Below are 227,804 nucleotides of genomic sequence, written 5' to 3'. Positions count from 1 at the left end.
ATCGCGCCGCCTGAACCGGCCTGGTCACAGGTACGGCCCGTGGCCCTCGCCTCGTTCGGGCGGCGTCGGCGCCGCGGGCAGGTCCTCCGGCCGCAGCAGCCGCACCTCGGCCGGGGTGACGGCGCCCGGGTCCTCGTCCGCGGCCGCCGCGATGCGCTGCCCCTGGCGCGAGATCGCGTCCTCCAGAACGTTGCGGACGAGCCGCGCGTTGCCGAACGAGGCGTCGCGCGGCGCGGCCGCCAGCAACCGCCGGACACCGGCCAGCACGCCGTCCGCGAGCGTGAACCCCTGCTCGGCCGACATGTACTCGAAGATGGTGATCAGCTCGTCGTCGCTGTAGTCGGGGAAGCGCAGCACCTTGGGGAACCGTGAGGCCAGGCCCGGGTTGGACTTGAGGAACAGCTCCATCTCGCCCTCGTACCCGGCGACGATCACCACCAGGTCGGACCGGTGCTCCTCCATCAGCTTGATGAGCTCGGCGACGGCCTCGTGCCCGAAGTCGCGCTGGTCGGCGCCCGCCGGGGCCAGCGAGTACGCCTCGTCCACGAAGAGCACCCCGCCGAGCGCGCTGTCGACCGCCGCCCGTACGCGCGGCGCGGTCTGGCCCACGTACTCGCCGACGAGACCGGCTCGGGTGACCTCGACCAGATGCCCCGACGACAGCAGCCCTAGCTGGGCGTAGGCCGCGGCGATGAGCCGGGCCATCGTCGTCTTCGCGGTGCCCGGGTTGCCGGTGAAGACCATGTGCCGGGTGGGCGACAGCGGCGGCTGTCCCGCCTCGCGGCGCAGCCCGTCGGTGCGGGCCTCGGCCACCAGCCTGGCGACCTCCTCCTTGACCGGCGCCAGCCCGATCAGCCGTTCGATCTCGGCGAGCGGATCACCGGCGCCGCGGCCCCGGTCGGGGGCGAGGCTGTCGGGCACGTCGACCAGCAGGATCTCGTCGAGCGACTCGTGCTCGTCGACGACGCCGTCGGCGAGCACCCGGCGGCCCTGCATCGCCACCGCCCATTCGAGCAGGTTGACCACGAGACCCGCGTTGGCGAAACCACGCTCGCGCGGCGCCGCCCGCACCAGGCCGCGGACCTTGTCGAGCACGCCGTCGGCCAGCGCGAGGCCCTCCTCGGCCGCCAGCCGCGCGAAGACCCGCACGAGCTCGTCGTCGGTGAGATCGGGGAAGCGGATGGTCTTGGGGAAGTGCGCGGCGAGGTCCTGGTTGGCCTTGAGCAGCCCGTTCAGCTCGGCCTCCGGCCCCGACAGCACGACGATGAGGTCCTCGGGATGCGCCTCCACCGCGGTGAGCAGGACCTCGACCGCCTCCCTGCCGCGCGTGGAGTCGGCCGGGTTGAACGTGTGCGCGTCGCGGACGAAGAGCACGCCGCCCAGGGCACGCTCCACGACCCGGCGCACCTTCAGCGTGCTCTCCCCCGGATAGTCGCCCACGACGTCCGCCCGGTCGACCTCGACGAGATGCCCGGAGGTGAGCAGGCCGAGTTCGGTGTAGATGCGCGCGAGGCAGCGCGCGACCGTGGCCTTGCCCGTTCCCGGGTTGCCCATGAAGACCATGTGGCGGGGCCGTACACCGGTCGGCATGCCCGCCTCGCGGCGCAGATGCGCCGCCTTGGCCTCGGCGACCAGCGCGTCGACCTCACGCTTGACCGGTTCGATGCCCGCGCAGGCGGCGAGCTCGGCGAACGGGTCGGCCGTGGCGGCGCCGTCCGCGATGAGGCGCTGCGGAAGGTCGGCCTCAGTGACCTCGACGACCGGCCCCCCGTCACCCGCTCCTTCACCAGCCACGGTCTCTCCACCAGACACGGCCTTCGCGGCGGCGGGCGTGTCGGTGAAGGCGGCGTCGGCGCGGGCCAGGGCGGCGGCGCAGGCCTGGTCGGCGAGGTGCTCGACGAGCCTTGCGCCGCGCAGGTTGAGCAGCGGGGCGGTGCGCGTGAGCAGCGTCCCGGCGGCGGCGGCCACCGGCGGCGCGGTCGTGGCGCCGCGGCGCTCGACGGCGCGGCGGAACAGCTCGCTGAAGTCGTCCGCGCCGAACTCGCGGGTCCGGGTGACCTCGAAGGCGCCGACCAGTGCCGGGTTCACCTCGAACAGCCGCCGGTCGCCGCCGGGGCGGCAGAGCGCGATGACGTCCAGCGCCGGGGACCGTGCCATCAGCCGCCGCAGTTCCTCGGCCGCGGCCGGGCCGCACCGGTCGTACCCGGCGAGTCTCTCCAGGTCGTCGACGACCAGCAGTAGGCGGCCCTCCAGGCAGTCGCGGACCCGGGCCTGCAGCCAGAGCACCGCGTCGCTCCCGCTCAGCGCGGAGAACACCTGGTCGGAGATCCAGAGCGAGTCGCGGATCGCGCCGCGCCCGGTCAGCACGCGCTCGGCGACCTCGGCGGCGGTGCCCTTGCCGGTGCCCTCCGGCCCGCTGATCAGCAGCCGCACCGGCCGCTCCCCCGCGAGCCGGGCGGCGATGGCCTCGTGCAGCGTGGCGACCAGCTCGGGCTGGCCCACGATGGAGCTCTCGGCAGCCTTCCCGGCGTCCGGTGCGGGTTCGCCGGGATCGGCCGCCGAGGTGGTGGTGGCGGTCGCGGCGGCCGCCAGGCGCCGGGTGAGCGGGTTCACGACGCGGCGGACCTTGAAGAGCCGCCGCAGGTCGAGGTTGAACGCACGGAACGGCAGCCTGCAGCGCGGCGTCGTGGCCGCCTCGGGCAGGCCCTGCACCGCGCCCGTGACGCGCATCGCCATGTCAAGCCAGGCACGGCAGGCGTCGGCCTCGCCGGCGACGAGGCCGCGCGCCAGCCAGGTGCGCAGTTCGAGCTGCCAGGGCTCCACGGCGAAGTCGGCGCGCAGCGCGCGCAACCGGTCATCGACCGAGGCGTACCGGGCCGTGCCGACCGCGGGCGCGAGCTCGGCCGGAGCCACGGTGACCTCCGCCGCCAGCAGCAATCGGGCCAGGGCGACGTCGAACGTGTCGCTCTCGCCGACGGTGCCCGCGAGCCGTTCGTGCGCGGCGGCGAGGCCCGCAGACGCCCAGGTGAGGTAGCCGACCGGCCCGGCGCACTCGGGCAGCACGGCCAGGGCCTCGGCGGACAGGCCGGAGGTCCACGACTCTTCGAGCCGGTCGAGCGGCGTGGTCAGGTCCTGTTCGCGCAGCGCGGGGTCGTTCGCCCGCCCGTCATAGAGCTCGACGAGGGCCCGCCGCCGTTCCTCGACGGGTTCGAGCCCCTCGAAGACGTCGAGCCCGGCGCGGGCGAGCGCGAACATCACCGTGCGGCGCTCCCGGTCGTCCCCGGCGGGCTCGGGGAGCCACAGCCCCGGCGGGCGCCACCGGCCGCCCTGGGAGAACCAGGCCAGCGGGTCGCGGACGGCCGGTTCCGGCGAGGCGAGGAAGCTCGACAGCAGTTCGTAGTCGACGTCGCCGCGCGAGCCGCCGCGGAGCGCGGAGGCTCCCAGCAGGAACGTCAGCAACGACCACTGCTCGGCGCCCGCCGCCGACGTGCCCGGCCCGTAGAAGTCGCTGAGCTGCCGGGACAGCACCACCGCGCGGGGATCGCGGTTGTAGTCCACGGCACGCTGCCGGAGCTCCTCGTACAGGCCGTCCGGCACCCGCCATGGTCCGTGGGCGTACACGTCCAGGACGGGCTCGTCGGTCAGCAGCAGTTCGAGGTGTTCCGGGAGACGGGGGGCGTTCACACGTGCACCCTACGGCGCAAGGCGATCAGACACATCCCCTCCGGCCCGCCGCTGGTTCGGTCAGGGGACAACGCCGAGGTCATCGGCTTGGCACCGGGGCGTGAGTCCGCGATAGTTGACCGATGAAGAGCATTTGCCGGGACACCGGCGAACGCGCGCCGACCGGGAGGAGGAATCCCCCGTGCAGCCACTGCAAGTGACCGCCGAGCCGCATGACGGGCTGACCATCGTGCGCCTGCGAGGCGAGCTGGATATCGCCAACGCCGACGACCTGCGCCAGGCGTTGAGCTCCGCGCGCCGCGAACACGGCGACATCGTGATCCTCGATCTGACGGGCCTGGAGTTCATGGACTCGCACGGCTTGTCCGTCATCATCGGGTGCTACAAGGCGGCGACCGCCGCGGGCGGCGGGGTGAGCCTCGCCGCGCCCCGGTCGATCGTGCGCCGGACGCTGGAGGTCACCGGTCTCACCGGCAGGCTGACCGTGTTCGACAGCCTGGAGGAGGCCGTCGCCGTACGCCTCGCCGAACGCGCCGCCGGCGACGAACCGGCCACCGCGCCGGCGAACGTCCAGACCGCGTCAACGGCCGCCGAATCCACCTGACCGCGGCCGTCACCGATCCGATACGGCACCCCCGGCGCCCGCGGGCCCCGGGGGTGCCGTGATCCGGTTCACGCCTGCTGCAGCGGCGAGGGCGTCGGGCGCTTGGGGCCGCGCCCGTCCCCGGAGGAACGGCCGGTCGCCCGGCGTCCGATCCAGGGCAGCAGATAGGTCCTGGCCCAGTAGATGTCCTCGCGGCGCATCGTCAGCCAGTCGGCCGCCGTCTCGGGCACCGGCCAGGGTTCGCGCCAGTCGCCCGGCACCGGCAGGCCGAGCGCCTCGGCGACCCGGAGCGCCATCCGGCGGTGGCCCTCGGGCGACAGGTGCAGGCGGTCCTCGTACCAGGCCCTGGGGTCGTTGAAGACGCTCATCATCGGCCACAGGTCGACGACCACGCAGTCGCGCCGGTCGGCGATCGCGCGCAGGTGCATGTTGTAGATCGCGGCCTTGCCGCGGATGCGGCCGCCTGAGCGGAGCCCGCGCGGGTCGAACCCGGTGAAGACCAGGACGCGCGCGCCCGTCGCGCGGAGCCGCCGCACCGCGCCGTCGAACTCCACCGCCAGCGCGTCCGGGTCGGCGCCCGGACGGATCATGTCGTTGCCGCCCGCGCAGAACGTCACGAGGTCGGGCCGCAGGTCGATGGCCCGCGGTACCTGCTCTTCGACGATCTGGCGCAGCAGCTTGCCGCGGATCGCCAGGTTGGCATAGCGCAGGCCGGGATTGTGCCCGGCCAGTTGCTCCGCGAGGCGGTCGGCCCAGCCGCGGAACCGGTCGGGCCCGGCGGCGGGGTCCGGATCGTTCAAACCTTCGGTAAAGCTGTCCCCGATGGCGACGAAGGTTCCGATCTGCCGCTGATCTCCCATCGCATCCCCACGAACGGTCTCAATTTCGCTCACGTGGATTAATCATGCATCTTGCACACATCCTTACGCGACCGTAATAAACGGGCCGGGCCGCCACGACGGCGGCCCGGCCCGTGAAGCACCGGGGAACGGACTACGCCATGCCCTGGGAACCTCGATGCCAGGCGAGCACACGGCGTTCGACCAGCACGAACAGCGCGTTCAGTACCAGTCCGAGCACGCCGAGCAGGACGATCCCCGCCCACATCTGCGGGACGTCGAAGTCGCGCTGCGCACGCAGCAGCTGGTATCCGATGCCGTTGGTGCTGCCGACCAGCTCCGAGAGCACCATGAGGATCAGCGACAGCGACAGGCTGAGGCGCAGCCCCGCGAAGATCTTCGGCGCGGCGGCGGGCAGGATCACGTAGCGCAGCACCATCCACCGCGACATCCCGAACACCAGGGCGGTGTCGAGCTTGACCCGGTCGGCGCTGCGCGCCCCGTCGATCGAGTTGAGCAGCACCGGCCAGATCACCCCGAAGATGATCGTAGCCAGCTGCATCTGGGTGCCGATCTTGAAGACCGAGATGAAGAACGGCACCAGCGCGGGCGGCGGCATCGCGCGGCCGAACTGCAGCAGCGGGTCGAGGTAGTCCGACACCCGCTGCGACCGGCCGAGCGCCACGCCGAGGATGATGCCGAGCACGCCGGCGACCACCCAGCCGGTGAACATGCGGCCGAGGCTGGCGAACCAGTTGCTGGTGGCCTCCTCGTTCATCCACAGGTGGCTCGCCGGTCCGGTGAACCACGCCGCCCGCATCCGCTCCCAGATCACCAGGGGCTCGGGGAAGAACGGCTCCTGCTTGGCGGCGGTGACCTTCTGCCACACGACCACGGTGACGACGGGCAGCCAGACGACCGAGAGCACCCGTACCACCCAGGACAACAGTGTGCGCGGCTTCACAGCGCCGCCTCCGTCCTGACCGTGTGCCAGCGGAACATCGTGCGTTCGAGCTGGATCAGCGCCTGGTTGACCACGAGCCCGATGGCTCCCGCCCACACGGCCGCCGCCAGCACCTCGTCGAGGGTGTCGATGCCGCTGGACTGCCTGAGGATGAACACGCCGATGCCGTGCGATCCGCCGGCCAGCAGCTCGGCGCTGACGGCCAGGATGAGCCCGACCGACGCCGCCAGCCGTACGCCGGTGGCGATGAACGGGGTGGCGCTGGGCAGCGCGACCCGGCGCAGGACCGCGAGCCGCCCGAAGCCGTAGCTGCGCAGCGTCTCCTTGGCGAGCGGGTCGACCTCCTGCATGCCGTACATCGTGTTGATCAGTACGGGCCACAGGGAGGCGTACACGATGACCGTCGTCTTCATGCCGAGGTCGGACTGGGCGATGACGATCGCCAGCGGCACGAGCGCCACCGACGGGATCGGCCGCAGGAACTCCACGATGCCCTTGGCCGCGCGGTTGACCGCCGGGAGGGAGCCGAGCAGCACCCCGAGCGGCACGCCGACCGCGACCGTGATGACCATGCCGAACGCCCACACGTAGAGGGTCGCCCAGACGTCGCGCAGGAACTCCGAGTCCGCGGTGAGCAGCACCGCCTGCCGCACGACCGCCGACATCGGCGGCAGCACGCTGGACTTGATGATTTCGAGCCGCGTGGCGGCCTCGGCGAGCGCGAGGAACACGAGCACGCCGAGACCGCCACGGATCAAACGTTGTCTCATCGGGTCAGAGCATCGTCTTGATGTCGAACTTCTTGTCGAGGAAGCCGTACTGGAACATCAGGTCGGCCACCCGCTGCAACCGCGTCTCGCTGGTCGAGGTGACGAACGGCCCGATCACGATGGACGAGGCCGTGCTCTTGTCGATCTTGGCGTAGCTCGGCAGGATGTTGACGACCGCGTTCCGGTCGGTCGCGGCCAGCTGCTGCGCCTTGGCGATGGCCCGCTTGAACGCCGCCACCGTGTTCGGGTTCTTGCGTACGAAGGCGTCGGTCGCGACGTAGCCGTCCAGCGGCAGTTCCTTGGTGGCGCCGGTCAGCGAGTCGAGCACCGGGCGGGCGCCGAGCTTCTTCTGCGCGTCGGTGAGGAACGGCTCGGCCACCCAGATGGCGTCGACCGACTTCTTCTCCAGGGCCTGCACCATTGACGGGAAGGGCATCTCGGTGAACTTGACGTTGTCCTTCTTGACGTCGACGCCGGCGGTCGCGAGCGCCGAGGTGACGGTCAGCTCGCCGAGGTTCCGCAGGGTGTTGAGCGCGATCGTCTTGCCCTTGAGGTCGGCGGGCGAGTGGATAGGCGAGTCCTTGGCCACCAGGACCGGCAGTTCCTTCTCCACGCCGAGGTCGATCTCGGCGAGGATGCGCATCTTCTGGCCCTTGGCGGTGGCGGAGATCGCGCTCATGTGGTTGCTGACCATCATGTCGATCTGGCCGCCGAGGAGCTTCGGCAGCGCGGCGGCGCCACCGGGGAAGACCTCGGTCTTGACGGTGAGGCCCTCGGCCTTGAAGAAGCCCTTCTGCTCAGCCAGGTAAACGGGCGCCGCGTACGGAATGGGCAGCGTGCCCATGTTGATGGTGCTCTTTTCGAGCCCGCCGTCCTCGCCGGGGTCATCGGAATCGCCACATCCTGCGAACAGACCGGCGGCGAGGATGCCCACCAGGCCGACGCTCGCGGCACGCCGGAGTCGACCGAACTTCATTGTTACTCCTTCGAAACGAGCCACCGGCCGCTCCAGTCATCTGCGGGGGAAGACGGATGGTGAGCGGGCGGCCGAATCGCTACACGGGGGGTTCTACCAGCGATGGCCGTTGGCCAGCGCGATGAGACTAGCGCACGATGATCAACTTGTGTTCGAAATCAACCCGATGACCGATAGGGCATCACCGCACACCTCTCTCGCCTTTGAGTGGTAGTTCGTCCTTTTCGGGTCAGCGCTTCCTGACCATCGGAAGGACTTCGGAAGCCATGCGTTCGGCCGTCTCGGCGAGCAGTTCCGGATCGGCGTCACGGGAATGGCCGGCGATGATGAGCCGGTCCAGCCCGACGTCGAAGAGCTCGCGCAGCCGTTCCACGCAGTACGAGCTCGGGCCGACGACGGCGAACCGGTCCACGAACGCGTCGTCGATCGCCGCCGCGTGCTCGGCGTCCCGCATGGCGTGGCGGCGCACCGAGTAGTCGCGTGCCAGCGCGGTCAGCGCCGAGCGTTCCGACGCGGTGGTGGACGCCTGCGAACCGGCGTCCGACATGCCGCCGAACCGGACCAGCGTGCTGAAACTGCCCCGCACCACCTCGCGGGCGACGCTCCGGTCGGGATGCGCCACCGCGTTGACGTAGGCGCCGAAGGACAGCCCGGCTGGATCGAGCCCGGCCTCCTCGCGCGCCCGGCGGGCCGTCTCGATCGCCCAGCGCAGCCGGGCCGGGTCGGCGCCGACCGTGACCGCGATCCGGTCGGCGGTACGGGCGGCGGCCGCGAGCACCTTGGGGCCGGTCGCGGCGACCTCGACCGGGACCTTCGGCAGCTCGGCGCCGGGCAGCCATTCCAGGCGGCTCGGGAACCCGGAACGGTCGACGGTCTCACCGCGCAGGTAGGTCTGCACGTCGCGCAGGTAGTCCTCGAACTCCGCGACCGGCGCGGGCTTCTTCCCGAGGTAGGCGACCGCGGAGTCGCCGCGGCCGATGCCCAGGACCGCCCGGCCGCCGGAGAACTGCTGCACGGTGGCGATCCCGCACGCGGTGACGGCCGGGTCGCGGGTCACGCTGTTGGTGACGCCGGGCGCCAGCATGATGCGCCCGGTGGCGGCCGCGGCCGCGGTCAGCGTCGCGTACACGTCACCGGTGAGGTTCTGGCTGTCGGCGATGAGGACGCCGTCCCAGCCCTGCCGCTCGGCCGCCGCGGCCACCTCGGGACCGCGACCGGCCGGCGGGAAGGTCAGCGTCCAGACCTCGCGGGGCGCCTCGCCCGTGCCGGTCGTCATGGCCCGCCCGGCCCGGCGGACGCCATGTGCACCGACATGGCGTGCTGGACGAGGGTGATGAGCACCTGCTTGGTGGACTCCCGGCTGCGCGCGTCGCACTGGACGATGGGGACGTGCGCGCTGATCGACAGCGCCTCGCGGATGTCCTCGACGCCGTACTGGAACTCGCCGTGGAACCCGTTGACGCCGACCACGAACGGCAGCCCGAGCTCCTCGAAGTAGTCCACCGCGGCGAAGCAGTCGGCCAGGCGCCTGGTGTCGACCAGCACGACGGCGCCGATGGCGCCCTTGACCAGGTCGTCCCACATGAACCAGAACCGGTGCTGGCCGGGCGTGCCGAACAGGTAGAGGATCAGCTCGCTGTCCAGTGACACACGGCCGAAGTCCATCGCGACGGTGGTGGTGGTCTTGTCGGGTACCGCCGAGAGGTCGTCGACGTCCGCGCTGGCGGCGGTCATGACCGCCTCGGTGGTCAGCGGCATGATCTCCGAGACCGAGCCGACGAACGTCGTCTTGCCGACGCCGAAGCCGCCGCCCACGACGATCTTGACCGAGACCAGGTCGGTCTCGGGACCGCCCGGGCCGCCGGGTCCACCGGGACCACCAAGGCCACCGGGACCGCCAAGGCCACCGGGACCGCGCGGGCCGACCGGACCGCCGGGGCCACCAGGGCCACCAGGGCCACCGGGACCGGCGGGGCCGCCGGGACCGACCGGGCGGCCACCCGGACCACCCGGATCACCGGGACCGAGCGGGCCGCCCGGACCACCCGGGCCGCCCCGGCGGGCCGGCGGCGGCCCACCGGCCGGTCCCCGATCAGAGCTTGCGAAGTCCACTGAGCACCCTTTCCAGCAGGCGGAGGTCCGGCTGCGTCCCGGCGGGGCGCGACTGGTGCAGCCGCAGAAGTCCTTCGAGGGCCATGTCGGCCACCAGCACGCGGGCCACGCCGAGGGGGAGCCTCAGCAGCGCCGAGACCTCGGCCACCGAACGCGCCGACCGGCACAGGTCCATGATCGCCCGGTACTCGGGCGTCAGCATGGAGACGTCGCGCGGCGGGTAGGGCGCCGCGGTGACCAGCGCCTCGATCGCCAGGTCGTACCGCGGCTTGACCCGCCCGCCGGTGACCGCGTACGGGCGCACCAGCGAGCTGGAGTCCGGCTGGTCCTGAGACGGCCGTCCCCGCGCTGGGTCCTCCCACCGCGGGGGGCCGCCGGGGCCAGCACCGTAGTATCCGCCTCGATCCATCACGCCGACCTTCCGCCAGAGTTGATCAAGGTCAGTAACGGGCCGGGCCGGCGCCCATCTCGGGCACCTGGGGCGCCTGATGGGGCGGCTGATCGCCGGCGCTGCGCAGCGCCGGGGTCAGCGCCCGGCCGACCCGCTCCACCAGCAGCGTCATCTCGTACGCGACCAGGCCGAGGTCGCAGTCCGGCGCCGCCAGCACCGCGAACACCGAGCCGTTGGTGATGGACATGACGAACAGCAGTCCGCGGTCCATCTCGACGACGGTCTGGCTCACGCCGCCCGCGTCGAAGATCTTCGCCGCCCCCTGGGTGAGGCTCATCAGCCCGGAGGCGATGGCCGACAGCTGATCGGCCCGCTCCGGCGGGAAGCCGGCCGAGTAGGCCATCGGCAGCCCGTCCGAGGAGACCACGACGGCGTGGGCGACCTTCGGGACCCGGTCCGCGAAATTCGTCACCAACCAGCTGAGATCCTGCCCGCTCACCGGGTGCCTCCTGTCTCTCCGCCGCCCTGCGACGGACTTTCACCTGTGCTCTCGCCCGGCTCGCCGAACTGCGTTCGCGTGCGCCCTCGGTGGACGCCGCGCTGCAGGCTGGCGAAACGATTCCGGACGACGTCGGCCGACTGGCTCGGCCGCGGCGCCGGCGGCTGTTCCGCCGGACCGGTCTCGGCCGTGGCCCCGGCTCCGGGCGACGCGACCGCGCCGGGGACCCGGTTCTTGCCGGGCACCCGCTTGGGCAGCCCGGCGGAGGTCGTCTTGCCCGCCACGGGTTCGCGCACCGCCTCGGCGGCCTGGAAGCCCGCGTCCGCGGGCGACTCCCAGCCCTTCACCGGATCCTTGCCTCCCCCACCCTCGGACCTGCGCTGGAACCACTCCGACTGCATGGCGTCGAAGATCGGTGACCGCTCCGGGGTGCGTCGCGCCGGCTCGGGCCGCGCGACCGGTTCGGGAGCGGGCGGCTCAAGGACCGGCTCCTCAAGCGTGAACGGCACGGACCTCGGGGATCCGCCCTGTCCGGGCACGTGCGGCGCCGGGTCGCTCCAGGCGGCGCCGGACCCGTGGCCGGACCCCGGGCCGTGACCGGATCCCAGGCCGTGACCGGCCCCTGGGCCGGGTTCGCCGCGGCCGGGTTCGCCGCCGGATCCGCCGAAGCTCTGGACGGCGGGCTGCGGGCCGGTCTCCCACGAGACCTGCCGCTGATTGGGCTCGGGCCGGGCCTGCGGTTCCGGTATGCGCGGCTGCGCCTCCGGCACGGCGGGCAGCGGCCCCGTCTGGTTCGGGGGCTCGCCGCGTCCGGGCAGTTGCGCGCCCGGCTGCCGTACGGGCAGCGGTCCCGTGCGCAGGTCGGCCGACTCCATGGGCGACACGATCTGCTGCGGGCCTGTGCCCTGGATGCGCGGCAGCGGGCCGGTGTTCGAAACGCGTGGCTGCGAGCCGGTGTCCTGGTAGGAGGGGCGCGGGCCGGTGTCCTGGTACGTCGGGCGGGGCCCGGTGTCCTGGTACGACGGCGGCCCGGTGTCCTGGTACGTGGGGCGCGGGCCGGAGTCCTGGTACGTCGGGCGGGGCCCGGTGTCCTGGTACGACGGCGGCCCGGCGTCCTGGTACGACGGCCGTGGCCCGGAGTCCTGCAAGGACGGCATGGCGCCGCTGTCGTGAAGCGAGGGCACGGGCCCGGTGTCGCGGAAGCCGGGCAACGGTGCGCCGCGTTCGTCCGAGCCGGTCTGCTGGAAGGCGCCGGCCGAGCCGACCGACGGCGCGGACAGCGCCATCGGGGCGGGCGAGCCGGCGGACAGCGCCGGTGCCTGCCCGTCGAGCTCCCGGCCGCCGAAGTTGCGCGTGCCCACCCCGCCCGACTCGCCGCCGCTGACGACCGCTTCGGGGAGCACGACGAACGCGGTGAGGCCGCCGCCCTGCGCGGCGCGCAGCTCGACCCGGATGCCGTGCCGGACGGCCAGGCGGCCGACCACGAACAGGCCCATGCGGCGCGCCGCGGAGAAGTCGATGACCGGTGGGTTGGCGAGCCGCCAGTTGGCCTGCTCCAGCTCCTCGACCGACATGCCCACGCCGTTGTCGGTGATCTGCAGCATCGCGCCGCCGCCGCTCAGCAGCTGCCCCGACACCGTGACCTTGGTGCTCTCCGGGGAGAACACCGTGGCGTTCTCCACGAGCTCGGCCAGCAGGTGCACCAGGTCGTTCACCATGGGCCCGGCGACCGTCATCTCGCCCTGGACGCGCAGGGCGACGCGCTCGTACTGCTCGACCTCCGACAGCGAGGCCCGCACCACGTCGATGAGGGGCACCGGCCTGTTCCACCGGCGCGCCTGCTCCTGGCCGCCGAGGACCAGCAGGTTCTCACAGTTGCGGCGCATGCGGGTGGCCAGGTGGTCGAGCCGGAACAGGTTCGCCAGCTGCTCCTCGTCGCGCTCGCTCTGCTCCAGCTCCTCGATCAGCCGCAGCTGGCGTTCGATGAGGGACTGGCTGCGCCGCGAGAGGTTGACGAACATCGCATTGATGTTGCCGCGCAGGACCGCTTCGTCGGCGGCCAGCCGGACCGCCTCGCGGTGGACCTCGTCGAAGGCCCGGGCGACCTGGCCGATCTCGTCGGTGGAGGCGATGTCGATCGGGTCGACCTCGATGCCGCCGGCGGCGGCCTCCGGATCCCGGAGCCGGTCCACCAGTCCCGGCAGCCGGGTGCCGGCCACCTCCAGCGCGCCGTCGCGCAGCCGGTACAGCGGACGCACCAGCGAACGGGCGACGATGATGGTTCCGACGAGGACGATCGCGATGACCAGGAACAGGATCACGCCGTCGCGGATGGCGGCGGTGACGGCCTCCTCGCGCAGGGCGACGGTGCGCGCGGTGAGCGACCGTGCCAGCGAGGTCTCCACCGTGCGCGTCCGGTCCATCTTGGCCGTCATGTCGCGGCCCCAGCGGCGCGCGTCGTCGACGTCGAGCGGCCGTACCCGGAGCTCGGCCGAGCCGCGCGCCAGCGTCAGCGTCTGCAGCCGGGTGTGCTCGGCCCGGTCGATCTCGGGGCCGGTCACGGTGTCCTCGTAGAGCTGGCGCTGCGCGCCGGTCGCCGTCGAACGGAAGGTGGCGACCCGGCTCTCGTACTCGGCGGTGGTGGATTCGAGCGCCTTCAGGTCGGCCAGCTCGAACCGGCCCACCCACAGGCCCGCGGCGACCAGCGCGCGTTCCTGCGACGCCGCGTCCTTGGCCCTGCTCAGTGCCGAGAGCGCCAGCGCGTTCTGGGCGAGGTCGGGCTTCGGCGCGCCCTGCGCGAGCTGGATGTGGAAGTCGTTGACGTCGGTGATGACCCCGGAGTACTTGTCCACGACCGCGCTGGCCGGCAGCTGGTCGGCCAGCTTGCGGAGGGCGGGGAGCACGTCGATGCGCGTGAGGACGGTGCGGACGGTCAGGTCGAGGCCGGGCGAGCCGCCGGTGTCCACCTGGCGGGCCGCTCCGCGCACGCGGCCGGCGGCCTCGTCGACCGCGGCCTCTTTGGTGCGGAGCACCTCGGCGCTGACCCCGCTGTAGCGGCCGCCCGCGATCCGGTCGATCCGGATGTCGCGTTCGCCTTCGAGCTCGTGGGAGAACGCGGCCAGCCGCTCGCCGAGCGTGGCCAGCCGCTCCAGCCGCCGGTAGTCCGAGGCGTCGTCCAGCGAGACCGACACGCGGTAACCCGCCAGCAGGGCGGCGACGAAGGTCGGCACCGCGATGAGCGCGAACAGCCGGACCGGCACCCGCCAGTTGCGGAGCCGGAACCGGCCCAGCCCGCGCCGGCCCCCGTCGGCTGCGGGCGCGGCGGCCAAGGGAAGCTCGCGCGCGGACGCGGGGGGAGCTTCCCGACTCTCATCGCCCGATTGCATACGCACTTGGCGTTGACACCCTCTCACTCACAGTGCCGTTTTCCGGCGGTCGAGGGCTGCGCGATCGATATGCACGACATGCCCGCTGTTCCTTCACTGCGCCCGACATTGGAGCACATTAGAAGACACGCCGCAAAGGTGTCAGCGATCTTCGCAGATCCACACAGAACGGGAATACTTTCATCCCTGTTTGTCCGCTTTGCACCGTTTGGGCATGCAACTCTCCACAGTGATCGCCCAGCCAGTGCCACGCCAGGTAATGCGACTGCGACGTACCGCATTCCCCGTTGCGAAAATGTTGCCGACCATCGCCGAAGACCGTCATCCGACTGGTATTGGACTGCAATCTGATTACCGTTGGGCCGGAGATTCGGGCACCGGCCGGGCGGCGGGACGGACCACAGGACCGGTCACGCAGCCGGGCGCGGGCCGCCGATCGGCCGGTCCCGGCCCGCCTCCGCGCACGTCAGCGGCGGCGCCAACACCCCGCCGGCTTCCCTACTGATGAGTATTCCCGTATCATGATCATTCGCACGGAAGCTCCCGTTACGGCCGGTCCGAGCGGAACGATCCCGCACTACGGTATTGTCCCGCTGCCGCGACCCTCCGGACACGCCCAGCCGCCGCCCCCAGGGCGTCACGGTCGGCTTGGCCTCCGCGACCGCATTTAAGTTTCGCGCGCGTTAAGGAGCGTCATGCGCCGGACATGATCGGGTAACACGCCGGACATCCGGATCTTCCGCATATCAGCGAAAGAACACACAATTAACAAGCGGCGGAAGTATCCCCTGCTGTGCCGCCGGGCGGCCCGGGCCGGACGACCCCTCTCGCGCTCGGCGGAGTCCTGGGCCACGATGGTCCCCATCCGCCGGACGCGCCCGACGCCACGCAGGGCGCCACGGTCTATCACGAGGTTGCTGAAGTGCTCGAGATCGAAAACCTGGGTCACCGCTACAACGACCACCTGGCGTTGGAGGGCGTGAACCTGACCGTCGCCGAGGGCGAGCTGGTGAGCATCGTCGGTCCGTCGGGTTGCGGCAAGTCCACGCTGCTGCGCTGCATCGCCGGGCTGATCAGGCCCACCACCGGCAAGGTGGTGCTCAACGACACCGCCATCGACGGCGTGCCCGACAACATGGCGGTGGTCTTCCAGGACTACAGCCGCTCCCTGTTCCCCTGGCTGAGCGTGCGCGACAACGTGGCGCTGCCACTGCGCCGCCGCGGCATGGGCAAGCAGGAACGCCGCGCGGCCGCGCAGGAGGCCCTGAAGTCGGTCGACCTGGCCGACGCCGGCGGCAAGTACCCCTGGCAGCTGTCGGGCGGCATGCAGCAGCGCGTGTCGATCGCCCGCGCGCTGGCGTACCGGCCCGCCCTGATGCTCATGGACGAGCCGTTCGGATCGGTCGACGCGCAGACCCGCGAGGACCTGGAAGACCTGGTCCTCAACGTTCGCGGCACCGACGGGATGACGATCCTGCTGGTCACCCACGACATCGACGAGAGCGTGTACGTCGGCGACCGCGTCATCGTGCTCGGCCGCAACCCCGGTCACGTCCGCGCCGACATCCCCGTCGAGCTGCCCGGCCCGCGCGACCAGATCACGACCCGCGCCGAGCCCGAGTTCGTGCGCCTGCGCGCCGAGGTCGGCCGGCTGGTCCGCGGCGGCGGGAAGACCGCGGGCTCCGCCACCCCGCACGAGCCCAAGGTGAACGTCGACACCACGTCCTGAGAGGGACGCCATGCGCGTTCTCATCGCCGGAGCGGGCATCGGCGGGCTCACCGCCGCGCTGAGCCTGCACGCCGCGGGGATCGAGGCGCTCGTGGCCGAGTCGGCCGCGAAGCTGGCCCCGTCCGGCGTGGGCATCAACCTGCTGCCGCACGCCGTACGGGAGCTCACCGAGCTCGGGCTGGGCGACGAGCTCGCGGCGACCGCGATCCCCACGGGCGAGATGGTGCACTTCGACCGGCACGGGGGCCGGATCTGGGGCGAGCCCCGCGGCACGCGGCTCGGCTACCGCTGGCCGCAGTACTCGGTCCACCGCGGCGAGCTGCAGATGATCCTGCTGGCGGCCGTCCGGTCCCGGCTCGGTGACGGCGCCGTCCGTGAGGGCACGCCGCTGGAGTCGTTCGACGAGAGTCCCACCGGGGTGCGCGCACGGCTGCGCGGCGACGACACCGTCACGGCCGACGTCCTCGTGGGCGCCGACGGGCTGCATTCCCGCGTCCGGGCCCGGCTGCATCCCGGCGAGCCGCCACCGCTGTGGAACGGCATCCGGATGTGGCGCGGCCTGACCGAGGCCGAGCCGTTCCTCACCGGCAGGACGCTGGCCGTCGCGGGCAGCAACAGCCGCGCCAAGTTCGTCGTCTACCCCGTCTCCGAGAGGAACGGCCGCGCCCTCCTCAACTGGGTCGCCGAAGTGCGCCTCCCCGATGGCTCGCCGGGCCCGGCAGATTGGGACCGCACCGGAAACCTCGGCGAGGTGCTCCCCCACTTCGCGGACTGGCGCTTCGACTGGCTGGACGTGCCCGCGCTCCTCAAGAGCACCGGCCAGATCCTCCAGTACCCGATGGTCGACCGCGACCCGCTGCCGTTCTGGAGCCGCGGCCGGGTGACCCTGCTCGGCGACGCCGCGCACCCGATGTATCCGATCGGCTCGAACGGCGGCAGCCAGGCGATCCTGGACGCACGGGTCCTCGCGTACGAGCTGGCCCGGGCCGCCTCCCCCGCCGAGGGTCTGGCCGCGTACGACCGGGCGCGCCGCGAGACCGTCAACGCGATCGTGCTCGCCAACCGCCGGATGCCCGCCGACCGCGTCCTGCACATGGTCGGCGAACGCGCGCCCCACGGCTTCGCACGCATCGAGGACGTGCTGACCGCCGAGGAACTGGCCGCCATCACCGGCGCCTACCGCCAGACCTCCTTCGCCGACGCGGAAGCCCTCAACGCCCGCCCTTCCTGGGGCGGCGGCTCATGAGCCTGCGGCGTTGCCGCGGGTAGCCCTCCGACCAGGCGAAGAACGGCTCGGTGAGAGCGGCGGGCGCGATGTGCAGCACGCGCTGGGACACGTCGAACTCCTCGTAGAGGCCGGTGCTCGTCAACGCGCGGCAGACCGCCTCGTCGAGCGATGTGAGGGCGCGGAGCGGGTCGTCGTCGTGCGGTGTGCCCCGCACGACCAGGACGTTGCCGGGCCGGAGCTCCAGCGTCGGCCCGGCCTTGGCGAGCGCGGCGTCCGCGGTGAGCGACGCGGCGAGCAGCCGCCGGGCCTCGGCCAGCTCGTCGGTCTGCCCGCCCAGGTAAGCGATCTCGATGTGCGCCACGTAGGCCACCATGCCTGAATTGTGCCCTGCTATTTGGCGTCGGCGTAACGGTCGACGACGGCGATCTCCATGGGGAAGACGACCGGGGTCTGGCCGAAGAGCAGGCGGCGGGCCTCGTCGGCCGCCGCGTGGACCGCCTCCGAGACCTGACCGGCGAGCTCCTCGGGCGTGTGGACGATGACCTCGTCGTGCTGGAAGAAGACCAGGTGCGGCGGGCCGAGAGCGGTGAGGCGGCGGCGGAGCGAGCCGAGCAGCGCGAGGGCCCAGTCGGCGGCGGTCGCCTGCACGACGAAGTTGCGGGTGAAGCGGCCCCTGCTGCGCAGTGCCTGCCCCGCGCCGGCGTCGTCGCCCGTCGATGTCAGCTCGCGCCAGACCGCTGAAGGCGGCGGGCAGGTGCGGCCGAGCCGCGATCGCACGAGCCGCCCCTGCTCACCGGCGCGCGCCGCGGACTCGACATAGTCGAACGCGGCGGGGAAGCGGTTCTTCAGGACCGCGAGAAACCGCACCGCCTCGGTCGTGCCGCCGCCGTACATCGCCGACAGCAGTGCGATCTTCGCCTTCTCGCGGGCGCCCTCGGTGCCGCCGAACGCGTCGGACAGCGCGGTGTAGAGATCGCCCTGCGCGGCGGCCGCGGCGAAGGCGCGGTCACCGGCGAGGGCCGCGAGCACGCGCGGCTCCAGCTGGGCGGCGTCCGCGACCACCAGTGACCAGCCGGGATCGGCGACGACGGCCTTGCGCAGCACGCGCGGGATCTGCAGGGCCCCGCCGCCGTTGGTGGCCCAGCGGCCGGAGACCACGCCGCCGACCACGTACTCCGGCCGGAAGCGCCCGCCGGCGACCCAGGCGTCGAGCCACGCCCAGCCATGGGCGGTGTGCAGCCGGGACAGCTCCTTGTATTCGAGCAGGAACGGCACCGCGGGATGGTCGAGCCGCTTGAGGACGTGGGCGCGCGTCGAGGTGATGGTCAGGCCCGCCGCCGCGAAGGCCTTGACGATCTGACCCGGCGAGTCGGGGTTGACGTGCGCGCGCCCGCCGAACGCGGCGCTGATCTGGTCGGCCAGGGCCTGGAGTCTGCGCGGGCGCAGACCGCCCGACGGCCGCGGGCCGAGAAGGTCGGTCAGCAGGGCGTCGTGCTCCTCGGCCGACCAGGGCAGGCCGTCGTGGTTCATCTCCGCCGCGACCAGCGAGCCCGCCGACTCGGCCGCGGCGAGCAGTGTGAAGCCCTCCAGCCCGGTCATCCGCCGCTGCTGGTCGGCGTGCACCGCGACGATCTGCTCCAGATCGTCGCGCTCGGCGGGGACGGCGTCGTCGAAGAGCGAGGCCTGGGGTGACGGCCCCTCAGGCGGCACTTGATCCGCCGGTACGGGCTCACCGCGTAGCCGTGCCCATGCCGCCCGTACGGAACGCGGCTCGCCGTAGCGGCCCGCGTGCCCGAGCAGCAGGCTCTCGACGAGCTCCAGATCGTGGCAGCGCGCGACGCGCACCCCGGCGCGCACCAGCCGCGGGTAGAGCCGCGCGGTGGAGGGCCATACCCAGCGCGGCGCGGCGGCGGACTCCCGTTCGGCGATGGCCGCGACGAGGTCGGCGACCGGCTCGCCGGGACCGGCGGGCGTGCCGTCATCGGCGAGGGGCCGCAGCTCTCCCCCGCCGTCCGGCTTGGCGGCCACCGCGATCCTCACCAGCTCATTCTGCCGCCGGGCACCGACAGAACGAGAAACCCCCGTGCCCGGTGGGGGCACGGGGGCTCGGCGCGGTTCTCAGGCGACCAGGGACACCTGCTGGCCGGGAGGGGTGTCGCCGTAGCGGTCGACGACCTTGTTGAGCTGGATCTGGTAGTACAGCACGCCGAAGCCGAGGATCCCGAGGAGGAAGCCCATGCCGCCGCTGCAGCTGGCGGGCAGGCCGGCGGCCTTCTGCGCCTGCGCGATGCGGCCGCCGAGCTTGCACCACATCACCAGCGGCCAGATGCCGAGCGTGATGGCGCCGAAGAGCATCGACAGCAGGGCGTTGACGGAGGAGTCGCCGACGCGGCGGTCGTAGTCGAAGAGCTCCTTGTGCACCTTGAAGAACCAGACCAGGCCGTAGATGCCGAAGGTGACGATCGGCAATCCGAGCCAGGCGCCGGCCGGGTTGCGGCGCTTCATGTTGAGACCGGCGGCGCGCGCGACGGGCGCCTGCTGGTGGGCCGGGGCCGGCGCGTAGCCGCCCTGCTGCGGCTGCTGCTGCTGCTGATACGGCTGCTGCTGACCCTGCTGGGGGTAGCTCATACTTGCACTCCTGGTGGACGGGTCGTGTTCGGTCGACCGTCCGCTGTATTCGGTCATCCGGGGGTGAGATCAGACTGTACGGCAGTGAAGACGATCAAGAGGGGTACATCGCGAAGATAGTCGGGTTATCGTGCGAAATTTTCATATTTGAGGGAACGATCGCCCCGGCTAGCGCAGCGGGATCGTCACCTCGTCCTCGCACGGCGGATCGGTCTCGTGCTCCAGGCAGCCGCTCGCCGCGAAGCAGCGGAGCCGGAGCTCGTCCTCGGTGACGTCGATCCGCAGGAAGCTCTTGAAGAACGGCGGCCGGTCCCAGTCGGCGAGCTCGGACCTGAACCGCTGCGGCAGTTTCCGCACCGGCAGCCGCGTCAGCCTGGTCCTGCGCCACCCGCCGTGCGGCACTCCGAGCACCGCGGCGACGAAACGCGCGCGCAGCGACGGCGGGGCACCGTCGTACCCGCGTCCCGGCTCGATGCCGAGCCGGTGCTTGACCGCCGCCGTGGCCTCCTCGGGAGTGAGCGAGAACAGCCGGGGCAGCCGCAGCCACCTGCCGTACATCTGGCTGTAGTGCGACAGCGAGTCGCCGCGCAGCGGGTAGAGGCGGAACCGCGACTCGTCGACCACCCGCGTCTTGGGGATGACGTGGGTGGCGTGCATGAACGCGCCGCCGCCGCCCGCCACGACGTACTGGATCGTGCGGCCGCCCCGCGTCTCGATCGGGTAGCGCTGGTAGTTGTGGATGTCACCGCCGATCGCCGCGACGTAGTTGTGCGCGGGGTCGCGCACGATGTCGTCGATCGTGCCGCCACCCTCGATCCGGCCCGGCCTGTGCCGGTCGTCGACGTACAGCGGCTTGCCGGTCACGAGCAGCTTGGGCTTGGGCCCCGCCGACATCTCCCGCAGCCACTCCCCCTGGTCGCGGTCGATGCCGCCGGTGATGCCGGTGTCGATGCCCACGATGCGCAGCGCCGGGGTGTCGATCGCCCAGTACGGGCCGGGCTGCACCGCGCGCTGGCCCGGCGCGCCCCGGTACTTGGCCCGGGCCGCCGCGAGCGTCTCCTCGTCGACCTGTCCCGATTTGCGCCACAGGAGGCGGGGCAGCAGCCGGAGCGCGCCGTTCCACGGCTCCGGATCGCACCGCATGTCGAGGTCGCAGAACACGCGCAGGAACCCGCGCAACCCGTCGTACCAGTCGTGGTTGCCGGGCACGGCGTAGATCGGCCCGCGAAAGTCCTGGTAGGGCCGGAAGTACTTGGTCTCGTAGTGCTCGGCCTCGCCGGACGGGTACACGACGTCGCTGGCGATGACCATGAAGTCCGCGTCGCCGCCCGCCGCGAGCGCGGGCGGCACCACGGCGTACTGCGAACGGTCACCCTCGCCCGTGTCGCCCATGAGCAGGAACGAGAACTCCGGGCTCGTCCGGTGCAGGGTGAACGCGGCCGGGGTGCCTCGTTCGGTCAGCGCGGCGACGCAACGGCGGCGGATGCCGTCGGACGGGTCGCCGAACAGCCGCGCGATCACATCGTTGCGCGAACGCCAGAGCACCGTCGGCCGGCGCCAGGAGAAGCCGGGCGACCGGTCGTCCGGCATGAGCTCGGTGAACGTGCCCGGCCGGTCACACGTCCAGCCGGCGCCCGCCTCCGACGTGCGCGAACTGGGCCGGGGCCCGGGCGCCGCCGACTCCTCGGCACGCACAGAACACCTCCGGGGGGTGAGGGGTCAACCACACCCTGTCCCGGAGGCGATCTGCGCGTCAAGCCGTTCGCGTAGGCCGGAAGCCCTTAGTGCGCGCCTGTTCCGGTCAGCGCGCGGACTTCGAGCTCGGCGTAGAGCCCGTCGTCCTCGGGCCGGCGGCCGGCGGTGATCGTGCCCAGCGCGGCGGCGAGGAAGCCGACCGGGATGGAGACCAGGCCCGGGTTCTCCAGCGGGAACGGCGCCTTGGTCGTGCACGAGAACAGCGCGTCGGGGTTGCCGACCGCCTTGGAGTCGGCCGCGACTCCGCAGTCGGCGGCCTTGTCGGCGGTGAGCTTGACGCCCGGCTTGGTCTCCGAGGCGCCGCCCCACGCGACCGGCGACAGCAGCACCAGGACGACGGCCGAGATGAGACCGCCGTAGATGCCCCAGACGGCGCCGCGCGTGTTGAACCTCTTCCAGAAGAGCGAGAACAGCAGCGTCGGCAGGTTGGCCGAGGCGGCGACCGCGAACGCGAGCGCCACCAGGAACGCCACGTTCAGACCGCGCGCGAAGATGGAGAGCACGATCGCGATGGCGCCGATGACCAGCGCCGCGATCCGCGCCATCCGCACCTCGTCCCGCTCGGTCGCCTTGCCGCGCTTGAACACGTTCGCGAACAGGTCGTGCGCGAACGAGGACGACGACGCCAGTGTCAGCCCCGCGACCACGGCGAGGATCGTCGCGAACGCCACCGCCGCGATGATCGCCAGGAAGACCGCGCCGCCGGTCGAGCCGGCCCCGCCGCCGAGTTCCTCGGCCAGCTGCGGTGCCGCGGTGTTGCCGCCGGGATTGGCCTTCTTGATCGCGTCACTGCCCACCAGCGCCGCGGCGCCGAAGCCGATGACCAGCGTCATCAGGTAGAACGCGCCGATGATGCCGATGGCCCAGTTGACCGACTTGCGGGCGGCCTGGGCGGTCGGCACCGTGTAGAAGCGGATGAGGATGTGCGGCAGGCCGGCGGTGCCCAACACCAGGGCCAGGCCGAGCGACAGCAGGTCGAGCTTGGACCACACGTCGGTCGCGCCGTACTTCAGGCCGGGCTGCAGGAACGCCTCGCCCTTGCCGCTCTTGTCGGCCGCCGCGTCGAGCAGCGTGGAGAGGTTGAAGCTGTACTTCGACAGCACCCAGACCGTCATCACCAGCGCGCCGGTCATCAGCATGACGGCCTTGACGATCTGCACCCACGTGGTGCCCTTCATGCCGCCGACCGTGACATAGAAGATCATCAGCGCGCCGACGACCACGATCGTCCAGACCTTGGCGGCCTCGCCCTCGGTGCCGAGCAGCAGCGAGACCAGGGCGCCCGCACCGACCATCTGCGCGAGCAGGTAGAAGATGCTCACGACGATGGTGGAGATCCCGGCGGCGGCGCGGACCGGCCGCTGCCGCATCCGGAAGGCCAGCACGTCGGCCATGGTGAACCGGCCGGAGTTGCGCAGCATCTCCGCGACGAGCAGCAGCGCCACCAGCCACGCGACCAGGAAGCCGATCGAGTAGAGGAAGCCGTCGTAGCCCGACAGCGCGAACAGGCCCGCGATGCCGAGGAACGAGGCGGCCGACATGTAGTCGCCGCCGATCGCCAGGCCGTTCTGGAAGGCGGAGAACGAGCGCCCGCCCGCGTAGTAGTCGGCGGCGGTCTTGTTCTGCCGGCTCGCCCAGATCGTGATGTAGAGCGTGAGGGCCACGAACAACGCGAAGAGGATCAGCGAGAACGTGCGGTGCTCGTTGTCGGCGCCCTGCGCCAGTACCGGCGCGGCGAGAAACTCCCTCACTTGCCCTCCTCCTCGTCCTTCGCCGGCTTGTCCTTCGAGGGTTCCGCCGCGGGCTTCCCTGCGGAAGGCTCGTCAGCCGAGGTCTCCTCGGTGGACGACTCGTCAGCAGACGGCTCCTCGGAGGACGGCTCCTCGGCGGACGGCTCCTCGGCCGGAGGCTCCTCAACGGCCGGAGCCGCGGGTGCCCCGGCTCCGACGAGCGCGGCGCTCGGCGCCGTCTCCCGGACCGCGTCGGCCAGCGGCTCCAGCTTTCCGCTGGCGTACCGCTCGTACGCCCAGGCGATCAGGAAGGTGGAGAGGAACTGCAGCAGGCCGAAGACCAGCGCGATGTTGATCTCGCCGACCACCTTGGTGCTCATGAAGTCGCGCGCGTACGCCGAGAGCACGACATAGAGCAGGTACCAGACCAGGAACGCCGCCGTCATCGGGAACACGAAGCGGCGGAAGGCGAGCCGGAGCCGCCTGAACTCCGGGCTCTCACTCAGCTGTAGATAGACCCCGTTCTCGATGGGGCCGTTGCCGGCGCCCGTCGGACCAGGGCCTGGCGTATCCGCTGTCACGCACACCTCCGGGGAAGGGACTCCTTGCCAATCTCACCAGGGAGCATGATCGTGTTGCGGCCCCCGGCGTGGCCGGTGCGTGCCATTTGACCAAGAACTTGATTGGCCGCTGAAGGTCGGAGACCCGGTCGATGCGGGCTCGATGCAGGACCGAGACCTGCATCACACAAACAGAGGCGATCCGGGCCGTCACGTTCCGGACCCGCGTTACTCGACCACGAAGGTGCGCGTGTCGCCGGTGGGCACGATCTCGCGGCCGAGCGGCAGCAGCGCGACCGGCACCAGCTTGAAGTTGGCGATGCCGAACGGGATGCCGATGATCGTGATGCACAGCAGGACGCCGGTGACGAGATGGCTGAGCGCCAGCCACCAGCCGGCGACGATCACCCAGAGCACGTTGCCGACGCAGGAGCCCGCCCCGGCGTCCGAGCGGCGCACGACGGTGTTGCCGAACGGCCAGAGCGCGAACAGCGCGATCCGGAACGAGGCGATGCCGAACGGGATGGTGATGATCAGGATGACGCAGATGACGCCGGCGACCGCGTAACCGACGGCCAGCCAGAACCCCGACAGCACGAGCCAGATGATGTTCAGCAGTGTCCGCACAGGAACACTCTAAGGCTGAGGCGGAGGCGGAAACCGTGCTGCGGTACGGATACGGCGTCTGCGGGCATCATGAGTCCCCCCAGAACGGCGACTCGCGCCTCCCATGATGCCTGCGCAGACGGCCGAAGGTCCCAGAAGCGGGACATACGACAACGTTATCCAGTCGTCCGTAATGCTCGCGTAAACCGACCAAAACACGTCGGCCAAATCTGCCGCACGGCGAAGCCGCTCAGGGCGCGAGGACCCGGAGGGCGCCCGGCATGATCCTGGCGGTGACCGGGAGCTCGCCGGGCAGCTCGCCGTCCGCGCCGTACGGCAGGACCCGGCCCGGCGTGGTCAGCTCGATCCGGACCTCGCGGCCGCGCACCACCTCGACCTGGTCGCGGCGGACGTGCGACCCGTCCGCCAGCTCGCGCATCACCGTGAAGAACAGCGGCTTCGGGCCGTGCTTGATCATCACGACGTCCAGCAGCCCGTCGTCCACCGCGGCGTCCGGGGCGATGTGCCGCCCGAACCCGTAGTAGCCGGAGTTGGCGGCGATCACCGAATAGCCCCGCCACTCGTGCACCCGGCCGTCCACCGTGATCCGGTAGTCGGCGGGCCGCCAGGTCAGGATCGCGCGCAGGGCGCCGACGTAGTACGCGGCCGAGCCGCGCAGCAGCCGGGTCTTGTTGGCGTTGTCGTTGGCCACGGCGTCAACGCCCGCGTAGACGCTGCCCAGCACGGCCACGCCGTTGGCCTCGATCGTGTCGACGGCGCGCGGCTCGCCCTCCAGCAGCAGCGCGGCCAGCGCGGCCGGATCTCCGGGAATCCCGAGCTGGCGGGCGAAGTCGTTGCCGCGCCCGGCCGGGACGATGCCGAAGACGGCGTCCGTACCGGCGAGTGCGCCGCCGACGCAGCCGACCATGCCGTCACCGCCCACGCCCAGCACGACGTGCCCGGCCGCGGCCGCGCCGCGGGCCAGCGCGGTGGCGTGCTCCAGGCCGCGGCTGTATTCGACCGCCACCTCGGCTCCGGCCTCCCGCAGCAGCCTGGCCAGGGGGATCAGCGTCGCCGCCGAGGCGGATCCGCCCGCGGTGGGGTTGACCACGGCGGTGAAGGCACGGGAGCTCATGGCTACTCCTGACCGGCCGGCGGGACGAGGACGCCCGGGTTGAGGATGCCGGCCGGGTCGAGCCGGTCCTTGATCGCACGCAGCACGCCGGTGCCGAGCGGGCCGATCTCCCACGCGTACCAGTCACGGTGGTCGGTGCCGACCCCGTGGTGGTGGCTGATCGTACCGCCGGCCGAGATGATCGCGTTGTTGGCGGCGTGCTTGGCCTTCGCCCAGTGCTCCCGCGCGCCGCCCTCTCCCTGCGCGGACACGACGGTGAAGTAGAGCGAGGCGCCCGTCGCGTAGACGTGCGAGATGTGGCACATCACGAGCGGCGGCGTGCCCGCCTCTGTGAGCGTTGTGGTGAGCGCGCTCTTGACGGCCGCGTACAGGGCGGGGATGCCCGACCAGAACGTCGCGGTCTCCAGCGTCTCGACGAAGGCCCCGGCGTCCAGCAGCGAGTCGCGCAGGTAGGGGGCGTTGAAGCGGCCGTGTTCCCACTTCTCCCCCGGCCCGGCGCCGAGGGCCTCGCCGCCCGCCTCGGTCAGGACGTCGTGCACCGTGGCCCGCCGTTCGGCGATCTCGTCCGCGGTGCCCTCGAAGCCCACGACGGCCAGGCACCCGGCGGCGTCCGGCAGGCCCCCGCCGATGGCGCCCGGGTCGGCGAGGCCGACCATGGTCTCGGCCTCGTCCGACAGGCGCAGCACGACCGGCATCGGCCCGTCCTGGGCGAGCCGCCGCAGCGCCGCGGTGCCCGTCTCGAACGAGGCGAACCGCCAGCCCTCGTACGCGGCGGACTCCGGAACCGGGTGGATCCTCACCGTGACCGACGTGATGACCCCGAACGCGCCCTCCGACCCGAGCACCAGCTGGCGCAGGTCGGGCCCGGCCGCCGACCGGGGCGCCCGGCCGAGGTCGAGCATGCCCTCGGGGGTGGCGACGGTCAGGCCCACCACCATCTCGTCGAAGCGCCCGTAGCCCGCCGATGCCTGCCCGCTCGAACGGGCGGCCGCGAAGCCCCCGATCGACGCCCATTCGTACGACTGCGGGAAATGGCCGAGCGTGTAGCCGCGCTCGCGGAGCAGCGCCTCCGCCTGTGGCGCGCGCAGGCCCGGCTGCAGGACCGCCGTGCGCGACACCTCGTCCACCGACACGAGCGCGTCCATGCGGCGCAGGTCGAGCGCCACGAACGCGTCCACGCCCTGCGGCGCGAGCCCGCCCACCACCGAGGTGCCGCCGCCGAACGGGACGACCGCGATCCGGCGCCGCGCGCAGACCTTCAGCACGTCCAGCACCTGGTCATGGGTGCCGGGCAGCACGACCGCGTCGGGGGCGTCGTCGACGTCGCCGTTCCGTATGCGCAGCAGGTCGGGGGTGGACTTGCCGCGCGTGTGCCGCACCCGCGACTCGTCGTCGAGCCGGACGTGCGCGGCGCCCACCGCCGCGCGCAGCGCGTCCAGCGCGGCGTCGTCGAGCCGGGAGTCCCGGACCTTGATCTCGCCGAGCGGCACCGGCGCGGCCGCGCCCGCGTCCCGGGGGGTCTTCACTCCGAGCAGATCGCGCAGCAGTCCCACCACCGGGTCCGGCAGCGGCGCGGCCTTGGCCGGGTCTCCCCAGCCGCTCCACAGCATGTCCATGGCTTACACTGTGACATATGACGTCGAATCGTCACAACAAAACGGCGGACGACACGGTCCTGGACGCGGCCCGCGACTGCGTGCTCGCCGTCGGCGTACGCCGCACGACGCTGACCGACATCGCCCGCCGCGCCGGGGTCTCCCGGATGACCCTCTACCGGCGCTGGCCCGATGTGCGGACGATCGTGGCCGACCTCATGACGCGCGAATGGGTCGAGATCGCCGCCGCGGTCCGCCCGCCGGAGGACGGCGGCCCGGTGCGCGACCGCCTGGTCGGCAGCCTGGTCGAGGGCGTGCGGACGTTCCGCGCCCATCCGCTGCTGCGCAAGATCGTGGAGGTCGATCCCGAGCTGCTGCTGCCGTACGTGCTCGACCGCCGCGGCGCCAGCCAGCGGGCCTTCCTGGAGATCTTCGAGACCGCGCTGAAGGCCGGGCACGAGGACGGCACCATCCGCGCCGGCCATCCGGCGCGGCAGGCGCGGGCGCTCCTGCTCGTCGTCCAGTCGTTCGCGCTGTCGGCCCCCACCATGACCGAGGCCGGCGACCCCGAGCTGGGCCCCGGGGCGTTCGACGCCGAACTCCGCCACATCCTGGAGAGGACCCTCATGCCATGACCATCCCCGAGAGGGCTCCTTCGGAACCCGGCCCGCCTCCCCCGACCGGCTCCTCCCTCAACGCCGCGCGGCGTGCCCGCGAGCTGGCCCCCGTCCCGGACGAGGTGGTGGACCTGCTGGTCGTGGGCCTCGGCGCCACCGGGGCCGGCGTGGCTTTGGACGCCGCCGCCCGAGGGCTGTCGGTCGTGGCGATCGACGCCCACGACCTCGCGTTCGGCACGTCCCGGTGGAGCTCGAAGCTCATCCACGGCGGCCTGCGCTACCTGGCGTCCGGGCAGGTCGACGTCGCGCACGAGAGCGCGGTCGAACGAGGCGTCCTCATGGAGCGCACCGCGCCGCACCTCGTCCGCGCCATGCCGTTCGTGCTGCCGCTGACCCCGATGGTGTCGCGCGCCCAGACGGCGGTCACCCGTGTCGGACTCCACGCGGGCGACGTCCTGCGCCTCTCCGCCCGCACCTCACGGCGCACCCTCCCCGGACCGCGCCGGCTCTCCACGGTCGAGACGCTCCGTCTGGCCCCCGCGCTGCGCCCGTACGGCCTGCGCGGCGGCCTGCTCTCCTGGGACGGCCAGCTGGCGGACGACGCCCGCCTGGTCACGGCCATCGCCCGCACCGCCGCCGCCCACGGCGCCAAGATCCTCACCCGCTGCCGCGCCCTGACCCTCACCGGCGACGGCGCCGAGGTCCGCGACGAGCTCACCGGCCGGACGTTCGGCATCCGCGCCCGCGGCGTCGTCAACGCCACCGGCGTCTGGGCGGGCGGCCTGGTGGAGGGCGTCCGCCTGCGGCCCTCCCGCGGCACGCACCTGGTCGTACGGGCCGAGAGCCTGCGCGGCCTCACCGCCGGGATGCACGTCCCGATCCCCGGTGAGCGCGCCCGGTTCATCCTGGTGATCCCGCAGGGGGACGGCCGGGTCTACGTCGGCCTGACCGACGAGCCCGCCGACGAGCCGATCCCCGACGTGCCCACGCCCACCGAGGCCGAGATCGGCTTCCTCCTGGACATCCTCGACTCGGCGCTCGACGTGCCCGTCCGCCGCGACGAGGTGATCGGCTCGTTCGCCGGGCTGCGCCCGCTGCTGGACGACCACCCGGCGCGCGACGGCGGGAGCGGCGGCACGGCCGACATCTCCCGGCGGCACGCCGTGCTGACCTCCCCGGACGGCGTCGTCACGATCGTCGGCGGCAAGCTCACCACCTACCGGCGCATGGCGCAGGACGCGGTCGACGCCGTCCTCGCGGCCAAGCCGCGGCTGGCCGCGGGCCCCTCCCGGACCGCCCGGCTTCCCCTCGTCGGCGCGGCGCCGCCCGGCGCCCTGGCCGCCCTGGACGCGCCCCGCCGCCTCGTCCAGCGGTACGGCACCGAGGCGCCGCTGCTGGCGGCGCTGGCCCGTGCCGACGCCGCTCTCCTCGAACCCGTGATCCCCGGACTGCCCGTGCTCAACGCCGAGCTCGTCTGGGCCGTGCTGCACGAGGGCGCCCTCGACGCGGCCGACCTGCTCGACCGGCGCACCCGGATCGGCCTGGTCCCGGCCGATCGCGCGGCGGCCCTGCCCGTCGCCGAGTCGTTCGTCACCGCACCGGCCGGAGTCGCGTGATCAACGCCGCCCGGAGTCACGTGATCAACGCCGCGCGGTGGGTATGGGGTGTGTCACTTGCCCTGGGCGGGGAACATGGGGTTAGGTTAGCCTGACCTAATTCCGCTCGCGTCCGACGGGGGACCCTGTGCCGCGCCCGAACAGCTGCGACCATTGCCCGGGGAGTCACACCGGCGAACGGTCATGCCTGGCGAGCGCCACGACCAAGGCCCGCAGCTGGCTGCTGATCGAGCACCCCGGCCCCTGGCCCGAGCGCGTCGAATGGCTCGACGGCCCGCTGGGCGACGTCGTACGGGCCGCCGAGGAGGCCGGCGTCCGGCCCCAGTTGATCCGGCGGGCGGGCAGGAGGCGGGCCACGCCCCCTTTTCAGGTCTACGCGGGGTTCTCCGCCGGTGACGACGTGTGGCTCGAAAGCCGTGAACTGGCCGACCCGGCGGAGCTGGGCGAGCTCGATCTGGCGGCCGTGGCCGCGGGCCGCCGGCCCCGGTTCGGCGAGGTCCACTCCGATCCGGTGCTGCTGGTCTGCACCCACGGGCGGCGGAACGCCTGCTGCGCCCGGACGGGTGCCCCGCTGGCCCGGGATCTCACGGCGCGTTTCGACCCCCATGTATGGGAAACGACCCATGTGGGCGGTGACCGCTACGCGGCGAACCTTGTATGTCTTCCACATGGGATCTACTACGGCGACCTCGGTGGAACCGAGGCCGCGCAGGCCGTGGAGGCCTATTTCCAGGGCGCGGTCGTCCTGGACCGGCTCCGTGGCCGGGCCGGGCTGCCGGAGCCCGCGCAGGCCGCGGAACACTTCGTCCGTGCCCAGGTAGGGGCGCTTGGAGTGGACGAGGTCGGCGTGGTGTCGCTGACGGGAACAGATCCCTACGAAGCGGTTGTTCAAGTACAGGGGAGCCGTTACCGGGTGATCGTCGAGAGCACGGTGGCGGCGCATCCCTGCGGCCCGGACTGCCAAGAGAACGTCGGAACCTACATTGTTAGGGACCTCACCCTTCTCAACGAGGCAGCCCTCGTGTAATCTCTCGGAGGCCCCATTGTTGGGTCTCCCTGCCGCATGACCCCAGTTCCCGGAGAACCGGGCGGGGGAACAGAGCGGCAACTCCAGACGTTGGACCTTTCGGCGCTTCTGCAGCGATCGAGCGTCCATGTCCGAAATTGCTCAGTAAACAACCAAGGTGGGTGTTCCATGGCTCAGGTACGTCGGCAGGCAAACCTCCCTCGTCCCAGCTGGGGCTGGCAGGACGCCGCGGCGTGCCGGGGGGAAGACCTTGTGCTCTTCTTCGGTCCGGACGGCGAGCGTCAGCCCGAGCGCGAGATTCGTGAGCGCAAGGCCAAGCAGATCTGTATGGGCTGCCCCGTGCGCGCGGAATGCCTGGACTACGCGGTGTCCAGGCCCGAGAAGTACGGCACGTGGGGCGGGCTGAACGAGGACGAGCGGGCCTCCGAGCGCCGCCGCCGGATGCGTCGCGCCAACGCCGCCTAAGGCACGCCGCAAAGGTCCCCTCGCGGTTTCCCATCGCGCACCCCGGCACGCCACCGGAACAAACGTCACGGCCCCGCTCACGCGGGGCCGTTTGCGTGCCCGGTTCCTTGCCCGTTCGTCTCCCCGGTTCGTTCCCGTAGCGTGCCCGGCTCGTTCGCGGCACGAAGTAACCGGTTACATGTGCGTCACAGCTGTGTCACGAGAGGACTCGGCATTCGGGTCGAAGCATTCGTGCCCGCTTTTACCGGATCGGATGACGTTCCGGCGGCTATTTCGGCAAATTCGCGCAGAACCATTCCGCGCTGAGCCGGGCCACCTCGCGGAGCGCCCCCGGTTCCTCGAACAGATGTCCCGCCTCCGGGACCACGTCGAGGCGGTGCCCGCCCGCGGGATCCATCCGTTCCAGCGCCTGCTCGTTCAGCGCCAGCACGTCGGTGTCGCGCCCGCCGACGATCAGCAGGGTCGGCGCCCGGACCGCGCCGAGCGCGTGGGCCGCCAGGTCGGGACGGCCGCCCCGGGAGACCACGGCGCCCACGTCCTCGGGGCTCTGCGCCGCCGCCACCAGTGCCGCCGCGGCCCCCGTGCTGGCCCCGAAGAGCCCCACGGGCCGCCCGGCGAGCGCGCCGGCCTCCTCCGACCGCACCCACGCCACCACCCGGCTGAGCCGCCCGGCCAGCAACGGCACGTTGAACCGCAGATGCGACGTGGTCAGGTCCTCGATCTCCTCTTCGGGCGTGAGCAGGTCGAACAGCAACGTGGCGAGGCCCCGCCTGGTGAGCGCGGCGGCCACCTCGCGGTTGCGCGGGCTGCGCCGCCCGCTGCCGCTGCCGTGCGCGAAGACGACCACGCCGCGCACGGCGCCGCCGGGAGCCTCCGCGGGCTCGGAGATCTCCGCCTCCAGCCGGACGTCGCCCGCGGGCACCTGCAGCGTGCTCATGACGCGGGCCTCCCGGACGCCCGTTCCAGCCACGACAGGACGTCGGCGTCGGTGAGCTGGTCGAAGGTCCGGTACCACTGCCCGACCGCGCGGAACGACCATGGCGCCGCCAGCACCACCACGTCGTCCGCCTCGGGCTCCATCGCCCGCACGGTCTCGGCGGCTCCCACCGGCACGGCGAGCACGAGCCGCGACGGGCCCTTAGCCCGTACGGCCCGGAGCGCGGCACGCGCGGTACCACCGGTGGCCAGGCCGTCGTCGACGATGACGACCGCACGGCCGGCCACCGGCGGCAGCGGCCGGTCGCCCCGGTAGGCGCGGACCCGCCGGGCCAGCTCGTCGCGCTCGGCCGCCACGGTGGCGTCGAGGTCCTCCTCGACGAGGCCGAGCCGTTGCATGAGTCCATGGTCGAAGACGGGCTCGCCGCCCTCGGCGATCGCGCCCACTCCCAGCTCGGGCTGCCGCGGATATCCGATCTTGCGGGTCACCAGGATGTCCAGGGGCGCCGACGACCGCCGGGCGACCTCGTACCCGACGGGCACGCCGCCGCGCGGCAACGCGAGCACCACCGGATCGTCGAGGCCGAGCGGCACCAGCCGGGCGGCGAGCACCCGGCCGGCCTCGGCACGGTCGGCGAACGGCAGCCGCACGGTCTCCGAGCCGGGTGCCGTGTCGCGGACGGGCCTGTTCCTGGGCATGGGCGCCACCCCCTTCTGGGGTCGCGAAAGAGCGCCTAACCCTGCCCTACCCAGTTTCGGCCGCGATCTTGCCCCTCACCGGCGTTCGCCCCGTTTCACCACAAATCAGACAAACGAACGAGCGGTCAGATCCCCGCACGGGCGGCGGGACGGGTCAGGTGGAGGGGGCGCTGAGGAGCCAGCGGAGGGGGTTGTCGTGGGTGATCATGCGGACGGTGGCGTCGTCCGCGCCGGCGGCGCGCAGCGCGGGGAGGAAGGTCTCGAAGAGGTAGCCGTAGCCGGTGCCGCCGTACCGCTGGACCTGCCGCATGCGGGCGATGCCGGTGCTGAGCAGTACGCGTTCGCCGTGTCCCGCTTCGAGCAGCTCCATGACCGCCCGCACCCGGGTGCCCAGCGCCGCGGCGTCGTCGCCCGCCAGGGCGAGGGAACCGAACGAGACGTAGGCGCCCAGCTCGGCGAGCTTGCGGTGGGCGGCGAGCTCGTCGACCAGGTCCTGCTGGCCGACCGCCACCCGGGCCGGGTCGAGCCCGGCGCCGGTCAGGATCTCCAGCTGGGAGACGCCGGCGCGGCCGTAGGTCGCCACCGGCAGGCCGGAGTAGCGGGCGGCGCGGGCGGCGGCGCGCAGGCAGCGCTCCTCGGCCTCGGTGGGCGCCTCGCCCCACGTGCCGATCTCACCGATCACGCCGGGCAGCGAGTTGGTGCCGTCCATCCCGAAGCCGACCTCGGCGAGGATGCGCTCGGCGAGCTTCTCGACGTCGGCCTCGGCGACGAAGGCGGGGTGGAACGGTTCGGTGAAGAAGCCGGTGCCCGCCACCACGGCCACCCGGGAGCCCGCGCTGATCCGCGACAGCGCGGCCGCGTTGCGGCCCATCGCGCCGCAGGTGAGGTCGATGACCAGGCTCAGCCCGTGCTCGGCGCGCAGGGCCGCGAGCTCGCCGGTGACCGCCTTCTCCTCGTCCAGCCAGCGGCCCGGGTCGGAGTCCAGCTGGGCCGGATGCGCGGGCCACCGCAGGTCGAGCTGGAGATGCTCGTGCGGCAGTACCGCCCCGGTGATCACAGACGCGGAGATCGTGCCGGTCACGGTACGGAGCCGGCGTTCGTCCGGGGAGGTGGCCTCAGGGGGGGTCATGTCAGGCGAGGTTACGACATGTTTGACCTTTTCAGGGCCGGTTTCGGCATAGTTTTTACCCGGGGCCGTTATTCGGCGCGCTGCTCCGTCTGCTCCTCGGAGGTCTCCGCCGCGGCGCGGATGGCGCGGGCCCGCGCGGTGCCCGCGCTGGGCCACCGCCGGTCGATCTCGGCGTTCAGGGCGGCCCCGATGAGCACGGCCAGCGCCGCCACGTACAGCCAGGCCAGCATCGCGATCGCCGCGGCCAGCGAGCCGTACACCGACACCCCGGCCAGCGAACCCGCCAGGTAGAGCCGGAGCGTGACGCTGCCGATGATCCACATGATCAGCGCCACCACCGCGCCGGGCACCTCGCGCCACCAGGACGTCCGCACCGGCACGCTCATGTGGTAGAGCATCGCCAGGAAGAGGATCGACAGGGTCACCACGACCGGCCAGTAGAAGAGCTGGACGAACCCGGCGCTCTCCGGCAGCGCCTCCCGGACCAGCGTGGGCCCCGCCACCAGCAGCGGGATGACGATCAGCATCACCAGCAGCCCGACCAGATAGAGCACGAACGCGCGCAGCCGGGTACGGATCACCCCGCGCACGCCCGACAGTCCGTAGGCGATGGTGATCGTGTCGACATAGACGTTCGTCGCCCGCGACCCCGCCCAGAGCGAGATCAGGAAGCTGACCGACACGATGTCCGGGCTGCCTCCCTTGATCACGTCATCGACCAGTGGCTTCACGACCGAGTCGACCGCCGGTCCCGTCAGCACGGTCTGCGCCTGCGTGATCACCCACAGCCGGACCTCGGCCACGGCGTCCGAGCCCATCACGCCGCGGAAGTGGCCCATCGTGCCGATGAGCCCGATGACCAGGGGCGGCAGGGACAGCAGCGCGAAGAAGGCCGCCTCGGCGGCCAGCCCCGTCACCCGGTAGCGGAACGCCGCGACCGCCGTGTCGCGGACGAGACCCCAGACGACGGCGCCCACCCTCCGGTGGACGCCGGGCCGCGGCCCGGCGTCGGAGCCGGAGCCGGAGCCGTCCGCCGGACTGCGCGTGGCGCCCTCGGCTGCCTCGGCTGCCTCGGCACCCTTGGCGCCCTTGGCGCCCTTGGCGGCCATAGCGGCCTTGGCGCCTGCGGCGCCCGCGGCATCGGCGGCGTCCGCGGTGTCCGAAACGGTGGTCACACCGACCCACCGTAAAGCGTTGCCCGCCCGGAACATGCCTGATCGCCCATTTCAGTGATCCGTTCCGCGCGTCGCACGGCCGGTTTTCCGCTCATACCCACTCTGACGCGCATGAGCCCACGACGGCCCCGAGATCGGGCGACCGGGCGCCGGGGCGCATGCATCGGCGCCGATCGGTGACAATGAGTGGGTGATCTGCCAAGCGTGCCGGGAACGCCACCACGACGACTGTCGTGGCGGTTCGTGGTGCGCCTGCCAGCACCGGCAGGGTCCGGCCACGCCGGAGCGGCGGGACCGGCCGGAGACCGCCCGGAGCGGCCCGGCGGGCCAGGCCGGCGAGCCCGCGGTCAACTGGAAGCGCCAGGGATGATGACGGATCTCACCCGTCCGCATGCCGGACGCAACTGGACAGCCCGCAAGACGCCGGGTGAGAATGCACGTATGACTGCTGCGGACCCCTTGCTGGTAATGCGCCGGCACGTGGACTTTCTGCGCGTCCGCAGCGCGATCTGTCTGTGACGCCCCGACCACGCACCCGTTGATCATCTACGGAAGCGTGGCGCATCGGCGTCACCTTTAACCGTTCCCGCTCATCGTCGAGCCGGCCGCCTGAGGCTGTCCCGTTGCGCTGCGCGTCCCCTCCGTACGACATGGATTGGACGCTCACCGTGCCACCAGCGACCAAGCGCAAGAGAGGCGAGGGCCAGTGGGCCCTCGGCTACCGCGAACCTCTCAACAAGAACGAAGAGAACAAGAAGAACGACGACGGGCTCAACGTCCGCCGCCGGATCATCGACGTCTACTCCAAGGCGGGGTTCGACTCGATCGACCCGGCCGACCTGCGCGGCCGGTTCCGCTGGTTCGGGCTCTACACCCAGCGCAAGCCCGGGATCGACGGCGGCAAGACCGGCAGCCTGCCCGACGAGGAGCTCGACGACCGCTACTTCATGATGCGGGTGCGCATCGACGGCGGGCAGCTCAGCGCCGAGCAGCTGCGGGTGATCGCCGACATCTCCACCAGGTACGCGCGCGGCACCGCCGACATCACCGACCGGCAGAACGTGCAGTACCACTGGATCGCGATCGAGGACGTCCCGGCGATCTGGGAGGCGCTGGAGTCGGTCGGGCTGTCCACCATGGAGGCCTGCGGCGACACGCCGCGCGTCATCATCGGCTGTCCGCTCGCCGGGATCGACGCCGACGAGGTGCTCGACGGCCGCCCGCAGATCGGCCAGATCCACGACCTCTACATCGGCTCGCCGGAGTTCTCCAACCTGCCGCGCAAGTTCAAGACCGCGGTCTCGGGCTGCGCCGCGCACTGCACCGTCCACGAGATCAACGACGTGGCGCTGGTCGGCACGGTCAACGACGAGGGCGAGGCCGGCTACCAGGTCTACGTCGGCGGCGGCCTGTCCACCAACCCGATGTTCGCCAAGAGCCTCGGGGTCTTCGTCAAGCCCGAGCAGGCGCACGAGGCGTGGAAGGGCATCATCTCGATCTTCCGTGACTACGGCTACCGGCGGCTGCGGCACCGCGCGCGGATCAAGTTCCTGGTGAACGACTGGGGCGCGGAGAAGTTCCGCGAGGTGCTGGAGAAGGAGTACCTCGGATACGCGCTGCCCGACGGCCCCGACCCGGCGCCACCCGTCCGCCAGCGTGATCACGTGGGCGTCCACCCGCAGAAGGACGGCGACTTCTACGTCGGCTTCGCGCCCAAGGTCGGCCGGGTGAACGGCCCGCTGCTCAGCGCGATCGCCGATCTGGCCGAGCGCTACGGCTCGGGCCGGGTGGCCACCACGGTCGAGCAGAAGATGGTCATCCTGGACGTGCCCGAGGCCAACGTCGAGGCGCTCTCCGCCGCGCTGGCCGAGCACGACCTGCAGGTGAAGCCGTCCACGTTCCGCCGCCAGACCATGGCCTGCACCGGCATCGAGTACTGCAAGCTCGCGATCGTCGAGACCAAGCAGCGCGCGATGGACCTCATGGACGAGCTGGAGAAGCGGCTTCCGGACTTCGACCAGCCGCTGACCATCAACGTCAACGGCTGCCCCAACGCGTGCGCCCGCATCCAGGTCGCCGACATCGGGCTCAAGGGCCAGCTGGTCGTCGACGACAACGGCGACCAGGTCGAGGGCTTCCAGATCCACCTCGGCGGGCAGCTCGGCGCCTCGTTCGGCAAGAAGGTCCGCGGGCTGAAGACCACCTCGGCCGGGCTGACCGACTACGTCGAGCGGGTCGTGCGCAACTTCGACGCGCAGCGCACGGAGGGCGAGACCTTCGCCGCCTGGGTGCAGCGCGCCGACGACGCCGATCTCAAGTAACGGACAGCCGGAAATGAGCGAACGTGCCGCGCCGTTCTACTGCCCGTACTGCGGAGAAGAGCACCTGGAGCCCTACGCGGAGGACGGGACCTGGTTCTGCCGGGACTGCGTCCGCGCCTTCAGGCTCAAGTTCCTCGGTGTTGGAGCCCCCCAGACGCACAAGGAGATTCCCCGGTGACTCTGCTGGAGACTGACAGACCGACACTCGACCTTGAGGACATCGTCGAGTCCGCCGCGACCGCGCTGGAGGGTGCCCCGACCCTCGAGGTGATCCGGTGGGCGGCGGCGACCTTCGGAGACCGCATCTGTCTGACCTCCTCCATGTCCGACGCCGCGCTGATCCATCTGGTGTCGAAGGTGAAGCCGGGGATCGACGTGCTGTTCGTCGACACCGGCTACCACTTCGCCGAGACCATCGGCACCCGCGACGCGGTGGAGGCCGTCTATCCCGTCAACGTCATCAACGTGACGCCCACTCGCACGGTCGAGGAGCAGGAGGCCGCGCTCGGCCCCCGCCTCAACGGCCGCAACCCGGACCTGTGCTGCCACCTGCGCAAGGTGGAGCCGCTGGGCAAGGCGCTGGAGGGCTACATGGCCTGGTTCAGCGGCATCCGCCGCGAGGAGACCGCCAGCCGCCGCAACCGCCGCGTGGTCGAGTGGGACCGCAAGCGCGGGATGGTCAAGGTCAACCCGATCCTCGGCTGGACCCAGCAGCAGATGGACGACTACATCGAGGACAACGGGGTGCTGGTCAACCCGCTGCACTACGACGGCTACCCGTCGATCGGCTGCGAGCCCTGCACCCGTCCCGTCGCCCCGGGCGAGGACCCGCGCAGCGGACGCTGGGCGGGGATGGGAAAGACCGAATGCGGCATACACCTGTGACGCCGCCTACGCCTGTGACCCTGCGTTCGCCGGCGACCATGCGTTCGCCGGCGACCGTGCGTTCGCCCATGCCCGCGTCGTCGCCCGTGGCCGTGTCATTGTCTGCCGCCCCGCCGATGGTCGCGGTCGCGCACGGGAGCAAGGACCCGCGTGCCGCCGCGACCGTCGCGGAACTGCTGACGGCCGTCCGGGCGCGCCGTCCCGGCCTGCCGGTGCTGACGTCCTTCCTGGACCACGCGCCGCCGAGCCCGGTAGGCGTTCTGGACGGCCTCGCGCAGCGCGGCGCCGACGAGGCGATCGTGCTGCCGCTGCTGCTGACCGCCGCCTACCACAGCAAGTCCGACATCCCGGGGGTTCTGAACGAGGTCCGCACGCTGCGTCCCAGGCTGGCGCTGCGCACCGCGGGCACGCTCGGACCGCATCCGCTGCTGATGGCCGCGCTGGAACGGCGGCTCACCGAGGCGGGCGTGGAGATCGGCGACCCAGGCACGGCCGTCGTGCTGGTGTCGGCCGGGTCGAGTGACCCGGCGGCCAACGCGACGATCTGGGGCATGGCGCGCGAGTGGCGCGCCCGCGGCTGGCGCGGCGTGGTCCCCGCGTTCGCCTCCGCGGCGCGGCCCACCCCCGCCGGCGCGGTGTCCGCGCTGCTCGACGCGGGCGCGCCGCGCGTCGTGGTGGCGTCCTACTTCCTCGCGCCCGGTCACTTCGCCGACAAGGTACGGCGCGAGTCGCTGGCCGCCGGGGCCGCGGCCGTCTCGCCGGTGCTCGGCGCGGCGCCCGAGCTGGCCGACCTCGTCCTGCACCGCTACGACGAGGTCCGCGCCGAGGTGCGCAGGGCCGCCGCGGTCTGACGCCGGTTCAGCAGTCGCCCGCGCAGGTGCCGCTGTAGACGGCCACGGTCCACGGGCTCGTCCCGGGCCTGTGGCTGGCGAGGTAGTCGGTGAGGCTGACCTGACCGCTGCCGCCGACGGTGGCCGACTCGCCCTCGTCCATGTACTCGATCACGTTGCTCTTGACCGTCCCCTTGGGCAGCACGACCACCTCCAGGACGTGCCGCTCGCCCTCCTTGAGGGTGGCGGGGTGCAGGTCGGAGCTGTCGACGGACTCGGGCGGCTCGCTCTCACAGTCACCGAACGAGCCGTAGCCGCCGTCCCCGTCGGTCTGCTCGATCACCTCGTAGCCCGGCCGGCACTGGATGATGTACGCGGTGTCGGGCCCGACCGGGGTGAACTCCACGCGCATCATCTTGCCCGTCTCGGTGAAGCTCTTCATCGCGATGCGCGTCATGCCCTGGTAGGCGGCCGGCGGCGGCCGGCCGTCGCCCGGATGCGACGGGCGGTGCGGTGCCTCCAGCGCCTGCGTCGGCTCCTGTCCGGTGCCCGGCAGGACGTAGACGCCGCCGACCGCCAGCGCCGCCGCCGTCACGCCGAGCGCCGCCCCCGTCGTGACCCGGCGCCGGCGTCTGCGGAGGATGCGCCTGTGCACCTGGGCCATCCGGTCGGCGTTGCGCGGCGCCCCCTCGCTCTCGTGGTCGAGGATCGCGCGGAGGTCGTTGATGGAACGCGTCATGACAGTCCCTCCACGGGGATCGGCGAGACGATCTCGGGATCGACGCGCAACTTGGCCAGCGCCTTGCTGGTCTGGCTCTTCACGGTGCCGACCGAGCAGTTCAGGATGTCGGCGACCGCCGCCTCCGAGAGGTCCTCGAAGAAGCGCAGGACCACCACGGACCGTTGCCGCGGCGGCAACCGCCCCAGCGCCGCCCAGATGGCCGCGCGTTCGTCGGCCGCGCCCATCGGATCGGCAGGGTCGGCCGCGTCCGGCGGTTCCGCGGAGGGGATCTCCCCCCGCCAGCGGCGTTTCCACCAGGACGCGTGCGTGTTGACCAGCACGCGGTAGACGTAGGGGTCCGGGTCGCCGCCGATCCGCCCCCAGGCACTCCACACCTTCGACAGCGAGGTCTGCAGCAGGTCCTCGGCGAGGGCCCAGTCACGGCAGAGCAGGAACGCAGTTCTCAGCAACCTCGGTGACCGCTCCGCGACGTACGCGGTGAAGTCCTCCCGATCCCGCATGGACCCCGCCTCCCCAGACACCCCTGTCCCTACTACCGACTGGAGATCCAGAACGGTTGCCCGCGTTCCGTGGCCGATCGGGGCGATCAGGCGTCGGCGGCGGACAGGGTCGCCAGGAGACTAGCGCCAAGCCAAGGCCCCACGGCACTCGCCGATCGCCCGCGTCCCGGGCCGCGGATGACGGGCGAGCGGGCCGGTCACCGGGGGGGCGGGTGGACGCCGGTCACCGGGGGGCGGGTGGCCGGGGAGCGGGGTCGAGGTCGAGGTCGAGGTCGAGGAGCAGGCGGATCAGGTCGGTCAGCGCGTGCGGTGACAGGGACGGATCGACGGCGCGGCGGAGGCCCAGGCCTATGCCGAGGCTGAGCAGGGTGTCGGCCAGCTCGCCCGCCGGGAGGGGCAGCGTGAGATCGCGGCGGCGGGCCTCCTCCTCCAGCACCATGCGCAGGGCGCCGACCCAGGCGCGGCCGCCGCCGGCGACCTTGTCGCGGAGCGCCGGGTCGCGGCGCGTGGCGTGGATGGCGAACTCGGCCTCCAGAAGGGTCCAGCCCGGATCGCCGATCGTGCGTTCCGCCCAGGCGTCGAACACGGCGAGGCGGTCCTCGTCGGAGCCGTCGCCGCGGAAGGCCTCCATGATGGCGTGGACCTGTTCGGCGCGGACGGCGTCGATGACGGTCTGGCAGAGCTCGTCCTTGGTGCCGAAATTGGAGTAGACGGCGCCCTTGGAAAAGCCCGCGGCCTCCGCGACCTTCTCCAGCGAGGTGGCGTGATAACCGTCACGCAGGAAGAGCTGCCGGGCCGTGGCGATCAGCAGCTCGCGCGTGCGCGCCTGGCTCTCCACCCTGGTCAGTCGCACCATTCCGCCATCCCGGAAGTCGTCAGAATCCAGATACCCAAGGTATCTCATGCGGCTGACGTCTTATATTGGTGCATATTGACATCTCGTCCAAATGCCAAATACCTTCGGTATCTCGATTCAGGGCCGGCAGAGGAGCGAACGGTGGAACCGGACCACGAGGTGGCCGTCGTCGGCGCCGGGTTCTCCGGCCTGTGCGTCGGCATCAGGTTGCGGCAGAAGGGCGTCCGCGACTTCGTGATCGTGGACGCGGCACCGAGCGTCGGCGGCGTGTGGCGGCACAACACCTATCCAGGCGTGGCCGTGGACATCCCCTCCGCCACCTACTGCTACTCGTTCGAGCCCAACCCGTCCTGGTCGCGTTCGTTCGCGCCCGGCGCGGAGGTGCGCGCGTACGCCGAGCACTGCGCCGACAAGTACCGGCTGCGGCCGCATCTGCGCCTCGGCACCAAGGTCGAGAAGGCCGTCTTCGACGAGGACGCCGACCTGTGGCGCGTGCACACCGGTCAGGGCGTGTTCACCGCGAGGTTCCTGGTGGCCGCCGTGGGGCCGCTGGACCAGCCCAAGAACCCGGACATCCCCGGCATCGCCGCGTTCACCGGGAAGGTGATCCACACCGCCCGCTGGGACCACGACCACGACCTGCGCGGCGAGCGCGTCGCCGTCATCGGCACCGGCGCGTCCGGCCTGCAGGTGATCCCCGAGATCGCGGCGGTGGCCGAACGGCTCGACGTCTACCAGCGCACGCCGATCTGGGTGCTGCCGAAGGTCGACTTCGCCATCCCGCCCGCGGTGCGGGCGCTGTTCCGCGCGGCGCCCCCGGTGCAGCGGCTCGTCCGCTTCCTCACCACGGTCGCCTCCGAGATCATCATGGTGCTGGGCATCGTGCACTACAGCAAGGTGCCGTTCCTCGTCCGCGCGACCGAGGCCGTCTGCCGCGCCCACCTGCGCCGCCAGGTGCCGGATCGACGGCTGCGGCGCCGGCTGACCCCCGAGTACGGCTTCGGCTGCAAGCGGCCGTCGTTCTCCAACCGCTACTTCCCCACGTTCCTGCGCGACAACGTCGAGCTCGTCACCAGCGGGATCGAGCGGATCACCGAGAACGGGATCGTCACCGCCGACGGCACCGAACGGAAGATCGACACGCTGGTGCTGGCGACCGGGTTCAAGATCCTGGAGCTGGGGGCGATGCCGGCGTTCCCGGTGGTCGGCCTGGGCGGCGTGGAGCTGGGCGCGTACTGGGACGAGAACCGGTACCAGACCTACGAGGGCGTCGCCGCGCCGCAGGCGCCCAACTTCTGGCTGATGAACGGCCCGTACACGGTCACCGGGGCGTCGTGGTTCTCCATCATCGAGGCCGGCGGCACGCACATCGTCCGCTGCATCGCCGAGGCGCGGCGGCGCCGGGCGGTGCGCATCGTCGTCAAGCGCCGCCCGCACGACGCGTTCACCGCCGACATGCGCCGCCGGATGAAGGGCACGATCCTCGCCCAGCCGAGCTGCGCGCGCTCCAACTCCTACTACTTCGACCGGCACGGCGACACCCCGTACGTCCGGCCGCAGTCAGGCTTGTACGTTTGGCGGCGAAGCCGAAGCTTTGACCTGGACGACTACGAGTACGCCATCCCGCAGCCCCCACCCAACTAACAGGCCCCGCCTACTGCCATCGTGCGCCTGGTATTCAGCAGCTGAAAGGAAACCTTCCATGGCCCTTCTTCGTACCGCCGGAATCGCCCTGGCCGCCACCGGCGCCGCTCACTTCGCCGCTCCGAAGGCGTTCAAGCCCGTCTCCAAGCTGGCGTTCCCGAACGACACCGACGCGTGGATCAAGCGAAACGGCGCCACCGAGGTCGCCCTCGGCCTCGCCCTGACCACCCAGAAGACCCGCAAGGCCGGGCTGGTGGGCACCGCCGTCTACACCGCCTGGCTCGGCGCGCGTACCGCCTACAACCGCAGGTCCTCGCACTGAGGGACTACTTGTGCGGGTCCTTGCGACCTTCCCACCAGTTCGCGAGGGCCCGCCGCACGGGCGCGTTGTGCTCGTCGTCCACGATCTTCACATCGCCCATGATCGCCTGAGCCCGGACCCGGACCACCGGCACCCGCGGCCCCGGCGCCGCCTCGCGCACCTGCACCTTGCGATCACCCATGAACGCGTAGCCGCTCAGGTCGACCATCACCCCGTCCGGCACGATGACCTTCACGTCGCCCATCACCGCGGTGGCCACGACGGTGACCTCGCCCGTCGGGACCTGCGCGCCGCGCAGGTCGAGCACCACGTCGCCCATCACCGCGAGCGCGGTGAGCTCGGCGTCGATGCGCCCCGAGATCCGCTCCTTGCAGTCGCCCATCACCGCGCTGAACCGGCGCTGGACCTGCAGCGGCGCGGGCGCGGCGCCCGGCGCCCCCATGCCGGGCAGATCCGCGGTGATCGTCTCCAGGTCTCCCCTGGTCACGGCCGTGTAGGCGGCCTCTGTCCGCGCCGTCAGCTCCTCGAACGTCAGCCGTCCCTCCACCGAGGCCACCCGCAACCGCTCGACCACCGCCTCGCGTTCGGCGTCGGAGGCACGCACGGACTCGGGCGCGACGCGAGGGCGTGCCGTCGCGGGATCCGCCGGACCCTGCGAGGTGAGCCGGGACGGTTTTCCCGGCTGCGGACTGGGCTGACTCATGACTTCGAAGGTATGCCCCCCGCATGGCCGGGCAATCCGACCCGCGAACGAGATCACCCCGGGTCTTCAGGAGGATGCTCCGTATCCCCTCGGCGCTACACTTTTCCCTCAGCTGATAAGAATCTGTAAGATGCGATGCCATGACGCACGAGGTGTTCAACCAGGTTCCCCCGCTCGTCGACTATGACGTCGCGGACGAACCCGCGCTCCTGGACGCCCTCCAGCGCGAGGGCGCGGGCTGGGCGGCGGCGGAGGTCCACGAGCTCGGCCGCCTCGCCGGCACCCACGAAGCCCAGGAATGGGGCCGCCTGGCCAACGAGCACAAGCCCGTCCTGCGCACCCACGACCGTTACGGGCACCGCATCGACGAGGTCGAGTTCCACCCGGCCTGGCACGAGCTGATGAACGTGGCCGTCACCCATGGTCTGCACGGCGCGCCCTGGGCGTCCTCCCGCCCCGGCGCCCATGTCGCACGCGCCGCCAAGTTCTACGCCTGGCGGGTAGACGCCGGCCACGGCTGCCCCATCTCGATGACGTACGCGGCCGTACCGGCGCTCCGCCAGAACCCCGACCTGGCCGCCCAGTACGAACCTCTCCTCACCACGCAGGCCTACGACCCGGGCCTCCGCGCGCCTCTCACCAAGACCGCCCTTCTCGCGGGCATGTCGATGACCGAGAAGCAGGGCGGCAGCGACGTCCGCGCCAACACGACCCAGGCCACCCCCACCTCCGACGGCACCTACCGTCTCGTCGGCCACAAGTGGTTCACGAGCGCGCCCATGTGCGACGTCTTCCTGACCCTCGCCCAGACGTCCAACGGCCTGACCTGCTTCCTCGTCCCCCGCGTCCTGCCCGACGGCACCCTCAACCCGCTCCGGCTGATGCGCCTGAAGGACAAGCTCGGCAACCACTCCAACGCCTCGTCCGAGATCGAGTACGAGAACGCCGTCGCCTACCGCGTGGGCGACGAGGGCCGCGGCGTCCGCACCATCATCGAGATGGTCAACATGACCCGTCTCGACTGCGTGATCGGCGCCGCCGCCGGGATGCGCCACGGCCTCGTCATCGCGACGCACCACGCCACCCACCGCCAGGCGTTCGGCAGGTACCTCGTCGACCAGCCGCTCATGCGCAACGTCCTCGCCGACCTCGCCATCGAGTCCGAGGCCGCCACCACCGTCATGATGCGCCTGGCGGGCGCCACCGACCGCTCCGTACGCGGCGACGAGGCGGAGACGGCCTTCAAGCGCCTGGGCCTGGCGGTCACCAAGTACTGGGTCTGCAAACGCTGGCCCGCCCACGCCGCCGAAGCCCTCGAATGCCTGGGCGGCAACGGCTACGTGGAAGAGTCCGGCATGCCCCGCCTCTTCCGCGAATCTCCCTTGAATGGCATCTGGGAGGGTTCGGGCAATGTCGCCGCCCTCGACACCCTTCGCGCCATGGCGAAGGAGCCCCAGACAGTCGATGCCTTCTTCGCCGAACTCGACCAGGCCACCGGCGCGGACCCCCGCCTGGACGCCGCCGTCCAGGCGGCCAAGGACTCCCTGACCGACCTGGAAACGATCGAACACCGAGCCCGCCGGGTCGTCGAGCACCTGGCCGTCACCCTCCAGGCATCACTCCTGATCCGCCACGGCCACCCCGCCGTCGCCGAAGCGTTCTGCGCCACCCGCCTGGCCGGTGACTGGGGCCACGCCTACGGCACCCTCCCACCCGGCCTCGACCTCTCCCCCATCATCGACCGAGCCACCCCCAAGACCACCTGACCTCCCCCAGGACGTGCGGCCGGGGCCTTCGATGGGGCTTCATGGACCCGGGCAACGTCGTCTGGTTCGAGATCAGCACCGCCGACGCCGAGGCGGTGAAGGCCTTCTATGGCGACCTGCTGGGGTGGAGTTTCGCGGCCGCCCCGGACTCCTCGGTGGGCGGGGCCACCTACACCCGCGTCATGGCGCCGGGGATCCCCGACGTCACCGTCTTCGCCCGGCTCACCGACCCGCGCGGCAACCGGTTCGGCCTGGGCGCCATGCCCGTCCAGAACGCCTGAGCCCGCCAACAACGCCAAAGTGTGGCCACGACGACTCCGCCGCGCAACGAACGAGCTGGAGAAGACATGAAGATCGCTCTGCTGGGGACCAACTTCGGCCAGGCGCACGCCGCCGTCTACGCCGCCCGGGACGACGTCGAGGTGGTGATGTTCGGCCGCGACCCGGACAAGACCGCCCAGACGGCCGGCAAGTTCGGGTTCGCCGCCTCCACCGACACCGATACCGCCTTCGAGGGCGACTTCGACCTGGTCGACATCTGCCTGCCGATCAAGCTGCACGCGCCGTACGTGCTGCGGGCGCTGGAGGCGGGCAAGCACGCGCTGGTGGAGCTTCCGCTCGCGGACAACCTCGACGACGCCCGCCGCGTGGTGCAGGCCGCCGAGCGCTCAGACCGGCAGGTGTTCGTGGACATGTTCGAACGGTTCATCCCGAGCAGCCAGGCGCTGGTGGACGCCGTCCGCGACGGCACCTACGGCCGCCTGGAACAGCTGGTCATGTGGAACCAGACCGCCCACCTGTGGCCGGGCGCCTCGCTCGGCCTGAAGACGCTGCCGCTGGAGGCCATGCACAGCGACATGGACATCGTCGCGCGCACCCTCGGCATGCCCGACCAGGTCAACGTCACCACCGTGGCCCGCGACGACGACTCGGCCGCGATCGACGCGGTGCTGAGCTTCGACGGCGCTTTCGCCCGCGACTCGGTCTCGTCGCTGATGCCGATGTCCTGGGGTGCGCGGGGCGGCTACACGGCCTCGTTCGAGAACGGCGTGCTGGACGCTTCCTCGGCGATGGGCTTCGACGGCAAGCCGACCGGCGGCGTCACCGCCTACACCGCCGACGGCGCCCGCGAACTGGAGCTGCCGCCCGCCGACCAGTACACCGCGATGATCGACCACGTGCTGGCCGTGCTGCGCGGCGAGGCCGACAACCAGATCGGCCCGGCCAGTGCGCTGGACGCTCTGACCCTCACGCTCGACATCGACGCCAAGGTCAACGGCCGATAGCCGGACATGCCACCGATCAGGCTTTGGTCGCCTGCTCGTGCCCGTCGTGCGGCGGGCCAGGAGGTCCTTTCTCGGCCGCCGCGACCACGCCACCAGCGAGCCGAACCAGGAGAAGCTGAAGACCAGCAGATGGCCGGCGGGCCCCGGGAGGTACGCCAACACCGCCCGAATCCATCGACCTGCAAACCAGGAAGGAAGACCCGTGGACATCATCCACGACGCTCCACCCGCCGCCCCTGAACAGGCGAAATGCGTGTTCTGCGAGATCATCGCCGGGCGCGCACCGGCCTCGGTCGTCCGTGAGTGGCCCGAGATCATCGCGATCCGGCCGCGCCACCCCGTCACTCCCGGGCACGTGCTGGTCATCCCGCACACCCACGTCAGCGACGTCGGCGTCGATCCGGACGTCTCCGCCCGCACCATGGCGGCCGCCGCCCAGCTCGCCGGCGAGCTGGACGCCGCGAACGTCATCACCAGCCGAGGCGCCGCCGCGACCCAGACAATCCGCCACCTGCACCTGCACGTGGTTCCCCGCCAGCACGGCGACGGCCTGCCGCTGCCCTGGACCCCCCAGCACCCCGCTCGAACCTCCGGAGGCGCCCGATGACCGGCCCCTTGACCATCGTCTGGGCCCGCCAGCCCATCCCCCCGGGCGGGCCCAGCGTGTTCCTGGCCGGCCCCACCCCGCGCCACGGCGAAGTCCCGTCCTGGCGGCCCGCCGCCATCGAGGCCCTGGCCGCCCAGTGGACCGGGCCCGAACCGCTGACCGTGCTCACCCCCGAATCCCGGGACGGCATCCGCGCCGCGCACTACGACGACCAGGTCGACTGGGAGACCGAGGCCCGCGGCGCGGCCTCGGTGATCCTGTTCTGGATCCCGCGCGACCTGCGCACCATGCCGGGCTTCACCACCAACGTCGAGTTCGGCCTCGACGTCACCACCGGCCGCGCCGTCCTCGGCTGCCCGCCCGACTGCCCCGACCCCGAGCGCAACCGCTACCTGATCTACGTCGCCCGACGCCACGGCGTCCCCGTCTGCGACACGTTGCCCGGCACCGTGGGCGCGGCACTCGCCCTCGCCACTGGCCACCATCGTCGCGGGTAGTCGCCCGGGCCGCGATCGCGCGCGGCGGAGCGTCGAGCTTGCAGGTCAGGGGCGGGTTGGGACAGCTCCTACGATGCGGTGTTGACCTGGCCCCGCGGGGCCGGGTTTACGGTCGGTCGCGTGCGATGGAGCGAACATGCGGGCTAGTGAGGCGGCCAGGGCCGCAGGTGTCACGAGGAAGGCCTTGCGGTACTACGAGGCGGCCGGGCTGCTCACGCCCAGCCGTCTGGCCAACGGCTACCGGGAGTACTCACCGACCGACGTCCGGCTCGCGGCCGAAATCCGCAGCCTGACGGCGATCGGGCTCACCCCCAAGGAGACCAGACCGTTCCTGGACTGCCTGCGCGGTGGGCACGACAGCGGTGACGACTGCCCGGAGTCGCTGGCGGCCTACAACCAGAAGATCCGCGCACTCGACCGCCTGATCGCCCGCCTCGCCCACACACGCCAACAGCTGGCCCAGCAGTTGCGCGCCGCGGCCGGCCGACCCATGACCGACGACCAGGAGGACCCTGTGCTGCCCCCAGCCGACCCGCTACCGGACAACCTGCCCGCACCGGCCGACGACGGAGCCGCCGATCACCTGCCCGGCCGGCAGCTGCCGCCGCTGACGTTCGTCGCGACCGACGGCTCCCAGATCCGCCTCGACGCGGCCTGCGCCGGACGGTGGATCCTGTTCGTCTACCCGCTCACGGGCGACCCGGCGGCCGACATCCCGCAGGGATGGAATGAGATTCCCGGCGCGCGCGGATGCAGCCAGGAGGCGTGCAGTTTCCGCGACAACCTCGCCGAGCTGCGCGAGTGCGGCATCGACCGGGTCATCGCGCTGTCGTCCGACCGCGCGGAGTATCAGCAGGCGCTCGTGCGGCGGCTGCACCTGCCCTACCCGCTGCTGTCGGATCCCGACCACTACCTGAGCCGGACCCTGGACCTGCCGACGTTCGAGGCGAACGGCACAACGCTCTACAAGAGGATCACCCTGGTCATGCGCGGCGCGACGATCGAGCACGCGTTCTACCCGATCTTCCCGCCGGACACCCACGCGCAAGAGGTCGTGAAATGGCTGCGCGAGCGGCCATGAGCGGCCCGCGCCGAACGAGGTCGAACGGGCGCTCGGCGACACCAGTTGCGCCCACCTCGTGGAAAGTCCGCACATCTCGGTCACTCATCAGGAGTTCGGCGAGGACGTGCGGGACGGACGGGGCCGGGGTGGTGTGACGTCTAGGCCAGAACGTCGGTGAGCCAGTCGTAGACCAGCGCGGACGTCAGGGCGATATTGCTGAGCCCGCAGTGGCTGTCGGCGCCGTGTTCGGTCGCCAGGCGGTGGAACGCCTTGGCCGGGACGGTGAGTTGCTCGTGGAACCGGCGGGCCTGGCGGCGGGCGACGGCGTTCTCGCCGTCGGAGGACAGGGTCAGCGTGGGGCAGGTGATCTGGGGCACCAGTCCGTCGAGGGCGAAGGATCGGGCGAGCCGGTGGAAGTCGGCGAAGCTCTGGGCCCCGGTGGTCCAGAGCATGTAGTTGTCCATGGTGGCGTGCAGGGCCCAGTCGGTGCCGCCTACCTGCTGGTAGAGGTCGTTCCAGAATGCGGCGGGGGCGTCGCTGGACGCCGGGACGGGCAGTGCCGAGGCGAGCGCATCGAAGATCAGGGCGTGGAAGTCGGTGATCGGCGCGTTGGCCACCAGGGCGGCGACGCGCGTGTCGCAGGCGGCGGCGCGGGGGGCGAGGTAGCCGCCGAAGCTCAGCCCGTACAGCGCCAGCGCGTCGGCCCGTACCTCAGGCCGGGCGGCCGCGTAGTCCAGCACGGCTGCGAACGGCACCTCGGAGTCGGCCCGGAAGACCTGGGCGGGGTGGTGGTGCAGCACGCCGCGCTGGCCCGGACCGTGGAACAGCACGACGTTGAGCCCGCGGGCCAGCGCGTACGGGACACCGGCCAGGAAGTACAGCTCTTCGCCGTGGCCGTCGCCGCCGCCGGAGATGATGACGGTGGGACGCGGCGTGCCCGAGTCGTCGGCGGCGAAGAAGTAGCCGGGCAGGTCAACGCCGTCCTGGTACGGGATGGCGATGCGTTCGGCGGGGGTGTCGAGCAGCCGCAGCGCCCGGTCGAAGTGGGAGACGCTCTCGTCGTAGAGGGCGGTGAACTCTTCGGTCTGGTGGCGATCGAAGTAGAACTCGGCGGTGCGCAGGTAGTTGTAAGCGCGATGCAGGAACGTACGTGCCGTACGTGGACGACGGGCGGCCAGCGCGTCATCGGCCATGCCGGCCGCGAGGCGGCCCTGCTGCGTCCAGGCTTCGACGAATGCCTCGCGTCCCCCGCCCTGTCGGGCGATCTTCCGGGCGACGTGCACGACCTCGCCGGCGGAGGCGGCCTCGAAGTCGGCGTAGGCGAGGGTGCGCAGATAGGCGAAGTCCTGCATCTCGCTGTCGGCGAATCCGAGCCGGTTGATCGTCATAATGCTGTCGGTGGCCATGAAAGCTCTCCTGTATCGATCGGCCGTTGCCCGATCCAGCGTCGGGCCGCCGATCGCCCGCCTGCCACCCGCAACTGGGCGGAGATGTTGCGGGAGGCGACACGGGAGGGTGAATGTCGCATCGCGAGGGCGGGCTTCAGCGGGCGCGCACCCGCCGGCTCATCCGCCAGGCGTTCATCGAGCTGGTGGAGGAGAAGGGCTTCGGCGATGTCACCGTGGGCGACATCGCCGGCCGCGCCCTCATCAACCGCGCGACGTTCTACCGCTACTACCAGGACAAGTACGCGCTGGTGGAGGAGATCTTCCAGGACGTCATCTCCGAGCTGCCCTCCGGGCTGGGTCCGGCCGGCCGCCTGTCGGTGCAGGACCGGATCGCCGGCTGGGCGCAGTTGTTCGATCATGTGGATCGGCATCACCGGCTGTACGCGGCGCTGCTCGGGCGGCGCGGAGACCCCTGGTTCGCGGCGCGGTTGCGGGAACGCTGCGTGGAGCTGGCCCGCGACCGGCTCCACGGCGTCCGCGATGACATCTCAGCGGACGCCGGGCAGCTTGAGCTGGTGCTGGCCGCCGGCCTGACCCTCGGCGCGATCACGTGGTGGCTGGAGCACGATCGCCCCCTGCCCGCCCGCCAGATGGCCGAGGCGGTCGTGCGCTTCGCCACTCAGGGCTACTTCGGCGCCCTGGGCCTCGACGTTTTCCCGCCCGGTGCTTGATGGACGTCCTGGCCGCCGCCGACGCCCGAGGCCGTTCACGACCTCTACCGGGGCAGATCCTCAGGCTTCGGTTGATGTCAAGATCGCAGAGCCACGACGTTGCCATCGTTTATCGATGACGAAGGCGACAAAACCGGCCAAGGGATCGCAGTAGCATCTCAGCGATCATCACGCCGCCCCCCGATCCCGGAGAGAGCCTCATGTTCCCCAGGGCACGTTCCGGTCGGTGGGCCGGGTTCCTGTGCGCGGTAGTCGCGACCGTCACCTTCTCTGCGATCCCGGCCGAAGCCGCTTCCCCCGCGAAGCCGCCGGCGCCCGTACCGACTCCGGGTCGTGTCCTGGAGCCGGCGCCCAAACCTGACGGGTCCGCGCCGGCTTCGGTCCGGGCCGCCGCCGGTGTGCCGGTCACGCCGTACAGCAGCCTCAACACCCTGTTCCAGAACTACGGCAACAGCTCAGGTCAGTGGAGCGGCGGTGACGGGACGCAGGCGCAGCGGCTTTCCGACGGCCGCGTGGTCTGGTTCTTCAACGACAGCTGGTACGGAACGGTCGAGTCCAACGGCACGCGCAAGCCGTTCACGACGGTGATGCCGCGCAACATGCTCGTCATCCAGAACGGCACCACGCTGACCTCGGTCGCGGGCAGCGGCGGCGACAAGACCATGGTGGCGCCTTCGACCAACGGCGATTGGCTGTGGGGCGGCGACAACATGGTGGTGGGCGGCACGGTCTACAAGTTCTACCAGCGGTTCAAGGCGTCCGGCGGCGGCGCGTTCGGCTTCTACCCGACCGGCGTCGAGATGGTGGCGATGCCGGTCTCCTCGCTCACGAACCCCGCCACGTTCACCAAGGTCTCGATCCCGGCGGCACGATGCGATGCCAGCCCCAACGTCGGCTCCAGCTGCCTGCTGTGGGGTACGGCGCTCCACAGCACCTCGTCCCACACGTACATCTACGGCACCGAAACGGTCGTCACCAGCGGCTCACCGCAGAAATACCTGCACATCGCCCGGGTGCCGCTTGGCCAGTTCACCGCCGCCTGGGAGTACTGGAACGGCTCTGGCTGGTCGAGCAGTCAGGCCGATTCCAAGCGGATGATGAACGGTGTCGCCGAGGGATTCTCGGTCACCTACAGCGGCGGCCGGTACGTGCTGCTGACCCAAGGTCTGGAAGGCGGCCTGGCAGGCAACATGGTCGCCTACTACTCCAGCACGCCGACCGGCTTCACCGGCGCCGGCAAGTCGGTTCTCCACATGACGCCGGAGACCACGACGGACTGGGGCGACTGGACGTACGAATACCGGATCATCCCGCACCTGAGCAGCGGCTCCACGGTAGTGGCCAGCTACAACGTCAACTCCCAGTACAAGGACGGCGCCTGCATGGGCCGTAACTACTACACCGCGTCGGTCTATCGCCCCCGCTTCATCCAGTTCACGTTGCCGTCCTCTCCGGTCGGGGGCGCCACCATCGCGCCGACCAAGGCCCCTCTCGGCTCGCCTTGGACGCTCAACCCACCGTCGTACTGCAACGACCCCAGCCAGCCCGGCCCCTCACCGAGCGGGCTGACGGCCACGGCGAGCCCCGGCGCCGTCATCACCATGAAGTGGAACGCCCCCAGCCCGGCGGGCAAGTACTCCTACGACGTCCAGTGGCGCGACGCGACCGCCGGCGAGGCCTGGACCGGCTTCCCGCTGTTCGCGCCCGACAGTCTGAGCGTGCCCTTCAACCAGCTGGCCCACGGCCACCGGTACGAGTTCCGGATCAGGGCGATGACCTGGAACGGCAACGCCAGCCCCTGGTCGGCGACGGTCTCCGCGACCGCGTACCTGAACGCACCGGCCAACGTGACGGCACTCCGCTGGGACAGCGACGAATGCTTCGCCGAGTGGCAGGACAACCAGCCCAACGTGCTGTGGCGCGTCTACTGGCGCGAACTCCCCTCCGGCCCATGGACGCGCGCCACATATCCGACCAGCGAGAAGGGCCTCAGCGTTCACGCACTCAACTCGACCAAGCGCTACGGATTCCAGGTCGCCGCAGAGAACAGCAAGGGCGAAGGCCCCCGCTCCGCAGAGGCAATCTGCGGCCTGCCCTAACCCAACCGGCACCCAATCCACCATGATGGCGATGGCCCGGTTGATCATCACCCTCGAGGAGGGGTCGGCATGACCACGGTCGTGGACATCGATGCCCGCGGTATGCAGCACTGCGAGACGACGGCGCTGGGGGTGCTGCTGCGGCACCAGGGGCTCGATCTGTCCGAGCCCATGCTTTTCGGCCTCGGCTCCGGCCTGTCGTTCATCTACTGGGACAGCAAGAACCTGGGCTTTCCGTTCCTCGGAGGACGGGTCAAGCCGTTCGAGCTCACCAGAAACCTGGCCGCCACACTCCAGCTGGAGCTCCTGGTCCAGGAGACCACCTCGCCCCGCAAGGCGTGGGAGAACGTGGCGGCCTCCATCGACGCCGGCCGGCCCGTCGGATTGCAGCTCGACAGCTACTACCTGGACTACTTCAGCTCGAAGGTTCACTTCGGCGGCCATGTCGTCGCCATGTACGGATATGACGACCACGACGCGTACGTGGTGGACACCGAACAGCAAGGCGGAGCGCTGTCCACCAGCCTGACCGGCCTCGCCCAGGCCAGGGCCGCGCGCGGCCCGATGACAGCCAGGCACCGGTCGTTCACCCTCACCACTGCGGGAAGCCCGCCCTCCCCGCAGGAACAGATCGTTCCCGCCATCACCGCCTGCGCCGACGCCTTCCTCAACCCGCCCATCGCCAACCTCGGCCACCGCGGCATCGAGAAGGCCGGCAAGCTGGTACGCACCTGGCTCCAGCGCACCGACGACCCGCGGCGGGATCTGCCGCAGGCCGCCCTCCTGATGGAGAAGGCCGGCACCGGCGGCGCCCTGTTCCGCAACCTCTACCGCGACTTCCTCGCCGAATGCGGCCAGCTGCTCGACAGCGGCCATCTGCGTACCGGCCACGGGCTGTACGTCGAGGCGGCCCTGCTGTGGACGGAGGTCGCGGCGCTGATCGCCAAAGCCGGTGAATCAGGTGATGAGCAGTGTCTCGTGCAGGCGGGCGGCATCCTCGGCGATCTTTCCCGGATCGAACGCGAGGCCATGCAGGCACTACTCCGCCTGGGGAGGCACCGCACGCCCTGAAGACCGCGCTGGGGTGGCCGCCGAGAGGATGGTGCGCGAGCTGCCGGCCGCGGCGATGCAGCTACGGATTGCCCAGCTCCTGGTGACCGAGGCCGGCTACCGCGATCGACTTCCACCGGTGCGCCTTCGGCGCCGAGGCGAAACCACACAAAATGGGAGAACAGCACATGCCCGACGACGACGTGCTGGAGTCACAACTGCGCTACTACTTTGACGCCAAACCCGACTCCATGGCGATCTTCCGCACGCTTCGAGACCTCATCGAAGAGCAGGGCGAGTCAGAGATGACGGTCGGGGCGCAGATCTCGTTCGGCGTGCGACGCAAGTTCGCCTGGATCTGGCTGTACAACATCACCGGCGCCAATCCACAGGGAACCGTGCAGCTCATGCTGGCTCTGCGCGAACCCGTCGACGAGCCACCCGTGTACCGCACCACCCAGATCGGGAAGACGCGGTGGAACCACCTCGTGGTCGTGCACTCCATGGAAGAGGCCCGCGACCCCCGGCTCCACCCGCTGGTACGCGCCGCCTACGAGTACGGCGCGGCGTGACACCAGCGAGCGTTCTGCCCGCTTCCAGGTGAGCACCGGTCAGGTGACGGATGCGGTGCCCATTGCCGGTGCTGCAGGCTGATGAACGAAGCTAGAAACCACCTAGAGCAGGGGCAACATGATGAATACCGACACTCGCGGCATTCCTGACCGCTACGGATATGCCGCCATCGCACACATCATGGTCGACGGCGCCGACGCGGCGATCTCATTCTATGCCGAGGCCTTCGGCGCACAGGAGCTCTTCCGGATCGCTCGCCCCGACGGGAGCATCCTGCACGCCGAGATCAGCATCGGCGGCTCGGTCGTCATGGTGGGCGATGCGGAGGGGCCTTTCCAAAGCCCTGCCCGAGCGCATGGCACGACGGTCGGCCTGCATGTCTTCGTTGAGGACGTCGATGCGTTCCACGCGCGGGCGCTCGATGCCGGGGCCGAGTCCCTCCAGGCTCCTGCGGATATGTTCTATGGAGCCAGGCAGGCCATGATCAGGGATCCCTTCGGGCACGTGTGGGCGTTCCTCACCCAGCAGGAGGACATCCCGCCGAAAGAGATCGTTCGCCGTGGAACCGAGCTCCTGAGTCCCGCAGGCTAGCGCCTGCCCCAGCCACCTGTATCGCTGACTGAGCGGTTGGCAGACGTTGTTGTTTTTCTGCGTCGCACAGGGGTTGCCCGGTGTCCCGTGCCTCTATACGTTGCCAGAAAACACTGGGAGCTTTGGAGGTCACGGTGCGTGGAGTGACGCGGATCCTGCTGGCGGTCGTGCTCGTGGCCGGCGCCGTCGCGGTGCCGATGCCCGCCCGGGCCGCGCCGCCGGACGGCTGGCGGGAGGCCGAGCTGCCGTTCCTGTGGCCGCGGCGGACCCTGGAGTTCGTCGAAGCGGCCGGGCCCGGGGACGTGTGGGTCGCCGGGGCGCAGGGGAAGGTCGCGATTCCGCAGCCGACCGGCGGGTACTTCTGGACGCTCGGCAACCCCGTCGTCCGCCGCCTGAAGGACGGCCGCTGGCACGAGTACCCGCTCGACGGCTGGCCCGGTTTCAGCGTGCTGACCGGCCTCTCGCAGCACGGCGGCGACGTGTTCGTCACCGGCGCGCCCGACCTGCCGTACGTCGCCAGGTTCGACGGGGCGAGGTTCCGGCCCGTCTCACTGCCCGCCGGTGTGCGGAGGGTGGAGGTGCGGACCGGGCCCGGCGGCACCTGGGCGGTCGCGGGCAAATGGCACGATCGGGCCCTCCTGCGGCTGGTCGGCGAGTCCTTCCAGAAGGTGGAACTCCCCGCCGGCCACCTGCTGCACGACGTCGTGGCCGTCGGGCCGTCCGACGTGTGGGCGGTCGGCCGCCGCGACAAGGGCGACGAGACGGTACCGGCGGCGGTGCACTGGAACGGCAAGACGTGGACCTCGGTCCCCGTCCCCGAACTCTGGCTCTCCGACTCGCTCTACCAGGTCACCGTCACCACGTCCGGCGAGCTGTGGGCGACCGACGCGGGCCGTTCCCTCACCGACGCCGTCCACAACCTGCTGCGCTGGACGGGCTCCACCTGGACCAAGGTGACGCCGCCGAACGGCGGGCGCGGCACGCTCACCTCCGACGGGACCGGCCGGCTCGTGATCGCCGGCGAGGCCTACTCCGACCCCTCCGGCCCGGGCACCGCCGCCGTGTTCCGCCGGACCGGATCCGGCTGGGAGACCATCCAGTTCCCTTCGTCTCCCGAGACCCGCTTCTGGGACGTCGACGGCGCGCCCGGCACCTCCGCCCTGTGGACAGTCGCGCATCGGGACCTGACACCCGTCGTGCTGACGAACACTCCGTAGGCCGTCACACCTGGAGGCCTTGCCGCCAGGTGGGGTGTGCCGGGTGCCAGCCCAGTTCGCGCTTGGCCTTGGCGTTGGACGCGCCGCGCAGTTCGGTCATGAGCACGACCCCGGCCTGTCCGGCGGCCAGCCGTCCGACGAACCGCGGTACGCGCATCGGCTTCTTGGCGCCCAGCATCGCCGCCAGTTCCGGCAGCCATTCGGCGACCGGGGCGGGATCGTCATCGACGATGTTGTAGACACCGGGGCCGCCGTTCTCCACGGCCGCGACCGTGGCCTCGGCGGCGTCGGCGATGTGGACGAACGACCACACGCCTCCGCCGTCGCCGACGACCGGGAATTTGCGTTTGCGGATCATCTCCAGCTGCTCGGAGCCTGGCGCCATGGAGGTGCCGGGTCCGTAGAACGCGCCGTAGCGCAGCACGATCCCTTCCGTCCAGGCGGCGCCCAGCACGGCCTTCTCCAAGTGCCCGATCGCGGCGATCATGGAGGACATCTGGTCGACCGGCGAGGGATCCAGGGGTTCTTCTTCGGTCTTGACCGGCCCGCCGGTCCGGGCGTAGGTGAACGCGCCGTTGCTCTGGGCGACGAACCGTCGTACTCCTGTGGCGCGTGCGGCGGCCAGCAGGTTGTCGGTGCCCTCGATCCGCAGCCGGTCGGTGGCGGCGAAGCTGCGTTCGAAATGGCGGGTGTCGATGTGCCCGATGGCGGTCAGCTGGTGAACGATCACCTCCGGGGCCGCCTGGCGCACGGCCGCCTCGACCTGGGCTCGATCGAGCGCGTCGGCGATGACCGGTACCGCGCCCAGCTGTGACACCCCGGCCTTGTCGGACTCTTTGCGGATCATGGCGAACACCTCGTGTCCCGCGTCGACCAGACGCGGCACCAGCTGCTTGCCCATCGCTCCGGTCGCTCCTGCCACCAGGACTCTCATCGTCGGCTCCCTTGCGCTCCGGTTCGGATTCGTCACTTGAACCGGACGGCCCGCCGTTTCCTGACAGGAGTCGGATGTGATCCGCGTCACAACACGAGCAGAGGCTCTCCACGGTCGGCCGCCGCCCATTGCTCGGTCGCGCGTTCGAGCTTGTCGGGGTTGGCCTGGGTACGGCACGCAGTGATGCCCTCGGCGGTGACCTCCAGGCACATGACGGCGACGACCCGGCCTTTCACGACCGCCACGACGGCGGGTTCGCCATTGGCCGCCCAGGCGTAGATTTCGGGCGAGCCGCCGACGATGGCGCGCTTGGCCTCGGCGGGCTTGAACATTCCCCATACGAACTTCGCGACCGCGGCGGCTCCCTCGAACGCTTTTGTGCGTGCCGGAGCCTTCCCTCCGCCGTCGCCGATGGAGATGGCGTCCTTGGTGAGCAGGCGTACGAGCTCATCGGTCTGGCCACTGGCGGCGGCCGCGAGGAACTCCTCGACGATCCGCCGGGCCTCGGCCTCGTCGATGTCGGCGCGGGCCTTGCCGTACGCGACATGCTTCCTGGCACGGTGAAAGGTCTGCTGGCTGGCGGCCTCGGTGATGTCGAGGATCTCGGCGATCTCCCGGTGCGGGTAGTCGAAGGCCTCCCGCAGCACGTACACGGCCCGTTCGTTGGGAGACAGGCGCTCCATGAGGGTGAGGACCGCGTACGAGACCGATTCGCGCTGCTCGGCGGTGTCGGCCGGGCCGAGCATCGGGTCCCCGGCGAGCAGCGGCTCGGGGAGCCATCGGCCCACGTAGGTCTCGCGGCGTGCCCGCGCGGAGGTGAGCTGGTTGAGGCACAGGTTGGTGAGCACCTTGGTCAGCCAGGCCTCGGGGACCTCGATGCGGTCGACGTCGGCGGCCTGCCAGCGCAGGAACGTCTCCTGCACGACGTCCTCCGCCTCGTACGCGGAGCCGAGGAGACGGTAGGCGATGGCCTCCAGACGGGGCCTCGACAGCTCGAACCGGTCGACGTCGTCCACCGTCAAGGGCATGACGTGATCGTATCGGCCGCGGACTCAGCGTGCAGCGTGTGATCGAGCACGACAGGACCCGCCGGCGACAGCTCGTCCAGCGGCCAGCAAGGCCGTGCTGACCTGCGGCTTCATCGAACGGCTGCCCTAACCTGAGGACATGGGGGGACATCGGAGGCTGCCGCGCGCCGACCATGGGGGCGAATTACTGGAGTGGTTCGTTCTCGCCGGGATCAGCACCGTCCTGCTGACCCGGGGCTACCTGGAGGCGACGGGCTACCCGCAGATCGGCGGGAGTGGGCTGCACATCTCCCACGTGCTGTGGGGCGGCCTGCTGATGCTGGTCGCGCTGGTGCTGACGCTGCTGTACGACGGTCGCCGCGCCCGCCGCTGGGTGGCGTTGCTCGGCGGCATCGGCTACGGGCTGTTCGTGGACGAGGTCGGCAAGTTCATCACCAGCGACAACGACTACTTCTACCAACCCGCCGGAGCGATCATCTACCTGTCGTTCGTGGTGCTGGCGCTGCTACGGCTGCTGGTGGCCCGTCACTCCGGCGATGCCCCGTCCCCCTCGCACCACGAGATCACCGCGCCGGTGCGGTGGGCCCGCCGCGCCACCGACGCCGCGGCCCGCCAGCTCCAGCGCCGCTGGGTGGTGGTACTGGTGGCGATGGCGTTCGTCGGGCAGGCCGTTCCCGGCGTCACCGTCGTGGTGTCCTACCTGGGGCGTATCACCGACCCGCCCGAGTTGATCGCCTCGCTGGACACCGTCTCGGAGATCACCACGATCGGCACCGCGGTGTCGGCACTGGTGTCGGCGGGCTTCGCGGCCGCGGCCGCGGCCGCACCGCGCGGCCTGCCGCCGGTGCTGCTGGACCGGCTGCGCTGGGCGGTGCTGGTGGACCTTGTGATCACCCGGATGTTCGGCTTCTCCTACGGGCAGTTCGCCTCGACGGCCTGGCTGGCGTTCGACCTCGTGCTGTACGGCATGGTCGCCCGCGAACTGCGACGCGCGCCCAACCACGGCTCCGCATAGCACCGAACGCTCTGCGGACCCACGCCCCCAAGCCGGGGCGTCCGGAACAGGCCAGCGGACCATTGTGACCGTCTTTCGGGTGCTCTCATGGGGGGACGTGCGAATCCGGGACGGGGATGGCGCCGATGATCGACCGGCAGCTCGCAAAAGCGATCATGGAATCGGTGACGCAGATTCCCCGGCGCGCGGAGCAACATGACCAGCGTGAACTGGGCGCGACCTTCGTGGACATCGGACCGTTGTTCGCGGGATTGAAACGTCCCGAGCACCAGGTCATGTACGGGCGGCGCGGCACGGGAAAGACCCACGCTCTCGGAAAGCTGCAGAACCACCTCGCCGACCAGGGTGTGTGCGTCTGCTACCTCGATATGCGCACGGTGGGTTCCGCCGGCGGAATCTACAGCGACCCCTGGAGTTCCCTGGCGGAAAGGGCGACGCCTCTTCTCGTCGACGTGGTGGAGGCGCTGCACAACAGCCTGACCGACTACGCGCTGGAGCTCCTTTCCACGGACCAGGACGTCACCGCGCTCTTCAGCGCCCTCGACAATCTCGGTGACGCCGCGACCGAGGTGGAGGTCGTCGGCAGTACCGAGGTCGAGGAGACCCGGCAGAACTCCGAACAGACGAAGGGCTCCAAGAAGCTCAAGCTCTCTCCGCTGCGACCGTCGCTGGACCTTGAGCTGGGCTCGACCAGCGACAAGAGCAGGTCACGTTCGGCCAGGTTCAAGGTTTCCGGAGACGTGCGGTTCACCGTCAAGTTCGGGCCGCTCGCGAAGGCGATGGCGCGAGTGGTGCGGGCGATCCCCGGAAGAAGGATATGGCTGCTGCTGGACGAGTGGAGCGCACTGCCCATCGAACTCCAGCCGTTCCTCGCCGACCTGCTGCGCAGAGCGCTGTTCCCGGTTCAAGGGGTCGTCGTGAAGATAGCGGCCGTCGAACGACGGTCCGCCTTCTGTATCCGGGGAGAGCAGCGTGACTACCTCGGCATCGAACTCGGCGCGGACGTCTCGCAGGACATCAACCTGGACGATTATCTGGTCTTCTCCCAGGGTGACTCGCGTGCCACGGAGTTCTTCGGAGACCTCTTTCTGCGGCACGCCGCCGCGATATCCGAGGACGTCGCGGAGGCCTTTCCCCTGGACGCCAACGGGCGCCGCAAATTCATCTGGGCGCTCTTCGCTTCGACCTCCGCCTTCGAGGAGGCCATCCAGGCCGCTGAGGGAGTGCCCAGGGACGGGATCAACATCGTGTCCCTGGCTCTCCAACGAGCCTCGTCGCAAACGGGGATCGAGATCGATGACATCAGATACGCCGCCCGGGCATGGTTCCTCCGGGACAAGGAAGGCGCCATCCGTTCGGACAAGATGGCCTCGCGCGCGCTCATGCACATCGTCAAGTTCGCGGCCGAGCGCCGCAAGAGGTTCTTTCTCATCGAGCGCGGGCACGACTCGAACCACGAGGTGATCCAAGCCCTCTACGACGCCAGGGTGATTCACCTCATCAACAGCTCCGTGGGCGCGGGCGGCGCGTATGACCTCTTCGCGCTCGACTACGGAGGGTATGTGAATCTGCTGTCGTTTCACGAAGCCTCCACCGCTTGGCGCGACGAATGGGCGGAGAACTGGGTGGACTACGACCCGGCTCGTTCAGCGACGGTTCGCGAAGCGATCCTCCGGGTGTCCGACCTCAGGGAAAAGCCGCAGATATCCGCGGACGAGCCGCTGTGAGCTCAACGAGACACGGCGTTCAGTTCATGGAGTCTCCGGGCGGCCTCCTCCCGGAAGTACCCGCCCAGAGCGGCGTCTCCGGACACGGCTCTGAGGGCGGCGGCGGTCCGGGGATCACCGAGTCCGGCCAGGTGCCGTACGGCCCAGATCCGCTGGAAGCCCTGGACCGCGGGGTCGGTGGCGATCCGTACCAGGAGATCCGCCGCGACGGGCGCGCCGAGCCGTAGCAGCTCGCGCGTGGCCTTGACCCGCTGCGTTCCGTCGAGTGTGGCGTCTCCGGCCAGGTCGCTCAGGGCCGGGATGGAACGGGTGTCGCCGAGGCGGGCGAGCCGTCGCGCCGCCCGTCCTCGGAGCCGCCGGTCGAACGTGTCGTTCACCATGAGCTCGGCAAGCAAGTCCGTTCCGTCCGGGTTGCCCGACCGGGCGAGCCCGTCCGCCGCCTCTATCCGGAGGAAGGGTTCCAGCCCTTCGTCACGGGCGAACGCGGCGAGCTCCGCACCGCGGCCGACGCGAAGGTGTGCGCGCGCGAGAGCCACACGGAACGACGGGTCGTCCTGAGATCCCGCGCTGAACGGCGGGAGCAGGGCGTAGAGATCCTCCGCGCGCCGGTCGCCCGTCTTGGCCAGTTCCTGGGCCGCGTCGTGGCGGACGTGGGTTCCGAGCGTGCCGTCAACGGCGATCTCGAACAACCTGTCCGCCGCCGGGCTCTCGGCGAACCGGCCGAGCTGCCGCGCCGCCTCCAGGCGAAGATGGCCTTCGAGAGCAGGGTCACCCGCCAGGCCGTCCAGCGTCAGGTGGATGGACGTCAACGTGTGGCCGTTGCGCATGAAGGCGGCCAGCTCTCGGATACCGCTGACGCGCTGGTGGCCCTCCAACTCTCCTCGGCGGATCAACGCGATGAGAGGTTCCACGGCCCGGGCGTCGCCCAGCCTGGCGAGCCGTCGCGCCGCCCGGCCCCGTAGACGATCGTCGATCGTGGCGTCGCGCACCCACTCGGCGAGGACCTCCTGGGCCTTCTGGATGTCATAGAGCGCCAGGACAGCGGTGGCTTCCCAGCGGAGCGAGTCGTCGAGATCGGAATCGCGGGCGAGCCGGGCCAAGGACGGTTGTCCGGCGGGGTGGTGCGACATCGCCATTCGCCGGGCCGCCTCAAGCCGGACAAAGCCCGCGAGCCCCGCGTCCACCGCGAGCTCACCCAGCAGATCGCCCTGACGCGCCAGTGCGTCGATCGCGCCGATACGGGCCGACCGGTCGAGAGCGCGATCGCGGACGAAGGCGGCCAGCAAGGACGTCGCTCCGTCCTCCTCGGTGAGCCTGATCATCTCTCGGGCGGCCTCCACCCGCAGCAGTCCGTCCACCGCGGGATCACGGGCCAGCACGGTCAGCCTCTCGATGTCGGGGCCGTCTCCCAGCCGCCCCAGCACGCGGATCGCCTCGGCACCGGGGTAGTCGCGGGTCACCCACCGGGGAGCGCGCGCGGCGAGTCCTGCCGCCGAGGAGACGGCGTGGACGATATCGATCAGCAACCCCGGCGCCCGCGGATCATCGAGCCGTACCAGCTCCCGCGCCGCCTCGGTCCTCAGCGCGGCATCGAGCGACGAGGAGCGACCGAGGTCGAACAGGTGCTGAACCGCGCGGGGACCGCCCAGCCGCCCCAGTTCCCAGATGGCCTCGGCCGGATGCGATTCCGGATCCGGCTTGCCGACGGCACCCGCGAGCGTGTCGGCGGCCGCGTCGAGGATCTGCGCGGGGATCAGGGTTCCCAGTCGAACCTGGTGGGCGATGAACTGGCAGCCTTCGAGGCCCTCTCCGGTGGCGAGCCGCCGGAGGAGACCGTTCGCCTGTTCCCCGGCTCCGTCCAGTACGAACCCGGTGAATGAATGCGGTCCGGCCTCGACGTCGACCGGGTCCCAATTGCCCGGCCACGCCTTCGCGATGTGCCCGATGGTCGTGCGGCGGGTCTTTCGGTCACGGGTGGAGTGCAGCGCCGCCCCGTACTCCAGGATCGTGTGGTGCAGGAAAGCGAGGCCGCCGGAACGCTCGGCCAGCAATCCGCTGCGCACCAGGAGCGCACGCAGGTACTGCCGCCATTCCTGCTCCGGTATTCCCGGGCATTCCGCGCCGGGCAGACCTGCGAGGAAATCGACCGCCGGCATCTGATTCCCGGCCCACCGCTCCGCGGCCAGCTCAGCGATCATCTCGGGCAGCCGGTTCAGAACGTGTTCTGCTTTGTTGAGAGCCTTGCTCGGCCAGCGCTCCAGGGCGACCCGGGTTTGGGGACGTACCCCCGACAACCCCTCCGCGTGCAGACGTTCGTACAGCAGATCGAGGAAGCGCCGATAGATCTGTCCCCGCCCGACCGGCAACGGCCGATCGGGATCGTGCGCGTGCAACTGGCACAACATGCTCGCCATCAACGGCGTCCGAGCGAGATCCGCGATGCCGAGGCGGGCCAGGGCCGCCAGGAACCCGGCGGTGGCGCGTTCCGGATCGGGAACGCCGAGAGCCGCGAACCAGCGTCCCGCCAGAACACCCAGGTCCTCAGCGGCGAACGGCTGCAGTACGAAGTGCGGAACCTCCGCCCCGAAGGCCCGGAGCTCACCGAGCGAGAGCGGACGCGTGGTCACCACGAAGCGATGAGCCGACCCCTGTTCGGCGGCAGACCGAAGAGCCTGAAGGAGCCTCCTGCGCGCTTCGGAGGCCGCGATCTCATCCAGGCCGTCGACCATCACCGTCCAGGGAACCCCTGGATGCGGCTCGGCGGCGAAGAAGGCCGGAGGCAGTTCCTCAAGCAACCCGCTGTCGCTGAGCGCCCGGTTCGCGCTCGCCGCCAGCAACGTCGGCAGCGGCCTGCGATCAACCAGGTCAGCGGCGGGCACGATCAGCGGAACGGCTCCCGCCGTGCTCGGCCAGAGCTCAGCGGACGTGGCGAGATACCTGCGCAACAGACTGGACTTGCCCCCGCCGGGCCCGCCCAGGATCACGCACGTGCCGCAGCTCGTCAGCAGGTCCAGCCCCAGGACGGCCTGATCGTCTTGGCCCTGATCGACGTACTGGCGCAGATAGATGTCCGCCAGGGGCGGGACGGTACCGGGAATGACGCCGGGATACGGGTGCGCATGCGCCGCTCGTTTGGCGGCCACCAGATAGCGCGCCAACATCGGCGACGGCCCGCCGCCTCCGGCCTCCCGCACAGGCTGGGCACGCTCGACCAGGTCGCGCCAGTACCGTTCGTCGGGCCTGCCGGCTCCCGCCAGGTCGCTCAGCACCCGCACCAGCGCCCATACCTTCTCCGCGTCACGCGGCACCCGGGCACGGGCGGGATCGTCCGGAATCCACTCGCTGATCCGCTGGCCGCTCAACCGGACGCCGTCACGCCGCAGCGCTCTTTCGATCTCCCGTTGGGAAGCCCGCTCCCCGGCGACCTGCTTGGCCCGCGCGAACAGACTCCGCAGCTCGTCGTACAGCCGCCGAGCGTCCCTCGCTCCCACCGGCCCTCCCGCAATGCCCTGCCCGAGGCGGGCGATCCCGACGCGGCTCCGACCAGCAGCGTAAGACGAATCCGCCCGCCTCGCCCGCAATGCGCACACTCCGGCCACCACTGATCCCAACCTGGAGGGGACCGCTCAACAGAAAGGCCCAGCCATGAATGACAAGACCACCACTCGCCGGCTTCGCGACGCGGCCCTCTTCGGACTCGTCCGCGGCCTGGGCTCTGCCGCCGGCGCCGCCCTGGTAACCGGATTCAGTTGGTGGCTCCGCAACGTCTGAGCTTCCCCTTGACGTGATTGAGGCCCATCTGCGGATCGATTGAGGTCCTAGGGCCCTGGTCCGGAATGTTCTTGATCGGCAATCTGAGCCGCGTCCACTCACCATCGGCACGGAGGATTGATGACCAGACTCGCTCGTACGACCGGGTGCCTTGTGATCGGGGCGGCCGTGCTCATGCCGGCCGTCGAAGTGGCGGCCGCGACGACCCCGGCCACCACGACGGCGACGACGACTGCGGCGACAGCGGCGGGCAAGCCGCGACTACGCCATGTGACGCTCAAGCAGAAGAATCAAATGTCGCCGAAGGGACAGCGCACCACCCGGCGGACCACGGTCTTCCTTGAGATCGTCGCCATCAGGCCGAGGACGGTACCGGAGGCCCGGCTCGTCACCTGCGGCGCCAAGCCGAAGCGGTTCCCATGGCGGCGGCTTCCCCTCAACAATCAGCGCATCAAGTTCGTCATGGGCGGTCTGAAGAAGAAGGACTGCTTCGGGATCGAGTGGGGACGGCTCCGGCCCCCCCAGCTCAAGACCGTTCAGGTCAGATACCGCCTGTACTACTGATCCTCAGGTGTGCCGGCCCTCGGCGAGTTCGCGCATGGACTGGTGGAGGTCCACCAGGACGAGCGTGATCTCGATGATCTCGTCGAGGGTGGCATCCAGGTGGCCCAGAACGTGGTCGGTCATGAGCTCGTCGCCGTCCATACCGCGGTAACGGCGTTTGTTAACGGATTTCGGACTCGTCACCGGTTTTTCGTCCTCAGCTGTGTGGGCTCCTCGATCGCCATCTGAGACATTGACGTTCCGCATGTCGGAAACGTTCCCGTCTCCACTGTGGCCGAGGAGGAGCTCGTGAAGATCAAGAGCGTGCTCGCCGCCCTGAGTCTAGGTGCGGCGACACTGACCGCCCCGGTCCCCTGGGCAGGTGCGGCGGCCGCCGATCCGGCGGGCTGCGACGCCGGCGAGGCGGACATCTACCGGCCGCCGGCGTCGGTGTCGGGCAATCCCGGCGACATCCTGGCCTGCCGTCCGACGACCTTGCGGTACGTGCCGAACCTCAAGCCGTACAAGGCGTGGAAGGTCCAGTACGTCACGACGGACGCCAAGGGCGCCAACGTCGCCACGTCCGGCACGGTCGCGATCCCGACCGGCGCCTGGACCAAGGGCGGCTCGCGGCCGACCCTGGCGTACGCGCCGTTCACCCACGGGTCGGGCTCGGCCTGCTCGCTGTCCAAGCAGATGACCGTCGGCTTCCAGGACCAGTTCGAGGCGCCGAACCTGTCCGGTTACCTCAACGAGGGCTGGGCGCTGGCGGCGGCCGACGGCGTCGGCTACCTCGACGGCCAGGTCCACCCCTACGTCAACGGCCTGTCCAACGGCCCGGCCACGCTCGACCTCGCCCGCGCCGCCAAGAAGATCCCCGGCGGCACCCTGACCGCCGACAGCAAGGTCGGCGTCTCCGGCTACTCCGAGGGCGGCAACACCGCCGGCTGGGCGGCCCAGCTCGCCGCGTCCTACGCCCCCGACCTCAACGTCGTCGGCGTCGCCGCGGGCGGCATCCCGGCCGACCTCAAGGCCGCCGCCAAGCAGCTCAACGGCAGCCTCTTCGCCGGGTTCCTGGCCGACACCCTGATCGGACTGAAGTACCAGTACCCCGAGATGCCCTTCGACGAGCTCATGAACGACGCCGGCCGCAAGGCCGAGAAGGACGTCAAGAGCCACTGCCTGATCATGACGCTCCTGGTGTTCCTGGGCGCCAAGGTGGAGAACTTCAGCACCCAGAAGCTGACCCTGGAGCAGCTGTACGCGATCAAGGGTCCGGACGGGCGCACCTGGGGCGAGATAGCCGACAGCGTCAACCTCGGCGGCCCGAAGGTCGGCGGCCCGGACTCCTCCGCCCAGTACAAGATCGGTTTCCCGGTCTTCCTCTACCGCGGCTGGCTGGAGGAGATCCTCCCGCACGAGCCGATGGGCCGGCTCCACAAGGACTACTGCCAGTCCGGCGTGAAGTCGCAGTACAAGTACTCCTACCCCACCGAACACGCCACCACGATGTTCGGCGCCGCCGGTGACGTCCTGAACTTCTTCCGGGACCGCTTCGCCGGCAAACCGTTCACGGGCAACTGCTGACCCGCGCTCGGTCCGGGGGCTCCGGGCGCGGCCTCTCCGCCCGGAGCCCCTCCAGCACGCCACCGAGCCTCCTCGACCATGACACGACTCCGGGCCCCGGACGCACGGCACCTCCGTGTCCGGGGCCGGTCCACACCGAGCTGGAGTGATCTCCGTGCCCCTGACCTCCCAAGCCGCCACGCCCCGGTCGACCGCGCCCGCGCGCGCCGGAACGAGCGGCGCGCATCTGTCCGAAGCAGAACTCGAAAAGCTCGGGAACGAACTGGACGCGCTCCGGCAGGAGGTGATGACCGACCTGGGAGAGGCGGACGCCCGCTATATCCGGCGGGTGATCGCGCTACAGCGCGGTCTGGAGGTGACAGGCCGGCTGGTGCTGTTCGGAGCGTCGCGGCGGTGGGCCTGGTGGACCGGAACGGCATGCCTGACGGTGGCCAAGGCGCTGGAGAACATGGAAATCGGCCACAACGTCATGCACGGCCAATGGGACTGGATGCACGACCCGAAGATCCACTCGACCACCTGGGAATGGGATAACGCCTGCCCTTCCGACCAGTGGAAACACGCCCACAACGTCCTCCACCACACCTACACCAACGTCCTGGGCAAAGACCGTGACATCGGCTACACCATCCTGCGCGTCAACCCCGCCCAGGACTGGCATCCGGTCTATCTGGCCCAGCCGCTCTACAACCTGCTGTTCGCCGCCACCTTCGAACTCGGAAACGCGGTCTACGATCTGGGCGCCCAAATCGACTCGGGCGAAAAGACCGAGGCGGAGCTCAAGGCGGGACTGGCTGACATCGGCCGCAAGCTCGCCCGGCAGGCATTCAAGGACTACGTGGCGTTCCCGCTGCTGGCCGGCCGCAACGCCCGGCACGTGCTGACCGCCAACCTGGCCGCCAACACCCTGCGCAACATCTGGGTCCACACCATCATCTTCTGCGGCCACTTCCCCGGCGACGTGGAAGTCTTCGACGAAGAAATCCTCAACGACGAAACGCGCGGCGAATGGTACGTGCGCCAATTGCTCGGCTCGGCCGACATCACCGGCGGCAAGCTCCTGCACCTGCTCACCGGCAATCTGTCCCACCAGATCGAACACCATCTGTACCCGGACATGCCCAGCATCCGGCTGGCCCGCATCGCCCCGCGCATCCGTGAGGTCTGCGACCGCTACGGCCTGCCGTACCACTCCGCCTCCCTCCCCCGCCAAGTCGCCCGGCACTGGGGAAAGGTGATCCGCCTCGCCTTCCCCGGGGGCCGCTGAGAGCGATGCACGTCTTCATCACGGGTGCCAACGGCTTCGGCGGCTCAGGTTTCGGGTGGTTCGTCCAGGCCGGCGGCGATCGGGTCGAGGTAGGACGGGCCCGGGATGCCCTTCTTGCGCAGGGCCAGACCGGCGAGGCATTCGAAGATCGCCTTGCGGGCGTTCATCGCGGTGGTGTTGCCGGGGTCGAGATGGGGAGCCACCTCGACCACCTCGATGCCGACCACGGGCGTCTCATGGCAGATGCGGCGCAGCGCGGGCAGCAGCTCGCGCGTGGTCAGGCCGGGCGGTTCGGGGGTACCGGTGCCGGGAGCGTAAGCCGGGTCCAGGACGTCGATGTCGATGGACAGATACAGGTACTCGGGTCCGTCCAGGGCTTGCGCGATGGCCTTGTCCAGCACCGCGGCGAACCCGATCCGATCGATCTCGGCCATGAAGTGCGACCGCATCCCCTGCCGGCGCATCCACGCCAGCAGCTCGTCATCGGGCATGAGGACCGAACGCAGCCCCACCTGGACGAAGTTGCGGCCCGGGACGTGCTCGCCCTCGATCAGCCGCCGGATCGGCGTGGCGTGGGAGGCCAGGTGGCCCTCGAAGGTCTCGGCGCAGTCGGCGTGCGCGTCGAAGTGCACCACGCCCACGTTGCCGGCGCCGTAGACGTCGGCCAGCGCCGCGGCGTCCGGCCACAGGATGGAGTGGTCCCCGCCCAGCACCACGGGCACGGCCCCGGCCTCGACGATCTCCCGCACCACGCTGCGGATGGGCTCCATGGAGTTGTCCACGCTCATCGAATCGACCGCCGCGTCACCGTAGTCCACGACCGTCAGCTCGTTGAACGGGTTGATCCTGGTGTCGGACTCCATCAGGGCCGACGGCGTGTGCGCCATGATCCAGTCGCTGGAGCGGATCGCCCGCGGCCCGAACGCCGCGCCGCGGTGCCCGGACCCCATGTCGACCGGCGCCCCCACCACGGCGACCTCGACGCCGCCGGCCCTCAGGTCCTCCGGGGTGAGACACAGGGGCAGGCCCAGGAAGGTCGCGATGCCGGCGTAGGCGGGGACATGCTGGTAACGCTGCACGTTGATCGGCCCGGGCTCGCGGTGCGGGAACCCTGACGGATCGACCCGGTCATGCCGGCCGTTCGGTGGTCCAGTACCCATCTCAGCCTCCCGTACGAACGTCACTACCCGCAGTAATCAGGACTAATCGGGCAGAAGGGATTGGGCGGCAGCGGGTCGGCCGTCACCGACCGGCTCGCCTGGGCGGCGGGGCTGGCCTGGAGCGTCGCGGCGCTCTGCGGCCAGTATGGTCTGCTCTCTACCGTGGCCGGAGTGCTGGTGGCGCTGTGGCTCCTCCCATCTCGCGACACGGAACGCGCCCGCAGACTGGCGGCCATCAGCCGTGCCTCGCACGCTCGGCTGATGCGGCTGGAGGCACAGCGGCGCGTGCTGCATTCGGCGGCGCGGATACTGCGCCGCGACGCTCGCGCCCTGCTCTCCGCAGGTGACCTGAGCGCCAAGGAACTGGCCGCGCGGATGCACCGGTTGGAGGCGAACGGACGGCCACGCCGCAGCCCTGCCTTCATCGACCTGGGCGATGCCGCGTTCGGCTCCGCCGGTGGCTTCGCTCCCTGGCAGTCCGAGGGGCCGAGCTCAGTCTTGGCTCGGCCCCTCGGCGGACAGGCGCATTTCGACCTGGGCGTCGTCGTCGGCGTGCACGTTCACGGTCGCGTGGGCCGCTCTGCCGTCATCGGTCTGGCTCTGGACCGTGTAGTCGCCAGAGGACGGCGCGGTGAGTATGAACGCCCCATGCTCGTCGGTGACCGCCGCCATGTCGGGGAACGAGCCTGGACCGGCGGTGAAGAAGACACGCGCCTCCGGCACCGGACGCCCGGCGCGGTCCCGGACCACTCCCTTGATGAGCAACGTCCTGATCCGCCCTCCGTTACGCTTTCCAGGCCACGAGATTATTGTAGACGGCCTGGATGATTCTCGTTCCGGAATTCGTCGTCGCTCCGCCATAGGCGTGCACGCCGAATCCATAGCGGCCGCCGTTGTAGAAGTGATAGACCGCGCTTCCGCTCTGGCCGCCCGCCGTGTCTATGTCGTAATGGACCTTGCGGGTGTTGACCGAGGCGATACCGCGAGCGTCGTACCACATTGTGGCTCCGGGCTTGTCGCCTGGATATCCGGAGATGTTGCCGGTGGCCTTGAGCAGGTCGCTGTCGGGCCAGACCCCGATGCCGAACCACCCGGTGGTGGAGCCGAGCTCGGTGGGAAGGATGATCGCCCCGTAGTCGTAGTTCTCGTCCCCGGAGCCGGTCCAGCCGGTCACCGAACGGAAACTGGTGGAGGTGACGGACCCGTAGGGGAGGTTGGTCCCGTTCCGGCCCGGCATCACGCTGATGGACTTGACCCATCCGTCGCGGCCGGGGACGCCGCTGTTCTTGATGTGGACGACGTGGCCGGCGGTCACCACGGTGTGCGGGCCGATGAACCAGCCCGTACCGCGCCACTGGCTGTTGTCGGCGGCCGTGATCTGCAGGTAGCAGTGGACACGCCACGGGTACACCGACGTGTTGGTGATCTGCACACGGTCGTCCGGACCGTGCACGATCTCGGCCAGCGGCGGCGGCCGTCCGAAGGACGCCTCGCCGATCTCGGGCGGCTCGACCGCCGGCATCACCCAGGCCATGGCGGCCGCGTCCTCGGGGCGGCGGTAGCCCTCGACCTGCTCGATATCGCTGGTCGACGGGCCCGCGGCGGGCGCCCCTGACCCCTCCGACGGCTCCTGGACGACGGGTGACTCCTCGGCCTGCGCTGCGCGCGGCTCCTCTTCGGGAAGGTTGGACACGGGAGTGTGCATGTCTTGGGGCATGAGGCACCTCATTCATCGATCACGGATGAACAACGGAAATGACCCAGTGGATGGGCATGCGCCTAACGCGGCCAAAAGCCGTGCGGCGCTTCCGCGTTTTCCGCCGGGAACTCCCGCGGCGGGCGGGTGTCGGAATCCGGTATTGTCCGGCCCTTCCGGTCTACACCCGCTTCTAGCTGCTGTCCATAACGCAGGTTGTCCGGATCGGGACGCACAGTGAATAGTCGATCTATATAAGCGCCGAACCGCCGCCGAAGGTGCTGATCGTGGATATTGAAAAAGGCCCTCAAGGCACGAATGAGGGGAAGGGGGTTCACGGGCAGGATGAGGCGTGACGAGGACACCCCGTGCCGAGCGACTCCAGCCGCGTTCCCTCTGCCTGGTCGGGACGGCGGGTCAGGCGAGGGCGCCGCCGACGCTGTCGCCTATGCCGAGGTGGGTGCGGAACATGGGATGGATCTGGAAACGCTGGACCGCGGCCAGGTTGAGGTGCTGGACCTGATGTTTGCCGAAGTAGGCGTCATCCGCGTTCAGCTGGGCCGAGAGCAGGCCCGTCTGCCAGAGGATGCCGATGAGCTCGTTGGGCTCGCAGTTCGGCAGCCATGACTCGGTGCCGCTCGTGGGGATCTCTCCCGTGGCGAGTTCGAGGCACAGCAGTTCCAGGTCCTGCCGGGAGAACGTGCACGGCCTGCCGCGGAACACCTCGAAGACGCCCAGCAGCCCCGGGTACTGGAAGCGGTACTCGGCTGCGATGTCCTTGGCCCGTTCCTCCGAATAGCCGTACTCGGCGCGCTCGATCGCGGTGTGGGGCACGGGCAGCTGCCCGGCGCGGCCCCGGGCCTGCTCCAGGGCTTCCGAACAGAACTGGATGATCTCCCTCGGCCGGTACAGCGTCCGGTCGATCATGTAGCGGAACGAGCCCTGCCCAGGACCGGAGAACACCGCGGACCAGCACGCCGCGTCCCCGGCCCGTTCCAGCGCCTCGACGTCGAAACCCTTCTCGCGCGCGGAGTAGCGGATGCGCTTGCCGATGAGTTCGAGCAGGGACTCCTCCGACCAATGGATCCGCTCCAGCAGGTCGCGGTGCTTCTGCGCGTCCTCGTACAGGGCGGGGATGTCGTCGTAGAGCTCCTGCCGCAGTGAGACGTAGACCCTCAGATTGGGGTGCTGCTCGTTGATCGACACACAGGCCTGGAAGAGCCCCGACACGAACGCCTTGGCGTCCTCGGAGGAGTCCCACCCTCGGTCGAGCTCGTCGACCAGCACCACCACCCGCTGCCCGTCCAGGACCTTGCGCAACGCGGGCAGCAGTTCGTGGATCTCCTCCAGCTTGTAGAGCCGGTCCAGCTCGTGGGCCTTGAGCCCGGCGGCCACCGGGCCGATCTTGATGCCCTCCAGGCGCTTCAGATAGGAGATCAGAAGCGACAGGGTGCCGAGCTGGCTCGTGGCGTGGTTGTCCCGGATGTAGTTGTGGATCTCACGCCCCCCGCCCTTGGCGAGCCGCATGCCCTTCTTCGCCAGTACCTTCATGATCAGGATGTAGATCAGGTACTTCCAGGCGGCGGCGTACGCGCCCTGTTTGGCCCAGGAGCCCGCGTTCTCGGCCGCCATCGTCGAGCTGAGCAGCTCGTACGAGTAGTCCTCCGGAGACAGCTCGATGACGTGCGAACCGGCGGCGCGCTCCCGCTTGGCGAGCATCTTGAAGATGGCGCTCTTCCCGGCGCCGCGGTTGCCCATGACGATGGTCTTGGCGCCCGAGCGAACGCGCTGGTAGGCGGCCGACTCGACGAAGCACTCCTCCAGACCGCGACTGATGTCGCGCTCAGCGGACGGCGTCCCGAAGTCGAGAACGTCGAAGAACTTGGGCGACAGGGTCACACTCATATCAACGCTCCGAAGGCCGAGGTCCAGTCGCCTGAAGTCTCACCCGGGCCCAGAGCTCGATCAAGACCGTTCGCCCGCACGCCTCTGCGGGGCCCGGCGGTCACCCTGAGAGCGGAGCCGGGGATGCCCCCGGTCGTTCCCTGAGATCGTCTCCGCGGCCTGTCGCGGTGATCGCCCGTGCCGTCAGCATCGGTGGACCATCCCCGCGATGAAGAGGTCCCATGAGCGCGTTCACTTCTGACCCGACACGTCGATCGGTCCTGACCTCGGCCGGGACGGCGGCACTGCTGCTGGCCGCCACCGGGACGGCTGCGGCGGGCCGCCCGCCGGCGACCGCCAGAGGCGGGATCCGGCTGGCCTTGCCGCGGCCGACCGGCCCGTACCCGGTGGGGACGACGTCACTGCATCTGATCGACCGGTCCCGCCAAGATCCGTGGATGGTGCCGGCCACTCCGCGCGAACTGATGATCAGTCTGTGGTACCCGGCCCGGGTCGGCGGCGGACACCGCGTCGCTCCCTGGCTCCCGCCGGCAACGCTGGCGTTGTACAGGCAGCAGACCGCCCGCAGCCTTCAAACGTCGCTGGACAACGTCGACTTCCCCCAGACGCACGCCCGCCACGACGCCCCCTTCAAAACGCGCCGACAGGGTCACCCGCTGGTGCTCTTCTCCCCCGGCTATCGGGCGATGCGCGAACTCGGCAGTTCGCTGGTCGAGGATCTGGCGAGCCACGGCTATGTGGTCGTCACCATCGGCCACACGCACGAAGCGCAGATCGTTGAGTTCCCCGGAGGCCGGATCGAGCTGGGCCATCTACCGGCAAGGCCGACCGATGACGACGCCGCGCTGGCGCTCCGGGTGCGCCAGGACGACACCCGGTTCGTGCTGGACACACTCTCGGCGAAACGCGGCCGGTTGCCCCATGGCTCGCTCGACATGTCCAAGGTCGGCATGTTCGGGCATTCGCTCGGCGGTGCCACGGCCGCCGAGGCCATGGCCCACGACCCTCGAATCCTCGCCGGCGCCAACCTGGACGGCAGCATCATCGGCCCCGTCGCCGAAACCGGCCTCGACCGTCCCTTCCTGCTGATGGCCAGCACCGGGCACGGACGCGACAACGACCCCTCCTGGGCGCAGTTCTGGTCACACCTGCGCGGCTGGCACCGCCATCTGCTCCTACGCGACTCCGGACACCAGACCTACACCGATCTCGCGCCGCTGGCCCGACAACTGATCAACAAACTCCCGATCCCGCCACAGGTGGTCACCGCCCTGACCAACGACATCGGCACGATCAACGCCTCCCGGGCCATCACCGCCCAACGGGCCTACCTGGGCGCCTACTTCGACCTCCACCTACGCCACCGCGACGGCCATCTCTTCTCCAAGCCGTCCTCGCGATACCCCGAGATCGAATTCATCCCCTAAACGACAAGCGACCTCAGCGAGTCACGACGACCGTGCGCAGCCATTCGTCCAGGGTGCGGTAGTCGGCTTCGGTTATGCCGTGGATTGGGTTGACGCGGTGGAGGAGAGCCAGCCCAGGGTGATGTGCGGACACCCAGGCGCGGTCTTTGTTGGTGATCTCGTCGTCGAGCCAGACGAAGGGGCGTCCGGCTGCCCAGACGACAAGGGTGCGGGTCTTCCAGTGCAGGCCGTCACGTTCGTCCTGCTGTTCGGTCTCGGGCGCGTCCGGCCAGGTCACCAGCGGCAGCTGGGGCAGCCCGATCCGCGGTGCGATGCACTCGTTCGCCTCGTCCATCCAGCTGGTGGCCCAGACCAGCTCGCAGGGGAGCCTCATCAATCGGCTTCCGTGCTCGGGATCGATCCTTGCCAGAAGCGGATTCGCCTCGGCTTGCGGCGATGAGAGCGCCTGGCCGTTCGGATACCGCTGTGACGCGCCGCCGAAGGGGATGAGTGGTCCGTCGACGTCGAGGAAGAGCAGCGGACGCTGTGCGGATTCGGTCACGGCGGCACATTATCGACAGACGGCGCGGCTCTGGCGGGTCGTCCTGCGGTCTGGCGGAGCCGGCACCTGTCGGCCGTGGCGAGGCCTACGGCAGCGGCGAAGAACGAGGCGAGGCGAACGTACGTGGGACCGGTCCCGGACGGTCCGTGTCACGGTGCTCACACGCAGGGGAGATTCCCCGATTGGCGCTTCGGGAGGTGCCGTGATGGGTGCGACGGACGGCCCGTTTCCCATTCCCCGGGAGCCGTCCTATCAGTTTCCGGGCTATCGGCTCGTCCGCCAGATATCCGAGACGACGATGAGTTCGGTCTACCTGGCCGAGGACATCGATCTCCGCCGCCACGTCGTGCTGAAGCTCCTCAGCCGCCGGCCGGCCGCCGAGCGCTTCAAGCGCGAGGTGGTGATGGCGGCCAGGCTCGACCATCCCAACATCGTCCCGGTCTACGCGAGCGGAGAGATCGGTGGGCGGCTCTACCTCGTGCTCCGCCACGTGCCCGGGGGTGATCTCGGCGCGCTGCTGAGGACGCGAGCGAGCCAGCAGTCGCGGTCGGCCCGGCCAGGGCGGCTGGACCTGCACCAGACCACGGGGATCATCGGCCAGGCCGCCGCGGCGCTCGACGCGGCCCATCGGGTAGGCATGGTGCACCGCGGCGTCAAGCCCGGCAACATCCTGGTGGACGCGCATTCGGGCCACGTCTACCTCGCGGATTTCGGGATCGCGAGGGCCGAATCCGCTGAGCCCGGTCGGTTTCCCGGAGACTACGCGGCACCAGAACAGGTCATCGGCGGGCCGGTCGATCGGCGAGCCGACGTCTACGCGCTGGGCGCCGTTCTCTACGAATGCCTCACCGGCAGCAAGCCGTACGGCGGGAAGGGGCTCACCGCGGTGCTCTGGAGCCCTCCGCCGCGTGTCACCGATCACTGTCCTGAGCTCGACCCTCGCATTGACACGATCGTCGCGACGGCGCTGGCGAAGCGACCGGAAGATCGCTTCGCCACGTGCGGGGAAGTGGCCACGGCCGTGGCCGCCCTGAACGGAGTCGCCCGGCACGGGCACGCGACGCGGCGCCATCTTCCTGCCTCGCTCGGAACGCGAGGTGCTCCGGACGCGACAGCGAACACCGCTGCCGGGCGCCTGCTCTGCTTCACTCAGGGATCGGCGTCATCCCTCGTCTGGATCGATGGCGCCGGTCCGCTCGGACCGCCTGAAAGGAAGAGGTGAACACATGATCTCGAACGCGTCGCCGGTAAGTCTCCTGCCGCCCTCCGTGGGCAGCCTCGCCGCAGGGGTACCGCCTGCCCCGGCGGGGACGCTCTTCGTGCTGGCCGCCACGGGAGGCATCTCGGCCACTCCGCGCAGAGACTTCGCGGTGCTCTTCGGGCGTAACGAGGCCGACGTCCACGTGTGCGTCGGGTACGGCGATCCGCACATCAGCCGCTGTCACGGCCGCCTGTTGTGCGACGGCGCCGCCTGGTGGATCCGTAATGAGGGCCGGCTGCCCATCCGGATGCCCCGATCCACTCTTCTGCTGTCGGGCGAGGAGATGCCGCTCACCGAGGGCTACAGCCCCTTGCTCATCCGAAGCTCGCCGCGCCGGGAACACCTGTTGGAGATCCGGATCGTCGGCGCCGCCTCCCGCGAGCTCACCGCCGGACCCGAGGACGGAACGCTTCCGCCGAAGCCGTGGGATCTGAGCACGACCGAACGGCTCGTTCTCACCGCACTCGCGCAGCGTTACCTGCGGCAGGAGTCCTGCCCTCAGCCACAGTCATGGAAGCAGGTGGCCCAGGAACTGAACGAGCTGGCCGGTGCCCAGGAGTGGAACGCGCATCGCGCCGCCAACGTGGTCGGCGACGTCCGGGGCAGGCTCTCGGCCGCGGGAGTCAAAGGCCTCACCCGCGACGAAGTCGGCGAGCCGGTGGGGAACGCTCTGAACGACCACCTGATCCGCGAACTCCTCGAAACCACGACGCTCATCCCGCCGGATCTGCGATTGCTGGGCGACCCCGGCGACTGAGCACCCTTCACCGGCCACGCTGTGCTCGGTCACACGACACAGACGCGAGCGTGGGTCTGGGCGCCCCATTTGCCATCGGGGAAGTAGACCAATCCCCAGAAGCAGTCATTGGAGAAGCCGTCCCATTGCGCTCCCTCGATCGTCCTCGGCCGGCTGATGGCCTGCCGTCCCCACAGCGGAACGTCGAACTTGGTGCCCAGGACGGCCACCCGGATCGGGAAGGTGAGCGGGGTCTCGTTCTCGAACCACACCGTGGTCGGCACCCGCACTCCGGTGGAGACGCACAACCGCGTGCCGCTCGGATCGTGTTGCGAACACGCCGTACGGCGGTTCTTGGTGGGAGGCGCCTTGGTCACCCGCTTCCATACCCCACGCTGTGGAGAGTTGCCGGGTTTGTCATGGACGATGACCGTGTGGCCCTGCTGTAACGGCGCACCGGACTGCCCACCCCCGAGCGCGGCCGGGGATCGCACAGCCGACGGGCTCCGGGACGCGCCGGCCGCAGGGGAACGTCCATCGTCCGGTATCTCCTCAAGGCCATAAGCCGCTACGGCCGCGACGAGAACGACGCCGGCCCCGATCAGTAGCGGCCTCCGACGGCGTTTCAGCGACGGTCCCCACCGGGCCGGCCGACGCGAGGTGCCCGGCGGTGAGCCCTGATCCGTGATCGGAGCACGCAAGAGGTCACGGCGCGCGCCGTGACCCTTGTCGCGGACCGCGCCCAGCTCCGCGAGCGCGGCGGCCAGCCGGCCGCACGTGGCGTAGCGGTCCTCAGGCCGCTTGGCCATGGCCTTGGCGATGATCGCATCGATGCGGGGATCCAGATCGGGGCGCAGCGGCGTCACCCGGGGCGGCGGCTCGTTGAGATGTCCCCACAGAACGGACGGCACCTCTCCCCCGCCGAAGGCCTTCTCCCCTGTCAGGCACTGGTAGACGACGCATCCCAAGGCGTAGACATCGGTCCGGCGGTCGACGGGCTCCGACTTGATCTGTTCGGGGGCCGCGTAGGCCGCGGTCCCCAGGAACCTCCCGGTCGCGGTGACCGTCTCCGCCGACGTGACCTTCACGATCCCGAAATCGGTGAGATAGACATGGCCCGAGAGGGTGTCCACCAGGATGTTGCCGGGCTTGACGTCCCGGTGGACCAGCCCCGCCGCGTGCGCGGCGTCCAGGGCCGCGGCCACCTGGATCACCACGTCGATCGTCCGGTCCAGATCGAGCCGGCCGGGTCCCGCCGCCAGCAGCCCACCGAGATCGCCTCCGGAGACGTACCTGAGAACCAGGTACAGGCGTCCGTCCACCTCGCCGCTCGCATAGATGGGCACGATGTTGGGGTGGTCCATCTGCGCGGCGGCCACCATCTCGCGCTGGAACCGCTCACGGAAACTCTTCTCTTCCGCGAACTGCCGCCCCAGGATCTTCAGCACGACCCGTCGCCCCAGTCCGGCCTCCTCGGCGAGATACACCGAGCTCAACGGGCTTTCGGAGATCAGGCGCACGAGACGATATCTGGAAAGCCGAAGCGGCGGCTCCCCTGGGATCGGATACGGCTCGGCCGTCGGATCCACGCAGTCACCTCCCGGTTGTTCCGCGAGCACGTTACATCGAGCCGGCCGGCAATCGGCATGCACGATTTCACACAACGCAGAACGAGGCGACGTCCGTTCCGGCCGCGGGGACGGTTCCACACCTCCTCTGGGACCGGTCCCAGCCGGCTGATGCCACATTGGTCATCGGTTTTCGCGCGATTCGGAATTCGAGCGCGACGGACTTCATGACAGGAGTCAAAGTGGGTTTCATCGGTGATGCGTACTGGCCGGGACTTGACCCCGCTGACAAGGGGTTCGAGATCGACCGGGAGGAGGTCCGCAGGATCGTGGGCGTCCTGCGGAAGGACATCGAGAGCTACGGCAGCGGAGCGGGATGCCCGCAGCACCTGTCGCAGTGGAGTGACCTGCCTCCCGACGCGCTGGGAGACATCCCGGGCAGCCAGGGAGGCTTTCCGGCCGCCCAGGTGCTGGCGGGCTCGGCGCGCAACGCCCACGCCCACATCGCGACCCAGTATCAGAGGTTCGTCGACAGCTACCGCGCCGTCGCGGACGCGATCGCCAAGGCGGTCGACAACCTGGACGACATGGAGGGGACGAACGCCTCCACGGCCAATGCCGCCGCGACCGGCACCGACACCAGGCCGGGGATCTGAGATGACCGAAACACCGGCGGGACCGCCCAAGAAGATCCAGGACACTCGCGGCCGGCCCGAGGAATGGCACGGTGGCTTCCCGCAGATGCAGGACATTATGCGAGCCTGTGATCCGGGGCGGGTCCGCGACACCGGCGAGGCCTACCTGCAAGCGGCCCAGAGGCTGGAGCAGACCGCCGACCTGATCAGGCGGCATGCCGTCCTGCTCGCCCAAGCCTGGAAAGGCGAGGACTCCATCGCGGCGCAACGACAACTGAAGCGCCTGTTCCAAACGAGCAACAACTGGTCGGCCGGGTCGCAAAAGGTCGGCCAGGCACTGCAGGCCTATTCGGAGAAGCTGACCTGGTACAAGGCCAACCCTCCCGCCGACGACAACAGAATCATCAACGGCACCGTGAAGTTCGACGGATGGACGCGGGAGCACTTCCACAAGGTCTTCGGAAGCGCTGCGCTCGGCGACGAGGCGTTCAAGGAGGCACAGAAGGAAGCGGCTGACCGGCACATCAACTACCTGGGCTCGGCCGCCGTCGACATCAACGCCACGCTGATGCCCAAAGAGGTCGTTCACGACCTCCCCGCCCCCGGCAGCGGCCAGAACCCTCCCCCACAGTCCGGTATCCCCTCCGGCGGCAGCGGCGGGACACCCACGGGCGGCAAGGTTCCCGGCGCCGGCAGTGGTGGTTTCCCGGGCGTCGGCACTGGCAGCGTTCCTGTATCGGCTCCCAGCGCCTCCCCGTTCGGGGGCGGCACCGGCAGCGGCGGTGGAGCCGACCTGGCCGGGCTCGGGCAGCCCGGTCCCGGCGGCGGTGCGCCGGGCGGCAGCGACCCGTTCGGCCGCGGGAACCCCGCCCCAGGAGTCGGCGGCGGTCCAGGCGGCGGGGGTGCGGCCGCGGGTGCCCCGCCCGGTGGCCTCGGTGGCGGCGCGGTGCCCTCGGCAGGGAGCGGCCGGGGCACCGGCGCCGGCGCCGGCGCCGCACGGCCCGGCGCGGGCCCGGCGAGCGGGCGCCAGGGCGGCGGCCCGGCGACGAGCGGTGGCCGAACGAGCCGGAGCGGGATGATGGGAGGTGCTCCCCTTGGAGGTCCAGCAGGCAACAAGGAGGAGCACGAGGCCGAACGTACGACGTGGCTAAGCGAGGATCCGGAGGTCTGGACCGGCGCGGAGGACGACGAGGCGGCCCCACCGGTCATCACCTGACTCGCCGGCCGGGGGCGTCAGTTCGATCGCTGGGCGGCTTTGATGACGTCGGGGCGGAAGAGGGTGGTGAGGCGGTTCCACGGCAGTTTCGTCCAGGCGAAGCCTTGGCAGTCGCTGGGGACTTCTTCGTCGTCGGCGCCGAAGACGAACTCGGCTCCGGCACGGGTCAGGAGCGTGCGGCCTACGACGGCTTGGACGTCGCGGCGGTTGGCGTCGGCGGAGACGTAAAGCACCTTGCTGTACGGACGGCAGTGGGCTTCGTAGGTACGCAACTCGGCCGGGACGGGCACCTGGTCGAACCGGGTCCGGCCGGTCGCTGAGAGCAGTGCGGGCGGGAACAAGTCGGCGGCGTTCAGCGCCTTGCCGGTGGTCAGGTCGACCGTGGTCGTGGTGTGCCTGCGGTGGAATCCGCTTCCGGCGGCGTAGGGGCGGTCCATCTCGTACGCGACCGAAACGTAGCGGGGACCCCGCAATCCGATCCGGGTGCGGAACCGGCCTTCGCGGCTTTGGTTCTCCTGGCGCTGGAACCGGCGGGAAGCGCTGGGCAAGCCCTGGTATTGGGAACGCTGGAAGGTCAGGAAGTCGTCCATGGGACGGCGTAGCTCGGTGTTGATACGGGCCTGCAGTGCGGTGTCCGCCAGGCCGCTGATCGTGGGCACGCTCGCGTTGGGCACGGTCAGGCCGGTCGTGGTGTCACGGACGGGGGCCGATGCCAGCGCCACGGTGACGTTGACGGGCCGGGTGCGCGGCGCGGCGGCCGGGCGCCGCTCTGGCTCGGGTTTGAGCGCCTGGTAGGCCCCCACCCCTCCTCCGGTGGCCACCACCACTCCGGCGGCGACGCCCGCGATGACCTTCGTGCCGCCGATGGCCGCCAGCACGCCTCCGGAGGACTGTGCTCCCACACCCAGCCCCACGGCGGCGGCCGACCCGCCGCCGAGCCCGGCCGCCGCCAAGGGCAGCAGTGCGGCCAGCGCGGCGGCGGCACCGGCCAGAGCGTGCACGCCGCGACGTTCCCAGTCCGGGCCGTACGCGGCCAGCGCGGCCTCCTCCAGGACGGTGACGAACTCCGCGGCCGAGGACGGGCGCTGCTCGGGCCGTTTGGCCAGGCCGCTGACGACCAGCGGCCGCAGCGGCTCGGGCACCCCGTCGACGGGCGGACTGTCGTGCAGATGGGCGCGCATCAGTGCCGCGGTGGATTCACCGGTGAACGGCGTGCGCCCAGTGGTGCACTGAAAGAAGACGCAGGTCGCCGCGTACACATCGGCAGCCGGCCCAATGGGTTGGCTCTGCCACTGCTCGGGGGCCATGTAGCGGGGAGTGCCCGCGGTACCGCTGTGCCCGATGGACGCGGCGACGCCGAAGTCGGCCAGTTTGCTCAGCCCGTCGGGCCGGACGAGGATGTTGGCAGGCTTGTAGTCGCGATGTACCACGCCGACCTGGTGAGCGGCGTGCAGTCCCAGCAGCGAACCCTTCAGCACCACCAGGCAGGCCTCAGGGGACAACCGGTGGTGCTCGTCCAGAACGCGGGCCAGCGACACACCGTCAACCGCCTCCATGACGAGGGCGGCCTGCCCCTCGGGACCGATGATGAACCGGTACAACCGCACCACGTACGGACTGGACACCCGTCCCAGCGACACCGCCTCGTCACGCAGCCGCGCAAGACCGGCCGCGTCACCGCCGTGCAGATACTTGATCGCGACGACATGACCGGTCTCGTCCCGCCGCGCCAGCACCACCCGCCCGAACGCACCAGCACCCAGCTCACCGACCTCGGTGAAACCGCTGACCCGCCACCGGCTCGTCACACCGCACTCCCCACTCGGTCGAAAGACATCGATGTCGAGCACGACGGACAGTCTCACCGCCAGTGAGCATCACCCTGCTCCTGTCAGCGGGAATCACCCTGCTCGCGGTGCTCTCCAGAATGTCGGCTCAGAGTTAACCCTTGGCGGCGCGGAATATCCAGAATGCGCCCTGCTTATGGATGTCGGGCACGAGGGCGTACCCATGGTCGGTGACGGCGACCGGGGCGGTGGGCAGCTCCCTTGCCAGGATCTTGCCGTCGGCGACACCGAGAGCCAGGGTCGGAGGCTTGCGCCCGCCCGGTGCGAGTGGTGGTGCGGTCTTGTGGGTGTCACCGTAGACGGCACCGCCAATGATCAGGGCGGGGGTGAAGCCCTCCTGGGCCGCCGGCTGCTGCCACAGCAGTTGCCCGGTACTGATCCTCATCGCGGCGCTTCCGAGATTGGTGCTCGCGGGTCCCAGCCGCAGGACGGCGACGTCGGAAGGGGTGCCGACGGCTTTGACGATCTCTGAGCCGGGGTCGATTCTGACGTTCTTGGCGATCGGCTGGGAGGTGGCCACCACCGCTCCGGAGCGTAGATCGTGAACTGCGACGAGCACCTGTCGCGGCCCGGCGGGCCAGACCATGCCCAGCCGGTCGCCGGACACGAACGCCACGTTCGGCAGGTCGCCGGTGGACCCACGGGGACGGATCATGTCCGACCGCCATACCGGACGGCCGGTGGCGGCAAGGTCGTAGGCCGCGAAGAACTCGGTGAGGCCGCCCCCGTCACGCCTGGCCCTCCGTTTGATCACCGCGACACCGTCGATGATCGTGTGCACCTCGGGAGGCCGGGACATGACATGACCGGGGTCGGCGGGCAAGCGGAGTCTCGGCGTCCCGTCCGGAGCGTAGATCGTCAGATCGTTACGGCTGATCAGCCCTCTGGTGTGGGTCGCCGACCAGCCGGTTACGGCGTCCCGCAGGTCGTCTTCCTTCCAGCTGGTGTCCACGAGCTTTCGACCGGACGTGTCGAAGCCGATCTGGTGCGTCCGCCGGGTGGGCTGGTTGAGGCCGTCGGACGCGCTTTGCTTCACCCCGTGCAGGAAGACCGCGGCGGCTCCGTTGAGGTTGCCGACCTGCCACGAGGGTTCAGCCTTGAACGGCGCGTTTACGCTGACCCGCTTGTGCCCTGTCGCGGCATCGTAGAAATCGACCGTTGTGCTCTCGTCCAGGCCGCCACTACCGAGCTTTGTTTGGATGTTCGCAAAAGCGTCCCCGACTGCCACCGGATAGCTGAGACCCTGCAAATGTGCCACCGGCCGTGGTTCCAGCCCCGGCAGCACCGGCCCGTTGTACGCCGGCAGACCCGAACCGACGCTGCCCCTGCCACCTGAGGGGCGGCTTTCTTTGGCCTTGGGCCGGTCACTTTCACCGCACCCTGTCAGACTCACCGCCAGCCCCACAGCCAGCATCATCGCTCTCCAAGCGACCACGGCGTACGTCCTTTCATGGCAATGACGAGGCGAGCGGCAGGGTTGACGCCGCGTGGCCCGGCGAAAGTATCGAGCCCGCCGTGCGACAGCACAAGATCTCCGCCCGTTCATCGGCGTCCACGAACGTTCACGTACAGGCGGCAGCGGCAATGACCAGCGGAAATCGCCGAACACCACCGCCGCCCGCGCAGCCGCCCGCGCAGCCGTCGAGCCGGCTCTGGAGTGATTTCTTTGTCGGCCGCACCGAACCACGCCGGTCCGGCGGGCATCGCATACAACGCCGATCAACAGCGACGGATAAGGCCCGGAGGTCACGGCAGTGGACGACCAGCTCATTCCAGATCCATCCCAGGCGGGCACGGCGGCTGAATTCGTCGCCATGTTGCGGCAGCTCAAGGAAGGGGCCGGCCGCTCATTCAGGGAATTGGAACGCGCGGCCAAGGCCAACGGGGACTCGCTGCCGGCCAGCTCGGCGGCCGCCGCACTCGGCCGCACCACTTTGCCGCGCCGCGAACTGGTGGCCGTGCTGGTGCGCGCCTGCGGCGGCGATGACGACGACGTCGCGAACTGGGTCAGCCACTGCAAGCGACTCGCCGTCCAGCAGGCCACGGGCGAGTCCGAGTCCCACGGCGGGCAGCGGATTTCCCGTGGCGATGTCGAGCCATCGGTCGCGCCGTTGCCATCCGACGTAACGCCACATCCGTCCCCAGCTCACGACCGCCTGCCGCGCCGCCTGGCGTCCCGCCTGCTGGTCTCCACCATTCCCGCGCTCGCGGTGGTGGGCGTCTTGGTGCTCACGCTGAATCTCACCGGGTGGCATGTGGCCTTCTCCATCGGCGACCCGCCCGGCCCCGGCGCAGAGCCACGACCGTCCGCGCCCGCGACGCGGACGACCGGCGCCACGCCGAAGACCCACGGCAACGCCATCCCGTCAGACACCACCACAGCACCACGGTCACGGCGCGCCGAAAAGACCCCGCTTCCCGCCGATCGAAACCCCCGGACTCCCCGCCCGAGCACCCCGCCGACCGGCCGGACGCAACCGCCGCCCGACCCGCCCAGCAGCTGTGACAGCTGCAATGTGGCAAAGCCCCGCAAGCCCTGATCGGCGTCTCGTGGTCATTCGGCGTCCGGGAGTTCCACGGACTGGCGGTGGCGGAAGACGTTCAAGGGGTCCCACCGCCTCTTGATCTGCTGCAGCCTCGGGTACTTGTCGCCGAAGTACAGCGTCGACCAGGGCACACCGGAGGTGTTCCAGGCGGGGTCGCTCAGGTCGACGTCGGGGTAGTTGATGAAACACCCGTCGGTGACGTCGCCCGGGACCGGGACGCCGCCGGGGTACATGTTCCGGTAGAGCTCCCGGATCCACCTCAGGTGGTCGTCGCCGGGCTCCGTCTCCGGCCAGTAGACCTGGTGCTGCAGTTTGAGGATCGAGTCGCGCTGGGCGACGGCGGTGTCGGTGCCGATCGAGTTGACCTTGGAACCGTAGGAGTCGATCTGCACCACCGCGTCGCGGACGTTGTGCCGGTCACCGATGAGCCCGTTCCAGAGCGCGTCGACCTGCGACTCGGGCAGCGGGGTGCGCATGTAGGCGGACTTGTGCTTGCCTGCGCGCGGGTTGGGTGCGTGTCCCAGGATCCGCTCGACGACCGGCCAGGGCAGTTCGAGGGGTCCCTGCAGATCGGCCAGCGCGGGGTATTCGCCGACCGCTTCGGAGAGGGCGGCCATCTCCGGCCGGACCCCCTCGTTCATCTGGTCGAGGAAGTCGGCCATCAGCCGCGCCGAGTCCGGCACCGCGGAGTCGAGCTGCGCGATGAGGCCGACCTTCTCCTTGCTCGGATGGGTGAGGAGCAAGATCGCGAACAGGTCGGCGTACGGGTCGTCCGGTCCGCCCTGGTGTTCGGCGAAGAACTCGCCGAAGTTGGCCACGATCCGCCGGAAGCCGTTCTCGTCGAGCTCGGACCAGTTCCACCCGCCCGAGGTGAACAACGCCGTCCGCGGCGCCTCCGGCAGATCCCGGAACCAGAACCGGGTGGCGATCCCGAAGCTGCCCCCGCCGCCTCCGGTGTGCGCCCACCACAGGTCGCGTACGTCGCGATCGCGGTCGTCGGCCGTGGCCTTGACCAGCTTGGCCCTGCCGTGCCGGTCGACGACGGCGACCTCCACCGCGTACAGGTAGTCGACGGTGAGGCCGTACTGACGCGACAGCAAGCCGAACCCACCGCCGGGGATATGGCCGCCGGCGCCGACGCCGGGACACGAACCACCCGGCACGATCTTGCGGGTCGGCAGGTACAGGCTCTTGTAGTGCTGCCCGATCGTGGCCCCCGCCTCGATGCACACGGCGTCCATGTCCGCGTCGTGATAGATGCCGTCCATCAGGGTGAGATCGAAGATGACTCGTACGTCGTCCGACGAGACGAAGTTCTCGTAGCAGTGGCCGCCCGAGCGCACCGTGATACGTGACCGTTCCCCGGAGGCGTTCTCGTCGACGGCCTCCTGCAGCGCGGACCTGACCTCCCTGCCGGTGCGGGGCAGCCGGATGTAGTCGGGCCGGGCGGTCCAGCGGGGATTGAAACCGCGGCACAGCGGCGCGTAGCGGGGATCTTCGGGACCGATCTTGATAGCGGCCGAACCGCTCGTCTCCACTGCCATCGCGCCTTCCTCCTGGGAGCGTGCTCTTGAGCCTGGCGGGGATGCGGAAGCCCCATTGTGACTCTCCACCGCCGCGCCGGGCCGACGGCGCCTCAGTTGGCCCTGACCACTGGTGGCCCGGTAAAAGAAAGCCCAAGGAGAGAGCGTGACCCGGGAAGCACCGAACCGGCGGGGAAGGTCAGCGCATTGGCGTGTGTGATGCCCTGGGCCTGGTGGACGTTTCGATCCGGGCAGGCCCAGGGCGCCATGGGCATCGCTAGTAGTTGACGCAGGTGTTCCCGAAGGTGGGGTTCAGGAGCCCCACGATGTTGATGGTGTTGCCGCAGGCGTTGACCGGTACCTGCACCGGCACCTGGACGACGTTGCCGGACGCGATGCCCGGAGAGTTCACCGCCGCGCCTTGAGCGCCGGGAGCGCGATGCGCCGCCGCGCGCCGGCCGCTGTGATCGTTGTCGAAGGTGGGGTTGAGCGCTCCGATGACGTTGGCGCTGTTCCCGGTGGCGTTGACCGGAACGTGCACCGGGGCCTGGACCAGATTGCCGGAGCCGATCCCGGGCGACTTCGTCGCTTTGCCGTCCGCGTCGGGGCGTTGGCTCTGCGCGTTGGCCGGGGTGGTTCCCATTCCCAGGGTGATCGCGCCGACGATGAGCGTGGTTTTGACGAGCGTTCGCATGCCTGCTGGTTCTCCGTTCGAAGGGGGACGACCAAGCAATGGTCATGCGTAAGCAAATCACTACCGAGAGTCACGGTGACCGGATTTGCGACCACTGGTACACCGCCCCAGCGGAGACGAGTGAGGTTATGGCGAACTGTCCCGTTCTGTGTCGCCGAGACCGTGAGACAGGCCCTCGTACGCGCACGAGGGCCTGTCCGCCGTACGGACCGGATCAGGCGCGGTCCGCCTCGCGTGGTGCCCGGTCATTCGTCATGGACAGATAGACCAGCACGATGCCGATGTAGGTGCACAGGCGCACCGCGTCGGGGATTCCGTTCCAGGTCTCGTTCATCCACATGCCGAACCATTCACCGGCCACGGCCTGGAAGCCGAAGAACCACAGGAACAGGCCGATCGTGCAGCCTGCCAGGCCCCAGCGCTTGGCCTTCCGGTACGTGGCGTCGGACGCGCGCAGCGTGCGGGCCTGCCGCCAGGCCGACGCCAGGCAGGTCACCATGATCAACGCCTCGGTCAGGATGACGCCGATGTAGCCGACGTGGTGAAACCAGCTCCAGGAGATCGCACGGTAGTTGATGTTGCTGACCTCTTGCAGGGCGGGCTTCTGCGCGTCCATCGAGAAGACGTGGGAGACGAAGTTGAAGTTCGTCCAGTAGTCGGTCACGTTGCCGAACACGACGAAGAAGGCGAAACCGCCGACTGTGAACGTGAGCAGCGCCTTGCTCGCGCGGATGAACCACGTGGTGTCGAAGCGCTCGACGGCGGGTGCCGGAGAAGCCATCAGACTCGTCCTTGTCGATCGGGGGACTGTGCGATGGCCCCTCGATCGAATGCAAGAACACGGTCTCGGGGCCTGGTGCCGCCCGACCTTGCGTACGGTTCCCCGGCGGGACAACCGTGTCGAGCGTGGTCCACTGGCTCCGTCGCAGGCTGCGACGTCGCGGGCCCCGGTGGCCTGAGGTGTGACCTGCGATGCCCATCATAGGTGATGAAAGCAGTGAAACCGGACACACCTCGGCCGTCCGCCCGACGTCGCCAGTTATCTCCGGCCGACACCGTATCCGCCGCCCCCGGAGGCGTTTATCGTGCGTCCATGGGTGCCGTTCTTCCTATCCCGTCACCGGACGCGGTGCATGCGGCGCGGGCTCATCTGGCGCGCCGTTTCGGAAAGGGAGTGGAGGCGCTGCTGTGGGAGGCGCACGAGCATCCGCTGCCCGACGTCGACGCGGTCGGCAAGACGATCGCGGCGATCCGCGCCGCCCAGGACGGCGAGCCGGAGCAGATCACGTCCCAGGACCTGGGCGCCGCCTTGCTGGTGCTGCAGGCCGCGCGGCTCGACCTCGATCGCCTGGAGGTGGAGCTGATCGAGGCCGTCCGGGACGCCGGGCTGGACTGGGCCGCCATCGCCGCCGTCCTGGGACTGCCTGACGCGGGCGCCGCCGAGCAGCGGTACGAGGCGCTGCGGCCGCGCACCGAGGCGCCGACCGATCACGTTCTGCCCCTGGACCTCGGCCGGTCACCGCCCGCCACGCCCGCCCGCCGGCCCCCGGAGGGTGCCTGATGCGGGCGCAGCCGGACCGGCCGGATGAGGAGGCAGGGGTTCCGCCTGCGGATCTGCTGGCCGCGGCGCGCGCCGGTGACAAGGAGGCTTTCGGCCTGCTCGTCGGTCCGTTGCGGGAGGAACTGCGTGCGCACTGCTATCGGATGCTGGGTTCCGTCCATGACGCGGACGACGCGGTGCAGGACACTCTGGACCGGGCCTGGCGCGGGCTGGGCCGGTTCGAGGACCGCGGGTCGATCCGGCCGTGGCTGTACAAGATTGCGACGAACAGGTCGCTGACGCTTGCCGAGCGGCGTGGCCGGCGGGAGCTGCCCACCGACCTGTCCCCGGGAAACGCGCCGCTGACCGAGTCGGCCTGGCTGGAGCCGTATCCAGAACGGCTGATGAACTGGACGGCCAGGCTCACCCCGGAGGACCGGGCAGTGGCGCGAGAGAGCGTGGAGCTCGCGTTCGTCGCCGCGCTGCAGCACCTGTCGCCCTCGCAGCGAGCCGTCCTGATCCTGCGCGACGTGCTCGGCTACTCCGCCCGTGAGACGGCCGACCTGCTCGACAGTACGGTCACAGCGGCCAACAGCAGCCTCCAGCGGGCCCGTAAGGCGGTGGCCGGTCTCCTACCCGACGCTACGCAGACCCAGACCGTTGCCACATTGGGCGACGAGACGGTTCGGGACCTCGCCCAGCGCTATGTCACCGCGTGGGAGGCCGGGGACGTGAATTCCATCGTGGCGATGCTGACGCAGGACGCGAAGTACTCGATGCCGCCGCTGACCGAATGGTACGCAGGCCGGGACGACATCCGCGGCTTCCTGGTCGAGGGGCCTTTGAGACATCGCTGGCGCTTCCTGCCGACGCGCGCCAGCGGACACCTCGCCTTCGGCACGTACATGTGGGACGACGACAGGGCCGTGTACGCCCCGGCAGGCCTGGATCTGCTGGTTCTGCGCGGCGGGCACGTCGCCGAGGTGGTCTCGTTCCTGGAGGTCGACTTCCCGGCGTTCGGGCTGCCCGCCGAACTGACCTGAACGAGGCGATGATTTCCGGGGACCGCGCGGGTTGTAGTCCTGACAGTGCTTCAACTCAACGGACGGAGCCCGCGGTGCCCACGAACGAAGAACAGATCCGTACCTTGATCGAGAAGTGGGCCGAGGCGGCCCACTCCGGCGACCTGACGGGTGTCGCCGCCGACCACGCCACCGACATCGTGATGTTCGACGTGCCGCCGCCCCACGACGGCGTGCGCGGCATCGACGCCTACCGCGAGACCTGGCCGCCGTTCTTCCGATGGCAGGCGCAAGGCGCTCGCTTCGACCTTGAATCCCTCGACATCACCGCCGGTGACGACGTCGCCTTCGCGTACGCCCTGCTGCGGTGCGGCACTCCGGAGGAGCTCACCGCCAATCCGGCGAACCGCCTGCGGCTGACGCTCGGCCTTCGCAAGGAGGGCGGCCGGTGGGTCGTCGTGCACGAGCACCATTCGTTCCCACTCGACGACCCGGCTCCCGCCGCGGACACGGCCCAGGATGACGCCACCGGCCGGGAGGAGGTACGGCTGTTGCACGAAGAGTGGTTCGCCGCCACCGCGACGAAGGATCTTGACGCCATGATGGCCACCATCGCCGATGACGTCGTCTCCTACGAGCACGACGAACCCCTTCAGCACCTCGGCGTCCACGCCGTGCGGAAGGTCTGCGCACGCGGCCTCGACGCGGCCGCGGACGCCTCGATCAGCTGGCAGGTCCCCGAGATGACGATCCTGGTCCGCCAGGACCTCGCCGTCGCCTGGGGCCTCAACCAGGTCCGGGTCGACCAGCCCGATGGCCGGCCCGTCGACACCTGGTCACGCGGGACCCGCGTGTTCGAGCGGAGGAACGGCGGCTGGGTGATGACCCACCAGCACCTGTCCTTTCCCTACGACCCGGCCACCGGAGAAGCGAAGACCTCCCTGACCCCCGCATGACCTCGTCGATCAACTTCCGCACGCGGCGGCCGGTGAGCCCGCGGCAAGCGCCCCGCCTAACGAGCGCTTCGCCTCAGCCACCGGCCGCTGGCCAGATCCTTGCAGATATTGGCGATCAGGCCGCTTTTGGCGCTGTGCCCCGGCCGGACAGGCTGACCGCATGACGACGACACTCATGCGAGCGATCAGCCAGGACGTCCTGGGCGGCCCGGAGGTGCTGAAGGAGGTCCTGCTCCCCCGGCCCGAGCCCGGGCCGACCGAGGTGCTGGTCCGCGTGCACGCGGCCGGGCTCAACCCGACCGACTGGAAGAACCGGGCGGCCGGTTACACCGTAGGCGAGCCGCCGTTCGTACTGGGCTGGGACGTGTCGGGCGTGGTGGAGAAGGTCGGCCTAGGGGTCGCCCTCCTCAAGCCGGGCGACGAGGTCTTCGGCATGCTGAAGTACCCGGAGGGCCACGGCTCCCATGCCGAGTACGTCGCGGCGCCTTCCCGCTACTTCGCCCGCAAGCCCGCCAACATCGACCATGTGCGGGCCGCCGCCATCCCGTTGGCCGCCCTCACCGCCTGGCAGTGCCTCGTCGACGTCGCCGGCGTCGAGGCGGGCCGGCGCGTGCTGGTCCACGCGGCGGCCGGAGGCGTGGGCCATCTGGCCGTTCAGATCGCCAAGGCCCGCGGCGCGTACGTGATCGGCACGGCCAGCGCCGCCAAGCACGACTTCCTCCGGTCGCTGGGAGTGGATGAGCCGATCGACTACCGCACGACCGACTTCGCCGAAGCGGTACGCGACGTGGACGTCGTCCTGGAGACCATCGGCGGCGACTACGGGGCCCGTTCGGTCAAGGTCCTCAAGCCCGGCGGCGTCCTCGTCTCCATCGCGCTCGGCAAGATGGAGGACTTCGACACCACCGGCATCCGCGCGGAGACGCTGCTGGTCGAGCCCGACCACCACGCCATGAAGGAGATCGCCGCCCTCGTCGAGTCGGGCCGGCTGCGCGTCGAGATCGACACCGTGGTGCCGCTCGCGGAGGCCGCCAAGGCGCACGAACGAGGCGAGACCGACCGCGCCACGGGCAAGATCGTGCTCGTGGTCGCCGACGCGGCCTCGCCGACGACCGTGGGCGTCGCGTCCGAGGATTCGGCTCAGGCGCGGTAGGCGGCGAGAAAGACCCGGACGGCGGCGTCGGCGTAGTGGTCGAGTTCGCTCGACGGGAAACGGACGTCGTCGCCGCAGAACATGGCCTTGTTGACCGGGATGGACGTGACGAGCCACGTGAAGTGGTTGGCGGCCAGGAGGGGTTCGTCGGCGCGGAGCAGTCCCCGCTCGGTGAGGCGTTCCAGGGCGGAGGCCAGCGCGACGTGCACACGTTCGGGACCTGCCTGGAAGTAGGCGTGGCCGAGTTTGGGGAAGCGGCCGGCCTCGGCTATGACGAGGCGGCGTACGCGCAGGTGTGACTGCCGCGTGAGGGCGTGGACGAACTTGCGGGCGACCGCCCGCAGGGTGGGCTCGACGTCGTCGGTGGTCGCCAGTTCGCCCATGGCGTCCTGGAAGAGCTGGTCGATGCCGCCGAGGCGGTCGAGCACGATGTGCTCGAACAGGGACTCCTTGCGCCCGAAGTACTTGTAGATCGTCTGCTTCGACGCCCCCGCCGCGGCGGCGATCTCGTCGGTCTTGGCGCCGACGTAGCCGTCGCGGACGAACACCTCCAGCGCCGCGTCCATGATCCGGCGTCGCACCTGCGCGGCCTGTCCGGTCCGGGGCTCGACTACCGCCATGTCCGATCCTCGTTTCAGGGTGAGACGACCGTTGACTCTTCTCGAAGTGTACCGTACCGTACGGTTCACCTAGCAGTACCGTACTGTACGGTACAGAGGAATCGAGGAATCATGCGCACTGTCACGTCCAAGGACGGCACCACGATCGCGTTCGAGGCCTGGGGCGACGGGCAACCGCTGATCATCATCGACGGCGCGACCGCCCACCGCGCCGTCAACCCGATCAACGCCGAGGTCGGCGCGCTGCTGGCCGGCGACTTCCGGGTGTACGCCTACGACCGCCGCGGGCGCGGTGACAGCACCGACACCGCGCCGTACGCGGTCGAGCGGGAGATCGAGGACCTCGCCGCGCTCATCGACCACGCCGGAGCACCCGCCACGGTCTTCGGCTGGTCCTCCGGCGCGGTCCTGGCCCTGCACGCCGCGGCGGCCGGCCTGCCGATCACCCGGCTCGCGCTGTGGGAGCCCCCGTTCGTCGTCGACGGCAGCCGCCCGCCCCTGCCGCCGGACTACGTGGAACGGCTCGACGCCTGTGTCGCCGGCGGACGCCCGGGCGACGCGGTGGAACTGTTCATGACCGCCGCGGCCGGCGTGTCCGCCGACGACGTCGCCGGAATGCGGCAGGCCCCGTTCTGGCCCGTCCTGGAGGCGATCGCGCACACCATCGCCTACGACGGACGCATCATGGGCGACACGATGTCGGGCGCCCCCCTCCCCCGCGACCGCTGGTCCGCGGTCACCGTGCCCGTCAAGGTCATGCACGGCACGGACACCTTTCCGTGGATGATCACTGGGGCGCGGGCCCTGGCCGAGCTCCTGCCGACCGCGGCCCTGGAGGCGCTCCCGGGTGAGCAGCACGGCACCACGGCGGACGTGCTCGCCCCCGCGCTGCGTCAGTTCGTCCAATCCGGCCAGGCGCACGCGGGCACCCGGTAACGAGGAGGCCGGAAGATGGGAAGGATCGTTGTCACCGAGTTCATCTCGCTCGACGGCGTGGTCGAGGCCCCCGGCGGCGAGGACTTCAAACACCCCGACTGGAGCTTCGCGTTCGACCGCGGCCAGGACGGCGACGAGTTCAAGCTGGAGGAGGCGCTCGGGGCCGAGGCGCTGCTGATCGGCCGCAGGACCTACGAGTCGTTCGCCGGCGCGTGGCCCGGATACGAGGGGCCGCTGGCCGACAAGTACAACAGCATGCCCAAGTACGTGGTCTCCGGCACGCTGCGCGACCCCGCGTGGAACAACACCCAGGTGATCTCCGGCGACGTGGTCGCGGAGGTGGCCGCGCTGAAACGGCGGCTGAGCGGCGAGATCCAGGTACCCGGCAGTATCAGGCTCGCCCAGGAACTGATCGACCACGACCTCGTCGACGAGATCCGCCTCATGACCTTCCCCGTCGTCCTCGGCACCGGCAGGCGCCTGTTCGGCGAGACCGCCGACAAGTCGACATGGAGGCTCGCCGAATCGAGGACGGTCGGCGAGGGCATTCTGATCACCGTCCACCGGCGCGCCGACCGGTGAATCCCCCCGCCGGGCCGCCGGTGAGGCGCCAGCCTTGTCCGGTCGTCCTCGCGTGCCAGAGCCTGGCGTAGGCACCGCCGGCGGCGAGGAGGGAGTGGTGTGTTCCGGTCTCGGCCACACGACCGTCGTGAACGACCACGATCTGGTCGGCGTCGACGACGTTGTCGAGCCGGTGCGCGATGAGCAGCACGGTGCTGTGCCGGGCGAGCCGGCGGAAGGAGCGCCGCAGGTAGCGTTCGTTCTCCGGGTCGAGCGCGGCGGTGGCCTCGTCCAGCAGGACGATCGGCGCCCGCTTGAGCAGGGCCCGCGCGATCGAGACGCGCTGGCGCTCGCCGCCCGACAGGGCCACCCCGCCTTCGCCGACCTGGGTCAGCCAGCCGTGCGGGAGACGGGCGACGATCTCGTCGACCCCGGCGAGCCGGGCCGCTTCGGCCAGTTCCGTGCCGGTGGCCTCCGGCTGGCCGAGCCGGATGTTGGCCTCCAGGGTGTCGTCGAACAGGTAGACGTCCTGGAAGACCAGGGCGAGCTGGCGGATCAGGTCCTCGGTGCGCAGGTCGCGCACGTCGGCACCGCCGACCCGGACGGCACCGTGCTGAACGTCCCAGAACCGGCTGACCAGCCGGATGACCGTCGTCTTGCCGGAACCCGACGGCCCGACCAGCGCCGTGACCGAGCCGGGCGGCACGGTGAGCGAGAAGTCGCGCAGGACCGGCGTCTCCGGCCGGTAGCCGAAGGTGACGTGGTCGAGTTCGAGCCGCCCCGGCCGGTGCGGCGGCGCGGACACCTCCGGCTCCGGCATGGCCTGTTCCCGCAGCACGTCGGTGAGGCGGCGGAGGTCGGCCGCGGCGATGCGGATCGCGCCGGCGTACTCGCTGACGTCGGCGAGCGGCCCGGCGAAGCGGAACGCGAGCGCGAGCAGCGCGACGGCGGCCGCGGGTGCGATGGCCCCGTCGAGCGTCAGCCGGACCAGCACCAGCACGAGCACGGTCACCGCGAGCTGCACCGCGAGCCCGCTCATGCTCAGGCCCACGACGGCCTGTCCGAGGGTGCGGCGCCGGGTTCGCCGTTGCCCCTCGATGGCGCCCTCCAGCGGCCGGTAACCGTGAACGCTCCGGCCGAACGCGCGCAGCACCCGCTGGTGCCTGCCGAACTCGATGACCCGGCTGCCGGCCTCCACGTCGGCGGCGTGGTTGTGCGCCTCCCCGCGGGCCAGGCTCCTGCCGGCGAAGCGGAACGCCAGCGCGAGAACGGGAACGCACAACGCGGTGGCCAGCCCGAGGCGCCAGTCGTACCAGAACAGCGCGATCGTGACGGTGACCGGCGCCGTGACGGCGATGACCAGGGGCGCCAGCAGATGCGCGAAGATGCCGGTGATCATCATGGTGCCGTCGGTGGCCACGCGGGTCAGCCGTCCGGTGCGGTCGGAGTCGAACCAGCCGAGCGGGAGGCTCACCAGGTGGTCGCCGAGCCGTTGGTGCATCGACGACAGCGTCTCCAGCGCCGCGGCGGAGCCGCGCATGGTCTGCGCGTACCGCACGACGGCGGCGGCCAGGGTCACGACCGCCAGGGTCAGCAGGTGCGTGCCGATGCCGTCCCGTTCCCCGGACGCGAGGTCCTCGACGACCGGCACGAGCAGGGCGGCGGCGACACCGCTGAGCACCCCGTAGACGGCGGTCCAGGCCACGTAGGCGGTCAGGATGTGCGCTCTGGACGGGCCGAGCAGCAGCCGCAGGTCGGTGATCATGCCGGAACCTCCTCGTACGCCGCCCACATGCGCGCGTAGTGCCCGCGCGCGTCGAGCAGTTCGGTGTGGGTGCCGGTCTCGACGACGCGTCCGCGGTCGAGAACGACGATCCGGTCGGCGCCGGTGATGGTGGAGAGCCGGTGTGCGATCACCAGTACCGTGCGCCCGCCGGCCAGCCGGGACAGCGCGTCCTGGATCGCGGCCTCCGACTCCGGGTCGGCGAACGCGGTGGCCTCGTCGAGCACCAGGACGGGCGTGTCGGCGAGCAGTGCCCGGGCGATGCCGACCCGCTGCGCCTCACCGCCGGAGAGGAGGGCGTCCTGCCCGGCGACCGAGTCGTAGCCACGCGGGAGAGCCATGATCCGGTCGTGGATCTGTGCCGCCCGGCACGCCTCGTGGATCTCGGCATCGGTCGCCTCCGGGCGGCCGAGCGCTACGTTCCCCCGGATGGAGTCGTTCAGCAGTTGCACGTCCTGCAGCACGAATCCGATGTGGCGGTAGAGCTCGGCGGGATCGATGTGCCGGACGTCGACGCCGCCCACGCGGATCGCGCCGGCGGTCACGTCGTGGAACCTCGGCAGCAGGGTGGCCAGCGTCGACTTCCCGGAACCGGACGGCCCCACCAGTGCCGTGACCGCCCCCGGCTCGCAGGCGAAGCTCACCCCGTGCAGAACGTCGTGGCCGTCATAGGCGAAACGGACGTCGTCGTAGTCGACCCGGTGTCCCGCCGGCCGCCGCGGCGACACCGGCACCGGCAGCGGCGCGACGTCCAGCAGCCGCTGGATCCGCACCGCGGCGGCCGCGGCGGCGCGCCGGTTCAGCACGCCGAAGCCGACCGGCTCGATCGCGACCGGGATCACGCACGCCAGCAGCACACCGGCCAGCGCCTCACCGGGGGTGACCCAGCCCCGGTCGACGAACCACGCGCCGCCGGCGATGGTGACCAGGCCGACGACGGGCGCGGACACCACCAGTCCGGCAAGCGCCTCGACACGGGTCATCGGCCGGACCCAGTCGGCGAAGAAGTCGGTGTACTCGGCGGCGGCCTGCCGGTAGGCGGCGTGCGCCTTGCGTGCCTGGCCGAAGGCCTTCACCACCGCGATGCCCGAGACGAACTCGACCACGGCGGCGCCCAGCCGCGCGCTGCTCTCGTCCATTTTGCCCAGGGCCTCGTTGGAGCCGCGTTCCATCCAGGCGTAGGCGCCCGCGTACAGCGGGAGCGTCGCCACCGCGAGCAGGGCCAGGCGCCAGTCCAGAATCAGCAGGTAGGTCAGCGCGCCGAGCGGCGTCACGACCGCCGCGGTCAGCTCGACCGCCTGATGGGCCACCAGCTGGTGCAGGGCGTCGACGTCGCCCATCGCGGTCTTGCGCAACCGTCCGGAGGAGTTCCGTGCGAACCAGCCGAGCGGGACCCGCCCCAGGTGCGCGATCATCCGGCGGCGCAGGATCGCCTGCAGCCGCACGTCCGCCACATGGGTGATCGTCAGTGCCGCGCTCATGAACGCGCCGCGCAGCAGCAGCCCGAGGACGATCAGCACCGCCACCAGGGTCACCCGGTCCCGGTCCGGCGGCGTCGCCAGCAGTGCGTCCGCCAGCTCGGCCAGGCCCGCGAACGGCGCGAGCCCGGCCAGCGCCCCCAGCGCGCTCAGCACGCACGCCAGCCGGATGCGGCCCGCGACGGGACTGCGGACGCGCCTGAGCGCCCGCGCCGCCTCCCGCTGGTCGCCGTCGCCGGCGGTCGGCCCGGTCATGAGGTCAGCTGCCATCGGTCGTGAACCATGTCCACGACCCTGGCGCGGCTCACCCCACGGCGTCTTGAACGAATGTTCCGCCGGCGTAGCCGGCCTCATGCCAGGCGCGGTACAGCGCCGCGGGGGTGAACCCCGCCAGTTCACGCAGGTCGCGCGTGAGATGTGACTGGTCGGCGTACCCGAAGCGCGCCGCCACGTCGACGGCGGCCGTCCCCGCCATGATGGCCTCGATCGCGGCGGACAGGCGCACGATCATCGCCGCCCGCTTGGGGCTGACCCCGATCTGGGCGGTGAACCGCGTCCACAGGCGCTTGCGGCTCCACCCCGTCTCGGCCGCCAGGTCACCGGTCCGGCGCCGTCCGCCGCTGGTCACGAGCCCGCGCCAGACGAAGGCCACCTCCGGGTCGACGGAACGGTTCGCGTGAAGCCGGTCGGCGAGCGCCGCCCGGATCTCGCCGAACCGCTCGTCCCATCGGCCGGCTCCCTCGACCGCCGCACGGAGCCGGCGGGCCTCGGCGCCCCACAGATCTTCGAGGCCGACCACCGTGCCGGCCAGCTCGGCGCCCGCCCCGCCGAGGACGGAGTACGCCGCGAGGGGCGACAGGTGGACGTCAACGCAGGCCACGTCCTGGCCGCGCACCCGTACCGAGTTGACGCCCACCCCGCTCACGATGCCGGCCGCCACCGGGTCCGTCCGTTCGATCCGCAGCTCACCGTCGAGGACCAGCACGATCGTCAGGCCCGGCTCGGGCAGCACCCGCATGTCCAGGCCGTGCCCGGCACGGTCGTGGTAGCCCACCAGTTCCACGCCGTCGTATTCAGGCCGTCCGGCCGGCCGGACGACCTCCCAGCCGCCGCCCTGTTCGGCCTGCAAAGTCATGGTCGCGACATTATCCGCCGACGGACTCGATCGAGCCGCGAGTACCAGCCGAGGTGGTCTTGTCGACCACGTGTCCGCGGGTCACTTGGGCCTTGCCGGGCGCATTCGGGCATGCCACGATCGCGCCAATTCTTAGGAAACTTTCCTAAGAATGATCCATGGAGGAAGTGATCGCATGCGACGGATCACGGTACTGGCCGCGGCTCTCACGTTGCTGGCGGGCCTGCTCCCGGCGGTCCTGCCGGCGGTGGCGAACGCGGCCCCGCCCGGGCTCGGCGCGTTCGTGGTCAGCCAGGCCCAATTCGACCAGATGTTCCCGAGCCGCCGACCGTTCTACACCTACAACGGACTGACCTCGGCGATGGGCGCCTTCCCCGCGTTCGCCAATACGGGCAGCGACACCGTCAGGAAGCAGGAGGCCGCCGCCTTCCTGGCCAACGTCAACCATGAGACCGGCGGCCTCGTCCACATCGTCGAGCAGAACACCTCCAACTACCCGCACTACTGCGATCGCAGCCAGCCCTACGGCTGCCCCGCTGGCCAGGCCGCCTACTACGGGCGCGGACCCATCCAGCTCAGCTGGAACTTCAACTACAAGGCGGCGGGCGACGCCCTCGGCCTCAACCTGCTGAACAACCCCTGGCTCGTCGAACGGGACGCGGCGGTCTCGTGGAAGACAGCCCTCTGGTACTGGATGACGCAGAGCGGTCCCGGCACCATGAGCGGCCACAGCGCGATCGTCAACGGGCGCGGTTTCGGCGAGACGATCCGCAGCATCAACGGCGCCCTGGAGTGCGACGGCAGGAATCCGGCCACCGTGCAGAGCCGGGTCAACGCCTACCAGCGCTTCACGCAGATCCTGGGCGTGCCCCCGGGAGGCGACCTCTACTGCTGACGGTCAGCCGTCGAGGCGCATTTCCCGCGGGCTCATCCCGTAGCGGTGCCGGAAGCCGTTGCTGAGCGCGCTGACCGACGAGAAACCCGACGCGTGCGCCAACTCGGTGATGCTCATGTGCCGGTACGCGGGATTCTGCAGCCGGTCGCGCGCCAGGCGGAGCCGCTCCTCCCTGATCAGCTCACGAGGCGTGGTGCCCGCCCGCTGCAGGGCCAGCTGCACCTGCCGCAACGACCACCCCAGCTCCCTGGCCATCGTGATGCCGTTGAGGCCGGGGTCGGCCGCGTGGGCGCGCACGTACCGGCGGGCCAGCGCCTCGACTTCGACCAGATGCCCCGGCGCGTCCGGGCGGTCGTCCCCGGCCACCAGCATGCAGAGCAGCTCCACGATCCGGTCGCTCAGCGCGTCGAACTGCACGCGCCCGAGGCCGCCGCGTTCGCGGGCGGCGCCCGCCACCATGTCGGCCACCACGCGCCCCAGGCCCGCGGACAGGTCGAGTCCCGCGCTGAGCGGGGCCGACAGGTTGAGCGGGCTGTTCACCTCCCGGGCCGGAATCGTCATGATGAACGCCCGCGTGGACGCCTCGTGCAGCAGCTCGGACGGCGCGCTCAAAGTGATCAGGCCCCCGGTGCCCGGCGTCAGCCGCACCTCCCGATCGTCCTGGCGCACCACCAGTGCCCCGGTGATCGGGACCAGCAGGCGGTAGTCCTCGTCGGGGTCCGCCCGCACCAGACCCGCGGTCCGCGCGTACCTGACCTGGTCGGACCAGAACTCGACGAGCTGATAGGCCTCGGTGCGCTGCCGGACCGTCCCCGCCTGGAAGTCCTCACGGTGCGGGTAACGGTAGTCGAGCCGGCCCTGATAGCCGGTGACGTGCTCGCTCCAGCAGTCGGCACGCTCGTGCGGCGGCACCTCCGCGGTCCGGAACGATTCCACCGAATAGGTCGCTTCGGCCACCGCAGACACCTTCCACCGCAGCCACCGGCACCGGCCGGTGAAGGCTCGCAAAAATCACATCACGATGGTTGCGCACCGCACACGGCGATTTACGCACCGCCATCATAATGCGACTATCTCGCCCTGTGCCAGGCAAACACGACGACAGTCACGCACGTCACGCGCACCCCTCCGAAACGGCACCGCGACGGCACCGCGCACGCTGCGTCCAGCACCAACTCCCCTGCGCGTTCGCGCAAGCACACCGCCGCCGCGCCGATCTACGCTCTCGACATCGGGCACGCACCAGATCAGCCGGTACGGCTGACGGATCAGGCTGCCCGGACACGCCCGTGGAGGAGGAAAATCGGTGGACCGGGGCCGGTGGCCAAGCGGGCTGGAACACAGTTGCCCGATGCGAGCACAGTGGCCGGAGACTCCCGCGGGGTCTCCGGAACTCGAACGGCTGGTGCTCGCTCCCACGGCCGCGTCCGTGCGCCGCGCCCGCGACTTCACGCACAAACGCCTCGCGGACTGGGGACTGGAAGAGCTGCTCGACGACACGGTGATCGTCATGTCCGAGCTGCTCTCCAACGCCCTCACGCACGCCCTGACGCGCACTTCGACCACGCCGGCCCTGCAGCTGGTCCTGATCCGGCATCCCCGTTCGCTGGTGGTCGTGGTGACCGACCCGGCGAGCGCCCCTCCGCTGCCGGTCGTCCAGCCCGACGAGTTCGCCACGTCCGGCCGCGGTCTGCACATCGTCGACACGTTGAGCAGCCGGTGGGGGTGGGTGCCCCTGAGCACCCGCGGCAAGGCCGTCTGGGCGGTCCTCGATGAGATGTGAAACGGTCCAGGGCGCGAAGTAAACCGTTTTGGCCATGGGGACGCCCGCTGGCAGGGTCGTGATCCTATGGACAACAGACCCGTCATCTCCGAGGTACCGGCCGGGCCGGTGCCCGTTCCCGGCGTCGTCGCGGCGCTGGCCGGCGGCGCCGCCGTCACTCCGGTGTGGCGCAACGAACTGGGCGGCCTGACCTTCCGCCTCGACGGCGAGACGACCAGATACGTCAAGTGGGTGGCCGCCGGCACCCCCGAGATCGACCTGCCCGGCGAGGCCGAACGCCTGGCCTGGGCACAGCGGTGGGCACGCGTCCCGCGGGTCCTGGACCACGGCACCGACGCCGAGGGGGCGTGGCTGGTCACCGCGGCCGTCCCCGGCCGGTCGGCGGTGGATCCCCGCTGGCAGGCCGAGCCCGCCACGGCCTCGGCCGCGATCGGCCATGGCCTGCGCCTGCTCCACGACGCCCTGCCGGTCGACCGCTGCCCGTTCGACTGGAGCGTCGAACGGCGGCTCGCCCGTGCCGACGAGCGCGTCGCCGACGGCGAAGGCCCGGCCGACTGGGCTCCCGAGCACCGGCACCTCGACCTCGCGGAGGCTCGCGCACGGCTGGCCGAACCGCCCGCGATCGACCGGCTGGTGGTCTGCCACGGGGACGCGTGCGTCCCCAACACCCTGCTGCACGACGACGGCCGCTTCGCCGCGCACGTCGATCTGGGCACGCTCGGGCTCGCCGACCGGTGGGCCGACCTGGCGGTCGCGACGTGGAGCCTGGAATGGGACTACGGCCCCGGCTTCGACGGCATCCTGTACGACGCGTACGAGATCGCCCCCGATGCCGAGCGCGTCGCCTACTACCGCCTGCTCTACGACCTGGCCTGAAGCCCGCTCCGGATACCCCGTGACCCGGGCGCCGGACATCGGACAAGGACCCTGTCGCCGGTCAGGCGGAGCGGCGGAGTGCGGTGAGTCCCTCCTCGGTGGTGGAGTAGACGTCGAGGGCGGCGTTCAGGCCGGTGATGTCAAGGGCACGTGCGGCGCGCGGCTGCACCGCGCTCAGCGCCATGCGGCCCCCGGCCTCCTGGATCTGGCGGAGCACGTGGATGAGCACGCGCAATCCCATCGAGTCCATGAAGCCCACCCCGGCGAGATCCAGCAGAAGGTCACATCGACCTTCCTCGATCGCGGCGCGCACCAGCTCGCTCAGCCGGTCGCGGGCCTCCTCGGCGGTCGCGAACTCCAGGTCCCCGGTCAGCGTCACCACCGTGACGGTGCCCTCGACCTGTTCAACGACCCGCATCTGAGTCATCGTGCCGTACCTCCACTGGTCCATCTGAGGCAACCGCAAGATCGTTGCATACCGGTCGATATCGTCGAGATCCGGCCACAATCCGCCATCCCGTCCGGGTGTATTGATCGGTGGCGCGGCCGGGGGGAGACTGCAAGGGCTGGGGAGGGCCAGGGTTTCCTCACAAGACCGGCCCCCGCCAGGCAAGGCCTCGGTCGCGCCATGCCCCCGTTGGCACGGCCGGGGCCTTGTCGTGTTCCTGACCATTCCCGAGGGTGAAATCGTGATAGCGGTGGGTAAACGGAGGCAATGGCCGTACGACACCATTACTTCGCCGCACCGCGAGAGGCCGTGTGGGCCGCCCTGGCGGACGGGGCACGCTATGCCGACTGGGTGGTCGGCACCCGGGAGATCCTCCGCGAGGACCCCGCCTGGCCCGCCGTGGGGTCGCAGATCGAGTTCGCCGTCGGCTGGGGGCCGCTGAAGTACCGCAACCGGACGGTGGTGCGGATCTGCGAGCCGCTGGACCGCCTGGAGCTGGAGATCAAGATGGGGCTCCTCGGTGCCGTGCGGGTCGCCTTCCAGCTGCTCCCGTGGGGCGAGGGCGCCGTGCTCATCGTGGACGAGCATCCGCTGCGCGGTATCAGCGCGGGCCTGCACGGACCGCCCGGCGAAGTGGTCCTCAGCCTGCGCAACCGGCTGATGTTGCGCAACCTCACGGCCATCGTGGCGGAGAAGAAGCGCGAAGGCGCCGGTGAGCCGGCCGCCTCACGCGTGCCGGGCTAGAGACGCGGGCGCATCAGGGTGCGCTGGAGAGCGGCCAAGGGGCGCCGCAGCGGCCCGTGGGCCCGCAAAGCCGCCTGTGCGGCGTTGGCTCCGCAGGCCCCGTGCACTCCGCCGCCCGGATGGGCCGACGCGGACGCCAGGTAGAGACCGGCTACCGGGGTCTCGGGCCGCCCGGTTCCGGGGGTGGGGCGGAAGACGAGTTGCTGGTGGATGGCCGACGTTCCACCGTTCAGAGCGCCGTTCACCAGGTTGGCGTCATGGCTCTGCAGGGTGTGCGGTGAGAGGACGCGGCGCGCCACGATGCGGTCGCCGAAGCCGGGTGCGTACCGTTCGACCAGGGCCTCCACCCGGGCGGCCATCGCCGTCCGCTCGCGCTCGTCCCACGCACCGGTGATCTGGTCGGGACCGGCGTCGCCTTCGACCGTCTGCGGGACGTGCGTGTACGCCCAGGCCGATTCGGTGCCCGTGGGCGAACGCGACGGGTCGGCCGTGGTCATCTGGCCCAGCAGGGCGAACGGCTCCGAGGGCACGCGGCGGGTGGAGATCTGCGCGGTGAAGTCGGTGAGCGCGTTCATCCCCGACGCCAGGTGCAGGGTCCCCGCCCGCCTGGCGTCCGCCGACGACCACGGGATCGGCCCCGACAGCGCCCAGTCGACCTTGAACGTGGCGAAGTCCCACTGGAAGCGCCGCAGGTCGTCCCGCAGGCGCGCGGGCAGGTGCTCCCAGCCGACGAGTCCCCCGTACAGGGCGGGCGCGGACACGTCCGCCAGGACCGCCCGGGACGCGCGGACCTTCTCGCCCGCCTCGGTGGCGACGCCCAGCGCGCGGCCGTCGCGGACGATGACCTCGGTCACCCGGGTACCGCACCGGACCGTGCCGCCCTTGGACTCCAGCCGCCGCACCAGCGCCCCGGTCAGCTCGCTCGCGCCGCCTTCGGGCACCGGCCAGCCGTACTGCTGCCCGAGCATCGCCAGCACCCAGCCGAACGCCGAGCTCGCGGCCGACTCCGGGAACAGGTCGGCGTGCAGTGCCGAGCCGGCGAGCAGCAGCGGCCCGCCCTGACCGGCGAACTCCTCCTCGCCGAGCCGCCGCACCGGCAGCAGCAGGAACCGCAGCAGCCGCAGCCCGCCCGCCGCCCGCACCTTGCGCGCCAGCGACGCCCCCGACCTGACCGGCGGGAACGGGGAGAACAGCGCGCCGAGGACATCGTCGCCGAGCAGTTCCCACCTCCGGTAGAGCCGCAGCCACGCCTCGCCGTCGCCCTTGCCGAACTCGTCGAGATTCGCGGCGGTGCGCTCGGCGTCCCGTTCCAGCAGCGCGCACCGGCCGTCCGGCAGCGGATGCGCGACCACGGCGGGGGCGTGTCTCCAGCGCAACCCGTGGCGTTCCAGCTCCATGGCCCGCATCACCGGCGAGGCGATGCCCAGCGGGTAGAACGAGCTGCACAGGTCGCTCACGTAGTCGGGGTGGACGCCCCGGTCGCTGCGCACCGCGCCGCCGGGGACGGGCTCGGCCTCCAGGACCTCGACGGACCAGCCCGCGTCCACCAGCACGTTCGCCGCGACCAACCCGTTGGGCCCGGCTCCGATCACCACGACATCAGCCATAGTGGGCGCCTACCCAGGCGATGACTCCTTACCGACCGTGCGCCGGAGAAGATTACCGAAGTGTAGAAAACGTCTGGCGGGTATGGGTTGGGCGTATCTGAAAAAGGAGGAACATACGATGCGCCGCATCAGCGCCGCACTTCAGGCCATTCTTTCGACGCTCATCAACGTCGTGACCCTTCCCTTCCGGGTGCTCGCCAGTCTGCTTTCGCCCTCACGCCGCCGCTCCCGCCGTCGCGCCGCGTGACCCCCCGTTCGCCCCAGTAGACCAGGTCGTCGCGCAACGTCAGATCATGCGCGCGGACCTTTCGAGGGGCACACCGGTGGCCCTGTCCCCCGCCCCGGTCGTGTCCCGAATCAAGCTTCCGAATCAGGCCCCTGACTCAGGGCCGCAGCACCAGAGCCTGCCCGGCCAGCTCGGCGAACCGGACCGCGTTGCGGACGGCCGCGCCGTGCGGGTCGTTGTTGAAGTAGACGTAGGCCTCCTCGTGCGCGGTCTCGTTGATCCGGTTCACCCAGGTTTCGAGGGCCCGGTCGCCGTACATGGGCCACGGCCTGGCCGCGCCCTCGTGGAAGCGCACGTACACCCAGTCAGTGGTCCGCCACAGCGGGGTCAGCGGGCGGCTGTGCCGGTCGGCCCAGCACAGCGCGGCGCGGTGCCGTTCGAGTACGGAACGCACCTCGCCGGTCCACCACGAGGGATGCCGCGGCTCCACCGCCACCCGTACGCGCGCGGGAAAGCGCCGCAGGCAGGCGGCGAGGCGTTCGGGCTCCGCGCGCAACGTCGGAGGCAGTTGCAGCAGGATCGGGCCCAGCTTGGCGCCGAGGCCGTCGGCGACGCCCATGAGGCGCTCCACCGGCTCGTCCGGCTCGCGCAGCCGCTTCATGTGCGTGAGGAAGCGGCTCGCCTTCACCGCCATCACGAAGCCGTCCGGCGTACGATCCCGCCAGCTCTCGAACGTCTCCCTCTTGGGCAGGCGGTAGAAGGCGTTGTTGTTCTCGACCGTGGGAAAGCTCTCCGCGTACCGCTCCAGCCAGCGCCGCTGGGGCAGCTCGCTCGGATAGAGCCGCCCGCGCCAGTCGGCGTACTGCCACCCGGACGTGCCGATCAACATCGTGCCTCCTCGTGAGAGGCCCGTACCCGCGAACGGGGCGAACGTTCACTCACCCCGTGACCAAATCGCCTTACTTGCGGAGCGACCGGAGACGTGCGGCGGCTAGCCTTCCCGGGTGAGATGTCGCCACACGATGACCGTAAGCTGAAAGTCATGTCCGACGGCCGCCCCGGGTGTCACTGCATCATCGATCACGACTACGGTGACCGCGACCGCCTCGACAATTTCGAGCTTCGCACGATCGTCCACGTCAGCCAGTACGGCTGGAGCGTCGTCCTGGTCCCCGGCGACGCCGAGGGCCCCGGATGGGCCTACACGATCGGGCTCTGGCACAGCTTCCGTTCCCCCGAGCTGGCGATGTTCGGTGGCGACATCTACGAGATGGAGGCCATCCTCAACACGCTCGGCCAGCAGACCGCCGAGGGCGACGCACCCGAGGACGGCGGCCGGCGCGAGGACGTGGTGCGCGGGCAGACCGCCGCCTTCCGGACGGTCGACCCGCGCTGGTACGAGGGCATGTTCAAGGGGGCGCTCTCGTTCTACCGCCGCCCCCCGCTGCCCTTTCTGCAGGTCGTGTGGCCCAACCCCGAGGGGCTGTACCTGTGGCAGCCCGGCACCGAGCTGATCTTCCGTCACTCGCAGCCATGGCTGTGGCTCAACCCGCGGCAACACCCCGAGGGCGCGTGGACCCGGCACCTGTGAGCCCGTGCGGCATAGGGTCGGCGGGTGTTCGGGCCCATCGCCGAGACCATCCAGACCCCGCGCCTCACCCTGGAGCCGCCGGCCGTCCACGACGCCGACGAGATGGCCGAGGTGCTCGGCGACCACCGTCTCCATGACTTCATCGGCGGCGATCCGCCGACGCTCGCCGAACTGCGGGTCCGCTACGCGCACCTGGTCGCCGGCCCGGCCCCGTTCCACCAGGAATGGTGGCTCATCTGGATCGTCCGCCGCAGCCGCGACCAGCGGGCCATCGGCTACGTCCAGGCGACGGTCACGCCGGGCGTGCGCGGCACCCCCACCGCACCACGGGCGGACGCGCCGCTTCGGGCGGACGCCGCGCGACGGGCGGACGCGCCGCTTCGGGCGGATGTCGCCTGGGTCGTCGGGATGCCCTACCAGGGATTCGGCTTCGCCACCGAGGCGGCCGCCGCCATGCTCGGCTGGCTCCGCGATCACGCCGTCCGCGAGATCACCGCCACCGTGCATCCCGGCAACGCCCCCTCCGCCGCCGTGGCGCGCAAGCTCGGTCTCCGCCCCACCGCCGACCGGTCGGGCGAGGAGATCGTGTGGCGCGGCACGTGAGAGATCGGGAATGTCGGGTAACACCTCGATCTCGTTCAGTGGCCACGCGAACCTCGGCGGGTACGCAACAATCGACGGGCCACGCACCCAACGCGGTCGAGGAGTGGGAACGATGCCTGAGGTCTGGCCCGGCGGGCCGTATCCGCTGGGCGCCACCTGGGACGGCTCGGGCACCAACTTCGCCCTGTTCTCCGAGGTCGCCCACAAGGTGGAGCTGTGCCTCTTCGACGACGAGGGACGCGAGGAGCGGCACGAGCTGCCCGAGGTCGACGGACACCTGTGGCACGGCTACATCCCCGGCATCGGCCCGGGCCGGCGCTACGGCTACCGCGTGCACGGCCCGTACGAGCCGCGCGACGGCCACCGCTGCAACCCGGCCAAGCTGCTGCTCGACCCGTACGGGAAGGCCGTCGAGGGCGGCGTGCGCTGGCACGAGTCGCTGTTCTCCTACCACTTCGGCGACCCGGACACCCTCAACGACACCGACAGCGCCCCCTACATGCCGAAGAACGTCGTGATCAACCCGTTCTTCGACTGGGCCGACGACCGGCCGCCGCGGACCCCGTACCACGAGACGGTGATCTACGAGGCGCACGTCACGGCGCTCACCAAGCTGCACCCCGGCATCCCGGAGGAGCAGCGCGGCACCTACGCCGGCCTGGCGCAGCCGGTCATGATCGACCATCTGCTCGACCTCGGCGTGACCGCGGTCGAGCTGATGCCCGTCCACCAGCACATCCCCGAGCACGCGCTGGTCGCACGCGGCCTGACGAACTACTGGGGTTACAACACGATCGGCTTCCTGGCCCCGCACAACACCTACAGCGCCGCCGGTGAACGGGGCGAGCAGGTCATGGAGTTCAAGGCGATGGTGCGCGCGCTCCACGAGGCGGGCATCGAGGTCATCCTGGACGTGGTCTACAACCACACCGCCGAGGGCGACCATCTGGGGCCGACGCTGTCGTTCCGGGGCATCGACAACGCCTCGTACTACCGGCTGCGCGACGACGACAAGCGCTACCACCTCGACTACACGGGCTGCGGCAACTCGCTCAACGTGCGCAGCCCGCACGCGCTCCAGCTCATCATGGACTCGCTGCGCTACTGGATCCTGGAGATGCACGTCGACGGGTTCCGGTTCGACCTGGCGTCGGCGCTGGCGCGCGAGCTGCACGACGTCGACCGGCTGTCGGCGTTCTTCGACCTGGTCCAGCAGGATCCGGTGGTCTCGCAGGTCAAGCTGATCGCCGAGCCGTGGGACGTGGGCGAGGGCGGCTACCAGGTCGGCAACTTCCCGCCGCTGTGGACCGAGTGGAACGGCAAGTACCGCGACACCGTCCGCGACTTCTGGCGCGGGCGGCCCGCGACGATGCCGGAGTTCGCCTCGCGCCTGACGGGGTCGAGCGACCTGTACGAGCACAGCGCCCGCCGCCCGTGGGCGTCGATCAACTTCGTGACCTGCCACGACGGCTTCACGCTCAACGACCTGGTCTCGTACGACGGCAAGCACAACGATGCCAACGGCGAGGCCAACCGCGACGGCACCGACGACAACCGCTCCTGGAACTGCGGCGAGGAGGGGCCCACCGACGACCCCGCGATCCTCGGACTCCGGACCCGCCAGCGCCGCAACTTCCTGGCGACGCTCTTCCTCGCGCAGGGCGTGCCGATGTTGTCGCACGGCGACGAGCTGGGCCGCACGCAGCACGGCAACAACAACGCCTACTGCCAGGACAACGAGCTGTCGTGGATCGACTGGCGCTCCGTTCGCCAGGACGACCTGGACTTCGTCCGTGCGCTCGCCCAGCTCCGCAAGGACCATCCGATCTTCCGCCGGCGGCGCTTCTTCAGGGGCGTCCGGCTGGGCGACGGCCCCGCCGACATCGCCTGGCTGACGCCGACCGGAGACACGATGACCGACGACGACTGGACGGTGGGCTTCGCCAAGTCGCTCGGGGTCTTCCTCAACGGCGAGGCCATCACCGAACCCGACCCGCGCGGCCGCCGCATCAGGGACGACTCGTTCCTCCTGCTCATCAACGCGCACTCGCAGTACGTGGAGTTCACGCTGCCCGGCCCGGAGTACGGCGAACGCTGGGAGTACGCGCTCGACACCGCAGCGCCCGACACCCTGGGCGAGCGTGAGCGCCTCAAGGCCCAGGACCGGCTCGACGTGACCAGCCGTTCCCTGACGGTGCTCCGCCGCATCTGAACGCGGCCCGCCGCCCCGAAACGCCGCTAGGGGCGGCTGACCTCGATGGCCGTCAGGAAGACCAGGACGAACGTCGCGACCGCGACCACACCGTGCATCACCACGGCCGTCGCGGGGAAGTCCTGCTCCGCTCCCCTGGCATGGCGCCCGCCGCGCCCCACCAGCCAGCGCGTGAAGAGCAGGAAACCCTGGAAGATGACCACCAGCAACGTGCCGAACGCGGCCCAGGCGTACCCGGCCTCGCCGGTGGCGAGGTAGGCGACCCACACGACGAGCCCCGCGACGGCGGCGACCGGATGACCGGTCACCACGAGCCTCGGGAAGCGCGTCACCTTTGTCGACTGCTCGCGCAGGCCGCCCTGCCGTATCCAGATCGTCAGCAGGTGCGACCCCACGATGGCGGACAGGACCCATGCGGCGAGCGCAGCGAACTCCACCCCCGCTCCCCCCTTCGACGCGGTGCCTTTCCGCCTCCAGTGTCGCTCTGACTCAACCCAACTATGACCGATTCGTGAATATTTGGATACAGACCGTTATCGAACGCGTGCCCCGTCCCTCGGCAGTGGCCGGCGCGCATGCCCGCCGCGATCCAGGGCAGGGCACCTGTCTAGGGTGAAATCGAACTGGCATCCGAGACATGGGGGTGGCGATGCGGCGGCTCTCTTCTGCTTCCGACCCGGTCGACCTGGGTGAGGCGTACGCGTACCCGGCGGAGGGTGCCTGGTTGCGGGCGAACATGATCTCCACGTTGGACGGCGCGGCGTGGTCGCTCGAAGGGCGCAGCGGCGGGCTCGGGAACGAGGCGGACCGGCGGCTGTTCTCCGTGCTGCGCGGGCTGGCGGACGTGGTGATCGCCGGAGCCGGCACGGCCCGCGTCGAAGGGTACGGACCCGTCGATCCCGGGCCGGGGTGGGAGAAGCTGCGGAAGGGCCGGACGGCGGTGCCGCCGCTGGCCATCGTGTCCCGGCGGCTCGACCTCGACCTGGACGGGCCGCTGTTCACCGAGGCCGACCCGCGGACGATCCTGCTGACGGTCGAGGACGCGCCCGCCGACCGGCTGCAGCAGGCCCGCGACGTCGCCGAGGTGATCGTCGCCGGGGAGCACGCGGTCGACTTCGCGGTGGCCGTCCGGCGGCTGGAGGCACTGGGGCACCGGCGGCTGCTCTGCGAGGGCGGCCCGCATGTGCTCGCGCAGGTGGTGGAGGCCGGAGTGCTCGACGAGCTGTGCCTGACGGTGAGCCCGACCATGCTTTCGGGAGAGGCTTCGCGCATCCTGAACGGAACGTCGCTGGCGGCGCCGGCGAACCTGACGCTCGGCCAGGTGCTCGAAGACGAGGGTTACCTCTTCATGCGCTACTTCAAGGCGTAACGCAGAAACAGAACGCCCTCGTCCTCGTAGAGAGCGGTGAGGCCGAGATCCACGGGGACGGGCAGCCCGCCGAGGAGACGGGTGCCGCCCAGCGTCGTGCCCAGCAGGGCCGGGGCCATGTTGAGGCACAGCTCGTCCACCAGGCCCGCCCGGATCAGCGACGTCGCCAGTGCCGGGCCGCCTTCGCAGAGCAGCCGCTCGAAGCCGAGGGTCTCGCGCAGTTCGCGGACCGCCGCCGAAAGATCCAGCTCGTCGTGTCCCGCCGCCACGGTCCTGATGCCGGACGGCACGGCGGGGGCCGCCGCCTCGGTGGTGACCACGATCGTGGGCGACTCGGCCTCGGTGAAGATCGGCAGCGTCCAGTCGAGGTCGAGGCCGCGGGACACGACGACGATGGGCGCGGGCGGACCGCCCCGGCGTTCGCGCAGATCGGAGCGGAGGCGGGCCGGACCGAGCCGCCCGGTCCGCACGGTGGCCGCGCCGACGAGGATCGCGTCGGCCAGGGCCCGCAGGGTCCGGAAGACCCGGAAGTCGGCGTCTCCCCCGAGGCCGTCGGTCCAGCCCTCGGCGTCGGTCACCGATCCGTCGGCGCTCATCACCATCCCGATCCGGAGGCCCGGCGCGTCCGCGTACGCCTCGTACGGGTCGACGCCGGTGGCGGGCTCGGGCAGCAATCGGCGCATGACCTGCACCTTAGACGAAGGATTCGACGGGGGCCGAAGGGGTGGACCGGCGTTTCGCTCTGTCGGTGGCGTGGGGGAATATGGGGAGATGGAGCTGCCGATCAGTCCGCCGCTGGCGCCGATGCTGGCCAAGGCGGTCAAGACCATGCCCAAGGGCGATGTGCTGTACGAGCCCAAGTGGGACGGCTTTCGTTGCATCGTGTTCCGCGATGGGGACGAGGTGGAGTTGTCCAGCCGCGGTGAGAAGCCGCTGACCCGCTACTTCCCCGAGCTGGTCGAGGCCGCCAAGCGGGAGCTGCCCGAGCGCTGCGTGGTGGACGGGGAGATCGTGCTGCGCAAGGGATCGCGGCTCGACTTCGACGGGCTCCAGCAGCGCATCCATCCGGCGGCGTCGCGGGTCACGCTGCTCTCGGAGCAGACCCCGGCCTCGTTCATCGCGTTCGACCTGCTCGCGCTGGGCGACGAGTCGCTGATGGAGACCCCGCTCGGCGAACGGCGCCAGCGGCTGGTCGACACGCTGGCGGGGGTCAGGGCGCCGATCCATGTGACCCCGGCCTCGGACTCCTACGAGCTGGCGCTGCGGTGGTTCGACGAGTTCGAGGGCGCGGGGCTGGACGGGGTGATCGCCAAACCGCGCCACGTCCCGTACGAGCCGGACAAGCGGGTCCTGTGGAAGGTCAAGCACGAGCGGACCGCCGACTGCGTGGTGGCCGGCTTCCGCTGGCACAAGTCGGGGCCGATCGTGGGCTCGTTGCTCCTCGGGCTCTACAACGACGAGGGGCATCTGCAGCATGTGGGCGTGGCGGCGTCGTTCACGATGAAGCGCCGCGAGGAGCTGGTCGAGGAGCTGCAGCCCTACCGGCTGGAGGATCTGTCCGAGCACCCGTGGGCGGAGTGGGCCCAGCAGAGCGAGGCGACCGCCGACCGCATGCCTGGGGCGATCTCCCGATGGACCGGCAAGAAGGACCTGTCGTGGGTGCCGCTGCGGCCCGACCTGGTCGTCGAGGTGGCCTACGAGGCGATGGAGGGCAACCGGTTCCGGCACACCGCGCGCTTCCGGCGCTGGCGCACCGACCGTACGCCCCGGTCGTGCACGTACGAGCAGCTTGAGGTGCCGGTCGCCTACGACCTGGACGACATCCTCTCCGGCGGAGCCGGGTCCTGAGAACGCGAGCCTGACGTTCGAGATGGCCGGGCCCTCCCCTGCGATGGAGAGCCCGGCCGGGCCGCGGACCACGGTTACGGGCGTGCGGTCTCGTTCTCGATGGTCTCCTGGATGATGTCGCGCTCGGACTTCACGCCGACCCTGGGCGCGGCGTACGGGCGCAGGTAGGTCTGCTTGACGCCGGGCACGCGGTCCTCGATGACGAAGGTCGCCTTGACGGACGCGGTGGCGCCGGGCGTGCGCACGTACGGCAGCGTCTTGAAGTCGGCCTTCAGCTCGTCCTTGCCGATGCGCGTGAGCACGTAGCCGCGCTGGTTGTTGTAGAACTTCAGATGCGGGTTGATCTTGAGGAACGGGTGGGTCGCCGGGTCGGAGTCGGCGCCGTCACCGCCGCTGGTGATCGAGGAGCAGACCAGCTCGGAGCCGACCACCGCCGAGGCCGGGTCGTCGTAGTTCGCCTTGAGGTCGCTCGCCCAGTGCGCGTGCACGTCGCCGGTGAGCACGACGGGGTTGCGCACCTTGGCGTCCAGCCAGCCCTTGGTGATGCGGTCGCGGGACGCCACGTACCCGTCCCAGGAGTCCATGCTGGTCTTCTTGACGGGCCCGGCCGTGTTGTCGCGCTGGGCGAAGAAGACCTGCTGGCCGAGGACGTCCCAGCGGGCGCCCGAGCGCCGGAAGCCGTCGAGCAGCCACTTCTCCTGCGCGGCCCCCGTGATGGAACGCGCCGGGTTGGAGGCGTCCGCGCAGTCCTTGTAGCCGTCGCCGCACGCCTGGTCGTCGCGGAACTGCCGGGTGTCGAGCATGTGGAAGTTGGCCAGGCGGCCCCAGCGAATCCGCCGATAGAGCCGCATGTCGTAGTTCTTGGGCACCGAGCTGCGGCGCAGCGGCATGTTCTCGTAGTACGCCTTGAACGCGGCGGCGCGGCGCTTGCGGAAGTCGGCGGCGTCCGGGGTGTCGGAGCCCGCCTCGGGGACCTCGTCCGCCCAGTTGTTCTCGACCTCGTGGTCGTCGAAGACCACCAGCCAGGGCGCGGCGGCGTGCGCGGCCTGCAGGTCGAGGTCCGACTTGTACTGCGCGTGCCGCTGCCGGTACGTGGCGAGCGTGACGGTCTCGGGGCCCTCGTGGTCGCGGACGTTGCCGCCGGGGATGGTGTAGACGCCCTTCTTGTACTCGTACTGGTAGTCGCCCAGGTGCAGGACCAGGTCGGGCTGCTCCTCGGCGAGGCGCCGGTAGGCGGTGAAGTAGCCGTGCTCGAACTGCGAGCAGGACACGAACGCCATCGTCAGGGCCGGGCCGAACGAGTCGCTGCGCGGCGCGGTACGGGTGAGCCCGACCGGCGACACGTGACCGGCGACCCGGAAGCGGTACCAGTACTCCCGTCCCGGGCGCAGTCCGTTCAGCTCGACGTGCACGCTGTGCGCGGACTCGGGGCGGGCGGCGGCGACGCCGCGCCGGACGATGCGGCGGAACCGCTCGTCCGAGGCGATCTGCCACTCGACGGGGAACGTCCTGGCCGGCATGCCGCCCAGCCCGTCCTCGGCGAGAGGGTTGAGCGCGAGCCGGGTCCACAGGACGAAGCCGTCGTGGTCGGGGTCGCCGGACGCGACGCCGAGCGTGAAGGGACTGGCGGGCAGCGCTCCGGGGCCGCGCCGGCCGGCGGGCTCCCACGCGGCCGCGTGGGCCGTCCCGGGAACGCCGGTCACGGCCACCGCGGTGCCGGCCGCGAGGCCTGAGGTGACGAGGAAGGATCTCCGGTCGAGTGCCCGCCCGGAGGGGAGGACGGGGTTGGTCGGTCGGGACGGACCCGCGTCAGCCATGGAGGGGACCTTTCGAGGGGAGGGGCGAATCGCCCGAAAGCCTCACGAAAGTCCATGGCCGCCGAGCACCGCTCAGATGACGTTCAGTCCAACAAAAACGATCATTTGGCGACGTGGCGGCGGTGCCGCTGAAAAGAGAAGAAGGCCCGCGCGACAGCGGACCGGAAAGGGTGCTAATCTGGAGCACTTGTGTCGTAATGACACAGTTCACCAACCCTATGAACAGGAGCGTACCCGAGGCATGGGGAGCCGTCAAGCCGACATTGTCAAGTCCCGGTCGGAAAATGCTTCGGAGCGGTCCCGCGAGGCCGCGCTGCGAGAGGAACAGGAGTACGTCTCACGCGTCTACGAACGGCTCGACACCGAGCGCGACCAGGCGGAGCGGACCCTGCGCGAGGGCCCCGCGACCAGGGGCGGGGGCAGCGTGCTCCAGGCCAGGCTCGAACGCGCGGTCGCGACCGACGAGGCGGCGCGCCGGCTGGACGGGCTCACCGGCGTCGAACGCGGGTTGTGCTTCGGCCGCATCGACCACGCGGCGGGCGGCGACGGGCGGCCCGGTGACACGTTCTACATCGGCCGGATCGGGCTGCGCGACGACGACCGCGAGCCGCTGCTGATCGACTGGCGCGCCACCGCGGCCCGCCCGTTCTACACCGCGACGCCCACCTCCCCCGGCACGCTGGCGCGCCGCCGCCATCTGCACCTGCGCCTGCGCGAGGTGGTCCGGATCGACGACGAGGTGTTCGACCTCGACGGGCTGAGCGCGGCCGACCAGAGCACGATCGTCGGCGAGGCGGCGCTGCTGGCCACGCTGCGCCGGGGCCGCACCGGCCGGATGTCCGACGTCGTCGCCACGATCCAGGCGGAGCAGGACCGGGTGATCCGCGCGGGGCTGCCCGGGGTCCTGGTCGTCCAGGGCGGTCCGGGCACCGGCAAGACGGTCGCCGCGCTGCACCGTGCCGCCTACCTGCTCTACACCCACCGCGACGTGCTGGAGCGCCGCGGCGTGCTGGTCGTCGGGCCGAACGCCACGTTCATGCGCTACATCGAGCAGGTGCTGCCCGGGCTCGGCGAGACCGACGTCGCGCTCGCCACCGTCGGCGAACTCTTCCCGGGCGTGCACGCTACCGCCGCCGAGACGCCGGAGGTCGCGGTCCTCAAGGGCGGCCTCAGGATGGCGGGGCTGGTGGGGGCCGCGGTCGCCGACCGGCAGCGCGTCCCCGACGGCGGCCTTGAGGTCGTCTCCGACGGCATGACGCTGCGGGTGGACCGCGAGCGGCTCCTGAAGATCCGTGACCGTGCGCGGGAGCTCCGCGCGCCGCACAACGTGCAGCGCAGGCTCTTCGTGCACGACGTCCTCGACGCGCTCGCGCTGGACCGCGCCGAGCAGTTCGACCGCATGACCGACGAGCCGCTGGAGCAGATCCTGTCCTCGGGGAGCGTGCCGGAATGGCTCCAGGAGCTGCTGGAGGAGGCGGAGGATCAGCCGCTCATGGACGAGACGGACCTGCGGATGGCCAAGGAGGCCCTCTGGCAGGAGGCGCCCGTGCGGGAGGCCATCGACGAGCTGTGGCCGGAGCTGACCCCGCAGCGGCTCCTCGCCGAGCTGTTCGCCGACCGTGAGGCGCTCGCCAAGGTCGGGGCCGAGGCGGGCCTCACCTCCGCGGAGCAGGCCGCTCTGCACCGCCCGTCGTCGCGGGAGTGGACGGTCTCCGACGTTCCGCTGCTGGACGAGGCCGCCGAGCTGCTGGGCGCCCTCGACGACGCCGCCGAACGGGCCCGCAGGCGCGCCGCCGAACGCGAGCGGGACTCCGAGGAGCGCTACGCGCGGGAGGTCATCCAGTCCACCGGGATCGAGACGCTCGGCATCCCCGAGATCGACCAGGTCGACGCGCGCGAGCTGGCCGAACGGCACGTGGAGGACGCGCTCGACCTGGCCGAGCGGCAGCACGACCGCGGTCTCCGGCTGACCACGGCGCAGCGCGCGGCGGCCGACCGCGAGTGGGCGTACGGGCACGTCATCGTGGACGAGGCGCAGGAGCTGTCGGAGATGGCCTGGCGCACCGTCATGCGGCGGGTCCCCACCCGTTCGCTCACGGTGGTGGGCGACATCGCCCAGACCGGCAACCCGGCGGGCGCGCGTTCGTGGGGCGCGATGCTGGACCGCTACGTGCCGGGCAGGTGGCGCGAGCAGCGGCTGATGGTCAACTACCGCACTCCGGCCGCCATCATGCGCGTCGCGGCGGACGTGCTGGTCCGGGTGGCGCCGGACCAGATCCCGCCCGAGCCCGTGCGCGACGACGGCCCGCCGCCCGCCGTGCTGCGGATCGCGGCGGACGAGCTCGGTGGCGAGCTGCCCCGCCTGGTCGAGTCCGAGCTCGCCGAGATCGGCGCCGGGCGGGCCGGTGAGGGCCGTCTCGCCGTCGTCGCGTCGGCGGCGCGCCATGCCGCCGTACGGGCCGCCCTGCCGGACGCCGAGGCCGGCGCGACGCCGGAGGCCCTCGACTCCCAGGTCGTCGTGCTGACCACCGAGGAGTCCAAGGGCCTGGAGTTCGACTCGGTCATCGTGGTCGACCCGGCGGGGATCGTCGCCGGGTCGCCGCGCGGCGGGCAGGACCTCTACGTCGCGATCACCCGGGCCACCCGCCGCCTGACGATCGTGCACGAAGGGGTCCTGCCGGACATCCTCAGGACCCGTATGGCAGGAGACCCGCGTCAATCTCCTCCCAGCGGGCCTTCAGGCGCCTGAACACCTCCGGCTCGCGAAGGGCCAGGTTGGCCTGCTCGCGCGGGTCGGCCGTGAGGTCGTACAGGCGCTCGGCCGCGGCCCCGCCGCCTTCGGCGGGGCCGCGCAGGTACTTCCAGCGGCCACGGCGCAGCGCCCGCGAGGACCTGGTCCGCCAGAAGAGGTCGTGCTGCGGTTCGCGCGCGCCGCGCAGGAGGTACGGGGCGAGGCTGTGGCCGTCGAGCGGGTGGTCGGCGGCGGGCCTGGTCCCGGCCGCCTCCAGGATCGTCGCGGTCCAGTCCTGTGTGATCACCGGCACCCGGCTCACCTGGCGGGGGCGGATCCGGGCGGGCCATCGCAGGATGTTGGGCACCCGGATGCCGCCCTCGTTGAGCCCGGCCTTAGACCCGGAGAGCGGCCACTGGTAGGAGAAGCGCTCACCGCCGTTGTCGCTGGAGAACAACACGAACGTGTCGCGTTCCTGCCCGGTCTCGCGGAGCACGCGCAGCACCCGGCCGACCGCCGCGTCCAGGCTCTCGACCATCGTGCGGTACGTGTCGAGCGAGCCGCCGTCGTCGTGCCAGAGCGCCCGGCCGTCGCCCGCCTTGACGCGCGCGGTGATCCGGGCGCTCACGTCGCGGTCGCCCGGCGCCTCCCAGGGCCAGTGGGGCGTGGTGAAGTTGAGGTTCAGGAGCCAGGGGGCGTCGTGGTCACGCCGTTCGCGGACGAAGTCGGCGGCGCGGGCGGCGAGGGTGTCGGTGTAGTAGCCGAGGTCCTCGACCGGCACCTCCCCCTCGTACAGGTCCACGCCGGTGCTGGTGATCTTGGAGTAGTAGTCGACGGCGCCGGAGAGGTTGCCGAAGAAGGTGTCCCAGCCCGACTTGACGGGGCTGTACCAGGGCAGGAAGCCGCAGTGCCACTTGCCGAACATCGCGGTGGCGTAGCCGGCGTCCTTGAGGATCGACGCGAGCGTCGGATGCCCCGGCGGGATGCCGTGCAGCTTGTCGGGCCGTGCGATCGGCTCCTCCAGCCCGCCGCGCAGCCGTCCGGGATAGCGCCCGGTGTAGAGGCCGAAGCGGGTGGGCGAGCAGACCGCCGCCGCCGCGTAGGCGTCGGTGAAGCGCACGCCCTGCCGGGCCAGCCGGTCCAGATGCGGTGTGCGGATGTGCGGCGATCCGTAGCAGCCGAGGTCCGCCCAGCCGAGGTCGTCGCCAAGGATGACCAGGAAGTTGGGACGCCTGGTCGACCGGGCCCGCGGGTCGGCACGGAACCCGCGTTCGAGGCCGGCGGTGGAGGCGCCGGCGGTGCCCGCGCCGAGGGCCGTACCCGCCGCCGTGGCGGCGGCGACCGTGCCGAGGGCCGCCGCCGCACCACGTCTGGTCACGCCCGTCTCGTGCTGGTTCTCCGCCACCACAAAAACCTACTTTCCCTACTGATTTGATTAAATCAACCGAGATAGTAGGGAATCAACGATCTTTCGCGCAACGCCGGGCGGCGGCGGGCTTCCGCTGGGGGGTTGACCAAGCGTACGCTTGGTCGCTGTACGACGGCAGCCAGAGGGGACGGCGATGACAGAGGTCCGGGACTACTCCAACCTGATCGGCGGCGAGCTGCGGCCCGCCGCGGACGGCCGCACGCTGGACTCGGTCAATCCGGCGACCGGCGAGGTCTGGGCGACGATCCCGCGCTCCGGCGCCACCGACGCGGCCGCCGCCGTCGAGGCCGCCCGCGCCGCGTTCCCCCGATGGTCGGGCATGCCCGCCGCCGGGCGCGCGCACTACCTGCGCAAGGTCGCCGAGGTGTTCGCCGCGAACGCTAAGGAGCTGGCCGAGCTGGAGACCATCGACAACGGCCGCCTCATCACCGAGACCGCCAAGCGCGACCTGCCCGGCATGACCTATCTGTGGACCAACGCCGCCGCCGAGTGCGCCGCCGCGGTCGAGGGCCGCAGTGTCGACTTCGGCCCGGGCAGCCAGGGCCTCACCCGGCGCGAGCCGTACGGCGTGGTGCTCGGGATCATCCCGTGGAACTCCCCCATCTCCACGCTCTCGGCCAAGGCCGCGTTCGCGCTGGCCGCGGGCAACACCGTCATCATCAAGCCCGCCGAACAGGCCACGGTGTCGTCACTGCGGGTCGGCGAGCTGCTGCGCGAGGTGCTGCCGCCCGGCGTGCTCAACATCGTGTCGGGCCTCGGCGAGGAGATCGCCGACCCGATGGTGCGCAGCCGCGGGGTCGACAAGGTCAGCCTCACCGGCTCGGTCGGCACCGCACAGATCATCACCCGCGCCTCGGCCGAGTCGCTCAAGCCGCTCGCGCTGGAGCTCGGCGGCAAGTCGCCCAACATCGTCTTCGCCGACGCCGACCTCGACAGGGCGGCGCCGGGCGTCACCACCCAGGCGATCTTCACCGCCAACGCCGGGCAGATCTGTTACGGCGGCTCGCGCATCCTGATCCAGCGGCCGGTGTACGACGAGATGATCTCCCGGATGACGGAGATCGCCGCCGGGATCCGGCTCGGCGACACCCTCTCCCCCGACACCACGATGGGCCCCATCGTGTCGGCCGAGCAGTACGAGCGCGTCACCGCGTACCTGGAGATCGGCGCGAAGGAGGGCGCGGAACTGGTCTTCGGCGGCCGGTCCGGCGCCGAGCTCGTGGACGAGGCGCACGCGGGCGGCTACTGGGTCGAGCCGACGCTCTTCGCGACCTCCGACAACTCGCTGCGCGTCTGCCAGGAGGAGATCTTCGGGCCGGTCGCCGTGGCGATCCCGTTCGACACCGAGGAGGAGGCGGTCGCCCTCGCCAACGACTCGGTCTACGGGCTGGCCGCCGGGGTGTGGACGCGCGACCTCGGTACGGCGCAGCGCATGTTCCGCCGCCTGGACACCGGCACGGTCTGGGTCAACACCTACCGCAAGGTGATGTTCCCGCTCGAAGGAACCAAGGACAGCGGGTACGGCAACGACTCGGTGCTCGCCTACACGAGGGAGAAGGCCGGCCTGTTCGAGTTCTGACCGGCCGGCTACACGACGTCGCTGCGGCGTTCCAGGAGGACCACGTCGCGCCAGACGGACCGGCCGCCCAGATCGTGGCGGCCCATGCGTTCGCGTACGCCGACGTGCCGGAACCCCAGAGACTCGTGCAGCCGGATGCTGGCGGTGTTCTCCGGGAAGATGCCCGCCTGCAGGGTCCAGAGCCCACCGCGTTCGCTGGAGTCGATCACCGTGCCGAGCAGCGCGCGGCCCACGCCGCGGCCCTGCGCGGCGGGATGGATGTAGATCGAGAGCTCGGCGATCCCGGCGAAGACCGGACGGTCGGAGATCGGCGAGAGGGCGACCCAGCCGAGGAGGCGCTCGGCGTCGCGGGCCACGAACCGATGGCCGGCCAGCTTGCCCGCCGAGAAGGCCGCCCAGGTCGGGCAGGCCGTCTCGAACGTCGCGTTCCCGCTGTCGATCCCGGCCTGGAAGATGTCCAGCACCTCGTCGGCGTGCTCGGGCAGCATGGGCATGATCTCCACCCGACCACTGTACGGAGCGGACGGACGATAACAAAAGGGGACGTACGCCACACTCGCGCCGCCCGCCACCGCCGACCATAGCGGCGGCAGCGGGGCGCGGATGGTCGGCCGCGCGGCCCGGGGGCGGTCAGCGGCGACGGCCCACTGGGCGCCGCCAGGACAGGCCGGTGCCGGGGATGCGGAACGTCATCTCCCGGCGGCCGTCCGCCGTGCGGGTGTAGCGGGCGCCGCGTCCGCCGACGCTGTGTCCGACGCCCGACTTCGAGAGATTGATCCGGAACGGACCCATCCTGATTGACTTCCGGTAGCTCCAGCCCATCGATCCTCCTGATCGACTCGGGACCCTCGCTGGGGTGCCCGGGCGCCCGCCAACCACCCGTACCCCCACAAAACAGACAGGCCCGAAACAGCCCTGCGGTCGAACCGGAACCGCAACGGCAAGATGCGACCAAAACCGGCCAGAGTTACTGGAGCCTGGATATTTACGTGGCGCCCGTCAGCGAGGAACCTGTGCCTCCGTAGAGATCATTCTTTCGATTCCCCTCCGGAGGTGCGGGTTGCCCAGGAGATCCCTGAGACGAACCCCGCAGACGATCGCGGTCGCCGTGCTGTCCGGCACGGCGTTGATCGCCGCGGGCGGCGTCGCCGACGCCCAGGCCGCGGCGCCCAAGATCGTGGTGAAGAACGGCGTCACACAGCCGGTCTTCTCCTACAAGGACGCGATCCGCGAATACGTGTACGTCGAGTCGTCGCTCGACAGCGACGGCGACGGCAAGCGCGACCGGGTCCGGGTCGACATCGTGCGGCCCAAGGAGACCCAGCGGGGGCTGAAGTCCCCCGTGATCATCGACAACAGCCCGTACTTCGACAATCTCGGGCGCGGCAACGAAGCCGAACGCAAGACCTACGACGCCGCCGGCAATCCCCTGAAGTTCCCGTTGTTCTACGACAACTACTTCGTGCCGCGCGGCTACGCCTACCTGGCGATCGACATGATCGGCACGACGAAGTCCGACGGCTGCCCGGGCACCGGGCAGGTGCAGGACATCGCGGGCGGCAAGGCCGTCATCGACTGGCTGAACGGGCGCGGCACGGCCTACGGCTCCGACGGCAAGAAGGTCAAGGCGAGCTGGCACAACGGCCGTTCCGGCATGATCGGCAAGTCGTACGACGGCACGATCGCCAACGGCGTGGCCGCCACCGGCGTCAAGGGCCTGGCGACCATCGTGCCGATCTCGGCGATCAGCAGCTGGTACGAGTACATCCGCAGCAACGGCGCCAAGTTCGCCGACAACTACCACGACTACCTCGCCAAGGTCGTCGACAGCGACCCCGACGCCAAGTGCGCGGCCGTCCGGCAGGCGCTGCACGTCGGCGAGGACGACGCCACGGGCAACTACAACAAGTTCTTCGCCAACAGCAACTACCGGCACGGCACGTACGGCGACGTGCGCAAGGTCCGTGCCAGCGTCTTCGTCGTCCACACGGTGAACGACCTCAACGTGCAGCCGGTGCACTTCTCGCGCTGGTGGGACGGGCTGAAGAAGCAGGGCGTCAAGCGGAAGATCTGGGTGGGCCAGTACGGCCACACCGACCCGTTCGACTTCCGCCGCGAGACCTGGGTGCCCACGCTGCACCGCTGGTTCGACAGCGAGCTCTTCAAGATCAAAAACGGCGTGCACCGCACGCCCAGGTCCGACGTCGAGATCGCGCCGGGCAAGTGGATCAAGGAGCCGGACTGGCCCGCGGCCCGCAGCCGCAAGGTCACCCTCCGGCCGGCCGCCAACGGCTCGCTGGGCCTGAAGGCGGCGCCGAAGGGCAGCACCGCCTCGTTCACCGACACCGCGGCCTCCGAGTCCGACCTGGTCGCCGACCCGACGACGGCCAAGCCGTACCGCCTGGCGTACGTGTCGCAGCCGCTGCCGGGCAACGCCCGCCTGTCGGGCACTCCGGTCGCCGACCTCAGGGTCAAGCTCGACAAGCCGACGAGCAACCTGACGGCGATGCTGGTGGACTACGGCACCGACGCCCGCGTCGACTACCTCGGCGCGCGCGGCGGCCTGGACGAGGTGCCCGCCGAGGACTGCTGGGGCCAGAGCATCCCGGCCGACGACGGGTGCTACAAGAAGACGCCGATCCGCACGGTCACCAGCCCGGTGAACGTGGTCGCGCGCGGCTGGATCGACGCCCAGAACCGCCTGTCGCTCACCAACCCGACCCCGCTCACGCCGGGCAAGTTCCACCGCGTGAAGTGGCAGACCCTTCCGCAGGACTACGTGTTCAAGAAGGGTCACCGGCTGGCGCTGGTGATCGCGGGCACCGACACCGACTACCTCAGCGAGACGGCCACCGGCGCGCAGGTGACGGTGGACCTCGCGGGCAGCGGCATCAGCGTCCCGGTGGTCTTCGGCGGCTCGGGCGCCTCGGCGCTCGGCGCCCCGCAGACCAAGTCCGCCTGGCGCGGCCCGGTCACGGTGAACCTGCCGGTCCAGTCGCGTGAACTGAAGTAACCCGATCCCCGATCCAGGGCCGCCGCCCCCGCCAGGGGCGGCGGCCCTGCCCTATGCCCAGCGTTCGGGGCGGCCAGCCTTGGCCATGAGGGCTCGCCGGACACGTCGGCCAGCAGCGAACTTCACGACAGTTGGGGCGAAACTCATGGAAGTTCGTGAACTGCTGTGGATGCACGGATCGGGGACACCGGGTTACGTGTGATGCCGGAGGCGATCGAAGACGATCCCTGGAGGCACCTTCATGCCGTTCCCTTCACGTTCCCCTGCCTGGCGTGCCGCGCTCGCGCTGGGCCTCACGGCCGTTCTCGCATCCTCCACACTCGCCGCGCCGACCGCGGCCCGGGCGGATCGCGTGCCCCCGAAGCTGGGCCCGGCCGCGCCCGGCGAGTTCAAGGCGCTGCAGGACACCTCCGGCGGCCTGGGGCTGCCCGAACGTGCCCTGATCCAGGCCGGTCAGACGGCTCGGCAGAAGCCGGGCATCGGCGTGCGGTGGCGTTCGGAAGGGCCCGACAACATCGGCGGCCGGGTCACCGGCCTCGCGGTCGATCCGCGCCGGGCCGACACCGTCTACGTCGCGGCGGCCAGCGGCGGGATGTGGAAGAGCACGGACCGGGGCCGCACGCTGACGGCGATCTGGCCCGAGTCGTACCCGCAGGCCATCGGCGCGGTCGCCACCAGCCCCGACGGTTCGATCTACGTCGGCACGGGCGAGGCCAACCCCGGCGGCGGCTCCATCACCTACGAGGGCGACGGGATCTACAAGTCCACCGACGGCGGGCGGACCTGGAAGAACGTCGGGCTCAGCCGCTCGGCCACGATCTCGCTCATCGCCGTCGACCCGGCCGACCCGAAGCGGATCTACGTCGCGGCGACCGGCTCGCTGTTCCGGCCGGGCGGTGAACGCGGCCTCTACGTCTCGGCGGATGCCGGGCGCACCTGGTCGCGCAGCCTGGACGTGCCCAACGACACCACGGGCGCCAGCGACGTGGCGATCGACCCCAAGAACCCCAAGCGGCTCTGGGCGACCCTCTGGGACCGGCGCCGTGAGCCCGACCTGCGGCGGTACGGCGGTGTCGGCTCGGGCCTCTACCGCTCGCTCGACGGCGGCGCGACCTGGCGGCGGCTCGCCAACGTCACCGCACCGACCCCGGGCGACGACATCGGCCTGCGGAGCGACCCGCGCCTCGGCCGGATCGGTGTCGGCGTCGCGCCCTCACGCCCCGACCGGGTCTACGTGCTGACCTCGACGTACGGGCAGTTCGGCAACCACAAGGGCTTCTACGTCTCCGACGACGGCGGCGACTCGTTCGCCACCGCTGCCCTCCCGCCGGGGAACGTGCCGTACTGGTGGACCGGCTTCGTCTGGGTCGACCCGGCCGACCCCGAACGCGTCCTCATCCCGTCCGCCTCGCTCTTCGAGTCGACCGACGGCGGCAAGAGCTGGGCGTCCAACCAGGGCATGCACGTCGACCACCACGCGATCGCCTGGGATCCCAAGGTGCCAGGCCGCGTGTACGAGGGCAACGACGGCGGCGTCTACCGTTCCGACGCCAATGGCCGGAGCAACACCTGGCAGATGGCCGTGAACCACCCGTTCACCCAGTTCTACACGCTGACCGTCAGCGCGCAGGACGCGACGCGCATCGCGGGCGGCACGCAGGACAACGGATCGCTGCGCACCTGGAACGGCCCGCGGTGGAACGAGTTCCAGGGCGGCGACGGCGAGGCCAACGTCATCGACCCGGCCGACCAGAACATCGTCTACAGCTGCTTCCAGTTCGGCTTCTGCTCACGTTCGGCCGACGGCGGCGACACGCTCGTGCCGTTCCGCGGCCTGGCCGACGAGGACCGGTACAACTGGCTCAGCCCGGTCGTCCTGCAACCCGGCGCGACCGGCACCGTCTACTTCGGCAGCAACCGGCTCTACCGTTCGACCAACGGCCTCGACTACACGCCCATCAGCCCCGACCTGACCGGCGGCCCGGGACGCGACGAGGTGTATCCGTTCGGCACCCTCACCACGATCGCGCCGAGCGCCACCGACCCGCGGTCGATCCTGGTCGGCTCCGACGACGGGCGCGTCTCGGCCACCACGGACGGCGGCCAGAGCTGGCGTCTTCTGCTCAAGGACCAGCCGTGGGTGACCCGGGTGGCCGTCGATCCGCGGAACGCCCGCCGCGCGTTCGCCACCCTCTCGGGCTACCGCGCGCAGGGCACGGGCGGGCACGTCCTGCTCACCACCGACGGCGGCGCCAACTGGCGGGACGTCACCGGCACCCTGCCCCAGGCACCGGTGAACGACCTCGTCATCGGCCCGGCCGGGATCTTGTTCGTGGCCACCGACGTCGGTGTTTACGCCGGGGCCCCGTCCGGCCGCTTCTGGCTGCGCCTGGGCCACCTCCCGCTGGCTCCGGTGAACGACATCGAGTTCAACGCCGGCTCGGGCCGCCTCTTCGCGGCGACCTTCGGCCGAGGCGCCTACAGCACCCAGATCACTCCCGCCATGCAGGCCCGCCTCCAGCGCGGCCGGTGATCCGGCCCTGGTGTCCCCGGCCCGGCCGGGGACACCAGGGACAGCCGCGCCGCGGGGTCAGGTGTCTTTGCGGGCCTTGCTCGGCTGAACGCGCTTGGGCTCGCCGGCCATCTTGGGATAGTTGGGCGGGTAGGGGGCGTCGCCGAGGCCGTGATCTTTCTCGTCGCGATCGGCCATCTCCAGGAGCGGCTCCAGGGAGAACGCCTGGTCGTCGATGGCGGCGTGCAGGTCGCCCACCTCGGCGAAGCGGGCGGGCATGGTGGCGATCGTGAACTCCTCCGGCGCCACGTCAGGGAGCTCCTCCCAGGTCACGGGCGCCGAGACGGGCGCGTGCGGCAGCGGCCGGACGCTGTAGGCCGAGGCGATCGTCCGGTCGCGCGCGTTCTGGTTGAAGTCGATGAAGACCTGCTCGCCGCGCTCCTCCTTCCACCACTTGGTGGTGACCCGCTCGGGAACGCGGCGTTCCACCTCGCGGCCGAACGCCAGCGCGGCACGGCGCACGTCGGTGAACGTCCAGCGCGGCTCGATCCGCACGTAGACGTGCAGGCCGCCCTTGCCGGAGGTCTTGGCGAAACCGGTGTAGCCCAGCTCGTCCAGCAGATCGCGGGCCGGGCCGAGCGCGACCTTGACCGCGTCGCCGAAGTCGGTGCCGGGCTGCGGGTCGAAGTCGATGCGCAGCTCGTCGGGGTGGTCGACGTCGTCGCTGCGCACCGGCCAGGGATGGAACGTCAGCGTGCCCAGGTTGGCGGCCCAGGCGATCACGGCCTCCTCGGTCGGGCAGACCTCGTCGGCGGACCGGCCGCTCGGGAACTCGATGCGGGCCGTCCGCACCCAGTCGGGCGCGCCCTTGGGGACGCGCTTCTGGTAGAAGGCGTCGGACTTCCCGGCGCCCATGCCCGCCTGCCCGCGCGCGTAGTCCATCCGGGTGGCGAGCTTGGCGCCCTCGAAGACGCCGCCGGGCCACCGTTCGAGCGTGGTGGGGCGGTCGCGCGTGGCACGCAGGATGCCGTCCCCGACAGCGAGGTAGTACTCCACCATCTGGCGCTTGGTGTAGCCGTATTGCGGAAAGAGCACCTTGTCGGGATTGGACACTTTGACAAGCCGATCCCCTACCGGGATCTCGATGAATGGCGAGGCCATACACGCACGTTAACCCACGGGTCCGACATGATCCGGCACCCGGCCCCGGACGGTCGCGGACGGCCGCTCGTGCCCGCCGCCCCGCGCCGCGCGTTCCGGAGCCCGCGAGGTAACGTCGAAGCCATGGAGAAGATCCGCAAGAGTGACGAGGAATGGCGGGCCGAGCTGAGCCCCGAGGAGTACCACGTGCTCCGTGAGGCGGGCACCGAACGCCCGTTCACCGGGGAGTACACCGATTCCAAGACGGTCGGGGTCTACCGCTGCCGGGCCTGCGGCACCGAGCTGTTCCGTTCGGACGCCAAGTTCGAATCGCACTGCGGCTGGCCGAGCTTCTTCGAGCCGTCCAAGTCCGAGGCCGTCACCCTGATCGAGGACCGGTCGCTGGGCATGGCCCGTACCGAGGTACGGTGCGCCACCTGCGACTCCCACCTGGGCCACGTCTTCCACGGCGAGGGCTACCAGACTCCGACCGACGACCGCTACTGCATCAACAGCATCAGCCTGACGCTGGAGCCCGCCGAATAGACCGGGCTACACCCACCACGGGTTACGGGCAACCGAGCGAGCGGTTGGGACGTCCCACCGGACGGAGGACTCACTCCGATTCGAGGGAGATGCCATGGCCGCTGAACTCGATGCCTACGAAATCGCCTTCCTTTGCGGCGGCCCCGACCGCGTGGCACGCGCCGCGCTGGTCGCCCTCTGCGCCGACGGCCGGATAACGATCTCCGACGAGGCCCCGTACCGCCTGGTCAGAACGAGCCGCGCGGGACACCATCCCGTCGAGACGAGCATGCTCGAGAAGATCCCCACCAGCGGTTTGCCGATCAAACTCGTCCTGCGCACGACCGCCGACTCCCCGGTGGTCCGCCGCTGCGCGGCGACGTTGATCGAGAAGAAGCTGCTGCGCAGGTCGTTCCGCGGCTGGGTCGGGCCGTCGCGGACGGGCGAGGAGGAACGCGAGCGTCTCGGCGAGAGCCCGAGCGACGACGCCGTGGCGCGGTTCGCCGCCGAGGGCGTCACGGCGCTGCCGGAAGGGCCTCTGCGCGACGCGCTGACGGCGCTCCCGCCAGAGCCGGAGTTCCCGTTCAAGCTGCCTAAGGCGGGCAAGGGCAGCGGCTACGACGACCGGGGCAGTTACGGAGACTCGGGCGGCGGCGGCGCCACGGGCGCGGGCGTGTAAGCCAACGAGCCGGTGACGCAGACGCGGCGTTGACGCAGGCGCGGCCGCGAGGCAGGCGCGGCGTTGACGCAGGCGCGGCCGTGACGCAGGCGCGGCCTGGGGTCAGCGGGGCTCGTCGACGCGGCAGTCGTCCTTGTCGCTCTGCTTGTTGGCCAGGACCACCATGCCGTTGCCCTCGCTCTTGCCGTGAATGAAGACGCGCGGGGCGTCGTCGCCGGACTCGCGGAGGAACTGCGTGGTCCATTCGCACAGGGACTTGGCGGGGGCCGAGTTCTCGTCGCCCTCTTCGAGATCGGTGTAGACGCGCAGGAACGTGCCGCTGCGGCGGACGTCCTTGACGTGCTTGGCGACCTTCTTGTCCGGGTCCTTGCTCTCGAAGAACGGGATCGCCTCCGGGACCTCGTCGGGGTCGGCTACCGTCTCCGCACCGTCCGCGCCCGCGCTGGGCTTGGCCTTGACCGCCTTGCTCGTCTGCGCGGCGGCGGTGGCGCGCGGCGCGCGTTCGTCACCGGTCGCCGCCGAGAGCCCGGCCAGGCCGGCCACGCCGAGCAGGGCCACCGAGGCGGTGCCGGTCCCGGCCACGATCAGCCTGCGCCGTCCGGGCTCCCCCAGGACGTTCTTGACCATGCGGTCCCAGCGGACGGCGAACTCGGAGGGCGGCTTGGCGTGCCGGCCACGGGCGTGCTTGGAGGGAGCTTTGGTCACGGCCAGCACTTTACTGGCACTTTGCCTTGTGTTCCGCACAGATTGGACAACTTGGACCGTATGGCGCGGTCGCTACGGCAGGGCCCGGACGAGCTCGTCGATCGGCTTGCGGCGGCCGGTGTAGAACGGCACCTCCTCGCGGACGTGGCGGCGGGCCGTGGAGCCGCGCAGGTGCCGCATCAGGTCGACGATGCGGTGCAGTTCGTCGGCCTCGAACGCCAGCATCCACTCGTAGTCGCCCAGCGCGAACGACGACACGGTGTTGGCCCGTACGTCGGGGTAGCCGCGCGCCATCTTGCCGTGCTCGGCGAGCATGGCGCGGCGTTCCTCGTCCGGCAGGAGGTACCACTCGTACGAGCGCACGAACGGGTAGACGCAGACATAGGCCCGCGACTCCTCCTCGGCCAGGAACGCCGGGATGTGGCTCTTGTTGAACTCGGCGGGCCGGTGCAGCGCCATCTGCGACCAGACCGGCTCGCTGGCGCGGCCCACGGCGGTCCGGCGGAACCGGCTGTAGACCTCCTGCAAATCGTCGGACGTCGGCGCGTGCCACCAGAACATGTAGTCGGCGTCGGCCCGCAGACCGGACACGTCGTACAGGCCGCGCGTGGTCACGTCCTTCTGCGCCGCCTGGTCGAGCAGATCCTGTACCTCGGCGGCGTCCCGCTCCTGGATCTCACCGGTGTTCCTGACGCGGAAGACCGACCACATCGTGTAGCGGATGACCTGGTTGAGGTCGCGCGCCTTGGGCCTACCCTCCCGCTGCGGCACCTGGTCCGCCGCGTTCTCCGGTACCCCTGCCTGAGGCTCCTGCCCCTGCTCCGTCGCTGCCATGGCTCAATTCTCCCCGACTGTCGAGATGGTCCAGAATCCGGGCCGCCGCGGCGCGCGCGGTGGCGATGCAGGCCGGGATGCCCAGCCCGTCGTACGCGGCGCCCGCCACGGCCAGGCCGGGCTGCCCGGCGACCGCCGCCCGGATGCGGGCGACCCGGTCGGCGTGGCCCACGTTGTACTGGGGCAGGCCGCCGCCCCAGCGCGTCACCCGCGTCTCCAGCGGCAGTTCGGAGACGCCGCAGGTCGCCGCCAGCTCGGTCATCGCGGCGGCCTTCAGGTCGTCGTCGGCGCGCTGCAGGGTGTGCTCCTCGCCGAAGCGGCCGATGGAGCAGCGGACGGCGATGATCCCGGGTGCCCTGTCGCGCAGGTGCGGCCACTTCACCGACGTGAACGTGACGGCCTTGACCTCGCGGCCTTCGACGGCGGGCACGAGATAGCCCGACCCTTGCGGCAGGCGGCGGAAGGCGGTGGTGGCATAGGCGAGCGTGACGATCGCCATGCTCGCGTACTCGATGCGTTGCAGCTCACGGCCCGCCGCCGGCACGTCCTCGGCCAGCAGCCGGGCCGCCGGAGCGGCGGGCACCGCGATCACCACGCCGTCGGCGTCCATGACCTCGGGGTCGCGGGCCGAGCCGAGCGTCAGCCTCCAGCCGTGCGGACGGCGCCGCAGCTCACGGACCATCGCGGCGGTGCGGATCGTTCCACCGGCATCGGCGATCGCCTCGGCCAGCAGGCCCGGCAGCGTTCCGAGGCCGTCCGGCAGCGTCGCGAACACCGGACCGGCGTCCTTGGGCGCCGCGTCCCGGACGCCGCGCGCCGCCGAGATCAGCGAACGGTGCGCGCGGGCGGCCGTCGCGACGGCGGGCAGCGTGGACTCGAACGACAGCTCTTCGGTGCGTCCCGCGTACACGCCGCCCAGCAGCGGTTCGACCAGCCGGTCGACGACCTCGCGGCCCAGCCGCGCGCCGACGTAGTCGGCCACCGAGACGTCGGCGCCGTGCGGCGTCTCCGGCAGCACGAGATCGAGCGGGACGCGCGCGAGCCCCGCCGGGGACAGCACCTGTGACGCCGCGAGCGCGCGCAGGTCGGACGGCACGCCCATCACGTGCCCGGCGGGCATCCGGCGCAGCGCCCCGTGGCTGAGGATCGCGGCGGACGTCGTGCCGGGGTTGACCAGTTCGTCCCCGCGGCCGAGGTCGCGGACGAGATCGAGGCCCTCCGGACGGCGCGCCAGCATGGACTCGGCGCCCTCGTCCACCGGCAGGCCCGCGATCTCGCTGATACGCAGCTTGCCGCCGAGCAGCGGCGAGCCTTCGAGCACGGTCACCCGCACGCCGTCACGACTGAGGAACCGGGCGGCCGCCAGCCCGGCGACGCCGCCCCCGACCACGACGACGTGCGCCCCGCCCCTTCCGGCGTCGGCGGGTCTCCGAGAGGTGGTCATGCTTCCACGATCCCAGATCCCCGCCCGTACCCGGCAGCGGGGCACCCTTCCGGCATGCGTGTCGTCGCGGCCGCCTGCGCCGTGATCTGAGCGCGTTCGCATCGTGGCCTTATCGCGACCCGCGCGGCGGAACGGTGATCTGCGACACACCGTCCTAGCGTCATGCGGACCGTCAGAAGAGTCAGATACGCACTGTGCGCGGTCGTCGTCCTGCCGCTGGCCGGCGGCCTGCTGGTCGGCTGCGGCGGCGGAGACAACCCCGGGAGCGCGTCCTCCGCGGGCAATCCGGCACCACAGGAGGCGAGGGCGTCCAGCGCTCCCGGCACCTCGGGAGGCGACGCCGACTCGTCCGGCGGTCAGAAGCAGCGGATGAACGGGGCGAATCCGGCGAAGCTCGATCCCTATCCGGCCGGCCGGTCCGTCATCTACCAGTCGGACCTGCGCGTGCGGGCCCAGAACGTCGACGCCGCCACCACCCGGGCCAAGCAGCTGGTCACGGCGGCGGAGGGCTACGTGGACAACGAGTCCTCCACGAGCGAACCGGTCGGCGCGACGCTCACGTTCAAGATCCCGGCCGATCGCTATCCGGCGGTGCTCGACCAGCTCGCCGGGCAGCTCGGCACCAAGCTCTCGCTGCGGCAGCGGGCCGAGGACGTCACCGGCGAGGTCGCCGACGTCGACAGCAGGGTGCGTTCGGCGCAGGCGACCCTCGGCTCGTTCCGCAAGCTCCTCGACAAGGCCCGCACGGTCGGCGAGGTGATGAACGTCGAGCAGGAGATCTCCCAGCGCCAGGCCGACCTGGAGGCCCTGCAGGCACGCCAGAAGTCCCTCCAGCAGCGCACGCGCTTCGCCACGGTGACGCTCGCCGTGGAGGCGCCCAAGGTCGCGCAGAAGACCGGCACGTCACGTGAGGGCTTTCTCGGCGGACTCGAAGGCGGGTGGGACGCCTTCACCGCGTTCGTCAGCGGGGTCCTGCTGGTCCTCGGCTGGCTGCTGCCGTTCCTCATCCCGCTCAGCCTCATCGCGGCCGTCGCCCTCGCGCTCCGGCGCCGCATGAAGCGCGAGAAGGCGCCGTCGTCCTCGCCGGAGTCCTCCGAGTCCTCCGAGTCGTCGTCGGAGTGACGCTCAGCGTTCGGCCGAGGCCTCGTGGACGAGGTCGGTGAGACGGGCGAGCACGTCGGGATCGGTGGACGGCAGGACGCCGTGGCCCAGGTTGAAGATGTGGCCTTCGGCCGTACGACCCCGGGCGAGGATGTCGCGAGCCCGCTGCTCGACGACCTCCCACGGGGCGAAGAGGATCGCCGGATCGAGGTTGCCCTGCAAGGCCTTGCCGGGCTCCACGCGGTGCACGGCCTCGTCCAGGGGCACTCGCCAGTCGACGCCGACGACGTCGGCACCGGCCTCGCCCATCAGCCCCAGCAGCTCACCCGTCGCCACTCCGAAGTGGATGCGCGGCACGCCCAGAGACTCGATCGCGTCGAAGATCTTGCGGCTGTGCGGCAGGACCGACTCCTGGTAGTCCTGCGGGCCGACCGCGCCCACCCACGAGTCGAACAGCTGGATCGCGCTCGCGCCAGCCTCGATCTGGACCTTGAGGTAGTCGATCGTCATGTCGGCCAGGCGGTCCATGAGCTCGGCCCACAGCTCCGGCTCGCCGTACATCATGGCCTTGGTGTGGTCGTGGTTCTTGGACGGGCCGCCCTCGATGAGGTACGAGGCGAGCGTGAACGGGGCGCCCGCGAAGCCGATCAGCGGTGTCGAGCCCAGCTCGCCCACCAGGCCGCGGATCGCCTCGGTGGTGAACGGCACGTCGTCGGGAGTCAGCCGGCGCAGCCGTTCCACGGCCGCCTTGTCCCGGATCGGGTCGGCGATCACCGGGCCGACGCCGGGCTTGATGTCGAGGTCGACGCCGATGGCCTTGAGCGGGACGACGATGTCGCTGAAGAAGATCGCCGCGTCCACCGCGTACCGGCGGACGGGCTGCAGGGTGATCTCGACGATCATGTCCGGCCGGGCGCAGGCCTCCAGCATCGGGACACCCTCGCGCACCCGCAGGTATTCGGGCAGCGAACGGCCCGCCTGCCGCATGTACCAGACCGGCGTATGCGGCACCGGCCGGCGGCGGCACGCCCGTACGAACACGCTCTCCTCCGGACCGGAGGCTTCCTTCGAACCAGCAACGTCAACAGCCACCTGCCGATCGTCCCACGAACTCGTCACCGCCACACACCAGGGTGAACACCCGGCCGCCGCGCGAGGACCGGGCGGTGCGAAGGCCGCGGGAGCGCGGTCCGGACGTGGGTTTGGCGCGTCCGGAAACGGGCCAGGGCCGAGAAGTTCCGGACACGCCGAGCGAAGTCCCGCATTCTGTCCCTGGCTCATGCGAACGTGATCCGTGTCATAGCCGAGGGAGGTCCCCCTTGTACTGTTCCACCTGCGGTGATGAACGCCTGTTCGAGCTGCCGCCCTGCCAGGACGGGCACGGCGCCGAATGCCCCGAGCGGGTCTGCACGGAATGCGGCACGGCGATGTTGATCGGTCTGCCGGTGCCCTCGCCCGCGACCCTTGAGCGCGCGGCGGACACCACCGCCCCGTCCACCGCCGAGCGGGCCGCCTGAACGGCGTGACCCACGAACCGAGACCTGTGCCGTGTCACCTTCCCCTCCCCCGTTCCCAGTCACCCTGCCCGGCGTGGCGCCACCCGGATCCACGCGTCCCGCGACCTACGCTCGCCACATGGCCGGTCCAGGCATGACCCCTCCCCCGTTCCAGCGGGCCCTCGACACGCTGCAGGCGATCCTCGACGGCCCCCAGGTCCGTCCCGAACTCGAACTGGAGGACATGCCGGCGCCGCAGCGGCTCGCGCCGTACTCGGCCGCGATAGCAGGCAGCGTCTACCGCGAGGACGACTCCGAGGTCGCAATGGGCCGCCTGATCGTGCTGTACGACCCGGAGGGCCGCAGCGGCTGGACCGGCGAGTTCAGGATCGTGGCCTACATCCGGGCCGATCTGGAGCCGGAGATCGCCGCCGACGAGCTGATCGGCTCGGTGGCCTGGAGCTGGCTGCTGGAGGCGCTGGAGCCCGCCGGATACGCCGGCGTCTCCGGAACGATCACCCGCGCGGTCTCGGAGAGCTTCGGCGACAAGAGCGACGAACCGTCCACGACCGAGCTGGAGGTCCGCGCGTCGTGGTCCCCGACGGGCGAGGATCTCACCGGCCACGTGGCCGCCTGGTGCGAGGTCATGTGCACCACGGCGGGCCTGCCACCGGCCGGGACCAGCGCTCTGCCGGACCGTAAGGGCAGAACGGTGAATTGAGCCACGTACGGTAGGGGGCGTGGGTAGCACAGCGTCCGAAACCGAGGCGGCCGGCGAGAGCACGGAGATCGCAGCAGTGTCCGACACCCAGGAGGCCTCGTCCGGCAAGGCCGAGCCCGGCGGTGAGACGTCCGCCGAGGCCGGGCCGGCGGCCTCCGGCACGTCCGGTGGGGCCGGCGGCCTGGGCATGCCGCCCACCGGCGACCCGGCCGGCCCCGGCGCGGCCGCGGCGGGTCAGGGTGATCTTGATGGCCGGAGCGATGATCCGGGCGGCGAGGCCCCGGAGGCCGTGCCGCTGCTGGAGCCGCGCGACGGTGTGCCGCCCGTGATCGAGACCGCCGCCGATCTGGAACGTGTCATCGCCGCGTTCGCCGCCGGCACCGGGCCGGTGGCCGTGGACGCCGAACGCGCCTCCGGCTACCGCTACGGGCAGCGCGCCTACCTCATCCAGCTGCGCCGACGCGGCGCGGGCAGTGCCCTCATCGACCCGGTCGCGCTGCCCGACCTGTCCGAGCTGGGCGCCGTGCTCGCCGACACCGAGATGGTGCTCCACGCCGCCAACCAGGACCTGCCCTGCCTGGCCGAGGTGGGCATCGTGCCGAGCCACCTGTTCGATACCGAACTGGCCGGGCGGCTCCTCGGCCATCCCCGGGTCGGGCTGGGCTCGATGGTCGAGAACGTGCTCGGCTACGTTCTCGAAAAGGGCCACTCGGCGGCCGACTGGTCGACTCGGCCGCTCCCCGAAGACTGGCTGCGGTACGCGGCGCTGGACGTCGAGCTCCTGGTCGACCTCCGCGACGCGCTCCACGCCGAGCTGTCGGCCTCCGGCAAGCTGGAGTGGGCGCTGGAGGAGTTCGCGTCGATCCTCACCACACCGCCCAAGCCGCCGCGCGCCGATCCCTGGCGCCGTACGTCCGGGATCCACCGCGTCCGCAACCGCCGCGCCCTCGCGGTCGTACGCGAGGTGTGGGAGACCCGCGACAGGATCGCCCAGGAACGCGACCTGTCCCCCGGCCGGGTGCTCCAGGACTCGGCGATCGTCGAGCTCGCGCTCCACGCGCCCAAGACCCCCGCCGACCTGCAGGCGCTGCCCGCCATGCGGGGCCGCGGCGCCCGCCGCCACCAGTCGGCCTGGCTGCGCGCGGTCTCGCGGGCCCGGGCGCTGCCCGACCGGTCCCTTCCCGAGTCCAACCTGCCCGGTGACGGCCCGCCGCCCGCGCACCGCTGGGCCGAACGCGACCCGGAGGCCGCCAAGCGCCTGGCCGCGGCCAAGGCCGTCGTCGCCGCCCTCGCGGACGAGCACACGATGCCGACCGAGAACCTCCTGCAGCCCGACTCCGTCCGCCGTCTCTCCTGGACGCCTCCGGCCGACTGCACGCCCGAGACGATCGCCGAGGTGCTCCGGGCGCTGGGCGCGAGGCCGTGGCAGGTGGACCTGGTGGCCAAGCCCTTGGCCAAGGCGTTCGTACGCCTCGAAGCCAAGGGCGACCTCTGACCTACCGGGAGCTGCGCGGCGGCCTTCAGAGATCCGGAAGCGGGTCGCGGGGCAGGCTGTCACGCGCGAAGACCTCCGCGTCCGCCGCGTTGATCACCGCCACGTACTCGTCGTCGACCTCGAACGAGGCCCCCGAGAACTCGAACGACGCCCCCGTCCCGGTCTCCACCGGGCCGATCCGCGTGCCGCGGGGATAACTGCCCCAGACGCTCTTGGGCTTGGTCCGGCTGAGCGCCCCGGTCGAGATCACCGCGACCTGGCTGTCGGTGACCACGAAGATGAACCCCGCTCCGCCGCCGTAACTGAACGCGGGGAAGATGTAGCGGATCTCGTCCTCGATGCCCAGGAACTCTCGGCAGCGGTCGCGAAGCGGACGTGGCACGGGCATGACGGCGGAAGCACCTCCCCCGGGGAACGGTCGTCGTTGCGCAAAAACCTACCCCGGCGAACCCACCTCGGCCGACCCCACCGCCAATCACGTTCCAACTGTTCCGATCTTGTCGTCCCCTCGCGCGCGCGGCCGGTCAGACGGTCGCGAGCGCCGCGGTCGGGGCGAGGCGGGCGGCGCGCATCGCGGGGTAGAGACCGGCGACCGTGCCGATGGCGAGGGTGGCCACCAGCGCGCCGCCGAGTGACCAGGACGGTACGACCGGCGGCCAGCCTCGATAGGCGGCGAATCCCACGGTGACGACGATGCCGAGGAGCACTCCCACGAGCCCGCCGAACGCCGACAGCAGGAGCGACTCGGCCAGGAACTGCACCCTCACCTGTCCTCTGGTCGCCCCCAGCGACCGGCGCAGCCCGATCTCGCGCCGCCGTTCGAGCACCGAGATCACCATCGTGTTGGCGACGCCCACCCCGCCCACCAGCAGGGCGACCGCGCCCAGCCCGAGCAGCAGGTTGGTGAACGCCCCGGCCGCGGCGGCCTTGGCCTCCAGCGCGTCCGACGGGCGGCTGACCTCGACCTCCTCCGGCTTCTCCGGGTTGACCGTCCGGGCGAGGACGTCCCGCACCTCCGGTACCGCGGCGTCCGCCGACCGCTCGTAGATCGTCGTCGGATGCCGGTCGAAGCCGAGGTACTGCTCGGCGGCGTCCCATCCCACCAGCGCCGAACGGTCGATCTCCGGCGCGAGTTCGGCCGGCTGGAGGATGCCGATCACGCTGAACCAGCGCCCGCCGATCCACACCTGGCCGCCGACCCGGTCGAAACCCATCCGCCGGGCCGCCTCCGAGCCCAGCACCACCGCCGGATAGCGCCCCGTTCCCGCGTTCAGCCACGTCCCCTTCCGCACCCGTACGTTCAGCGTGCCGAGCAGATCTCCCGACGCCGCCTGCACGGCGATGCCGCTCGTCACCTCCTCGGCGATCCGGTCGGTCCGCCGCATCGACGCGTCCACCGTGCCCGTCGCGGCCACCGACCTCACCGGCCCGATCCGCGCGACCATGCCGGGCGCGTTCTCGGGCAGCTTCGCGTTCTCCCCGAACAGCGTGTCGCCCGGCGAGACGGTCAGCAGGTTGGTGCCGAGCCGGTCGATGCGCCGCAGGAGTTCCTCCTTGCTCGACGACGAGATGCCGATGACCGACACCATCGTGGCGATCCCGATGGCGATCCCGAGCGCCGACAACACCACCCGGGTGGGCCGGGCCCTGAGCCCGCCCAGGCCGACCCGCACCACGTCCCGCCCGCTCAGCCGCGCCGGCGCCAGCCCGCTCATGACGCCTGCTCGTCGGCGACGATCAGGCCGTCCCGGACCCGCACCCGCCGCGGCGCCCACGCCGCGACCTCCATGTCGTGCGTGATGACCGCGACCGTCGTGCCGCCCCGGTACAGCTCGCCCAGCAGGTCCAGCACGCCCTCGCCCGCCGCCGAGTCCAGGTTGCCGGTCGGCTCGTCCGCCAGCAGCAGATCCGGCTCGCCGACCACGGCCCGCGCGATCGCGACCCGCTGCCGTTCCCCACCGGACAGCTCGTTCGGCCGATGCCGCACCCGTTCCCCGAGCCCGACGCGTTCCAGCGTGGCCTCGGCCCGGGCCCTGCGCTCCTTGAGCGGAACGCCCGAGTACAGGAGCCCGTCCGCCACGTTGTCGAGCGCGCTCACTCCATCGGCCAGATGGAACTGCTGGAACACGAATCCGATATGCCGTGCCCGCAGGGCCGACAGCTCCCGGTCGTTCAGCTCGGCGACCTCGTGCCCGGCGATGCGGACGGCCCCCGCGCTCGGCCGGTCCAGCGTCCCGATCATGTGCAGCAACGTGGACTTGCCCGACCCGGAGGGCCCCACGATCGCGGTCAGCTCGCCCCTCTCCACCACCAGATCGACTCCTCTGAGAGCGGCCACCCCGCCCGGATACTCCTTGGTCACGCCCCGGAGTTCGACGATCGTCATGAGGCCGGCACCCCGACCTTCATGCCCTCCTTGAGCCCGGCGCCCCGGATCTCCACACGCCCGCCCCCGAACGCCCCGGTGGTGACGGCCACGACGGATCTCGCGGCCCCCTCCACGACCTCGACGCCGAAGCCGCCCTCCTTCAACGCGAGCAGCGCCTCCACGGGCACCGACAACACGCCCTTCGTCCGTTCGCTCTCCAGCTCCACCGTCACCGGTGCCTGGTCCAGCCGGCCGGTCTTGGCGCCCCTGTCCAGCCCGATCTCGACATCCACGGTGGTCTTGGCGTTCTGCTCCGACCCCGTCTTCTCCGCGACGTTCCCCACCGTGGAGATCCGCCCCCGCACCACGCTCCCGTCCGGCAGCTCGACCTCCACCCGGGCGCCCTTCCGCGCGAGGTCCTGCTTGTCGGCCTCAAGGTCCACCCGAACGACCCGCCGCAGCCCGGTCACCGTCAGCACGGCCTGTCCCGCCGCCGTCCGCGAGCCCTCCGCCGCCTTCACGTCCTTGACCCGCGCGGCCCCCGGCAGAAAGACGACCTGACCAGCATCAACAGTCCCGGTCTCCGCAAGCCCCCGATCGTCCTGCCACTCCTCGACGGCCGCCGAGGTGGCCGCCGTGAAGTCCTTGTCCACCGTCACGTCGTACCCGAGCGCCTCCAGATTCCGCTCCAGCTGCTCGACGTCGTTCCCTTCGACCCCCTCCCCCAGAGTCCGGTACATCGGCTCATCCCCATACAACAGAGTCACGGGCTTCCCGTTCACCTTGAGCAGCGTCCTGCCCCTTTGCACGACACGCCCTTCCTCAGGCGCCGCGGTCACCACCCCCGACACCCCCACGCTGACGGCGCGCTCGTCCTCATAGGTGAGCGTCCCGTCCACCTTCTCGCTGTCCACCAGGTCGCCCCGCGTGATCGTCGCGGTCCCCATGGCCTGCGGCTCGGCGGCGGCCTCGCCGTCCCCCCGGCTGAGCCCGAACCCGAGCCCGCCCCCGGCGACGACGACCGCGGCCCCGATCACCAGTGCCCGCTTCACTTCCGCCCCGCCATGAGGTGCTTGCAGGCCTCCCGCGCCTTCCGCGCCTTGTCCGGGCTGACCTCCCCTTCGACCTTGAAGGCCCCGTCAGGCCCCGGGTCCTTCATGTCGACCCCGTTCTCCCGCATACATTGCGCGAACTTCGTCGCCTCGTCCCGGACCTTGGGGTCCTTCAGGTCGGGCATCTTCCCGCCCGCCTCCAGGAACGGCCGGCACTTCTTCATGGCCGCCTCCAACGCGCTCCGGTCCACCCCCTTGCCGCCCAGCCGGATGTCCCGCTTGTCGGTCCCCGGCTTCGGATCCGGAACGTTGACCCCGTTCTCCCGCATGCACTGCGCGAACTTGAGGTCCGCCTCCTCCGGCGAAAGCGACTTGGAGGGCGAAGCCGAAACGGCCTTCCCACCCCCCGCGGAGGCCACCCCTCCCTCACCCTCACTCCCACAAGCCGTGACGACCACGGCCAAGACCACCAGTCCCAAAACCCGGAACCCCATCTCGACGTCCTCCCCGCCAGGGCCACACACCCCAGCAAGCAGCCATGAGACAAACCACCCCGTTAAACCCGCATTAGCGCCCGGTCGCGGCCCATCGTCCCGGGCCGGTTTCAGGGTGGGCGGGTGGGCGGGACTGTCCCGGTCGGGTGGGCCGGTTCCTGGACGGGGGTGGTGGGCGGTCCACTGGGCGGGATCGGTCGCCGCGAGGGCGGCCCGGGTCTGAGAGGGAGCTCGAATGAGGACCATGACGAAGGTGTTCGTGCCGCTGATGGTGGCGGGGGCGACGCTGGTGCCGGCCACGACGGCGTCGGCCGCTCCGGTCGCGCGGGAGGCAGCGGCTCCGGCGTTCGCCGTCGACCGCGGGATCGGTGTCATCCCGGCACGCAACCTGATCAGTGGAGTCGGGAGGATCAGGGACCTCACGGCGGGGAACGACGCCGTCGCGGTCCAGACGTTCATCCAGCGCCGGGTCGGCAACCGGTGGGTGGACGTCGTGCGCGGCCGGCGGGTGGCCGGTAACAACGTCGCCACCAGCCGGATCGCCTGGCGCCGGTGCGCCAACGGGAAGGTCTACCGGGTCAAGGTGAACTTCAACTACAAGAACCGCGTCCGCGGAAGCCGGTTCACCGCCGCGGTGGTGTGCTGACTCAGAGGGACTCGGCGACGGTCTGAGCGATCACCGTGGTGTACCGGATCACTCCGGGCGAGCTGACCGTGCAGCGGTCGCGGATGGGACTGGTGCTGCGGCAGAGCTGACGGGCGTCGTGGTCAGGGTGCAGCTGGGCGACGCCGCCGAACGCGCGCGGGTGCGTGCAGAGGCCGTAGCGCCGTTCGGCGTCGTCGCAGGGCAGGAAGGCCGTCCAGCGGTAGCGGCCGTCGCGGACGGTCTCGTACACGTTGGCCGCCAGGCTGACCTGGTGTCCGGCGTCGGACACCAGGTCGCCGTACTCGTCGGCGACGGTCTGGTAGACGTCCTCGTTCAGGCGGCGGACCCGTTCGGGCCGGGCACGGTCCGGGCCTTGCAGGATCCACACGAGACGGGGACGGGGGATGCCGAGGCGTACCGACTGCTGGGTGATCTGCTGGGCGGCCTGGCGGGCGGCGGAGTGGTAGCGGGCGAAGTACTCCTCGCTGCCGGGGGCTCCGCCGCCCGTGCAGCCGGTGGAGGAATGGCCCCAGAACTGCAGGAGGACCAGGCGCGGTCTGGTGCGTGCGATCAGGGCCGACAGCCGGTCGGGTCGTAGGTAGTCGCACAGCGTGGCGCGTGGACGGGCGGTGGAGACGACTTTGGCTTTGCCGCTCCGGTGAACGAAATAGGTCAGCGCTCTGGAGGTCTCGGTGACGAGAGAGTCACCGACGTACAGCACCGTGGGCGCTCCGGCCGGGGCCGCGGGAAGCCTGCGCAACTGCGCCTCGGTCGGCGGCGGCACCTTGAGGGTCGCGGGAGGCGACGGCGGGGTGCCCCCCATCGACAGCGGCTGCCGTGTCGGTTCGTTCGCTGGGTCGTCCAGGATCACGGCGACACCGACGGCGATCAGTGCGGTGACCACGCCCAGTTCTGCCAGCAGTCGGATGCGCCGGGGATTTCTTGTCGGTTTGACGCTCGCGGGAGGTTCTGGCGGCGGTGGGTTCGGTGGTGCCACCTCTACCACGGCCACGCGCCTCCGCGCCGCGGCCCACTCCCGCACTTCGTCGTCATCGCAGCCACAGGCCCGGGCGAACGCGGTGACCAGATGCTCCTGCGGTACGCGGTCACGTGACAGCGCCGAGGTCACCGTCGTACGCGGCAACGCCTCGCCGGCCTGGGCCGCCCTTCTTTCCAGTTGCCGAAAGCTCAGTCCCGCCCAGCTCTTCAACTGCCGCATGGTGGCGACGAAGTCGGCGGGGGTCGCGGCATGGCGGGGCGTGGGCCGTTCCGACTCAGAGACCACTACGACACCTCCATCGTCAGGAGCAGACTAGGGAACGGTGAGTCACTCCGGCATCACAATGCCCGGTCCGCCGCCGGCCCTCGGGGCCTGGAGACGCAAGCGACCGGAAGCGGCCTCGTGGAACGCGCCACGGTTGACAGGAGCCGACGGCCATAGGAGCGCGGTGGCCGGGGAAGACCCCGACGTATGCTTATCGATCTTTCGGGGAAGACGGCGCTGGTCACGGGGTCCACGCAGGGCATCGGCGCGGCGATCGCGGCGGGGCTGGCGCGGGCCGGGGCGCGGGTGGCGGTGAACGGGCGCGGCGCGGAGAGCACGGAGGAGGCCGCCGGGCGGCTCGGGGCCGAGGTGCCGGGGGCGCAGGTGGTGCCGATCGCGGCGGATCTCGCGTCGGAGGACGGCGCCAGGAGGGTCGTGGAGGCGCTGCCGGACGTGGACATCCTGGTCAACAACCTCGGCATCTTCGAGTCGCGGCCCGCGCTGGAGATCTCCGATACCGAGTGGCGGCGGTTCTTCGAGGTGAACGTGCTGGCGGCCGTCCGGCTCACCCGTGCGTACCTGCCGAGGATGAAGGAACGGTCATGGGGGCGAATCCAGTACGTCGCCAGTGACTCGGCGGTGGCCGTGCCCGCGGAGATGATCCACTACGGCATGTCCAAGACGGCGCTGCTCGCCGTGTCCCGGGGCTTCGCCAAGGAGGCCGCCGGAACGGGCGTCACGGTCAACTCGGTCATCGCGGGGCCCACGCACACGGGCGGAGTCGAGGATTTCGTCTACCAGCTCGTCGACCGCGACCTGCCCTGGGAGCAGGCGCAGCGGGAGTTCATGCGCGAGCACCGGCCGCAGTCGCTCGTGCAGCGGCTGATCGAGCCCGAGGAGATCGCCAACATGGTGGTCTATCTCAGCTCGCCGTTCGCGTCGGCCACCACGGGCGGCGCGCTGAGGGTGGACGGCGGTTACGTCGACTCGATCCTTCCCTAGGCCCGGACCGCGACGGGCAGCCTGGCCGGTCCGCGAAGATTGATGCGCCCGTTCCACTCGACGTCGCCCGCGAAGGACAGGTCCGGGAAGCGCCGTACGAGGCGTTCGAACGCGACGCGGCCCTCCAGGCGGGCGAGTGCGGCGCCCAGGCAGTGGTGCGGGCCGACGCTGAACGCGACGTGCTGCCGCGCGTTCTCGCGGTCGATCCGCAGCGCGTCCGCGCCGGGTCCCCAGAACTTCTCGTCGCGGTTGGCCGACGCCAGGCACGCGATGACGAACGCCCCGGCCGGGATCTCGCGGCCCTGGGCGACGTGCGGCTTGAGGGTGATCCGCCGGGTCTGCTGCACCGGGCTGTCGTACCGCAGGAACTCCTCCACGGCGTTCCCCGTCAGCTCCGGGCGCTCGCGGAGCAGCGCCAGCTGGTCCGGGTGGCGCAGCAGCGCGATCGTGCCGTTGGCGATCAGGTTGACGGTCGTCTCGTGGCCCGCGACGTAGAGCAGGACCACCTGCGCGACCAGTTCGTCGTCGCTGAGCCGGTCACCGCCGTCCTCCGCGGCGATCAGTGCACTGAGCAGGTCGTCGGCCGGGTTCGCACGCTTCCACCCGATCAGCTCCCGGGTGATCGCGGTCATCTCGGCTCCGGCCTGGGAGATGTCGGTGAGCGCCTCCGGCTCGAAGACCGGTTCGAGGGACCGGACCAGCCTGCCGCTCAGGTCGCGGATGCGGACCTGGTCGGTGGGCGGCAGGCCCAGCATGTTCGAGATCACCGTGAACGGCAGCGGGAACGCCAGCTCCTCCACCAGGTCGGCGCGGCCCGCCGCCGCCATCCGGTCGAGCGCCGCGTCGACGAGCGCGGTGATCTCGGGTTCGAGCGCCGCGATCGAGCGGGGCGTGAACACCCTCGACACCAGCGAACGCAGGCGCGTGTGGTCCGGCGGGTCACGGTCGAGCATGGACCTGTTGAGGACGTTGAAACCGTCGCCCTCCAGCAGCTCGTACTGTTCCTGGGCCGCTCCGCCGAGGCTGGTGCGCCGCGCGTCGACCGAGTGCCCGGCGCGCAGCAGCGCCACGACGTCCGCGTGGTCGCTCAGGATCCAGAAGCCGAACGGATGCTCCTGCACCGGGTCGTGCTCGCGCAGCATGCGGTACGCCGGGTACGGGTCGTCGGTGAAGCCGGGCTCGAACGGGTTGAACAGCGTTTCCATCTCGGTCATCGGGTGCCCCTCAGAAGGCGGAGATCCAGCCGCATGGCAGGACCTTTCGGCGCCGGCGGGCGGAGGCCGCCGCGGGAGGAACAGCGTCCACCTGCGGCGCGGGACGGACGGCGTCCATCTGCGACTGTGCGGCGCCCGCGGGCGGCGGTGCGGGCCTAGGCCAGTCGTCGGGCTTCCGGTAGATCCCGGTCGCGGCGTACAGCATCAGCTGGTGGCGAGCGTGCAGCGACGCCAGTGCTGGATGGTCGAGGTGCGCGTCCAGCAGGAACCGCGCGGCCGGCATGGTGTCGGCTAGGCCGAGCCACAGCTTGTCGAGTGCGGCCGCCGGATCCGGCGGCCAGTCTTCGAGGATCGCGTCGAGACGCGCGTCGAAGGCCCGGTACCAGCGCACCTGGACCTCCATCAGAAATCCCTTGAATCCGCCGAACTCGGCGTCCACGTCCGCCTGCCACCGTGCCGGAAGCTCCGGACGGCCGCGGTCGGCGAGGTCCGCCAGTACCTCGTGAACGAGCTGGTGGCGGCGGTGTGATCGGCTCCACGACACTGTGAATACCTACTTTGTGTTGGAGACATACGCTGCGTATGTTCGTATACTCCACGTATGTCACCTGTCAAGAGCAGGCGCGAGCAGTACTCGGAAGAGACCAGGGCCGCGCTGCTCGACGCGGCCACCCGCCGGTTCGCCGAGCACGGCTTCGCCAAGACCTCTCTGGAGGACGTCGCCGCCGACATCCGGGCGACCCGCGGCGCCGTCTACCACCACTTCCCCAACAAGACGGCTCTCTTCCAGGCCGTGTTCGACGCCCTGGAGATCGAGATGATCCGCCGGGTGACCGAGGCCGCCGCGCGTGAGGCCGACCCGTGGCGGTCCGCGATGGCGGCCCTGGATCTGTTCCTCGACCACTGCTGCGACACCGTCTACGGGCGCATCGTGTGGCAGGAGGCGCCCATCGCGCTCGGCTGGCAGCGCTGGCACGAATGCGAGGCCGAGTACGCCCACGGCCTCATCGAGCAGCTGATCCAGGCCCTGATCGAGAGCGGCGACATGCCGCCGCTGCCGCTCGGGCCGGTGTCGCGCATCACGTTCCACATCTTCGGCGCCGCCGGGATGGCCCTCGCCGAGACCGCCCCGGAGGACAAGGCCCGCGTCCGCGGCGAATACGCGCTGGCCATCGGCCACCTCTTCGACGGCGCCCGGCTCCCGCGCTCCTGACCGTCCCGCCCGGCCACCGGCTTATCGGGGTTTAACGCTCCGGCGTGCATGCTCCGTGAGGGAGCGTGGCGGCACGCTCCTGGCGGGAGCGTGCGGCATGTTCCCGGTGGCAGGGGGTGGGGCACGCATGCGGGTGTTGATCGTCGAGGACGAGCGGCTGCTCGCGGACACGATCGCCGACGGGCTGCGCGAAGAGGCGATGGCCGTGGACGTGGTCTACGACGGGGACGTCGCCCTCGAACGGGCCTCGTACATCGAGTACGACGTGATCGTGCTGGACCGCGACCTGCCCACCGTGCACGGCGACGACGTGTGCCGCGAGCTGGTCGCCGGGCAGTCGGCGGACGGGCGGGCCGCCGGGCGCATCCTGATGCTGACGGCCGCCGGCGACGTCGAGGAACGGGTGGACGGGCTGCTCATGGGCGCCGACGACTACCTGCCCAAACCGTTCGTCTTCAGTGAGCTCGTCGCGCGGGTCCGGGCGCTGTCGCGCCGGTCGCTGCCGCCGGTGCCGCCGGTCCTGGAGAAGGCCGGGATCAGGCTCGACCCGTACCGGCACACGGTCGAACGGGACGGCCGGGAGCTCAAGCTCACCAAGAAGGAGTTCACCGTGCTGGAGGAACTGCTCAGGGCCGGCGGGGGCGTCGTGAGCGCGGAGCGGCTGCTCGACCGGGCGTGGGACGAGAACATCGACCCGTTCAGCAACATCGTGCGGGTCACCATGGCCACCCTCCGCAAGAAGCTGGGCGAGCCGGCGGTGATCGAGACGGTCACGGGCTCGGGGTACCGGCTGTGAAACGCCTGAGCGTGCGGGCGCGGTTGACGCTGGTGTACGGGACGTTGTTCCTGGTGACGTCCACGATGCTGGTCGGGGTGACCTATCTGCAGACCGTCAAGGCCATGGACAAGCGGTTCAACGTCGCGTTCCAGACGGAGAAGACACCGGCGATCCGGTCGCTCGAAGGGTTCGACCGGCTGCCGCCGGCGGAGCAGGTCCGGCGGTTCATCACCGCGCGCACGGAACTCCAAGCGCAGGTCGACAAACGCCTTCGGGAGCAGAAGCGGGACGTGCTGCGGCAGATGTTGCAGAACTCGGTGGTCACGCTGCTCTTCCTGGGGCTCGCGGGCATCGGGATCGGCTATCTGGTGGCGGGCCGTACGCTGCGGCCGATCCACATGGTGACGGCTACCGCGCGCCGCCTGTCGGAGAGCAATTTGCACGAACGGATCGCGCTGACCGGCCCGCAGGACGAGATCAAGGATCTCGCCGACACGTTCGACCGGATGCTGGACCGGCTGCACCGCGCGTTCGACGCCCAGCGCCGGTTCGTGGCGAACGCGTCGCACGAGCTGCGCACGCCGCTGACGATCAACCGGACGGTGCTGGAGGTGGCCATCGCGAGCCGCCGGAACCCGCCGGAGACCAAGGCGCTGGCCGACGTGCTGCTGGGCAACACGGCCCGGCACGAACGGCTGATCAACGGGCTGCTGCTGCTGGCACGGTCCGAACGCGAGCTGAACGCGCCGGCGCCGACGCCCCTGGAGGACGTGGTGCGCAGCGCGGCCGACCAGCTCGACGGGCTCGCGGGCGAGACGGACGTGGACGTGACCGTGGAGGCCGCGCCCGCGACGACGGTCGGCGATCCGGTGCTGCTGGAGCGGTGCGCGGTCAACCTGCTGGAGAACGCGCTGAAGTACAACGTGCCCGGCGGCAAGGTCTGGGTCAGGACGTGGCGGCGGCGTGACCAGGCGCTGTTGCGGGTCGAGAACACCGGGCGGCCGGTCCCCTCCTACGAGCTCGGCACGATCTACGAACCGTTCCGCAGGCTGGGCGCCGACCGGATCGGGTCGGCCGACGGGGCCGGGCTCGGCCTGTCGATCGTGCGGGCCGTGGTGCGGGCGCACGGCGGCACGATCGACACGGTGTCCCGCCCGGACGGCGGGCTCGCGATCACTGTGCGGCTGCCTGCGGCCCCTGCGGCCGCTCTTCCGCGGGCTCCGTGACGTACGGGGCGGCCAGCGGCGCCGGCTCGGGAACAGGCGGTGGCCACACGGAGGGCCAGCTGACCCGCCCTTCCAGGCTCAGCGCGCCCGGCTCGCTCCACCGACCCTCATCGTTGCGGTGGTCCTCGACATCCCACCGGCGACCGGAACCGGACGGTTCCGGGACGGCCGCGGCCCGCGCCCCATCGGCGGAAGGGTGCGAGAAGGCGCCGGGCGCACCGCTGTACGCCGCCGCACCGTCCGCCGTCGCCGTGCGCGCGGCCGCACCGCCCGCCGCCGCACCGCCTGCCGCCACATCGCCCGCCGCATCGCCCGCCGCCGCCGCACCGCCTGCCCTCGCCGCACCGCCCGCCGCCGCTGTACCGCCTGCCGTCGCCGTACTCGGCGTGGCGGTCAGCCAGCGGTGCACGACCTTGCCCGTCGCGTTGCGGGGAAGCTCGGCCAGGAAGTGCACGTCGCGCGGCACCGCGTAGCGCGCGACCTGGGCGTGCACGTATGAGCGGACGGCCTCCGGGTCGAGGTCCACGCCGGGCCGGGGCACGACGAACGCGGCGAGCCGCTGGCCCCACTCGTCGTCGGGCACGCCGACCACCGCGACCTCGTGCACGCCGGGCACCTTCAGGATGGCGTCCTCCACGTCGCGGGGCACCACGTTCTCGCCGCCCGACACCACCATGCCGTCGGCCCGGCCGTCCACGAACAGCAGTCCGCGATGGTCGATGTGGCCGAGGTCGCCGGTCGACAACAGCCCGTCCCGTACCTCGGTCGGCTCGCCGCCCGTGTAGCCCTCGAACAGCAGCTCGTTGGCGGCGAAGATCCGCCCGATCGTGGAGCGCCCGGCCGGGCGGTTCTGGTCGTCCAGGATGACCAGGCGGGTGTTGCGCGGCGGCCGTCCGGCCGTGCGCGGGTCGGCGCGCAGGTCGCGCGGCGTCGCGATCGACACCCAGGACGCCTCGGTGGACCCGTAGACGTTGTAGAGGACGTCACCGAAGGCGTCCATGAACCGGGTGGCCAGGTCGCCGGGCAACGCCGCGCCGGACAGCGCGACGATCCGCAGTGAGGACGTGTCGTACCTGCGCAGCACGTGCTCGGGCAGGTCCATGATGCGCTGGAGCATGACGGGCACCGCGAAGACCGTGACGTCGCGGTGCCCGGCGATCGCGCGCAGCGTTCCCTCGGCGTCGAACCTGCGCCGCAGCACCACCGGCGCGCGCAGCCCCCACGCCATCTGCAGCGCCGCGTACCCCCACGTGTGGAACAGCGGCGCCTCGATGATCATGGTCTGCCGGGAGCGCAGCGGGATGCGGGAGGTCATCGACGCCAGCGGCCACAGTCCGGGCCGCGGCGGGCGGCGAGCGCCCTTGGGGCGGCCCGTGGTGCCGGAGCTGAGCACGATCGTCCGGCTGTTGATCTGCGGTGGCCGCAGCGCGGGCGCCGGGCTGGCGTGCACGATCTGCTCGATCGTCCGGCCGGATCCGGCCGGGTCGCCGGGCCGGTCGGCCCACACGACCACGCGGCGCAGGGCCTGCGGCGAGGCGGCCAGCAGCGGCGCGAACTCGGCGTCGGCGACCACCAGGTCCATCCGCAGCTCGGTCAGCACGTTGCGCAGCTGCCCGCCGCCGAAGCCCGTGTTGAGCAGGACGACCTCCACGCCGCGCTTGCTGCAGGCGACCAGGGTCTCGACCATGCCGCGGTGGTTGCGGCACAGGACGCCGACGCGCGGGCGCGGGCCGTCCAGCGGCAGTCCGACGGCGAGCCGGGTGGTGCGGTCGTCGAGCTCGGCGAACGTCAGGACGCCCTGCTCGTCGATCACGGCGGGACGGCCGGGGCTGCGGGCGGCGCCGGAGACGACCGAGCCGGCCAGTGTCGTGCCCCACATCCGGAGCAGGCCGAGCTGCTGGAGCACCCGCTGCGGCGCGCCGCCGAACAGCAGGCCGGTGCGCGACAGCAGCATCGTGAGATCACGGACATGCCCGATCCGCTGCAGCGGTCCAGGGCGATAGGCGGGCCTGGCGTGCGCCAACGCATCCTCCTCCCCCGAATCCGGCGGGGCCGGCCGGGGGGCGTGCGTTCCCTTCGGGAGCGTCCCCCCACAGGGAACACTGAGCTTGCGGTCACGGTACCTACGGGCCGGTAGGTGAACAAGGGGGACACCTCGTTCTGACTGCTGGTCAGTGGTTACTGACGAGTAGTATTTCGGGTTACCAGCGAGTAGCATCGTCGGTGTGGGTACTCGTACCGCCAGGGCCCTCGACCCGGCAGGGCCATCGCCCGGGCGGTACGAGGCTCAACTCCATCGACTGCTCCGTCCAGCCGTGAAGCCAGCAGTTCGTCTGTAAAGCGAACAAGGAAGGACGACCCGTGCCCCGTACCGCACGCGACGTCGTGTTCGTCGACGGCGTCCGCACGCCGTTCGGCAAGGCGGGCCCCAAGGGCCTGTACGCGGAGACCCGCGCCGACGACATGGTCGTCCGCGCCATTCGCGAGCTGATGCGCCGCAACCCGTCGCTGCCGCCCGAGCGGGTCGACGAGGTCGCGATCGCCGCCACCACGCAGACCGGCGACCAGGGCCTGACCATCGGCCGGTCCGCCGCCGTGCTGGCGGGGCTGCCCAAGTCGGTCCCCGGCTACGCCGTCGACCGGATGTGCGCGGGCGCGATGACCGCCGTCGCCAACACCGGCGCGGGCATCTCCTTCGGCTCCTACGACGTGGCCATCGCGGGCGGTGTCGAGCACATGGGCCGCCACCCGATGGGCGAGGGCGTCGACCCCAACCCGCGCTTCCTGGCCGACAAGCTCGTCGACCCGTCCGCGCTGGTGATGGGCACGACCGCGGAGAACCTTCACGACCGGTTCCCGCAGATCACCAAGGAGCGCGCCGACGCCTACGCGGTGCGCAGCCAGCAGAAGGTCGCCGCCGCCTACGCCGCCGGCAAGATCCAGCCGGACCTGGTGCCGACCGCGATCCGCTCCGGCGAGAAGGGCTGGGGACTCGCCACCGAGGACGAGCCGCCGCGGCCCGGTACGACGCTGGACGACCTGGCCAAGCTCAAGACCCCGTTCCGGGTGCACGGCAACGTGACCGCGGGCAACGCGGCCGGCCTCAACGACGGCGCCACCGCCTGCCTGATGGTCGCCGAGGACGTCGCCCGCGAGCTCGGCCTCACCCCGAAGATGCGCCTGGTCGACTTCTCGTTCGCCGGCGTGGAGCCGGAGGTCATGGGCGTCGGCCCGGTGCCGGCCACCGAGAAGCTGCTGGCCCGCAACGCGCTGACCATGGACGACATCGGCCTCATCGAGATCAACGAGGCGTTCGCCGTGCAGGTGCTGGCGTTCCTGGAGCACTTCAAGATCGCTGACGACGACCCCCGCGTGAACCCGTGGGGCGGCGCGATCGCGTTCGGCCACCCGCTGGCCTCCTCGGGCGTGCGCCTGATGACCCAGCTCGCCCGGCAGTTCGAGGAGCGCGCCGACGTCCGCTACGGCCTCACCACGATGTGCGTCGGCATGGGCATGGGCGGCACCGTCCTCTGGGAGAACGTGAACTACGAGGGCGCCGAGCGGAGCGAGGCAAAGTGAGCACTGATATCAAGAGCATCTTCGCGGACGAGGTCGTCACGCACGCACGCGTACGCGACGTCGCGCTCCCCCACGGGGCCGGCACGCTGGCGCTGATCACGCTCGACAACGGCTTCGACCACACCAAGCCCAGCACCTTCGGGCCGAACGGCCTGACCGAGCTGAACGAGGCCATCGACTCCGTCGCCGCGCGCGACGACATCGTGGCCGTCGGCGTCACCGGCAAGCCGTTCATCTTCGCGGTCGGCGCCGACCTCAAGGGCGTGCCGCTCGTCCAGAAGCGCGAGGACGCCCTCGCCATCGGCAAGCTCGGCCACGACGTCTTCCGCCGTCTCGGCGAGCTCACGGTCCCGTCGTTCGCCTACGTCAACGGCGCGGCCATGGGCGGCGGCGTCGAGATCGCGCTGCACTGCTCGTACCGCACCATCTCCGCGGGCGTGCCCGCGCTGGCGCTGCCCGAGGCGTTCCTCGGCCTGGTGCCCGGCTGGGGCGGCACGTACCTGCTGCCCCACCTGATCGGCGCGGAGAAGGCCCTCAAGGTCATCATCGACAACCCGCTCGCGCAGAACCGCATGCTCAAGGGCAGGCAGGCCTACGACCTGGGCATCGCCGACGCGATCTTCGAGTCGGCCGACTTCCTGGAGGAGTCGCTCGCCTGGACCGCCCGCGTGCTCAACGGCGAGCTGGAGGTCAGGCGGCCCGAGGTCGACAAGGGTAAGGCGTGGGACGACGCGGTCGCGCTCGCCCGCTGGAACGTCGAGGGCAAGCTGCACGGCGCGGCGCCGTCCTACGTGCGCGCGCTGGACCTCGTGGCCGCCGCCAAGGACCGCACGCGCGACGAGGGCTTCGCCGCCGAGGACGAGGCGCTGGCCGACCTCATCATGAGCGACGAGCTGCGCGCCGGCCTGTACGCGTTCGACCTCACCCAGAAGCGCGCCAAGCGGCCCGCCGGCGCCCCGGACACGAGCCTGGCCCGCAAGGTCACCAAGGTCGGCGTCGTCGGCGCCGGCCTGATGGCCGGGCAGCTCGCGCTGCTGTTCGCCCGCCGCCTGGAGGTACCGGTCGTGCTGACCGACCTCGACCAGGACCGCCTCGACAAGGGCGTCGCCTACACCCACGGCGAGATCGACAAGCTGCTTGCCAAGGGCCGGGTGTCGGCCGACAAGGCCAACCGCCTCAAGACGCTGATCAGCGGCTCGCTCACCAAGGACGCCTTCGCCGACGCCGACTTCGTCATCGAGGCGGTCTTCGAGGAGATGTCGGTCAAGCAGAAGGTGTTCGCCGAGCTGGAGGAGTACGTCTCCGCCGAGTGCGTCCTGGCGACCAACACCTCCTCGCTGTCGGTGACGGAGATGGGCGCCAAGCTCAGGCACCCCGAGCGGGTCGTGGGCTTCCACTTCTTCAACCCGGTCGCGGTGCTGCCGCTGCTGGAGATCGTCCGTGGCGAGCGGACCGACGACGCGGCGCTGGCCACCGCGTTCGCGGTCGGCAAGCAGCTGAAGAAGTCGTGCGTGCTGGTCAAGGACGCCCCGGCGTTCGTGGTCAACCGCGTCCTGCTGCGCCTGATGGCCGAGATCATCCAGACGGTGGACGAGGGCACCCCGATCGAGGTGGCCGAGCGCGCCGCCGCGCCGCTGGGGCTGCCGATGCCGCCGTTCGTGCTGATGGGCCTGGTCGGCCCGGCGATCGCGCTGCACGTGAACGAGACGCTGCACGGCGCCTTCCCCGAGCGCTTCCCGCTCTCGGAGAAGTTCGCCAAGTTCGTCGCGGCAGGCAAGAAGGGCGTCTACCTGCCCGACTTCACCATCGACCCGGAGGCCGCCGAGATCTTCGGCGGCGGCACCAGCCCGTCCACGGAGGAGCAGGTGCTCGTCCGCGCCCTGGACGCGCTCGCGCAGGAGATCAGGCTCATGCTCGACGAGGGCGTGGTGCAGGCCGCGCAGGACATCGACCTGTGCATGATCCTCGGTGCCGGCTGGCCGTTCCACCTGGGCGGCATCACGCCGTACCTGGACCGCAGCGGCGTCGCGGAGAAGGTCAACGGCACCCGCTTCCTGGAGCCGGGCGTCGCCGGACTGCCGCGCTGACCGCGAGCCGCCGTCGGCCACCGCTGTCGCCGGTAACCGCTGTCGCCGGCGGCCGACGGCAGTGCCCGCCGCCTTCGGGCGGCACCCCTGAACGTCCGCGTGGGGACCCGGTAGCCGGTCTCCTGGCCCACGCGGCACCAACCCATCCCTCCGCGTGAACGCGCGAAGGGAGAAGAGAGGCGTCCCGGACTTTTCGGGGCGCCTCTTTTTCGCACTTACGGGGCCAAACCGGCGGCGGCGTGTTTCGGCCGCCCGGAAGAGGTGATGATCTTCCCGTCGTGTCACCCGGCGTGAAGGGGCCAGAACGGTGAGCCTGTTTCGCACCAAGTCCGTCGAGCAGTCGATCCAGGACACCGAGGATCCCGACCACCGGCTCCGCCGTGACCTCTCGGCGCGGGACCTGGTCGTCTTCGGCGTCGGAGTGATCATCGGAACGGGCATCTTCGTGCTCACCGGGCAGGTGGCCAAGGAGAAGGCCGGACCGGCGGTGGCCATCTCGTTCGTCCTCGCCGCCGTCGTCTGCGGCCTCGCGGCGCTGTGCTACGCCGAGTTCGCCTCGACCGTGCCGGTGGCGGGATCGGCCTACACGTTCGGGTACGCGACGCTCGGGGAGTTCCCGGCCTGGATCATCGGCTGGGACCTGATCCTGGAGCTGGCGCTCGGCGCCGCCGTGGTCTCGGTCGGCTGGGCGGGCTACGCCACGTCCCTGCTGGACGACATCGGCATCACACTGCCCGCGTCGATCAGCAATCCGCCGGGCGAGGGCGGCACCGTCAACATCCCGGCGATCCTGCTGGTGCTCGCGGTGACCACGGTGCTCGTGCTCGGCATCAAGATCACCTCCATGGTGACCAACGTGGTCGTGGCGATCAAGGTGGCGATCGTGCTGCTGGTCATCATCGCGGGCCTGTTCTTCATCAAGGGCGACAACTACACGCCGTTCATCCCGCCGGAGCAGTCCACCCCCTCGGTCGAAGGCATGCACGCCCCGCTCATGCAGGTGCTCTTCGGCATCACGCCGGTCAGTTTCGGGTGGCTCGGCATCTTCGCCGCCGTCGCGCTGGTCTTCTTCGCCTACATCGGGTTCGACATCGTCGCCACCGCGGCGGAGGAGGCCCGGCGCCCGCAGCGCGACATGCCGATCGGCCTCATCGGGTCGCTCGCCATCACGGCCACGCTCTACGCGGCGGTGTCCCTGGTCGTCGTGGGCATGCAGAACTACAAGCAGCTCAGCACGGACGCACCGCTGGCCGACGCGTTCAAGGCCGTGGGGCATTCGGCGTTCGCCACGGTCATCAGCATCGGCGCCGTCGTCGGCCTCACCACGGTGGTGCTGATCCTGCTGCTCGGCCAGAGCCGGGTCTTCTTCGCGATGAGCCGCGACGGCCTCCTGCCGCCCTGGTTGTCGGCCGTGCATCCGAGGTTCGGCACGCCGTACCGTTCGACCGTCATCATGGGCGTCATCGTGGCGGCGCTCGCCGGTTTCATCCCGCTCGCCAAGCTGGCGGAGCTGGTCAACATCGGCACACTGTTCGCCTTCCTGATCGTGTCGGTCGGCGTGGTGATCCTGCGGCGCACCCGGCCCGAGCTGCCCCGCGCGTTCCGTACCCCGATGGTGCCGCTGATCCCGATCCTGTCGGTGCTGGCCTGCCTCTTCGTGATGCTCAACCTGCCGGTCGACACCTGGCTGCGGTTCCTGGCGTGGATGGCGCTCGGCGTGCTGGTCTACTTCGGGTACAGCCGCCGCAACAGCCGCCTCGGCCTCGCCCGCACCCGCGCCGGAACACGCTGACCTCGGGCGGCGCGCCTGGCGGCGCCCGGTGACCGGAGCCGCTGTGTCCTTTTGCCGCGCGCCTGGGCACAATGGCGCCCATGGCAGCTCCTCTGCACGTCGCGGTGATCGGGTCAGGACCGGCGGGCCTCTACGCCGCCGAGGCACTGGTGAAGCAGGCCGAAGGCGAGGTGAAGGTCGACGTCTTCGACCGCCTCCCGACGCCGTACGGGCTGGTCAGATACGGGGTCGCCCCCGACCACAAGTCGATCAAGTCGATCGCCCGCTATCTGCAGCGGGTGCTGGAGGACCCGGGCGTGCGGTTCTTCGGCTGCGTGGAGCTCGGCCGCGACCTGACCCGCGCCGACCTCCTCGACTGCTACGACGCGGTCATCTACTCGACCGGCGCCATGGTCGACCGGCATCTCGGCATCCCCGGCGAGGACCTGCCGGGCAGCGTCGCCGCCACCGACTTCGTCAACTGGTACTGCGGCCATCCCGACGCCGCCGACCACACGTTCGACCTGTCGGTCGAGGAGGTCGCCGTCATCGGCGTCGGCAACGTGGCCGTCGACGTCGTGCGGATCCTGGCCAAGACCGCCGACGAGCTGCGCGAGACCGACGTGCCCGAGCAGGTGCTGGAGGCGCTGGCGGCGAGCCGCGTGCGCCGCATCCACATGATCGGGCGGCGCGGCCCGGCGCAGGCGAAGTTCACCACCAAGGAGGCCCGCGAGCTCGGCGACCTTCCGAACGCCGAGATCCACGTACGGCCCGAGGACATGGACCTCGACCCGGCGAGCGCCGAGATCGCCGAGAAGGACCGGCATGTGCGCGGCAACATCAAGGTGCTGAACGGCTGGACCGCGGAGCCCGCGGGCGACCGGCCGCGGCGGATCGACCTGCGGTTCTGGCTCGCCCCCCAGGAGATCATCGGCACCGGGCGGGTGGAGTCGCTGCGGCTCGAACGCACGCGCCTGGACGAGGCGACGGGCCGCGTGACGGGCACCGGGGAGTTCGAGACGCTCCCGGTCGGCATGGTGCTGCGCTCCGTCGGCTACCAGAGCGTGGCGCTGGAGGGCGTGCCGTTCGACGAACGGTCGTACGTGGTGCCGAACGAGGGCGGCCGCGTCCTCGGCCCCGACGGCGCGCAGGTCCCCCGGGAGTACGTGGCGGGCTGGATCAAGCGGGGTCCCACCGGCGTGGTCGGCACCAACAAGGCGGACGCCGCCGAGACCGTCCGGCACCTCCTCGCCGACCTCGCGGACCGGGACGAGCCGCCCGCCCACAAGATCGAGGAGCTGCTGGAGTCCCGCGGCCTGCCGATCGTCACCTACGCCGACTGGCTCAATCTGGACGCCGCCGAGATCGAGCTGGCGCGTTCGCTCGCCCGCGGCGAGCGGGTCAAGCTGGCCCGCTGGGAGGCGATGCGCAACGCCTGCCGTCCTTCCTGATCACGGGCGGGAAAGCGGGAACGAGCAGGTCGAAACCGCCAAAGGGCCGGTCTGTCCCGGGGCGGCCCGCCGATCGCGCGGTCGTGCGGCCCCTGCCCGCGACCGCCGCGGTAATCTCGCGGCAAGAGCGAGACATGCCGCCGCAAGGGGTGACGCGAGAGTGATCGGAGCGCTACCGTGCGCGTGTGACCGGCGGTCCAGAACTGTACGGATTCCCCCCGCCCGGCATGCTGCCCGACCTGCGGTGGCTCGGGCCGGACTACGTCTCCGTACTCGTCTACGAGCTGACGCGGGGCCTCCTGCGCCAGGACGCGGGCACGCTCGTGATGGGCGTCCGCTGCGAGGGCGAGCCCGAGCTGAAGGGCACCGTCGATCCGGCGGGCGTGATCAGGGCGCATGACGCGACCTTCGCATTGCAGGTCTTCGTCCGCGACGGCGCCGGCCGCCTCTGGAGGCTCACGGGCCGCTGGACCTACTCGGGCCGCGACCTCGGCACGCCGTCCGCGTCGATCACCCACTTCTGGCAGCTCCAGTCCGCCGACGTCGTCTGAGACGGGCGGACGGCGGGCCGCTCAGTCGGCGGGCCGCTCAGTCGGCGGGCCCGCTCAGTCGGCAGGGCCGCTCAGTCGGCGGGCGTCGGCTGCGGCACCTCGGTGTTGGTCACCTTGGCGACGGCCTCGGTGATGTCGCGGGCGAGGTCCTGCTCGTTCAGCCCGATGTCGGTGAGGATCTCGCCGCGCGAGGCGTGGTCGAGGAACTCCTGCGGGATGCCGAAGGTGCGCAGCGGGACGTCGACGGCGGCGTCGCGCAGCAGGCGCCCCACGGCGTCGCCCACGCCGCCGGTGCGGCCGTTGTCCTCGACCACGGCGACCATGCTGTGCCCGGCGGCCAGCCCGACCAGCGCGGGGTCGAGCGGCTTGACCCAGCGGGGGTCGACGACCGTGACGCCGATGCCCTGCGCCTGCAGCCGGTCGGCGGCGGCCACCGCGGCGGCGGCCATCGGGCCGACGGAGACGATGAGGACGCGGGCGCCGTTGGCGCCGTCGTGGCGGGCGAGCACGTCCATCCCGCCGGCCGTGTCGATGGCCTCCACGTCGGGACCGATCGGGCCCTTGGGGTAACGGATCGCACTCGGGCCGTCGGAGATCGCCACGCAGTCGCGCAGCAGCTCGCGCAGCCGGGCGCCGTCACGCGGCACGGCCAGGCGCAGGCCCGGCACCAGCTGCAGGATCGACAGGTCCCACATGCCGTTGTGGCTGGCGCCGTCGTTGCCCGTCACGCCGGAGCGGTCGAGGGCGAACGTCACCGGCAGGTTGTGCAGCGCGACGTCCATCAGGACCTGGTCGAACGCGCGGTTGAGGAACGTCGCGTACAGGGCGACCACCGGGTGCAGCCCGCCCATCGCCAGGCCGGCCGCCGAGGTGGCGGCGTGCTGCTCGGCGATGCCGACGTCGTAGATGCGGTCGGGGAAGGCGTGGGCGAACGGCGCCAGGCCGACCGGGTAGAGCATGGCGGCGGTGATGCCGACCACGTCGCGGCGTTCGCCGCCGATGGCGACCATCTCCTCGCCGAACACCTTGGTCCAGCTGGGCCCGCCGCCCTTGGCCTTGATCTCGCCCGTGACCGGGTCGAACGCGCCGGGACCGTGGAAGCAGTCCTCTTCGTGGTTCTCGGCGGGGGCGTAGCCGCGGCCCTTCTGGGTGATGCAGTGCACTATCACCGGGCCGCCGAACCCGCGGGCCTTGCGGAGGGCGCGCTCGACGGCCTCCTCGTCGTGGCCGTCGATGGGCCCGACGTACTTCATGCCGAGGTCCTCGAACATGGCCTGCGGCTGCAGGACGTCCTTGAGGCCCTTCTTGATGCCGTGCAGCGCCTCGTACGCGACGGTGCCGACGACCGGCGCCCTCGGCACGGTCTTCTTGATGAGGTCGAGCGCCTGCTCGTAGCCGGGCGTCACGCGCAGGTTGGCCAGGTGGCTGGCGAGCCCGCCGATCGTCGGCGAGTAGGACCGGCCGTTGTCGTTCACGACGATGATGACCGGGCGGTCCTTGCCCGCCGCGATGTTGTTGAGCGCCTCCCAGCACATGCCGCCGGTCAGCGCGCCGTCACCGACGACGGCGACGACGGCGCGGTCGTTCTCGCCGCGCAGCTGGTAGGCCTTGGCCAGCCCGTCGGCGTACGACAGGGCCGTGGAGGCGTGGGAGTTCTCGATCAGGTCGTGCTCGGACTCGGCGCGGCTCGGGTAGCCCGACAGCCCGCCGCGCTGGCGCAGCAGCGTCCAGTCGTGCCGGCCGGTGAGCATCTTGTGCACGTACGCCTGGTGGCCGGTGTCGAAGAGGATCTTGTCACGGGGCGAGGCGAACACCCGGTGCAGGGCGATGGTGAGCTCGACCACCCCCAGGCTGGGGCCCAGGTGGCCGCCGGTCTTGGAGACCGCGTCCACCATGAACTCCCGGAGCTCGTGCGCGAGCCGCGGCAGCTGCGCGGCGTCCAGTCGCTTGAGGTCCTCCGGACCCGAGATCGACTCCAGCAAGCTCACCCGACCTACCTCCCCTTCCCCCTTCAGGATCCTCCGTCGGGGACCCGCGTCCCAGGCTCCCCCGGGTCTTGCCGAGTTTAGTCCCGGTTTGCGGGCGATGGGCCTCGGGGCGGGGGACGGCGAGTTTCTCTCCACCGAATCTCCACAGACCCTGAGTGCTGTATTGGTAGAGACATGGGTGCCGAGGAGATAGTCCTGCTCAACGAGTCCGACGAAGCAATTGGTACTGCTCCGAAAGCGGAGAGTCACCATCGGGATACCCCTTATCACCTGGCCTTTTCCTGCTATTTGGTCGACCCGAACGGCAAGGTGCTGGTCACGCGGCGGGCACTGGACAAGCGGACCTTCCCCGGCGTGTGGACCGGCAGCTGCTGCGGGCATCCCGGACCGGGCGAGGGTCTGCGCGCGGCGGTGCGGCGGCGGCTGCGGACCGAGCTGGGCGTGGCGGCCGACACGATCACGTCCGTGCTGCCCGGATTCCACTATCGGGCCACGGCCGCGGACGGGGTCGTCGAGCACGAGCGCTGCCCGGTCGTCCGGGCGGTCACGGCGGACGCCGAGCCCCCCGTCACGCTCGACCCCGCCGAGGTGGCCGACGCCGGGTGGCGGACCTGGGCGGAGTGCCTGGAGCTCGTCCGGCACCCCGGCTCCTCTCCCTGGTACCGGCTGCAGCTCGCCGAGCTCGCGCCGCTCGGCGAGCCGCTCGACTGGCCGGACGCGGGCAGCGGCGGCCTGCCGCCCGCCCTCACCTGGTGATCTCCATCGCACGTCCGCGCGCCCGCGGCCGGCCCTCGGCCGGGGCCCTCGGCCGGGGCCGCGGAAACCCTTTCACCAGCCAGATAACCGGACGATTGCGGTTCGCTCACCGGTGTTGACCCGGCGCGCCCACCGAACGGACGCTTGTTCTTCCAGAAGATCCAACTGGACGGTCCGACCGGAGGGGCCGGGCGGGATGTCGGACGGGGTGTGCGGGGCCGGGCGAGATCGAACGGGGTGAGCCGGCCGGGGCGAGAGAGGACGGACGATGCGAGGACCTGCGGTCGAGATCCGATGGAAGGCGCTCGCCGCCGCGGCGGTCGGCGGCGCGCTGCTGCTGTCCGGCTGCGGCGGAGGCGACGACGACAAGGGCGGTGGAGACGCCTCGCAGGTCGAGGTCTTCTCCTGGTGGACCGGCCCCGGCGAGGCCGACGGCCTGAACGCCATGAAGGCCGACTTCGAGAAGAAGAACCCGGGGACCAAGTTCGTCAACGCCGCCATCGCGGGAGGCTCGGGCACGCAGGCTCAGGCCGTGCTGGCGAGCCGCCTCCAGAACCGCAAGCCCCCGGACTCCTTCCAGGGCCACGCGGGCGCCGAGCTCCTGGACTACATCAAACAAGGGCAGATCGAGCCGCTCGACTCGTTCTACGCCGACAACAACCTGCGCCAGGCCTACCCGCCGCAGCTGCTGGAGCAGATCTCCTACCAGGGCAAGATCTACTCGGTTCCGGTGAACATCCACCGCTCGAACATGCTCTGGTACAACCCGAAGATCGTTAAGGACGCCGGGCTGTCCGGCCCGCCCACGTCCGTCGCCGAGTTCATCACGGCGCTCAAGGCGGTCAAGGACAAGACCGGGAAGGTCCCGCTGTCGCTCGGCGCCCAGTGGACCGCCGACCACCTGCTGGAGAGCGTCCTGCTCGGCGACCTCGGCACCGACGCCTACAACGCGCTCTGGAAGCCGGGCGCCGACTGGAGCGGCCCCGCCGTCACCAAGGCGCTGACCGACTTCGCCGAGATCATGAAGTACACGACGGCCGAGGCCGCCTCCACCGACTGGCAGGGCGCGTCCAAGGCGGTCGTGGACGGCAAGGCCGCGTTCAACATCATGGGCGACTGGGCGTACGGCTACTTCACCGGCTCAGCGCCGAACGGGCTGGGCAAGAAGGACGGCACCGACTTCAAGTACGCGGCCTCCCCCGGCACCGACGGCACGTACATGTGGCTGTCCGACAGCTTCACCCTGCCCAAGGGCGCACCTCACCGGGGCGGCGCCATCGCGTGGCTGAAGGTCGCGGGCAGCAAGGAGGGCCAGGACCTCTTCAACCCCAAGAAGGGCTCCATCCCCGCCCGCAAGGACGCCGACAAGAGCCTCTACAAGGGCTACCTGGAGTACGCGCTCAACGAGTGGAACAAGCCGGGCATCAAGCTGGCGGGCTCGTTCTGGCACGGCGTCTACGCGAGCAAGCGCTGGCACGCCGACATCGACGCCGCGGTAGGCCTGTTCCTGCAGAGCAAGGACGTCGGCAAGCTGCAGAGCGCGCTGGTGACCGCCGCCAAGAACAACGCGCAGTGACGAGCACGGACGTCACGCCGCCCGTGGGCCGCGAGTCGTTCGCGGCCCGCGGGCGGCGCGTGTGGCGGCGCCGCGCGCCGCGCTGGCTCCCGGGACTGCTGCTGCTCTCGCCCTCCATCGTGGCGATCGGCGTGTTCGTGTACGGGCTGATCTTCTGGAACACGCGCGTCGCGGTCAGCGGCAAGCACGACATGGTGTCGCCGTACGGGTTCGACAAGGGCAAGAACTTCGTCGACCTGTGGGACGTGCCCAGCTGGCCCGGCGCGGTGCGGCACGCGCTGCTGTTCACCGCCGTGTTCGTGGTCGGCGCTCTGGTGCTGGGCTTCTTCCTGGCGTTCCTGATGGAGAAGGGCATCAAGGCCGAGGCCGGGTTCCGGGCGATCTACCTGTTCCCGATGGCGGTCTCGTTCATCGCGAGCGGTGTCGTCTGGCGGTGGCTGATGAACCCTGCGCCGCCGGAACGCGCGGTCGGGCTCAACCAGCTGTTCGACAAGCTCGGGCTGGGCGCGCTCGGCAACGACTGGTGGCAGAACCCCCGGCTCGGCATGGCGGCGATGGCGTTGCCGGCGATCTGGCAGATGTCCGGGTACGTGATGGCGCTGTACCTGGCGGGCTTCCGTGGCGTACCCGAAGACCTGCGGGAGGCGGCCCGGGTGGACGGCGCCTCCGAGTGGAAGGTCTACCGGTACGTGGTGCTGCCGCAGCTGCGGCCGGTCACGTTGTCGGCGCTCATCATCCTGGGGCACATCTCGCTGAAGGTGTTCGACCTCATCATGGCGATCGCGGGCAAGCAGATCATCACGTACGTGCCGGCGGTGGCCACCTACGTCGAGGTCTTCGACCGGGGCGACCCGGCCAACGGCGCGACCATCGCCACGTACCTGCTGCTGGCGGTCGGCCTGCTGGTGATCCCCTACCTCGTGTGGTCCGTACGGGCGGAGCGTGACCGATGACCGCGACGACGACCGCCACCCGCCCCCGGCGGCGCGTCCCCTTCCGCGCCATCCGCTTCACGGTGCTGCTGGCGTTCGTGGTGGTCTTCCTGATCCCGGTGTACGTGCTGGTCGTGACCAGCTTCAAGTCGCTGCAGGAGGCCGATCCGTCCACCGCGTGGAGCCTGCCGGACAACTGGAGCCTGGACGGCTGGCGGTCGGCCTGGGAGACGCTCAGGCCGGGGATCGAGAACAGCTTCAAGATCTCTGTCCCGGGCGCGCTCATCTCGGCGGTGCTCGGCTCGCTCAACGGCTACGTGCTGTCGAAGTGGCGCTTCCCCGGGGCGGACGCGGTCTTCACGCTGTTCCTGTTCGGGATGTTCATCCCGTACCAGGCCGTGATGATCCCGCTGCAGGGCCTGCTGACCGAGATGGAGCTGGTCGGCAGCATCCGCGGGCTGGTGCTGGCGCACGTGGTGTACGGCATCCCGATCTGCACGCTCATCTTCCGCAACTACTACGTCACGATCCCGAACGAGCTGATCGAGGCGGCCCGGGTGGACGGCGCCGGAATGCTCCGCACGTACCGTTCGATCGTTCTCCCCGTCTCAGGCCCCGCCTTCGCGGTCGTCCTCATCTGGCAGTTCACGTCGATGTGGAACGACTTCCTGTTCGCGGTCTTCCTGGGCTCGCAGGAGAGCTGGCCCGTCACGGTGCTGCTCAACAACACCGCGGGCTCGGGCGCGGTCGCCGTCCAGTACAACCAGCAGATGGCGTCGGCGCTGCTGGCGTCGCTGCCGACCCTGGTCGTCTACGTCCTGCTCGGCCGGTTCTTCATGCGCGGCCTGATGGCGGGAGCGCTCAAGGGGTGACCTGATTCGGCCAGGTAGTGACAATTGCCTCACACACGGTTACACTGCCCTTTCTATTGACATGCCCCCCAATAGTCCCCGCCAACCCCGAGGTGGTCCGAACCTCATGGGCAACACCCGAATCGTCGCCGTGGGCGCCGCCCTGACGGCCTTGGCGATCCCCGCCCCCGCGGCGTCCGCCGCCCCGCAGGACAAGCCGCAGGCCACCTACAGCCCGCAGCGGTTCACGCCAGGAGACAACCTCTGGGTGCGCGTCACCGGCTGTCTCGGCGAGCCCCGCGTGTCGGGCACCAACGAGGCGTTCGACGAAGGCGAGCCCGGCTCGTTCGAGAGGTCGGGCGACGCCTGGACCGGCATCGGCGGCACGCTGCGCACCCTCAAGTCCGGCAACTCCTACCTGACCCGGCTGGGCTGCGTGACCGGCAAGGGGTTCCAGACGTTCCCGCTGTGGGTCACGCCGCCCGACCGCATCCCGCCGGCACCACCGAGCCCGCCGGGCAAGCCGCGCCCTGAGCCGCCGCCCGGCGGCGGCTTCACGTTCGGCCACGACGACGTCGACCTGTCCACCCGCACCGTCATGCCCGGCGGCAGGCTCGGCATCCGCGTCACCTGCCCCGCCCCGGTGCGGGCGACGTCCGCGTCGTTCGTGTCCGAGCCGCGCTTCGAGCGGGTGGGCGAGGACGGGCACCGGGCCACCGCGCGCTTCGAGTCCACCCTGCCCTCGATCGTCAAGGTGCGGGTCGAGTGCCGCGGCTACGGCTCCGTCACGTTCAGCACCAGGCCCGGGCAGAAGCACGTCGACCCGGGCGACCAGAGCATCCCCCAGGGTTCGCCCAACACTGGCGACGGCTCTATGGCGGACACCGACAACAGCCCCGGCTACGCGTTGCCCGTCGCCGGGTCGCTGGTCCTGGTCGGCGTCTACGTGCTGCACCGCCGAAGGCGAGCGCGTGCGTAAGGCACCACTACTGCTGGCCGTCGCGTTCGCTCTCAGCGCCTGCGGCGGAGACGACTACAGCGGCGGCCCCATCGACCCCGGCTCCAGCCCGCGTGCCGCGAGCTTCGCCAAACCGCTCCCCCGTTCACTCCCCGCCACGATCAAGATCCCCAGGCTGGGCGTCACCGCGCCGGTGTCCGAGCTCGGCCTGCAGCCGAACGGGCGCATCGAAGAGCCTCCGCTCACACGGCCCGACCTCGCCGGCTGGTGGAAGAACGGGCCCACACCCGGCGAGGGCGGTCCTTCGGTGATCCTCGGCCATGTGGACGCCCGCGGGAAACACGCGGTGTTCCACCGGCTCAAGGACCTGCGTCCCGGCGATCGCGTCCAGGTCGTCCGCCGCGACGGCACCACGGCGACGTTCGCGGTGCAGAAAGTCGAGAACGTGCCCAAGGCGTCCTTCCCTGGCGAAAAAATCTACGCCGAGGACCTCGACTACGCCGCACTTCGCCTGGTCACCTGCGGTGGCACGTTCGACACCGGGGCGGGCCACTATTCGGAGAACGTCATCGCCTACACCCGCCTCGTGCGGGCCTGAGGCGGCGCGCCGATTTGCTTTTGCCCCGTTCTCATGAGAAATCACTCTTTGAACCTTTTGCCCATGCGCACCGTGCGCCTATCGTTGACCTTTCATCTAGCTCAACGGTTACCGCTGTCTGGCCTGCAGGCACGGGTCGCTCCGGCGGCAATCGGGCAGCAGGGCTCGAACGGTCCGGCCAAGATGGAGAACGGGAGGTGACCGCGTGCAGGCGATCAGCGTTCAGCAGCCATGGGCATTCGGGATAGCGAGAGGCGTCAAGGCCGTCTCCAACCAGAGCCTGCCCACCGCCTACCGCGGCCCCCTCCTGATCCACGCCTCGATGCGCGTCGACCTCAAGGCCTGCGACTCCCCCCAGATCCAGGCCGCCGGCTGGAACCCCCGCGACCCCCTCGCCACGATCGGCGCCGTCATCGCCATCGCCGAGCTCACCGACGTCTGCTCCGCCGCCGTCCGCGACGAGCCGTGCGACTGCGGCGCCTGGGCCGACCCGCGCTCCTACCACTGGCGCCTGACGTCCGTCCGGGCCCTCCCGCGCCCTATCGTCGCCCTGGGCAAACCCGACATCTGGGAGCCCAAGCCGAGCCTCGTCATCGAGGTCCAGGCCATGCTCGAAGCCGAAGCCGCCCGCCTAGTCCAACAAGACTGACCAACCCGCCACCCCATCGGCGACAAGACGCGCTTTGATCCGGGGGTGCTTACGGAGTTTTGAGGTCGGCGGCGGTGCGGAGGCGGGCGAACTCGGCGGCCAGTCTGTCGAGGGGCCAGCTCGCGTTGAGGCCGCTGGGGTTGGGGAGCACCCAGAGGTCGGAGGGGCCGATCTTCTCGGGTTGAGGGCCGATCTGGGTTCTGGGCTTGTCGAACGCGGTGCGGTAGGCGGTCACGCCTGCCACGGCCAGGTAGGCGGGGCGGAATCGTTCGATGAGGCGCCGGAGGCGTTCGCCGCCCTCGCGGAGTTCTTCGGCGGTGAGTTCGTCCGCGCGGGCCGTCGTGCGGGGCGCCAGGTTGGTGATGCCCAGGCCGAACGAGGGCAGCAGGTGTTGCTCGTCCGGGCTCAGCAGGCGGTCGGTGAAGCCGGAGCGGCAGAGGGCGGGCCAGAAGCGGTTGCCCGGACGGGCGAAGTGGTGACCGGTCGCACCCGAGTAGAGGCCCGGGTTGATCCCGCAGAAGAGCACGCGGAACGGTTCGCCGGGAGCCGGGAGCACGTCGGGGATCACGCGGTCGCGGGCGGCCTCCATGTCGGCCTTGGTGGGACGCATCAGATCAGGCTACGCACGATCAGACTTACCGCGGACGTCCCCACCACGAGGAGGATCGCGGTCCGCATGCGGCCGCCGTCCAGGTAGCGGCGCAGTGGGCCGGCCACCAGGAAGCCCGCGAGGACGAACGGGGTCAGCGCCAGGCCCGCGGTCACCTGGCGGAGCGGAAGCTGGTCCACCGCGGCCAGCGTGAGGAGGGACAGGAGGGCACCGACGGTGAAGAAGACCGCGAGGGTGGCGCGGACCCGGGGGCCGCTCTCCTTCTGGTAGAGCAGCGCGATGGGAGGGCCGCCGATCGAGGACGCGGTGCCCGTGGCTCCGGCGATGAGGCCCGCGGTGGCGAGCGTGCCCGGGTTGCGCGGGACGTTCGCCGACCAGGCACTGGCGCCGAGTGCGGCCAGGACGACGGCGCCCACCAGGACGCCGAGCGCGCGGGCGGGTACCGCCGCCACCACCCAGACGCCGATCGGCGTGCCGGCCACCCGGCCGCCGAAGGCCCAGCCGAGACCGCGCAGGTCGGCGTGCTTCATCTCCTGGGCCAGCGTCGCCAGGGGCAGCACGGTGGCCGCCACCAGGATCGACCCCGGCATCAGGGACGGGAAGAGCATGGTGACGACCGGCGCGGCCACGAGCCCGACGCCCAGGCCGACGCTGCTCTGCACGACGGCGCCGAGGAGGGCCGCCAGGCCGCTGATGATGAGGAATTCCAGATCTGGCATAACGGTGTGGAACGGTACATGTTCCTGTTCGTAGGATGAGCGCCGTGTTGACTGCATGCCTGGCCTTCGCCGCCGTTGCCGCACTGGTCACGATCACGCCTGGGATCGACACGATGCTGGTGCTGCGCACCACGGTGACGAGCGGGCGGCGGGCCGGTTACCTGGCCGCGACCGGCATCGGCGCGGGCTGTCTGGTGTGGGCCGTCGCCGGTGCGCTGGGGCTCACGGCCTTGCTGGCCGCTTCGGAGCTGGCGTTCGACATCGTGCGCGTCGCGGGTGCGTGCTATCTGTTCTGGCTTGGTGCCCAGGCCCTGTGGCAGGCCCGTCGGCGTACGGAGACCGTCGAGGAGCTTCCCGCCTCCTCTGGGACGCGCGCCTTCCGCACGGGCTTTGTGACGAATCTGCTCAATCCCAAGGCCGGTGTCTTCTACATGAGCCTGCTGCCGCAGTTCGTCCCGGACGGCGCTTCGATGTTGTGGACGAGCCTGGTCTTCGGCTTGATCCATGTCGCCGAGTGCCTGGGGTGGTACGCGCTGCTCGTGTTCGCGGCGGCCGCCGCGCGGCGTAGGCTGGCACGGCCATCGGTCAGGCGCCGCATCCAGCAGATCACCGGTCTGGCGTTCATCGGTTTCGGACTTCGCCTGGCCGCCGACCACTGACCATCGGGTTTTCACGATGAGCACACCAGGATGGACCCCCGCGCCGCATCCCTGGGCCGACCCCCGGTACGCGCCGCCCCCCGCCCCCCGCCCGGCCGACTTCGGCAAACGGTTCGCCGCCCGGCTTCTCGACCTGGTCTTCGCGGGCCTGCTCACGGTGATCGTCAATCTGGTCATCGTCGGCGTCGGCGAGGCGGCCGGCTTCGAGTGGGTCTACCTGCTGGCGGCCAACATGATCGTGCTGCCGATCCTGTACGAGGCGGTCCAGCTCGGCGCGTGGCACACCACGCTCGGCAAGCGGGTCGTCGGGCTCACCGTGGTGCGCACCGGCGACGGCGCCCCGGTCGGCTGGGCACGCGCGGGAGGCCGCGCACTGCTGATGTCTCCCTACTTCTCCCTGTTTCTCGCGCTGATGGTCATTCCGCTCGTCAGCCTTGTCTGGATGCTGGCCGACGCCCCGGAACGCCGGGGGCTCCATGGCCGCGCCACCGGGACGACCGTCCTGGACACGCGGCCTCCGCAGCCCGTGTACGCCTCGCCTGGATACTGAAAAGGGCCGCCTCCCTAGGGGAGACGGCCCTTTCTCAGGCCCTACCTACTTGCGCAGCAGGTTGCGCAGCACGTATTGCATGATGCCGCCGTTGCGGTAGTAGTCCGCCTCGCCTGGGGTGTCGATACGGACGACGGCCTTGAACTCCTTACCGTCGGCCTTCACCGTCACCTCGCGGGGGACCTCACCCTCGTTCAGCTTCTCGACGCCGACGACGTCGAAGGTCTCGGTGCCGGTGAGGCCGAGGGACTCGGCGCTCTCGCCGTCCTTGAACTGCAGCGGCAGCACGCCCATGCCGATGAGGTTCGAACGGTGGATGCGCTCGTACGACTCGGCGATGACGGCGCGGACGCCGAGGAGCGCGGTGCCCTTGGCGGCCCAGTCGCGCGACGAGCCGGAGCCGTACTCCTTGCCCGCGATGACCACCAGCGGGGTGCCCTGGGCGGCGTAGTTCTGCGCGGCGTCGTAGATGAACGACTGCGGCGCGCCCTCCTGGGTGAAGTCGCGGGTGTAGCCGCCCTCGACGTCGTCCAGCAGCTGGTTGCGCAGCCGGATGTTGGCGAACGTGCCGCGGATCATGACCTCGTGGTTGCCCCGGCGCGAGCCGTAGGAGTTGAAGTCCTTGATCGCGACGCCGTTCTCCTCCAGGTACTGCGCGGCGGGCGTGCCGGCCTTGATGGAGCCGGCCGGGGAGATGTGGTCGGTGGTGACCGAGTCGCCCAGCTTGGCCAGCACCCGGGCGCCGTGGACGTCGGTGACCGGGGCGGGCTCCATCTCCATGCCGTCGAAGTACGGGGCCTTGCGCACGTAGGTGGAGGACGGGTCCCACTCGAAGGTGTTGCCGGTGGGGATGTCCAGGCCGCGCCAGCGCTCGTCGCCCTTGAAGACGTCGGCGTAGTTGCGGACGTACATCTCCTGGCCGATGGAGGAGTTGACGATCTCGGCGACCTCCTCCGGCGCGGGCCAGATGTCCTTGAGGTAGACCGGGCCGTCGGTGCCCTCGGCGATCGGGTCGTTGAGGATGTCGATGTCCATCGTGCCCGCCAGCGCGTAGGCGATGACCAGCGGCGGCGAAGCGAGGTAGTTCATCTTCACGTCGGGGCTGATGCGGCCCTCGAAGTTGCGGTTGCCCGACAGCACGGCGGTGACGGCCAGGTCGTTGTCGTTGATGGCCTTGGAGATCTCCGGCTGCAGCGGGCCGGTGTTGCCGATGCAGGTGGTACAGCCGTAGCCGACCAGGTTGTAGCCGATCTTGTCGAGGTACGGGGTGAGGCCCGCGCGCTCGAGGTAGTCGGTGACGGCCTGGGAGCCGGGGGCCAGCGAGGTCTTCACCCACGGCTTGCGGGTGAGGCCCTTCTCCACCGCCTTCTTGGCGAGCATGCCCGCGCCGACCATGACGAACGGGTTGGAGGTGTTGGTGCAGGAGGTGATGGCGGCGACGGCCACGATGCCGTGGTCGATCTCGAAGGCGGAGCCGTCCTCCATGGTCACCGTGACCGGGTTGTGCGGCCGGTCGCCGTTGCCGGTGGCGTGCTCGCGCGGCTTGTCGCCGTTGCCGCCGCGGCTGATCGCCGGGGAGTCGGAGGCGGGGAACGACTCGTCGGACGCCTCGTCGGTCGGGCCCTGGACGCTGGTGGCGGCGTAGTTCTTGACGTCGCGGCGCCAGGTCTGCTTGGCCTCCGAGAGCGAGATGCGGTCCTGCGGGCGCTTGGGACCGGCCAGCGACGGCACGACCGTCGCCAGGTCGAGCTCCATGTATTCGGAGAACTCCGGCTCGACCGACGGGTCGAGCCACATGCCCTGCTCCTTGGCGTACGCCTCGACCAGCGCGATCTGCTCCTCGCTGCGGCCGGTGAGGCGCAGGTAGGTCAGGGTCTCGTCGTCGATCGGGAAGATGGCGCAGGTGGAGCCGAACTCGGGGCTCATGTTGCCGATGGTGGCGCGGTTGGCCAGCGGCAGCGCGTGCACGCCCTCGCCGTAGAACTCCACGAACTTGCCGACGACGCCGTGCTCGCGCAGCATCTCGGTGATGGTGAGCACCAGATCGGTGGCCGTGGTGCCCGGGTGCAGCTCGCCGGTCAGCTTGAAGCCGACGACGCGCGGGATGAGCATCGAGATCGGCTGGCCCAGCATGGCCGCCTCGGCCTCGATGCCGCCGACGCCCCAGCCGAGGACGCCGATGCCGTTCTCCATGGTGGTGTGGGAGTCGGTGCCGACGCACGAGTCGGGGTAGGCGACGCCGTCCCGGTCGAACACGACGCGGGCCAGGTGCTCGATGTTGACCTGGTGGACGATGCCGGTGCCGGGCGGGACGACCTTGAACTGGTCGAACGCGGTCTGGCCCCAGCGCAGGAACTGGTAGCGCTCCTTGTTGCGCTCGTACTCGACCTGGACGTTGCGCTCGAACGCCTGCGGCGTACCGAAGTAGTCGACGATGACGGAGTGGTCGATGACCATCTCGGCCGGGGCGAGCGGGTTGATCCTGGCCGGGTCGCCGCCGAGGTCGCGCACCGCCTCGCGCATGGTGGCGAGGTCGACCACACACGGCACGCCGGTGAAGTCCTGCATGATGACGCGGGCCGGGGTGAACTGGATCTCGTGGCTCGGCTGGGCATTGGCGTCCCAGCCGGCGAGCGTACGGATGTGGTCGGCGGTGACGTTGGCGCCGTCCTCGGTACGCAGCAGGTTCTCCAGGAGAACCTTGAGGCTGTACGGGAGACGGGCCGAGCCCTCGACTGCGTCCAGCCGGTAGATCTCGTACGACTTGTCGCCCACCTGCAGCGTGTTACGGCTGCCGAAGCTGTTCGCGGACACGGACTCCTCCTCCGTCAACACCGCACGTCCGGTCCGAGACGTGAGCGCACGGCGTTTCTCGCTGACCGTTCTTCACTGATCTGGTCGATCTCCTGCTCCCGGCTCCGCCGGCGCGGGGTGAGTCGCGCCGCAAGGTCCAGGGCGGGGGATTCATCCCCTCTGAATCCTGCCCTAGTCCAGACCCTGCTCAGGACTCAGGTTCGCCTAACTTCGTCAGGATTTCTCTCGACGTCAAGCTATCGCCGATTTATCTCGATATCAAGTTACCTGCGGGTAGTTCGATCGCCCGGCAGCGAGCCGGGAACCATCTGGCGCGACTCCACGTTGCCGATATATCGTTGTCCTATCGCGAGAGATCAAAGAGAGATCTCGGAAGGGTGTGAAGAACATGAGCGCGACACACCACGGCCCCGATCTGCGCTGGGCCTTCGCCGCCGCCGCTCTGGGCGCCAAGGCGGCGGCGTACGCGAGCCGTCACCATCAGCAGCACGGCTGCGGTCCCCGGTCGAGGCACGGCATGCCCGACTTCGGTTTCGTCTTCGGCGGCGGCCCAGGTCCCTGGGGTCCTCCCGGCGGCGGCGGCCCGTGGGGTCGCGGCCCGTGGGGGCGCGGCGGGCCGCCCTGGGCCAAGGCCCAGAAGGCACGCAAGGGGAACGTGCGCGCGGCGATCCTGGCGCTGCTCGCCGAGGAGCCGCGGAACGGCTACCAGATCATCCAGGAGATCAACGTCCGCAGCCAGGGCGCTTGGAAGCCGAGCCCCGGAGCGGTCTATCCGGCGCTCCAGCAACTGGCCGACGAGGGGCTGATCGTGGGCGAGGAGGGCGAGGGCCGCAAGACCTTCCGCCTCACCGACCAGGGCCGCGTCTACGTCGATGACCACGCCGACGAGCTGTCGGAGCCGTGGGCGGAGATGACGCCCGACTTCGGCGAGGGCGTGCCCGACCTCTTCAAGCAGGCCGCGCAGACGGGAGCCGCGGTCATGCAGCTCGTCCACTCCGGCTCACCCCAACAGGTCGCCCAGGCCAAGACCGTGCTGGCCGACACCCGCCGCAGGCTCTACCGCATCCTCGCCGAGGACGACCTCGACGGCGCACGTGACCCGGACGACACACCTGACGCATCCGAGGAGTAGTGGTGACACGGCCTGACGAGATCCGCATCGGGGACGCCGAGCGGGACACGGTGACCACCGCCCTGCACGACCACTTCGCGGCGGGACGGCTGGACCAGGCCGAGCTCGACGAGCGCCTGGACGCCGCCCTCGCCGCCAAGACCGAGGGCGACCTGCGTACCATCGTGCGCGACCTGCCCGGCCACAACGGTCTCCCCGAGGCCGTGCGCCCGTACCGCGGCGGCCACCCGTTCGCCCACCGGCATCCCGGCATGCGGCACGGCCATCCCGCCTGGGAGGGACACCATCCGGCCTGGGCCGCGCGCCGCCGTCCCGGGTTCCCGGCCTTCCCGATCCTGCTCGGCGTGTTCCTGATCGTCACGTTCACCGCCGGACCGGCCACCGCGTTCTTCGCGGTGTTCCAGCTCGCCCTGCTCGTCTGGGTCATCCGGGCGATCATGCTGACCGTGACCCACCGCCGCGCCCAGCGCAGATGACGGCGCCGCGGGACCACGGCCCGGGCCGTGGTCCCGCGGCCGCCACGCACCGCTCATGGACCCCTACACGAGGGTCGTGAAACCGTCTCAGGTATGCCCTCCGAGCGGTTCCTCCATCCGGTCTCGCCCGTGGCCCGGCCGGCCGAGGAGACGCTGCGCGCCACGGTGGAGCGGCTCGCGGCGATCGAACGGCCGCCCTGCTCGCCGGGCGAACGCGAGGCGGCGCACCTGATCGCCGACCGTCTCAACGCGCTGGGCCACACCGCCCATGTCCAGGAGGTCCCCGCGTACGGCTCGTACGCCTGGCCCGTCGGGGTCATCGCCGCGCTTTCGACGCTCGCGGGCCTGACCGGCAAGCGCCTGCGCTGGACCGGCACGCTCGCCGGGGCGGTCCTGACCGCCGCCCTGGCCGACGAGATCTCCTACGGCCGCCAGTTCGCCCGTACCGTGCTGAGTTCGCGCCGTACGGCCTGCAACGTCGTCGCCGACCTGACCCCGCCGCGCGCCCAGCGCCAGGCACCGCACCGGACGCTCGTCATCATGGCGCACCACGACGCCGCGCCGTCGGGCACCGTCTTCGACCAGACGCTGCCGCGCTGGTACGCGAGACGTTTCCCCCGCGCGGTCGAACGGACGAGGGAGAACCTCCCCGTCTGGTGGCCCGTGATCGCCGGGCCCGCCCTCGTCGCGTTCGGCAGTGCCACCCGCTCCCCCGCCGTGCGCCGCACCGGCACCGCGCTCAGCGCGCTCGCCGCCGCCGCGATGGCCGACATCGGCTCGCACAAGGCCGTGCCCGGCGCCAACGACAACCTCAGCGGCGTCGCCGTGCTGATCGCGCTGGCCGAGTCGCTGGCCCGCCGACCCGTTCCCGGCCTGCGCGTGCTCCTCTTCTCGGCGGGCGCCGAGGAGTCGCTCCAGGAGGGGGTACGGGGGTTCGCCCACCACTACTTCCCAGGGCTCGCCCGCGAGAGCACCTGGTTCCTCAACCTCGACACCGTGGGCTCCGGCAGGCTCGTCCTCCTCGACGGCGAGGGGCCGCTGCGCATCGAGACGTACGACACCGCCTTCGGCGACATGATCGCCCGTTGCGCCGTCGAGCAGGACATCGAGATCCGGCGCGGCCCGCGGTCACGCACGAGCACCGACGCGGTGGTCCCGCACCGCCACGGCTACCCCACCGCCTGCCTCGTCTCGGTCGACGACCAGAAGCTCATCCCGCACTACCACCTGCCCACCGACCTGCCCGAGCACGTCGACTACCGCTGCGTCGCCGACGCCGCCCAGTTGGCCGAGGCAGTGGCACGCGCTCTCGCCGCCCACTGAGCACGCCGCCCGTAAAGCGAGGACTGTCAGAGGCCTGCCTCGTGGGCGAGCAGCCCGGCCTGGGTGCGGTTGGCACAGCCCAGCTTGTCGAGCAGACGGGACACATAACCCTTGACGGTCGCCTCGCTGAGATGGAGGCGCTGTGCGATCTGAGCGTTGGACAGGCCCTCGCCGAGGCAGGTCAGCACCTCGGCCTCGCGTTCGGTCAGCTCACCGATCCGGGCGCGGTGCCGGTCGCGTTCGAGCGAACGGCCGGCGGCGGAGGCGACGAGCCGGCGGGTCGCGGCGGCCGACATGACCGTGTGCCCGTCGGCGGCGACGCGGACCAGCTCGACCAGGTCCTCGGGCGGCGTGGACTTCAACAGGAACCCGGCCGCGCCCGCGCGCAGCGCCCGGAGCACGTAGTGGTCGGCGTCGAACGTGGTGAGGGCCACGACGGCCGGCGACGACCCCGCCCGGGCGGGACGCAGGGCGGCGATGCGCTCGATGGCCGTCAGCCCGTCCACGCCGGGCATCCGGAGGTCCATGAGCACGACGTCGGGGTCGTGCCGGAGGACGGACTCGACGGCGGCGGCGCCGTCGTAGGCCTCGTCCACCACCTCGATGTCGTCCGCCGCGCCGAGGATGGTCCGCAGGTGCGCGCAGACCATGCGTTCGTCGTCGACCAGGAGGACCTTGATGCTCACCGGACGGCCTCGGGCGCGGGTGTCGGGACGAAGGCGGGCAGGGACGCGTGCACCCGGAAGCCGCCGTCGGGCATGGGATCGGCCGTGAACGTGCCGCCGATGAGGTCGACCCGCTGGCCCAGGCCCGACAGGCCGGTGCCCGAGCCGCTGGCGGCCAGATGGTGGTCGGCGGGCCGGGACGGTGCCGAGTTGAGCACGGTGAGGCGCACGCCGTCCGCGCGGTAGCGGATCTCCACGCGGACGCGGGCGCCGGGCGCGTGCTTGCGTACGTTGGTGAGGGCCTCCTGCACGATGCGGTACGCGGTCCGCCCGACGACCGGCGAGGCCAGGGGCGGGTCGCCCTCCTCCTCCAGGTCCACCGGCACGCCGACCGAGCCCGACTCGGCGATCAGCGTGGACAGGTCCGGCAGCGGGCCGTGCGCGCCGGCCTCGTCGTCCGGGCCCTCCTCCGTGCGGCGCAGGAGGCCGATCACGTCGCGCAGCTCTTCCAGTGCCCTGGCGCCCGTGCCGCGCAGTTCCTCGGCCGCCTGCCGCGTCTCGTCGTCGCGGGCGCGGACGCGCAGCGCGCCCGCCTGCAGGACCATGAGCGTCACGCGATGGGCCACGACGTCGTGCATCTCGGCGGCGAGCCGGGCCCGTTCCTCCGCCCGGGCCTGCTCGGCCGCCCGGTCCGCGCGTTCCCGCAGCCCGTCGAGCACCCGGCGGCGGGCGGACACGTACATGCCGAGCAGCGCGCCGCCGACGACCAGGACGATGCTGCGGAAGACCATCCCGGCCTCGGGGTCGCTGCCCTGGACCGCGACGTTCTGGAAGGCCACGTCGGAGATCACCTCCGGGGTGGCCGCGAGGACGAGCGCCAGGACGGCGATCGGCAGCCCCCGCAGCCAGGGAGGTTGATGCGCCTTGGGGAACGCCGTGACCGCGTACGCGGCGAACATCGCGCCCGGCGGCCACAGCGAGACCGAGTCCACGTCGATGTCGCCCCCGGTGAACAGCAGCGTCCCCGGCGCCAGGAACTCGACGACCAGCACCGCGGCCGGGACGGCGATGGTGATCCACGCGACCGTGAGCGGCGCCCGGCGGCGGACGGCCAGGGACAGGCCCGCCAGCACGAGCACGACCGCGGTCAGCCCGTGGAAGGGGCGCAGGATCGTCCGCTCGTCCAGCGTGGTCTGGACGCTGCCCGCCAGACCGATCGCGACCACGAGGGCGTCGGACACCACGGCGCGGACCGGCCGGGCCGGGAGGCTTGGTTGCACAACCAACACCGTACGCACCGGGACGGCCGCCGCCACCCTACGAAAGTCGCTACCGGACGCTACGTGCGTCGGTGCGGGTCCATCCGTTGCACGCTGCCGCGCGGCGGGCGCCGTGGGCTCGAATCGACGCATGGGGATCGCAGGAAAGCTGACACTTCGCGGCCTGGTCGCGCACAAGACCCGGCTGGCGCTGACGGTCGCGGCGGTGGTGGCCGGGGTCGCGTTCGTCTCGGGCACCCTGGTCTTCGCGGCCACGCTGGACCGCTCGTTCGACCGCGCCTTCGACGACCTCGGCCGCGGCACCGACACGGTCGTGCGGGCGAAGAAGGCGTTCGGCGCGGAGCTGGGCGGCCCGGATCCGGACCGGCCGCTGGACCGCTCCGTCCTGGCGGCGGTACGCAAAGCCGACGGCGTGGCCAAGGCCCGCGGGGAGGTCAGCGGGTTCGCCGCGGTCGTCGACCGGGCCGGCAAGCTCGTCGGCACGGAGCCGCGGACCGGGATGGACTGGAACGCCGATCCCGACCTGTCGCTCATGCGCCTGGAATCCGGGACGGCGCCCCGGCGGCCGGGCGAGGTCGTGATCGACGCGGCGAGCGCCCGGGCGGCCCGGTACGAGATCGGTGACCGGGTGCCGATGGCGCTCGCGTCCGGCAGCCGGACGTTCACCCTGACGGGCATCGTCCGGTACGGCGACGACGAGCTCTCCGGCGCGCTGACGGTCACGGCGTTCGAGCCCGGGACGGCGCAGCGGCTGCTCATGGAACGGCCCGGCTATACGCGGATCACCGTGCACGCCGCCGACGGCGTCCCGCAGGAACGGCTGCGCGACGCGGTCGGCCGGACGCTGCCGGACGGCCTGGAGGCCATCACCGGGCGGCAGGCCGTCGACGAGGTCGCCGAGCCGCTCCGGGAGATCCTCACGATGCTGCGGACGCTGCTCATGGTCTTCGCCGCGATCGCGGTGTTCGTCGGCTCGTTCATCATCTTCAACACGTTCTCGATGCTGGTGGCCCAGCGCACCCGCGAGATGGCGCTGCTGCGCGCGGTCGGGGCGGGCCGTCTCCAGGTGACCCGCGTGGTGCTCGGCGAGGCGGCCGGGGTCGGCCTGATCGGCGCGACCCTCGGGCTCGCGGCGGGCGGCGGGCTGGCGCTCGGGCTGGCCGAGCTGATGTCGCTCGTGGCCGGCGAGGCGCTGCCGTTCGGCGCCCCGGTGCTGCCCGCCTCGGCCGTCATCGCCGCGTACTCGGTGGGGCTCGGCGTCACGCTGGCCGCCGCGTACGTCCCGGCGCGGCGCGCGGCGCGGATCCCGCCCGTGGCCGCCCTCCGGGACGAGGTCATGCCGCCCGCCCGCTCGCTGCGCGTCCGCGCGTTCACCGGCGGCGCCGCGGTCGTGGCCGGTACGGCCGCGATGGCCGCCGGGCTGGTCGCCACGGACGGCAAGACCGCGCTCTACCTCGCGGGCGGCGGCGCCATGGCGTTCTTCGCGGGGGTCACGACGCTGAGCCCGCTCATCAGCCGGCCGCGGGCCTGGGTCGCCGGCTGGCCTCTCGCGCGCTTCGGCGGCATGGTCGGCCGGATGTCCCGGCAGAACGCGCTGCGCAACCCGCGCCAGACCGCCGCCACCGCCTCGGCCCTCATGATCGGACTCGCCCTGATCGGCACGGTCTCGGTCATCACCCGGTCGATGGCCGTCACCGTGGACAAGCAGCTGGAGACGGGCCTGACCGCCGACTACCGGGTCGTCGGAGCCAGCGAGATCACGCCGGTCGGGCCCGCGGCGTTCGACGCCGTGGCCAAGGTCCCGGGGGTGCGCGGCGCGGTCGCGATCCGGTCGGCGCGGATCAGGCTGGCCGGGAAGGTGCAGACCGTCACCGCCGGTCGTCCGCGGGAGCTCGCCGGCCACTTCCGGCTCCGGGTGACCGAGGGGACGGCGGCGGCCCGGGGCACCGATCTCCTCGTCAGCCGGACGACGGCCGCCGCCCGGGGGTGGCGGGCCGGGACCGTGGTGCCCGGCGAGTTCCAGGACGGCGCGAAGGCCACGTTCCGCGTCGCCGGCGTCTACGCCGACCAGAAGACGATCTCCCACCCGGCGCCCGGCATGATCATCGACGACACGGCGTACCGGCCGCACGCCGCCGACGCGACGATCGACCGGATCGAGCTCACCCTGGCCCCCGGCGCGGACGCCGCCGCGACCCGGCGCGGGCTGGAGTCCGCCCTCGCGCCGTGGCCGAGCCTGGTGGTCAAGGACCGCAAGACGATCAAGGCGGACGCGGCCGGGGACATCGACCTGTTCCTCCAGCTGATCCTGGCGCTGCTCGTGCTGTCGGTGGTCATCGCGGCGCTCGGCATCGTCAACACGCTCGCGCTGTCGGTCGTCGAGCGCACCCGTGAGATCGGCCTGCTCCGCGCGGTCGGCCTGCAGCGGCGGCAGCTGCGCCGGATGATCCGGTACGAGGCGGTCATCATCTCGGTCTTCGGCGCCCTGCTCGGCCTCGCCATCGGCGTCGTGTTCGGAGTCATCGTCCAGAACGCCATGGCGGAGGACGGTGTCACCGAGCTGGCCGTGCCCGTCGGGCGACTGCTGCTCTACGTCCCGGCAGCGGCCCTCATCGGCGTGCTCGCCGCCGTCTGGCCCGCCCGCCGTGCCGCCCGGCTGAACATCCTGGACGCCATCAAGACATCATGACCCAGATCAGGTCCGGGCTGACAACCGGCGGCGGAACTCGGCGTGCGCGGTCTGGATGATGCGGTCGAGCTGTTCGAGCTCGCCCTCCGTCGGCTCCCGGCGCAGCTCGACGTTCAGCTTGAAGTCACCGTCCACGATCTCCACGCTGAAGTCGAGCAGCAGGTCGCGGGGCAGCTGCCCGATCACGAACTGCCGGAACGCCTCGGCGACCGCGCCGCCGAGGTCACCGCACCCGCAGCCCTGTCCGCGTTCCATGGCGCCCAGGTGGCTGCTTCCCATGACGGCGTCCGGATGGGCGGGGTCCATGAGGGCCAGGCCCTCCCGGGTGACCGACATCGCCTCGGTCAGGCGTTCCTGGTGCTGCAGGAACAGGCCCAGCGCGATCAGCGCGCGGCCCAGCATCTCGGGATCGGCGCCCCGCCGGGCCTGCGTGACCGCGTCGGCGAGCCGCGGCTCGGCCTCGGCCGGGCGCTTGGCCTCCGACAGCGCCAGGCCCCAGTTGCGCAGGATCTGGGAGGTCAGTTCGGGACGGTCGACACGTTCGGCCAGCGCCAGCGCGTCGGCGTACGTGCGCAGCGCCGCCGCCTCGTCACCGGCGTCGCCGTAGGCCATCGCCAGGCCCTGGGCCGCCATGAGGGCGTCCTCCAGCCTGCCCTGCCGTTCGTACGACGTCATCACCCGCCGGATCGCCGCCACCCGGCCCGCCGGATCACCCGCGTCGCGCCCGAGGTTGGCCAGCATCGACAGCGCGTTCAGCGTCGCCTGGTGATCGGGGCCAAGCCGGGCCTCCAGCGCCGCGACCAAGTCCGTCACCACCGGCCAGAGCGCCCGCGGGTCGCCGCGTCCGGCGCGGTCCAGCACGGTGAGCGCGGTCTGCTCGACCAGCTCGTCCGGAAGTTGTTCGATGCCCTGGAACAGACCGCCCGGCACGCCCTCCGCGCTCATGATCTCGGCGCGCAGCGCCAGCGCGCTCGCGGTCCGCTCGTGGCCGTTGTTCCAGAAGTTGGCCAGGGCCTCGTCGGCGACCTGCCTGGCCTGCCCCGGGTCGCCGTTGGCCAGCAGCACGTCGGCCAGCGGCTCCAGGCCGAACGCGTAACCGGCGTGCTCCCGGCCGTAGAAGGCCAGGCGTTCCTCGGCACCGCGCCGCAGCTCCGCCTCGGCCTCGGCCGGCTGCCCCGCCGCCTGGAGCGCCAGGCCCAGGTTGAGCCGATAGGTCAGGTAGTCCTTGTGCTCCGCCGGATCGGCGGGCGGCGGCCCGGCGCAGGCGGCGCGGAAGCACTCGACGGCACGGCCGGGCTGGCCGGAGTTGATGAGGACGTTGCCGAGATCGCACTGCAGCGACGTCCACGCGGCGCCGCCGCGGCCCTGGCGCGCCTCGACGGCCTGCAGCTCGCGCACGATCAGCTCCTGGGCCTCGACCGCGCGGCCCTCCCGCAACAATGCGAACGCCATGTCCGCAGGGCTGGAAGTCATGGGCCGCGAGCCTACAGCGCCGCCTTCGCCTGGCAGGCGAAAGCGAATCAATTGGTCAAAGCGACCAGGTGCGTGGTCAGCGAGGGTGAATGCGGCGGGCCGGTCCGCCGGGCGCCAACTCGTCGGGCCGGCCCGTCGCAGCTTTGTGGGTTATGGAGCCGGGCGGAGGCTCGCGGCCTTCTGAGCCAGGGCTTCGACGCGCGCCCAGTCCTGGGCTCTGACGGCGTCGTCGGGGGTCAGCCACGTGCCGCCGACACAGCCGACGTTCGGCAACCGGAGGTAGCGCGGCGCGGTGTCGATCGTGATGCCGCCGGTCGGGCAGAACCGCACCTGCGGCAGCGGGCCGCCGAGCGACTTCAGGTAGGGCAGGCCGCCCGCCGCCTCGGCGGGGAAGAACTTCATCACGGTGATGCCGTGCTCCAGCAGCTCCATGGCCTCGGAGGCCGAGGAGACGCCGGGCAGGAACGGCAGACCGGTCGCGGCCATCGCCTCGCGGAGCCCGGGGGTGCACCCGGGGCTGACGAGGAAGCGCGACCCCGCGGCCTTGGCGTTCACCGCGTCCTCGGGACGCACGACCGTGCCCGCGCCGATCACGGCCTCCGGGACCTGCGCCGCGATGCGTTCGATCGCCGGGAGGGCGGCGGCGGTGCGGAGCGTGACCTCGATGACCGGCAGGCCGCCCGCCACGAGCGCGCGCGCCAGCGGCACGGCGGTCGCGGCGTCGTCCAGGACGACGACCGGGATGACCGGGGCGAGATCGAGCAGGTGGTCTGCGTTCACACGGGCTCCAAGAGCGTCTGGGCGAGGCGGGCGGTGGCTCCGACCAGCGCCGGGTTCGGATGGACGATCAGCGCGGTCGGGATGGCTCGAACGTACTCCTCCACCCGCGGCTTGGCCTCGAAGCGGCGGCGGAAGTCGCTGGTGTCCAGCACGTCGGCGATCCGGGGCAGGATGCCGCCGCCGAGATAGACGCCGCCCCGGGCTCCGAGGGTGAGCGCCGCGTTCCCGGCGAACGCGCCCAGCAGCGCGCAGAACATCTCGATGGCCTCGGCGCAGAGCCCGTCGCGGTGCACGGAGATCTCGGCGGCGGTGAGCGGCTCCGGGCGGACGCCGTGGATCATCCCCAGCAGGCGGTGGAGGCGTTCCAGCCCGTCGCCGGACAGCAGGAACTCGGCGTTCGCCGCGCCCTGCTCGGCGCGGAGCAGCCGCATCACCTCGACCTCGCGGTCGGTCGCGGCGGGGATGTCGACCTGGCCCCCCTCGCCGGGCAGCGGGATCCAGCCCGCCGGGGTGGGCAGGAGGGCCGCGACGCCGAGCCCGGTCCCCGGTCCGAGCACCGACAGCGGCGCCGAACCGTCCCGGGCGGGCAGCGCCGTACCGCCGACCGGCCGCAGATCGGCGTCGGTCAGGTGCGGCAGCGCGAGGGCCAGGGCCTCGAAGTCGTTGAGCACCTCGGCGTGGTCGAGGCCGAGGTGGGCGCGGACCCGTTCGGTGGTGTCCGCCGCCCAGTCCGCGTTGGTCAGCCGGAACCGGCCCTCGACCACCGGGCCCGCGACCGCGAGGCACGCCGCGCGCGGCCGCGCTCCCCCGGCGTGTTCGGCGAGGTAGGTCTCGGCCGCCTCCGCCAGCCCGGCGTGGTCGCGGCTGGCGAGCGTGCCGACGTGCTCCGGCGCCGCGCCCGGCTCCGCCACCAGCGCGAAGCGCGCGTTGGTGCCGCCGACGTCGGCGACCAGCCACGGATACGAGGCGTCGCCGGCCGCGGAGAGCAGCGCGCTCATCCGAACACCCCCGCGCCGCGCTCGGCCGGGCCGACGGCCTGGCGGAACGCGTGGAAGAGCTCGCGGCCCGTGCCCGTCCACTCGTCTTCGGCGGGCGCGCCGCCCATGGGCGCCCGCGCGGCGAACTCCTCGTCCGGCACCAGTACCTCCAGCAGTCCCTTGTCGGCGTCCAGCCTGATCACGTCGCCGTCGCGGACCCTGGCCAGCGGCCCGCCCGCGGCCGCCTCCGGGGAGACGTGGATGGCGGCGGGCACCGCGCCCGACGCGCCCGACATCCGCCCGTCGGTCACCAGCGCGACCCTGTGGCCCCGGTCCTGCAGCACGGCCAGCGGCGGGGTGAGCCGGTGCAGCTCGGGCATGCCGTTGGCGCGCGGACCCTGGTAGCGGACCACCGCGACCACGTCGCGGTCCAGCTCGCCCGCGGCGAACGCCTCCTGCAGCCGCTCCTGCGTCTCGAAGACCCGGGCGGGAGCCTCGATCAGGCGGCACTCCGGCGGTACGGCCGACACCTTGACCACGGCGCGGCCGAGGTTGCCGTTGACGGTGTGCAGGCCGCCGTGCTCGTCGAACGGCTCGCGCACCGGGCGCAGCACGCTCGTGTCACCCGAAAGGCGCGGGCCGCGCTGCCAGACCAGTCCCTGCTCGGCCAGCACCGGGGCCTCCCGGTAGGCGCCGAGGTCCGCGCCGCCGACCGTACGGGCGTCCTCGTGCAGCAGCCCGGCGTCCAGCAGTTCACCGATGAGGAACGCGGTGCCGCCCGCGGCGTGGAAGTGGTTCACGTCGGCGGTGCCGTTGGGGTACAGGCGGGTGAGCAGTGGCGTGACCGCGGACAGCTCGTCGAAGTCGTCCCAGGTCAGCTCGATGCCCGCGGCGGCGGCCATGGCGACCAGGTGCAGCGTGTGGTTGGTGGAGCCGCCGGTGGCGAGCAGCGCGACCACGCCGTTCACGAACGCCCGCTCGTCCAGCAGCTCGCCGATCGGGGTGTAGGCCTCGCCTCGCAGGTCGGTGAGCTCCAGCACCCGGCGCCCCGCCTCCGCCGTGAGGGCCTCACGCAGCTCGGTGCCTGGCGGGACGAAGCTGGCGCCCGGCAGGTGCAGGCCCATGACCTCCATGAGGAGCTGGTTGGAGTTGGCCGTTCCGTAGAACGTGCAGGTGCCGGCCGAGTGGTACGACGCGGCTTCCGCCTCCAGCAGCTCGTCCCGGCCGATCTCACCCGCCGCGTAGCGCTTGCGGACCTTGGCCTTCTCCGCGTTGGGCAGCCCGGAGTGCATCGGCCCGGCGGGCACCAGGATCACCGGCAGATGGCCGAACGACAGCGCCCCGATCACCAGGCCGGGCACGATCTTGTCGCACACGCCGAGCAGCAGCGCCCCGTCGAACATGTCGTGCGACAGCGCCACGGCCGTGGCCATCGCCACCACGTCGCGGCTGAACAGCGACAGCTCCATCCCGGCGCGGCCCTGCGTGATGCCGTCGCACATGGCGGGCACTCCCCCGGCGAACTGCGCCGTGCCGCCCGCCTCGGAGATCGCCGCCTTGAGGAGATCCGGGTAGTCCTTGAGCGGCTGGTGCGCCGAGAGCATGTCGTTGTACGCCGACACGATCGCCACGTTCGGCGTCACGCTCCCGCGGAGCTGGAGCTTCTCCGCCGGGCCGCACGCCGCGAACCCGTGCGCCAGGTTGGCGCAGCCGAGGCCGCCGCGAGCGGGGCCGGTCGTCCGCGCGTCGCGGATGCGCGCCAGATAGGACGCGCGCCGATCGGCACTGCGCTCAGCGATGCGCCGCGTGACCCGCTCGACCACCGGATGAAGGCTCATGAACCGGGAAACTACCGCCACTTCTGCCATCGAAACAACCCACTTACGAAAGTAAATTTACCTAAGTGACGAAGCTTGGTCGGCTCGACATACCGAAGTCGCCCGTGCTTCACTGATCCGATGCGCCGCCCCTCCACCAGCGGCGACGTGCTCCGGCTGATCCGCGAGGAGGGCGTCGACACCCGCGCCGAACTGGCCCGGCTGACCGGCCTGTCCCGCCCCGCCGTCGCCCTCCGGGTGAACGAGCTGATCGCGCGCGGCCTCCTGGTCGAACGCGCCGACGGCCCCTCGACCGGCGGCCGTCCACCGGCCCGCCTGGAGTTCAACGCCGCCGGCGGCGCCGTCCTCGTCGCCAACCTCGGCAAGTCCCGGGGCCAGGCCGCCGTCTGCGACCTGTCCGGCGAGGTGCTCGTCCAGGCTGAGGCCGCTCGCACCCTCTCCTCTCTCCTCGACCAGTGGGACGACCTGCTGGCCAAGGCGGACCTGCCCCGTGACACCGTCCGCGGCGCGGGCATCGGCATCCCCGGCACGGTCGAGTTCGCCGCCGCCGAATGGGACGGCGTCCCGATCCGTCCCGCCATCGCCGGCCGCTTCGGCGTCCCGGCGTTCCTGGACAACGAGGTCAACATCGCCGCCCTCGGCGAGCACCGCGCGGCCTATCCCGACCTCGGCGACCTGCTCTTCGTCAAGGTCTCCACCGGCATCGGCGCCGGTCTCATCACCGGCGGCCGGATCCAGCGCGGTGCCCTGGGCGCCGCCGGGGAGATCGGCCACATCCCCGTGCGGGCCGGCGAGGGCGTCCCCTGCCGCTGCGGCAACCTCGACTGCGTCGAGGCCGTCGCGGGCGGCGCCGCGCTGCTCGCCCGGTCCGGCGCCTCCGACCTCGCCGCGTTCGCCGCGCTGGCCCGCGACGGCGACCCCGGCACGGTCGCCCTGGTCCGCGACGCGGGCCGCCGCATCGGCGAGGTCATCGCCGCCGCCGTCAACCTCCTCAACCCCGCCGTCGTCGTCCTCGGCGGCGATCTCACCGGCGCCTACGAACCCCTCATCGCGGGTGTCCGCGAGGTCGTCTACCAGCGCGCGACCGCCCTGGCCACCCGCCGGCTGCGCATCGAGCCGAGCCGGCTCGGCGACCGTGCCGGGCTCACCGGCTGCGCCGCCATGGTGCTCGACCGCACCCTCGCCCCCGAGGCCGTCGACGCCACCCTCGCCGCCCCTGGCGATCGCGGCCACTAGGTAACGGTTACATTTCGAGGCATTGACAGTGACCTGGCTCACGGTCTTTCCTTCGTGGGAGCGCTCCCACAGTCGATCGAGCGAGAGGGGTCCGGTCATGAGACGCGGGCTGACAACACCGAGATCCGTCAAGGGGATCGCCGTCGTGCTGGCCGGGCTGCTGGCGGCGGTGACCGGGTGCGGCGGCGACGACGGCGAGTCGGGCGGCAAGGTCGAGCTGACCGTCGACGTCTTCGGCGAGTTCGGCTACGACCAGCTCTACAAGCAGTACGAGGCGGCACATCCGAACATCAAGATCAAGCAGCGCAAGGTCGACACGCTCGACAACTACAAGCCGCGGCTGCAGCAGTGGATCGCGACGGGCAGCGGCGCCGGTGACGTGGTCGCGCTCGAAGAGGGCATCCTGCCGCTCTACATGCAGCAGAGCGGCAAGTTCGTCAACCTCCTCGACCACGGCGCCGCGAGCATGCAGAGCGGCTTCCTGCCCTGGAAGTGGCAGATGGGCATGAGCCCGGACGGCAAGCAGCTCATCGGCCTGGGCACCGACATCGGGCCGCTCGGCATGTGCTACCGCAAGGACCTGTTCAAGAAGGCGGGTCTCCCGACCGAACGGGACGCGGTCTCCAAGCTCTGGCCGACCTGGGACGGCTACTACGAGACGGGCCAGAAGTTCCAGGGCAAGGTGTCCGGGACCAAGTGGCTCGACGGCCCGACCGCGGTCTTCCGTACCACCGTCCTGCAGAACGCGGGCTCGGGTCCGGGCTACAGCTTCTTCGACAAGAGCGACAACCTGGTCTTCGACACCAACCCCGCCATCAAGACCGCGTTCGACACGGCGCTGAAGTTCGAGGCCGCGAAGATGACCTCGGACATGTCGATCTTCACACCGCCGTGGCAGACCGCGCTGAAGCGCGACACGTTCGCCACGATCCCGTGCCCGTCATGGATGCTCGGCGGCATCGAGGAGTTCTCCGCGGGCTTCGGCAAGGGCAAGTGGGACGTCGCGACGGTACCGGGCGGCAGCGGCTACTGGGGCGGCTCGTGGCTGGCGGTGCCCAAGCAGTCCAAGCACGCCAAGGAGGCCGCCGACCTCGCGAAGTTCCTGACCAACCCGCAGGGGCAGGTCGCCGCCTACAAGGACAAGAACGTCTTCCCGTCGTCGCCGCAGGCCGCCCAGGACCCGGCGGTGGCCGGCAACACGAGCGCCTACTTCGGTGAAGCCCCGGTCGGCAAGATCTTCGGCGACATGGCCGCGCAGGTGAAGCCCGTCTACCTCGGCCCGAAGAACGAGGACGTGCGGTCGGCGGTCGAGAACATCCTGATCGCGGTCGGCCAGGGCAAGGTCAAGCCCGAGGAGGCCTGGGCCAAGGCGGTCGAGGCCGCCAGGAAGGCCGCCAGGTAGCCCGAGCCGGCGGCGGCGGTGCCGTGGTTCACAGGACGACCCGGCACCGCCGCCGCCCCACCAGCCCGAATTCCCAACAGTCAAGGAGGGCGCATGAGCGTGGACCTTCGCCCCGCCCGGGACGGCGGCCCGCCCAAGGCCGCCGAGCCGCAGGCCCCGCGCCGGTCATGGCGCTCCCGTCTCGCCCGGTTCGACCTGAAGGCCTCCCCCTATCTCTTCATCTCGCCGTTCTACCTGGTCTTCCTGGTCTTCGGCGCGTTCCCCCTCGTCTACACGCTGTGGGTCTCCCTGCACGACTGGGGCCTGGCGTCCGGGACACGCGAATGGGTCGGCCTGGACAACTACAGCTACCTCATCGGCGACGAGGACTTCTGGCACGCCGTGGTCAACACGGTCGGCATCTTCTTCCTGGCGACCGTTCCGCAGCTGCTGCTGGCGCTCTTCGTCGCGAACGCGCTCAACCGGCGGATGCGGTCGCCGACGCTGTTCCGCATCGGCATGGTCGCGCCGCTCATCACCTCGACCGCCGCCGTCGCGATCGTGTTCACCCAGCTCTTCGACCGCGACTACGGCTTCGTCAACTGGGGCCTGGACCTGGTCGGCATCGGCGCGATCGACTGGCAGGCGAGCCGCGGCTGGTCGTGGGTCGCGATCTCGGCGATGGTCAACTGGCGCTGGATCGGCTACAACGCGCTCATCTACCTGGCCGCGATGCAGGCGATCCCCAAGGACCTGTACGAGGCGGCGGCCCTCGACGGGGCCTCCCGGATCCGGCAGTTCTGGCAGATCACCGTGCCGATGCTGCGGCCGACGATCATCTTCACGGTCATCATCTCGACCATCGGCGGGCTGCAGCTGTTCACCGAGCCGGTGCTGTTCAGCGTGGGCACGCCCAACCGCATGGACGGCGGCCCGGTGCACCAGTTCCAGACCGTGACGATGTACATGTTCGACAACGCGTTCGGCCATGACCGGTACGGCTACGGCGCGACCGTGGCCTGGGCGCTCTTCCTCCTCATCATCGTCTTCTCGCTGCTCAACTTCCTGTTCGTGCGGCGCACCGGAGGTGTCAAATGACCACGCGCCTGCGCGGGCTCTGGGACGCCAGCCCGCTCACCTACCTCACGCTGATCGTGGCGCTGGCGCTGTCGGTCTTCCCCATCTACTGGATGATCGTCGTGGCGACGCGCACGAACGACGTCGTCTCGGACGTGCCGCCGCCGGTGCTGCCGGGCGGCAAGCTCGGCGAGAACGTGAGCCGGCTGTTCGGCACCGAGGACGTCTACTTCGCCAAGGGCCTGATCAACTCGTTCATCGCCTCCGGCGCGGTGACGATCTCGACGGTGTTCTTCGCCTCGCTCGCCGGGTTCGCGTTCGCCAAGCTGCGCTTCCGCGGCAAGAACGCGCTGCTGCTGACGGTCATCGCCACGATGATGATCCCGGTGCAGATGGGCATCGTCCCGCTCTACATGATCATGGTCGAGCTCGGCTGGCAGAACAGCCTGCAGGCGGTCATCGTCCCGTTCCTGGTCACCGGGTTCGGCGTCTTCATGATGCGGCAGTACGCCGACCAGGCGGTGCCCGACGAGCTCATCGAGGCGGCCCGCGTCGACGGCTGCTCGACGTTCGGCATCTACTGGCGCGTCGTGCTGCCCGCGCTGCGGCCCGCGGCGGGCGTGCTCGGGCTGTTCACGTTCATGCAGACCTGGAACGAGTTCATGTGGCCGCTCGCGGTGCTGACGCCCGACAACCCCACCGTGCAGCTGTCGATCAACAACCTGGCCAACGCCTACTTCAAGGACTACACGCTCATGTTCGCCGGGACGACCATCGCCATCCTCCCGCTCCTCGTCGTGTTCGTCGTGTTCGGCCGCCAGATCATCGGCGGCATCATGGAAGGTGCGATCAAGGCGTGACCACTCACCACACGTTCCCCGCGGACTTCCGCTGGGGCGCCGCCACCGCCGCGTACCAGATCGAGGGCGCCGCCGCCGAGGACGGGCGCGGCCCGTCGGTCTGGGACACCTTCGCCCGCACGCCCGGCAAGGTGCTCGGCGGCGACACCGGCGACGTGGCCGTCGACCACTACCACCGGTTCCGCGACGACGTGGCGCTGATGGCCGGGCTCGGCCTGCGCGCCTACCGCTTCTCGATCTCGTGGCCACGCGTGCAGCCGTACGGGTCCGGCCCGGCCAACCCGCGCGGCCTCGACTTCTACCGGCGCCTGGTGGACGAGCTGCTGGGCGCGGGCATCGAGCCGTGGCCGACGCTCTACCACTGGGACCTGCCGCAGACCCTCGAAGACGCCGGTGGCTGGCCGGAACGCGAGACCGCGCACCGCTTCGCCGACTACGCGACGCTCGTGCACGACGCCCTCGGCGACCGCGTCCGGCACTGGACGACCATCAACGAGCCGTGGTGCGCCGCGTTCCTCGGCTACGCCTCGGGCGAGCACGCGCCCGGCCGGCGCGAGCCCGCCGCCGCGCTGCGCGCCGCCCACCATCTGATGCTCGGGCACGGTCTCGCCGTCGAGGCGATGCGCGCCCGGCGCCCGGAGAACCGCTTCGGCGCCGCCGTCAACCTCTACGCCATCTCCCCCGCCAGCGCCGTCAACGCCGACCTGGACGCGGCGCGCCGCATCGACGGGATGCAGAACCGGTTCTTCCTCGACCCGCTCCTGCGCGGCGCCTACCCCGCCGACGTGCTGACGGACCTGGAGGGCTTCGGGCTCGACCTCGCCCTCAAGGACGGCGACCTGGCCACGGTCAACCAGCCGATCGACCAGCTCGGCGTCAACTACTACTCGCGGTTCACGGTGTCGGGGGTGCCGGGCGAGGCGACGCAGGCGGTGTCGTCCCCGTTCTCCTCGCACTCGCCCTGGGTCGGCAGCGACTTCGTGCGGTTCGTCGACGGCGGGCGGCCGGTCACCGGGATGGGCTGGGAAATCGACGAGAGCGGCCTGCACGAGGTGCTGACCCGGCTGCACACCGAGTACCCGCCGGTCGCGCTCTACATCACCGAGAACGGCGCGGGCTACGACGAGGCCCTGAACGGCGACGACACGGTCGACGACCACGAACGCGTCGCCTACCTCGACGCGCACCTTCGGGCCTGCCACGCCGCCATCAGCGAGGGTGTTCCGCTTCGTGGCTACTTCACATGGTCCTTGCTGGATAATTTCGAATGGGCATGGGGGTACTCCAAGCGTTTCGGCCTGGTCCACGTCGACTACGCCACGCAGCGGCGGGTGCCCAAGCAGAGCGCGCACTGGTACGCGGCGGTGATCCGGCAGGGCGGACTGCGCTGACGAGAGGGGCGGCAGAGCCGATGAAGGGCCGATGACGGTGCGGCGCGCGCGGCAGGCGCGCCCCACCCTGGAAGAAGTGGCGGCCCGGGCCGGGGTCGGGCGCGGCACCGTCTCGCGGGTCATCAACGGGTCGCCGCGGGTGAGCGAGCAGGCCCGGGAGGCGGTGCTCCAGGCGATCGACGAGCTGGGGTACGTGCCCAACCGGGCCGCCCGCACCCTGGTCACCCGGCGCACCGACACCGTGGCGCTGGTCGTCGCCGAGTCCGAGCAGCGGCTGTTCGACGAGCCGTTCTTCGCGGGCATCATCCGGGGGATCAGCTCCGAGCTCAACTCCACCGGCCTGCAGATGCTCCTCGCATTGGCCCAGTCTCCCGACGAGTACGCCAGGCTGGAGCACTACCTGACCGGCCAGCACGTCGACGGCGTGCTCCTGACCTCGCTGCACGGCGACGACCCGCTGCCCGCCAAGCTTGAGGCGGGCGGCGTGCCGACCGTGCTCGGCGGCTGCCCGCCGGGGCTGGCTCCGGTCAGCTACGTGGACGTCGACAACCGCAACGGCGCGCGCCAGGCCGTCGAGTACCTGGTCGGCCGGGGCCGCCGCCGGATCGCCACGGTGGCCGGGCCGCAGGACATGGGCGTGGGCATCGACCGCCTCGCGGGCTACCGCGAGGCGGTCGCCGCGGCCGGGCTGCCCGAGCTCATCGCCTACGGCGACTTCGGCGAGGCCAGCGGCGGCGCCGCGACCGAGGAACTGCTGGCCCGCGAGCCCGGGCTCGACGCGGTCTTCGCCGCCGACGACCCGATGGCGCTGGGCGCGATGCACGTCCTGCACAAGGCGGGCCGCCGCATCCCCGAGGACGTCGCCGTCATCGGCTTCGAGGACTCGGCCCGCGCGCCCCTGGCCGACCCGCCGCTGACCAGCGTCCATCAGTCGAACGAGGAGATGGGCAGGCAGATGGCCCGCCTACTTATCTCCCGCATCCAGGGCGAACAGGTGGCCGACCCGGTCGTCATCCTGGAGACTCACCTGGTACTCCGCGACTCAGCCTGAAAAAGATTTCGCCGGGGATGTCGAGGACCTGTCGCCGGCTCCGACCACGTTGTGAAGCGCAACGAGAGGAGACGGAAGCGATGAGCAAGGTGACCTGTGACATTTCGGCGTCGCTCGACGGGTTCGTGGCGGGGCCGCACCAGAGCCTGGAGAACCCGCTCGGTGAGGGGGCCGAGGGGCCGCTGCACCGGTGGATGTTCGAGCGGCCCGAGGCCAACGCCGAGGCCATCGAGGGCATCACGGACGCGGGGGCCTTCATCATGGGGCGCAACATGTTCACGCCCGGGCGCGGGGACTGGGACCTGGAGTGGACGGGCTGGTGGGGGGACGAGCCGCCCTATCACGCACCGGTCTTCGTCCTGACCCATCACGAGCGGGAGCCGCTGACCATGAAGGGCGGCACGACGTTCAACTTCGTGACGGAGGGGATCGAGGCGGCGCTGGAGCGGGCGCGGGCGGCCGCCGGCGACCGGAACGTGGCGATCGCGGGCGGGGCGCGGACGGTGAACCAGTACCTGGCTGCGGGGCTCATCGACGAGCTGCGGCTGCACGTGGCGCCGGTCGTGCTCGGCAAGGGCGAGCGCCTGTTCGAGGACGTCGGGGACCTGGAGCTTGAGCCGGTGAGCGTGGCGGGGACGAACCTCGTCACGCACGTGACGTATCGGGCTCGTTAGACGTACGGGATGCGGGCGCCCGGGGTGACCCGGGCGCCCGCCGCAGTTCAGCGGCCTCCCGTGAACGAGAAGGAGCTCAGCCGTACGTCACCGCCGAAGACGAGGTACACGTCCTGGCGCCCCGAGGCCCGCGCGATCCGGCCGGTGACGTCCTGGTAGGTGTACTTGCCGCCGGTGGACGGCACGGTCAGCGTGCCGAGCAGCCGCCCGCGCGGCCCGCCGGCGCGGACCTCGATCGTCGCGGTGCCCGCGCCCGCCTTCGCCACCCGGGCCCTGATCCCGGCCGGCCGGGACCGCAGGTCCGCGTCGGCGAACGAGATCCACGCGCCCGCCGCGCCGCCGACGGCCGTCCCGCTCGCCTTGGACTCGTCGACCAGCTTCGCGCGGGAGTAGTCGTCGAAGTTCACCGCGAGGGTGGTCGTGCCCAGGTCGCGGGCCGGAACGCGCTCCCCGGTCACCTTGATCGAGGCGCGCTGCCGGATGTCGCCCGCCGAGGCGCCGACCAGCAGGTCGTAGGTGGACGACTCGACGACCCGCCTGCCGCGCGTCACGTCCCAGTGCGCCAGGTCGGACTTGGCGAACGTCAGCCGCACGGTCGTGGTCCGGCCCGCGCCCAGGCGCACCTTCTGGAACGCGCGCAACTGCTTGAGCGGCTGCTTGACGCGCGAGGTCCGCTGGTGCGAGTAGAGCTGCACGACGTCCGCGCCGGTGACCTCGCCGGTGTTGGTCACGGGGACGCTGACCGTCACGTTCGCGCCCGACCCGCTGACCTTCGGCCTCCCGTACCGGAACGTGCTGTACGACAGGCCGTGGCCGAACGGGTAGAGCGGCTTGCCGCGGAAGTAGAGGTACGTCCGGTTCGACTTGATGATGTCGTAGTCGACGATGCTCGGCAGGTCGCGGTCGGACCGGTACCAGGTCTGGGTCAGGTGACCGGACGGGCCGGTGTCGCCGAACAGCACGTCGGCGAGGGCGTTGCCGGTCTCGGCTCCGGCGTGCGAGGTCCACACGATCGCCGGGACGTGCTCCTGCTCCCAGGTGATCGCGGTCGGGTAGCTGTTCTCCAGGACCAGGGTGGTCCTCGGGTTGGCCTTGAGCGCGGCCTTGATCAGCGTCCGCTGCCCGGCGGGCAGGTTCGTGGAGGGCCGGTCGTAGTTCTCGCGGCCGTTCACCGATGGGTTGCTGCCCGCCAGGAAGACGACCTGGTCGGCGTCCCCGGCCGCCTTGGCGACCACGTCGGCGCCGTTCACCAGGGTCTTCTTGCAGAAGACCGCGGCGTCGTCCTTGGTGGTGAGCTTCAGCCTGCCGTCCTCGCCGATGCCGACATAGTTGCCCGAGCCGAACCACGTCTCGTGGGTCTCGTAACCGGCGTAGCGCAGCTTGTAGTTGCCGTCGGCCTGCTTCTCCAGCGCGAACTGCTGCTGGACGAACCATCCGTTCGGCTCGGCCTGGTCGTTGGCGAAGCTCGACCAGTTCCAGCCGACGTACTTGCCGTTGGCGGCGTTCCGCAACGTCACGATGCCGTCGCCCCAGTCCGTGACGTCGAACTGCGAGGTGGCGGCGGGCACGGCGTCGCTCACGGCGAGGGGCGCGCCGGAGGCCCCTGATCCCCCGGTGACGTACTTGCCGCTCCTGACGTCCCTGAGGGTGATCCGGTCGTCGCCGCGCACGCCGGTGACCGTGGCGCCCGCGCCGAGCTTGGCCCTGATGCCGTCCACCGGCGTGACCTTGTACGGCATCTGCCCGGAGTACCAGTCGGTGTAGACGTCGTCGGCGAGAGGCCCGACGACGGCGACCTTCTTGGCGGCGCCCTTCTTCAGCGGCAGCGCCTTGCCGGAGTTCTTCAGCAGCACCATCGCCTCGGCGGCGGTGCGGCGGTTGAGCCGCTTGCTCGCGTCGGTGTTGAGCACCGAGGTGTCGATCTTCCCGTACGGGCCGCCGTCCGGGTCGAACTCGCCGAGCCGGACCCGGACCGACAGCGCGTGCCGGACCGCCGCGTCGATGTCCGAGACCTTCACCAGCCCCTTGGCCAGCGCGTCCTTGACAGCCGTGACGGTGATCGTGGCGTCGCGGTTGTTGGCGGTGAAGCTGTCGTTGCCCGCCTTGAGGATGGCCGCGTTGCCCTGGGTGAAGTCGGGGTAGTAGTTGGTGTTCCACCGCGGATCGGTGCCCGGACCGGCCAGGCTCTCGGGCAGCCCGGCGTCGGTGACGTTGAACAGGTCCTTCTTCGTCCACGACCGCACGAGGCCGCCGACGGCGAGATCGGGGTTGACCGCGCTGGGCCGCCCGTTGACGAGGTTGTAGGCCGACATCACGCCGGTCGCGCCGTCGGCGGCGATGATCGGCTTGAACGCCTGCCGGTCGTACTCGTTGAGCACCCGCTCGCGCAGCTGCACGTCGGTGGTCGAACGCAGCGTCTCGTTGTTGTTGCCCAGGTAGTGCTTGAGCGTGGGCGCGGTGAGCAGGTACTTGGGGTCGTCTCCCTGCATCCCCTTGCCGTAGGCGTTGGCGATCGCGGCGGTGAGCGTGGTGTCCTCGGAGTAGCCCTCCTCGTTGCGGCCCCACCGGGGGTCGCGCAGCAGGTTGGTCACCGGAGCCCACAGGTTGAGGCCCCAGTACATCCGCTCGTCGTTGGTGGAGTGGTAACCGCGGGCCTCGACGCCGGTCGTCTTCCCGACCTGCTTGACGAGATCGGGGTCCCAGGTGCTGGCAAGCCCGACTGCCTGCGGGAACACCGTGCCCCTGTCGGCGTCGATCTTCTGGTCGCCCCAGCTGGTCCAGGCGAGGCCGTGCACCGCCTCGGTGCCGGTCTTGAACGCCTTGACGCCGAGGCGCGGGATGGCGGGCTGGTACTGGTGGAGCAGCGAGATCTTCTCGTCGAGCGTCAGCCGACCGAGCAGGTCGGCGACCCGTGCGTCGAGCGACAGCGCCGGATCACGGAAGGGGAGGGTCTCCCGCGCGGCGGCGGGAGCGGCCAGGCCGACCGAGGCCGCGAGAGTCACCGATAGCAGGGGGATCAACGGCCGCCGAAGCCGGCCGGGGGAACGGGTGGATGCCACAACGATTCTCCTCTGATCGTCAAAGCCGTACATGTGACGGAAATGGCTTGCCCCCGAAATACGACTAATCGAAGCGCTTCGATTAGTACCGAGCGAAAACTGTGGACAGACGTCTCCTCGTCAGCCGGCGGGCGCGGTGCTGGCGCGTTCGGTCAGCCGCGGCGGCAGGAGCGTGGCGGGCGGCACCTCCGCGCCGTCGAGCTTGGCCATGAGCAGCTCCACCGACCGGCGCCCCACCTCCTCGGCCGGGATGGCGACCGACGTCAGCGGCAGTTCGGCGTGCTCGGCCAGCTCGTCGGGGCAGATCGCGACCACGGACAGGTCACCGGGCACGCGCCGGCCGGCGTCCTGGAACGCCTTGACGACCGGCGCCACGATCGGCTCGTTGTGGACCACTACGGCGGTCAGCTCCGGCTGCTCGGCGAGCAGCCGGCCGACCAGCGCGCGGGCCGCCTCGCCGGTGGCCTCGCACGGGTGGACGGTGCCCGTGACGCCGTGCCGCCCGGCGGCGGCCAGGAAGCCCTCGGCGGTGCGCTGGGCGTAACCGGTCTCCCGCTCGTACACCTCCGGCGGCGAGCCGACCAGGCCGACGACACGGTGGCCGAGCCCGGCCAGATGCTCCAGGCACGCCTCACCGGTCGCGCGGAAGTCCAGGTCGATGCAGGTCAGCCCCTCGGTGTCGGAGGGGAAGCCGATGAGCACCGAGGGCCGGTCCAGCGACCGCAGCATGGGCAGGCGCTCGTCGTGCAGCTGCACGTCCATCACGATCACCGCGTCGACCAGCGCGCTGTCGGAGACCCGGCGCACCCCCTCCTCGCCCTCCTCCTGGGTGAGCAGGAGAACGTCGTGGTCGTACCGCCGCGCGGTGGTGACGACCGAGACGGCGAACTGCATGACGACCGGCACGTGGATGCCGGTGCGCAGCGGGATCACCAGCGCCAGCACGTTGGACCGGCTGCTGGCGAGCGCGCGGGCGCCGGCGTGCGGCCGGTAGCCGAGCTCCCGGATGCTGGCCCGCACCCGGCGGACGGTCTCGGCGGAGATCGAGCGCTTGCCGCTCAGCACATAGGAGACCGTGCTGGGCGACACTCCCGCATGGCGCGCCACGTCGGTGATCTTGACCACGGACCGTCCCTAATTGAAGCGTTTCGATTAGGTAAATGATAAGTGCGTCACATCGCGGGCACAATGCCGTCGATCAGATCGCGGTACCAGTAGGCGCTGTCCTTCCAGGTGCGCGTGCCGGTCGCGTAGTCGACGTGGATGATGCCGAACCGCTTGGAGTAACCATAGGACCATTCGAAGTTGTCCATCAGCGACCAGGCGAAGTAGCCCCGCAGGTCCACCCCGGCCTCGATCGCCCGCTCGGCCGCCGCGACGTGCTCGCGCAGGTAGGCGATGCGCCGCTCGTCCCGGACCCGGCCGTCGCCGTCCACGGTGTCGTCGAACGCCGCGCCGTTCTCGGTGATCATCAGCGGCAGCCCGGGATGGTCGCGGTGCAGCCGCAGCAACAGCTCGTCCAGCCCGGACGCGTCGACGACCCAGCCCATCGCGGTGTGCTCGCCCTCCTGCGGCAGGAACGCGACGTCCTCGCAGCCGACGAACGGGGTGGCCGCGCCGACAGCGTGCCCGTCGGCCCCGGGCTCGGCGGCGGGCTCGGCGGCGGACACCGGCGCGACCAGCGTGGGCTGGTAGTAGTTCACGCCGAGGACGTCGATCAGGGCGGCGCAGGTCTCCACGTCCCCGTCCCGGACGAACGACCAGTCGGTGATCGACGAGGTGTCCTCCAGCAGGTCGGCGTGGTAGCCGGTGCCCAGCATCGGGCCGAGGAAGACCCGGTTGGCCACCGCGTCCACACGCCGCACGGCCTCCGGGTCCCCGCGCAGGTGGTGCAGGTTGAGCGTGACCGAGTGCCGTGCGTCCGGCGCCACCACTCCGCGCAGCGCGCGGACGCCCAGGCCGTGCGCGAGGTTGAGGTGGTGGGCGGCGGCGAGCGCGGCGGCCGGATCGGTGCGGCCCGGCGCGTGCACACCGGAGGCGTACCCGAGGAACGCCGAGCACCACGGCTCGTTCAACGTCGTCCACAGGTGCACGCGGTCGCCGAGCTCGCGCCCGATCCGTTCGGCGTACTCGGCGAAGCGGAACGCGGTGTCGCGCTCCGGCCAGCCGCCCGCGTCCTCCAGGTCCTGCGGCAGGTCCCAGTGGTAGAGGGTGGCGACCGGGGAGACGCCGTTCTCCAGCAGCCCGTCGACGAGCCGCGAGTAGAAGTCGACGCCCTTGCGGTTGAGCGGGCCGCCGGTGCCCTCGGGCAGCACGCGCGACCACGAGATCGAGAAGCGGTACGCGCCGAGCCCCAGCCCGGCCATGGACGCGAGGTCCTCCCGCCACCGCCGGTAGTGGCCGGCCGCCACGTCGCCGGTGTCGCCGTTCAGCACCCGCCCGGGCGTACGGCTGAACGTGTCCCAGATCGACGGCGCGCGCCCGTCCTCGGCCGCCGCGCCCTCGATCTGGTAGGCGGCGGTCGCCGCGCCCCAGAGAAAGCCGTCCGGGAAGCCCATCAGCCCTCCTCGGTCAGGCTGATCTCGACCGTGCCGCCGCTCGCGCGGATCACGGTGCCGTGCTCGTGCGCCTCGGCCGTCCCGCCGGACACCTCGGCCACCGAGCGAACGCCGACCAACAGAACGTTCCAATACTTCGCGCCGGCCGCCGTGATCTGGACCGCCGCGCCGTTCCGGGAGGTGGTGAACGACGCGGCGGTGGTCCCGTCCGCGGCGGGGATCACGGTGGTCACGGCCGCGCCGTCCGGCAGCTCGTACACCCGCAGCGTCACACCGTCGGCGTGGTCGTAGTCGGGCCGGTCGGCGACGGCTCCCTCGGGGATCACCGCCCCGGGCCGGACGAGCAGCGGCACGCTCTCGAAGCCGTGCCGTTCCCGCACCCACCGGCCGCCGCGCACCCGCTCGCCGGTGAGGTAGTGCGTCCAGATCCCGTCCGGCACGTAGTACGAGACCTCGCCGCTCGCGTCGAAGACGGGCGCCACGAGCAGGTCGTCGCCGAGCATGTACTGACGTTCCAGGTGCGTGCAGGCCGGATCGTCCGGGAACGCGAGGACCATCGCGCGCATCATCGGCGTGCCGTCCTCCTGCGCCTGCCGCGCGGCGCCGAGCAGGTAGGGCATCAGCCGCATCTTGAGCCTGGTGAACGTCCGCAGCACGTCCACCGACTCCTCGTCGAAGTGCCACGGCACCCGGTAGGAGTGGCTGCCGTGCAGGCGGCTGTGCGACGACAGCATGCCGAACGCGACCCACCGCTTGAACAGCGCCGGGTCCGGAGTGCCCTCGAACCCGCCGATGTCATGGCTCCAGTAGCCGAAGCCCGACATCCCCAGCGACAGCCCGCCGCGCAGGCTCTCGGCCATCGCCTCGAACGTCGACTCGCAGTCGCCGCCCCAGTGCACCGGGAAGCGCTGCGACCCGGCCGTGGCCGAGCGGGCGAACACGACCGCCTCGCCCTCGCCGCGCCGCTTACGCAGCAGCTCGAACACGGCCTGGTTGTAGAGGTGGGTGTAGTAGTTGTGCGCGCGTTCGGGATCCGAGCCGTCGTAGTAGACGACGTCGGTCGGGATGCGCTCGCCGAAGTCGGTCTTGAAGCTGTCGACGCCCATGTCCAGCAGCGCGTCCAGCTTGGCCACGTACCACTCGCGCGCCTCGGGGTTGGTGAAGTCGACGACCGCGCATCCCGGCTGCCACTTGTCCCACTGCCAGACGTCACCGTTCGGCCTCCGCAGCAGGTAGCCGCGGGCCTTGCCCTCGGCGAACAGCGGTGAGCGCTGCCCGATGTACGGGTTGATCCACAAGCAGACGCGCAGGCCACGGTCCTTGAGGCGGCGCAGCATCCCGGGTGGGTCGGGGAACACCCGCGGGTCCCACTCGAAGTCGCACCAGTTGTACTCGCGCATCCAGAAGCAGTCGAAGTGGAAGACGCTCAGCGGCAGGTCGCGTTCGGCCATGCCGTCGATGAACGACGAGACCGTCTCCTCGTCATAGGGGGTGGTGAACGAGGTCGAGAGCCACAGCCCGTATGACCAGTCCGGAAGCCGGGCCGGACGTCCCGTCAGCGCGGTGTACTTGCGCAGGATCTCCCTGGGCGTCGGGCCGTAGATGAAGTAGTAGCGGAGCGACTGCCCTTCGACGCTGAACTGGGTCCGGGTGACCACCTCCGACGCCACCTCGAACGACACCCGGCCCGGATGGTCGACGAAAACGCCGTAACCACCGTTGGTGAGGAAGAACGGGACGTTCTTGTAGGCCTGCTCGCTGTTGGTGCCGCCGTCGGCGTTCCAGATGTCCACGGCCTGGCCGTTCTTCACCAGCGGCCCGAACCGTTCGCCCAGCCCGTAGACATGGTGGTCCACGCCCAGGTCGAGCTGCTCGCGCACGTAATGGCGATCGTCGTCGGTGTCGATGACGGCCATCGCCTTGAACCCGCTGCCGGTGAGGCGGCGCCCCTCGGCCAAGAAGTCGACGCGCCAGTCCTCACCGCGGTTCACCCGTACGGTCAACGCGCCCGAGGTCAGCGTCACCGCGTCGTCGGCCAGTTCGGCGGTCACCCCGCTCGCCCCGTCGGCGAGGAGCTCGAACTCCGGCCGGAGCCGCCGCTCGCCCGCGAAGTGCGTGATGGTGACGCCGATGACGTCGGGCATGGGCGACGCGCACGAGAGCGTGACGACCGGTCCCTTGAGCAGGTCGCCGCGGTGGCGGATCCGCTCGGCGGGCGCGTGCACGGTGAACGAGCCGGGCCCGGTCACGCAGTCGAACGCCTCGGCCGGGAACACCGCGTGCACGCCCTCGCGCATCATCCAGTAGCCGTCGCTGAACTTCATTTACTTGATGGCTCCTGCCGTGAGGCCGCGGGACAGCGTGCGCTGGAAGATCAGGAAGAACGCGACGGTCGGGATCAGCCCGAGCAGCGACGCGGCGCTCGACATCGTGGCGTCCATCATCCGCTGGCCCTGGAGCACGCCGAGGGCCACCGAGACGGTCTGGTTGTCCTGGGAGATCAGGAAGACCAGCGGGATGAGGAACTCGTTCCAGGTCCAGATGAAGAAGAAGACCAGCAGCACCGACATCGTCGGGCGGACGACCGGGAAGACGACGCGCCACAGGATCTGCCACCGGTTCGCGCCGTCGATGCGGGCGGCCTCCAGCAGCGGTCGCGGGAACGTGGCGAGCACCGACGACAGCAGGTAGGTGCCGAACGCGCTCTGGATGACCGTGAAGACGATGATGACGCTGATCCGGGTGTCGTACAGGTTCAGCTGCTTGGCCAGGTAGTAGAGCGGATAGACCAGCGCCTCCTGCGGCAGCGTGTTGGCCAGCAGCAGCAGCGCCAGCATCCACGTCCGGCCCTTGATCCGGCCGATGCCGAGCGCGTACGCGTTCAGCACCGACAGCAGCACGGCGAGCACCGCCACCGAACCGCTGATCAGCGCGCTGTTGAGCAGCACCTGGCCGAAGCCGACGCGTTCCCAGAAGTCGGTGATCCCGTCGAGGTGGACGCCGCCGGGCGGGGCGAGCGGCCCGTCCTCGGCGTACTCGGCCGGGGTCTTCAGCGCGTTGAAGACGACCACGACGAACGGGATCAGCATGATGCCGGCGAGCGCCGCGAGGGCGGCCAGCACCGCGTAGGCGGACGGCCCGCGCCGGCGCCGCCGCCCCCGGCGCGGGTCGCGGCGCGGGCCGCGCGACGAGGCGGCCCGGTCCGGCGCGGGCTCGGCGATGATCGCGGTCATCGCTCCTCCTCCCCGAGGTCACGATGCTGGAAGCGCAGGAAGACGACCGTGAGCGCGATGATGACCAGAGTCAGCACGGTGGAGATCGCCGAGCCGTAGCCGACCTCGGTCTTGTCGAAGAAGTTCTGGTACGAGTAGTACGACGGCACGCTCGTGGCGCCGCCCGGCCCGCCCTTGGTGAGAACGTAGATCGGCCCGAACACCTTGAGCGCCGCGATCGTCGTCCACAGCAGCACGACGAAGATCTCCGGCCGGATCTGCGGCAGCGTGATGTGCCAGAACCGCCGGGCCCACGAGGCGCCGTCCATCTCGGCCGCCTCGTAGAGCGACGGCTCGACCCGCTGCAGGCCCGACATGAACACCACCAGCGGGAAGCCGATCTGGATCCAGACCATGACCACCAGCACGCTGGGCAGCGCCGTGCTCGGGTCGCCCAGCCAGTCGTGCGCCAGCGAGCCGAGCCCGGCCGCCTCCAGCAGCTCGTTCACCGCGCCGTTGTCGGGCGCCAGCAGCCAGCTCCAGACGATGCCGCCGATGACGATGGGCAGCACCTGCGGCAGGTAGAGGCACGCGCGCAGCACGCTGGCCACGCGCGGGCCGAAGTGCCGCTGGATCAGGTCGGTGAGCGCGGCGGCCAGCACCAGGCCCATCACCGTCGGGACGATCGCCATGCCGACGATGACCAGCGCGTTGTGCCGGAACGAGGCCCAGAACTCGCCGTCCTCCGCCAGCTTGGCGTAGTTGTCCAGGCCGACCCATTCGGGCGTCCCCACACCCGGCCATTCGGTGAAGCTCGTGTAGATGTTCATCAGGAAGGGGATCCCGATGACACCGGTGAACAGCACCAGGCCGGGCGCGAGGTACGGCAGGTAGGCGACCTTGCGATCAGTCCTCACTTGGGCAGGCCGTTGTCGTAGAACCGCTGGAGCGTGCCGAGGACCTCGTCGGGCGAGCCGCTGCCGTTCATGAGCTTCTGCGTCTCCGACACCCACTTGTCGTAGAAGCCGGTCACCGGCCAGTCGGAGTAGAACGCCAGCCCGTCGTTCTGGGCGAGGGTGGTGAAGTTCTCGATGAGTTTCCTGGCCTTGGCGTCGGTGATGGCCGAGGTGTCGGCCGCGACCGGGATGCCGCCCGCGTTGCCGAGCGCGTTCTGGGTGCCCTTCTTCATCGTGATGTCGATGAAGTCGTAGGCGAGGTCCTTGTTCTTGGAGCCCTTGGGCACCACCCAGAGGTTGCCGCTGGAACCAGGCGACATCTTGGCCTCGGGCCAGGTCGAGACGTCCCAGTCGAACTTGGCGTCGGACTTGACGCGGCCGAACCACCAGCTGCCCGAGAACATGATGGGGAACTTGCCGGAGATGAAGTCGGTGCCGGCGTTCTCGACCTTGAGGCCGACGGAGTTCTTGGCGATGTAGCCCTTCTTCACCCAGTCGGCGAAGGTGGTGGCCCCGTACGTCCAGGCCGCGTCCTTGAGGTTCGCCTTGGCGGTGTAGCGCTCGAACGCGTCCACCCACGAGCGGTCGGCCTTGGTGAGGGCGAGCTGGTAGAGGTACTGGTGGGCCATGTACTCGGCGCCGGCGTTGGTGAGCGGGGTGACGCCCTTGGCGACGAACGCGTCCAGCGCGGCGGTGAACTCGGCGAACGTGGCCGGGACCTTGACTCCGTGCTTCTTGAAGAGGTCCTTGTTGTAGTAGACGAGCAGGTATTCGGCGTAGTTGGGGACGCCGAACCACTTGTCGCCGCCCATCGTGCCCTTGGCGTCGTACTTGGCCGTGGTCTGCACGCCGGGGCCGAGCAGCTTGTCCCAGCCGCGCTCGGTGACCTCGGAGCTGATGTCGGTGAGCAGCCCCTGCCTGGAGAGCAGCCCGGCGGTCGCGTTGCCCTTGTTGTACTCCAGGAGGTCCGGCGCGTCCTTGGAGTTGAGCACCATCGGCGCCGTCTTCTGGATCTGCTCGAAGCCCTTCTCCTCGAACTTCACCTTCACGCCGGGGTGGGTGGCCTCGAACTCCTTGATGGCCTGGCTCCAGGCGACGCCCATGGCGCTGTCCGGCGTCTCGTAGTGCCAGAGCCGCAGCTCCTTGGCGTCCGATCCGCCGCCGTCGTCTCCGCCGCACGCCGCCAGCGTCAGCGACGCCGCGGCCAGAGCCGCGAGCAGAGCCGTTCCCTTACCTCTGAACATGGGGTCCTCCAGGGGGGTGGGTCGTATCCCCGGTGTGCCGCGCCCCGCGACCTCCCTGGCGGGCTGTCGAAGCGCTTCGATTGCGGGAATGCTACGGCCGGAGTGACCCGGCACACAATAGGGACGCCGAAGATCGTTCGAGCGCATGCCGTCCGACCAGGCATGACGTCATGGGAACGCTCCCACAGAGTCGCCGATCAGCCCAGGCCGCAGTCGGTGCCGTTCAGCGTGAACCGGTCCGGCCTGCCGCCCCGGTCACCGTCACCGGCCCGGCCGAGGAAGCCGAACTGGGCCGTGCCGTTCGGCCCGAGCCTGCGGTTCCAGTCGGCGGCGGTCACGGTCACCTCCGCGCCGTGCTGGACCTGGGCGCCGTTCCAGAGCTGGGTGATCCGCTGGTCGCCAGGGAACGTCCAGGTGAGCCGCCACCCGTCGATCGCGGACGTGCCGAGGTTGGTGATCCGCACGTCGGCCTGGAAGCCGCCCGGCCACTGCCCGGTGACCGCGTACGCCACGGCGCAGCTCGTGGAGCCGGCGGCTGACGTGGACGGCGACGGTGTGCGGGGCGTGGCCCCCGTACGTCCGGCGCCGGTCTGGAGCAGTCCGACGACCAGCGCAGACAGGCCCAGCGCGGCGACGGCACCGCAGGCGATCAGGACCGGTCGCCGCCTCGCCGCCGGTCCGGCGAGGACTTTGGTCGGCGGGTCGAGGGGCGGTGCCGGCGCCTCCGCTCCGTCCCGTCCACGCGGCGTCTCGGCCACCGGGAGCCCTGCCGCGCGCCGCAGCTGCGCCGCCACCTCCGCCGCCGTGGGACGTTTCCGTGGATCATCGGCCAGGCAGCCGGTGAGCAGGTCGGTGATCCGCGCGGGCACGTCGAGCGGGCGGGCATCCGTCGTGGTCCCGGCGGGCTCGCCGGTGAGCGCGGCCATCAGCGTCACGCCGAGCGAGTAGACGTCGGCGCTCGGCGTAGGGTCCGCACCGGTCCGCAGCTCCGGCGCGACGAACGCGGGCGTGCCGAGCAGCGGGCCGTCATGGCGCGCCGATGCGGTGAAGGCGATGCCGAAGTCCAGGACCTTGACCCCGGTGGGCGTGAGGAAGACGTTCGCGGGCTTGACGTCGCGATGGACCACGCCGAGCGCGTGCGCCGCCGCCAGGGCGTCCGCGAGCTGGGCGCCGACGGCCGCCGCCTCCGGCCAGGGCAGCGGCCCGGCCGCCAGCCGGGCCGCCAGGCTCCCGCCGTCGAGCAGCTCCATCACCACGTACGGCAGGCCGCCCTCCTCGCCGTAGTCGTAGACACCGGTGATGTTGGGATGGGCCAGCCGGGCGGCGGCCTTCGCCTCAAGCCGGAGCCGCCGCGTGAACTCCTCCGGCCAGCCCTCACGCGGCACCTTGACCGCGACGGCGCGTTCCAGGACGACGTCGTCCGCGCGCCAGACGGTCGCCATGCCCCCGGATCCGAGGGGGGCGACCAGCCGGTAGCGTTCGCCGAGAGTCTGGCCGGAGATGAGCATGAACGGGAGCCTATGCCCGGAGCCTCCCGAGGGCAGAGCGCCGTTCCAGCTCGATGTCAGCGCACGCCGTAGAGGTGTTCCAGCGCGAGCTGGTCGAGCCGTTCGAACGCGGCTCCCCGGGCGGCGAGCGTGTCGATGTCCGGCGTGAAGTCGCGGACCGCACGCCAGCCCTCCCCCTCTGTGAGGGTCGGCGTGGCCAGCTCGTCCACCCGCGCGGCGCGCAGCGCCTCGTCGACCTCGGGGTCGGCGCGGAACGCCCGGACCTTCTCGCGCAGGATCAGCCAGTTGCGCATGCAGGCCCGCGCCGACTCCCAGACGCCCGCGTCGTCCTCGGTGCGCGGCGGCTTGAAGTCGAAGTGGATCGGCCCGTCGTAGTCGCTGCCGTCGATGAGGTCGGCCACCCAGAACGCGCCCCGGGCGTTGCCCGCGCCGAAGCGCAGGTCCTGGTCGTAGCGCGGGCCGGTCTGGCCGTTGAGGTCGATGTGGAAGAGCTTGCCCTGCCACAGCGCCTGCGCGAGGCCGTGCGCGTAGTTGAGGCCCGCCATCTCCTCGTGGCCGACCTCGGGGTTGACGCCGACGAGTTCGGGCCGTTCGAGCCGTTCGATGAACGCCAGCGCGTGGCCGACCGTGGGCAGCAGGATGTCGCCGCGCGGCTCGTTCGGCTTGGGCTCGATGGCGAACCGCAGGTCGTGTCCCTGGTCGGTGACGTACTGCCCGAGCACGTCGAAGGCTTCCTTGTAACGGTCCAACGCCACCTGGACGTCCTTGGCCGCGCCGGACTCGGCCCCCTCCCTGCCTCCCCAGCAGACGTACGTCCGGGCCCCCAGCTCGGCGGTCAGGTCGAGGTTGTCCATCACCTTGCGCAGCGCGAAGCGCCGGACGTCGCGGTCGTTGGCGGTGAACGCGCCGTCCTTGAAGATCGGATGCGAGAAGAGGTTGGTGGTGGCCGTGGTGACGACCAGCCCGGTCTCGTCCAGCGCCTTGCGGAAGGCGCTGATCCGCTCGTCGCGTTCGGCGGCGGACGCCTCGAAGGCGAACACGTCGTTGTCGTGGAAGTTGACGCCGTACGCGCCGAGCCCGGCCAGCTCGCGCACCGCGCGTTCGGCGGGCATCGGCGCCCGCGTGCCGGGGCCGAACACGTCGGCTCCCTGCCAGCCCACCGTCCAGATGCCGAACGAGAACCTGTCCTCCGGCCGCGGGGTGTAGTCGTTCACCGGTCTTCTCCTTCAGGTAGACGCGTCGCGGAGCGCCGCGTATCGGGCTCGGACGTCGGAGGCGTCCGCCGGGCCGGCGATGTGCCGGGTCGAGGGCGCCTCCGGCCAGTCCGGCGGCTCGGCCGTCCCGGCCAGCACCCAGGCGGCCTGCCGGGCGGCGCCGAGCGCCACGTACTCCTCGGGCTCGGGAACGATCACGGGCGTCCCCAGGATCGCCGGCGCCAGCGCCCGGACCGCCGCCGACCGTGCGCCGCCACCGATCAGCAACGTCCGCCGCGGCCGTACGCCCTGCCCGGCAAGGTGATCGACCGCATCCGCCAGCGAGCACAGCAACGCCTCGACCGCGGCGCGCGCGAGATTCTCCCGGGTGGCGTTCGCGGTGGTGAGACCGGCCAGCACACCGGTGGCGTCAGGCCGGTCAGGAGTCCGCTCGCCGTCCAGGTAGGGGAGCATCGTCAGCCCGCCCGCCCCGGCCTCGGCCGCCAAGGCCGCCGCCGAAAGCCCGTCCAGGTCGGTGCCGGTGAGCTCGGCCGCCGAAGACAACACCCGCGCCGCGTTCAGCGTGCACACCAGAGGCAGGAACCGCCCGGTCGCGTCGGCGAACCCGGCCACGAACCCACCAGGATCGGCCGCGGGCTTCCCTGCGACCGCGAAGGCCGTCCCCGAGGTCCCGATCGACACGGCCACGTCTCCGTCCCGCAGGCCCAGCCCCAGGGCAGCGCCCATGTTGTCGCCGGTGCCCGGCGCCAGGAGTGCGCCCCACCCGGTCTCCCCCACCGCTTCGCCGGGCGCCGCGACCCTCGGCAACCGAGGCTCGTGGCCCAGTGCGGCGCCCGCCAACTCCGGCAGGTAGCCGCCCGGTGACCAGTACCCCGTCCCGGACGCGTCACCTCGATCGGTGACGTACTCGGACGCGCCGAGCCTCCAGGTCAGCCAGTCGTGCGGGAGCAGCACCGCCGCCGTGCGCCGCGCGTTCTCCGGCTCGTGCTCGGCCATCCAGCGCAGCTTCGTCACCGTGAACGAGGCGACCGGCACGCTCCCCACCCGTTCGGCCCAGAACCGGCGCCCGAACTCCTCCCGAAGGGCGAGGGCCTGCGGAGCCGACCGGGTGTCGTTCCACAACAACGCGGGCCGCACCACCGCGCCGCCCTCGTCCAGCGCGACCATCCCGTGCTGCTGGGCCGCCACTGACACCGCGTCCGCGCGTTCGAGCAGCTCCCGCGCCCGGCCGAGCGCCTCCCACCAGTGCCGGGGATCGCATTCGGTGCCCTCCGGATGCGGCGCCGACGCCCGCGCGACCACGGCGCCGTCCTCGGCGCGGCAGAGCACGACCTTCGTCGACTGCGTGGACGAGTCGACCCCGGCGACCAGCATGACCCTCTCCGATCTGTCGAAGCGCTTCGACTCTAGTCCCGGCGTGACCCACGACACAACAGGTGGAGCTATCCCCACCCCGCCTCCTGGGCTCACCCTCCCGCATCAGGCGGGCTGGGCCCAATGTCCGAGGCACCTGATTCGATCAAGGTTGTGTTCAGCGGCCGAACACGGAGGACGAGGACATGGCGAACCTGACGATCCGCATCCCACGATCCGGGGTGCACCCCCTCCTCACCGAGGTGACGCTCCTGCTCGTGCTGTTCGCCGCGTACAAGTGGGGCCGGACGCTGGTCGAGACCGGGGTCGCCCAGGCCATGGCCAACGCCTCCGGCCTCTGGGACCTGGAACGCACGCTCCGTCTGCCCAACGAGCAGACCCTGCAGAACCTCGTCCTCCACTGGGAGCACACCGCGCTCCTGTCCAACCTCTACTACGTCGGCGTGCACTTCCCCGGCACCGCGGCCCTCCTCGTCTGGCTGTGGATCCGCCACCGCGACCACTACAAGCGCATCCGCACCGAGCTCGTCCTGCTCACCGCCGCGGGCATGGCCGTCCACGTCCTCTTCCCCCTGGCCCCGCCCCGCCTGGCGGGCCTCGGCATGACCGACACCATGCTCACCGTCGGCCCCTCCGCCTACCCGGCCGCCGCCGACGGCATCGCCAACCAGTACGCCGCCATGCCGTCCCTCCACGTCGGCTGGGCCCTCCTGGTCTCGCTCGCCGTCCTGCGCGTCTCCTCCAGCCGCTGGCGCTGGCTCGTCGCGGCGCACGCCCCCGTCACCCTCTTCGTGGTCGTCGTCACCGCCAACCACTACTGGCTGGACGCCCTGGTGGCCGCCGCCCTCCTCACCGCCGCGATGCTCACCACCACCCTGATCCAAGCCCGCCGCCCCGCCCGAGCCACCGACCCCTACACCCTCGCCGCCTGACCCCGACGCCCTACGCTTGGCCCATGAGCGCCCAGCCCCCTCATGCCGAGGATCCGCAGGATCCACAGGTGATCATGCGGCATCTGCCTGAGCGGGAACGCCCCGTGTTCCTGAGGCAGTACCAGGAAGCCGTCGCGGCAGCACGGGACGATCTGGGCGAGTACAAAAAGCTCAAGCGCCTACTCCATCGGTGGAGCCTGGCCGTGGTCGCCACCAATCAACCCGGCTACTACGAGGCCATCGAGGCAGCCAAGTCCGATGCCGGCGCAGCCGACACCGCGGCGTCATCGTCTGAGCGTGGGAATCGTTAGCCTGACGGCATGATCTCTGAGATTGAGCTGGGGCATTTGCGGCGGGCGGTGGAGCTGGCCGGGGAGGCGCTCGCGGCTGGGGACGAGCCGTTCGGATCCGTGCTCGTCTCCGGGGCGGGTGAACGGCTGGCGGAGGACCGTAACCGGGTCGCGGACGGGGATCGGACGCGGCATCCCGAGTTCGAGCTGGCTCGGTGGGCGGCGGCGAACCTGACGCCCGGGGAACGGGCGGAGGCGACGGTTTTCACGTCGGGTGAGCATTGCCCGATGTGCGCGGCCGCTCATGGATGGGTCGGGCTGGGACGCATCGTGTACGCGGCCTCGTCGGCGCAGTTGATGGCATGGCTGGAAGAGATCGGGGTGGGGCCGCCGCCCGTCCGGCCGTTGCCGGTGCGGGAGGTCGCACCGCAGGTGGTCGTCGAAGGGCCGGTCGAGGAGTTCGCGGAGCGGTTGCGGGAGATGCATCGGGCTTGCTTCTCGCGTTAGGCGTGGAAGCGGAGGCGCTGGCCGGGGCGGGCCTGGGCGGCGCGGCCGATGTCGGGGATCGTCACGACCGCTATGACCGGATAGCCGCCGGTCAGGGGGTGGTCGGCCAGGAAGAGCACGGGCGTTCCGGACGGCGGGACCTGGAGGGCGCCGGTGACCATGCCCTCGCTGGGGAGCTCGCCGGTGCGGGCGCGGGTCAGCGGCGGGCCGGTCAGGCGCATGCCCACGCGGTCGATCTGGGCGGTCACCTCGTAGGGGTGCGAGGTGAGGGTGCGGAGGGCTTCTTCGGTGAACCAGTCGGCGCGGGGGCCGAGGGTGATGTGGAGGTCGAGGTCTCCTGCGGGCGGGGGCTGGACGGGGAGGACGTCGATGTTCGGGGGGATGGCCGCTTTGCCTGTGGGGAGGACCGTTCCAGGGGCGAGCGGGGTTCCGAGTTTGGCGAGCGTGTCGGTGGAACGGGAGCCGAGGATGCGCGGTGTTTCGATGCCGCCGCGTACGGCCAGGTAGCTGCGCAGGCCGGTCGGCGGTGTCGCGAGATGGACTTCCGCGCCTTTCGGGATGAAGAACGGGGCGTACGGGGGTTCGGCGCGGCCGTTCACGGTGATGGGGGCCGGGGCGCCTGTCACGATCGCGTAGACGGCGATGTGAGAGTGGAGCGTCAGGCCGCCGAGCGTCACTTCCAGGGCGGCTGCGTCTTCCGCGTTGCCCAGGGCTCGGTTGGCTAGGCGGAGGGCAGCGGGGTCGGCTGCGCCTGAGGCGCCGACACCGAGGGCGGCGTGGCCGGGGCGTCCCAGGTCCTGGACGGTCGAGAACGGACCTGCGGCGATCACTTCGAGGGTCATGCGGCCACGAAGCGCACGCGCGTGCCGGGTCGGAGCAGGGCGGGCGGGTCACGGTCCAGGTCCCAGAGGACGGCGCCGGTACGGCCGATCAGCTGCCAGCCGCCGGGCGAGTCCACGGGGTAGACGCCCGTGAACTCGCCCGCGAGGGCGACCGACCCGGCGGGGACGCGGACACGCGGGGTGGGGCGGCGCGGCACGTTCAGGCCGCCTCCGACGAGGTAGCCGAAGCCCGGCGCGAAACCGGTGAAGGCCACCTGCCAGACGGTGCCGGAGTGAGCCGCGACCAGCTGTTCGGGGGTCAGGCCGGTCAGCTCGGCCACGTCGGCCAGGTCCTCGCCGTCATAGACGACGGGGATCTCGACCGTGCCCGCGGACGTCGCCCCCGAGGGACGTCCGCGGGCCGAACGGATCGCGGCGGTGACGGCCTCGCGGTCCGCCTCCGGCGCCAGGTGAAGGGTCAGCGTGCGGGCCGCCGGGACCAGGTCCACGACGCCGGGCGGCGGGCCGGCCGCCAGGGCGTGGTAGAGGCCGAGCATCTCGTCGAGGCCCGGCAGCTCGACGAGCAGGGCCGCGTCCCCGTTGGGCAGGATGCGCATTCTCAGACCGGTGCCAGGGCGAACGGGGCGATCGTGACGCCCGCCTCGGTCAGCGCCGTGCGGACGGCTCGCGCCAGGTCGACCGCGCCCTGGGTGTCCCCGTGCACGCAGATGGAGTCGGCTCGCACGGGCAGGACGGTGCCGTCGATCGCGACGATCTCGCCCTCGGTGGCCATGCGCAGGCAGCGTTCGGCCACTTCGGCGGGGTCGTGCAGCACAGCGCCCGGCAGCCGGCGCGAGACCAGCGTGCCCTGCGGTGTGTACGCGCGGTCGGCGAAGACCTCGTGCATGACGGGCAGGCCCGCCTGGGCCGCCAGGCGGAGCCACGCCGAGCCGGGCAGGCCGAGCGCGGTCAGGCCGGGCTCGAAGTCGAGCACCGCGTCCACCACCGCCTCGGCCTGCCGCTTGTCGTGGACGATCGCGTTGTAGAGCGCGCCGTGCGGCTTGATGTAGGCGACGCGCGTGCCCGCGACGTCGGCGAACTGCCGGAGGGCGCCGAGCTGGTAGAGCACGTCGTTGGCGAGCTCCGCCGGCGGCACGTCCACGTAACGCCGCCCGAAGCCCGCGAGGTCGCGGTAGCCGGTGTGGGCACCGATCACCACGCCGCGCCGGGCGGCGAGATTGCAGGTGCGGCGCAGGATGGTCGGGTCGCCCGCGTGGAAGCCGCACGCCACGTTTGCGCTGCTCACCACGTCGAGGAGGGCCTCGTCGTCGCCGAGTTCCCAGCGGCCGAAGCTCTCGCCGAGGTCGGCGTTCAGGTCGATGCGCACGGTCACTCCCAGAGGTCGGCGATGCCGGACAGGGCGTTCCAGCCGAGGTAGAGCGAGAGGCACCAGGCCGCGACACCTATGCCGAGCAGCCAGAGCGGGTAGCGGTAGCCGCCGAGCAGGTCGCGGCGCCGGGCGGCCACCCAGAGGATCAGGCCGAGCCCGAAGGGCAGGATCAGGCCGTTGAACGCGCCCGCGAGGATCAGCAGGGTGACGGGCGCCTTGCCGATGGCCAGGTAGATGGCGGTGGAGACCACGATGAACGCGACCACCAGCCAGTTGCGGTTGCGCTCGATCCAGGTGGAGAACGACACCAGGAACGAGACGGAGGTGTACGAGGCGCCGATCACCGACGTGATGGCCGCCGACCACATGATGAGGCCGAAGACGCGCAGCCCGACCTCGCCGCCCGCGTGCTCGAAGGCGGAGGGCGCCGGGTTGGACGCGGCGAGCTTCACGCCGCCCGCCACCACGCCGAGCACCGCCAGGAACAGCAGCACCCGCATCACCGCGGTGATCAGGATGCCGTTGATCGAGCTGCGGGTGATCTGCGCGACGTTCTCCTCGCCCCGTACGCCGGACTCGATCATGCGGTGCGCTCCGGCGTAGACGATGTAGCCGCCGACGGTGCCGCCGATCAGCGTGGTGATGACCAGGAAGTCGACCTCCTCCGGCAGCACGGTCTGGGTGAGCGCGTCGCCGAGCGGCGGCCCGGACACGATCGCCACGTACAGCGTCATGAGGATCATCAGCACGCCGAGCGCGATCACGATCCGGTCCATGGCGACCCCGGCCCGCCGGATCAGGAAGATCGCGACCGCGAACGCCGCGGAGACCGTTCCACCGATCTTGACGTCCAGCCCGAGCAGCGCGTTCAGCCCGAGCGCGCAGCCGGCCACGTTCCCGATGTTGAAGACGATGCCGCCGAAGACGTCGAGCACGGCGAGCAGGTAGCCCGCCCCGGGCAGCACGCTGTTGCCGAGGTCCTGGGCGCGGCGGCCGGACACGCCGACCACGCGCCACACGTTCATCTGGATGGCGATGTCGACCAGCACCGACACCAGGATCGCGAACGCCATGGCGGCGCCCAGCTTGGCGGTGAAGACGGTCGTCTGGGTGATGAAGCCCGGGCCGATGGCGCTGGTGGCCATCAGGAACATGGCGCCGAGCAGCGCGGCACGAGGCGCGGCCGAAGGCGGCTTGACCTGTTCCTTGGTGGTTCCGTCCGTCATGGCTGCTCCTTGGTGGAGAGTCGCGGCCTTTCGCACAGAGTAGGGATTGTTCAACAATCCATCAATCCCCTTGTTGATACATTTTTCGGCCAAAGAGGACTACGCTGGCGGGACACCTTGTCTGACCGGGGGGAAGGAAGGCCGATGACGGCGGCGCCGGAGGCATGGCTCGACAGGATCGCGGCGGCCCGGGACGACCTCGACCGGTCGAGCACGGCCGCGCGTGTCGCCGACCTCCTGCGCGACCAGATCACCGCCGGGCTCCTCGTGCCGGGCGCCCGCCTCCCCGAGGAGGAACTGGGCAAGGCCGCCGGTGTCTCCCGCAACACCCTGCGCGAGTCGTTCCGCCTGCTCGTCAAGGAACGGCTGCTCGTGCACGAGTTCAACCGGGGCGTGTTCGTGCGCACCCTGACCGCCGGCGACGTCGCCGACATCTACCGCGCCCGCCGCATCCTCGAATGCGAGGGCCTCCGGAACGCTGCCACGGCTCCACCCGAAGCTCTGGCACGCCTGGACGCGGCGGTCACCGCGGGCGAACGGGCCGCGGCGGCCGGCGACTGGCCCGAAGTCGGCACGGCCGACATCCGGTTCCACAAGGCGATCGCCGCGCTGTGCGGCAGCCCCCGGGTGGACGAGATGGTGCGCCACCTCCTGGCCGAGCTGCGCCTGGCCTTCCACCAGATGGTCTCGCCACGCGACTTCCACGAGCCGTACCTGGCCCGCAACCGCCAGCTCGTCGACCTCGTCCAGCGTGGCGACACCACCGCCGCCGAACGCGAGCTGCGCGCCTACCTCGACACCGCCGAAGCCCAGCTCATCCGCGCCTACGGCACCTGAGCCGGTCCATCCGGCCCGCTCAGTCCGGGAGGGCGGCCAGGTGGGCACGGATCTCGTCGGCGCTGATCTCTTCGGTCTGGGCGACGGGCAGGTCGCCCAGGAGGACGAGAGCCTGTCGCCACAGGGCTCGGGCCTGCTGATGGTCTCCGAGGTCGCGGTGCGTCCGCGCAAGACCGTGCAGGACATTGACCTCGTCGCTGGGGTGGGCCAGTTCGCGGGCCAGGTCGAGTGCGGCCTGGTGATGGGCCAACGCCTCGTCCGGCTTCCCGTGCGCCTGGCAACTGAGGCCAAGAGCGTGCTGGGCCAGCAGCCGCCCGTTGAGGTCGCCCATGATGAGCGCCAGGTCGAGCGAGCGCCGGAAATCGTCCTCGGCCTTGTCGTGAAGGCCCTGCCTAAGGTGAGCGTGGCCTAGCCCGCGCAGCGCGTTGACCTCACTGAACCGATGGCCGGTGGCCCGAGCGGCGTCCAGAGCACGCTCGTAGGAGTCCGCGGCTCGGCCGTGGAGGCCCTGCTTGAGCTGGATGTGACCGAGGCCCCGGAGCGCGGTGGCTTCTCCTACCCGGTCGCCTGTGGCGTAGGCGATGTCCAGGGCTTGCTGGTAGCAGTCCAGTGCGGCGTCGTTCCTGGCCTGGAGGCGGCGGACGTGCCCGAGGCCGTACAGGGCGTTGAGTTCTCCTTCGTGGTGGCCGATGGTGCGCGCGATCTGCACGGCGCGCTCGAAGTGCTCGGCGGCCTCGTCCGGGAGCACCAGGAGGCGATGTATGTGGCCGAGACCCCACCGTGCCTCCAGTTCGCCCGCTTGGTGACCGATGCCGCGGGCGTGTTCGAGGGCTTGCCGGTAGCAGTCCGCCGCTGTCTCATGCTGGCCCTGCATGAGGTAGATGTGGCCCAGCCCGTGGAGCGCGTTGAGCGCTCCGGTGCGGTGGCCGGTGGCGTCCGCCGTTTCCAACGCCTGCCGGAACGAGGCTTCGGCGAGGGCGTAGTTGCCCTTGAACCATTCGGCGTAACCGAGGCGCCACGACGCTTCGATCTCGCCGGTGCGGTCACCCATCTCCCGGGCCGTCCGGAGAGCGTGGGAGTGGAGTTCGGCCGCCCGGGTGTAGTCGGCGCGGGTTCGCAGGTGGCGATGCAGGATCGTGGACAGCCGAAGGGTGTGGTGCGGCTTGCCGTGGCCGGAGCAGTGCGCCGCCGCCAGCAGGTTGGTGAGCTCGTCGTCCAGCCACGCCGCCGCTCGCGGCTTCTCGCCGATGTCCGGTGTCGGTCCTGGGGCGTCGCACACGCGCGGCAGGTTGTCGGCGTCGTGCGGGTAGACGACGTTCATCGCGAACGAGGCGGTGTGGGTGTAGTGGTCGAGGAGCCGGGTCAGCGCGGCCCGCCGTTCGGGTTCGGTCTCCTCGCGGGCGGCGGCCTGAGCGGCGTGGGCCCGCAGCAGGTCGTGGAAGCGAAACCGGCCGGCCGCCGGCTCCTCAAGCAGATGCTCGTCGACGAGGTCGTCCAGCAGCCGCACTGTCTCGGCCAAGGCGGTGCCGGCGAGGGCAGCGGCGGCGTAGGCGTCGATGTCCGGCCCGGGAGGCAGGCTCAGAAACCGGTAAAGGCGCTGCCGAGGCGGGTCGAGCTGGTGGTAGGAGAGGTCGATGGCGACGCTGACGCTGCGCCGGCCCGCATGCAACTCGGCCAGCCGGTGCTCGTGGTCGCGCAGCCGCTGCGCCAGATGGGCGGCGGTCCACCCGGGCCGCGACCGGAGCCGGGCCGCCGCGGTGCGCACGGCCAGCGGGAGCCGGCCGCACAACTCGGCGATCTCAGCGACGAGGTGGCGCGGGTGGTCGTGGCCGGCGATCCGGGTGAACAGGATCACCGCGTCCTCCAGCGGCAGCACGTCCAGCGACAGCGGCCGTACGTCGTCGAGGTCGGTCAGGCGGACCCGGCTGGTGATGAGCACGAGACAGCCGGGGGCGCCCGGCAGCAGCGGCCGGACCTGTCCTTCGGAGACGGCGTTGTCCAGCAGGATCAACATGCGCTTGTCGGCCAGCCGGGTGCGGTACAGGGCGGCACGGCCCTCGCCGGAGGGCGGGATCTGCTCGCCCGGCACTCCCAGTCCGCGCAGCATCCCGTCGAGCGCGTCGACGGGGTCGACCGGCGCCATGCCCTGGGTGAAGCCGTGCAGGTCCACGAAGAGCTGCCCGTCGGGGAACCGGGAGGCCAGCCGGTGGGCGGCATGGACGGCCAGGGCGGTCTTGCCGACACCGGCCATACCGTCGATCGCGCTGATCACCACCGCGGGCGGCGCGTCACCGGCGAGGCTGTCGCGTTCGAGCTGGTCGAGCTCGGTGTTCCGCCCGGTGAAGGTGGTCAGATCGGCCGGCAGCTGCCGGGGCGCGGGCTCGGCGGGGCCCGTGCCCGGGCCTGGGCCCGCGCCCTGCCCGGCCGCCAGGCCGGGATCGCCGCGAAGCATGGCGACGTGCAGTTCCCGCAGCTCGGGCGGCGGATCCAGGCCGAGGTCCTCGCGCAGCCGCCGCCGCATCGCCTGGTAGACCTCCAGGGCATCGGCGGTACGACCGGCGCGATGCAACGCGAGCATCAGCGCACCGGTCAGGCGGGGCCGGTTCGGATGCTCGGCGACGAGCGCGAGCAGCTCGTGCAGGACCGCGTGATGGCGGCCGAGGCGTAGCCGTGCCTCCACCAGGTCCTCCGTGGCGTTCAGCCGCGACTCTTCCAGACCACCGGCGAGCTGGGCACGCGCCTGCTCGTCGCCGGCGCCGGTCAGAGCCGGGCCGCGCCACAGCGCCAGCGCCCGGCCGAGCAGCGTCACCCGGTGCTCGTCGTCGGAGCCGGCGCGCGCCTCGGCGGCCAGTGCCCGGAACCGGTGCACGTCGATGCGCCCGGGGTCGCAGCGCAGGACATAGCCCGAGCGCCCGCGCTCGATCCTGATCCCGTGGTCGGCCGCACCTGTCTTGGCCAGCGTGGTCCGCAGGCCGCTGACATACGTGTGGACCATCCCGCGGGCCGTCGGGGGCGGGCCCTGCGGCCACAGCAGCCGGATCAGCCGCTCGGTGCCCACCTCCTGGTTCACCTCAAGGCAGAGCACGGCCAGCAGGAGCCGCTGCTTGCGCACACCGATGTTGACCGGTCGGCCGGCGACGCTCGCGCGTACGGGTCCCAGCAGAAAGAACTCCATCCGGACCTCCCCGGGGGGCCGGGCGCGTTCCGCCCGCAGGCGGGCAACGGATCTTCCCAGTGAACCATGGGAAGAATTGATCGCAAGGCAACGTAAAGATCGATGTTGAGAACGCCCGGCCACTATGGGGCCTGAGCAGATTTCGGCTCGTACGCCAAGCGATGATGGGGCACCGAAATGTCGTTCGTCGGCCGCGGTCCCGAGCTTTCCTTTCTAGGGGCGCAGCTGGAGCCGGCTCGCCTGGGCGAACCGCGGCTGGTGTCGGTCGAAGGGCCGCCGGGGATCGGTAAAACCGCGTTGGTCCAGCACTTTCTTCGTACGGCCGAAGAGGTTCGCGTGCTGCGTGCGGTCGGCGATGAGAACGAGACGTCGCTGGATTATGGCGTGCTGGCCCAGCTCGCCGGTCAGCTTCCGGCGGCGGTGTCCGGCTCGCTTGCGGCGCTCACGGCGCCCTACCGCGATGACGCCGAGGGGACCAGCCCGATATCGGCGGGCTGGGCTCTGCTGGAGATGCTCGGCGACGTCCAGGGCGACCGTCCGATCGTCGTGGTGGTCGATGACGCGCACTGGGCCGACGCCGCCTCCGTGCAGGCCCTGACCTTCGCGTTCCGGCGGAGCCCGGCCGGCCGGGTCCTCGCGATCGTCATCACCCGAGGCGCGACCGGCCCGCCCCCGCCGGCGGCGCTGCGCCGGCTGATGACCAATGACAGCGCGTTGCGGCTCCGCCTGGGCGGTCTCGGGCCTGCCGACGTTCGCGCGCTGAGCGGCCACCTCGGCGGGACGGCGCTGTCCCCGCACGCGGCGTCCAGGCTGCACGCGCATACCGGCGGGCATCCGCTCCATGTCCGCAGCCTGCTGGAGGAGAATCCGGCAGAGGTGCTCGGCGACCTGTCCGTGCCGTTGCCGGCGCCGCGTTCGTACGCACGGCGTGTACTCGGACGTCTGGCGGACCTCCACGAGGATTCCCGCGACCTCGTGGTGGCGGCGAGCGTTCTGGGGTTGGCGTCCTCGCTCTCGGCAGCCGCCGATCTCGCAGGGGTCGACGATCCGCTGCACGCCCTTGAGAACGCCGTGGTGGCCGGGCTGCTGACCGAGCGGCCTGCACGCGGCGGCCTTGAGATCTGTTTCGCGCATCCGCTGACGCATGCCGCGGTGTACCACGGCCTCGGTCCGGCCCAGCGCGTCCAGCTCCATCTCCTGGCGGCGAAGCTGGCCGGTGGCGAGGCGGACCGGTTGCGCCATCGCGTACGGGCGGCCGACCTGCCCGATCAGGGCCTGGTGTCCGAGCTCGTCGAGGCGGGCCGGGGCGCCGCGGCCACCGGCCGGTGGGCGGAGGCCGCGGAGCGGCTGTCGCACGCGGCCCGGCTCGCCGTCACCGATGAGCAACGGGCACGGCTGACCGCGGAGGCCGTGGAGGCGTCGCTGTGCGACGGCCGGATCGCCGAGGCGACCGCGCTGATCGCCGGCCTGGACCTCGATGCCGACTCCTGCGTGCGCCGGTACGCGCTGGGCGCTCTGGCCACCGCCACCGGGCGGGCACGCGAGGCGGCGACCCTGCTGGCCGACGCCTGGGAACGCTGCGACCCGGACGAGGACCCGGAGCCGGCGGCGCGGATCGCCGAACAGCGGACGTTCACCTCGCTCATGCGGGGCCACGGCGAGGACGGCCTGCGCTGGGCCGAACGGTCGCGCGCCCTCGCGCCGAAGCGCCGGGCCGCCGATCTCTTCGCGACCGGTCATCTCCTCTGCCTGGTCGGACGCGGCGAGATCGAGCGTGCGTTGCGGATCACCGCGTGCCTGCCCGCCCCGGCCGTGGCGACCGCCGAGGAACTGGACGCGCTGCTCGGCCGTGGCCTGCTCCTGGCGCTGACCGATGACCTGGAGCGGGCCGTGTACGAGCTCTCCGATGTCGTGGCCGCGTCCGCCCAGCGGTCGGCGCCGTTCCGGCTGGCGGCCACGGCCTTGCTCGGCTTCGCCGAATACCGCCTCGGCCGCTGGGACGACGCCGCCGTGCACGCCGAGACGGCGACCTCGCTCGCCGGCGACATGGGCCGGATCTGGGTCACCGCCGTCGCGCACGGGATCGCCGCACTGGTGCCCGCCGCCCGTGGTCAGGACGAACAAGCCGCCGCTCACCTCCGCGCCGCGCGCGACATGGCCGATCACGGCGTGAGCGTCGGTATGCTCGCCGCGGCCACCGGACAGGCGCACCTCGCCGCCGCCCACGGCGACGCCCACGGTCTCGCGACCGAGCTGGCGCCCTTGCTCGAACTGGGCGAGCGAGCCCTCGATCCCGCGGTCCTGCCTTGGCATGACCTCGTCGTCGACGGTCTCATCACCATGGGGCAGCTCGATCGTGCCGAGGCCGCGCTCGTTCCCTACGAGAAACTGGCCGCCGCCCATCAACGCCGCTCCGCACTGGCCGCCGCGATGCGCGTACGGGGCAACCTGGAGGCAGCACGCAACGCCCCCGAGGCGGCGGCGGCCGCGTACCGTTCAGGCCTTCAGCACGCGGCGTCCGTGCCCTGCCCCTTCGACAGAGCGCGGCTCGACCTGGACTACGGCGCGTTTCTCCGCCGCCGCGGGAAGCGCACTATCGCGGCCGAACGGCTCCAGGCGGCGAGGGTGAGCCTCGAACTTCTGGACGCCGCGCCCTATCTGGAACGCTGTGACAGGGAACTCGCCGCCTGCGGGCAACGCCGGTCCGGCGGCGCGGGGGCGCACCCGGCGCGGCTGACCGCCCGGGAACGCGCGGTCGCCCGCCTCGTCGCGGACGGGATGACCAACCAGCAGGTCGCCAGGAGGCTGGTGGTCAGCGTCAAGACCATCGAATACCACCTCGGCAACGTGTACACCAAGCTCGACGTGCACTCGCGCGCCGGCCTCGCCGCCAAACTGACGGCGAGCATCCGAGCCGATGAATGCTAGGCGACTCCCATGTAGGTCAGATAGGAGTCGCGCATGACGCGGCGGCGCAGCTTTCCGCTGGTCGTCTTCTCGATGGAACCGCGCGGGACGATACGAACGTCTCTCAGCCCGATACGGCAGCTCTCCGCCACGGCGTCCCTGATGGCGCGTTCAAGCCCCGGTACGGCATCGGCATGGTCGCCGGCCGCGCCGGCCGGCTCGGCCATGACGACGACGCGCTCTCTTCCTCCCGCGTCGTCCACTCTGAACGCGACCACCCGGCCTCGCCGTACACCGGCGACATTCGCGACGACGTCCTCGACATCCTCCGGCGGGATATTGCGCCCAGCGACGTTGAGCATGTCCTTACTCCGGCCGCGCAGATACAACTCTCCGTTGTGGAGGTAGCCGATATCGCCGGTAGCCAGCCAGCCGGAATCGAGAAACTCCTCCGCCTTCATGGTCTCGGCGCCGTACGCCTCCCGGAACAGCGACGGCGACTTGACGTAGACCTCGCCAATGCCGTCGCCGGGGCCGGCGGAGGGCCGATCCGGCTTGCCCACGCGGACGTCAACGCCATCGAGCGGCGGACCGCAGCTGACGTCGAGGCGCTCGCCCGTCCGCCGCACCGCCGCCAGTCCGCTGCCCGGCCGGCACATCGTCACGGCTAGGGTCGCCTCAGCGAGTCCGTAGCACCCGGAGACGACGTCGGGGTCAAGCCCGAGCGGCGCGGCGGCGGCCGTGAAGCTCGTCAGGTCCCCGGCCCGCACCAGCTCGGCACCGCAGAACGCGGCGCGCACCGAGCCGAGATCGATGCCGTCGTCCCTGCTGAGGCATCGCGCCGCCGCCCGGTACGCGGCGTTCGGCGCGCACAGCAGGGTCCCGCCGTACCGCCCTGCCGCCGCCATCCAGAGATGCGGTCTGCTCGCGTACACCTCGGTCGGCACGTAGACGGCGTCGGCCCCGAGCAGCGCGGGCAGGAGCAGCATGCCGAAGAGCCCCATGTCGTGATAGAGGGGCAACCACGAGACGAACCGGTCATGGCGGTGCGCACCGATCCGCGTGCTGATCGCCCGGAGGTTGGCCTCGATGCCGCCGCTGCCGAGGCCCAGCACCTTCTGCCCGCCCGTGGTGCCGGAACTCAGCTGCAGCACGGCGATCTCAGAAGCGGCGGCGGGCTCGACGGTGCGCACGCCAGAGGCCGCGTTCTCCAGTGCGGCCACGGTCGTTGTACGGATTCCAGATGCCCGGCCGAAGGGCTCCGCGCTGGGCTCGGCCATGATGACCAGCCCCGCCCTGCTGAGGAGATGCTCGTTCGCCGGCACCGGGCCTTTGCGGCGTCGATGGTGCGCCGGTGGCACGACCGCGACAGGGCGGCCGGTGAAGAGCACCGCGAATATGGCCACGATGGTCTCTGGTGAAAGGGAGCCGACGACCGCCACCGGGCGCCGGTACGGGCCGGTCAAGGCTCGCAGGCCGCAGGCGGCTCGTTCGGCCCGGTCAAAGAGGTGGCGCCACGGCACCGCGAGCGCCACTTCTCCCCGCTCGCCGACAAATGACACGCGCCCCTCGGACTCGCGAGCCGTCTCCGCCAGCGAGAGCCCGATGCCCTTGAGCGCGGACGCGGACCTGCCCTCCATTCCCCGCCTTCATTCCCGGCCGGGTCGCCGGACCGCGCTCGTCGCCGAGACGTACTGATCGAACAGATCGTGCAGCGTGCTGTCCGGACCGAGTTCCAGCCTCTCCACGCAGGTGCCGAGGTCGGCGAGAATCGCGCTGATCTCGACGAGGTCGAACGAGTCCAGGCCGAGATCCTCGACCAGCCGGTCCGACAGCCGCCATTCCCGGATCGGCTCGATGCTCATTCCGCGGAACAGCCACGCCACGAACGTCTCGGCCTGTGCCAGGTCCCCGTTGAGCGTCGTCATGACCCGACCTCCGCCTTCTCCGCGTCGCCCAGCCTGCGCAGCAGCGGGCGCCCGAACTCCGTCCACGCCTCCCGGTAGATGGCGATGATGTACTGGTGCCAGTACGTGCCGTCGTAGTAGTGGTGATCCCGGAGAACACCCTCGACCTCGAACGCCGAGGTCCCGAGATGCGCGAACGTGGCGAAGCTGAACTCGACCGACTCCAGGTAGATCTTGCGGAACCGCCACACCCGGAAGCAGTAGTCGATGAGCAGGGCCGTCGCTTCCAGCCCCGTCCCGTTGTGCCGGTGTTCCGGCAGCATCGTCACGCCGACCCCCGCATGCCCGCTGTGCTGGTCGGGGTTCAGCGCGACCACCCAGCCGATCGCCTCCTGCGTCGGGCGGTGCACGGCGACGAACTGGACGAGCACTCCCTCCCAGAGCTGGTTGCGGAAGTGCTCGAACGGAGGCACCACCCCGGAGAACCTCCATCGGTAACCCGACGCCGGATCGGTCGACAGGTGATAAAGGAGGGGAAGGTCACCGTCGTTCACCGGCCGCAGCAGGATCCGCGAGGTGGCCATGGAGTCGGTGAGCGACGAGGCATGGCGCGGAGTCGGCATCGTCATCCCGATGCCCCCTTCCCGGCGGTGGCCGCCAGCTCGCTGACCTCGCTGACGATGACGTCGAGCTCGTACGACGACTCCACCGGCCCGGCCGCGACCACCGTGCCGTCGGGCGAGATGATCGCCGCGGCCGGGGTCGGGATCGTCGCGAGGGCGCCGGGGCCGAGTCGCACGCCGGCGTCCTCGGGCAGCCGGGCCCACGCGGGGTCCTCCGCGGGCCAGACATCGGTGATGACCATCGCGTGCGCCGGGCCGGCCTCCTCGGCGAGATCCTTCCAGCGCTCGACGGTGCCCCGGCAGAACGCGCAGTCCGCGTCGAGGGCGAGCGCCAGGGTCCAGGTGCCGGCGGGGATCAGGGGCGCGAACTCGGCCGGCACGGGCTCGCCGGCCTTCAGCCCGGCCAGGCCGTCGTGAGAGTGGTCCGCGTGGTCCCGGGCATGCTCCGCGGCCATCGAGGTCTTGATCAGCCGCGCCTCGTCCTCGACCTCGGTGAGCCGCTTGCCCAGGCGCAGCACCGCGCCGATGGCCACGACCACGCCTATGCCCAGGATGATCAGCGTAACTTCAGTCACGTACGAACACCTTCCGCACGCCTGCCAAGGCGATGTAGGTCGCGGCGACGGCGATACTCAGGCTCACCGGCCAGGCCTGTTCCCGCCATGGCCCGGGCGCGACGACGGCGCCCGTGGCCCAGGCCAGGATCACGCCGGCCAGCGCGGCGTTCCTCCAGCTGCTCGTCAGATACGAATCGGTTCGCTTCCCGAAGCAGCTGCAGCCGGTGCCGACGGCCCGGCCGCGCGCGATGAATGGAATGGACGCCAGAAGATAGGCGAGCGCCAATGCGGCACCCAGCCGGGGGGCGGCGATCAGCGCCCCGGCCACGAGCAGATCGGCGCCGATTATCAGCCGCACGAATCTGCGCGTCGCCCAGATGAATCCGAGATCCGCCAGCCATTGTTCGGTTTCTCCCGGATCCATGATCTTGCGGATCGCCGCCCAGCCGAACACGATGGCCGGTACGATCACCAGAATCGCGCTCAATTGCCGAACACCTCCGCCGTGGCCCCTGAGGCCGCCAGGACGTCCTCGATTCTGACGGCCTCGCCGCGGATCAGTGATCTGCGCAGCGGGGCTGTCAGGCCGTCCGGCCTGATGACCAGATGACCGTCCGCCAAGACCAGCCAGAGACGCCTGCTGTATCTGCCCGAATGCGACAGCGCCTCGATGAGGAAGCAGAAAGTCTCGAAAGGCGGCTTGGCCCGGTAGACCGCGATTCGCCCATGCTCACTGACCCAGGAGTCATAGAGGCTGTCGCGGTCCGGCGCCGGCCGTCCGGCCCGGCGCGGCCACCCGGCCGGTGGCGCGAGAAGGTTGCGCATGGCCATGACAGTCGGCCTCAGGTGCAGGCACAGGCGTCGCAGCCGGCGTATTGGTTGCGCTTGGCGTCAAGCCTGTTGCGCATATCGATTCCGGCCTGGTTGAAATAGTCGCTGGCCGCGCCGCCATTGCCGGTGAGATTCGTGCCCGGGCACACGGTGCTCGTTCCCGGGGTGTCGCAGGGCGTTTCGAAGGCGCACCAGCGATGTGGCTTGATCTTCCCCGGACCCGACGGAATTCCCGTGTGCGCCCAGATGTAACCGACGGCGCATTCCTGGGCCGTCGTCGGGTAGGCGTTCCCGGTATTGCCGCTGCAGCCGCCGAAGCATCCGGTCAGGGCGATTCCCGTCGAATTGCAGTTGCAGGATCGTCCGTGGCAGCCGGGAGATTCGAACTTCCTCCCGCCCGGATAGATGGTGCCGTCCGCGAGGACCTGGAAGTCGTACCCGATCGTCGAGCAGTCCGACGGCGCGGTGTGGTTGGTCGTGTCGCTGCTGGCCGTGGCCGTGTGGTGCAGGGTGATGTAGCCCTTGCGCGCTATCCCGTCCCAGTGGGTCATCGTCAGTTCCGTCCTGCTTGTGCCCTATAGCGAGCGATCTGGTTGGGTACGGGTACATCTCCCCAGGTGGCGATCTCCTTTCGCTGGGCAGTCGACAGCCGGGCCATCCCGCGCTTCAGCCGCGGCGCCCGCTCGACTTTCTCGGGCCTGCCGTTGTGCGGTGCGGTCTTCTGCCCGCTCATGACCATCGAGTCCTCACACGGAATGAGGCCCTTCATATACCGGTCAGGGTCCTTCGACGTGGCCGGGGACGCCTGCGCGGTGCCGGTGTGCGCGTGCAGCGCGACAGCGGCGGGTGCGAAGGCGGCGAAGGCCAGGAGCCGTCGCCTGGTGGCTCGATCAGCGTCCGACATGGTTCCCTTCCTGTTCTTGTCCGTTGGGTCGCCCGCCCAGGACCGAGTCGAGATGGACCAGGGTCGGAATGAACGCCGACACCTTGCCCTGAAGAGCGATGCGACCCTCGTCGATAAATGACTCCGCGCTTGAGAAATCGCCTCCTGTCAGCAGGTCTTCGAGAGCTGCGGCGTCCCCCGTTATGGAGAGGTCGGCGAACAGGCCACGGCCTCTGCTGAGTCGCACCCGGCCACGGCGATCGACCTTGAGCCGGCCTTTGACTTCGCCGTCGGGAGAACTGAAGCGGATGCGGAGCGGTGGAACGGGCTGCGGTGGCCGTCCGCTCAACGCGCGGTTCACGCCGCGGAGCCGGCGTCTCGTGAACGCCCCCGAAGAAGCGGTTGCAGATCGCCAGGTCACGAGGCTCGCACCCCCATTTCCAGGTGGCCGTATGCGCAGTCACGCTACGCGTACGGACCTGGGGGCGGCCCCAGGGACGAGCCCAGGGATTGCCCTAGCCGGTCCCGTATGGAAACAACGGAAACTCGCCCGGGTGCTTATGGGGCGTAGTTCATGACGTGGTCGTGGAGCAGCTGGGGGGCGGCGGGGTCGCCGCGGCGGAAGGCCTCGATGAGCTGGGCGTGCTCGGCGGATTTGGAATAGATCTCGGTGCGGTGGATGCGCAGGGAGAGGGTCGTCCAGAGTTCGATGCCCAGGGACTCCCAGACCGAGATCAGGAGGCGGTTGCCCGCGGCTTCGACGATCTCGCGGTGGAAGTCGATCGACAGGCGCATCTGGGCTTGGAGATCGTCGGTCTCCGCCGCTTCGGCCAGGCGCTGGTTCTGGGCTTCCAGGGCGTCGAGGCGTCCGGCGAGGTGCGGGAGGGCCAGTTCGACGGCGGTGCGCTCCAGGCCGGCGCGGACGGGGAAGATCTCGGCAAGGTCCTCTTCGGTGAACGCGCGGACCCGGGCGCCGCGGTTGGGCAGCGACTCGATCAGGCGGAGGGCCTCAAGCTGGCGGAGGGCCTCGCGAACCGGGCCCTGGCTGACCCCGAGCTCGGTGGCGATGCGGCGTTCGACGATGCGCTCACCGGGCGCCCAGCGGCCCGTGGAGATCCCGTCCACGATGAATTCGCGGATCTGGTGGGAGAGTCCTGCGCGCAGCAGCGGAGCGTCGGTCGCGGCGTTCACGCAGTACATCGTAGAGGTACGGCCAGAAGTGACTCTTGACACACGGGGTTAGAATCATATGATCGATCATTGATCAATGATGATCGATGAGTGGCCGGTGATCCCGCGCCACGCCCCTCGCAGGAAGAGACGATCCGATGGCTGAGATCACGAAGGCGAAGCCCGCGCGCGCGAGGAGCCGCACCAAGGCTCCGCGGAAGACGGCGCAGGGCGCCGAGCTCGTCGGCTACTACCGGCAGATGCTGCTGATTCGGCGGTTCGAGGAACGCGCGGCGCGCGCCTACACCGAGGCCAAGATCGGCGGCTACTGCCACCTGAACCTGGGTGAGGAGGCCACTGTGGTCGGTCTCATGTCGGCGCTGCGGCCTACGGACTACCTGTTCACCAACTACCGCGAGCACGGCTATGCCCTCTCGAAGGGCATCGAGGCGCGGCGGGTGATGGCCGAGCTGTACGGGCGTTCGACCGGCGTGTCCAAGGGCTGGGGCGGGTCGATGCACATGTTCGACGCCGAGGCCCGGCTGCTGGGCGGCTACGGGATCGTCGGCGGGCAGCTGCCCTTGGCCACGGGAGCGGCTCTGGCGGTCTCGTACAAGGGCGGCGACGACGTGGTCATGTGCCACATGGGTGAGGGAACGGCCGCCATCGGCGCCTTCCACGAGTCGCTCAACATGGCCGCGCTCTGGGACCTGCCGGTCGTCTTCGTGATCGTCAACAACGGGCTCGGCATGGGGACGACGGTGGAGAACTCCGCCGCCGAGCCCGAGCTGTGGCGGCGCGGCGCGGCCTACCGCATGGAGAGCTCGCGAGTGGACGGCAACGACGTGGTCGCCGTGCACGAGGCCGCCAAGGTCGCTGTGGAGCGGGCTCGGCGGGAGAGCAAGCCCTACCTGCTGGAGACGACCAGCCTGCGGCTCAAGGGTCACTCCGTCGTCGACCCCGCGCGGTACCGGTCCAAGGAGGAGAAGGAGGCCCTCAAGGCCGCCGATCCGCTGGCGCGCATGGCGCTGGAGCTGGAGGAGGCCGGGCTGCTCGGCCATGAGGAGCGCGACAGACTGGACGTGGAGGTGACCGCCGAGGTCGAGGACGCCGCCGCGTTCGCCGACCAGAGCCCGCACCCGGACGTGTCGACGCTGTTCGACTACACCTACGCGACGCCGGTCGAGGGCGAGCTGCGCCGGCTTCCCGCCGACCCCGTTTTCCAGGCCTGAGGAGGGCGACTTATGGCAACGACGAGTTACCGCCAGGCTCTCCGGGAGACCCTGCGCGCCGAGATGCTCCGCGACGAGAACGTCTTCCTCCTGGGCGAGGAGATCGGCGTCTTCGAGGGCTCGTACAAGATCACCGAAGGGCTGCTCAAGGAGTTCGGGCCGCGCCGGGTGAGGGACACACCGATCGCCGAGGAGGGCTTCGTCGGCGCGGCGATCGGGGCGGCCATGCTCGGCCTGCGCCCGGTCGTGGAGATCATGACGATCAACTTCTCGCTGCTGGCGCTGGACCAGATCGTCAACCACGCGGCGAAGATCTACGGGATGTTCGGCGGCCAGGCGAGCGTGCCGATGGTCATCCGGACGCCCGGTGGCGGCGGTCAGCAGCTGGGCGCCACGCACTCGCAGAACGTCGAGCTGTTCTACTCGTTCATCCCCGGGCTGAAGGTGCTGGCGCCGAGCACCCCGGCGGAGGCGTCCGCGATGCTGAAGGCCGCGATCCGCGACGACGACCCGGTGCTGTTCCTGGAGAACCTCGCGCTCTACAACACCAAGGGCGAGCTGCCCGCCGACATCCCCGACATCGCGCCCGCCGAGATCGGCAAGGCCGCCGTGACCCGCCCGGGCACCGACATCACGATCGTCGCCTACTCGCGGATGGCCCATGTGGCCACCGAGGTCGCCGAGACGCTGGCCGCCGACGGCATCTCCGCCGAGGTCGTCGACCTGCGCAGCCTGCGCCCGCTCGACCGGCGGACGGTCGTCGACTCGGTGCGCCGCACCGGCTGCGCCGTGGTCGCCGAGGACGACTGGCTGACGTACGGCATCGGCGCGGAGATCGCCGCCAGCATCCAGGAGGGCGCCTTCGACTGGCTCGACGCCCCCGTGCGCCGCGTGGCCATGGCCGAGGTGCCGCTCCCCTACGCCAAGCCGCTGGAGTCGGCCGCGCTGCCCTCCGCCGATTCACTGATCACCGCCGTGCGCGACACTCTCCGCGCGCGCGGCCGCCGTCTGCAGGAGACCGCCCGATGACCGAGATCCTCATGCCCCGCCTCTCCGACACGATGGAGGAGGGCGTCATCAGTTCCTGGCAGAAGCAGCCGGGCGACGAGGTCGCCGTGGGCGACGTCATCGTCGACATCGAGACCGACAAGGCGGTCATGGAGTACGAGGCGTACGAGGCCGGCGTGCTCGAGAAGATCCTCGTCCCCGAGGGCGAGACCGCCGCGATCGGCGCCCCGATCGCCGTCATCGCCCCGAAGGGAGCGACGGCCGCTCCAGCCCCAGCTCCAGCCGCTGCTCCGGCCGAGGCGAAGCCCGCTCCCGCGGCGGCCCCCGAGCCCGAGCCGGTCGCTGCTCCGGTTGCGGCCGCCCCGGCGCCGAACGGCTCGTCCGAGGCGCCGCGTTCCCGGCCGCCGTCGTCACCGCTCGCGCGCAGGCTGGCCCGCGACCATGGCCTCGACCTCACGGCCATCACCGGCACCGGCCCCGGCGGCCGTATCGTGCGCGCCGACATCGAGGCCGCGATCCGGGACGTCCCCGCCGCCGCGCCCGCCCCGGCGGCGGCACCCGCCGTGCCCGCTCCGGCGGCTCCCGCCAAGACGGCGGCGCCCAAGGTGGACGAGGACACCGAGGCGGTGCCGCTCACCAGGTTCCGCAAGGTGGCCGCCCGCAGGCTCAGCGAGAGCAAGCGCAACGCGCCGCACTTCTACCTGACGCGCGACGTGGACGCCGAGGCGCTGGTGGCGTTCCGGGCGACGCTGAACGAGGCGCTCGCGCCCGCGAAGATCAGCGTGAACGATCTGATCGTCAAGGCGTGCGCCACCGCGCTGCGCGAGCACCCCGAGATCAACGTCTCGTTCACCGAGGACAGCCTGCTCGTCCACCGGCGGGTGCACGTCGGCATCGCGGTCGCCGTGGACGACGGCCTGCTGGTCCCGGTCATCCGCGACACCGACCGCAAGGGCGTGGCGGAGATCGGCGCGGAGACCCGCGCGCTGGCCGCCAAGGCCCGGGACGGCAAGCTCGGCGCGAACGAGATGAGCGGCGGCACGTTCAGCGTCAGCAACCTCGGCATGTTCGGGATCGACTCCTTCTCGGCGGTCATCAACCCGCCGGAGTCGGCCATCCTCGCCGTGGGAGCCGTCCGCGACGAGCCGGTCGTCCGCGACGGCCAGATCGTGCCGGGCAAGCGCATGGCGGTGACCGCCTCGTTCGACCACCGCGCCATCGACGGCGCGACCGGCGCCAAGTTCCTGGCCCGGCTGGTCGAGCTCCTGGAGCGGCCCCTGCTCATCGTCGCCTGACGACGACCTGTGTGCCCGCCGCCGGTGTAGGGCGGCGGGCACACGCGCGTCCGGGGCCCTATTGATCCCGAACGGGATTCGGTATCGTCCCTGTGATGGACGTTTTCGCGGATCTCCGCAGCGAGTACGAGGCACTCGACGCCGTGCTCGGCGCGCTCTCACCCGAACAGTGGTCGCACCCGTCGACGGCCGAGGGCTGGACCGTCTCGGACGTGGTCCTGCACCTCACCCAGACCGAAGAGCTCGCCGCCGCCTCCATCGCGGGCGAGGAGTCGCTGTTCGAGGTCATGCGGCCGGGCGAGGTCGACAGCCGGGCCGCCGAGATCGTGGCGGCGGAGCGCGACATAGCGCCCGCCGACCTGCTGGCCCGCTGGCGCGCCGTCGCCCTCACCACGCCGGGCGCGCTGGCCGCGGTGCCCAAAGGCACGCGGCTGCGCTGGATCACGGGCCGCCTGTCCCCCGCGGCGCTCGCCACGACGCGCCTGGCGGAGCACTGGGCGCACGCACACGACATCACCGACGCGCTCGGCATCCCCTATCCCGACACCGCGCGGCTCCGTCACATCGCCTGGCTCGGCCACCGCACGCTTCCGTACGCCTTCGGCGCCGAGGGGATCGAGGGCGGTCCCGTCCGGTGCGAGCTCACGGCACCGGACGGCGAGACCTGGT

Annotated in this window: 209 protein-coding genes (2 of these 209 cut by a window edge); 103 read left to right on the top strand and 106 right to left on the bottom strand. The window is 71.0% G+C overall.

From position 1 onward, the window contains the following. A protein-coding gene (locus tag ABD333_RS10545; protein ID WP_344540069.1) for an ABC transporter ATP-binding protein crosses the window boundary here: on the top strand, positions 1–14 show its 3' end. Its footprint begins 2,002 nt before the window's first position; 14 of the gene's 2,016 nt are visible here — the last part of the coding sequence; the start codon falls outside the window, past its left edge; its stop codon occupies positions 12–14. 10 nt (positions 15–24) lie between these two features. Here ABD333_RS10545 and ABD333_RS10540 read toward each other — a convergent pair whose 3' ends face one another. Further along, complete coding sequence (locus tag ABD333_RS10540) at positions 25–3,684, bottom strand: AAA family ATPase (protein WP_344540067.1); 3,660 nt, start codon at positions 3,682–3,684, stop codon at positions 25–27. A 181-nt stretch (positions 3,685–3,865) separates the two neighbouring features. On the opposite strand from ABD333_RS10540, the gene ABD333_RS10535 reads away from it, so the two are divergent. Next, positions 3,866–4,288 (top strand): STAS domain-containing protein, encoded by a 423-nt coding sequence (locus ABD333_RS10535; protein WP_344540065.1) that lies wholly within the window; start codon positions 3,866–3,868, stop codon positions 4,286–4,288. A gap of 68 nt (positions 4,289–4,356) precedes the next feature. Here the strand turns inward: ABD333_RS10535 and ABD333_RS10530 are convergent, their stop codons facing one another. From ABD333_RS10530 to ABD333_RS10490, 9 genes are all read right to left on the bottom strand, one after another. Then, positions 4,357–5,148, bottom strand: a complete 792-nt coding sequence (locus tag ABD333_RS10530) for an SGNH/GDSL hydrolase family protein (RefSeq protein WP_344540466.1) — start codon at positions 5,146–5,148, stop codon at positions 4,357–4,359. A 133-nt stretch (positions 5,149–5,281) separates the two neighbouring features. After that, positions 5,282–6,091: an ABC transporter permease gene (locus ABD333_RS10525; protein WP_344540063.1), complete on the bottom strand. Its 810-nt coding sequence runs from the start codon at positions 6,089–6,091 to the stop codon at positions 5,282–5,284. Beyond that, positions 6,088–6,861: an ABC transporter permease gene (locus tag ABD333_RS10520; protein WP_344540061.1), complete on the bottom strand. Its 774-nt coding sequence runs from the start codon at positions 6,859–6,861 to the stop codon at positions 6,088–6,090. Before ABD333_RS10520 ends, ABD333_RS10525 begins: the two co-directional genes overlap by 4 nt. Positions 6,862–6,865: 4 nt before the next feature. Beyond that, on the bottom strand, positions 6,866–7,837 hold the full coding sequence (locus ABD333_RS10515; protein WP_344540059.1) for an ABC transporter substrate-binding protein: 972 nt from the start codon (positions 7,835–7,837) through the stop codon (positions 6,866–6,868). 229 nt (positions 7,838–8,066) lie between these two features. After that, positions 8,067–9,113 (bottom strand): LLM class flavin-dependent oxidoreductase, encoded by a 1,047-nt coding sequence (locus tag ABD333_RS10510; protein WP_344540057.1) that lies wholly within the window; start codon positions 9,111–9,113, stop codon positions 8,067–8,069. Further along, positions 9,110–9,673 carry a GTP-binding protein gene (locus ABD333_RS10505; RefSeq protein WP_344540465.1) on the bottom strand — a complete coding sequence of 188 codons (564 nt, stop codon included), beginning with the start codon at positions 9,671–9,673 and terminating at the stop codon, positions 9,110–9,112. Before ABD333_RS10505 ends, ABD333_RS10510 begins: the two co-directional genes overlap by 4 nt. 256 nt (positions 9,674–9,929) lie before the next feature. Continuing rightward, entirely contained in the window at positions 9,930–10,358 is a 429-nt protein-coding gene (locus ABD333_RS10500; protein WP_344540055.1) for a DUF742 domain-containing protein, read from the bottom strand. Between the two features lie 31 nt (positions 10,359–10,389). Then, positions 10,390–10,839, bottom strand: a complete 450-nt coding sequence (locus tag ABD333_RS10495) for a roadblock/LC7 domain-containing protein (protein ID WP_344540054.1) — start codon at positions 10,837–10,839, stop codon at positions 10,390–10,392. Then, positions 10,836–14,168, bottom strand: coding sequence for a sensor histidine kinase (locus tag ABD333_RS10490; protein ID WP_344540052.1), 3,333 nt, complete (start codon positions 14,166–14,168; stop codon positions 10,836–10,838). The genes ABD333_RS10495 and ABD333_RS10490 overlap by 4 nt, the downstream gene beginning before the upstream one ends. 979 nt (positions 14,169–15,147) lie before the next feature. Between ABD333_RS10490 and ABD333_RS10485 the strand changes: the two genes are divergently transcribed. Together ABD333_RS10485 and ABD333_RS10480 are read left to right on the top strand one after the other, a co-directional pair. Beyond that, complete coding sequence (locus tag ABD333_RS10485) at positions 15,148–15,954, top strand: ABC transporter ATP-binding protein (RefSeq protein WP_344540051.1); 807 nt, start codon at positions 15,148–15,150, stop codon at positions 15,952–15,954. A 10-nt stretch (positions 15,955–15,964) separates the two neighbouring features. Beyond that, positions 15,965–17,200, top strand: coding sequence for a flavin-dependent oxidoreductase (locus tag ABD333_RS10480; protein WP_344540050.1), 1,236 nt, complete (start codon positions 15,965–15,967; stop codon positions 17,198–17,200). Here ABD333_RS10480 and ABD333_RS10475 read toward each other — a convergent pair. The 9 genes from ABD333_RS10475 to ABD333_RS10435 form a co-directional block, all read right to left on the bottom strand. Continuing rightward, positions 17,166–17,555: a hypothetical protein gene (locus tag ABD333_RS10475; RefSeq protein ID WP_344540049.1), complete on the bottom strand. Its 390-nt coding sequence runs from the start codon at positions 17,553–17,555 to the stop codon at positions 17,166–17,168. The genes ABD333_RS10480 and ABD333_RS10475 overlap by 35 nt on opposite strands. Before the next feature lie 17 nt (positions 17,556–17,572). After that, positions 17,573–19,222: a bifunctional 3'-5' exonuclease/DNA polymerase gene (locus ABD333_RS10470; RefSeq protein WP_344540046.1), complete on the bottom strand. Its 1,650-nt coding sequence runs from the start codon at positions 19,220–19,222 to the stop codon at positions 17,573–17,575. 78 nt (positions 19,223–19,300) lie between these two features. Beyond that, positions 19,301–19,810 carry a DUF4234 domain-containing protein gene (locus ABD333_RS10465; RefSeq protein ID WP_344540044.1) on the bottom strand — a complete coding sequence of 170 codons (510 nt, stop codon included), beginning with the start codon at positions 19,808–19,810 and terminating at the stop codon, positions 19,301–19,303. Positions 19,811–19,978: 168 nt separating this feature from the next. Beyond that, the gene (locus ABD333_RS10460) at positions 19,979–21,505 is read right to left on the bottom strand and encodes a metallophosphoesterase family protein (RefSeq protein ID WP_344540043.1); all 1,527 of its coding nucleotides are present in this window, start codon (positions 21,503–21,505) and stop codon (positions 19,979–19,981) included. 86 nt (positions 21,506–21,591) lie between these two features. Continuing rightward, the gene (locus tag ABD333_RS10455; RefSeq protein WP_344540041.1) at positions 21,592–23,316 is read right to left on the bottom strand and encodes a solute symporter family protein; all 1,725 of its coding nucleotides are present in this window, start codon (positions 23,314–23,316) and stop codon (positions 21,592–21,594) included. Continuing rightward, entirely contained in the window at positions 23,313–23,876 is a 564-nt protein-coding gene (locus ABD333_RS10450; RefSeq protein ID WP_344540039.1) for a DUF485 domain-containing protein, read from the bottom strand. The genes ABD333_RS10455 and ABD333_RS10450 overlap by 4 nt, the downstream gene beginning before the upstream one ends. Positions 23,877–24,083: 207 nt before the next feature. Further along, the gene (locus tag ABD333_RS10445) at positions 24,084–24,482 is read right to left on the bottom strand and encodes a YccF domain-containing protein (protein ID WP_344540038.1); all 399 of its coding nucleotides are present in this window, start codon (positions 24,480–24,482) and stop codon (positions 24,084–24,086) included. Positions 24,483–24,711: 229 nt separating this feature from the next. Next, positions 24,712–25,596, bottom strand: coding sequence for a diacylglycerol/lipid kinase family protein (locus ABD333_RS10440; RefSeq protein WP_344540037.1), 885 nt, complete (start codon positions 25,594–25,596; stop codon positions 24,712–24,714). Between the two features lie 2 nt (positions 25,597–25,598). Then, positions 25,599–27,206, bottom strand: a complete 1,608-nt coding sequence (locus tag ABD333_RS10435) for an FAD-binding oxidoreductase (protein WP_344540463.1) — start codon at positions 27,204–27,206, stop codon at positions 25,599–25,601. Between the two features lie 23 nt (positions 27,207–27,229). Here ABD333_RS10435 and ABD333_RS10430 point away from each other — a divergent pair, with 23 nt between their 5' ends. The 4 genes from ABD333_RS10430 (at position 27,230) to ABD333_RS10415 (ending at position 30,916) form a co-directional block, all read left to right on the top strand. Continuing rightward, the gene (locus ABD333_RS10430; RefSeq protein ID WP_344540036.1) at positions 27,230–27,826 is read left to right on the top strand and encodes a TetR/AcrR family transcriptional regulator; all 597 of its coding nucleotides are present in this window, start codon (positions 27,230–27,232) and stop codon (positions 27,824–27,826) included. Further along, positions 27,823–29,424 carry a glycerol-3-phosphate dehydrogenase/oxidase gene (locus ABD333_RS10425; protein WP_344540035.1) on the top strand — a complete coding sequence of 534 codons (1,602 nt, stop codon included), beginning with the start codon at positions 27,823–27,825 and terminating at the stop codon, positions 29,422–29,424. Before ABD333_RS10430 ends, ABD333_RS10425 begins: the two co-directional genes overlap by 4 nt. Positions 29,425–29,551: 127 nt before the next feature. Then, positions 29,552–30,451, top strand: a complete 900-nt coding sequence (locus ABD333_RS10420; protein ID WP_344540034.1) for a ferredoxin family protein — start codon at positions 29,552–29,554, stop codon at positions 30,449–30,451. 168 nt (positions 30,452–30,619) lie between these two features. Then, a complete protein-coding gene (locus tag ABD333_RS10415) occupies positions 30,620–30,916 on the top strand; it encodes a WhiB family transcriptional regulator (protein WP_151564999.1) in 297 nt (98 codons plus the stop codon). A 268-nt stretch (positions 30,917–31,184) separates the two neighbouring features. Here ABD333_RS10415 and ABD333_RS10410 read toward each other — a convergent pair whose 3' ends face one another. From ABD333_RS10410 to ABD333_RS10395, 4 genes are all read right to left on the bottom strand, one after another. Continuing rightward, positions 31,185–31,853: a dienelactone hydrolase family protein gene (locus ABD333_RS10410; RefSeq protein ID WP_344540031.1), complete on the bottom strand. Its 669-nt coding sequence runs from the start codon at positions 31,851–31,853 to the stop codon at positions 31,185–31,187. Further along, positions 31,850–32,551 carry a phosphoribosyltransferase gene (locus tag ABD333_RS10405; protein ID WP_344540030.1) on the bottom strand — a complete coding sequence of 234 codons (702 nt, stop codon included), beginning with the start codon at positions 32,549–32,551 and terminating at the stop codon, positions 31,850–31,852. The genes ABD333_RS10410 and ABD333_RS10405 overlap by 4 nt, the downstream gene beginning before the upstream one ends. Before the next feature lie 154 nt (positions 32,552–32,705). Then, the gene (locus tag ABD333_RS10400) at positions 32,706–33,680 is read right to left on the bottom strand and encodes a phosphotriesterase family protein (protein WP_344540028.1); all 975 of its coding nucleotides are present in this window, start codon (positions 33,678–33,680) and stop codon (positions 32,706–32,708) included. A gap of 68 nt (positions 33,681–33,748) precedes the next feature. Beyond that, a complete protein-coding gene (locus tag ABD333_RS10395; protein WP_344540026.1) occupies positions 33,749–34,855 on the bottom strand; it encodes a YihY/virulence factor BrkB family protein in 1,107 nt (368 codons plus the stop codon). A 190-nt stretch (positions 34,856–35,045) separates the two neighbouring features. Between ABD333_RS10395 and ABD333_RS10390 the strand changes: the two genes are divergently transcribed. The 5 genes from ABD333_RS10390 (at position 35,046) to ABD333_RS10370 (ending at position 38,912) form a co-directional block, all read left to right on the top strand. Further along, entirely contained in the window at positions 35,046–35,225 is a 180-nt protein-coding gene (locus ABD333_RS10390) for a hypothetical protein (RefSeq protein WP_344540024.1), read from the top strand. Positions 35,226–35,505: 280 nt separating this feature from the next. Beyond that, complete coding sequence (locus ABD333_RS10385; protein WP_344540022.1) at positions 35,506–37,176, top strand: nitrite/sulfite reductase; 1,671 nt, start codon at positions 35,506–35,508, stop codon at positions 37,174–37,176. A 13-nt stretch (positions 37,177–37,189) separates the two neighbouring features. Further along, positions 37,190–37,354, top strand: a complete 165-nt coding sequence (locus ABD333_RS10380) for an Insertion element protein (RefSeq protein ID WP_344540020.1) — start codon at positions 37,190–37,192, stop codon at positions 37,352–37,354. Next, entirely contained in the window at positions 37,351–38,061 is a 711-nt protein-coding gene (locus ABD333_RS10375; protein WP_344540018.1) for a phosphoadenylyl-sulfate reductase, read from the top strand. The genes ABD333_RS10380 and ABD333_RS10375 overlap by 4 nt, the downstream gene beginning before the upstream one ends. Before the next feature lie 68 nt (positions 38,062–38,129). Continuing rightward, positions 38,130–38,912, top strand: a complete 783-nt coding sequence (locus ABD333_RS10370; protein WP_344540016.1) for a sirohydrochlorin chelatase — start codon at positions 38,130–38,132, stop codon at positions 38,910–38,912. Positions 38,913–38,919: 7 nt separating this feature from the next. Here ABD333_RS10370 and ABD333_RS10365 read toward each other — a convergent pair whose 3' ends face one another. The 3 genes from ABD333_RS10365 to ABD333_RS10355 all read right to left on the bottom strand — a co-directional run bounded on the left by ABD333_RS10365 (position 38,920) and on the right by ABD333_RS10355 (position 40,989). Beyond that, entirely contained in the window at positions 38,920–39,630 is a 711-nt protein-coding gene (locus ABD333_RS10365) for a hypothetical protein (protein ID WP_344540014.1), read from the bottom strand. Further along, positions 39,627–40,133: a SigE family RNA polymerase sigma factor gene (locus ABD333_RS10360; RefSeq protein ID WP_344540012.1), complete on the bottom strand. Its 507-nt coding sequence runs from the start codon at positions 40,131–40,133 to the stop codon at positions 39,627–39,629. Before ABD333_RS10360 ends, ABD333_RS10365 begins: the two co-directional genes overlap by 4 nt. Before the next feature lie 223 nt (positions 40,134–40,356). Further along, the gene (locus ABD333_RS10355; RefSeq protein ID WP_344540010.1) at positions 40,357–40,989 is read right to left on the bottom strand and encodes a TetR/AcrR family transcriptional regulator; all 633 of its coding nucleotides are present in this window, start codon (positions 40,987–40,989) and stop codon (positions 40,357–40,359) included. A gap of 141 nt (positions 40,990–41,130) precedes the next feature. Between ABD333_RS10355 and ABD333_RS10350 the strand changes: the two genes are divergently transcribed. Both ABD333_RS10350 and ABD333_RS10345 read left to right on the top strand, forming a co-directional pair. Then, entirely contained in the window at positions 41,131–42,633 is a 1,503-nt protein-coding gene (locus tag ABD333_RS10350) for a flavin-containing monooxygenase (RefSeq protein ID WP_344540008.1), read from the top strand. A gap of 58 nt (positions 42,634–42,691) precedes the next feature. Continuing rightward, complete coding sequence (locus ABD333_RS10345) at positions 42,692–42,955, top strand: hypothetical protein (protein WP_344540006.1); 264 nt, start codon at positions 42,692–42,694, stop codon at positions 42,953–42,955. A 4-nt stretch (positions 42,956–42,959) separates the two neighbouring features. Here ABD333_RS10345 and ABD333_RS10340 read toward each other — a convergent pair whose 3' ends face one another. Continuing rightward, the gene (locus ABD333_RS10340) at positions 42,960–43,658 is read right to left on the bottom strand and encodes a DUF1707 SHOCT-like domain-containing protein (RefSeq protein WP_344540004.1); all 699 of its coding nucleotides are present in this window, start codon (positions 43,656–43,658) and stop codon (positions 42,960–42,962) included. A gap of 140 nt (positions 43,659–43,798) precedes the next feature. Here ABD333_RS10340 and ABD333_RS10335 point away from each other — a divergent pair, with 140 nt between their 5' ends. The 6 genes from ABD333_RS10335 to ABD333_RS10310 all read left to right on the top strand — a co-directional run bounded on the left by ABD333_RS10335 (position 43,799) and on the right by ABD333_RS10310 (position 48,895). Continuing rightward, positions 43,799–45,424 (top strand): acyl-CoA dehydrogenase family protein, encoded by a 1,626-nt coding sequence (locus ABD333_RS10335; protein ID WP_344540003.1) that lies wholly within the window; start codon positions 43,799–43,801, stop codon positions 45,422–45,424. A gap of 41 nt (positions 45,425–45,465) precedes the next feature. Beyond that, positions 45,466–45,705 carry a VOC family protein gene (locus ABD333_RS10330; RefSeq protein WP_344540001.1) on the top strand — a complete coding sequence of 80 codons (240 nt, stop codon included), beginning with the start codon at positions 45,466–45,468 and terminating at the stop codon, positions 45,703–45,705. 66 nt (positions 45,706–45,771) lie between these two features. Further along, positions 45,772–46,710 carry a Gfo/Idh/MocA family protein gene (locus ABD333_RS10325; protein ID WP_344539999.1) on the top strand — a complete coding sequence of 313 codons (939 nt, stop codon included), beginning with the start codon at positions 45,772–45,774 and terminating at the stop codon, positions 46,708–46,710. 202 nt (positions 46,711–46,912) lie between these two features. Further along, positions 46,913–47,317 (top strand): HIT family protein, encoded by a 405-nt coding sequence (locus ABD333_RS10320; RefSeq protein WP_344539998.1) that lies wholly within the window; start codon positions 46,913–46,915, stop codon positions 47,315–47,317. Further along, the gene (locus tag ABD333_RS10315) at positions 47,314–47,814 is read left to right on the top strand and encodes a nucleoside 2-deoxyribosyltransferase domain-containing protein (RefSeq protein WP_344539996.1); all 501 of its coding nucleotides are present in this window, start codon (positions 47,314–47,316) and stop codon (positions 47,812–47,814) included. The genes ABD333_RS10320 and ABD333_RS10315 overlap by 4 nt, the downstream gene beginning before the upstream one ends. Positions 47,815–47,950: 136 nt before the next feature. Next, a complete protein-coding gene (locus ABD333_RS10310; protein ID WP_344539994.1) occupies positions 47,951–48,895 on the top strand; it encodes a MerR family transcriptional regulator in 945 nt (314 codons plus the stop codon). A 140-nt stretch (positions 48,896–49,035) separates the two neighbouring features. Here ABD333_RS10310 and ABD333_RS10305 read toward each other — a convergent pair whose 3' ends face one another. Further along, on the bottom strand, positions 49,036–50,283 hold the full coding sequence (locus ABD333_RS10305) for an alpha/beta hydrolase family protein (RefSeq protein ID WP_344539992.1): 1,248 nt from the start codon (positions 50,281–50,283) through the stop codon (positions 49,036–49,038). Between the two features lie 113 nt (positions 50,284–50,396). On the opposite strand from ABD333_RS10305, the gene ABD333_RS10300 reads away from it, so the two are divergent. The 6 genes from ABD333_RS10300 to ABD333_RS10275 all read left to right on the top strand — a co-directional run bounded on the left by ABD333_RS10300 (position 50,397) and on the right by ABD333_RS10275 (position 56,526). After that, entirely contained in the window at positions 50,397–50,996 is a 600-nt protein-coding gene (locus ABD333_RS10300; protein WP_344539990.1) for a TetR family transcriptional regulator, read from the top strand. A 398-nt stretch (positions 50,997–51,394) separates the two neighbouring features. After that, positions 51,395–53,095 (top strand): DUF5005 domain-containing protein, encoded by a 1,701-nt coding sequence (locus ABD333_RS10295; protein WP_344539988.1) that lies wholly within the window; start codon positions 51,395–51,397, stop codon positions 53,093–53,095. Between the two features lie 69 nt (positions 53,096–53,164). Beyond that, positions 53,165–54,166 carry a BtrH N-terminal domain-containing protein gene (locus tag ABD333_RS10290; RefSeq protein WP_344539986.1) on the top strand — a complete coding sequence of 334 codons (1,002 nt, stop codon included), beginning with the start codon at positions 53,165–53,167 and terminating at the stop codon, positions 54,164–54,166. A 167-nt stretch (positions 54,167–54,333) separates the two neighbouring features. Then, positions 54,334–54,717: a DUF5655 domain-containing protein gene (locus ABD333_RS10285; RefSeq protein WP_344539984.1), complete on the top strand. Its 384-nt coding sequence runs from the start codon at positions 54,334–54,336 to the stop codon at positions 54,715–54,717. Between the two features lie 118 nt (positions 54,718–54,835). Further along, positions 54,836–55,309, top strand: coding sequence for a VOC family protein (locus ABD333_RS10280; protein WP_344539983.1), 474 nt, complete (start codon positions 54,836–54,838; stop codon positions 55,307–55,309). A 143-nt stretch (positions 55,310–55,452) separates the two neighbouring features. Next, the gene (locus ABD333_RS10275; protein WP_344539981.1) at positions 55,453–56,526 is read left to right on the top strand and encodes a hypothetical protein; all 1,074 of its coding nucleotides are present in this window, start codon (positions 55,453–55,455) and stop codon (positions 56,524–56,526) included. A 4-nt stretch (positions 56,527–56,530) separates the two neighbouring features. Here the strand turns inward: ABD333_RS10275 and ABD333_RS10270 are convergent, their stop codons facing one another. Both ABD333_RS10270 and sigJ read right to left on the bottom strand, forming a co-directional pair. Beyond that, positions 56,531–57,460: an NAD-dependent epimerase/dehydratase family protein gene (locus ABD333_RS10270; protein WP_344539979.1), complete on the bottom strand. Its 930-nt coding sequence runs from the start codon at positions 57,458–57,460 to the stop codon at positions 56,531–56,533. An 86-nt stretch (positions 57,461–57,546) separates the two neighbouring features. Further along, positions 57,547–58,488: an RNA polymerase sigma factor SigJ gene (gene sigJ / locus ABD333_RS10265; protein WP_344539978.1), complete on the bottom strand. Its 942-nt coding sequence runs from the start codon at positions 58,486–58,488 to the stop codon at positions 57,547–57,549. Between the two features lie 139 nt (positions 58,489–58,627). Between sigJ and ABD333_RS10260 the strand changes: the two genes are divergently transcribed. Both ABD333_RS10260 and ABD333_RS10255 read left to right on the top strand, forming a co-directional pair. Next, complete coding sequence (locus ABD333_RS10260) at positions 58,628–59,503, top strand: hypothetical protein (protein WP_344539976.1); 876 nt, start codon at positions 58,628–58,630, stop codon at positions 59,501–59,503. A gap of 164 nt (positions 59,504–59,667) precedes the next feature. Next, positions 59,668–61,230: an ORC-CDC6 family AAA ATPase gene (locus ABD333_RS10255; RefSeq protein WP_344539975.1), complete on the top strand. Its 1,563-nt coding sequence runs from the start codon at positions 59,668–59,670 to the stop codon at positions 61,228–61,230. A 2-nt stretch (positions 61,231–61,232) separates the two neighbouring features. On the opposite strand, the gene ABD333_RS10250 is transcribed toward ABD333_RS10255, so the two are convergent. After that, the gene (locus ABD333_RS10250; RefSeq protein WP_344539973.1) at positions 61,233–64,721 is read right to left on the bottom strand and encodes a HEAT repeat domain-containing protein; all 3,489 of its coding nucleotides are present in this window, start codon (positions 64,719–64,721) and stop codon (positions 61,233–61,235) included. A gap of 400 nt (positions 64,722–65,121) precedes the next feature. Between ABD333_RS10250 and ABD333_RS10245 the strand changes: the two genes are divergently transcribed. Beyond that, a complete protein-coding gene (locus ABD333_RS10245) occupies positions 65,122–65,565 on the top strand; it encodes a hypothetical protein (RefSeq protein ID WP_344539971.1) in 444 nt (147 codons plus the stop codon). Positions 65,566–65,568: 3 nt separating this feature from the next. Here ABD333_RS10245 and ABD333_RS10240 read toward each other — a convergent pair whose 3' ends face one another. Next, a complete protein-coding gene (locus ABD333_RS10240; protein WP_344539969.1) occupies positions 65,569–65,748 on the bottom strand; it encodes a hypothetical protein in 180 nt (59 codons plus the stop codon). A gap of 105 nt (positions 65,749–65,853) precedes the next feature. Between ABD333_RS10240 and ABD333_RS10235 the strand changes: the two genes are divergently transcribed. Together ABD333_RS10235 and ABD333_RS10230 are read left to right on the top strand one after the other, a co-directional pair. Continuing rightward, entirely contained in the window at positions 65,854–67,131 is a 1,278-nt protein-coding gene (locus tag ABD333_RS10235; protein WP_344539967.1) for a lipase family protein, read from the top strand. Positions 67,132–67,276: 145 nt separating this feature from the next. Beyond that, positions 67,277–68,398 carry a fatty acid desaturase family protein gene (locus ABD333_RS10230; RefSeq protein ID WP_344539966.1) on the top strand — a complete coding sequence of 374 codons (1,122 nt, stop codon included), beginning with the start codon at positions 67,277–67,279 and terminating at the stop codon, positions 68,396–68,398. 44 nt (positions 68,399–68,442) lie between these two features. Here ABD333_RS10230 and speB read toward each other — a convergent pair whose 3' ends face one another. From speB to ABD333_RS10210, 4 genes are all read right to left on the bottom strand, one after another. Then, entirely contained in the window at positions 68,443–69,558 is a 1,116-nt protein-coding gene (gene speB, locus ABD333_RS10225) for an agmatinase (protein WP_344539964.1), read from the bottom strand. 492 nt (positions 69,559–70,050) lie between these two features. Then, positions 70,051–70,323 (bottom strand): carboxypeptidase-like regulatory domain-containing protein, encoded by a 273-nt coding sequence (locus ABD333_RS10220; RefSeq protein ID WP_344539962.1) that lies wholly within the window; start codon positions 70,321–70,323, stop codon positions 70,051–70,053. 19 nt (positions 70,324–70,342) lie between these two features. Continuing rightward, positions 70,343–71,275 carry a trypsin-like serine peptidase gene (locus tag ABD333_RS10215; RefSeq protein WP_344539960.1) on the bottom strand — a complete coding sequence of 311 codons (933 nt, stop codon included), beginning with the start codon at positions 71,273–71,275 and terminating at the stop codon, positions 70,343–70,345. Between the two features lie 396 nt (positions 71,276–71,671). Next, complete coding sequence (locus ABD333_RS10210; RefSeq protein ID WP_344539959.1) at positions 71,672–73,159, bottom strand: P-loop ATPase, Sll1717 family; 1,488 nt, start codon at positions 73,157–73,159, stop codon at positions 71,672–71,674. 221 nt (positions 73,160–73,380) lie between these two features. Between ABD333_RS10210 and ABD333_RS10205 the strand changes: the two genes are divergently transcribed. After that, on the top strand, positions 73,381–74,586 hold the full coding sequence (locus ABD333_RS10205) for an alpha/beta hydrolase family protein (protein WP_344539957.1): 1,206 nt from the start codon (positions 73,381–73,383) through the stop codon (positions 74,584–74,586). Positions 74,587–74,599: 13 nt separating this feature from the next. Here the strand turns inward: ABD333_RS10205 and ABD333_RS10200 are convergent, their stop codons facing one another. Next, positions 74,600–75,127: an HAD domain-containing protein gene (locus ABD333_RS10200; protein ID WP_344539955.1), complete on the bottom strand. Its 528-nt coding sequence runs from the start codon at positions 75,125–75,127 to the stop codon at positions 74,600–74,602. Between ABD333_RS10200 and ABD333_RS10195 the strand changes: the two genes are divergently transcribed. Next, a complete protein-coding gene (locus ABD333_RS10195) occupies positions 75,072–76,349 on the top strand; it encodes a serine/threonine-protein kinase (protein WP_344539954.1) in 1,278 nt (425 codons plus the stop codon). The two genes, ABD333_RS10200 and ABD333_RS10195, sit on opposite strands and share 56 nt — an antisense overlap. Before the next feature lie 4 nt (positions 76,350–76,353). Then, positions 76,354–77,145 carry an FHA domain-containing protein gene (locus tag ABD333_RS10190; RefSeq protein ID WP_344539953.1) on the top strand — a complete coding sequence of 264 codons (792 nt, stop codon included), beginning with the start codon at positions 76,354–76,356 and terminating at the stop codon, positions 77,143–77,145. Between the two features lie 29 nt (positions 77,146–77,174). Here ABD333_RS10190 and ABD333_RS10185 read toward each other — a convergent pair whose 3' ends face one another. After that, positions 77,175–78,713 (bottom strand): serine/threonine protein kinase, encoded by a 1,539-nt coding sequence (locus ABD333_RS10185; protein ID WP_344539950.1) that lies wholly within the window; start codon positions 78,711–78,713, stop codon positions 77,175–77,177. A 221-nt stretch (positions 78,714–78,934) separates the two neighbouring features. Here ABD333_RS10185 and ABD333_RS10180 point away from each other — a divergent pair, with 221 nt between their 5' ends. Further along, positions 78,935–79,348 carry a globin family protein gene (locus ABD333_RS10180; RefSeq protein WP_344539948.1) on the top strand — a complete coding sequence of 138 codons (414 nt, stop codon included), beginning with the start codon at positions 78,935–78,937 and terminating at the stop codon, positions 79,346–79,348. 1 nt (position 79,349) lies between these two features. Next, entirely contained in the window at positions 79,350–80,543 is a 1,194-nt protein-coding gene (locus ABD333_RS10175; protein ID WP_344539946.1) for a WXG100 family type VII secretion target, read from the top strand. 17 nt (positions 80,544–80,560) lie between these two features. On the opposite strand, the gene ABD333_RS10170 is transcribed toward ABD333_RS10175, so the two are convergent. Together ABD333_RS10170 and ABD333_RS10165 are read right to left on the bottom strand one after the other, a co-directional pair. After that, complete coding sequence (locus tag ABD333_RS10170) at positions 80,561–82,351, bottom strand: serine/threonine-protein kinase (RefSeq protein ID WP_344539944.1); 1,791 nt, start codon at positions 82,349–82,351, stop codon at positions 80,561–80,563. Positions 82,352–82,484: 133 nt separating this feature from the next. After that, a complete protein-coding gene (locus tag ABD333_RS10165; RefSeq protein ID WP_344539942.1) occupies positions 82,485–83,999 on the bottom strand; it encodes a PQQ-binding-like beta-propeller repeat protein in 1,515 nt (504 codons plus the stop codon). Positions 84,000–84,144: 145 nt separating this feature from the next. On the opposite strand from ABD333_RS10165, the gene ABD333_RS10160 reads away from it, so the two are divergent. Continuing rightward, positions 84,145–84,930, top strand: a complete 786-nt coding sequence (locus ABD333_RS10160; RefSeq protein ID WP_344539940.1) for a helix-turn-helix domain-containing protein — start codon at positions 84,145–84,147, stop codon at positions 84,928–84,930. Between the two features lie 14 nt (positions 84,931–84,944). Here ABD333_RS10160 and ABD333_RS10155 read toward each other — a convergent pair whose 3' ends face one another. From ABD333_RS10155 to ABD333_RS10140, 3 genes are all read right to left on the bottom strand, one after another. Next, entirely contained in the window at positions 84,945–86,480 is a 1,536-nt protein-coding gene (locus tag ABD333_RS10155; protein ID WP_344539938.1) for an FAD-binding oxidoreductase, read from the bottom strand. A gap of 256 nt (positions 86,481–86,736) precedes the next feature. Next, a complete protein-coding gene (locus tag ABD333_RS47475; RefSeq protein ID WP_425546904.1) occupies positions 86,737–87,153 on the bottom strand; it encodes a chaplin in 417 nt (138 codons plus the stop codon). Positions 87,154–87,367: 214 nt separating this feature from the next. Further along, complete coding sequence (locus tag ABD333_RS10140; RefSeq protein WP_344539936.1) at positions 87,368–87,934, bottom strand: DUF2165 family protein; 567 nt, start codon at positions 87,932–87,934, stop codon at positions 87,368–87,370. Positions 87,935–88,246: 312 nt separating this feature from the next. Between ABD333_RS10140 and ABD333_RS10135 the strand changes: the two genes are divergently transcribed. The 4 genes from ABD333_RS10135 (at position 88,247) to ABD333_RS10120 (ending at position 91,824) form a co-directional block, all read left to right on the top strand. After that, a complete protein-coding gene (locus ABD333_RS10135) occupies positions 88,247–88,714 on the top strand; it encodes a hypothetical protein (RefSeq protein WP_344539934.1) in 468 nt (155 codons plus the stop codon). Further along, positions 88,714–89,736, top strand: a complete 1,023-nt coding sequence (locus ABD333_RS10130) for a sigma-70 family RNA polymerase sigma factor (protein WP_344539933.1) — start codon at positions 88,714–88,716, stop codon at positions 89,734–89,736. Before ABD333_RS10135 ends, ABD333_RS10130 begins: the two co-directional genes overlap by 1 nt. 74 nt (positions 89,737–89,810) lie before the next feature. Next, positions 89,811–90,671, top strand: a complete 861-nt coding sequence (locus ABD333_RS10125) for an SgcJ/EcaC family oxidoreductase (protein ID WP_344539931.1) — start codon at positions 89,811–89,813, stop codon at positions 90,669–90,671. 160 nt (positions 90,672–90,831) lie between these two features. Then, complete coding sequence (locus ABD333_RS10120; RefSeq protein ID WP_344539930.1) at positions 90,832–91,824, top strand: NADP-dependent oxidoreductase; 993 nt, start codon at positions 90,832–90,834, stop codon at positions 91,822–91,824. Here the strand turns inward: ABD333_RS10120 and ABD333_RS10115 are convergent. Beyond that, positions 91,812–92,444, bottom strand: coding sequence for a TetR/AcrR family transcriptional regulator (locus tag ABD333_RS10115; protein ID WP_344539928.1), 633 nt, complete (start codon positions 92,442–92,444; stop codon positions 91,812–91,814). The two genes, ABD333_RS10120 and ABD333_RS10115, sit on opposite strands and share 13 nt — an antisense overlap. A 111-nt stretch (positions 92,445–92,555) precedes the next feature. Between ABD333_RS10115 and ABD333_RS10110 the strand changes: the two genes are divergently transcribed. Together ABD333_RS10110 and ABD333_RS10105 are read left to right on the top strand one after the other, a co-directional pair. Beyond that, positions 92,556–93,380, top strand: coding sequence for an alpha/beta fold hydrolase (locus ABD333_RS10110; protein WP_344539926.1), 825 nt, complete (start codon positions 92,556–92,558; stop codon positions 93,378–93,380). A gap of 15 nt (positions 93,381–93,395) precedes the next feature. After that, the gene (locus tag ABD333_RS10105; RefSeq protein WP_344539924.1) at positions 93,396–93,962 is read left to right on the top strand and encodes a dihydrofolate reductase family protein; all 567 of its coding nucleotides are present in this window, start codon (positions 93,396–93,398) and stop codon (positions 93,960–93,962) included. Here ABD333_RS10105 and ABD333_RS10100 read toward each other — a convergent pair. From ABD333_RS10100 to ABD333_RS10090, 3 genes are read right to left on the bottom strand one after another with little or no spacing between them, the layout of a single operon-like run. After that, positions 93,934–95,706, bottom strand: a complete 1,773-nt coding sequence (locus tag ABD333_RS10100) for an ABC transporter ATP-binding protein (protein ID WP_344539923.1) — start codon at positions 95,704–95,706, stop codon at positions 93,934–93,936. The genes ABD333_RS10105 and ABD333_RS10100 overlap by 29 nt on opposite strands. Further along, on the bottom strand, positions 95,703–97,472 hold the full coding sequence (locus tag ABD333_RS10095; protein WP_344539921.1) for an ABC transporter ATP-binding protein: 1,770 nt from the start codon (positions 97,470–97,472) through the stop codon (positions 95,703–95,705). The genes ABD333_RS10100 and ABD333_RS10095 overlap by 4 nt, the downstream gene beginning before the upstream one ends. 34 nt (positions 97,473–97,506) lie before the next feature. Continuing rightward, complete coding sequence (locus ABD333_RS10090) at positions 97,507–98,337, bottom strand: helix-turn-helix domain-containing protein (RefSeq protein WP_344539919.1); 831 nt, start codon at positions 98,335–98,337, stop codon at positions 97,507–97,509. Between the two features lie 175 nt (positions 98,338–98,512). Between ABD333_RS10090 and ABD333_RS10085 the strand changes: the two genes are divergently transcribed. Beyond that, entirely contained in the window at positions 98,513–99,232 is a 720-nt protein-coding gene (locus ABD333_RS10085; protein WP_344539917.1) for a chitinase, read from the top strand. A gap of 3 nt (positions 99,233–99,235) precedes the next feature. On the opposite strand, the gene ABD333_RS10080 is transcribed toward ABD333_RS10085, so the two are convergent. Next, positions 99,236–100,189 carry an AraC family transcriptional regulator gene (locus ABD333_RS10080; protein WP_344539916.1) on the bottom strand — a complete coding sequence of 318 codons (954 nt, stop codon included), beginning with the start codon at positions 100,187–100,189 and terminating at the stop codon, positions 99,236–99,238. A gap of 394 nt (positions 100,190–100,583) precedes the next feature. Here ABD333_RS10080 and ABD333_RS10075 point away from each other — a divergent pair, with 394 nt between their 5' ends. Both ABD333_RS10075 and ABD333_RS10070 read left to right on the top strand, forming a co-directional pair. Then, the gene (locus tag ABD333_RS10075) at positions 100,584–101,015 is read left to right on the top strand and encodes an ATP-binding protein (protein WP_344539914.1); all 432 of its coding nucleotides are present in this window, start codon (positions 100,584–100,586) and stop codon (positions 101,013–101,015) included. Between the two features lie 66 nt (positions 101,016–101,081). Next, positions 101,082–101,891 (top strand): aminoglycoside 3'-phosphotransferase, encoded by an 810-nt coding sequence (locus tag ABD333_RS10070; protein WP_344539913.1) that lies wholly within the window; start codon positions 101,082–101,084, stop codon positions 101,889–101,891. A gap of 61 nt (positions 101,892–101,952) precedes the next feature. Here ABD333_RS10070 and ABD333_RS10065 read toward each other — a convergent pair whose 3' ends face one another. Continuing rightward, positions 101,953–102,309 carry an STAS domain-containing protein gene (locus tag ABD333_RS10065; RefSeq protein WP_344539911.1) on the bottom strand — a complete coding sequence of 119 codons (357 nt, stop codon included), beginning with the start codon at positions 102,307–102,309 and terminating at the stop codon, positions 101,953–101,955. 297 nt (positions 102,310–102,606) lie between these two features. Here ABD333_RS10065 and ABD333_RS10060 point away from each other — a divergent pair, with 297 nt between their 5' ends. Beyond that, on the top strand, positions 102,607–103,083 hold the full coding sequence (locus tag ABD333_RS10060) for an SRPBCC family protein (RefSeq protein ID WP_344539910.1): 477 nt from the start codon (positions 102,607–102,609) through the stop codon (positions 103,081–103,083). Here the strand turns inward: ABD333_RS10060 and ABD333_RS10055 are convergent. After that, positions 103,080–104,690 carry a phytoene desaturase family protein gene (locus ABD333_RS10055; protein ID WP_344539908.1) on the bottom strand — a complete coding sequence of 537 codons (1,611 nt, stop codon included), beginning with the start codon at positions 104,688–104,690 and terminating at the stop codon, positions 103,080–103,082. The two genes, ABD333_RS10060 and ABD333_RS10055, sit on opposite strands and share 4 nt — an antisense overlap. Before the next feature lie 118 nt (positions 104,691–104,808). On the opposite strand from ABD333_RS10055, the gene ABD333_RS10050 reads away from it, so the two are divergent. Further along, positions 104,809–104,937, top strand: a complete 129-nt coding sequence (locus ABD333_RS10050) for an LPFR motif small protein (protein ID WP_344539906.1) — start codon at positions 104,809–104,811, stop codon at positions 104,935–104,937. A 136-nt stretch (positions 104,938–105,073) separates the two neighbouring features. Here ABD333_RS10050 and ABD333_RS10045 read toward each other — a convergent pair whose 3' ends face one another. Beyond that, positions 105,074–105,805 carry a DUF72 domain-containing protein gene (locus ABD333_RS10045; protein ID WP_344539904.1) on the bottom strand — a complete coding sequence of 244 codons (732 nt, stop codon included), beginning with the start codon at positions 105,803–105,805 and terminating at the stop codon, positions 105,074–105,076. A 153-nt stretch (positions 105,806–105,958) separates the two neighbouring features. Here ABD333_RS10045 and ABD333_RS10040 point away from each other — a divergent pair, with 153 nt between their 5' ends. The 3 genes from ABD333_RS10040 (at position 105,959) to glgX (ending at position 109,322) form a co-directional block, all read left to right on the top strand. Further along, the gene (locus ABD333_RS10040; RefSeq protein WP_344539902.1) at positions 105,959–106,507 is read left to right on the top strand and encodes a DUF4262 domain-containing protein; all 549 of its coding nucleotides are present in this window, start codon (positions 105,959–105,961) and stop codon (positions 106,505–106,507) included. A 24-nt stretch (positions 106,508–106,531) separates the two neighbouring features. Next, entirely contained in the window at positions 106,532–107,110 is a 579-nt protein-coding gene (locus ABD333_RS10035; RefSeq protein ID WP_344539901.1) for a GNAT family N-acetyltransferase, read from the top strand. A 112-nt stretch (positions 107,111–107,222) separates the two neighbouring features. Continuing rightward, positions 107,223–109,322 carry a glycogen debranching protein GlgX gene (glgX, locus tag ABD333_RS10030; RefSeq protein ID WP_344539900.1) on the top strand — a complete coding sequence of 700 codons (2,100 nt, stop codon included), beginning with the start codon at positions 107,223–107,225 and terminating at the stop codon, positions 109,320–109,322. Positions 109,323–109,348: 26 nt separating this feature from the next. On the opposite strand, the gene ABD333_RS10025 is transcribed toward glgX, so the two are convergent. Continuing rightward, positions 109,349–109,759 carry a hypothetical protein gene (locus tag ABD333_RS10025; protein WP_344539898.1) on the bottom strand — a complete coding sequence of 137 codons (411 nt, stop codon included), beginning with the start codon at positions 109,757–109,759 and terminating at the stop codon, positions 109,349–109,351. Positions 109,760–109,959: 200 nt separating this feature from the next. On the opposite strand from ABD333_RS10025, the gene ABD333_RS10020 reads away from it, so the two are divergent. After that, positions 109,960–110,691 (top strand): pyrimidine reductase family protein, encoded by a 732-nt coding sequence (locus tag ABD333_RS10020; protein ID WP_344539896.1) that lies wholly within the window; start codon positions 109,960–109,962, stop codon positions 110,689–110,691. Here ABD333_RS10020 and ABD333_RS10015 read toward each other — a convergent pair. Then, positions 110,676–111,374: a dihydrofolate reductase family protein gene (locus ABD333_RS10015; RefSeq protein ID WP_344539894.1), complete on the bottom strand. Its 699-nt coding sequence runs from the start codon at positions 111,372–111,374 to the stop codon at positions 110,676–110,678. The genes ABD333_RS10020 and ABD333_RS10015 overlap by 16 nt on opposite strands. 88 nt (positions 111,375–111,462) lie before the next feature. On the opposite strand from ABD333_RS10015, the gene ABD333_RS10010 reads away from it, so the two are divergent. Continuing rightward, positions 111,463–112,539, top strand: coding sequence for an ATP-dependent DNA ligase (locus ABD333_RS10010; RefSeq protein WP_344539892.1), 1,077 nt, complete (start codon positions 111,463–111,465; stop codon positions 112,537–112,539). A 74-nt stretch (positions 112,540–112,613) separates the two neighbouring features. Here ABD333_RS10010 and ABD333_RS10005 read toward each other — a convergent pair whose 3' ends face one another. Further along, positions 112,614–114,356, bottom strand: a complete 1,743-nt coding sequence (locus tag ABD333_RS10005) for an alkaline phosphatase D family protein (RefSeq protein ID WP_344539890.1) — start codon at positions 114,354–114,356, stop codon at positions 112,614–112,616. A 241-nt stretch (positions 114,357–114,597) separates the two neighbouring features. On the opposite strand from ABD333_RS10005, the gene ABD333_RS10000 reads away from it, so the two are divergent. Continuing rightward, a complete protein-coding gene (locus tag ABD333_RS10000) occupies positions 114,598–117,105 on the top strand; it encodes a HelD family protein (protein WP_344539888.1) in 2,508 nt (835 codons plus the stop codon). On the opposite strand, the gene ABD333_RS09995 is transcribed toward ABD333_RS10000, so the two are convergent. Further along, positions 117,044–118,492, bottom strand: coding sequence for a sulfatase family protein (locus ABD333_RS09995; protein WP_344539886.1), 1,449 nt, complete (start codon positions 118,490–118,492; stop codon positions 117,044–117,046). The two genes, ABD333_RS10000 and ABD333_RS09995, sit on opposite strands and share 62 nt — an antisense overlap. Positions 118,493–118,649: 157 nt before the next feature. On the opposite strand from ABD333_RS09995, the gene ABD333_RS09990 reads away from it, so the two are divergent. Then, positions 118,650–120,095: an aldehyde dehydrogenase family protein gene (locus ABD333_RS09990; protein ID WP_344539885.1), complete on the top strand. Its 1,446-nt coding sequence runs from the start codon at positions 118,650–118,652 to the stop codon at positions 120,093–120,095. Between the two features lie 8 nt (positions 120,096–120,103). Here ABD333_RS09990 and ABD333_RS09985 read toward each other — a convergent pair whose 3' ends face one another. Both ABD333_RS09985 and ABD333_RS09980 read right to left on the bottom strand, forming a co-directional pair. Then, a complete protein-coding gene (locus ABD333_RS09985) occupies positions 120,104–120,589 on the bottom strand; it encodes a GNAT family N-acetyltransferase (protein ID WP_344540459.1) in 486 nt (161 codons plus the stop codon). A gap of 136 nt (positions 120,590–120,725) precedes the next feature. Beyond that, positions 120,726–120,917: a DUF4236 domain-containing protein gene (locus ABD333_RS09980; protein WP_344539883.1), complete on the bottom strand. Its 192-nt coding sequence runs from the start codon at positions 120,915–120,917 to the stop codon at positions 120,726–120,728. 238 nt (positions 120,918–121,155) lie between these two features. Here ABD333_RS09980 and ABD333_RS09975 point away from each other — a divergent pair, with 238 nt between their 5' ends. Beyond that, positions 121,156–123,108 (top strand): Xaa-Pro dipeptidyl-peptidase, encoded by a 1,953-nt coding sequence (locus ABD333_RS09975; protein WP_344539881.1) that lies wholly within the window; start codon positions 121,156–121,158, stop codon positions 123,106–123,108. A gap of 241 nt (positions 123,109–123,349) precedes the next feature. Next, positions 123,350–125,641 carry a VPS10 domain-containing protein gene (locus tag ABD333_RS09970; RefSeq protein WP_344539879.1) on the top strand — a complete coding sequence of 764 codons (2,292 nt, stop codon included), beginning with the start codon at positions 123,350–123,352 and terminating at the stop codon, positions 125,639–125,641. A 57-nt stretch (positions 125,642–125,698) separates the two neighbouring features. On the opposite strand, the gene ABD333_RS09965 is transcribed toward ABD333_RS09970, so the two are convergent. Beyond that, positions 125,699–126,781 carry a DNA polymerase domain-containing protein gene (locus tag ABD333_RS09965; RefSeq protein WP_344539878.1) on the bottom strand — a complete coding sequence of 361 codons (1,083 nt, stop codon included), beginning with the start codon at positions 126,779–126,781 and terminating at the stop codon, positions 125,699–125,701. Between the two features lie 123 nt (positions 126,782–126,904). On the opposite strand from ABD333_RS09965, the gene msrB reads away from it, so the two are divergent. Then, positions 126,905–127,306, top strand: a complete 402-nt coding sequence (msrB, locus tag ABD333_RS09960) for a peptide-methionine (R)-S-oxide reductase MsrB (RefSeq protein ID WP_344539876.1) — start codon at positions 126,905–126,907, stop codon at positions 127,304–127,306. A 94-nt stretch (positions 127,307–127,400) separates the two neighbouring features. Further along, positions 127,401–127,964: a TIGR04222 domain-containing membrane protein gene (locus ABD333_RS09955; RefSeq protein ID WP_344539874.1), complete on the top strand. Its 564-nt coding sequence runs from the start codon at positions 127,401–127,403 to the stop codon at positions 127,962–127,964. A 102-nt stretch (positions 127,965–128,066) separates the two neighbouring features. Here ABD333_RS09955 and ABD333_RS09950 read toward each other — a convergent pair whose 3' ends face one another. The 3 genes from ABD333_RS09950 to hemG all read right to left on the bottom strand — a co-directional run bounded on the left by ABD333_RS09950 (position 128,067) and on the right by hemG (position 130,947). Continuing rightward, positions 128,067–128,669: a hypothetical protein gene (locus tag ABD333_RS09950; protein WP_344539872.1), complete on the bottom strand. Its 603-nt coding sequence runs from the start codon at positions 128,667–128,669 to the stop codon at positions 128,067–128,069. Between the two features lie 72 nt (positions 128,670–128,741). Then, positions 128,742–129,503 carry a hydrogen peroxide-dependent heme synthase gene (gene hemQ, locus ABD333_RS09945; RefSeq protein ID WP_344539871.1) on the bottom strand — a complete coding sequence of 254 codons (762 nt, stop codon included), beginning with the start codon at positions 129,501–129,503 and terminating at the stop codon, positions 128,742–128,744. Then, positions 129,421–130,947 carry a protoporphyrinogen oxidase gene (gene hemG / locus ABD333_RS09940; RefSeq protein ID WP_344539869.1) on the bottom strand — a complete coding sequence of 509 codons (1,527 nt, stop codon included), beginning with the start codon at positions 130,945–130,947 and terminating at the stop codon, positions 129,421–129,423. The genes hemQ and hemG overlap by 83 nt, the downstream gene beginning before the upstream one ends. 162 nt (positions 130,948–131,109) lie before the next feature. Between hemG and ABD333_RS09935 the strand changes: the two genes are divergently transcribed. Further along, positions 131,110–132,069 carry a DUF4349 domain-containing protein gene (locus ABD333_RS09935; RefSeq protein WP_344539867.1) on the top strand — a complete coding sequence of 320 codons (960 nt, stop codon included), beginning with the start codon at positions 131,110–131,112 and terminating at the stop codon, positions 132,067–132,069. 3 nt (positions 132,070–132,072) lie between these two features. On the opposite strand, the gene hemE is transcribed toward ABD333_RS09935, so the two are convergent. Continuing rightward, complete coding sequence (hemE, locus tag ABD333_RS09930) at positions 132,073–133,089, bottom strand: uroporphyrinogen decarboxylase (protein WP_344540457.1); 1,017 nt, start codon at positions 133,087–133,089, stop codon at positions 132,073–132,075. A 278-nt stretch (positions 133,090–133,367) separates the two neighbouring features. On the opposite strand from hemE, the gene ABD333_RS09925 reads away from it, so the two are divergent. The 3 genes from ABD333_RS09925 (at position 133,368) to ABD333_RS09915 (ending at position 135,760) form a co-directional block, all read left to right on the top strand. Further along, complete coding sequence (locus ABD333_RS09925) at positions 133,368–133,565, top strand: hypothetical protein (RefSeq protein WP_344539866.1); 198 nt, start codon at positions 133,368–133,370, stop codon at positions 133,563–133,565. A gap of 118 nt (positions 133,566–133,683) precedes the next feature. Then, a complete protein-coding gene (locus ABD333_RS09920; RefSeq protein ID WP_344539864.1) occupies positions 133,684–134,265 on the top strand; it encodes a DUF3000 domain-containing protein in 582 nt (193 codons plus the stop codon). Positions 134,266–134,452: 187 nt separating this feature from the next. Further along, on the top strand, positions 134,453–135,760 hold the full coding sequence (locus tag ABD333_RS09915) for an HRDC domain-containing protein (protein WP_410556716.1): 1,308 nt from the start codon (positions 134,453–134,455) through the stop codon (positions 135,758–135,760). A gap of 25 nt (positions 135,761–135,785) precedes the next feature. Here the strand turns inward: ABD333_RS09915 and ABD333_RS09910 are convergent, their stop codons facing one another. From ABD333_RS09910 to ABD333_RS09890, 5 genes are all read right to left on the bottom strand, one after another. Next, positions 135,786–136,148, bottom strand: coding sequence for a hypothetical protein (locus tag ABD333_RS09910; RefSeq protein ID WP_151560373.1), 363 nt, complete (start codon positions 136,146–136,148; stop codon positions 135,786–135,788). Positions 136,149–136,284: 136 nt separating this feature from the next. Continuing rightward, on the bottom strand, positions 136,285–137,475 hold the full coding sequence (locus tag ABD333_RS09905; RefSeq protein ID WP_344539859.1) for an ABC transporter permease: 1,191 nt from the start codon (positions 137,473–137,475) through the stop codon (positions 136,285–136,287). Further along, the gene (locus ABD333_RS09900) at positions 137,472–138,146 is read right to left on the bottom strand and encodes an ABC transporter ATP-binding protein (RefSeq protein WP_344539858.1); all 675 of its coding nucleotides are present in this window, start codon (positions 138,144–138,146) and stop codon (positions 137,472–137,474) included. Before ABD333_RS09900 ends, ABD333_RS09905 begins: the two co-directional genes overlap by 4 nt. After that, the gene (locus ABD333_RS09895) at positions 138,143–139,180 is read right to left on the bottom strand and encodes a peptidoglycan-binding protein (RefSeq protein WP_344539856.1); all 1,038 of its coding nucleotides are present in this window, start codon (positions 139,178–139,180) and stop codon (positions 138,143–138,145) included. The genes ABD333_RS09900 and ABD333_RS09895 overlap by 4 nt, the downstream gene beginning before the upstream one ends. Then, on the bottom strand, positions 139,177–139,674 hold the full coding sequence (locus tag ABD333_RS09890; protein ID WP_344539854.1) for a hypothetical protein: 498 nt from the start codon (positions 139,672–139,674) through the stop codon (positions 139,177–139,179). Before ABD333_RS09890 ends, ABD333_RS09895 begins: the two co-directional genes overlap by 4 nt. 235 nt (positions 139,675–139,909) lie before the next feature. Here ABD333_RS09890 and ABD333_RS09885 point away from each other — a divergent pair, with 235 nt between their 5' ends. Then, entirely contained in the window at positions 139,910–140,320 is a 411-nt protein-coding gene (locus ABD333_RS09885) for a hypothetical protein (protein WP_344539853.1), read from the top strand. A 1-nt stretch (position 140,321) separates the two neighbouring features. Here the strand turns inward: ABD333_RS09885 and ABD333_RS09880 are convergent, their stop codons facing one another. After that, positions 140,322–141,605 carry a helix-turn-helix domain-containing protein gene (locus ABD333_RS09880; RefSeq protein ID WP_344539852.1) on the bottom strand — a complete coding sequence of 428 codons (1,284 nt, stop codon included), beginning with the start codon at positions 141,603–141,605 and terminating at the stop codon, positions 140,322–140,324. Positions 141,606–141,791: 186 nt separating this feature from the next. Here ABD333_RS09880 and ABD333_RS09875 point away from each other — a divergent pair, with 186 nt between their 5' ends. Next, positions 141,792–142,586, top strand: coding sequence for an SDR family NAD(P)-dependent oxidoreductase (locus ABD333_RS09875; protein ID WP_344539850.1), 795 nt, complete (start codon positions 141,792–141,794; stop codon positions 142,584–142,586). Here ABD333_RS09875 and ABD333_RS09870 read toward each other — a convergent pair. Beyond that, on the bottom strand, positions 142,583–143,800 hold the full coding sequence (locus ABD333_RS09870; protein ID WP_344539849.1) for a cytochrome P450: 1,218 nt from the start codon (positions 143,798–143,800) through the stop codon (positions 142,583–142,585). The two genes, ABD333_RS09875 and ABD333_RS09870, sit on opposite strands and share 4 nt — an antisense overlap. Before the next feature lie 10 nt (positions 143,801–143,810). Further along, complete coding sequence (locus ABD333_RS09865; protein ID WP_344539848.1) at positions 143,811–144,344, bottom strand: hypothetical protein; 534 nt, start codon at positions 144,342–144,344, stop codon at positions 143,811–143,813. Between the two features lie 57 nt (positions 144,345–144,401). On the opposite strand from ABD333_RS09865, the gene ABD333_RS09860 reads away from it, so the two are divergent. From ABD333_RS09860 to ABD333_RS09850, 3 genes are all read left to right on the top strand, one after another. Further along, a complete protein-coding gene (locus ABD333_RS09860; protein ID WP_344539846.1) occupies positions 144,402–145,013 on the top strand; it encodes a TetR/AcrR family transcriptional regulator in 612 nt (203 codons plus the stop codon). A gap of 127 nt (positions 145,014–145,140) precedes the next feature. After that, on the top strand, positions 145,141–145,809 hold the full coding sequence (locus ABD333_RS09855; protein ID WP_344539845.1) for a response regulator transcription factor: 669 nt from the start codon (positions 145,141–145,143) through the stop codon (positions 145,807–145,809). Further along, positions 145,806–147,017 (top strand): sensor histidine kinase, encoded by a 1,212-nt coding sequence (locus ABD333_RS09850; RefSeq protein WP_344539844.1) that lies wholly within the window; start codon positions 145,806–145,808, stop codon positions 147,015–147,017. The genes ABD333_RS09855 and ABD333_RS09850 overlap by 4 nt, the downstream gene beginning before the upstream one ends. Here the strand turns inward: ABD333_RS09850 and ABD333_RS09845 are convergent. Then, positions 146,965–149,040 carry an AMP-binding protein gene (locus ABD333_RS09845; RefSeq protein ID WP_344539843.1) on the bottom strand — a complete coding sequence of 692 codons (2,076 nt, stop codon included), beginning with the start codon at positions 149,038–149,040 and terminating at the stop codon, positions 146,965–146,967. The two genes, ABD333_RS09850 and ABD333_RS09845, sit on opposite strands and share 53 nt — an antisense overlap. A 338-nt stretch (positions 149,041–149,378) precedes the next feature. Between ABD333_RS09845 and ABD333_RS09840 the strand changes: the two genes are divergently transcribed. The 5 genes from ABD333_RS09840 (at position 149,379) to ABD333_RS09820 (ending at position 156,456) form a co-directional block, all read left to right on the top strand. Further along, positions 149,379–150,596, top strand: a complete 1,218-nt coding sequence (locus ABD333_RS09840) for a thiolase family protein (protein WP_344539841.1) — start codon at positions 149,379–149,381, stop codon at positions 150,594–150,596. Beyond that, a complete protein-coding gene (locus ABD333_RS09835; protein ID WP_344539839.1) occupies positions 150,593–152,683 on the top strand; it encodes a 3-hydroxyacyl-CoA dehydrogenase NAD-binding domain-containing protein in 2,091 nt (696 codons plus the stop codon). The genes ABD333_RS09840 and ABD333_RS09835 overlap by 4 nt, the downstream gene beginning before the upstream one ends. A 307-nt stretch (positions 152,684–152,990) precedes the next feature. Beyond that, positions 152,991–154,475 (top strand): amino acid permease, encoded by a 1,485-nt coding sequence (locus tag ABD333_RS09830; RefSeq protein ID WP_344539837.1) that lies wholly within the window; start codon positions 152,991–152,993, stop codon positions 154,473–154,475. A gap of 71 nt (positions 154,476–154,546) precedes the next feature. Beyond that, on the top strand, positions 154,547–155,905 hold the full coding sequence (locus tag ABD333_RS09825) for an FAD-dependent oxidoreductase (RefSeq protein ID WP_344539835.1): 1,359 nt from the start codon (positions 154,547–154,549) through the stop codon (positions 155,903–155,905). A gap of 185 nt (positions 155,906–156,090) precedes the next feature. Next, on the top strand, positions 156,091–156,456 hold the full coding sequence (locus tag ABD333_RS09820; protein ID WP_344539833.1) for a hypothetical protein: 366 nt from the start codon (positions 156,091–156,093) through the stop codon (positions 156,454–156,456). 71 nt (positions 156,457–156,527) lie between these two features. On the opposite strand, the gene dxs is transcribed toward ABD333_RS09820, so the two are convergent. Then, positions 156,528–158,444 (bottom strand): 1-deoxy-D-xylulose-5-phosphate synthase, encoded by a 1,917-nt coding sequence (dxs, locus tag ABD333_RS09815; protein WP_344539831.1) that lies wholly within the window; start codon positions 158,442–158,444, stop codon positions 156,528–156,530. 174 nt (positions 158,445–158,618) lie between these two features. On the opposite strand from dxs, the gene idi reads away from it, so the two are divergent. The 7 genes from idi to ABD333_RS09780 all read left to right on the top strand — a co-directional run bounded on the left by idi (position 158,619) and on the right by ABD333_RS09780 (position 164,764). After that, entirely contained in the window at positions 158,619–159,200 is a 582-nt protein-coding gene (gene idi / locus ABD333_RS09810; RefSeq protein ID WP_344539829.1) for an isopentenyl-diphosphate Delta-isomerase, read from the top strand. A 268-nt stretch (positions 159,201–159,468) separates the two neighbouring features. Continuing rightward, a complete protein-coding gene (locus ABD333_RS09805; RefSeq protein WP_344539827.1) occupies positions 159,469–160,776 on the top strand; it encodes an ABC transporter substrate-binding protein in 1,308 nt (435 codons plus the stop codon). 23 nt (positions 160,777–160,799) lie between these two features. After that, positions 160,800–161,729 (top strand): carbohydrate ABC transporter permease, encoded by a 930-nt coding sequence (locus tag ABD333_RS09800; protein WP_410558619.1) that lies wholly within the window; start codon positions 160,800–160,802, stop codon positions 161,727–161,729. Beyond that, a complete protein-coding gene (locus ABD333_RS09795; RefSeq protein WP_344539824.1) occupies positions 161,726–162,580 on the top strand; it encodes a carbohydrate ABC transporter permease in 855 nt (284 codons plus the stop codon). Before ABD333_RS09800 ends, ABD333_RS09795 begins: the two co-directional genes overlap by 4 nt. 106 nt (positions 162,581–162,686) lie before the next feature. Next, entirely contained in the window at positions 162,687–163,538 is an 852-nt protein-coding gene (locus tag ABD333_RS09790; RefSeq protein WP_344539822.1) for a hypothetical protein, read from the top strand. Continuing rightward, positions 163,531–164,115, top strand: a complete 585-nt coding sequence (locus ABD333_RS09785) for a class F sortase (protein WP_344539820.1) — start codon at positions 163,531–163,533, stop codon at positions 164,113–164,115. The genes ABD333_RS09790 and ABD333_RS09785 overlap by 8 nt, the downstream gene beginning before the upstream one ends. A 205-nt stretch (positions 164,116–164,320) precedes the next feature. Continuing rightward, a complete protein-coding gene (locus ABD333_RS09780) occupies positions 164,321–164,764 on the top strand; it encodes an ASCH domain-containing protein (RefSeq protein WP_344539818.1) in 444 nt (147 codons plus the stop codon). A gap of 49 nt (positions 164,765–164,813) precedes the next feature. Here ABD333_RS09780 and mug read toward each other — a convergent pair whose 3' ends face one another. Both mug and ABD333_RS09770 read right to left on the bottom strand, forming a co-directional pair. Continuing rightward, on the bottom strand, positions 164,814–165,374 hold the full coding sequence (gene mug / locus ABD333_RS09775; protein WP_344539816.1) for a G/U mismatch-specific DNA glycosylase: 561 nt from the start codon (positions 165,372–165,374) through the stop codon (positions 164,814–164,816). Continuing rightward, a complete protein-coding gene (locus tag ABD333_RS09770; protein ID WP_344539814.1) occupies positions 165,374–166,093 on the bottom strand; it encodes a TSUP family transporter in 720 nt (239 codons plus the stop codon). Before ABD333_RS09770 ends, mug begins: the two co-directional genes overlap by 1 nt. A 44-nt stretch (positions 166,094–166,137) precedes the next feature. Here ABD333_RS09770 and ABD333_RS09765 point away from each other — a divergent pair, with 44 nt between their 5' ends. Further along, positions 166,138–166,752: a LysE family translocator gene (locus ABD333_RS09765; RefSeq protein WP_344539812.1), complete on the top strand. Its 615-nt coding sequence runs from the start codon at positions 166,138–166,140 to the stop codon at positions 166,750–166,752. A gap of 16 nt (positions 166,753–166,768) precedes the next feature. Further along, the gene (locus ABD333_RS09760) at positions 166,769–167,302 is read left to right on the top strand and encodes an RDD family protein (RefSeq protein ID WP_344539810.1); all 534 of its coding nucleotides are present in this window, start codon (positions 166,769–166,771) and stop codon (positions 167,300–167,302) included. Positions 167,303–167,347: 45 nt separating this feature from the next. Here ABD333_RS09760 and ABD333_RS09755 read toward each other — a convergent pair whose 3' ends face one another. Beyond that, positions 167,348–170,116, bottom strand: a complete 2,769-nt coding sequence (locus tag ABD333_RS09755) for an aconitate hydratase (RefSeq protein ID WP_344539808.1) — start codon at positions 170,114–170,116, stop codon at positions 167,348–167,350. Positions 170,117–170,504: 388 nt separating this feature from the next. Here ABD333_RS09755 and ABD333_RS09750 point away from each other — a divergent pair, with 388 nt between their 5' ends. The 3 genes from ABD333_RS09750 to ABD333_RS09740 all read left to right on the top strand — a co-directional run bounded on the left by ABD333_RS09750 (position 170,505) and on the right by ABD333_RS09740 (position 173,047). Further along, a complete protein-coding gene (locus ABD333_RS09750; RefSeq protein ID WP_344539806.1) occupies positions 170,505–171,248 on the top strand; it encodes a PadR family transcriptional regulator in 744 nt (247 codons plus the stop codon). 2 nt (positions 171,249–171,250) lie between these two features. Then, positions 171,251–171,724 (top strand): DUF1707 SHOCT-like domain-containing protein, encoded by a 474-nt coding sequence (locus ABD333_RS09745; RefSeq protein WP_344539804.1) that lies wholly within the window; start codon positions 171,251–171,253, stop codon positions 171,722–171,724. Between the two features lie 93 nt (positions 171,725–171,817). Further along, the gene (locus ABD333_RS09740) at positions 171,818–173,047 is read left to right on the top strand and encodes a M28 family peptidase (protein ID WP_344539802.1); all 1,230 of its coding nucleotides are present in this window, start codon (positions 171,818–171,820) and stop codon (positions 173,045–173,047) included. A gap of 26 nt (positions 173,048–173,073) precedes the next feature. Here ABD333_RS09740 and ABD333_RS09735 read toward each other — a convergent pair whose 3' ends face one another. Then, a complete protein-coding gene (locus tag ABD333_RS09735) occupies positions 173,074–173,733 on the bottom strand; it encodes a response regulator (RefSeq protein WP_344539800.1) in 660 nt (219 codons plus the stop codon). After that, on the bottom strand, positions 173,730–174,992 hold the full coding sequence (locus ABD333_RS09730) for a sensor histidine kinase (RefSeq protein ID WP_344539798.1): 1,263 nt from the start codon (positions 174,990–174,992) through the stop codon (positions 173,730–173,732). The genes ABD333_RS09735 and ABD333_RS09730 overlap by 4 nt, the downstream gene beginning before the upstream one ends. A gap of 130 nt (positions 174,993–175,122) precedes the next feature. Here ABD333_RS09730 and ABD333_RS09725 point away from each other — a divergent pair, with 130 nt between their 5' ends. After that, positions 175,123–177,681 carry an ABC transporter permease gene (locus ABD333_RS09725; RefSeq protein ID WP_344539796.1) on the top strand — a complete coding sequence of 853 codons (2,559 nt, stop codon included), beginning with the start codon at positions 175,123–175,125 and terminating at the stop codon, positions 177,679–177,681. Positions 177,682–177,687: 6 nt separating this feature from the next. Here the strand turns inward: ABD333_RS09725 and ABD333_RS09720 are convergent, their stop codons facing one another. The 4 genes from ABD333_RS09720 to edd form a co-directional block, all read right to left on the bottom strand. After that, positions 177,688–179,154 (bottom strand): tetratricopeptide repeat protein, encoded by a 1,467-nt coding sequence (locus tag ABD333_RS09720; protein WP_344539794.1) that lies wholly within the window; start codon positions 179,152–179,154, stop codon positions 177,688–177,690. A 150-nt stretch (positions 179,155–179,304) separates the two neighbouring features. Continuing rightward, positions 179,305–179,934, bottom strand: coding sequence for a bifunctional 4-hydroxy-2-oxoglutarate aldolase/2-dehydro-3-deoxy-phosphogluconate aldolase (gene eda, locus ABD333_RS09715; RefSeq protein ID WP_344539792.1), 630 nt, complete (start codon positions 179,932–179,934; stop codon positions 179,305–179,307). Then, positions 179,931–180,932 (bottom strand): glucokinase, encoded by a 1,002-nt coding sequence (gene glk / locus ABD333_RS09710; RefSeq protein WP_344539790.1) that lies wholly within the window; start codon positions 180,930–180,932, stop codon positions 179,931–179,933. The genes eda and glk overlap by 4 nt, the downstream gene beginning before the upstream one ends. Beyond that, complete coding sequence (edd, locus tag ABD333_RS09705) at positions 180,929–182,749, bottom strand: phosphogluconate dehydratase (RefSeq protein WP_344539788.1); 1,821 nt, start codon at positions 182,747–182,749, stop codon at positions 180,929–180,931. The genes glk and edd overlap by 4 nt, the downstream gene beginning before the upstream one ends. A 120-nt stretch (positions 182,750–182,869) precedes the next feature. Here edd and ABD333_RS09700 point away from each other — a divergent pair, with 120 nt between their 5' ends. From ABD333_RS09700 to ABD333_RS09670, 7 genes are all read left to right on the top strand, one after another. Further along, positions 182,870–183,985 (top strand): ROK family transcriptional regulator, encoded by a 1,116-nt coding sequence (locus ABD333_RS09700; RefSeq protein WP_344539787.1) that lies wholly within the window; start codon positions 182,870–182,872, stop codon positions 183,983–183,985. A gap of 97 nt (positions 183,986–184,082) precedes the next feature. Beyond that, the gene (locus tag ABD333_RS09695) at positions 184,083–185,387 is read left to right on the top strand and encodes an ABC transporter substrate-binding protein (RefSeq protein ID WP_344539786.1); all 1,305 of its coding nucleotides are present in this window, start codon (positions 184,083–184,085) and stop codon (positions 185,385–185,387) included. A 93-nt stretch (positions 185,388–185,480) separates the two neighbouring features. After that, the gene (locus ABD333_RS09690) at positions 185,481–186,464 is read left to right on the top strand and encodes a carbohydrate ABC transporter permease (RefSeq protein ID WP_344539784.1); all 984 of its coding nucleotides are present in this window, start codon (positions 185,481–185,483) and stop codon (positions 186,462–186,464) included. Then, the gene (locus ABD333_RS09685; protein WP_344539783.1) at positions 186,461–187,303 is read left to right on the top strand and encodes a carbohydrate ABC transporter permease; all 843 of its coding nucleotides are present in this window, start codon (positions 186,461–186,463) and stop codon (positions 187,301–187,303) included. Before ABD333_RS09690 ends, ABD333_RS09685 begins: the two co-directional genes overlap by 4 nt. Next, a complete protein-coding gene (locus tag ABD333_RS09680) occupies positions 187,300–188,694 on the top strand; it encodes a GH1 family beta-glucosidase (protein WP_344539781.1) in 1,395 nt (464 codons plus the stop codon). Before ABD333_RS09685 ends, ABD333_RS09680 begins: the two co-directional genes overlap by 4 nt. Positions 188,695–188,725: 31 nt before the next feature. Continuing rightward, positions 188,726–189,745: a LacI family DNA-binding transcriptional regulator gene (locus tag ABD333_RS09675; protein WP_344539779.1), complete on the top strand. Its 1,020-nt coding sequence runs from the start codon at positions 188,726–188,728 to the stop codon at positions 189,743–189,745. Positions 189,746–189,825: 80 nt separating this feature from the next. Continuing rightward, positions 189,826–190,419, top strand: a complete 594-nt coding sequence (locus ABD333_RS09670; protein ID WP_344539777.1) for a dihydrofolate reductase family protein — start codon at positions 189,826–189,828, stop codon at positions 190,417–190,419. Positions 190,420–190,466: 47 nt separating this feature from the next. Here the strand turns inward: ABD333_RS09670 and ABD333_RS09665 are convergent, their stop codons facing one another. From ABD333_RS09665 to xylB, 10 genes are all read right to left on the bottom strand, one after another. Further along, complete coding sequence (locus tag ABD333_RS09665) at positions 190,467–193,421, bottom strand: glycoside hydrolase family 3 C-terminal domain-containing protein (protein ID WP_344539776.1); 2,955 nt, start codon at positions 193,419–193,421, stop codon at positions 190,467–190,469. A 177-nt stretch (positions 193,422–193,598) separates the two neighbouring features. Beyond that, positions 193,599–194,603, bottom strand: a complete 1,005-nt coding sequence (locus ABD333_RS09660; protein WP_344539774.1) for a LacI family DNA-binding transcriptional regulator — start codon at positions 194,601–194,603, stop codon at positions 193,599–193,601. Positions 194,604–194,650: 47 nt separating this feature from the next. Then, positions 194,651–196,036 (bottom strand): GH1 family beta-glucosidase, encoded by a 1,386-nt coding sequence (locus tag ABD333_RS09655; protein WP_344539772.1) that lies wholly within the window; start codon positions 196,034–196,036, stop codon positions 194,651–194,653. Next, entirely contained in the window at positions 196,036–198,360 is a 2,325-nt protein-coding gene (gene yicI / locus ABD333_RS09650; RefSeq protein WP_344539770.1) for an alpha-xylosidase, read from the bottom strand. The genes ABD333_RS09655 and yicI overlap by 1 nt, the downstream gene beginning before the upstream one ends. Continuing rightward, the gene (locus ABD333_RS09645) at positions 198,361–199,269 is read right to left on the bottom strand and encodes a carbohydrate ABC transporter permease (protein WP_344539768.1); all 909 of its coding nucleotides are present in this window, start codon (positions 199,267–199,269) and stop codon (positions 198,361–198,363) included. Then, a complete protein-coding gene (locus ABD333_RS09640) occupies positions 199,266–200,165 on the bottom strand; it encodes a carbohydrate ABC transporter permease (RefSeq protein ID WP_344539766.1) in 900 nt (299 codons plus the stop codon). The genes ABD333_RS09645 and ABD333_RS09640 overlap by 4 nt, the downstream gene beginning before the upstream one ends. After that, positions 200,162–201,448 carry an extracellular solute-binding protein gene (locus ABD333_RS09635; protein WP_344539764.1) on the bottom strand — a complete coding sequence of 429 codons (1,287 nt, stop codon included), beginning with the start codon at positions 201,446–201,448 and terminating at the stop codon, positions 200,162–200,164. The genes ABD333_RS09640 and ABD333_RS09635 overlap by 4 nt, the downstream gene beginning before the upstream one ends. A gap of 197 nt (positions 201,449–201,645) precedes the next feature. Further along, positions 201,646–202,956 carry a protein kinase domain-containing protein gene (locus tag ABD333_RS09630; RefSeq protein ID WP_344539763.1) on the bottom strand — a complete coding sequence of 437 codons (1,311 nt, stop codon included), beginning with the start codon at positions 202,954–202,956 and terminating at the stop codon, positions 201,646–201,648. Between the two features lie 56 nt (positions 202,957–203,012). After that, positions 203,013–204,170 carry a xylose isomerase gene (xylA, locus tag ABD333_RS09625; RefSeq protein ID WP_344539762.1) on the bottom strand — a complete coding sequence of 386 codons (1,158 nt, stop codon included), beginning with the start codon at positions 204,168–204,170 and terminating at the stop codon, positions 203,013–203,015. A 12-nt stretch (positions 204,171–204,182) separates the two neighbouring features. Further along, the gene (gene xylB, locus ABD333_RS09620) at positions 204,183–205,544 is read right to left on the bottom strand and encodes a xylulokinase (RefSeq protein WP_344539760.1); all 1,362 of its coding nucleotides are present in this window, start codon (positions 205,542–205,544) and stop codon (positions 204,183–204,185) included. Between the two features lie 185 nt (positions 205,545–205,729). Between xylB and ABD333_RS09615 the strand changes: the two genes are divergently transcribed. From ABD333_RS09615 to ABD333_RS09605, 3 genes are read left to right on the top strand one after another with little or no spacing between them, the layout of a single operon-like run. Further along, positions 205,730–206,476 (top strand): phosphatase PAP2 family protein, encoded by a 747-nt coding sequence (locus tag ABD333_RS09615; protein WP_344539758.1) that lies wholly within the window; start codon positions 205,730–205,732, stop codon positions 206,474–206,476. Between the two features lie 23 nt (positions 206,477–206,499). Further along, a complete protein-coding gene (locus ABD333_RS09610) occupies positions 206,500–206,787 on the top strand; it encodes a DUF6247 family protein (RefSeq protein ID WP_344539756.1) in 288 nt (95 codons plus the stop codon). Between the two features lie 9 nt (positions 206,788–206,796). Further along, a complete protein-coding gene (locus tag ABD333_RS09605; RefSeq protein WP_344539754.1) occupies positions 206,797–207,273 on the top strand; it encodes a nucleoside deaminase in 477 nt (158 codons plus the stop codon). Here ABD333_RS09605 and ABD333_RS09600 read toward each other — a convergent pair. Genes ABD333_RS09600 through ABD333_RS09585 form a run of 4 tightly spaced genes read right to left on the bottom strand, consistent with a single transcriptional unit; the run spans position 207,270 to position 210,710 of the window. Further along, positions 207,270–208,115, bottom strand: a complete 846-nt coding sequence (locus ABD333_RS09600) for a 5-oxoprolinase subunit C family protein (RefSeq protein WP_344539752.1) — start codon at positions 208,113–208,115, stop codon at positions 207,270–207,272. The two genes, ABD333_RS09605 and ABD333_RS09600, sit on opposite strands and share 4 nt — an antisense overlap. Next, positions 208,112–208,711, bottom strand: coding sequence for a 5-oxoprolinase subunit B family protein (locus tag ABD333_RS09595; RefSeq protein ID WP_344539750.1), 600 nt, complete (start codon positions 208,709–208,711; stop codon positions 208,112–208,114). The genes ABD333_RS09600 and ABD333_RS09595 overlap by 4 nt, the downstream gene beginning before the upstream one ends. Before the next feature lie 2 nt (positions 208,712–208,713). Continuing rightward, a complete protein-coding gene (locus tag ABD333_RS09590; protein ID WP_344539748.1) occupies positions 208,714–209,481 on the bottom strand; it encodes a LamB/YcsF family protein in 768 nt (255 codons plus the stop codon). Positions 209,482–209,483: 2 nt separating this feature from the next. Next, a complete protein-coding gene (locus tag ABD333_RS09585; RefSeq protein WP_344539746.1) occupies positions 209,484–210,710 on the bottom strand; it encodes an NRAMP family divalent metal transporter in 1,227 nt (408 codons plus the stop codon). A gap of 144 nt (positions 210,711–210,854) precedes the next feature. Between ABD333_RS09585 and ABD333_RS09580 the strand changes: the two genes are divergently transcribed. Then, entirely contained in the window at positions 210,855–211,547 is a 693-nt protein-coding gene (locus tag ABD333_RS09580; protein WP_344539745.1) for a GntR family transcriptional regulator, read from the top strand. Between the two features lie 19 nt (positions 211,548–211,566). Here the strand turns inward: ABD333_RS09580 and ABD333_RS09575 are convergent, their stop codons facing one another. Continuing rightward, positions 211,567–214,722 carry an AfsR/SARP family transcriptional regulator gene (locus tag ABD333_RS09575; RefSeq protein WP_344539743.1) on the bottom strand — a complete coding sequence of 1,052 codons (3,156 nt, stop codon included), beginning with the start codon at positions 214,720–214,722 and terminating at the stop codon, positions 211,567–211,569. A 177-nt stretch (positions 214,723–214,899) separates the two neighbouring features. Between ABD333_RS09575 and ABD333_RS09570 the strand changes: the two genes are divergently transcribed. Then, positions 214,900–217,650 carry a helix-turn-helix transcriptional regulator gene (locus ABD333_RS09570; RefSeq protein ID WP_344539741.1) on the top strand — a complete coding sequence of 917 codons (2,751 nt, stop codon included), beginning with the start codon at positions 214,900–214,902 and terminating at the stop codon, positions 217,648–217,650. Here ABD333_RS09570 and ABD333_RS09565 read toward each other — a convergent pair. The 10 genes from ABD333_RS09565 to ABD333_RS09520 form a co-directional block, all read right to left on the bottom strand. Next, positions 217,647–219,269, bottom strand: a complete 1,623-nt coding sequence (locus ABD333_RS09565; RefSeq protein WP_344539740.1) for an AMP-binding protein — start codon at positions 219,267–219,269, stop codon at positions 217,647–217,649. The genes ABD333_RS09570 and ABD333_RS09565 overlap by 4 nt on opposite strands. 9 nt (positions 219,270–219,278) lie before the next feature. Further along, positions 219,279–219,557 carry a hypothetical protein gene (locus ABD333_RS09560; protein ID WP_344539738.1) on the bottom strand — a complete coding sequence of 93 codons (279 nt, stop codon included), beginning with the start codon at positions 219,555–219,557 and terminating at the stop codon, positions 219,279–219,281. Beyond that, the gene (locus ABD333_RS09555; protein ID WP_344539736.1) at positions 219,554–220,165 is read right to left on the bottom strand and encodes a GNAT family N-acetyltransferase; all 612 of its coding nucleotides are present in this window, start codon (positions 220,163–220,165) and stop codon (positions 219,554–219,556) included. Before ABD333_RS09555 ends, ABD333_RS09560 begins: the two co-directional genes overlap by 4 nt. Then, positions 220,162–220,734: a hypothetical protein gene (locus tag ABD333_RS09550; protein ID WP_344539734.1), complete on the bottom strand. Its 573-nt coding sequence runs from the start codon at positions 220,732–220,734 to the stop codon at positions 220,162–220,164. Before ABD333_RS09550 ends, ABD333_RS09555 begins: the two co-directional genes overlap by 4 nt. Then, a complete protein-coding gene (locus ABD333_RS09545) occupies positions 220,727–221,203 on the bottom strand; it encodes a MauE/DoxX family redox-associated membrane protein (protein ID WP_344539732.1) in 477 nt (158 codons plus the stop codon). The genes ABD333_RS09550 and ABD333_RS09545 overlap by 8 nt, the downstream gene beginning before the upstream one ends. Then, complete coding sequence (locus ABD333_RS09540; protein ID WP_344539730.1) at positions 221,200–221,541, bottom strand: hypothetical protein; 342 nt, start codon at positions 221,539–221,541, stop codon at positions 221,200–221,202. Before ABD333_RS09540 ends, ABD333_RS09545 begins: the two co-directional genes overlap by 4 nt. A gap of 17 nt (positions 221,542–221,558) precedes the next feature. Beyond that, on the bottom strand, positions 221,559–222,098 hold the full coding sequence (locus ABD333_RS09535) for an N-acetylmuramoyl-L-alanine amidase (protein WP_344539728.1): 540 nt from the start codon (positions 222,096–222,098) through the stop codon (positions 221,559–221,561). A 2-nt stretch (positions 222,099–222,100) separates the two neighbouring features. After that, positions 222,101–222,451, bottom strand: a complete 351-nt coding sequence (locus ABD333_RS09530) for a hypothetical protein (protein WP_344539727.1) — start codon at positions 222,449–222,451, stop codon at positions 222,101–222,103. Then, on the bottom strand, positions 222,438–222,791 hold the full coding sequence (locus tag ABD333_RS09525) for a hypothetical protein (RefSeq protein WP_344539726.1): 354 nt from the start codon (positions 222,789–222,791) through the stop codon (positions 222,438–222,440). Before ABD333_RS09525 ends, ABD333_RS09530 begins: the two co-directional genes overlap by 14 nt. Before the next feature lie 197 nt (positions 222,792–222,988). Continuing rightward, complete coding sequence (locus ABD333_RS09520) at positions 222,989–223,621, bottom strand: GntR family transcriptional regulator (RefSeq protein ID WP_344539724.1); 633 nt, start codon at positions 223,619–223,621, stop codon at positions 222,989–222,991. A 137-nt stretch (positions 223,622–223,758) separates the two neighbouring features. On the opposite strand from ABD333_RS09520, the gene pdhA reads away from it, so the two are divergent. The 4 genes from pdhA to ABD333_RS09500 all read left to right on the top strand — a co-directional run. Next, a complete protein-coding gene (gene pdhA, locus ABD333_RS09515; protein ID WP_344539722.1) occupies positions 223,759–224,832 on the top strand; it encodes a pyruvate dehydrogenase (acetyl-transferring) E1 component subunit alpha in 1,074 nt (357 codons plus the stop codon). Between the two features lie 12 nt (positions 224,833–224,844). Beyond that, positions 224,845–225,861, top strand: a complete 1,017-nt coding sequence (locus ABD333_RS09510) for an alpha-ketoacid dehydrogenase subunit beta (protein WP_344539721.1) — start codon at positions 224,845–224,847, stop codon at positions 225,859–225,861. Continuing rightward, positions 225,858–227,135: a dihydrolipoamide acetyltransferase family protein gene (locus ABD333_RS09505; RefSeq protein WP_344539719.1), complete on the top strand. Its 1,278-nt coding sequence runs from the start codon at positions 225,858–225,860 to the stop codon at positions 227,133–227,135. The genes ABD333_RS09510 and ABD333_RS09505 overlap by 4 nt, the downstream gene beginning before the upstream one ends. 95 nt (positions 227,136–227,230) lie before the next feature. Further along, positions 227,231–227,804 carry the 5' portion of a maleylpyruvate isomerase family mycothiol-dependent enzyme gene (locus ABD333_RS09500; RefSeq protein WP_344539718.1) on the top strand. It continues 158 nt past the right edge of the window, so only the first 574 of its 732 coding nucleotides appear in the window; the start codon lies at positions 227,231–227,233; its stop codon lies off the right edge, out of view.

It is taken from the genome of Actinomadura fulvescens (assembly GCF_039533225.1).
GTDB lineage: Bacteria > Actinomycetota > Actinomycetes > Streptosporangiales > Streptosporangiaceae > Spirillospora > Spirillospora fulvescens.
This window is presented reverse-complemented; position numbering and strand designations above follow the sequence as displayed.

What these genes read in the sequence shown, in the direction of transcription:
- ABD333_RS10530 (WP_344540466.1), bottom strand. Translation starts at nt 5,148, where the DNA reads ATGGGAGATCAGCGGCAGATCGGAACCTTCGTCGCCATCGGGGACAGC.
- ABD333_RS10520 (WP_344540061.1), bottom strand. Translation starts at nt 6,861, where the DNA reads ATGAGACAACGTTTGATCCGTGGCGGTCTCGGCGTGCTCGTGTTCCTC.
- ABD333_RS10515 (WP_344540059.1), bottom strand. Translation starts at nt 7,837, where the DNA reads ATGAAGTTCGGTCGACTCCGGCGTGCCGCGAGCGTCGGCCTGGTGGGC.
- ABD333_RS10510 (WP_344540057.1), bottom strand. Translation starts at nt 9,113, where the DNA reads ATGACGACCGGCACGGGCGAGGCGCCCCGCGAGGTCTGGACGCTGACC.
- ABD333_RS10500 (WP_344540055.1), bottom strand. Translation starts at nt 10,358, where the DNA reads ATGGATCGAGGCGGATACTACGGTGCTGGCCCCGGCGGCCCCCCGCGG.
- ABD333_RS10480 (WP_344540050.1), top strand. Translation starts at nt 15,965, where the DNA reads ATGCGCGTTCTCATCGCCGGAGCGGGCATCGGCGGGCTCACCGCCGCG.
- ABD333_RS10475 (WP_344540049.1), bottom strand. Translation starts at nt 17,555, where the DNA reads ATGGTGGCCTACGTGGCGCACATCGAGATCGCTTACCTGGGCGGGCAG.
- ABD333_RS10465 (WP_344540044.1), bottom strand. Translation starts at nt 19,810, where the DNA reads ATGAGCTACCCCCAGCAGGGTCAGCAGCAGCCGTATCAGCAGCAGCAG.
- ABD333_RS10440 (WP_344540037.1), bottom strand. Translation starts at nt 25,596, where the DNA reads ATGAGCTCCCGTGCCTTCACCGCCGTGGTCAACCCCACCGCGGGCGGA.
- ABD333_RS10435 (WP_344540463.1), bottom strand. Translation starts at nt 27,206, where the DNA reads ATGCTGTGGAGCGGCTGGGGAGACCCGGCCAAGGCCGCGCCGCTGCCG.
- ABD333_RS10430 (WP_344540036.1), top strand. Translation starts at nt 27,230, where the DNA reads ATGACGTCGAATCGTCACAACAAAACGGCGGACGACACGGTCCTGGAC.
- ABD333_RS10425 (WP_344540035.1), top strand. Translation starts at nt 27,823, where the DNA reads ATGACCATCCCCGAGAGGGCTCCTTCGGAACCCGGCCCGCCTCCCCCG.
- ABD333_RS10415 (WP_151564999.1), top strand. Translation starts at nt 30,620, where the DNA reads ATGGCTCAGGTACGTCGGCAGGCAAACCTCCCTCGTCCCAGCTGGGGC.
- ABD333_RS10410 (WP_344540031.1), bottom strand. Translation starts at nt 31,853, where the DNA reads ATGAGCACGCTGCAGGTGCCCGCGGGCGACGTCCGGCTGGAGGCGGAG.
- ABD333_RS10405 (WP_344540030.1), bottom strand. Translation starts at nt 32,551, where the DNA reads ATGCCCAGGAACAGGCCCGTCCGCGACACGGCACCCGGCTCGGAGACC.
- ABD333_RS10400 (WP_344540028.1), bottom strand. Translation starts at nt 33,680, where the DNA reads ATGACCCCCCCTGAGGCCACCTCCCCGGACGAACGCCGGCTCCGTACC.
- ABD333_RS10385 (WP_344540022.1), top strand. Translation starts at nt 35,506, where the DNA reads ATGGATTGGACGCTCACCGTGCCACCAGCGACCAAGCGCAAGAGAGGC.
- ABD333_RS10380 (WP_344540020.1), top strand. Translation starts at nt 37,190, where the DNA reads ATGAGCGAACGTGCCGCGCCGTTCTACTGCCCGTACTGCGGAGAAGAG.
- ABD333_RS10370 (WP_344540016.1), top strand. Translation starts at nt 38,130, where the DNA reads ATGCCCGCGTCGTCGCCCGTGGCCGTGTCATTGTCTGCCGCCCCGCCG.
- ABD333_RS10365 (WP_344540014.1), bottom strand. Translation starts at nt 39,630, where the DNA reads ATGACGCGTTCCATCAACGACCTCCGCGCGATCCTCGACCACGAGAGC.
- ABD333_RS10360 (WP_344540012.1), bottom strand. Translation starts at nt 40,133, where the DNA reads ATGCGGGATCGGGAGGACTTCACCGCGTACGTCGCGGAGCGGTCACCG.
- ABD333_RS10355 (WP_344540010.1), bottom strand. Translation starts at nt 40,989, where the DNA reads ATGGTGCGACTGACCAGGGTGGAGAGCCAGGCGCGCACGCGCGAGCTG.
- ABD333_RS10345 (WP_344540006.1), top strand. Translation starts at nt 42,692, where the DNA reads ATGGCCCTTCTTCGTACCGCCGGAATCGCCCTGGCCGCCACCGGCGCC.
- ABD333_RS10340 (WP_344540004.1), bottom strand. Translation starts at nt 43,658, where the DNA reads ATGAGTCAGCCCAGTCCGCAGCCGGGAAAACCGTCCCGGCTCACCTCG.
- ABD333_RS10335 (WP_344540003.1), top strand. Translation starts at nt 43,799, where the DNA reads ATGACGCACGAGGTGTTCAACCAGGTTCCCCCGCTCGTCGACTATGAC.
- ABD333_RS10330 (WP_344540001.1), top strand. Translation starts at nt 45,466, where the DNA reads ATGGACCCGGGCAACGTCGTCTGGTTCGAGATCAGCACCGCCGACGCC.
- ABD333_RS10325 (WP_344539999.1), top strand. Translation starts at nt 45,772, where the DNA reads ATGAAGATCGCTCTGCTGGGGACCAACTTCGGCCAGGCGCACGCCGCC.
- ABD333_RS10315 (WP_344539996.1), top strand. Translation starts at nt 47,314, where the DNA reads ATGACCGGCCCCTTGACCATCGTCTGGGCCCGCCAGCCCATCCCCCCG.
- ABD333_RS10310 (WP_344539994.1), top strand. Translation starts at nt 47,951, where the DNA reads ATGCGGGCTAGTGAGGCGGCCAGGGCCGCAGGTGTCACGAGGAAGGCC.
- ABD333_RS10305 (WP_344539992.1), bottom strand. Translation starts at nt 50,283, where the DNA reads ATGGCCACCGACAGCATTATGACGATCAACCGGCTCGGATTCGCCGAC.
- ABD333_RS10300 (WP_344539990.1), top strand. Translation starts at nt 50,397, where the DNA reads ATGTCGCATCGCGAGGGCGGGCTTCAGCGGGCGCGCACCCGCCGGCTC.
- ABD333_RS10290 (WP_344539986.1), top strand. Translation starts at nt 53,165, where the DNA reads ATGACCACGGTCGTGGACATCGATGCCCGCGGTATGCAGCACTGCGAG.
- ABD333_RS10285 (WP_344539984.1), top strand. Translation starts at nt 54,334, where the DNA reads ATGCCCGACGACGACGTGCTGGAGTCACAACTGCGCTACTACTTTGAC.
- ABD333_RS10280 (WP_344539983.1), top strand. Translation starts at nt 54,836, where the DNA reads ATGATGAATACCGACACTCGCGGCATTCCTGACCGCTACGGATATGCC.
- ABD333_RS10270 (WP_344539979.1), bottom strand. Translation starts at nt 57,460, where the DNA reads ATGAGAGTCCTGGTGGCAGGAGCGACCGGAGCGATGGGCAAGCAGCTG.
- sigJ (WP_344539978.1), bottom strand. Translation starts at nt 58,488, where the DNA reads ATGCCCTTGACGGTGGACGACGTCGACCGGTTCGAGCTGTCGAGGCCC.
- ABD333_RS10260 (WP_344539976.1), top strand. Translation starts at nt 58,628, where the DNA reads ATGGGGGGACATCGGAGGCTGCCGCGCGCCGACCATGGGGGCGAATTA.
- ABD333_RS10245 (WP_344539971.1), top strand. Translation starts at nt 65,122, where the DNA reads ATGACCAGACTCGCTCGTACGACCGGGTGCCTTGTGATCGGGGCGGCC.
- speB (WP_344539964.1), bottom strand. Translation starts at nt 69,558, where the DNA reads ATGGGTACTGGACCACCGAACGGCCGGCATGACCGGGTCGATCCGTCA.
- ABD333_RS10215 (WP_344539960.1), bottom strand. Translation starts at nt 71,275, where the DNA reads ATGCCCCAAGACATGCACACTCCCGTGTCCAACCTTCCCGAAGAGGAG.
- ABD333_RS10210 (WP_344539959.1), bottom strand. Translation starts at nt 73,159, where the DNA reads ATGAGTGTGACCCTGTCGCCCAAGTTCTTCGACGTTCTCGACTTCGGG.
- ABD333_RS10205 (WP_344539957.1), top strand. Translation starts at nt 73,381, where the DNA reads ATGAGCGCGTTCACTTCTGACCCGACACGTCGATCGGTCCTGACCTCG.
- ABD333_RS10195 (WP_344539954.1), top strand. Translation starts at nt 75,072, where the DNA reads ATGAGTGGTCCGTCGACGTCGAGGAAGAGCAGCGGACGCTGTGCGGAT.
- ABD333_RS10190 (WP_344539953.1), top strand. Translation starts at nt 76,354, where the DNA reads ATGATCTCGAACGCGTCGCCGGTAAGTCTCCTGCCGCCCTCCGTGGGC.
- ABD333_RS10175 (WP_344539946.1), top strand. Translation starts at nt 79,350, where the DNA reads ATGACCGAAACACCGGCGGGACCGCCCAAGAAGATCCAGGACACTCGC.
- ABD333_RS10155 (WP_344539938.1), bottom strand. Translation starts at nt 86,480, where the DNA reads ATGGCAGTGGAGACGAGCGGTTCGGCCGCTATCAAGATCGGTCCCGAA.
- ABD333_RS47475 (WP_425546904.1), bottom strand. Translation starts at nt 87,153, where the DNA reads ATGCGAACGCTCGTCAAAACCACGCTCATCGTCGGCGCGATCACCCTG.
- ABD333_RS10140 (WP_344539936.1), bottom strand. Translation starts at nt 87,934, where the DNA reads ATGGCTTCTCCGGCACCCGCCGTCGAGCGCTTCGACACCACGTGGTTC.
- ABD333_RS10135 (WP_344539934.1), top strand. Translation starts at nt 88,247, where the DNA reads ATGGGTGCCGTTCTTCCTATCCCGTCACCGGACGCGGTGCATGCGGCG.
- ABD333_RS10130 (WP_344539933.1), top strand. Translation starts at nt 88,714, where the DNA reads ATGCGGGCGCAGCCGGACCGGCCGGATGAGGAGGCAGGGGTTCCGCCT.
- ABD333_RS10120 (WP_344539930.1), top strand. Translation starts at nt 90,832, where the DNA reads ATGACGACGACACTCATGCGAGCGATCAGCCAGGACGTCCTGGGCGGC.
- ABD333_RS10115 (WP_344539928.1), bottom strand. Translation starts at nt 92,444, where the DNA reads ATGGCGGTAGTCGAGCCCCGGACCGGACAGGCCGCGCAGGTGCGACGC.
- ABD333_RS10110 (WP_344539926.1), top strand. Translation starts at nt 92,556, where the DNA reads ATGCGCACTGTCACGTCCAAGGACGGCACCACGATCGCGTTCGAGGCC.
- ABD333_RS10105 (WP_344539924.1), top strand. Translation starts at nt 93,396, where the DNA reads ATGGGAAGGATCGTTGTCACCGAGTTCATCTCGCTCGACGGCGTGGTC.
- ABD333_RS10100 (WP_344539923.1), bottom strand. Translation starts at nt 95,706, where the DNA reads ATGATCACCGACCTGCGGCTGCTGCTCGGCCCGTCCAGAGCGCACATC.
- ABD333_RS10095 (WP_344539921.1), bottom strand. Translation starts at nt 97,472, where the DNA reads ATGGCAGCTGACCTCATGACCGGGCCGACCGCCGGCGACGGCGACCAG.
- ABD333_RS10090 (WP_344539919.1), bottom strand. Translation starts at nt 98,337, where the DNA reads ATGACTTTGCAGGCCGAACAGGGCGGCGGCTGGGAGGTCGTCCGGCCG.
- ABD333_RS10085 (WP_344539917.1), top strand. Translation starts at nt 98,513, where the DNA reads ATGCGACGGATCACGGTACTGGCCGCGGCTCTCACGTTGCTGGCGGGC.
- ABD333_RS10075 (WP_344539914.1), top strand. Translation starts at nt 100,584, where the DNA reads ATGCGAGCACAGTGGCCGGAGACTCCCGCGGGGTCTCCGGAACTCGAA.
- ABD333_RS10070 (WP_344539913.1), top strand. Translation starts at nt 101,082, where the DNA reads ATGGACAACAGACCCGTCATCTCCGAGGTACCGGCCGGGCCGGTGCCC.
- ABD333_RS10065 (WP_344539911.1), bottom strand. Translation starts at nt 102,309, where the DNA reads ATGCGGGTCGTTGAACAGGTCGAGGGCACCGTCACGGTGGTGACGCTG.
- ABD333_RS10060 (WP_344539910.1), top strand. Translation starts at nt 102,607, where the DNA reads ATGGCCGTACGACACCATTACTTCGCCGCACCGCGAGAGGCCGTGTGG.
- ABD333_RS10055 (WP_344539908.1), bottom strand. Translation starts at nt 104,690, where the DNA reads ATGGCTGATGTCGTGGTGATCGGAGCCGGGCCCAACGGGTTGGTCGCG.
- ABD333_RS10050 (WP_344539906.1), top strand. Translation starts at nt 104,809, where the DNA reads ATGCGCCGCATCAGCGCCGCACTTCAGGCCATTCTTTCGACGCTCATC.
- ABD333_RS10045 (WP_344539904.1), bottom strand. Translation starts at nt 105,805, where the DNA reads ATGTTGATCGGCACGTCCGGGTGGCAGTACGCCGACTGGCGCGGGCGG.
- ABD333_RS10040 (WP_344539902.1), top strand. Translation starts at nt 105,959, where the DNA reads ATGTCCGACGGCCGCCCCGGGTGTCACTGCATCATCGATCACGACTAC.
- glgX (WP_344539900.1), top strand. Translation starts at nt 107,223, where the DNA reads ATGCCTGAGGTCTGGCCCGGCGGGCCGTATCCGCTGGGCGCCACCTGG.
- ABD333_RS10020 (WP_344539896.1), top strand. Translation starts at nt 109,960, where the DNA reads ATGGGGGTGGCGATGCGGCGGCTCTCTTCTGCTTCCGACCCGGTCGAC.
- ABD333_RS10015 (WP_344539894.1), bottom strand. Translation starts at nt 111,374, where the DNA reads ATGCGCCGATTGCTGCCCGAGCCCGCCACCGGCGTCGACCCGTACGAG.
- ABD333_RS10010 (WP_344539892.1), top strand. Translation starts at nt 111,463, where the DNA reads ATGGAGCTGCCGATCAGTCCGCCGCTGGCGCCGATGCTGGCCAAGGCG.
- ABD333_RS10005 (WP_344539890.1), bottom strand. Translation starts at nt 114,356, where the DNA reads ATGGCTGACGCGGGTCCGTCCCGACCGACCAACCCCGTCCTCCCCTCC.
- ABD333_RS10000 (WP_344539888.1), top strand. Translation starts at nt 114,598, where the DNA reads ATGGGGAGCCGTCAAGCCGACATTGTCAAGTCCCGGTCGGAAAATGCT.
- ABD333_RS09990 (WP_344539885.1), top strand. Translation starts at nt 118,650, where the DNA reads ATGACAGAGGTCCGGGACTACTCCAACCTGATCGGCGGCGAGCTGCGG.
- ABD333_RS09985 (WP_344540459.1), bottom strand. Translation starts at nt 120,589, where the DNA reads ATGCCCATGCTGCCCGAGCACGCCGACGAGGTGCTGGACATCTTCCAG.
- ABD333_RS09980 (WP_344539883.1), bottom strand. Translation starts at nt 120,917, where the DNA reads ATGGGCTGGAGCTACCGGAAGTCAATCAGGATGGGTCCGTTCCGGATC.
- ABD333_RS09970 (WP_344539879.1), top strand. Translation starts at nt 123,350, where the DNA reads ATGCCGTTCCCTTCACGTTCCCCTGCCTGGCGTGCCGCGCTCGCGCTG.
- ABD333_RS09965 (WP_344539878.1), bottom strand. Translation starts at nt 126,781, where the DNA reads ATGGCCTCGCCATTCATCGAGATCCCGGTAGGGGATCGGCTTGTCAAA.
- msrB (WP_344539876.1), top strand. Translation starts at nt 126,905, where the DNA reads ATGGAGAAGATCCGCAAGAGTGACGAGGAATGGCGGGCCGAGCTGAGC.
- ABD333_RS09955 (WP_344539874.1), top strand. Translation starts at nt 127,401, where the DNA reads ATGGCCGCTGAACTCGATGCCTACGAAATCGCCTTCCTTTGCGGCGGC.
- hemQ (WP_344539871.1), bottom strand. Translation starts at nt 129,503, where the DNA reads ATGGCAGCGACGGAGCAGGGGCAGGAGCCTCAGGCAGGGGTACCGGAG.
- hemG (WP_344539869.1), bottom strand. Translation starts at nt 130,947, where the DNA reads ATGACCACCTCTCGGAGACCCGCCGACGCCGGAAGGGGCGGGGCGCAC.
- ABD333_RS09935 (WP_344539867.1), top strand. Translation starts at nt 131,110, where the DNA reads ATGCGGACCGTCAGAAGAGTCAGATACGCACTGTGCGCGGTCGTCGTC.
- ABD333_RS09920 (WP_344539864.1), top strand. Translation starts at nt 133,684, where the DNA reads ATGGCCGGTCCAGGCATGACCCCTCCCCCGTTCCAGCGGGCCCTCGAC.
- ABD333_RS09915 (WP_410556716.1), top strand. Translation starts at nt 134,453, where the DNA reads ATGCCGCCCACCGGCGACCCGGCCGGCCCCGGCGCGGCCGCGGCGGGT.
- ABD333_RS09910 (WP_151560373.1), bottom strand. Translation starts at nt 136,148, where the DNA reads ATGCCCGTGCCACGTCCGCTTCGCGACCGCTGCCGAGAGTTCCTGGGC.
- ABD333_RS09905 (WP_344539859.1), bottom strand. Translation starts at nt 137,475, where the DNA reads ATGAGCGGGCTGGCGCCGGCGCGGCTGAGCGGGCGGGACGTGGTGCGG.
- ABD333_RS09900 (WP_344539858.1), bottom strand. Translation starts at nt 138,146, where the DNA reads ATGACGATCGTCGAACTCCGGGGCGTGACCAAGGAGTATCCGGGCGGG.
- ABD333_RS09890 (WP_344539854.1), bottom strand. Translation starts at nt 139,674, where the DNA reads ATGGGGTTCCGGGTTTTGGGACTGGTGGTCTTGGCCGTGGTCGTCACG.
- ABD333_RS09885 (WP_344539853.1), top strand. Translation starts at nt 139,910, where the DNA reads ATGAGGACCATGACGAAGGTGTTCGTGCCGCTGATGGTGGCGGGGGCG.
- ABD333_RS09875 (WP_344539850.1), top strand. Translation starts at nt 141,792, where the DNA reads ATGCTTATCGATCTTTCGGGGAAGACGGCGCTGGTCACGGGGTCCACG.
- ABD333_RS09870 (WP_344539849.1), bottom strand. Translation starts at nt 143,800, where the DNA reads ATGACCGAGATGGAAACGCTGTTCAACCCGTTCGAGCCCGGCTTCACC.
- ABD333_RS09860 (WP_344539846.1), top strand. Translation starts at nt 144,402, where the DNA reads ATGTCACCTGTCAAGAGCAGGCGCGAGCAGTACTCGGAAGAGACCAGG.
- ABD333_RS09855 (WP_344539845.1), top strand. Translation starts at nt 145,141, where the DNA reads ATGCGGGTGTTGATCGTCGAGGACGAGCGGCTGCTCGCGGACACGATC.
- ABD333_RS09825 (WP_344539835.1), top strand. Translation starts at nt 154,547, where the DNA reads ATGGCGCCCATGGCAGCTCCTCTGCACGTCGCGGTGATCGGGTCAGGA.
- idi (WP_344539829.1), top strand. Translation starts at nt 158,619, where the DNA reads ATGGGTGCCGAGGAGATAGTCCTGCTCAACGAGTCCGACGAAGCAATT.
- ABD333_RS09805 (WP_344539827.1), top strand. Translation starts at nt 159,469, where the DNA reads ATGCGAGGACCTGCGGTCGAGATCCGATGGAAGGCGCTCGCCGCCGCG.
- ABD333_RS09795 (WP_344539824.1), top strand. Translation starts at nt 161,726, where the DNA reads ATGACCGCGACGACGACCGCCACCCGCCCCCGGCGGCGCGTCCCCTTC.
- ABD333_RS09790 (WP_344539822.1), top strand. Translation starts at nt 162,687, where the DNA reads ATGGGCAACACCCGAATCGTCGCCGTGGGCGCCGCCCTGACGGCCTTG.
- mug (WP_344539816.1), bottom strand. Translation starts at nt 165,374, where the DNA reads ATGCGTCCCACCAAGGCCGACATGGAGGCCGCCCGCGACCGCGTGATC.
- ABD333_RS09770 (WP_344539814.1), bottom strand. Translation starts at nt 166,093, where the DNA reads ATGCCAGATCTGGAATTCCTCATCATCAGCGGCCTGGCGGCCCTCCTC.
- ABD333_RS09760 (WP_344539810.1), top strand. Translation starts at nt 166,769, where the DNA reads ATGAGCACACCAGGATGGACCCCCGCGCCGCATCCCTGGGCCGACCCC.
- ABD333_RS09750 (WP_344539806.1), top strand. Translation starts at nt 170,505, where the DNA reads ATGAGCGCGACACACCACGGCCCCGATCTGCGCTGGGCCTTCGCCGCC.
- ABD333_RS09740 (WP_344539802.1), top strand. Translation starts at nt 171,818, where the DNA reads ATGCCCTCCGAGCGGTTCCTCCATCCGGTCTCGCCCGTGGCCCGGCCG.
- ABD333_RS09725 (WP_344539796.1), top strand. Translation starts at nt 175,123, where the DNA reads ATGGGGATCGCAGGAAAGCTGACACTTCGCGGCCTGGTCGCGCACAAG.
- ABD333_RS09720 (WP_344539794.1), bottom strand. Translation starts at nt 179,154, where the DNA reads ATGACTTCCAGCCCTGCGGACATGGCGTTCGCATTGTTGCGGGAGGGC.
- glk (WP_344539790.1), bottom strand. Translation starts at nt 180,932, where the DNA reads ATGAGCGCGCTGCTCTCCGCGGCCGGCGACGCCTCGTATCCGTGGCTG.
- edd (WP_344539788.1), bottom strand. Translation starts at nt 182,749, where the DNA reads ATGAGCCTTCATCCGGTGGTCGAGCGGGTCACGCGGCGCATCGCTGAG.
- ABD333_RS09700 (WP_344539787.1), top strand. Translation starts at nt 182,870, where the DNA reads ATGCGCCGCCCCTCCACCAGCGGCGACGTGCTCCGGCTGATCCGCGAG.
- ABD333_RS09695 (WP_344539786.1), top strand. Translation starts at nt 184,083, where the DNA reads ATGAGACGCGGGCTGACAACACCGAGATCCGTCAAGGGGATCGCCGTC.
- ABD333_RS09690 (WP_344539784.1), top strand. Translation starts at nt 185,481, where the DNA reads ATGAGCGTGGACCTTCGCCCCGCCCGGGACGGCGGCCCGCCCAAGGCC.
- ABD333_RS09685 (WP_344539783.1), top strand. Translation starts at nt 186,461, where the DNA reads ATGACCACGCGCCTGCGCGGGCTCTGGGACGCCAGCCCGCTCACCTAC.
- ABD333_RS09675 (WP_344539779.1), top strand. Translation starts at nt 188,726, where the DNA reads ATGACGGTGCGGCGCGCGCGGCAGGCGCGCCCCACCCTGGAAGAAGTG.
- ABD333_RS09670 (WP_344539777.1), top strand. Translation starts at nt 189,826, where the DNA reads ATGAGCAAGGTGACCTGTGACATTTCGGCGTCGCTCGACGGGTTCGTG.
- ABD333_RS09655 (WP_344539772.1), bottom strand. Translation starts at nt 196,036, where the DNA reads ATGGGCTTCCCGGACGGCTTTCTCTGGGGCGCGGCGACCGCCGCCTAC.
- yicI (WP_344539770.1), bottom strand. Translation starts at nt 198,360, where the DNA reads ATGAAGTTCAGCGACGGCTACTGGATGATGCGCGAGGGCGTGCACGCG.
- ABD333_RS09645 (WP_344539768.1), bottom strand. Translation starts at nt 199,269, where the DNA reads ATGACCGCGATCATCGCCGAGCCCGCGCCGGACCGGGCCGCCTCGTCG.
- ABD333_RS09635 (WP_344539764.1), bottom strand. Translation starts at nt 201,448, where the DNA reads ATGTTCAGAGGTAAGGGAACGGCTCTGCTCGCGGCTCTGGCCGCGGCG.
- ABD333_RS09630 (WP_344539763.1), bottom strand. Translation starts at nt 202,956, where the DNA reads ATGCTCATCTCCGGCCAGACTCTCGGCGAACGCTACCGGCTGGTCGCC.
- xylB (WP_344539760.1), bottom strand. Translation starts at nt 205,544, where the DNA reads ATGCTGGTCGCCGGGGTCGACTCGTCCACGCAGTCGACGAAGGTCGTG.
- ABD333_RS09615 (WP_344539758.1), top strand. Translation starts at nt 205,730, where the DNA reads ATGGCGAACCTGACGATCCGCATCCCACGATCCGGGGTGCACCCCCTC.
- ABD333_RS09610 (WP_344539756.1), top strand. Translation starts at nt 206,500, where the DNA reads ATGAGCGCCCAGCCCCCTCATGCCGAGGATCCGCAGGATCCACAGGTG.
- ABD333_RS09605 (WP_344539754.1), top strand. Translation starts at nt 206,797, where the DNA reads ATGATCTCTGAGATTGAGCTGGGGCATTTGCGGCGGGCGGTGGAGCTG.
- ABD333_RS09600 (WP_344539752.1), bottom strand. Translation starts at nt 208,115, where the DNA reads ATGACCCTCGAAGTGATCGCCGCAGGTCCGTTCTCGACCGTCCAGGAC.
- ABD333_RS09595 (WP_344539750.1), bottom strand. Translation starts at nt 208,711, where the DNA reads ATGCGCATCCTGCCCAACGGGGACGCGGCCCTGCTCGTCGAGCTGCCG.
- ABD333_RS09585 (WP_344539746.1), bottom strand. Translation starts at nt 210,710, where the DNA reads ATGACGGACGGAACCACCAAGGAACAGGTCAAGCCGCCTTCGGCCGCG.
- ABD333_RS09580 (WP_344539745.1), top strand. Translation starts at nt 210,855, where the DNA reads ATGACGGCGGCGCCGGAGGCATGGCTCGACAGGATCGCGGCGGCCCGG.
- ABD333_RS09575 (WP_344539743.1), bottom strand. Translation starts at nt 214,722, where the DNA reads ATGGAGTTCTTTCTGCTGGGACCCGTACGCGCGAGCGTCGCCGGCCGA.
- ABD333_RS09570 (WP_344539741.1), top strand. Translation starts at nt 214,900, where the DNA reads ATGTCGTTCGTCGGCCGCGGTCCCGAGCTTTCCTTTCTAGGGGCGCAG.
- ABD333_RS09565 (WP_344539740.1), bottom strand. Translation starts at nt 219,269, where the DNA reads ATGGAGGGCAGGTCCGCGTCCGCGCTCAAGGGCATCGGGCTCTCGCTG.
- ABD333_RS09560 (WP_344539738.1), bottom strand. Translation starts at nt 219,557, where the DNA reads ATGACGACGCTCAACGGGGACCTGGCACAGGCCGAGACGTTCGTGGCG.
- ABD333_RS09555 (WP_344539736.1), bottom strand. Translation starts at nt 220,165, where the DNA reads ATGACGATGCCGACTCCGCGCCATGCCTCGTCGCTCACCGACTCCATG.
- ABD333_RS09540 (WP_344539730.1), bottom strand. Translation starts at nt 221,541, where the DNA reads ATGCGCAACCTTCTCGCGCCACCGGCCGGGTGGCCGCGCCGGGCCGGA.
- ABD333_RS09535 (WP_344539728.1), bottom strand. Translation starts at nt 222,098, where the DNA reads ATGACCCACTGGGACGGGATAGCGCGCAAGGGCTACATCACCCTGCAC.
- ABD333_RS09530 (WP_344539727.1), bottom strand. Translation starts at nt 222,451, where the DNA reads ATGTCGGACGCTGATCGAGCCACCAGGCGACGGCTCCTGGCCTTCGCC.
- pdhA (WP_344539722.1), top strand. Translation starts at nt 223,759, where the DNA reads ATGGCTGAGATCACGAAGGCGAAGCCCGCGCGCGCGAGGAGCCGCACC.
- ABD333_RS09510 (WP_344539721.1), top strand. Translation starts at nt 224,845, where the DNA reads ATGGCAACGACGAGTTACCGCCAGGCTCTCCGGGAGACCCTGCGCGCC.
- ABD333_RS09505 (WP_344539719.1), top strand. Translation starts at nt 225,858, where the DNA reads ATGACCGAGATCCTCATGCCCCGCCTCTCCGACACGATGGAGGAGGGC.